Source organism: Pelosinus sp. UFO1 (assembly GCF_000725345.1).
GTDB lineage: Bacteria > Bacillota > Negativicutes > DSM-13327 > DSM-13327 > Pelosinus.
On sequence record NZ_CP008852.1, the window covers coordinates 4782672 to 5013357 of the forward strand.

A 230686-nucleotide genomic window follows, 5' to 3' on the forward strand; every position below is an offset into this window, starting at 1 on the left:
TTAAAGACAAGACCCCTCTGCATGTTCCAGGTGTCTTAGTATCGAATCACGGTCCTTTTTCCTGGGGTAAGGATGCTCATGAAGCTGTGTATCATGCTGTAGTATTAGAAGAACTTGCCAAAATGGCACTTTATACCTGCTCATTAAATCAAGGCGCTAAGCCGATTGATCAGGTACTACTAGATAAGCATTTTCTCAGAAAGCATGGAAAAAATGCTTATTACGGGCAAGGTAAGGAAGAATAGAAATATAAGCTAAAGGGGGACTGAAAATTATCATGGAAAGCAAAGTAATAGATCAACTGGCGATAAATACACTTCGGACCTTAGCAATTGATGGAATTGAGAAAGCCAATTCTGGCCACCCTGGAATGCCCATGGGGGCAGCACCTATGGCCTATCAATTATGGACAAAACATCTAACCCATAATCCGGTTAATCCTAAATGGTTTAATCGGGACCGTTTTGTTTTGTCTGCAGGACATGGTTCCATGTTGTTATATAGCTTATTACATTTATCTGGTTACGACCTTTCCATTAATGATTTAAAAGGTTTTCGCCAATGGATGAGTAAAACACCTGGTCATCCTGAGTATGGTCACACCCCAGGAGTCGATGCGACCACTGGTCCCTTAGGACAAGGAATAGGAATGGCTGTGGGGATGGCTATGGGCGAGCGCCACATGGCGGCTATCTACAATAAAGAAAATTATGAAGTTGTAAATCATTTTACATATAGTATGTGCGGTGATGGGGATTTGATGGAGGGAGTATCTGCTGAGGCGGCATCTCTTGCAGGTCATCTTAAACTTGGCAAACTTATTGTTTTATATGATTCAAATGATATTTCCCTAGATGGAAAATTGAGTCTATCCTTCTCTGAAGATGTGAAAAAACGATTTGCGGCTTATGGCTGGCAAGTTATTTTAGTAGAAGATGGTAATGATTTAGTTGCAATTGATGAGGCATTAACGAAGGCAAAAGCCGATACAAATAGACCAACGCTAATTGAAGTCAAAACAGTGATTGGCTTCGGTGCTCCAAATAAAGGCGGATCTTCTGCTTCTCATGGGTCACCTCTAGGAAAAGCAGAAGTTCAGTTGACAAAAGAGTTTTATCAATGGTCCTACAAAGATGAATTTTATGTTCCTGATTCTGTTTACAAGCATTTCGAAAAACAAGTGAAGCAAAGAGGCGAAGGGTTAGAACATGAGTGGAATGCTTCTTTAGCGAACTATGCTAAAAAATATCCAGAACTCGCCGAGCAACTTCGTGAGGCCATAGCCGGCGATCTTCCAGATAAATGGGATGAAAAGTTGCCAAGCTACGAAGACGGTACTAAGATAGCGTCACGTTCTTCCTCCGGCGAAGTGATAAATGTACTTTCAAAGAGTATTCCCGCTTTTTTTGGCGGATCGGCAGATCTGGCGAGTTCTAATAAGACGATGATAAAAAATGGAGGAAATTTTCTAGCAGAAGATTATAGTGGACGTAATATCTGGTTTGGTGTTCGGGAATTTGCCATGGGGGCAGCTCTAAATGGTATGGCTCTGCATGGTGGACTGAAGGTATACGGAGCAACATTCTTTATTTTTTCGGACTACCTGCGCCCAGCGATTCGCTTGGCGGCTTTGATGAAACTTCCTGTGACCTATGTATTTACCCATGATAGTATTGCCGTTGGTGAAGATGGTCCCACTCATGAGCCTATTGAGCAGTTAGCGTCTTTTAGGGCGTTACCCAATATTAATGTAATTCGTCCAGCAGATGGCAATGAGACAGTAGCAGCATGGAAGGTGGCTGTTACCTCAACAGCTACACCCACGGTGCTGGTACTATCTCGTCAAGATCTCCCAACCATTGATAATAACAATAAGATCGCAGGACAGGGTGTGGCACAAGGGGCGTATATCATCTCAGGAGGAGATAAGCCAGAGGCATTGCTGTTAGCATCCGGTTCAGAAGTGCAATTAGCTGTCAAAGCGCAAAAACTGCTAGCAGCAGAAAATATTTCAGTATCGGTTATTAGTTTTCCCTCATGGAACTTGTTTGAAAAACAATCTGATGAATACAAGAAAACGGTACTTTCACCACATGTAAAAGTTCGTCTAGCCATTGAGATGGGATCTTCCTTAGGATGGGAGCGCTATGTTGGCGATGATGGAAGTGTACTTGCTATTGACCGCTTTGGCGCTTCGGGGCCGGAAGAAACTTTGCTTAGGGAATACGGCTTTACAGTGGAAAACGTAGTTAATAAGGTAAAAGAATTATTGAATAAGCAAAAATAATTTGTTTTAAACATGTCAATTATCAGTATAATCTTCCATTATTTTGGTAACCCTATAGCCGGAGGTGGATGATATGCAAGGTATTATTGCAGTGGAAAAAACGTTATCCAAATTAGCGGATATACTGGAAACAAAAGGCTATGAGATAGTCGACTTAAGTGAAAGTGATCTGGTTGGTGTGGATGCAATTGTTGTAGGTGGAACGGATATTAACTTATTAAATATCCAAGATACGGCTACGGATGTACCTGTTATTAATGCGACAGGAAAAACTTTCAACGAAATTATTGAAGAATTAGGTAGGATGTAATAGAAAAGCCGAAGCTCTTTAGAGCTTCGGCTTTTCTATTACATCTTTTTATGGTTTTGTATAGGTCCGTAGCCCATAAGAAATAGCGTGGGCAATGGTATCTGCCATTTTCATAACCAAATTTAAACGAGTGCTCTGCAGCACTAGATGTTCCATAAAACCACTTACATTTACTATACCTGTAATATAGGCATCTCCCACAGACGGAAGATCTTTATGTACCGCGGCCCCTGGTTTTAATGGACCTCTGCCAAGTGAAACGCATCCAACACTTTCTGTACGGCCGAGACAAGCGTCAACAGCAATAATAAAAGGATGAGAAATATTTTTTTGTATGGACTTTACCGTATCGTTTAAATTGGTGGCATGGATTGGTTCATCAAGCGTACCATAAATATGAGGGTAAGAGTTAAACGAGCGTAGCTTTGTTCCCGTAAGGGGGCCAAGGGAGTCGCCAGTAGAGCGGTCTGTACCAATACATAACACAACTAATGAACCATTCGTTGTAGTGGCTTCTTGCATAATACTGCGTAAATGGATGGCAATATCATACATGGCAGTTGGTTGGCTGATGTTAAGTTTAAATTCAGAACTTAGTTTAGGGAATTTCAAAAGATTATTTAACATATAAAATCTCCTATTTAGCAGTGTGGGACTTAACGGAAATACTGGGGAATATAGGAATATTATATGGTGATCTATAATATTTTATGCAAAGTAAAAAGATAAACTATCCTTTGCTTGGAGTATATTTGGGAAGAAAATATTTTGTATACTGTAAAACAATGCAGTACAAGGTTTATATGATATCGATGACCATTTATAAATTTTATGCTAGATTACAGTAAGAACAAAAGGTGAGTAATACTTCACACTACTACTTACTGAAAAACATCAACTGAATTTGTGAATAAATATACATAATGTATATTGGTCAAACATTGTAATATAGGTGTAAATGCAGAAGTTTTCAGAATAATATTTTAGTTCATATGTATAACAAGTGTATAATGTATTATTTTCTATACATATTGACAGTAAAGAATTTCGTTTTTATAATGTAGTAAGTGAAACAAAAATGTTTTTGCCAATAATACAAAAGAATTTTAGGAGTGTACCTAGGGTTCCGCGCGGTAAAAGCGGCTGGTCCAAGCGGTACAGGTGCAATTTGCACAACACCGTGGGTAAAAAAGGCCCTGCGGGAAGTCCTGGATAAATGAAGCTTGGTGGTAGAGTAATCCTTGTTTTCTACTTATAGGCTGACTTTGCATCCAGTGGTTTCCAGGGTCTTTTCTGTTGCTAAGATATAGTTGATTTTTTCACGTTCTAGCATTTGGTGGCTGTGGTATATAAAAGAGAATTAGAATTTTGATATGAGGAGTGGGGGAAAGTTATGTGTAGAATTGGTGCCATTAAAAGCAAGGATTATTTCCATCCATCAGCGGCGTTGCATTTAATGCTGCCGCAGCAGGAAGGTCATGATAACTCAGGGTTTGCTATGGTTATGCAGGATCTAGCGGGGGTTTTTTCACAACAAAAAGATAAACCCTTATTATCTCTAGCCTGTACGCAAAAAGGTGCTAAGCTGGTCGAAGATTATATGGAAGCAAATGATTTTATCCAACTAGCAGAGTGGATTCCACGTGGCGTTAAAAATGTAAAGCTAGATATTAAGGCCATGCCTTATTATATTTTCCGCAATTATGAATATCCTGAATATTACCGTGATGCCACAGAAGAGGCAAAGGGAGAGTTATTACTAGATACTAGATTGGCACTTAGAGAACTACTAGAGAAACAAGAGCAAGGTTATGTATATTCCTTCTGGCCCGATGTTCTTACATTAAAAGAAATTGGTGATCCATGGGATATTGCTACCTACTTTAAGTTGTGGGATAACAATGGTGACTTAATGGCCAAAAACGTAGTTGTCCAATGTAGACAAAACACAAATTATGATATCGTACGTTATGCTGCCCATCCGTTTTTCTTACAAGGATATACCTTGTGTGCTAACGGCGAAAACACTTTTTATACTAAAAATAAAGAATATCAAAAGTCATTGCATCGCGGGTATATTGGTTTTGAATCAGATTCCCAAAACTTCCTTTATACCTTACATTATGTATTGCAAGAGTTGAAATGGCCTATTAAGTATTACAAGCATGTTATTACTCCATTGCCATTTAACGAAATTTCTGAGCGCTCAGATAGCGCTGAACTTAGAGCGATTAGGCAGTCCTTAGGTTCTTTAGAAATTAATGGACCTAATACAGTAATTGCGATGTTGCCGAGCGGAGATATTGTGACATGCTGTGATTCTAAAAAATTACGTCCAGTAGTCGTCGGTGGGGATGAAAATATGGTAGCTATTGCGTCAGAGGTATGCGGTCTGAATGCTATTTTGCCAAATCGTAACCAAGAGTTAGATGTGTATCCAAATGAACGTGAGGTAGTTATCATTAATCAGCAATTGGAGGTAGAGAGATGGAAACAGTAAGAACGCAAGATATAACCGTAAATGATTTGCCTTGGAAGATTGAAACTAAGTCTGATCGCTGTACCATGTGCGGCAGCTGCGTCGCTGCTTGCACGTTTCAAGCTATTCAGCCAGTAGTAGAGCGTCGTTCCGTTACCGTCTCTACTGGCCACCGTCCTGAGCCAACACAAAAGCATAGTGCAGTACTTACGATCAAACAAAGAAATAGCATAGAACACGCCTGTACCGGCTGTGGAATGTGTGAGAAAGTATGTCCGAATCAAGCGATTAAGCCAGTTCGGAATCCAGACTCCCGTTTTAACTTGTTAGCAAGAAAGGGCGGGTCACCAATTAAAAGAGGGGGGCGAACTAGCTTAAATAGCGGGCGGACCCTTGATAATATAATTATAGGTCGTATCTCTCAGATGACGGATCCTGCTCTAGATTCAGAGCGTCATACCTTTGATATTTTAGCTCCTTTTGGAAGGGTGCTTTTGCCTCATGAGCTTCCCTTAAGTGCATCAAATGGTACATTAAATCTGACAGCGAAACTGCCACCAGTCAATTGGATCTATCCTGTCATTTTTAGTGATATGTCTATTGGTGCTTTGTCCACAAGAGCCTGGGAAGCTGTTGCTTTAGCAACTGCATATTTAAATGAAAAACATAATATGCCTGTACGTATGTCCTCTGGTGAAGGTGGTATGCCAGTTAAACTTCTCGAATCAGAACAACTAAAATATATGATTTTACAAATTGCCTCCGGCCATTTTGGTTGGAATCGTATTGTTAAAGCAATACCTAAAATGAAGGTGGACCCAGCAGGAATTTTAATTAAAATTGGGCAAGGTGCAAAACCTGGCGATGGAGGTCTCTTACCTGCCGCCAAGGTAGCAGATCATGTGCAGGCCATTCGGGGTGTACCTAAAGCTGACCTTATGTCACCGCCGAATCATCAAGGCCTGTATTCCATCGAAGAATCCGTACAAAAAATGTTCTTATCTATGAATGCAGCCTTTAAGTTTAGAGTTCCAGTTGCTATTAAGTGTGCCGCCTCGGCAACTTCTGTTTCTGTATATAATAATCTTTTACGGGATCCTTATAGAATCTGTGGTGGATTTTTCTTAGATGGTATCCAAGGTGGTACTGGTGCAGCGAATGAAATATCGCTTGATCATACAGGGCATCCTGTAGTCTCAAAGACAAGAGAGTGTTATTTGTCTGCTGTAAAACAAGGAAGACAAGGGCAGATTCCGTTATGGGCAGGTGGCGGTATTGGTTTGACTGGCAACGCAGCAGCTGACGCCTTTAAAGTAATTTGTTTAGGTGCAAATGGTATCTTCTTAGGGAAAATACTAATTCAGTTACTTGGCTGTGTAGGAAATGAACATGGCAGATGTAATGCATGTAATACGGGAAAATGTCCCGCAGGTATCTGTACGCAAGATCCTCGCCTTGTAGAACGTCTTGATATTGATAAAGGGGCGCAGAATATTGTAGATTATATGCTAGCCCTTGATAGTGAGCTGAGAAAGTTAATGGCTCCTATTGGTAATAGTTCGCTACCTGTAGGACGTTCAGATGCCTTAGTAACTACGGATCAAGCCGTTGCTGAAAAATTAGCTATCCAGTATGTGTGTTAGGAGGGAAGCAGTATGTTTAAAATAAATGGTCTCGACAAAAACCAGCGGATGTCTACCCAGGATCTGCTGCAAGCAATTAATGAAGCAGTAGCAGCAGGGGAAACAGAATTTCATATAGAGGCTTCCGGCCAACATGATATTGGGGGACCTCTTTGGCATCCAGAAGGAAAAGATTTAAAGTTTTTTGTTAAAAATCCTGGACAGCGGGTTGGATCGATGTGTCTGGAAGGTACTGAAATCGTCGTAGAAGGATCGGCTTCTGCTGATGTGGGCTGGCTAAATGCTGGTGGTAAAATTGTAGTGCGTGGGGATGCCGGTGATACAGCAGCTCATTGTGCGGCATCCGGTAATATTTATATTGGGGGCAGGGCAGGTACTCGTTCTGGATCTCTAATGAAACATGATCCCCTTTATGCCCCGCCGGAATTTTGGGTGTTAAAAAATTGCGGTAGTTTTTCCTTTGAGTTTATGTCTGGTGGTATTGCAGTTATCTGTGGTTATGATAGTGAGAAATTTGAGTCCGTATTAGGTGATCGCTCCTGTATTGGTATGGTAGGAGGAACATTATATTTCCGGGGAAATGCTTCCGGAATTTCTAAGAAGGATGTCAAAATTACACCTCTTGGCGAAGCTGATATTGCCTATTTGGATAATAAAATGGATGATTTTCTTACGTCGATTGCTCGACCGGAAATTCGGGAAGAATTAAGTAATTGGGCAGAGTGGTATAAAGTAGTTCCATTAAAATATGATGAACGCGTGAAAGTAGCGCAGACAAATATCTTATCCTATCGTACAGAAGAATGGGTACCAAGTGGTATCTTTAGTGACGTATTGAAAGACGATTTTGCTGTAATTGGACTAGTAACTACCGATTTATATCGTCAGCGTGTTCCTGTTTGGGAAAATGCTCTTTATGCTTCACCATGTGAATTTAATTGTACTGCATCCATACCTTCCCATCGTCGATTTAATTTACTGCGTGAAGGAAAAGTAGAAGAAGCGTATAAACTAGTTTTAGAATACACCCCATTCCCGGGTTCGGTTTGTGGCGCTGTATGTCCAAATGTCTGTATGGACGATTGTACGCGTAAGAATCTAGATATTTCAGTACAAATTGGTGAACTTGGCACCTATTCTAAAGATGTTACATTGGCAAAACCAACTGTTACAACGGGGAAATCTGTAGCAGTTATTGGTGGTGGCGCAGCTGGTTTAACTGCGGCATGGCAGTTAATTCGGAAAGGGCACAAGGTGACTGTATTCGAAGCGGATGAAAAAATGGGCGGAAAACTAGAACAGGTAATCCCGCGTTCTCGCTTACCGCAATCGACGTTAGCTAAAGAATTGAAACGTATTGAAGACATGGGCGTAATATTTAAAAATAATACGGTTGTAGATGAAGTGAAATTTACTGAAATAAGAGAAACTCATGATGCGGTTGTAGTCGCTACAGGAGGACATATTGGTAAAGTGATTCCTTGGCCAGGACATGAACGAATTCTAAAGGGAATTGATTTTCTTAAGGTAATCAACAAAGGGAAAAATCCTAAGGTTGGCAAAAATGTAATTGTAATTGGCTGTGGTAATTCAGGCATGGACGCAGCAGTGGGAGCCTATCAGATGGGTGCAGAACAGGTAATTTGTATTGATGTTCAGCGACCAGCTGCTGATGCTAAAGAAATTGCTCACGTTGAAGATTTAGGCGGGAAGCTATTATGGCCTGTTTCTACCAAAGAAGTAACCGCTGAAGGCATTGTTACTCAAGATAACGAATTTATTAAAGGTGATACTGTAATTATTGCAATTGGTGAAGTGCCTGAACTTAAATTTTTACCAAAAGACATTGTAACTGAACGTGGTTATTTAATAGCTTCTGGTGATTATAAAATTGCAGAAGGAGTATACACAGCGGGTGACACTGTAAAACCTGGGCGTATGGTAGATGCCATAGGCGCCGCCCAACAGGCAGCCTCAGCAGTAGATGCCTATTTGACCGGTTCTATATATACAACACAACAAAAAACTAAAATTGATACAAATCGTTTAAGCACAGCTTATTTCAAAAAGTGCCATAGCTGTGAAGTTCCAAAAGCAGACGATGATCATTTGCGCTGCATTAGTTGCGGAACTTGTCGTGATTGTCATATGTGTGAACGATCTTGTCCGGAAAACGCCATTACCCGAACTCATAGTGCAGATGGTAATTTTGAGTATAAATCGGATTCTCATAAATGTATTGGTTGTGGTATTTGCGCTGGTATTTGCCCTTGTGGTATTTGGTCAATGCATGATAACAAACAACCTATACATGCATAGAATGAAAAAAGACTTATTTTAGAAAATCCTTCCTATTCCAAAGAAGTATTGTGAATAGGAAGGATTTTTTTATTATTAAAAAGATTTAGAAAAGCAGGAGTTTGGTAAAAAGTGGAGTAAATACCATTATATAATAAAAGCGGAAAATGTCTGAAGTTATAATAATCATAAAAGAGGGTTGGGCATGCTTGAATATGAGACTCATAAAAAAGTACAGATTGGATATATTGCAAATCTTATATCACTAGGTTGTTGTTTAGCATTACAATTAATAACGGTATCGGACCTGCTAAATAGCCAAATCTATCTATATATGATATTGGCTATAGTATATGGAGTATTACTTGTTTTTCCGTTAAAGAGATTCGCTGCCTATGATATAAGCACATTTTTTCTAACTGTTAGTTTATTAGTCTATTTTTATATAAGCACCCCTAATTTTATGGCAGTAGTATTATTTTATTTGTATGCTGTTCAGATCGGCTTAACATTTGAACGTAAATACTCCTTGGCTGGAGCAATGGTGATTGCAGTCATTTTTTTTGTTGCCAGCATAGACCAAATTGAAATTGATAAAAAAAATATGACTTGGATTATAATGCATAGTTTATTGATTATCAATGTGAATGTTTTGGCTCAACATTTATCACAGCTTGAACACCAAGCCTTATACCAAAATGAAAAAGTAAAACAACTACTCAGTCAGATGGAAAATTCCTATAAAACGGTAAGCGCATTAGCAGAAAAGGATGAGCTGACTACATTATATAACTATCGTTCCTTCCGGAATAAATTAGAGGAGTTAGTGCCCTACAATATAGCAATCCTGCTCTTAGATGTAGATTATTTTAAGATTTTTAATGATTCCTATGGACATTTATGCGGTGATGCTGTGCTTAGGGATATGGCGACAGTATTAAAAGGTAGTCTACGAGAAGGGGATATGGTATTTCGTTATGGAGGCGAAGAGTTTGCCGTAATAATTCAGTGTAGTAATGAAACGGAAGTGCAGACAACAGCTGTACGGATTTCAAATAATGTAGAGCGACATCCCTTCTATTTCGGAAAGGAATCTGCTTTACATGTTACAGTTAGTATTGGTTATGCTATCGGCAAAGAAGGGATAGAAACAACTGAAGAGCTTTTTAAGATTGCCGATGAAGCCTTATATAACGCCAAGGAGAGTGGTAGAAACTTAATTGGTTGCCCGAATGGTCAAATCTGTAATCCAACCACTTCACCTTTATATCATGTTAGTTAAAAAGTATGATTTACAGTAGTATATTTATAGTGAAGAATTTCTCAGTTATATTATAGAATGATTAGATCGCTATTAATTTGGATATATATTAATAGTATAAACCAGTAAGACATTGATCACATAGGTGGTCGTTGTCCTACTGGTTTTTTTGCGGAATCAGAAAGTATAACACTTTCTTGATTCCAAGTAAGAACGACTAAGGCTTCTGCCTGCGTGTGAGGACTTGGCACAAGCCAAGTCTTTTCTTAATGTTACATTTAAACGTTGACAAATGTATGCTTGGAGGAGAGTAAGCTACGCAAAGTACGTTTAAGTGAGACAAAAAAGTATTGACAGTAGAGAATGAAGTAAATATAATAGCCTACATAGACAGATATATTACAAATTTGATATTGCACAAACGATGAAATTATAAAACAATGTAAATGTGTAATGAATGTGCTAAGGGGGCGCAAAGGATAAATGTAATATAGCAAGTACAATTGTTCGTATTAGACTACTAGCTTTTCTCGCTGTGACAGGTGGTGCAGGGCTTTTGGTTACATTAGGTCTAGGAGGAAGAAAGATATGAAAAAATGGTTATCGGCAGTGGGCTTACTTATAGTAATTATCGCCGGAGCGATGCTAGCAGGGTGTGGATCATCACCAGCAGCGAATGATTCGAAAGAAATAAGAGTTGGTGCAAACGTTGAAATGACCGGCGGTGTTGCTAATTATGGTAAATCTGCTTTAAATGGTATTCAATTGGCCTTTAAAGAGGTAAATGCGGCAGGAGGGGTTCTTGGTAAACAAATTAAATTAATAATAGCTGATAATAAATCGGAGGCATCTGAAGCTACCAATGCAACAACAAAATTAATTACTCAGGATAAAGTTTCTCTTATCATGGGTCCTATTACTAGCTCTAATGCATTGGCAACCCTGCAAGTTGCCCAAGATAATAAAATTCCGGTTATAACCCCAACTGGAACAAATGCTAAAATTACGGTTGATAATGGTAAAGTAAGGCCTTATGTCTTCCGTAGCTGTTTTATTGACCCTTTTCAAGGAATTGTTATGGCTAATTTCGCAGCGAAGACATTACACGTAAAAACAGCTGTCATTTATATCGATAACAGCTCAGATTATTCTAAGAACCTGGCAGAATCCTTTGAAAGCCAATTTGTTAAAAACGGTGGTGTAGTTATAGGAAAGGAAGCATTCTTACAAAAAGATCAGGATTTTAAATCAACACTAACTAAAATAAAAGCATTGAATCCTGAGACAATCTTCATTCCTGGTTATTATGAAGAAGTAGGTAAAATTGCAAAACAAGCTCGTGAGATGGGACTTTCAATACCGCTGATTGGTACAGATGGCTGGGATGATCCTAAAATAGCCGAAGTCGCCGGTGCTGATGCATTAAATAATACATTCTTCAGTAATCATTACTCTGCACAAGATACAGATCCTAATATTGTAAAGTTTGTTGAAGCTTATAAGAAGGAATATGGACAAGAGCCCAATGCTTTCGCAGCTTTAGGCTATGATGCAGCGTTAATGGTAGTAGATTCCATTAAGAGAGCCAATAGTACCGAACCTGAGAAGGTAAGAGAGGCATTAGAAAAAGTAAAAAACTTACAAGTAGTGACTGGTATGATTACACTAGATGCTAATCATGATCCGATTAAGAGTGGCGTTGTTATTGAAATGAAAAATGGCAAACAAACGTTTAAAGAGAAAATAAACCCGGAATAACAAGGATAATGAAAAACTCGGCTTTACGCCGAGTTTTTTTATTTAGTGACACAGAAAATGGAAACAAATGGGTAATGATAAATAAAAAATATTATGTTTGCGTCAGATGGATATAGACATCTCGGATTAAAATGCTAGCTTTTTGAGTTTTTCACATGGAATCCTTATTAAATGCTAAATGCAAGTCGCAGTAAAAAAGTATTGACAGTAAGTAGAGTAGTAAATATAATAGCATACATAAACAAATATATTCTGGTGGTGCACTTTGCTATTAAAGACGATTTAAAATGTGTAAAGATGTAATGCGAGAAAAAGGGAGGAAGAATGATGTCAAAAAAGGGGTTATCATTTATTGGTTCATTAGTAACAGTAGCCATGTTTGGCCTGATGTTGACAGGTTGTGGCTCAACGCCATCGGCAAGTGATTCTAAGGAAATTAAAATTGGTGGCAATATGGAAATGACAGGTGGTGTTGCCAACTATGGCAAAGCTACCAAAAATGGTATTGAGCTAGCCTTTAAAGAAGCAAATGCAGCAGGAGGGGTTCTTGGCAAACAGCTTAAATTAATCGTAGCAGATAATAAATCAGAGCCCTCAGAAGCTACAAATGCGATAACAAAGCTAATCACCCAGGATAAGGTATCTGTTGTTTTAGGACCCGTAGCGAGTTCAAATGTATTAGCAACTTTACAGGTAGGTCAAGATAATAAAGTTCCCGTTGTCACTGCTACTGGTACAAATACCAAAATTACAGTAGATGATAACGGTAAAGTGAAACCATATGCTTTCCGTAGTTGCTTTATCGATCCTTTCCAAGGAACCGTAATGGCTAACTTCGCTTCCAAATCCCTAAATGCAAAAACTGCTGTCATTTATATAGACAACAGTTCTGATTATTCTAAAGGACTAGCAGAAGCTTTTGAAGCCCAGTTTGTCAAAAATGGTGGAACAATTGTTGGCAAAGAAGCATTTTTACAAAAAGATCAAGATTTTAAATCAACTTTGACAAAAATTAAAGTAATGAATGCAGATACCATTTTTATTCCTGCATATTATGAAGAAGTAGGCAAAATCGCGAAACAGGCTCGTGAATTAGGAATTTCTATACCACTAATCGGTACAGATGGCTGGGATGATCCGAAGGTAGTAGAAGTCGCTGGCGCAGCCGCATTAAATAATACATTCTTTAGCAGTCATTATTCGTCCCAAGATACAGATCCTCGAATTGTAAAATTTGTAGCTGCATATAAGAAAGAATATGGTGAAGAACCAAATGCCCTAGCTGCTCTAGGTTATGATGGCGCATTGATGGTAATTGATGCAATAAAACGAGCAAATAGTACAGAACCAAGTAAAATTAGAGATGCATTAGAACAAACAAAAGATTTACAAGTGGTAACAGGTATTATTACTCTCGATGCTAGTCATAATCCAATTAAGAGTGGCGTTGTTATCGAAATGAAAGATGGCAAGCAATTGTTTAAAGAAAAAATTAATCCTTAAATAATAAGAAAAAAGGACTCGGCACCTGCTGAGTCCTTTTTTTAAACAGAAAATTGGTTAAGCTTAGGAATAGAAGGAGAAGATAGAGTTCTGTTACATTAAAAAGCAGCCCTTGTCTCCCGCATAAGAACAAATGACTCAATGTCCTCTCCGAAAGTATTGACATGCAAGGACAATATGTCTATAATACACCTTATATTGAGTACGTATATTCGTCTGGAGAGGACTAGGCGGTGTAACGGAAAAAATAGAGCTGTATAGTTTTTAGAAAAGTAACAAGTAGGGGGAGAGTGCGTGTTTAAGATGAAAAAGGGAAAATGGATCGGTGCCCTTATAGCAACTGCAATGCTAGCGTTAGCAGTTGCAGGTTGTGGTGGTGGTAAACCAGCTGCGGATGTAATTAAACTTGGGGCCAATTTGGAAATGACGGGTGGTAATGCAACATTTGGTAAGTCGGCGAGTAACGGTGCTAATTTAGCAATCAAAGAAGTCAATGCTAAGGGCGGTGTATTAGGTAAGCAATTAAGTTTAGTCATTGCCGACAATAAGAGTGAAGCTGCAGAAGCCGCAAATTCTATGCAGAAGTTAATTACTCAAGATAAGGTAGTCGCGGTCATTGCCCCGATTGCTTCTTCTAGTGTAATTGCTGGTGCTCAAGTAAACCAAGATAATAAAGTATTGGCCATTAGTCCAACAGCGTCAAACCCTAAAGTTACTGTAGATCCTACAACGAATAAAGTTCGAGATTATTTGTTTAGGGCTGCATTTATTGATCCTTTCCAAGGTTCTGTAATGGCTAACTTTGCCACAAAAACTTTGAAAGCCAAGACCGCAGCTGTTTATATTGATAATTCTAGTGATTATGCTAAAGGTTTAGGACAATTCTTTAAAGAAACCTTTATTAAAAACGGCGGTCAAGTCATTGTGGAAGAAGCATATTTAGCGAAGGACACTGATTTTAAAGCGACCTTAACTAAGATAAAGGCAGCGAATGTAGATGTTGTTTTTGTCCCTGGTTATTATCAAGAAGTAGGAATGCTTATAAAACAAGCCCGTGAAATTGGCTTGAATATGCCATTTATGGGGGGCGATGGCTGGGATTCGGCTAAGCTTCCAGAAATTGCAGGACCGCAAGCGTTGAATAATACATTCTTTGCAAATCATTATTCACCGGATGATAATAGCCCAGAGATTAAATCATTTGTTGATGCATATAAGGCAGAATATAAGGAAACACCTGATGCTTTTGCTGCTTTAGCGTATGATGCTACCATGATGGTTATCGAGGCTATTAAACGGGCAAATAGTGTAGATACAGTGAAAATTAAAGATGAGTTGGCAAAAACAAAAGACTATAATGCTGTTTCAGGTAAGATTACTTTAAATGAAACACATGATGCAGTAAAAAGTGCTGTAATAATTGAGATGAAAGATGGTAAGCAAACCTTTAAAGAAAAAATTAATCCATAGATTACTGCCCTATGCTGCTGTAGTTCATGTCAATAAACTGACATAGGAAACCCCTTATTAGATGGCAATAAGAACCGCAAAGGCACAGTGTCACAGGTGTGGCACACAAAGTAGGTACCAGAATGTAGTATATCCCTTCTTTGTGTCTTTGTGGTTCTTTTATTTTCCCGTCTCCTTGGGGCTGCAAGGGCGATTAGATAAGATATTTGATATGCTAAACAGCACTATCTATAATTTGACGATACTGTCTAAATGCAGACGAAAAACTCTTATCTTCCTTATTTACTAAGATAAGTTGACTAGTTGCTAATTAGCTCAAATGTGTAAAAATCGCCTTTATGTACGCAAAGCAAGGGAAATGAAGTAATTAATAAGGTAATAAATCAATATTGTTTTACAATAATTGAATTTGGCATAAATATTGCATATGAATTAAGTAGGAGGTGTTTGAGGCAAAAGTGTTACAATTAAATAAAAAGTAAAAAATGATAATATAAAAGTACTTTAGTAACGGTACTTTGTTCTTTTGACAGAGATTAAATGCCGAATAAATTTATAAATGTATTGACAGTAACGGACAATGTATTTATAATTACGTATATAATTATAAAGCAGTATTCACTCAAGGAAGACAAATGTAAAACTGCTGCAAAGAACAATAGAAATATTAGTGTGGGTTAAAAAAACGCACGACTTGTGAAGAGGCTGTTTTTAGATGTCCAGATGCTAGTCCTTATGAGCATTTGAGGGAGGCGTACAATGAGGTACGTTGAGCGATAACGCCAGGGATAACGAGGTAGATGGAGATTTTTAAATAGACTCTATTAGACTTTATGAGACCTCCTTGTTTTTCTCCAGGATACTAAAAGAAGGATGTGATAAAAATAGAACGAGAAAGAGGAAGTTAAAGGATAAAGGGAAAAAGCATTTGCTTTATCTCTTCTAAATAAAAAATAAATGTAGGAGGCGGGTCATGGATTTTTCCTTTACACAGCAATTTATACAACAATTAATTAATGGTATATCCCTAGGCAGTATATATGCGCTAATTGCCTTAGGTTACACCATGGTGTATGGTATCATTAAATTAATTAATTTTGCTCATGGTGATATTTATATGGTAGGCGCATATGTAGCTTTTTTTGCAACGACAGCACTCAAGCTTTCCTTTTTCCCAGCGTTACTTGTATCCATGGTAGTGGCTGCCGTAGTTGGGATGACAATTGAAAGATTGGCTTATCGACCACTCAGAAAGGCACCTAAAATTGCTATACTGATAACAGCGATTGGTGTTTCGTTACTACTGGAGTATGGCGGTATGCTGCTTGTTACACCGCAACCCCGTACTTTTCCAGCCTTATTCGAATCTCAGGTGTTTAACTTTGGCAACATTGTAGTGAATAGCCAACAGGTGATAATATTAGCAATCTCCGTAGTCCTTATGATTATTTTGACCTATGTTGTACAGCGTACGAAAATCGGTAAAGCCATGCGAGCTGTATCTTTCGATACAGATGCGGCGAGATTGATGGGTATAGATGTTGATCGCGTTATTTCTATTACCTTTGCCATCGGTTCTGCATTGGCGGCAGCTGCTGGTATGCTAGTAGGTGTGTACTATAATTCAATTGATCCATTAATGGGTATTATGCCGGGGCTTAAAGCCTTCGTTGCTGCTGTACTTGGTGGTATTGGAGTTATTCCAGGAGCGATGCTTGGTGGTATTATAATGGGCATCATTGAAGCTATGGTAAGCGGCTTTATTTCATCTACTTTCCGTGATGCTGCAGCGTTTGCCATTTTAATTATTATTTTACTATTTAAGCCTTCTGGCTTATTAGGTAAAAATGTGCGTGAGAAAGTGTAGGTGACAATGAATAATGGGAAAAAATAAGAAAGAGTTATTAGCACTGGCAGCTTGTATCGTTTTTTATGCAGTTGTTCAAGGGTTGATTATGCTAGATATCATCGGACCCTTTTGGGAGCTAAACTTAGTTTTGATTTGTATAAATATCATACTAGCAGTAAGCTTGAATCTAATTAATGGTTTTACAGGGCAATTTTCCATTGGTCATGCTGGTTTTATGGCTGTTGGGGCCTACTTAGGTGCCGTACTAACAGTTAAATTACAACTACCTTTCATTGTTGCCATTTTAGGGGGCGCAGCTGCGGCTGGCTTTTTGGGATTCGTAATAGGGTTGCCTACCCTTAGGTTAGATGGAGACTATTTAGCGATAGCAACATTAGGTCTGGGGGAAATTATCCGTATTACCATTCTTAATATTCCTTATGTAGGCGGAGCCTCTGGTTTTATGGGTATTCCTCGCTATAGTAATTTTACTTGGGTATTTTTTGCTACAGTGATTACTGTATTTTTCATTAGAAATTTAATTAATTCTACTCACGGCCGAGCTTGCATCTCTATTCGTGAAAATCAGATTGCGGCGGAGGCTATGGGGATTGATACTACGAAATATAAGGTATTGGCTTTTACTATTGGTGCAGCCTTTGCTGGTGTCGCAGGAACCTTATTCTCTCATTACTTTTATATTGCCCACCCTGCGTCTTTCACATTCATGAAATCCTTTGATATCTTGACAATTGTTGTGTTAGGCGGATTGGGCAGTATTAGTGGATCAATAACTGCTGCTATTTTGTTGACTTTCGTTTCTGCTGCGTTAGCTGGCTATCCAGAGTGGCGTATGATTATTTACTCATTAATGCTAATTGTATTGATGTTGTATCGGCCACAAGGATTATTTGGCAATAAGGAAATCAGCCTTAAAATCTTTGGCCGTTTGATGGGAGGTACTAAGCGTGGCAATACTCAAAGCAACTAAACTTTCTAAAGTGTTTGGCGGACTGAAGGCTGTATCTGATTTTTCGATAGAGATTAACAAAGGTGAGTTAATTGGTTTGATTGGCCCGAATGGAGCTGGCAAAACAACAGCATTTAATTTGTTAACAGGTGTTTATCAGCCGACAACAGGCGAGATTGATTTTGATGACAAAAGTATTATTGGGTTTAAACCCTTTCAAATTACCCAAAAAGGGGTAGCTAGAACCTTTCAAAATATTCGTTTGTTCTCTGAGTTATCTGTACTGGATAATGTTAAGATTGCCTATCATTTTCATGTAAAGTATGGACTATTAGAGTCTGTATTGCGTATGGGTAGGTATCATAGCGAAGAAAAAGAAATTGAAGAAAGAGCCATAAGACTATTAGAAATATTTAAGTTAGGACATAAGAAGGACGAAATTGCCAAGAATTTACCTTATGGTGAGCAACGTAGATTAGAGATTGCTAGAGCCTTAGCGGCTCAGCCAAAACTTTTACTGCTTGATGAGCCAGCGGCGGGGATGAATCCTCAGGAAACGCAGCAATTAATGCAAATGATAAAGTGGATAAGACAAGAATTTGACTTAACAATTTTATTAATTGAACATGATATGCAGTTAGTTATGAATGTTTGCGAACGTATTTATGTACTAGAATATGGTAGTATTATTGCCCAAGGAACACCTGAGGAAATCAAGAATAACCCTAGGGTTATTGAGGCCTACCTCGGAGAGGAGGTTGAGTCATGTTAAAAATAGAAAATATTGATGTTTTTTATGGTGCGATTCATGCGCTTAAAGGTATTAGCGTTGAGGTGCAAGAAGGTGAAATTGTTACCTTAATAGGTGCAAATGGAGCGGGTAAGAGTACAATTTTACGTACTATTTCTGGACTATTAAAACCTAAGGCTGGCCAGATTACCTTTGAGGGAAAAAACATTGCAGGCGCAGCAGCTCAAGATATTGTAAAAATGAGTATTTCCCAGGTTCCTGAAGGACGTAGAGTGTTTGCAAATATGTCCGTTTTAGAAAACCTAGAACTAGGAGCTTATATTAGAAGTGACAGCAAGGGGATTCAAGAAGACATGGAGAAAGTCTTTGAGAGGTTTCCTCGTTTATCGGAGCGCCGTAGTCAATTAGCAGGTACCTTGTCAGGCGGTGAACAACAAATGTTGGCTATGGGACGTGCGTTAATGAGTCGTCCTCGCTTGCTGCTATTAGATGAGCCCTCCATGGGTCTTGCACCTTTGTTAGTAAAAGAAATTTTTTCGATTATCAAAGAAATTAACGCGAGTGGTACGACGGTTCTCTTAGTAGAACAAAATGCGCATATGGCCCTATCTATTGCCAACAGGGCTTATGTATTAGAAACAGGGCGCATTACACTTTCGGGTGACGCGAAAGAACTGGCTGCAAGTGAAGAAATACGCAAAGCTTACTTAGGCGGTTAATGTAATCGGAAAAAATAAGTGGAGATGATAATATGTTTGTGGAAAGTAGAATGACAGCGAATCCCATAACCATTACTTCAACTACAACAATTGCTGATGCATCAGAGATTATGCGCACTAATAAATTCCGTCGTTTACCCGTAGTAGATGGTGGAAAACTAGTAGGTATTGTTACTGACCGAGACCTTCGTGCAGTATCTGCATCTCCAGCGACGGCCTTATCCATCTTTGAACTGAATTACTTGTTAGCTAAAATGAAAGTAAAAGAAATTATGCAAAAAAAAGTTGTTACGATTAGTGCAGGTGCCACGGTGGAAGAAGCAGCTATCTTGATGTATAATCATCGCATTGGTGGCTTGGTAGTAATAAATGATCAGCAGGTAGTAGCAGGTGTAATTACGGAAACCGATATTTTCAAAAGCTTTGTTGATATTATGGGGCTAGTAGAGGGTAAGACTCGCATCACTCTTGACGTAACAGATAAGATTGGATTGCTTCATGAAATTTCCGAAGTGTTCTTAGCAATGAACATTAATATCACTAGTATGGTTAGTTATGCTCTACCTGATGGAAAAATAGAAATGATAATACGCGCCGATATTGTAGATACAGACGACTTGGCAAAGGCATTAGAAGCTAAAGGATATCCTATTAGTCATATTGTTCATATTCAATAAGAAGTTCATCCTCAATAGTAGAGTACTTTTACCTTAAATTATGTGTAAAAATATTTACACATAATTTAAGGATGTGATACTATATTATATGGTAGGAACAGGCGGCCTAGATTTTGGCGCGGCCGGGCAGTAAGCAGCAGGTAAAGATAAATCTGCGGGACCTTAGGGTACCTGCAGATTTTTTTGTTTTGCCGCTAATAATAGATACAGTGAATTGAGTTGGTACGTTTCATAAGTAGTACGAATATTGTAATCTATATTAGGTTATAACAAAGAGGATCTGCTTATCCAAATTTAGGAGGTAATACTTTGGAGTATGTAGATAGTAATTTGAAGGAACGCACGGCTAGGCTATCCGTTATTTCCAACTCTGTACTTGTAATATTAAAGTTGCTGGTAGGATTCTACACTGGGGCCGTTAGTATTATTTCGGAGGCAGCTCATTCAGGTGTAGATTTGTTAGCTTCCATTGTTGCGTTCTATGCTGTACGTAAGGCAGATAAACCGCCTGACGGGAATCATGCATATGGGCATGGAAAGTTTGAAAATCTATCGGGGGCAATTGAAGCTGTATTGATAGTGGCAGCAGCATTGTGGATCGTATATGAAGCATGGGATAAGCTTCATAATAATATGGCAACGCCAGAGTTCTTAGAATATGGTATTATCTTGATGGGGATTTCTATAGGAGTAAATTATTGGGTATCAGGTAAATTATTCAAAGTGGCGAAAGAGACTGGTTCACATGCATTAGAGGCCGATGCATTACATTTGAAGGCTGATATTTGGACATCAGTAGGTGTATTAGTCGGTTTAGTCATTATCCGAATTACAGGAATTTTTTGGTTGGATCCAATGATTGCTATTGTGGTGGCGGGTGTGGTATTTAAGGCTGGTTATGGCATGACAAAAAAGAGTTTATACGAATTAACGGATATTAGCTTACCAGCAGACGAAGAACAAACAATTATTGATGTAATTACTAGTCATAAAGAAGTTATCTCTTTTCATCAACTCAGGACGAGGCGCTCTGGCAGCTGGCGTTTGATTGATATGCATCTTATTTTATATAAGGATATGCATTTAAATAAAGCCCATGCTGTATGTGATCTAATTGAAGCGGAGATTAAGGATAAACTTGGCCCCTGTGACGTAGTCATACATATTGAACCTTGTGATTATCATGAAGAGTTAGGGGCTTGTCCTTTGGAATAATAGTAAGATAGGAAAGAATTAGATTCTTTCCTATCTTTTTCACTGTAATTATGTAGGCGTTTTATCTGAATTTATGCAAATGCTTACAACGCACACGACTGTCGGGAATCGTTGTTTTTGCAGAATCCATCTTATCCTGATCTCTAGGTTGCGATGTAGCATCGGCAAGTTCCTCAGAGGGCGAACGAATAAGTTGTGCAAGAGCAACGCCTATTACTTCTACAATATCTGAATAATCGGGCTGGGGCGTAGTTTTAGGTGGTGGCTGAGGAGGTCCCGTTGGCCCAGTTGGCTCTGTTGATGGAGGTTTTGGACAGATCACTACGTTGCATTCTGGTAGACAGGAGCTTTTGGGGTGACATCGTTCTAAAACCCTACGCAATGCCTCCATTTCAACCACTTGCTCTGCAGTATGGGCCGGAATATCTGTAGCAGTTGAGCGGTTGGCAAGAAGACGGAATAGATCTACAGGGGCACAAGAAATTTGTAGAAATTCACTACTGAAAGCTATTTTGCAGCACAATAGTTCTAGAAAAATATCAATGATGGTACCAGCATTATCGGCGCGTCTTACTGCTCGTTCAAAGATATCAGGACAGATTTCAGGTGTACGGTGGATTTCCTCTGCTGCTCCGACTAATAAGCGATAGGAGCTAACAAGGGAGGAAAAGTTAGGTATGATTGCGTTTATGTCAGCTAATATTAAATCAATAATGGGTTGAGGATTTTGATTGGTATTTGAAGTATTAGCCATAGACGTCGCCTCGCTTTAGCATTGGTGCAACATTATATGCGAATGAATAGGAAGTTGTGAATTGATGAAGGACTAGTTAACTTAAAGTTTTGCTGTATAGCAAGGAAAAAGGATTTTTCAGAAGGATGTATAATATAGTGGAATTATATAAAACCAAAGAAAGAACATCATAGAGTGTTAGACAAGGTGTCGAAAATCTCTATGGAGGAAAGGAAGTGACATATGCCCATGTTGCTTACACCGGATTTTTTATTATTAGCCGGTAATAAAATAATGCGGATTATTGGAATTTTACTCGTAGCTGCGATAATCTTAAGGCTATTCTCCCTTGCTGTTAACCGGGTATTCATTCCTAATGTAGGGATTAAAGCCTTTCACTTTGATGAAAAGCGCGCCCGAACCTTTGGAGGATTATTACAAAGCATTGTACGTTATGTGATTTATTTTATTACGATTGTAATGTTATTGCAGGAGTTTAAAATAGATACCACCTCTATTGTAGCTGGTGCTGGAATTATTGGGTTGGCAATAGGTGTAGGGGCTCAAAGCTTGATTCGAGATTTTGTAACAGGTTTTTTTATTGTCTTAGAAAATCAGTTTGCAGTCGGAGATTATATTGTCAGTGGTGATATGGCAGGTACAGTAGAGGATATTGGTTTACGGGTTACAAAATTGCGGGATGGTAATGGAGTATTGCATATTATTCCTCATGGCGTCATATCTAAGGTCAGTAATTATACTAGAGGCCATATGCAAGCGGTCGTGAATATACCGGTATCTTATGAGGCTGATATCACTAACGTCTTATCCTTATTAGATCAAGCATGCGTTGCGATTGGTAAGGATATGATAGAAGTGATAGAGGGGCCTACGGTAGTAGGAGTTGTAGACCTTCGTTCGCAGGAAGTAGTAGTTCGCGTAGTAGCTAAGACCGTACCGTTAGAACAAGGAAAAGTAGAGAATGCGCTAAGATATAAGATTAAAAGTTTATTCGATGAGGCTCATATTTTGCCTCCCGTACAGATTGTTAGAGGACTCAAGGAGGGAGAGAGTAAATGCTAGTGCGTTACGAAGTTGGCGATATCGTTAAAATGAAAAAAAGTCACCCCTGTGGGTCAGACCGCTGGGAGATTACACGGACAGGAATTGATTTCGGCTTGAAGTGTATAGGTTGTGGACGTTATGTTTTAGTACCCCGTCCTAAGTTTGAAAAGGCTGTAAAAGAAATTGTTGAGCATAAAGCTACCTAATAAAGGACTCTATAATGCGGAATATATATTGAAAATGCCCGAGGAATCATCTACAATAAGAAATACTATAAAAAAGATTGTGAATAAGGTGGAATAGATTAATGAGTACAAATTTAGAAGTAGGTATCGTTGGATTACCCAATGTAGGAAAAAGCACATTATTTAATGCAATTACGAAGGCTGGTGCGGAAGCTGCCAATTATCCTTTTTGCACAATCGAACCTAACGTAGGTGTAGTGGATGTTCCTGATGAAAGATTACCTCATTTGGTACAAATGTATAAAACGAAACGTTGTATCCCCACTGCTATGCGCTTCGTAGATATTGCAGGCTTAGTGAAAGGTGCGTCTAAAGGGGAAGGGTTAGGTAACAAATTTTTGGCCCACATTCGTCAGGTGGATGCTGTAGCTCAAGTAGTACGTTGCTTTGTCGATGAGAATATTACCCATGTGGAAGGAGAATTAGATCCTTTACGTGATATTGAAATTATCAATACTGAATTATGCTTAGCGGATTTAGATACATTAGAGAAACGAATGGAAAGAGTACAAAAGCTAATTAAAACAGGGGATAAAAAAGCACCAGGAGAGATGGCAGTACTGGTTAAGATTAAAGAACTGCTAGAACAAGCATTACCAGCCCGTCGCGTCGAAATGACTGAAGATGAGGCTATGCTTATTGGCGACCTGAATCTAATGACTTTAAAACCTGTATTATTTATTGCAAACGTTAGTGAAGACGAAGTAGCGAATGCAGATGAGAATGAATATGTAAAGATTGTTAAAAAGTATGCTCTCGAAGAGGGAGCGGAGGTAATCGCTGTCTCAGCTCGTGTAGAATCTGAAATCGCAGAACTTCCCGCGGAAGATGCAAAAGAGTTTTTAGCAGAACTTGGCTTAGCGGAATCTGGATTGGACAAGCTCATTAAGGCATCTTACAAATTATTAGGTTTGGTTACCTTCCTAACTGCAGGTGAACAAGAAGTACGTGCATGGACCATCAAAAAGGGGACAAAAGCACCTCAAGCAGGCGGAAAAATTCATTCTGATATTGAACGCGGTTTTATTCGTGCTGAAATCGTATCTTATAATGATCTGGTGCTTACAGGCAGCTCTAATGCAGCTCGTGAAAAAGGTTTAGTTCGGTTAGAAGGTAAAGAATATGTTATGCAAGATGGGGATGTTACCTATTTCCGCTTTAATGTTTAATTATTAAAGTAAAAAAAGAGTATTAAATATCGTTTTTTATTCTTGCATTGTCATAGATAGTAATGATATACTGTATCAGTCTAGGATAGCCTAGCGAGGTTTGAAAAAAGTATATTTACAAACCTTCCCTGCTCCCTTAAGGGAGCCATTAGTCCAGAGGAGGAGGTGATTTCGTGAGAAAGTACGAAGTCATGTTTATTGTTAAACCGTTGGATGAAGAAGCGACAAATGCGGTAATTACCAAGTTTGAAAATCTTATTAACAACAACGGTGGTCAAGTAGAAAAAGTTGACCGTTGGGGCAAAAAACGTTTGGCTTATGTAGTAAAAGACTTTACTGAAGGTTTTTACTGCTTAGTGAACTTTACAGCTGTACCAGCGACCATTCTTGAGCTTGATCGTATAATGAAGATTACAGAAGACATTTTGAAATTCATGATTATTAAGCAAGACGAATAGACCAGGGGGAATTACACCATGAATAAGGTTATAATAGTCGGTCGTTTGACTCGAGATCCAGAAGTTCGATACACCCAAACTGGTAAAGCGGTAGCTTCATTTAGTGTGGCAGTTGATACCGGCTATGGTGAGAATAAGCGTGCTGATTTTATTCCTGTAGTAGTATGGGATAAGCTGGCCGAAGTTTGTGGCAACAATCTTACCAAGGGTCGTCGTGTACTAGTTGAAGGACGTTTGCAAATTCGTGATTATGAAAAAGATGGACAAAAACGGCGTGCAGCGGATGTAGTAGCTCAGAACATCGAGTTTTTAGATACTAAGCAAGCTGTAGGCAGTAACAGTAGTAGTACGACTGGTCCTGCAAAATCATCCGGATATGATGTCAGTTCCTTTGGTACAGAGGTCTTCCCTGAAGAGGAAATTCCATTTTAAAGGGAGGTATTATCGGTGAAACGTGAAAGAGGAAGAAAACCTAAGAAAAAGATTTGCAGTTTCTGCGTTGATAAAGTAGAAACTATCGATTATAAAGAAGTTGGTAAGATTCGCCGTTACACTACTGAGCGCGGCAAAATATTGCCCCGCCGTATTTCTGGTAACTGCGCAAAACATCAACGTCGTGTTACTTTGGCAATTAAACGTGCACGTATTGTTGCATTACTGCCATTCACAGCAGAATAAAACAAAGGAGAGGTTATTTAACCTCTCTTTTGTTTTATTCTGAAATAAGAATGCTATTAACCTTCTTATATAGGGATATACTTTAGTAAATAGCAGGAAACAGCCTCTTGATTTGCGAATACTATTTAGATATATTAAAGGAGAGGAGTGGCTGTTTTGTTTTCGAATGAATCCGATATTTTACGCAAAATGCGTTTGATAGAATGGCTTAAGGCAGAGTTGATTACCCATATTGGACAATTATACCAAGCTATGGCGAAAAATAGTGAACAGGCTATTAGTGATGGGTTGGCAGCCGTAGTCGTGTCTTGTTATATATTGGCAAGGAGATTGGGGATTGGCTTTGATTCCTTAGATAAAGCTATATTGCAAAAAGTAGAGCAAGATATAAAAAAAGAACGAGAAGTGGAGAAATGGTTTGGGGATTCTAGTGAATACCAAAGACATCTTCGCAAAAAGGGGTGATTCAATGAGACAAACGAGACTAAGACCGATGGTAGAAGGTGGAATACTTTCGGGTATAGCCATACTCTTTGCCTTAATTAGTGCATATTTACCGTTAATTGGACCCTTTGTAAATTTGATGTGGCCAGTACCTATTATTTTATTGGGTGTTCGCCATGGTTATAAATGGAGCATTATGGCTACCGTAGTAGCTGGCATCATGATTGCTATGCTGATGCATCCTTTGCACTCTCTTAGTGTAGTCGTTGGCTTTGGTTTAATCGGTATTGTTCTTGGTTATGCATTTCGCATGAATTTTAGTGCCAGTAAAACCATGTTGTGGGGGACAATTGCTTCTCTGATTTCAAAAGCGGCTTTATTAGGCATAAGTGCCGTGGTTATCGGTACCAATCCATTTACTATGCAGACTGATGTAATGGCAAATGCGGTGGAGCAAGCTGTAGAAATCTATCGGAACTTTGGCATGGGAGAACAGGAACTGGCAAAAATAACAGAATCTATGCAAACGATGATGGATTTGATGAAGATTATTTTACCAGCAGGATTTATAATGGCATCAGTACTTGATACTTGGCTAAATTTTTTAATTGCAAAAGTGGTGTTAAAGAAACTTGGACATCATGTCCCAGGGTTTCCACCCTTTAAAGATTGGTGTTTACCATATTATATTGTATATTTTTTCGCATTGTCTTTAGTTATGATCTATTGGGGCAATAGCAGAGAAATTATTTTGCTATCTCAAGTTGGTATGAATCTGCAAGTAATGACCAGTATGCTCATTCTAGTGCAGGGACTGGCGTTATTTAACTACTTTGCCGATAAATACAATTTGTCAAGAATGGTCCGAGGGATTATACTGTTCTTGGTATTGACAAACGGTTTTATGGCGCAGATCTTGATATTTGGTGGGGCAATAGATATGGTTATGGATTATCGGCGATTGCGGGGACCTCAGTCCAAAGAATAATAAATTGATATGTTAGGTAGCCTTCAGGGAGGTTTATTTATGCCACAAGGTCCGTCTTTTTGGTTTGATACAAGAATTTATCTTGCTGTAGCGACAGCTTTGTTAGTGGTGATTATCTTTTATAACCCTTATGTGGCAGTTTTAGGGGCAATTTTACTAGGGTCTCTCTATCTATATGGGCGTGAGCGTCATATAGAGCGGCAAAAGGATTTGAATAATTACTTAGATACGATGAGCCATAGTATTGAGCAAGGAGCGTCCTATGCCTTAAAAAACTTACCGTTAGTTATGACGATTATTGATTCAGAAGGAAAGTTGTTTTGGTATAATGACGTACTTAAAGAGTGGTTTACAGAGGAATTAAAAATCGGCGAATCTATCTTGACAATATTTCCAGAATTACCTTTAGATAAGATCTGGGGAAAGTCTGGTCGCGAAGTATTTGTCGCGGAAGATAAATATTATCAAATGATCTATGAACCGGTAGATGATGGTATTGAAAATGAAGAGTTAATGATTGCCTATATTAGCGATATAACTGCTAGTGAAAAGGTAAAAGTAGAATGTATTGACTCTGTACCCGTTATGGCTTACGTTCAGATTGATAACTATGATGATGTATTGCAAGGGTTAAATGAGAATCAGCGCACTTCCGTATTAGCGGAAGTAAATAAGCTTTTGGCAGAATGGGTAACGGAAAATGAAGCGGTACTAAAAAAATATGCAGATGATATGTATATCGCCGTATTTAATCGCCAGAATTTAAACAAATGTTTACATGAAAAATTTGACATCTTAGATAAGGTTCGCGCCATTCATGTAGGTAATAAAATTCCGGTAACGTTAAGTATGGGATTTGCTGCCGATGATTATTCAGTAGCTCTATTAGGCGAAAGAGCCCAAGCTGGACTTGATTTAGCATTAGGTCGTGGTGGTGATCAGGTTGCCGTTCATGTAGGAGGTAAGCTCCAGTTTTATGGTGGTAAGGCCAAAGCGGTAGAAAAAAATACAAGAGTAAAAGCCCGAATTGTGGCTCAGGCTTTGCGGGAAATCATTGATGATGGTGACCTAGTACTAGTGATGGGACACAATAATGAGGATTTTGATAGCTTGGGGGCTGCCATTGGTGTTGCAATTATGGCACGTCATTTAGGCAAAGACCTTCGCATCGTTGTCAGTCAGCCAGGAGTATCTTTAAACAAATTGAAGGAGATACTGGCGGATTATGAACAATACCAAGATATGTTTATTAGCTATACTCAGGCTCTTGGTATGCTCACTCCACGCACTTTGTTATTTGTAGTGGATGTTCATCACCCGGAATTAACTGCCGCACCAGAACTTCTCAGTCGTGTAGATCGAATCGTAGTGATTGATCATCATCGCCGTTCTGAAAAGTTCATAGTAAACCCTTTATTGGTTTATCTAGAACCATCGGCTTCCTCAACTTGTGAGCTGGTAACGGAGCTACTAATGTATTTCGATGACTACTTAGAATTTAATAAATTCGATGCAACTGCCTTATATGCAGGTATTATTGTTGATACAAAGCAGTTCGCCGTGCAAAGTGGGGTACGCACCTTTGATGCAGCCGCCTATTTGCGCAGATCTGGCGCTGATCCAGCCTTAGTGCGTCAAATGTTTCGCTTGGATTTTGATACGGTAAAAGCTCGAGCGGAAATTTTGAACCATGCAGAAATGTTACCAGGCGGTGTTGTAGTTGCCGATTGTCCTGCCAATATGAAAAATGGGCAAATTGTGGCAGCTCAGGTTGCAGATATGTTGCTCAGCGTGGAAGGAGTACAAATTAGTTTCGTATTATTCTTCCTAGATGATGGCATTGGTGTTAGCGCTCGATCGAATGGTAATTTTAATGTACAAGTTATTATGGAGGAATTAGGCGGCGGTGGGCACCAGACAGTAGCTGGTGCGCAAGTGAAAAGAGGAAATATGAAAGACGTAAAGCGCCAGGTCATTGAACTTAGCGCAAAATATATAGAGGAGAGTGCAGAAAATGAAAGTAATTCTACAACAAGAAGTTAAAAAATTAGGTAAAAAAGGTGAAATTATAGAGGTTTCAGAAGGATATGCACGTAATTATTTATTGGCTCAAAAATTAGCAATTCCAGCAACCGCTTCCAATGTGAATAATGCCAGTCAGCAAAAAGCATCGGAAGAACGTAAATTGCAAAGAGCACTAGATGAAGCCAATCTTTTAGCAGCGCAAATGGCAAAGGTCGAAGTAACGATTGGTGTCAAGATGGGAGAAGGCGGCAAGTTATTTGGTTCTGTCGCCAGTAAGGATATTGCAGATGCATTGCTGGCCCAACATAAGATTGAAATGGATAAGCGGAAAATTGATCTGAAGGACGCGATAAAGTCTCTCGGTACATACCCTGTATCTATAAAACTACATCCTGAAGTGAGTGCCAAGATACAGGTTCATATTATTGCTAAGTAGTAAGAGCATTGGTTATGTATGTTCTTGCTTCCCTACAGAAGGGAATTAGAAAGGATTAGTATATGAAAAACTTTTTTAACAAGTTAATTCCTTATCGACGGGGGTTGAATAAAGCAACTGTCGATGAACAATTGAAGCGTCAGATATCGGCTTTATACGACATGTATTCTGGTGTAATAGGGTCAGATAAGGTGGTATTAAAGGCTGTAAAGCTAGATGCGATATCTTTAATGAACTCAGATAAAATAGGAGACCGAGTTTTGGCCTTGCAAAAATTGGTTTTCGAAGATCCAACGATTGAGAAAGTTCCTACACTACAAGAGATACCGCAAATACTTGGAGAAGTAGAAGAAGAAATAGCCGATTTAATGGCACGCCGAACTTTAGAAGACCGCTTGGATAAAAAAATTAATGAAAAAATGGAAGAACGCCATCAAGAATATGTTAGAGAAATTAAAATGCAGGTTCTTAAGGAAGAGGAAAATAATGTTGAGAATCCGCAAACGTTAAAAAAGTATGCTTCTTTAGAAGTACTAGAACAAAAGAAACTGACGAAATCGGCCATGGAAATGACTCGTCCAAGTACTTTGGGTGAGATAGTTGGACAAGAGAGGGCAATAGAAGCTTTAAGCTCAAAATTGGCATCCCCTTATCCTCAGCATCTAATTTTATATGGACCACCAGGCGTTGGTAAAACAACAGCTGCTCGTTTAGTATTAGAAGCTGCCAAGGGACTTAAATTTACCCCATTTGCCCAGGATGCTCCCTTTGTTGAGGTTGATGGCACTACTCTTAGGTGGGACTCTAGGGGTATGACAAATCCATTGTTAGGATCGGTTCATGATCCAATATACCAAGGGGCCCGGAGAGATTTAGCAGAAACTGGAGTTCCTGAACCCAAGACTGGTTTAGCGACGGATGCTCATGGTGGTATTTTATTTATTGATGAAATTGGTGAAATGGATGCAATGCTGCAAAATAAGCTGCTAAAAGTATTAGAAGATAAACGGGTTTCTTTTGATTCAGCCTATTATGATCCATCGGACCCGAATGTTCCTAAATACATTAAGAAGCTATTTGAAGATGGTGCACCTGCCGATTTTATTCTGATTGGTGCTACCACGCGAGATGCTTCTGATATTAATCCAGCGATAAGGTCTCGCTGTGCTGAAATTTACTTTGAACCGTTAACACCAAAACATATTGAAGAAATCGTCTATAACGCCGCGATCAAATTAGGTGTTACCTTAGATCCAGATGTCCCAGCTTTGATTAGTGAATACACAATAGAAGGTCGTAAGGCCATAAATATTTTATCAGATGCCTTTGGACTTGCTTTGTATCGAGAAGGAGAACGAGAAACTGTAGTTATTACCAAGGAAGATGTGTACAAAGTAGTTCAGGTTAGTCGCTTGACTCCTTTTGTCAGTATGAAGGCTGGCAAGACTGGAGAAGTGGGTAAAGTCTTTGGCTTAGGTGTTTCTGGTTATCTTGGTTCCGTTTTAGAAATTGAAGCGGTATCCTTTGCTGCAACAGAAAAAGGTAAGGGCCGTATGCGTTTTAATGATACAGCAGGCAGCATGGCGAAGGATTCGGTCTTCAATGCGGCAGCTGTAGTGCGAAAGATAACGGGAGAAGACTTAGCGAATTATGATATTCATATTAATATAATTGGTGGTGGACGTATTGATGGTCCATCAGCAGGTACAGGAATTTTGGCTGCTATTATTTCAGCAATTACTGGACGAGCTATTAGACAAGATGTGGCAGTGACAGGTGAAATATCCATCCAAGGTAAAGTGAAAGCGGTAGGCGGTGTATTTGAAAAAGCTTATGGCGCAAAACAAGCTGGTGTCACTACCATGATTATTCCCAAAGAAAACGAGAAGGATATTCCCCAAGGACATTTGGGCTTAACGATTTGTCCCGTGGATGATGTAGAAGAAGCATTAGCGATTCTACTAGTTGATACGGAACAAAAAAGCGCATAAGGGTATGGGGGGAGGTAAAATTTATTGTTAGATAGAATACCACCACAGAATGTAGAAGCAGAGCAAGCGGTTCTTGGAGCAATGTTAATTGAGCGAGAGGCGATATCAAAGGTCGCTGAACTATTGCGGTCAGAAGATTATTACAGGGAAGCCCATCGACTGATTTACAATGCTATGATAGAACTCTTTAATAAAAATGATGCAGTAGATATGGTTACCGTGATCGAGTTTTTGCGTAAAGAAGATAAGCTGGAGGCAGCTGGGGGGATCGCATACGTAACCTCACTGGCAAACAGCGTACCTACGGCAGCAAATGTACTTTATCATGCTAGGATAGTAGAAGAAAAAGCCCTATTAAGGCAATTAATTAATGCTGCTACCAATATTGCTGGTATGGGATATGAAGGCAGTGAAGAAGTTACCGGCATATTAGATAGTGCTGAAAAAATGATATTGGCTGTCTCTAGTCGTAAGATGGGTGGAGACTTTACCCCGATTAAGAGTATTATATTTGAAGCCTTCAATAAAATTGAACAGTTATATGCATCAAAAGGCAGTATCACTGGTCTTGCTACAGGATTTAAGGATTTAGATCGGTTAACATCCGGCTTACAGCCCTCTGATCTCATTCTTATTGCAGCACGTCCTAGTATGGGAAAGACCGCCTTTGTTCTGAATATTGCTCAGCATATCGGCATTGCCGAAAAAAAGGCAGTTGCATTTTTCAGCCTAGAAATGTCGAAAGAACAATTGGTACAACGTATGTTATGTGCTGAATCAGCGATTGATTCCCAGCGGCTGCGAATTGGCGAACTAGAAGCTAAGGATTGGACCAAACTGGTGAGCGGAGCCGACCGATTGTCCGCTGCGCCTATCTTTATCGATGATACTGCAGGTATTACGGTAATGGAAATGCGCTCAAAGGCGAGAAGACTTAAAATTGAATATGATTTGCAACTAATTATTATCGATTATTTACAGCTAATGCAGGGGAGCAGCAAGGGCAAGGGCGGTGAAAATCGCCAACAGGAAATTTCTGAAATATCTCGTTCCCTAAAAGCTTTGGCGAGGGAAATTAATGTCCCGGTTATTGCATTATCTCAGCTCAGTCGTAGTGTAGAATCTAGACAGGTAAAGAAACCAATGCTTAGTGATTTAAGAGAATCAGGCTCATTAGAGCAGGATGCTGATATCGTTGCCTTTTTGTATCGCGACGATTATTATAATCCAGATAGTGATAAGAAGAATATTACAGAAGTTATCATCGCGAAACATCGTAATGGTCCTGTAGATACAGTTCAATTATTCTTTCACAAACAATTTACCAAATTTAGTGATTTATCTAAATTACCAGGGTAACGGGTGTATAATGTTACCGTAAAATGGAATTATTTTATCAATAGATTGAGAAGTAATCGTAAATTTTAATTTGTAGGTATGATAAGGGAGACGAATTTTCGTCTCCCTTTTTTTCGTATATTATCCGTCCTTAGGTATTGGTGTAAGGGAGTGGTAGAGGATATGCTTATTAGCCATTGGATAAGATATAATTACATATGACAGCATTTCATTGCCTATATAGGGAGGTACCATTTGCTATGAGTCAATACATACTTTATTTTGAGCAAATAAATCGTTCCAGTTTGCCCTACGTTGGCGGCAAGGGGGCAAATCTCGGTGAAATGACCCAGGCTGGTTTACCAGTACCTGGTGGCTTTTGCATTACGACTTATGCCTATAGAGAATTTATTAAAACGAGTCCTCGAATGGAGGAATTTTTCGTAGCGCTAGACGCTAGTAATCCAGCTAACTTAGAACAACTAAGAGAATTGGGAGAAAGTATTCGTAGCCATTTAGAGAAATTAGCGATACCCATTCAAATACGAAATGCTGTAATTCAAGCAGTAAATAAAAAGGGATCGCATTACTCCTATGCAATTCGTTCCAGCGCTACTGCTGAGGACTTACCAAATGCCTCTTTTGCCGGACAGCAGGACACCTATTTGAACATCAAAGGCGAGGATGGAATTTTAGAACATGTCCGCAAATGCTGGGCATCTTTATTTACCGATCGAGCCATTGCTTATCGCGCAAAAAATGGTTTTGACCACAGGGACGTCTATCTATCGATTGTTGTTCAGCAAATGGTTACTCCCGATATTTCTGGAATTATGTTCACAGCCGATCCCGTAAATGGAAATCGTGCCGTAACTTCTATTGATGCTAGTTTTGGTTTGGGAGAAGCCCTTGTATCTGGTATGGTATCTGCTGACCTGTACAAAGTCAAAAATAATACTATTATTAGCAAAAAGATAGCACAAAAGAAACTCGCTATTTATCCGCTGCCCGAAGGTGGTACCTTTACAAAAGAGCTACCTCCAGCACAGCAAGAACAGCAAGCTCTAACGGATCAGCAGATTATTAAGCTCGCTGCATTAGGAAAAAGAATTGAGCAGCATTATGAAGTGCCTCAGGATATTGAGTTTTGTTTGGCAAACGGTGAGTTTTATATAGTGCAGAGCCGTCCTATTACAACTTTGTATCCACTGCCAGATATTCCGAAACAACCTGTGAGAGTGTTACTATCCTTTGGTCATGTACAAATGATGACTGATGCTATGAAACCTTTGGGCTTATCGGTCTTAAGGACAGCATTTCCATCTAATATATTCGTAGAAGCAGGGGGAAGAATTTTTCTTGACCTTACGAAGGTGCTCTACTATAAAATAGTACGTAATATTTTCCCCAAAATCGTAACGAATGCTGATGAAGCTATGAGCCGAGCTTTAGATGTCGTTGTCAAACGTGAGGAATTTCTTGCAGGACATCATCCAGCAGAAAAAAATGGTCTTACCTCCATTCACAAAATAGTGGGACCCCTTATCAAAAAAGCGTGGTACAATCTTCGAAAAAGCGATCCGAAAATAACTAAACTTGTAATTGAAAAAATTATGCAAAATAAAATAGCTCAGACAAGGGAAGCGCTTAACACAGTAGAGGGAGCGCAACGTATAAGAACAGCACAGCAGCAGTTAGAGACCATTTTATATCCTGACATTATGCATGGAATTCTTCCTTACATTGTTCCAGGGATTATTGCGCATGCCTTATTAGGAAAAATTCTTGTTCGGATGTTTGGTAGTAAGGCAGATCTTAGTAAGTTAAACATGTCTCTGCCAGGAAATGTTACCAGCGAAATGGGCCTAGAACTGGGCGATCTAGCAGATCTTCTTCGAGAGCTTCCTGAGGTCCAAGAATATTTAAAGACTGCTCAGGATCAAAATTTCTATTTGGGGTTTACTGATCTACCTGGAGGAGAGACTTTTAAACGTGCGTTTGAGAGTTTTATTGCTACATACGGAATGAGATGCGCTGGTGAGATTGACCTGACCAATCCCCGGTGGCATGAAGAGCCAACGCAATTAATGTCCGCATTGTTTAGTCATATACGGAGTGTGAAGCCAGGTGAACACCGACTTCGGTTTGCTGAAGGCGAAAAGGAAGCGAAAGAGGCTAGTCAGCGTATTTTAAATTCTGCGCAGGGAAACTACTTTAAAACAAAGTTATTGTCCCGCTTAATCACCGTATTTCGGTATGTCGGAGGGCTGCGGGAACACCATAAATTTTTATTAGTCACAGTAATGGGTGAGTGTAAAAAGGCAATTATGGCAGAAGCAAATGAGCTGGTTAAAAAAGGGGTTTTGGTAAAGGCAGAAGACGTCTACTTCTTAAGCTTAGAGGAATTAATTCAAATACTACAAGGTGAATGTAACGAGGATGTTTTTGAAAAGATTACTAAGCGCAAAGAAGAGTATCAATGGCACCAAAAATTAAAACCACCGAGGGTAATGACAAGTGAAGGTGAGATTGTCATTGTTCCTCCATATAGAGGCAATCTCCCAGAGGGAACACTAGTTGGCAGCCCAGTATCAGCTGGAGTCGCTGAGGGAATCGCTCGCGTCATCCTAAGGGCAGAAAATGCTGTTTTACATACAGGTGAAATTCTTGTTGCGCCCCATACCGATCCTGGTTGGACCCCTTTATTTCAGTCTGCAATTGCAATTGTCACTGAGGTGGGAGGCTTAATGACTCATGGGGCAGTCGTTGCTCGCGAATATGGCATTCCTGCAGTAGTGGGGGTGGATGATGCAACGACGTTAATTAAAGATGGAGATAAGATAAGGGTAGACGGTGATCAAGGATTCGTGGAGATTTTAGAGCGAAGCGGTAAGACCATCGTAAATCAAGAGTTGAAGAATTAAAGACTTGCCAGAAACCAAGTCTAAGATTCTTTGGCTGCAAGTGGGATTCAATCATAATCCGTAGACCGAGTATCGATTTTCCCCAAAAACCCGAACAATGAAAGGGCAAAACGAGAAAACATTCGACAAAGTCATTGACACGATACCTACCAAGTGCTATGATATGTAAGGGAAAAAATCTAGATTTCAAATTCTAAATGTCCGCTATGATTATTATGAGTGAATTTCCTGATCTAGGGTAAAATAAAAAGGCATTTAATTTATAAACAACTTATCAACAAAGTTATCCACAGTTTGTTGATAACTAATGTAGATAGATTATACATAAATAGTACCTACTATGATTTGAAGGAGAGAATGTAAGATGATTACTCGTTATACCTATCCTGAAATGGGACGTATTTGGACTGAAGAGAATGAATTTCAAACCATTTTAAAGGTTGAAATCCATGCAGCTGAGATTATGGGAGAATTGGGGCAAATTCCAGCAGAAGCCGTGCCAGTAATCCGTGAGAAAGCTAAATTTTCAATGAAGCGTTTAAGAGAAATTGAAGAAGAAACACATCATGACATATTAGCATTTTTGCAAGCTGTTGCTGAAAACGTTGGTGATGAAGCCAAATATATTCATAAAGGGTTAACCTCTACAGACGTAAAAGATACAGCACTAGGATCTATGATGAAAGAAGCATCTGACATTATACTCGCAGATTTAGAGGCTTTTCGCCAAGTCTTACGCCGCCGGGCAGCAGAACATAAAAATACGGTTATGATTGGCCGTACTCATGGTATTCATGCGGAACCCATTACATTAGGGCTTAAATTTGCATTGTGGTTAGATGAGACGGAACGCAATATTGAACGCATGAAACGCGCTAAAGAAACCGTTTCTGTAGGTAAAGTATCAGGAGCAGTAGGTACATATGCGAATATCGATCCTGCTGTAGAAGCTTACATCTGTGATAAAATGGGTATTAAACCTGCGAAATTGGCAACTCAAGTTATTCAAAGAGATCGTCATGCTGAGTTAATGACTACCTTAGCAGTAATTGCCAGCTCCTTAGATAAATTTGCGACCGAGGTTCGTAACTTACAACGGACAGATATACGAGAAGTAGAAGAGTATTTTCACCCGGGCCAAAAGGGATCCTCGGCGATGCCTCATAAACGCAATCCAATTACTTGTGAACGCGTAGCTGGCCTAGCACGGGTAGTACGAGGGAATGCAGTCGCTGCTTTAGAGAATGTATCCTTATGGCACGAAAGAGATATTACTCATTCCTCAGTAGAACGTGTGATTTTGCCTGATAGTTTTGCATTAGTAGATTATATGTTGAAAAAGTTTACAAACATTGTCGACAAATTATTAGTGTATCCAGAAACTATGCAAGCAAATATTGAAAAAACGGGCGGGCTTATTTTCAGCCAGCGTATTTTATTGGCGTTAGTAAGTAAAGGCGTAGTAAGAGAAGAGGCTTACCGTTGGGTACAACGCAATGCCATGGCCAAATGGATGGAAGGCGCCGACTTTAAAACGAATATTACCAAGGATGAAGACGTTAAGAAATATTTATCACCAGAAGAAATTGATGCTTGTTTTGAGTACTCCTATTATCTTCGCCATATTGACACCATCATGGCTAGATTTGGTTTGTAGATAATAATGTTTATAGAAAATAGGGCCAAGAATTCAGGTACATTAAACAAGAGTTGAATTCTTGACAAAATTACTTTAATAAGATGGGAAGGGTGATTTTTTATGCCAGCAGTAGTAGTTATGGGAACCCAGTGGGGCGACGAAGGCAAAGGTAAGATTGTAGATTATTTAGCTGAGAAAGCAGATGTTGTTGCTCGTTATCAAGGGGGAAATAATGCAGGTCATACTGTAGTTGTAGAGGGAAAAGAATTTAAACTGCATTTATTGCCTTCAGGTATTTTATATAAAGGGAAAACTTGTGTTGTTGGTAATGGCGTGGTTATTGATCCAGAAGTTATGCTCAGAGAAATTAAAGGCATGCAGGAGAAAGGGATCGATACTTCAGGACTTAAAGTTTCTAATCGTGCTCATGTGATTATGCCTTATCACCGCTTATTAGATGAAGCAGAAGAAACGTATCGTGGAGATCATAAAATTGGCACGACGAAACGCGGCATAGGTCCATGTTATATGGATAAAAACTCGCGCTGTGGTATTCGTGTAGTTGATTTGTTAGATGAAGAAGAATTCTCGGAAAAATTAAAACGTAATTTAGAAGCCAAAAATCATTTACTAAAAGCAGTATATGGTGTAGAAGGTTTTGATTATGAGACTGTAAGAAAAGAATATTTAGGTTATGCAGAAGAATTACGCTCTTACGTATGTGATACATCTGCAACGCTTAATAAAGCAATAAAAAATGGCGAAAAGATATTATTTGAAGGTGCGCAAGCAACTATGCTGGACCTTGACCATGGAACCTATCCGTATGTTACTTCTTCTCATCCGATTGCTGGTGGAGTATGTGTAGGGGCTGGAATTGGACCTACGAAAATCAATACAGTGGTTGGGGTAGTAAAGGCGTATACAACCCGCGTAGGAGAGGGCCCATTCCCTACAGAATTATTTGATGAAGTGGGTGACCACATTCGTGAAAAAGGCCATGAATATGGTACTACAACAGGCCGTCCTCGTCGCTGTGGTTGGTTAGATGCCTGCGTAGTAGGTTATGCGGGACGTCTAAGCGGCATTGACTATATGGCAATTACTCGTTTGGATATTTTGGATGAATTGGCAACATTAAAAATATGCGTTGGTTATAAATATAAAGGTGCGGTAATGGATGAGTTTCCTGCTAGCCTAAAGGTATTAGCTGAAGTTGAAGCAGTTTATGAAGAACTTCCCGGCTGGCAAAGTGATACAACTAATATTCGTAATTATAAAGACTTGCCATTAAACGCACGTCGTTATTTAGAACGTTTGAGCGAAGTAGCAGACATTAAGCTTGGCATTGTCTCCGTAGGACCTGGAAGAGAACAAACCATCATAATGCATGAAATTTTTGAATAGAAATCAAATATAGTATCGATAGGTAGGTGATAAAAATGCCGGATTTGTTGTTAAAAGAAATTGTTGATTATTTTTGTCTTACCGCGGTGGAGAAGGACTGCGTTCTTGATGGCCCTGTTAAAGTGCCTGATATTAATCGCCCAGGACTTGTTTTGGCTGGATATTTACAGTATTTCGATGAGCAGCGTATTCAAGTAATCGGCACAACAGAAACAGCATTTTTAGACACCTTACCTATAAATGTAGCAGATGAGCGGTGGCATGCATTTATTCAGTTACATTTTCCTTGTTTAATTATAACCCGCAATATAGAATTACCCGGAGCATGGCTGCAATCGGCGGCAAATCGTCAATTACCAGTTTTTCGGACTCACCTGCCAACAACACGTTTCATAGCGCTGTTAACGAATTACCTAGAACGCAGACTTGCGCCAAGTGCTACCATTCATGCAGTGTTGGTGGATGTGCATGGGGTAGGTACTTTGATTATTGGTGAAAGTGGCATTGGTAAAAGTGAAACAGCATTGGACCTTATCAAACGTGGTCACCGTTTAGTAGCAGATGACGCTGTAGATGTAATTCGCAGCGGTGAAGATGTACTCACTGGTAGTGCGCCCGAAATATTGCGTCATATTATGGAAGTTAGAGGACTTGGAATTTTAAATGTAAAAGCATTATTTGGTATCGGTGCAGTAAGACCAAGCCAAAAGATAAACTTAGTCATTCGTCTAGAAGAATGGCAACAAGGTAAAGCCTATGATCGGTTAGGTCTTGAAGAAGAACATTATGAGATTCTAGGCGTCGGATTACCATGTAAGACAATTCCAGTGCGCCCAGGGCGAAACTTATCCAATATTATTGAAGTAGCTGCGATGAATTATCGTCTAAATAAATTGGGATATCATGCTGCCGAAGATTTTATTGAGAAGCAGAGGAAATTTTGCCTATCTGATGATCAATAATTAAAAAACTAAACAAAGTTTCTATGCTTTTCTTATTGCAAACTAATTTATTATAAAATCCATTAAAAACCAACAATAAACTAGTTGACAATAAGAAAGGATTGCTATATAATCATATCTTGTGAGAGCGACGTGGTTCACTAGCTCAGTTGGTAGAGCACCTGACTTTTAATCAGGGTGTCCCGCGTTCGAGCCGCGGGTGAGCCACCATTTTTACGGCCCGTTGGTCAAGCGGTCAAGACACCGCCCTTTCACGGCGATAACGGGGGTTCGATTCCCCCACGGGTCACCAAATACGGGCGATTAGCTCAGCTGGGAGAGCGCCTGCCTTACAAGCAGGATGTCGGCAGTTCGATCCTGTCATCGCCCACCATTTAGTTCTTACAATTAATATGGCCCAGTAGTTTAGCGGTTAGAATGCCGCCCTGTCACGGCGGAGGTCGTCGGTTCAAATCCGATCTGGGTCGCCATTACTTGCCGCGATAGCTCAGTCGGTAGAGCAGAGGACTGAAAATCCTCGTGTCGACAGTTCGATTCTGTCTTGCGGCACCATTTTTTGGTTCACTAGCTCAGTTGGTAGAGCACCTGACTTTTAATCAGGGTGTCCCGCGTTCGAGCCGCGGGTGAGCCACCATTTTACGGCCCGTTGGTCAAGCGGTCAAGACACCGCCCTTTCACGGCGATAACGGGGGTTCGATTCCCCCACGGGTCACCAAAATATGGGCGATTAGCTCAGCTGGGAGAGCGCCTGCCTTACAAGCAGGATGTCGGCAGTTCGATCCTGTCATCGCCCACCATATTTGTAACATGAACCTCATGCGTTTAGCATGAGGTTTTTTAGTATATAAAGTGATATTTTGTCTAAAAAGGGAAATGTTTGAAGGAATATAAAGATAAGACATAGAATGTACTAATAAAATGGAAAATAATGAGTTTTCCGATTTTTTTATAAAGGTGGAGGTTGTTATGAATAGAAAACGAATGCCGATTGTAATGCAACTTACGGGTATGTTTATTTTGGTCATTATTCTATTAGTATCTATCTTAAGCTTTACTGTGTTTAAATTGAGAGATAGTGGACAAGTAACTGAAGCAATAGTAAAGCATACCGTCACAAGAGGAAATCTTGTTAAAGCCGGGCAATTAGAATTTACCGGAGCTCTTTTAGATATGCGAGGGTATTTATTTTATCCGGATGGTGCGGCCTATGAACAGGGATATCGAGATAAAATAAAAAAGAGTAGTGAACTGGCGAAAAAGTATGATAGCATGTCTACAATGGGAGATACAAAAGTCGAAGGGGAAAAACTAGCAAAATTAGTTGATGATTATGTAGTGCTTGGCGACAAAGTCATTGCGGCTAAAAAATCGAAAGATCCTAATTTAACTAACCTTACAACACAGGGACGGCAATTGGTAAAAGAGATTGAAGATCAATTTGCTAAAGTTGATCAACTGCAGCAAAAATACCTAGATGATAGGAGTTCCTCATTACTTGCTGCGACAAGTCAAGATGGAATTATTGCCTTGGTGATCAGCAGCATAGTTTCTTTATTGGTGATTGTACTAGCCGTATGGTATAGTCGAAATTTGGCAAAACGCCTCAGAAACATTAGCGCTGAATTAGCTGAGGTTGGGAACCTTAATCTAACAGGAAAAGATGTATATCCCACTCGAAACGACGAAATTGGTGATATGGGTCTCATCATTATTGAAATGAAAAAATCCCTTAAAGGTTTCGTCTCTCAGATTGTTGGCAGTAGTCAAGTTTTAACCTCGACAAGTGGACAACTTAGTGACTCTGTTAGCGAACAATTAAGGGCGGTAGAGACAGTCGCAGAAAGCGTAACAAATATTGCAGCAGGGGCATCTCAAAATGCAGATAACATTAGTAATATTTCTGCAACGATGGAGGAAATATCCGCAAGCTCTGAAGAAATCAATGCGAGTACGTCTGAAGTCAGTACCAGCGCTCAAAATGCAGTAAACGAGGCTGCCAAGGGCATGGAAATGCTGACACAGGTAGTTGCCCAGAATGAATCAATTAACCAATCTATGAGTGAAATTACAATTGTTACAACGAAATTGGATCAAGGTTCTGCAAAAATAAAAGGCATTGTTGATTTGATTAATAGTATTGCCGCGCAAACAAATCTTCTAGCACTAAATGCAGCTATAGAAGCAGCGCGTGCTGGTGAAGCAGGTCGTGGTTTTGCAGTGGTAGCTGAAGAAGTTCGTAAGTTGGCTGAACAGAGTGCTGGCGCAACTGATGAAATTGCTAAAATTATACATAACATGGGTAACGAAATAAACTTTGCTGTCACTACAGTCGAAAAAGCCAACAAAGAGGTAGAAAAAGGGCAAAACTCTACCATTACAACACAGAACGGCTTCCATGTAATTATTGAGAAAATGGAAGCAGTAAAAGAAGGGATTACTCATATTGCTGCAGCTGTAAATGAGACTTCCCAGGGAATTCAAACAGTAGTAAGCAGCGTGGAGAATATTAGTGTGGTTGCTAATGAGACCTCATCAAGCTCTGAGGCTGTAGCTGCATCAGCAGAAGAGCAAACAGCTGGCATGCATGAAATTGATACCAACGCAGCAAGGTTAGCTCAATTGGCAACTCAAATGATGGATATTGTAAAGAAATTTAGAGTGTAGAAATATATTCAAACTTGAATAGCACAAACGTAGAAACTCCGCCAATCTTTGGCGGAGTTTCTACGTTTATAGTAAAGTATACTTCAATAATGTCGAAATAAGAAGGAATTTGCAAGATAAAAGTAGAAAGTTCCTTATAATGAAAAAAGTAGAAATATTACATATTTTCTAAAAAAATAGGAGGTAATAAGATGGAAAAAAGGCGCTTTCCAATTAGGGTACAACTAGCGGGTATGTTCGCCGTTGTGGCGGCATTATTACTGCTTGTACTGGGTTATACATTATATGAATTTAGACAAGCAGGTAATGAGGCAGAAATCATTGTGACTCAGACATCAGTAAGATTAGTTACAGTAAAAAATGCGCACACTGAATTTACTCGAGCCCTTCTTGATATGCGGGGATATTTATTTTATTCCGATGGTGCTGCCTATGAACAGGGGTATCGAGATAAAATAGCTAAAAGCTTAGCGATGGTAAGGGAGGTTAAAACCCAATTAGCACTACCTGAGGCTCGAGAAAAGGCCGAAAATTTGGATAAAGCGCTAAATCAGTATATGGTATATGCAGATACGAGATTATTTCCTGCACGTAAGGCGAATGACCCACGTTGGCTTCAAGTAGCGGGTGAGGGAAGAGCCATGGTACAGGAAATTGATGAAAATTTTCTACAGTTGTCCGAGATGCAAAAGAAATATTTAGATCAAAGCGGTATGGCGGTGGTGGAATCCTCTAAAACCAGCCGTAACATAGCGACCACAAGCAGTATTGCCATAATCCTATTGGTTATTGGAGTAGTATATTGGTATAGTGGCAATATGGCAAAAAGACTGGGGACTATTAGTAGGGATTTGGCACAAGTGGGTAAGCTAGACCTGCTAGGTAAAGATTTAATTCCAGCCCATAATGACGAGATTGGTGATATGGGTCTTGTAATAAATGAAATGCGTCAGTCACTTAAATCCTTTGTTCGCCAAATCGCAGATAATAGCCAGACCTTAGCGGCGTCTAGTGAAGAGTTAAGCGCGACGGTTTCTGAACATGTAAAAGCTGTAGAGACAGTGGCACAAAGCATAAGTGGAATTGCTGCCGGCGCTATTCAAAATGCGGATAACATTAGTAATATTTCGGCTACCTTAGAGGAAATCTCAGCAGGGTCGGAAGAAATTAGTGCTGGAGCCGCCGAAGTGAATCTTAGTACACAAAATGCAGTAGCAGAAGCTGGCAAGGGGATGGAAATGCTGGCAGAAGTGGTAAATCAAAACGAATATATTAATCAATCAATGAATGAGATTACAATTGTGACAACTAACTTATCCCAAGGTTCAGAAAAGATCAAAGGCATTGTTGATGTAATTAATGGAATTGCTGCCCAAACTAATTTACTGGCCCTTAACGCAGCTATTGAAGCAGCACGAGCTGGTGAGGCTGGTCGAGGATTCGCAGTAGTAGCGGATGAGGTACGAAAATTGGCAGAGCAAAGTGCCACAGCGACTAAGGACATTGCTGAAATCATTATAAAAATGAGTGAAGAAATTAATTTTGCTGTTGCCTCCGTCGGTAAAGCGAACCAAGAAGTTCTCAAAGGTAGGGAATCTGCCGTAACAACGCAAGAAGGATTTAAAATTATTATTGAGAAACTGGAGGGAGTAAAGACGGGCGTGGAGCAAATCGCTGTAGCTGTTGATGAAACAGCAAGGGGTACGCAGACTATGGTAGTAAGTGTAGAGAATATTAGCACTGTGGCACAAAAAACATCGGAAAACTCTGGAACTGCGGCTGCATCGGCTGAGGAACAAAGTGCCGGCATGTTGGAGATTAACCAGAATGCTGACAATTTAGCCCATTTGGCGACGGATATGATGGGAATTGTTAAGAAATTTAAAGTGTAATTGCAGTATTATTAATTTAATACCTAGTAAAAACTCCTGTTTTTTTATAAAACAGGAGTTTTTTTATTGGAAATAAATGCATGGAGGAATTTCTCTTACCTAAGTGATTTAAACTTAGTAAAGCTATTGTTATGGGTAATTTTGGTAAATTGCTGAGCAAGCTAACAAGCGGGCCAGTTTCTCGTATTGTTTTTGGTATTATGTGTTGTTATAATTAACTATATTAAAAATAATAAGATTATTTATAAGGGATTAAGGAGAAAAATGATGACATCAAAGAGTGATGAGTATAAAACGGGGGTTAAGATTATTACGGGATTATATATCCTTAAAATACTGAAAAATGGGCCAGCACATGGCAACAAAATAGCAACCGAAATTAAGGAACGAACGCAAGATCTACTCACCCCTAACCCAAATGCTTTATACCCCTTACTACGTAGATTGGAGGAGGACGGTTATATTACTGGAGAGTGGGATAACCCAGGGACCCGTAGCAAACGTATCTATACAATTACTGATGCAGGCTCGTCATTGATTTTGGTTTTAGAAGATAAAGTGAAAGAAAATTTTGCACAAAGAGAAAGAAAAATAGCTATCTTGCGTGAGGATTTGCAGCTCTATTAGTTTTTTGAAAGGAAGGATTACGATGACTGAGAAACCTAAAATAAGCAAAAACAAAATAGTATTAGTTGTGGTAATCATAATAGCAATTCTAGCAGCTGGCGGTATCTGGTGGTGGATCAGGGCTAGTAAAATTGTATCTACAGATGATGCACGTGTGAAAGGAACAATCGCCAGCATTAGCACAAAAGTTCCAGGGCGTATTGAAACGATAGCAGTTAAGGAAGGGGACAATGTGCAAGCAGGTCAGATCCTTGCCAAAATGGAAAGTGCAGAAATTGAAGTACAAGTGGCCCAAGCGAAAGCCAACCTAACGGCTGCACAAGCTAAACTTGCGGGAATAAAAGCTGGTAGTAGGCCACAACAGGTTGCTCAGGCGGGTGCGGCGGCCGCACAAGCAGAAGCCAATCTCGAAAATGCCAAGAATAATTCGGAACGAAGCTTGCTACTATTTAATCAAGGAGCCTTATCAGCCCAACAAAGAGATGCAGCTCAGACAGCCTTAGCAGTTGCAAAGGCACAATATGACGGAACAATACAAGGCTATGACTTGGCGGCAGAAGGATCAAGAGCAGAAGATATTCAAGTCGCTGAGGCTCAGGTGGAGCAAGCAGCAGCAGCATTGAAGAATGCCCAATTACAATTGGATAATACTACAATTCGTGCCTCTGTATCAGGAGTTATTGCGGTAAAGTCCATCGACCCGGGAGAAATTGTTTCCGTTGGACAGCCCCTGTTTAATATTACCGATCTAAATGATGTATGGGTGGCTGCCAATATTGAGGAAACATACATTGGTAAGGTACAAGTTGGTGAAAACGTAGAAGTAGCTATTGATGCCTATCCAGGTAAAAAATTTAAAGGCGAAGTAATGGAGGTCGGCTCAGCAGCTGGCTCTCAGTTTGCCCTGCTGTCAGGGGAAAATACGTCTGGTAATTTTACTAAAGTGACTCAACGTCTACCGATCAAAATTAAAGCGCTTGATGCAGGAGAATACGTATTAAAACCAGGTATGTCTGCATCGATTGCTATTTCTGTTAATTGAGGTGAAAGTCATGGAAGCTACTTTGGATTCAATGCAGCCGAACAAATACATGGTACTGTTTACCGTATGTGTTGGTACTATTCTTAGTGGCTACGTAAGTAGTGCAATTAATATTGCACTACCAAATATTATGCAGGCTTTTGGTTTTACTATGGACTCGGTTGTCTGGGTATCTTTATCTTATATGCTGCCTTATGGATCCATGTTACCAGTTATGGGAAAGCTGGGAGACCAGTTTGGTCGTAAAAAAATGTACATTGCCGGCGTAAGTACTTTTACCATTGCCACTTTGCTAGTAGGACTGGCTTGGAGTAGTACAACAATCATTGCATTTCGAGTGATGCAAGGCATTGGTGCAGGTTTATTATTCCCTAATGCCATGGCTATTGTATCAGATGCCTTTCCAGCGAGTGAACGTGGTCAGGCTCTTGGAATGTGGGGAGCCCTGGCGGCAAGCGGCAGTGCCCTTGGACCAACCATTGGTGGTTATATTATTGAACATCTTGATTGGCGATTGCTTTTTTATTCGATTATTCCAATTGCAATCGTCGGATTAGTCCTTAGTGTGTATGTTTTGAAAGAATCCAAGGTTTCTACTGATTCACCAAAGATTGACTACCTTGGTGCTATGTTAATTATCATCAGCTTGGGTAGCCTCTTGGTGGCGTTAAACCAAGGATCTAAAGAAGGTTGGACATCATTTTATATTACAAGTATTTTAACCATTTCCATCCTAGCAATGATTTCTTTTATCTACATTGAAAATACCATAGAATTCCCATTAGTGGATTTAGGTTTATTCAAGAACGCGACCTTTACTGTTTCCAATATTGTTGGTTTCCTATCCTTTATGGCTTTGTATGGTGGAATGTTTTTACTACCTTTTTACTTGCGTAATGTCCTAGGATATACGGCGATAAAAGCTGGTGTGTCTTTACTGCCGCTGGTAGGAGCTATGGTCTTATTAGCGCCAGTAGGTGGTAAACTGGCCGATGCTGTTGGATCTAAGATTCCTGCAAGTGCTGGTATGGCAATCATTACACTGTCCCTATACTCCTTTCACTATTTGGATGAGAGAACGGCTTATACCAATATTGCCTGGCGATTAGTTCTCATGGGTGTAGGCTTAGCATTAACTATGTCCCCTCTTTCCAATGGAGTCATGAGTACCCTGCCTAAAGATAAGATTGGTGTCGGCGCAGGAGTGTTTAATCTATTTAAAAATATAGGCGGTAGCGTTGGTGTAGCTATTATAGGAACACTCTTAAATAGTCGGCAAGAATTTCATAATCAGATATATGCAAATTCCATTACTACTAGTTCTGATACTGCTATGGGTGTATTATCTACACTGAAAGCCGGATTCATACACAGTGGGATGTCTGCTAACGAAGCGTATGCAGCCGCATTAATGACGATGAAGGGGATGGTTGCAAGTCAAGCATCCGTAACCGCATTCCAAGATGTATTTTTGATTACAGCCATGTTATGCGCGGTAGGAATTATTCCAGCTTTACTCATAAAAGGCGGAGGTTCAGCAAAAGAAAAAAATAACAAAACTTTTGAAGAAAAGGAGTTGCTTGCTAGATAATAGAAGCAAGCACCCCTTCTTATCACTTTGCTTTATAGAAGAATTTTCTATTCGTTTTTTACGCCTAATCGGTAAAGGTGAAACGATTCAACATCGTGAAAAAATTGGCACTAAAAAGCCTGTAAGGGCGGGCGCTAGATTACTTGCCTTCATCACTGTTATATGTTATACTTAGTAGCGTTAGGAAGCAGATAGATTTCTTGTCTGTTTGTATATAAGAATAACTCTTATGGGTAATTCCTAGCCTTACAATAAGCGGGTGTAGCTCAGTGGTAGAGTACCGGCTTCCCAAGCCGTGGGTCGAGAGTTCGAATCTCTTCACCCGCTCCAGTAAATTCAAGCCTTCGCAGGTTATTGCGAAGGCTTTTTTAGTTATAGGTGGACAATATAGGGTAGAAAAATAAATAAATAATCAAATAAAACCGAATAAATAAAAAAATATATAATAGAGTTTTGGTTAGAAATATTCTAGTATGGTTCAAACAACAAAAAGCTCATCCCAATCGCCGCGACATAAGTCGAAGCGGAAGAGATGAGCTAGAGAATGATATAGGTATTTAATAATGCAAGCGTTAGGGGGTAGGATGCATATATTTAAGTTGTCTGAGGGAGAAGGCAGGCATTGTTTCCCTCTAAAGCATCTAAAGGACTCACGGGGACGGTTTCCGTGAGTTCATTGCGATAATATTTCTGAACCTCACCCAATTCAGACTCTACGACTCTTTTATCTGCAGTTGCTACGGCGTAATATTTTGGATGTCCTCCTAACTTAGGCCATTGAAAGTTCCTTCTTTTAAGGCGCTTGTACAGAAGAATAAAGCCGTCGCCTTCCCAAAGGAGAGCTTTGATCCTAGCGCGTCGCTGACTGCAAAAAAGAAATAGGCCGTTGGAAAAAAGATTCAGCTACATACTTGTTGTCATGGAATGCTGACTGTTATTTTGGTTACATTATTTTTAGGCATGCTGAGCCCAACAAATATTTTCTTCTCTTTGATAGGCAGTACTTCAGGCATAGATTTTTGAACCGTTGCAATTTCTCGGTATACTTTTTTCTATCAGTAGTAGTAGCTTTTAATGTTGATGACATTTTCATCACACCTTGATTTTCTTACCACTACTGCGGCAAGCTTTCACTTATATATCATGGATGTATTTTCTCACGAAGGGAATTGATTGTACATGTGACGGTTTAATTGACACTAGTAGATATGGACTAATTTACTAATGGATAAAATTTTTAAAAATATCTTTCATTAGAAGGTTAATTCATAGATTTATCGAATAACTTACCATGCATTCATTTAGCATGCATGGTAGGGCGGGGGACGTCCTATATAATTACTTGGTGAGGAAGGTATACGATTAATGCTTATTAAAAATAGTGATTCTGTTAATTTGACTCAGGCTGCCTATACAATTATTAAAGAAAAAATAGTCAATGGTGAGCTTAAGCAAGGAGAGTTTATTAGTATTTCTGCTATGGCTAAAAGTTTAAATATTAGCAGGACTCCTGTAACAAATGCTTGCCAAAAACTCGAACATGATAAATTTTTAATGATTGTACCTAAACAAGGTGTAATTATTAAAGTTATAACCATTGATGATGCGAGGGAAATATATGAATTGCGTGCTGCGATTGAAACTTATTCAGCAAAATACAGCTTTTCAAGCTTTACGCAGGAAGATATAACATATTTAAAAAATTCCTATTCTAAGCAAGTTTGTGCTGTAGAAAAAAATGATTTTCATGCATTTATGTCTGAAGATACTATTTTTCATAAATATTTAGTTTCAAAATATGAAAATGCACAGTTTTTTTCAGTGTTAAATGTACTTTTTGATAGAGGATTTTTAATTGGTCTTAAATCCTGTAAAAATCCATTACGGCTGGATGAAAGTTTAAGAGAGCACAAAGAAATAATTGATTGCTTAACTAAAGGAGATCGAAACGCTTTTATTGAAAAGTTAGAAAAAAATATTTTGAATGGGTATATTAATTTGGTTGCCAAAAATGAGATTTACATAAAAAGTGAATAGTCCGGTTTCGAATGAGCGATCGTTCCGGAAAACGGAAGCCACGCCGAAATATTCAAGAATTAAATGAATTGAGTGAAAATATAAGTAAATTCGAAAAAATGAAAAAATAGTAGTTGACAAATAAAAAATAAGAATGTAGAATCTAAAATATATTCAGTGCTTGCATGCAAGTTGAATTCATTTTTTTTACGCAACCCTTGCATGCAAGTTGAATTCAAATGGAATGAATATGTTATCACATGGAGGTGAAGAGACGGTTTCTACGCTTCTAGTACAAAACTTTCGCAAATAAAAGGGAGAGTGTTCATTGTGAATGAGAATGGTAATATCGGTGCTAGATTAGATCGGTTGCCTATTGCAAAATGGCATTATCAGCTTTTGTTATTGATTGGGCTAGGGATGTTTGTAGACGGGTTTGATAATTATATGGGCGGAGCTATTTTATCCGAGTTGATAAAAAATGGATGGTCAACTAACTATCTTAATGCCGCTTTTATTTCGTCTACAATGATAGGACTTTTTATCGGTTCGATATTAGCAGGCCTTGCTGGAGATCATTTAGGTCGAAAATTTGCCTATCAACTTAATCTCTTAATATTTGGTATAGCCTCGCTTGCTGCAGGTTTTGCGACAGACATGATTACTCTGATTATTTTACGCGGCGTGATGGGGATCGGCCTAGGGGCAGAACTTGTTGTTGGATTTGGTACATTTTCTGAATTTGTGCCAGCTAGAGTGCGGGGTAAATGGACATCTCTCTTATCTTTACTTGCGAACTGTGCTCCACCGGTAGCTCTTTTAGTATCATATTTCGTTATTCCTGCTTTTGGCTGGCGGACAATGTTTATTATTGGAGGGGTATTAGCTATTATTGTATGGTTCCTTAGACATAATTTACCAGAATCACCACGTTGGCATGAATCGCGTGGAGAATATGATAAAGCAGATAAAATTGTCTCACAGGTTGAAGCTGATATTGAGCGTGAAAAAGGAATAAAATTACCACCAGCAGTAGCAGATAGTACTGGAACACCTCCAGTTGTTAAAAAAATTGCCTTTTGGAGCTTGTTTCGTGGTGTGTTATTGCGTAGAACAATCGTTGCTTCAGCGGTATTAGTGGGCATGAATACACTCGTATATACGATTGTAAACTGGGTACCGACTATTTTTGTGCAATCGGGTATTAGTGTCACTAAGTCAATGGGGATGATGACCCTTATTATGTTAGGAGCACCGATAGGAGTATTTATTGCATCGCGGACAGTAGATAAGTTCCCGAGGAGATCCATGAGCTCCTTTTTGCTACTTTTTATAGGAGTACTTGGATACATATATTCGTTACAGAGGTCGGAAACACTTATTGTTATTTTAGGTGTTATTTTGACTGTAGTGATTTATATATACGTTTGCCTAGCTTGTTCGGTTTATGTACCTGAAATGTGGCCAACAGAAGCCAGGCTTAGAGGAATGGGAGTTGCTAATGCAGTTGGACGGATATCAGCAATTTTTTCTCCATATGGAGTTGCGTGGTTGTTATCTAATTATGGACCTACGGCGGTATTTATCGGACTTGGTGTTGTTGTAGTTATACTTGCCATCATAATTACAACTATGGGTGTAGAAACAAGGCATAAGTCCTTAGAACAGATTAGTGAAGAAGTAGGGATTTAAAAATATAAACTAGGTGGGAGAGGTGTAGAATATGGAAAAACAAGAATACAATGCTTGCGAAACTTTAATTCATGTTTGTGCAAAATGTAAAAAAGATGAAAAAATTCTTATCGTGACTGACCCGGATAGTTTACATATTGCACAAGCTTTGTGGAAGGCGGCTGCAGAATTTCCAAATCGTAGCTTGATTATGATGCCTACGCAGACCATGCATGGACAGGAGCCTACGGCTTTAGTTGTTGCGGCAATGTTAGAAGCAGATGTAATTTTCAGACCTACGAAGTTTTCTATTTCTAGTACTGAAGCAAAGCGTAATGCCTGTAAGAACGGAGCAAGAGATTTAAATTGTTCAGACTATGATGAAAGGATGCTTAAGTCTGGCGGGCTGTATGTTGATTTTGAAGCGCAAGAAGAAAATGTGACCAAAATGAGCAAGTTGATTGAGGGAGATGATGTAGTTATTACGTCTCCTGCAGGAACTTATTTTACTGCTAATATTACAGATAGAAAAAGTTTTCCGCAATATGGTCGCAGTGTAGTTGCGGGGCAAACGTCTTCACCACCTGACATTGAATGTGCGATTGGCGCGAATGTAGGAACAGCAAATGGGATAGTATTTATTGATGGCAGTATTCCACATCCGCGACTCGGACTTATAACAGAACCTATTCGATTAGAAATCAAGAATAGCCGTATTGTTAAAATTGATGGTGGTGAACAAGCTAAAATTCTTTCTGAAATTTTAGCGGAGTATGATAATCCTAGCGTATATCATATTGGTGAAATTGGCGTGGGGATGAACCCTGCTTGTGAATTAACAGGAAGAATGTTAGAAGATGAAGGTTGTGCGGGTACAATTCACTTTGGAATTGGTGATGATAGAGTTTTTGGTGGAAATAACGCATGTCCTATTCATCTAGATGCAGTATTTAAAAATCCTACAATGTCTGTAAATGGAAATATAATATTACAAGATGGTAAGTTAAATTTAAAATAAGGAGAGGTTAATTATGAGTATGAAGAATTATCCACAAGGTTTGTTGTTCTCAGATGAAATTCAGAAGCAGGTAAGAGAAAAGTTTTGTAATGTTGAGAGTGATAGTTTTGGAAAACGCATCTTTTTCGAGAATTCGGGTGGCTCGTTACGTTTGAAAGCGTGTATTCAAGCAGTAGCGGATATAGATTCACATCCAGACTGCCTAGGTCGTCATCAAGCACAAGCAGATGTCTTGGATGCGATAGTCAAAAAGGGTTATGAGGATTTGCGGATTATATTTAATACTCAAAAAGGATCGATTATAACTTATCTTTCGGCTTCACAGGTTATGTTTAATATTGTAGGAGCTATTGCTCATAATGTTAAAGGGAAAAATATGGTGGTCTCGGTACTGGAACATCCTTCAGGTTTTGACTCAGTAGAATATTATGCAAAACAAACTGGGCGAGAACTTCGTGTGTTACAAAGTAATCCAGCTACTGGGTGCATTGATGTCGATGAAGTAATACGTAATGTAGATAAAGATACCGTATTATTAAGTTGCATGTATTCTTCTAATACTACTGGTGGTATCAATGATATTGAAAAAATGGTTGAAGCAGCTCGTGCAATTAATCCTGATGTCTATATCATCGTTGATGCTGTTCAACATGCACCTCATGGATTAATTGATTTGAGTAAGTTAGATATTGATGCTATGGACATTGCACCATATAAGTTTTTTGGCTGCAGAGGATCAGGTGTAGGTTGGGTATCTGATCGTTGTGCAAAATTACCGCATAATCGAATTCTTTGTTATAGCGAAGATACATGGGAACTCGGCAGCACAGCACCGCACGTGTTTGCAGGCTATAGTGCAATCGTAGATTATGTATGTTGGCTTGGTTCACAGTACATTGATAGTGCGGATAGACGTACTTTGTTTGAAGAAGGTATCCACCGTATCGAGTTGCAAGAACGGGGGCTTTTACACCGAGCATTGGAAGGGACAGCAATGTTGCCAGGGTTGCGTAGTATTCCTAGTGTTCAAGTAATATGCGATAATCCTGATTTGACACAGAGAGATTTTATACTTCCAATTACTTTCGAAAACCTGGATGTCACTACAGCTGCAAAGGAATATATTAAGAGAGGTATTTACGTATTTGAACGTAAATCGCCTAATCATTATTCAAAGCGCATCGTCGAATCATTAGGTCTTGATGGTGTTATTCGTGTATCGCCGATACATTGCAATTCACCTGAAGAAGTTGATGCTTTTTTGCGGGCTACAATGGAAATTGCAAAACTATAATAGATGTTGCATAAATTACGTTTACTAATATTAATAAGTTAGGAGTAGCTAATGATGAAAGCAGTTGTACTTGATGGATATACTTTGAATCCAGGTGACTTGAGTTGGGCTAAATTAGAAAGCTTGTGTGATCTTACTGTTTATGATCGAACTGGGTATGACGCTAGTAGTATGACAACCATTATTGAGAGAATTCAAGATGCAGAGATTGTTTTGACAAACAAGACCCCTATAATGGCAGAGGCTATTCGTGCTGCTACCAAGCTTAAATATATTGGTGTATTAGCTACTGGCTATAATGTAGTAGATGTTGATGTAGCAAAGGAACAAGGAGTTGTTATTACTAACATTCCAACATATGGAACAGATGCTGTTGCACAGATGGCAATTGCTTTACTTTTAGAATTATGTCATCATGTTGGAGCTCACGCAGAGGCTGTAAAGCAAGGGGAATGGACTAATAATAAAGATTGGTGCTTTTGGACGCATCCACTCATTGAACTTGCAGGAAAAAATATGGGCATAGTTGGTTTAGGAAGAATCGGACAGACTACAGCGAAAATTGCACAGGCTTTTGGTATGAAAGTACTAGCGTATGATAGTATGAAGTTGCCAGAATTAGAATCACAAATTTTGCAGTATGTTGAGCTAGATGAATTGCTTTGTAAATCGGATGTAATTTGTCTCCACTGTCCGTTATTTGAAAATACCAACGGAATTATTAACAAAGATAATATTTCCAAAATGAAAACAGGAGTTATGATTATTAACAACTCCAGAGGTCCACTAATTGTAGAAAAAGATTTAGCTGAAGCCTTAAATAATGGCAAAGTTGGAGGGGCGGCGCTTGACGTCGTATCTTCTGAACCTATCAAGGCAGATAATCCATTGCTGCAAGCGAAAAATTGTCTAATTACTCCTCATATATCATGGGCGCCTAAAGAAGCGCGACAACGTTTGCTAGATTTTGCGATTGATAATATACAGATGTTTATTGAAGGTAAGCCCATTAATGTGGTGAATCGTTAATCATGAAAAATATATTCGACGAACAAAAGCGAAAGCTTTTAATGGAATGGTGCCTGCGCCATTCCATTTTTTGTGTGTAAAAAAATATTACGGATAATTCCAAGCCGTGGGTCGAGAGTTCGAATCTCTTCACCCGCTCCAGTAAATTCAAGCCTTTCAGCGTTTAGCTGAAAGGCTTTTTTAGTGCTTAGTGGCTTATTAGGGTTCTGACGCAAAAAACAAAAGCATGCTATGATCTTCCTAAAAAGTCAAAAATCGAGGTAAAGAGAATGTCATAGGATTTATTTAAATGGAAACATTTTGAGTCAGAAATTATAATGTTGCGCGTTCGCTGGTACCCTAAGTATCCGCTCAGTTACAGAATGCTTGTTGAGATAATTGAAGAGAGAGGTTTGAAGCTAACCCATACAACAATTATGAGATGGGTTCACCAATATTCAGCAATAATTGATGAAAGAATAAGAAAACACCTTAAGCCAACAAATGATTCATGGAGAATGGATGAAACCTATCTTAAAATTAAGGGCAAAAATGCATATTTATATAGAGCGTAGATTCTCAAGGAGATACCATCGACTTTTTTGTATCTGAACATCGTGATAAAGATGCCGCGAAGAAGTTCTTTAAAAAGGACTTTGTGAAAAATTTGCACCAGAATCGTAAAATGATAGTAAGTTAAAAAAGGTTAAGCCGCTCAGTGATGGACGGTTTTTGTTATGACCAAAGAAGAGGAGCGGTTTTCACTTAATTTACATACTATATATAGAATAATGTTAAAGAGAGGTGATATAATGAACAGCGTTGAAACCGATCGTAATTGTTTTGAGTTTCATCATGAATGCCCTAATTGTCATAGTAAATGTCACAAAGATTGTCATAAATGCCCATCCTGTAATCATGATCTTCATCACGACTGTGGTTGTCATGAAAAATGCGAGAACCATGAGTGTCATAACAATTGCCATCATGAATGCGAGTGCCCTAAATGTCATCATAAATGCCACAAAGATTGTCATAAGTGCCCATGTTGTGATCATGATTTTCATCACGACTGTGGTTGTCATGAAAAATGCGAGAACCATGAGTGTCATAACAATTGTCATCATGAATGTGAGTGCCCTAAATGTCATCATAAATGCCACAAGGATTGTCATAAGTAGCGAAAAAATATATATGTAATCGTTAATGACGTTAAAGCACCCTTCGGGGTGCTTTTTATTATGCCAAAAATGAGGTGATAAATTGAAATGCTACACAGTGTGCGCCTGTAATATCAGTAATGATTGTATGCGTGATACCAAGGTGCAAAGACAGGGCGGTGCAAAAGATAAAAAAAGTAAGGTTAAAAGGTAAACCACTATCGCAACTCAATACAGACATACACGAACGTGACGGTCATATCTGCATAATACGCGGGTGAAGAAATATGACATAGTTTAAAATTCATATATTTTTGAATGATAATAAAATGCCATTGCGGTGTCATGAAGTGTAATAGTGTTTTATCGGAAGTTACCAACATATAATCCACAATTCACACAGGGTAAATCCTATACTAGTAAAAGGACAACAGGTAACAGTAGAATTAATAGATCGAGTAAATGAAGAAATGTCAGAACCTTTGATTTTATTGACTTCGTAGCACTAAATAGAAACAGTAAAAATCCAGTTTTCCAATTCCCAAGCCGTGGGTCGAGAGTTCGAATCTCTTCACCCGCTCCAGTAAATTCAAGCCTTCCGACGATTTGTCGGAAGGTTTTTTTAGGTGCAGGAAGGCCATAAAATTTATTAGAAGAATTTTATTTACGTGCAGAGGGCTTTAGTATCATCAGCTACTCGGGTTGTTTCCATTTTTGAGACTAAAAAAGTAGCAGATGGTTACAATTTAAATCCTAGGATAAAAAACTATAAAAATTGACACACGTATTTATTAATACTATAATGTATACATATTTAATAAATAAAGACTGTGATAGAGAGAGTATCTGTTAATAAAACCGAGCAGAGATAGGATGTCACCGGCTGAAAGCATCCTTTCGGAGTTAATAGAGAAGACCACTCTTGAGTTGCGTGCTGAACGGATATGATTTTTCATTTTCAATTAAGCATAGCCGCGCACCTTGCGTTATCGAGGTTTTAAAGCGATGCCCAAAGGATATTATTCATTAGGCATAAGCAGGGTGGAACCGTGTGATTAAAAGCTCTCACCCCTGATTTTTCAGGGGTGAGGGCTTTTGCTATTATAAAAGAAGAAAGAGGTGTTGATGGTGATTAGTGTAAAGCTAAAGAATGGAAATCAAATAGAGGTGCCGTTCTCTACCACTTGTGCTGAAATTGCTAAACAAATTAGTTCAGGGCTTTCAAGAGATGCGCTTGCTGCTGAAATTAACGGAAAGGTGGTGGATATAACTACCACCATCAATACGGATTGTTCGCTGAATGTTATTACATTTGACGATGAAGCTGGTAAAAAAGTGCTGCGTCATACTGCTTCCCATGTTCTTGCCCAAGCTATCAAAAATCTTTATCCAAAGGTAAAGCTTGCCATCGGGCCTGCAATAGAAAATGGATTTTATTATGACTTTGACTCAGATATTCCATTTACATCTGATGACTTAGGTAAAATAGAAAGGTCGATGAAAGGGATAATCAAACAAAATCTTACCCTGGAGAGCTTTGAGCTTCCGCGTGAGGAGGCATTAAAGCTTGCAGAGCAGCTTAATGAACCGTACAAAGTAGAATTGATTAATGAACTACCTGATAACGAGCCGATCAACTTTTATCGACAGGGCGATTTTGTTGATCTTTGTGCAGGGCCCCATCTTCCCAATACTGGAATGATAAAGGCAGTGAAACTTACTTCCTGTACAGGTGCATATTGGAGAGGCGATTCCAAAAACAAAATGCTCCAACGCATATACGGGACAGCATTTACTAAGCAATCTGAGTTAAACGCCTATCTGACTGCAGTGGAAGAAGCAAAAAAGCGTGACCATCGTAAAATTGGCAAAGAGCTTGATTTGTTTTCTATAGATGAATATATCGGTCAGGGGCTTATCCTTTGGCACCCTAAGCTTTCTGTTGTCCGTGAGGAAATAGAGCTTTACTGGCGTAAGGAACATCGCAGGCGTGGATATGAGTATATTTATACTCCCCATATTGGTCAAAGCAATCTTTGGGAAACATCAGGGCATTTAGATCATTTTGCGGAAGGTATATATCCTCCAATGAAAATGGCAGCCAAGGACGAAGAGGAAAATACGACCTATTATGTAAAACCTATGAGTTGTCCTTTCCATGTGCGGATGTATAAGACAAGACCTCGCAGCTACCGAGAACTTCCCATTCGATGGTGCGAACTTGGTAGTGTATATCGTTTTGAAAAATCAGGCGCTTTGCATGGCATGTTGCGTGTACGTGGCTTTACTCAGGATGATGCACATATTGTTTGTACAGAAGATCAGTTTGTGGATGAGGTCAATAGCGTTCTTGACTTTGCCCTTGATATGAATAAAGCATTTGGTTATGACAAACTTAACGTATATCTTTCTGTCCGTGATCCTCAGGATAACGAGAAATACCTCGCCAATGAACCTGTGTGGCAACTGGCAGAAAGCACACTGGAAAAGATCCTCAGCGATCGTGAAATCGTGTTTAAAAAAGATATTGGCGGTGCTAAATTTTACGGTCCCGCAATTGACTTAAAAGCAGTGGATGCTATGGGACGGGAATGGCAGGGAACAACGATTCAACTGGATATGAATTTACCTGAGCGGTTTGGAATGACATATATCGGTTCTGATGGTAAAGAACATACACCTATCATGCTGCATAGAACTTTGCTTGGTTCAATGGAACGCTTTGTTGGAACGTTGATTGAACATTATGCTGGTGCCTTTCCTCTGTGGCTTGCACCTGTTCAAGTAAAGATCTTAGCCATATCTGAGAAAAATCATGAATATGCTAATAAAGTGCTGAAAATATTAAGAAATGAAGATATAAGGGTTGAACTTGACGACAGGAGTGAAAAAATCGGCTACAAAATTCGTGAAGCCCAACTAGGTAAAATACCATATATGCTTATACTTGGTGATAAGGAGCAAAATGAAAATGTGGTTGCTGTCAGAAACCGTAAAAATGGTGAAACTACAGTAATGAGTATTGAAGAGTTTCGTTCTTTAATTTCAGGAGAGATATTTTATAAAAGTTAATTGATGGAAGGAGGAGTATATTAGAAATGATTTGCCCTCCTTGTCCTCTTACAAGAGTTCGGTAATCATGCGGTTTCACGACTGCATGATTTTTGTTTTTAGATTCATATCCCATAAGGACCAGCGATTCTATCAGCCATCTTTTGATCGTGACCGGGTATGGCATGTGCATAAATATCTAATGTGACAGAGGGTTTGCTGTGACCAAGGCGACGTGACACTTCAATTACTGGCTCGCCATTGGCTAATAAAATGCATGGTAATACGTCTAATAACTTGGGACATAAAAAAAAGGCCCTCTCGAAGAGAGCTATAAAAAGATGGGAAAGATGTGTTTAACGCGTGAGTATGCGCCAAGATAATTATTCCCAATAAGTAGGGGTTATATACATTAGAGCGTGAGGGAGGGGTGAATGATAATTGGATGGAAAATGGATATTGAAGCTTGAAATTATGAAACAAAAAGAAAAAGCCCGAAAGCTCTTTCTTAAAAACCTTGCAACAATGGACGTTAACGGCGTGGGAAGCATTGCCTAGGGAAGCAAAACTGCCTAGGGAAACAAAACTGCCTAGGGAAGCAAAACTGCCTAGGAAAGCAAAACTGTCTAGGGAAACAAAATTGTCTAGGGAAACAGAAGCGTCTAGGAAAACAAAAGCTACGAGGAGAGCAGACAAAACCAACGCCAATAAATTGTCGATCATCTTCTTCCCTGAAATCATCTTCCCAATCTTCAATTTCAGGATCATCCCAATTATGATCCATATTGTAGGATCACCTCCTAATTTACATAGAAACTCTTTTATACATAATATGCTCTATAGTAAATTAGGGTGACTAATCAGTTTCAATTATTATTAGAGAGGGGAAGGCATGAAATTTAGTTCAACAAATACGCCGCTAATGACATCGCAAATAAGATAAGTGTAGCTGATTTAACACAGTGGCAATCGATTGAATTCCCCATCGAAATCATTCCTTTCCATTTATTTAATAAAAATATTCTATCCTGAGATAATTCCATTCATGTAAGGAAAAACAAAGATAAAAATATGCTAGAGCGTGAGGGAGGTGTGACAGTGAAAACCGTTAATAAAAGCGTTTGGAGTTGTAGCATTAATAGCAATTTAAGTGTAATATAGGCGACAGTTTTTTGACTTTAGCTGTGATAAAATGATAGTAAGTTAAAAAAGATCGAAAAGAGGCACCCTTCGGGGTGTTTTTATTTATGCCTAAAATAATTATATCTTTCCAGTTTAAATATTATTATCACAAGAATGTATATCAGTGAAAGCCGATATACAGGAAACACACAATTGATGATAAGAGTTCTTTGGCTATATTGGTTTAATATAAATCAATCATAAAATAACGGGAGGACTAATTATGAACAACGTGAAGGAAAAAGACGGAGTAATGTATGATAGTTTTAATGGAAATTCTAGTGTTACTAAGAAGTATCCAATTGAGGTAACAAGCCTTGCGATAGTCAATGACGGAGCTGCTGATATTGAGCTGGATTTAGGGTATTGCAAAGTAATTGTAAAACCCGATGAGGTATTCGATGATAACATCGTTCCTCAGCAGAGTATTACTATCATTGCAACAGATAAGTTCCGTTGTATTGTAAGGGGTGAGTGCTAATGTCTTGGTTTAAACAAAAGAGTATAGGAACGACTCCAGGGATGACTGACCATGCTAAATTAACCAATCTGGAATACGATAAGTCTGGTCATATTGGATTTCAGAGGCAGGTATCCGTTTGGACTACTGGTCTGCAGTATCATGTAAATGATTTGGTAACGAATAACGGAGTGCTATATCGTTGTATTATTGATCATACATCAACTGCCTTAGCTATAGACACGGCAAATTGGGAGTGTTTGACTTCTACAAGTGCCGGCGGACAGGGAGTGATCCAACGCATTACCAGATTAAATGTAACTGCACCAAAAACAGTAGATTTATCGGGGCAAATGGGCTTAGTGCAGGCAAGAATCTTTATGGCCGGGACTGAAAGCACGCAAATTGACTGTGATTTTAATAATATTGATGCTAGAGATTTTACCATTGATGGGCAACCTGGTGAACTATCTCCGAACTACGTTTGGGATGGGACGATGCGGCCTCAGATAGTATATCAATCATCGTTTCCGGTACATAGATTGATGGATACAGGAATGTATTCGGAAAGTGGTTGGATTGATCATAGTAAATTTAAGAATGTAGAGAAAGTCGAGGTGCTAAACGTATGAATGTAAAATATGTAAAGCTTGTTGTTTTGAGGACATATTTGGATAGAGGTTGGTATCTGCCGACCATTCAAGAGGTTGAATTTTACGATCAAAGCGACATGAAAAAAGTACCTTCTTCCACCAGTTCGTCGTTAACGTATAATGGTAATAATGCAAATTTCTCTTGCGATGGAAACACATCAAGTTCACAGTTCGGCGTAGTTCTCTATAATCACAGTGAATATGAAGAAGGCTATGTGGTTTATTCCTTTTCTGATGAATTCGATTTGAAGAAAATTAACGTATATGCGCAAGTTTATGGTGTTGGGTACACTCCCCCAAGAGATTATAAATTACTTGTTTCAACGGATGGCACCAATTTTACTGAAGTTCAGAGCTACGTGGATAGGCCAAAAACTGGCTATATCGACACAACGACAATTTTGCCAATGGAGAAATTGCTTATTTTAACAGCCGACCAGAAAGTTTATTTTTTTAGTGTAGACAAATGGCAAGAAGTATCTGCTGATTGGTCTGTTCTCAATGATGCACAGAGAAAAGCATTGTTGGTTAATGGAATGAGCACTCTACCGCCTGCGTCGGAGTTGGCTAAACTTGGAATATACAAAATACTGCGGTTTACTCTAAGTACTCCAACTTTAGCGCCACAGCTAAAACTGACTGCAGTATCCATTGATCAACTGATTTTACCAAAAGGATTGATATCTGCAACAAATCTGGTACATCTGAAAAAAGTTGAATTAACTGGTACATACAGCGGACAAGGGACTATGCATGTCGTTGTGACTACCGATGGTAAAGTGTATCTGACATGGGATGGCACTGCATTCGTTAATTGCATTAATGTAGATGGATTGACATTGCAGAAATGGGTTTCCAATGCATGGGTTGACACTAATCGAGCAGGTTTGGCGGCTCATATAAAAGCGAATGGTATTACCCCATCTGTTCTTGCTGGCATTCCGATGGCGTCATGGGATAGTCTGATTCTTGGCAAAACGGGCTATGGTTTTGGCTATTTACCAACGATTGAAGTAAGTACAGATGTTTGTGCAAATGATAAAGTTACCGTTACGCTCATTAAGAACGGTAAATATCGTAAAGCTGTGCATCCAATCGAATATGATATAGAGTATGATACTATGGATCATGTTATATTAAAGGAATCTGGTGATTGGGAAATCTTACATATCAGCTAGAATTTAATGGAGTATTATTTTAAGCCATTGGGAGTGAGGAGCAATCTTCACTCCTTTTACGTTGCGAAAGCATCCTTTGGTATCAAGGAAGTAGTTGCACAGTAAGGGCCAAGAGGCTCTATTTTTGTACCTATCTCAATCTGGCCATAATTGTACGGATAAAAGCGAGGGGTTTAATTTATTGCAAGTCTTGAATGTAAGTAGGTGGGAAGAAATTTTTATGGGGGTTGGATATTGGATTTTCAGCGTGAAGTGTTAGATCGCATGATTGTATTAGAAACTAAAATGGACGTAGTAATAAGCGGTTGCCCAACGTGCAAAGCGAAAGTGGATGCAAATGAAATAGCGCTTACAAAGACAATTGAGAGTACGAAAGCAGCTCATCATCGAATTGATGAAGTGTATAAAACAGCGGGATACATTTCGGCAGGTATTGGGCTAATCCTACAGGTTGTAGCATTTGCAGTACAAAATTTTAAGGGGGTGCATTAAATGGCAATAACAAACGAATATCAAATTGCGTTATGGGCCGTTGGGATAATCCTAGCGGCTAATATGTTAGCTATGGGGCTATTTGTGATCTATGCAAAATTGCCTGAGAGTAAAACGAAAGAGGCTATTCGGAATATCATCTTTGAGCTAGATCGGTTCGTTGACGATATGGAGAATGCCGATAAACGAAGAGTAGCAATCCAGCAGATAAATGAAGTTCTAGGATGGCGAAAGTTAATTATTCCAAGTGCCTTGATAGGCTGGATCATAGATACGGAAGTAGCCACAATACGCAAAATGCAAAAGGCTACGAACACACCGAATTTACATGGGGAGGAATAACAGCATGAGAATAACAATAAACGGTGGACATTATCCAGGAGAGGACAGCGGAGCAGTTGGTGTTACTGGGTTGCAAGAGGCTGTTGTGGCAAGGGATATTATGCAACGTGTTTTTGGTTATCTTCGTAATGTAGGTTATGACGTGCTAAAGGTGCAGGAAAACGAACTATATCAAATTACCGACGCATCCAATGCTTTTGGTGCAGATTTATTTGTATCAATTCATTGCAATGCGGCTGCTAACACGGAGGCAAAAGGGACTGAAACATGGTACTGCAATGGATCGGTAGGCGGTGAGAGACTAGCAACGTATATTCAATCTCAAATAATTAATGCGATAGGTACTGTTGATAGGGGCATTAAAAATGCTACGCCTCATGTCAACGGCCTGTATGTATTAAGTAATACGGATGCAGTGGCGGTGTTAGTTGAAACGGCTTTTATTTCTAATGCAGATGATGAAGCATTATTAGCAGATGAAAGTAAGCGTAATCAGTTTGCGGCTGCCATAGCTAGGGGAATTACTGATTATGTAGGTGGAATCTAAGGAGGGATAATATGATAAAATTGGAGGATGTTAATTTTGATAAGAAAACTATTATTATCATTGCCATTGGCTTGTTTATTGTTGGTGTTCTCGGTTGGTTTATGTTCGGCAGGGGAATACCGGATACAGGAAGCGCAATTGACCAGACTCGATCAAATCTTTCAACAGTTGGAGACAAACAACAATCAGCTATTGAAAGACTTGACGTTATCGAAAACGGACTTACAAACAGCGCAGACAAAGCTTGTGCAATATCAGCAGGAATTGGCAATACTACAAAGTCAATTAATAGCGTTGAGGGAAGAATCACAGAGAGCCAAGACAGACTTAAATCAAGCGCAGGACTCATTACAGAAGGCAAATCAATCCTTAGACAAGTACGAGAAAGAGGTCAAGTCGGAAATTAAAGGATTGAAATTACAGAGAGATATAGGATATTTAGTCGCTGCATATATGGGATTTAAAAAATAGCTATTCCCTGCAATAACCACATAGAACCCACTACGCCTAGCGAAGAAGCGGACCAGAGTGAGACATAATATCAAAGCACCGTCTTACCTTAATTGGTAGGGCGGTGCTTTTGAGTTTGTATGTAGATATAATTTACTGCAACATTAAATTATGGCTTTTATAAAATATAATTGAAAAATAATTTACATTCAGTAGTTTAATTAATAGTTGCTACGGAATGTGTATTAGTGAAAGCCGATATACAGGAAACACACATTAAAAAGAAGAGTTCCTTAGCTATATCGGATTATTTGAAAAAAATTAGGGAGGAATATTACATGTCTTATAATCCAGATTCACCGGCAAATGCGGTGGCAGAAGAGATTCGTGAAAATTTTAGAGCATTAAAAGAAGATAGGATTGTTGCTGCAGCAACTACAACAAAGTTAGAAACAGCAAGAACTATTAATGGAGTATCTTTTGACGGTACAGAGAATATTATGATTACGCAAGTAAACGGAAAGGATATCACTACAATTGATGAGATACCAACAAGTTTACCTGCAAATGGTGGAGATGCGGATACTGTCGATGGTAAACATGCTGTTGAATTCGCGCCAGCAGGGTATATCCCACCAAATGCCACTAAAACTACAGATGGTTCAATGAGTGCTGCTGATAAGGTAAAACTTGATGGTATTGAAACCGGTGCCCAAGTTAACCAAAATGCTTTTTCTAATGTAGTGGTGAATGGTACAACCATTCAAGCAGACAGTCAAACTGATATATTGGAATTAGCAGCAGGAACAAACATTGCGCTAACTGCTGATACGGTAAGCGAAAAAGTGACGATTGCTGTTATTGGACAGGTAGCAAGTGCGGCGCAGGCTGATAGTGCAACAAATGCAGATACTGCAACAAAATTAGCAACAGCTCATACGGTTAACGGTGTAGCTTTTGATGGTTCTGCAGATATAACTATCATAGCAGAAGCTAATGGTGGGAATGCTGATACAGCTACAAAACTAGTTAATGCAAGGACTATTGCGACTACAGGTGATGTTATGGGGGTGGCAACGTCGTTCGATGGTAGTGCAAATATCTCTATACCAACTACGTTGGCTGCTAGCGGTGTAACAGCAGGATCATATACTTCTGTTACCGTTGACGCGAAAGGAAGGGTTACTGCGGGAACGAACCCGACAAGTTTAGCTGTATCTGTAACCGGTAATGCTGCTACAGCAACTAAATTAGCTACAGCTAGAACCATATCTCTTGCAGGTGATGCCACAGGTAGTACAACATTCGATGGTTCAGGGAATGCAAGTATAACTGTAGATGTGACCAGTGCAGATAGTGCAGCCTACGCAACAAGTGCTGGTAATGCAGATACACTTGATGGCCATCATTGGAGTGAAGTTCAAGATGCAATTGCAACTAATAATTTTGATACTGGCCATAGTTTTAATGCTAACGGTTATCAGAAGCTTGGAAGCGGTTTAATTATCCAGTGGGGGAGCTTAACAGTTCCTATTAATCAAACAAGTACGTCATTAACATTTCCAATTCCGTTTCCAACAGCATGTTTTCAAGTGCAGGCGACTATAGATTATAAGAGTATAGTAAGTGGTACTTTAGCTATATATGCTACCAATATTACTGCGAATGGTTGTACACTTATTGGTGATTATGATGTCGATAGTGTTACAAATTCAAAAGGTAATTGGTTTGCAATCGGATACTAAAATCATACTAGTGATTATTTTCTGGTTGACAGGTAGCCTCGGCTACTGGGATTTTCTTTATTTTAGCTAAAAAAGAAAAGTTGGGATTGAAAAGTATGTTTTAATATAGTAAAGCACCGTCTAACCTAATTGGTAGGGCGGTGCTTTTGATTTTGCATATGGATATAATTTACTGCATCATTAGATGATAGTTTTGTACGGATAAGACTGTTGCCGTTGTGCCTTTCGTGGCGAGGCGATTTTTAAAATTTTTAAACATCTGCTACTTGATTTACAGGTGTTTAAACTCTATAATTATAGACGAACATATGTTCTTTATATTCCGTATGAGGTGTTGAATGTGAGTAAAGTTTTCTTGAAAATCATAGCAGAGCATTACATAGATGGTAAAGTCAGGCCAATAACTATCAAATGGGAAGACGGGTCAGTATTTGAAATTGATACAGTTTTAGAGATGTGCGACAGGCACTATCATTGAAGGGCGGTGGTCTAGGAATACGGTATACTTGCAGGATCTGCAACAAATAAGTTTATGTATTCGCTGAAGAGGGAAAGTGGTTTATTGAGAAAAAATAATATTGATTACAAGGGGTAAATATACTAATATCGAATTAATAATAATTACTATAAAATAGGAAGTGCATAAAAATGCTGAATTATGAAGAATTAAAACAATTAGCGAAAAAATACTTTACTGAGGCTAGTGAAGAGCAGATAGAGATACTACTAGGGGATCTTACTAGAGAACTAGAAATTATGACTCATGCTAAAATTAGAGAGTTAGTTGATTTTGAGAGACGTAAAAAAATAACAGGGCAATAGGGATTTGTCCCCATAGGGAGAATTAAAATGATTAATAATAAAATTAGAGTAGTAGCTTATGAGAAGTCCAAGAACAACTATTATTTTTTTGAATTACCGCCTGGTTCAAATACTGATGAAGCCCGTGATAAAGTTGTTCAATGGCAATTAAAGTATGGGTTGGCATATATTGAGATATATGAAAATGAAATGTGGGAGAAATACGAATATTGAGCGTAAGGTGAAATTTGGTAGGTGTATAATGAAGGAGAGCCCTTTGTAACGGATGGCTTTTATTTTATACCTATCTAAAATTCAGTTTATACGTACGGATAAAGAATGAGAAATAATTTGCATTCTGTAGTTGAATTTATTGTTACTACGGAATGTGTATTAGTTAAAGCCGATATACAGGAATACGTGGTTTGAACATTCGTAATGAGTAGATCGCAGGATGCAAAATAGAGCAGAATAAAAACGCATGGCGCAACAGGGTTAATTATATTGCACCGAAATGACATGAAATGTATGGCCCATTTTAAAGCAAAATGTAATAGAACATAGATAATACAGGTTAAACGTTGTGGTGCAATGACTCGAATTTTTACAAACATAATGCCAAAAGCGCCTTCCCAAGCCGTGGGTCGAGAGTTCGAATCTCTTCACCCGCTCCAAGAAATTCAAGCCTTCCGGCATTTTGCCGGAAGGCTTTTTTGTGTTTAGAAGGCAATAAATAAACATCAGCATGGTAGGTAGGAGATCTCTATTAACTCTTCTGGACCTGTATTCTTTCGAATTCATCACATAATTTTAAAAGATTTCTATCATGAAAAAATCGGTCTCGCAATTGTTACACCAACTACTTGATCTGCAAAAAGAACTAGAGAAGGCAAGCTAATTTGGCAGCCAGTAGGCTGGCAAACAACTACATCTTTCAATGGAATAATATCGCCATTAGTTAAGCTTTCTGCATATACACTTTTTCGTGTAAACTCTTCCGTAATTTTCTGACCAATATCCTCAAACGGTTTAATAAATTCGTTGTCAATTGTTCCTTGAATAAAACCAATATTTGTAAGGAATGTCACTTCGTACTTATCAGCTTCATTTGCCAATTCCATTCCTTTTGGAATTGCACAAAACATCGTTAAAAAAAAATTTTTTGCATTCATGATATCACCTCCTCCATCGTCAAACTTCGAAGAAAGGGAGCTAAGTCCTATGAAAATTTGTAAGGGGTAATTTCTTAACATTGCTATAAATGCAGTGCTGGATATAGAGCATAGGAAATTTGCAACATTAAAGTGGTAAAAGTGGCACTGAGGTCAAGTCACAGAAGCTTTTTTCAAAATAGATCTGGTACTTACTCAATACGTAGTATGTAAAAAAGATGCAAAATATGAGTGGTGATTAAGTGAACTATGAACAAGAGATAATACAAGCAATTTTTTATTTAGTTGGGAATATGTAACATTTTTGTAACGTGTTTGTCACATTATATTATTATAATTTAGCTATACAAAGGGAGGTTATTTAATAATGAAAAAATTGTTAGTTGTAATGCTTGCTATGCTTATTTTATCTCTGTCTTCAATAGTAAGTGCTCATAGTATTCAAGCAAATTGGTCAAATGCAAATCATCAGATGTATGCGGGTGATGATCAATCACCTCAACCAGACCAGCATAAACCTGAAAAACATAAACCGCAGCCACAACCACAAGACCCACCTCAACCACCTCAACCAGGTCAACCAGATCAACACGATCAGCGTTGATACGGTGTAGATGTGTGCTACATTACTTTGCACGATATTTAGAAAATGAGTATAGGATATACTCTTGTAGAGTAGATCGCAGGATACAAAATAGAGCGTAATAAAAAAACATGTCGCAGCGAGTACTAAAATCAGTTTAAAAATAAGACGGATTTCCTATTAAGGAAGTCCGTCTATTGTTATTTCGTTTCAATTACTTCCATTGGCTCTGCTGACGTTTTTCAACAGACATTGCCAATTTGTTCTGAAAATATAAAAAGAAACAGCCCAGCTCTACCTTTGTGAAAAAGTAAAGTGGACTGCTTCCGTACCAATAAACGATGGTGATGCCATTATACCACATTAAAGCAATAAGTTAAAGGAGAAAGCGGTAGTTAAAAGATTTTGCAGAGAGTTAAGTCAATCAGAGAAGGGCAGTTCTATTTATTGCAGGAATTTATTACTGTTCACCGAAGTATAGTCAAAAATAGAGGAGATGATAGTATGGCTGGGGCAGTGATTATTTGGGCAAACGACGACAAGAGTGAACAAATAGTATATTTCAATAATGAATATATCTTGATAACAATAACCGACATGAAGAGAATATCACTTGGGGAAACCTTAGAAGATGCGAAAGAAAAATTAAAAGAAATTGACAGATATGATATCTATAAAGAAATAAAATAAGGGCCGTAAGGCTCTTTTTTCATGTCTTGTATTGCTAGTGGCCAAATCTATTTTAAACAATACAGAACAAGCCCATCAGTAAAACACACAATTAATATTAAGAGAAGGTGTGAAAGTGATTTATATGATGTTACCCACAGATAATCCCCAAATTGCACAGGGTAAACCATACATTAGCCCCGAAATAATATGATTAAATTGGAGGTTATTATTAAAACACCGTTTTTCTTTCGTTTGAGACGGCTTTTAATGAATGAGAAATATAAAATTAGTTACCATATAAGAATTTTTTGAATAAGATATTATATCAACATTAGTTATTTCAAGTCAATTTGAAAGGAGAAATTGATATGTTTTTTAATTCATTTAATAGGGGAATATGGTTCATAATTTTGATCATCAGCCTATTCATTCTTTTATTTCCAGATTTCGATGACACTACTTCTTGCTGATAATTATGTACAATAATCAATAGGTCATTACAGATTTATCTACCAACTCACCACCGCTCCGTCCTCCTTAATTGGTAGGGCGGTGCTTTTTTGTCTATCGAATATTCAGCTTATATGTGCAGATAAAAAATAGGAAAGAAATTTATATTTGTAGTTAATTTATCGTCAATGCGGAATGTATGTCAATGAAAGACGATATATATATAGGAACACATATCTATTGAATCGATATACGGTTGTATGTAAAATTTACTATTCCGTCATAATTTTGTCATATTCTAATGTTATGCTTAAATAACAAATTAAGGGGAGTGATAATGCAAATAGGTTTTAGCGTATCAGTAATAGAAGCTTAGCCGCTACATAATAGATCAATCACAATGAGTGACCTTGTTGAGAATGAAATGCATGACATTGCCGTTTTTAAAATTAGAATTGCAATATGGCTAATTTGATGTAACTTGAAAAATTCTACCTATGATAAAAAAATAGAGGCAAATTAGTGGTTCTCAATCTGAGGATTTACTTGAATGCAATCGTATTCGTAAACTACGCTGAAAGGAAGTTCGATAATGAAGAAGAATTTTATTTTTATTCTGGTGGGTATGTTTTTATTATTGCCAGGCTTAAATGTTTACGCCTCACATCGTCCGAATATAGAGCCTTTACACCGATACTTCAATAGTTCAACAGGTGATCACTTCTATACCACTGATTTCGATGAGCTTGGAGAAGGGAACAACGGCTATGTACATGAAGGTGTCGAGGGCTATGTATACAAATCTCATATTTCGGGGACAGTCCCTTTGCATAGATACTGGAGCAGCTCAAATGGAGATCACTTCTACACTACCAACTTTGATGAGCTTGGTAGAGGGAATGATTCTTATGTATACGAAGGTATCGAAGGTTATGTCTATAGTTCACGCCATCCGCGGACGATAGCTTTACACCGGTACTACAATAGCTCAACGGGAGATCACTTCTATACCACTAATTTTAGAGAGCTTGGAACAGGGAGAAATGGTTATGTACATGAAGGTGTTCAATGTTATGTAATTAGAGCTAATTAAGCATGAATAGAGGTATCAGCAACCTTTTTTATGATACCGACGAACTGCAAAAGATATAGTATTAAATTGATCTTGGCAGCTGGTGCTTATCCCGTTTCTTTATGCGGAACCAAACAAGAACTTAAGGAAAGCAAAAGTTACAACTATGCTGGAAGAACTGAACGCTGCTATTAAAGTTGGTTTAGAGCAAAACAGGCATAATACAGGGCCACGTATTTTACTTACTGGTGTACCTGTTGGGCTAGGCTCAGAAAAAGTAATTAGGCTGGTTGAAGAACTGGGAGGAACAGTAGTTTGTCAATGAAGCCTTTCTTGAAATGATCCAGGCGTGATTGACGCTTTTAGTTGTCACATTACTCTCTATAAGATAAGCAATAACATATATAAATTCATGCCTTCGCAGGTTATTGCGACGGCTTTTTTTATTTTCAGGAAGGCAATTGAAGTGTTGACAAAATTAAACAGTATGGAATATAATGATTGATATTGATAATCGTTATCAATATCAATCATTATATTCCATACTAGAGGTAATTACACGCCATATTTTTAGTAATATTAACCAAACGTTAATATTATAATAATTTATTAGTCTTATAATTATGATATTGTAAATGTAGAAAATTACATATTTGGCAAACTTACTGAAAGGTAGGGACGCAAAGCTATGGGTCTAAGGACATTTGGTCTATGATTGCCAGGTTTCCCTTGAAAAAGGTATTGAAACCCAGGCATTCGTCTGGGAATTTTTGATTTCTTAATGAAATTATGCATGTAGATTACGGTTGAAGTATTCCATAACTAGCAACTTCGCAGGAATTATAAATGCATGAGATCATTTACAAATAAATTAGTATTTAGTTTTTAATAAAGGAGAATAAGATATGTCTATTAAAGCAAAAACCGTTACGTTGTTAGTGATTGCCCTTCTTATGACAGGGCTTATCGTCGGAGGGTCAGGTATGTATGTTCTCTATGGAAGAACATTGAATAACAATCAAGTGGCAATGAATGGCCAGGCTTCTCAGCTGGCGGGTGAGACAAGTGAATTATTTGCTTCATTTTCAAGAAGCGGTAAATATTATAGTGAAGATCTTGACCTTAAATCTGGAGATGCTTCCCGTGTACAAGATAAGATCAATGCATATTTCGCAGCCACATGGGGAGTTGATCGTCTGGTATTTATCAATTCTGCGGGCGCACGATTTGCCATAGCTCCCTACGATGCAAAAACAATAGGGGGAAGTGTGGCTGACCGGGATTTTTTTAAAGACACGATGAAGGATCAAAAGTCACACATTAGCGATGTAATAGTGAACAGGGCATCAGGAATACCCTCAGTCATAGTTACACAACCTGTCAAAACACAGGACGGTAAAATGGCGGGATTTGTTGCTCAGTCAATCTCCTTAGAAACCCTACAAAATTTTCTCGAGCAAGTCAAAGTGGGTGAAACTGGAGTGGCAGGTATTGTTGCTCAAGATGGATCAATACTAGCTCACACGAATAAAGATTTAATAAAAGAACAAATAAAAGTTCCTGAAAATATGTTACATTCTTTACTCGAGAATTCGGGGAAATTAATCCCTTACCCCGATTCTATCGGTCGAGACTCTTTGGCCTTAGCTGTACCAATTAAGAATACCCCCTGGGTGGTAATTGTTAGTATGCCTAAGAGTGAAATTATCAGTGACTTTTATGCTAGCCTTACTACTATGGTGATTTCTCTTTTAGTGGCTCTTCTTGTTGTCGGGTTAGTTGCATGGATATTCCTTATTAGACTATTACGTCCAATTGAAGAGATTTCTAGGCAAGTTGCGAAGATTGGTGACGGGGATCTCTCTGTAGCTATTACTTCTTCATCTAATGACGAGATTGGTATTTTGGCGAAGGCCCTATCAACGTCTATTGGGAATTTTAGACAAATGATTGTGAAAGTTCAGGAGGCAAGTGAAATAGTATCGGCTTCCTCTGAAGAGCTTACAGCAAGCACAGAACAATTATCTCAGGCGGCAAATCAAGTATCAACTGCAATAACAGGTGTGACTGACGGGACAACACATCAAATGCAGGCTGTAGATAACACAATGCATATCGTTGAACAAATGTCTGCGGGTCTTCAACAAATCGCTGCTAATACTGGCAGCGCTTCTGCTACAGCCGAGAAAACATCAAATACTGCTCAAGAAGGTGGTAAGGCTGTCCAGAAAGTTACGAGTCAGATGACGAATATTGAAACTTCAGTGAATAATTCAGCACAAGTAGTAGCTAAACTTGGTGAACGTTCTAAGGAAATCGGGCAAATCGTTGATACTATTGCGGGAATAGCCGGTCAAACGAATCTATTAGCCTTAAACGCTGCTATTGAAGCTGCTCGTGCTGGTGAACAAGGCCGTGGTTTTGCTGTGGTAGCTGAGGAGGTTAGAAAACTCGCGGAACAGTCTCAAGGAGCTGCGAAAGAGATTGCTGCTTTGATTGGAGAAATTCAGGCAGATACGACTAAGGCTGTACTAGCAATGAATGATGGAACTGATGAGGTAAGAAAAGGTACAGAAGTTGCCATAGCCGCGGGACAATCTTTTAACGAGATTGCTTTACTTATTGAAGAAGAGTCGGATCAAATCCGTGAAATTTCTGCAGCCATTGAGCAGATGGCTAACGGTAGCCAACAAATCGTATCTTCAGTAAAGGAAATTACGAAGATTAGTAAGGATGCGACAGGTCAAGCACAAACTGTATTAGCAGCTACAGAAGAACAAACTGCATCTATTCAGGAGATTGCTTCTTCCAGCACGGATCTGTCTCAAATGGCAGGAAATTTGCAGGACATTGTATCCAAGTTTAAGATTTAGGTATAACAGGTATACGGCATATATTCACTTTTTAAACGGAGGATAGAAAATGACTATAACTGTAATTTATTTTGAAAAAGTATCACCTGAAATACATAAGATGATTGAAACCTATAAGGAACCTACTACAGAAATAGTCTATTGGCATGATCTAAATGATAGTCAAAAAGAACATTTTTTATCGAGGGCACATTATTTTATTACTGCCGCTTTTCCGATTACACGAAGTATTATAGGGAAGGCCCCTAACTTAAAATTGATTCAAAAAACAGGCAGTGGCGTTGATAATATTGATCTAGAAGCTGCAGAAGAAAGGGGTATTTTAGTCGCCAGCACCCCAGGGGCAAATTCATCTAGTGTTGCCGAAATGACAATCGGTATGATTTTATGTCTCTATCGCAAGCTTCATTTTTTAGATCAAGAAACGAAGCAAGGGAAATGGCTCATGTGGGAACATCGTCCATTTATGTTCGAAATGAAGGGGAAAACCCATGGGATTATCGGTATGGGCAATATCGGAAAAAAAGTGGCTCTGTTGTCAAAAGGGTTTGGAACCAATGTAATTTATTTTAATAGAAACCGACTTTCAATTGAAGACGAAAACAAGTTGGGAATCTCCTATACTTCCTTTAGAGAACTCTTAACAATTTCTGATATTGTGAGTCTACACATTCCGCTACTCGCAGAAACCCGAAATTTGATTGGTGAAACAGAGCTAAACCTCATGAAGCCCAATGCGATTCTAATTAATGTAGCTCGTGGCAATATCATTGATGAAAAGGCTCTGGTACAAGCGTTGAAAACAGGTAACCTTCTTGGCGTAGGCATGGATACATGGTCTTCAGAGCCAATGCAGGCAGATAATCCATTATTACAATTTACAAATGTGTTAGCTACCCCCCATGTAGGTGGTGGAACCCGCGATGTTTTAGAAAATGTTCTTCGTCTATCCTTTGAAAACATTGAAAAAGTCGAAAAAGCGAAAATGCCTAATAATCTAGTATGAGAAAATCGGTCATAGAATCTAAAATTACCTGCTAAATAACCGATAAAAAAGAATGGAGAGATGAATTATGTCGAATGTTGGATTACGCATTTTTACACATAGTAATCGACCGCCCAAGGCTTTAATTGAAGGATTTGCAGGAATACCAGTAGCTAATATCGCAGATAATATGAACCGAATGTCTTGTATGGATGCTAAAATTCGTCCAATCAATGACATGCCATTACTTGGACCGGCTTTTACTGTTAAGGCACGTCCTGGCGATAATCTTATGCTGCATAGAGCACTTGATCTTGCAAAACCCGGCGATATTGTGGTAGTAGATGCGCAAGGCGATTTGACAAACGCTATTATGGGAGAATTGATGGCTTTGTGGGCAATGCAAAGAGGTATTGGTGGTTTTATAATTGATGGGGCGATTCGTGATATAGGGGCGTTAAAAAAAATGGGCTTACCTATCTATGCTGCAGGAGTAACTCCCGCAGGTCCCTATAAAGACGGACCTGGTGAAATTAATGTCCCTGTCGCTTGTGGCGGCGTAGTTGTAAACCCTGGTGATATCTTGGTCGGCGACGAAGATGGTATTGTTGTTATTAACCCGCGTGATGCCGCAGAGTTATTAGAAAAATCCAGGGCTAAATCCCGAGCTGAAATGCAAACATTGGAAGAGATAGCAACTATGTCATGGGATCGCACTTGGGTCGAAAAGGCTCTTGCGGAGCGGGGAGCAGTAGTCGAGAATGATAATCGAAGTTTTCCTCGTGCCGATGTCAATGAGCCTGTGAAAATTTTGCTCGACGATTCTGACCATCCTATGGATGCTATTGCGACTAATATCAGTATAGAAGGGATATTGTTGCAATCAGAATCTCATTTGGAGCTTAATTCCTTACTTCGGCTGAATTTATCAAATGGGCTGGGGAACATGAATGTCGTAGCAAAAGTTATTTGGCAACAGAACAATAACTTTGGTTGTAATTTTGTGGATCTGTCTGAAGAGTTACAAGCGGTATTGGATCATGTGGTATATTTTCATTTGCGGCAAAACTTAGATCAACTGAATTTACTAAGAATCAGTTAACCCGAAGAAGCTGTTATCCAGTCGCACCCAACTCATAAGTTTAGATAAAATGTACCCTGTGGTAGATAAGTAAAAATCTATCATGAGGTACATTTTTTTATACAGAAAATCAACAAGGTCTGAAGTAAAGCAGACAAAGCTTTTTTACTACAACTTAATGAATACCAAGGGTTACCACGTAATACATTTATTTACATAATTAATAGGATTTTTTGAGTTTTTGTAGAAGTGTACTTGCTAGGGGTGATGTTGGTGGATTTTATACTTTCCTTTCTAGAGAACATAATCATAGTAATTGGAATTGCTTCAAGTGGGTCTTATATTGGCTCAAAGTATCCTAAACATCGGAATTTTGTATGGGGCATCTTGCTTGGGATTGGAACAATATATACCATGCAAAATAGCATTTTGATAGAGCCTGGCAGATTCATAGATTTTCGGTATTTAACTATGACCTTAGCAGGTTTTTTTGGTGGATTCGTTCCCGCAATGGTAGCGGCATGTATAAGTGGATTCTATCGGTGGTCACAGGGAGGAGCTGGTTCCTGGACCGGAGTAATTACAATTTTTATTTTTGCTATGATTGGTTTTTATTTAAGAAAGTTTAAAATTGAAAATTGGGCATTTAAACAGCACGTGCTTTTAGGGGGAAGTCTTACAACTGTCGTTATAATTATACTGTTGATAGTTCCTCCATGGAGCCCGTCAGCGTTGCAGGTTACCACCAAAGTAGCAGTGCCTTTATTCCTATTAGTTCCTATCGGTTCTTATATTTGTTTTAAAATATTTTTTATTTTACAGGATGCAATAGAAAACCAGATGCTACTCCGCGAAGAGATCCGATTATTAGACCTAGACCCCGAAACAACAATCATTAGAAATATGGAAGGCGTTATTACCTTCTGGAATAGAAAAGCCGAGGAATTATATGGATGGACTAAGGATGAGGCTATAGGGAAATATATACAGGAAATACTCAGCCCCCAGTTTCCTGAGCCATTTGAAGAAATCAATCAGATTTTAGTAAATAAAGGTCGATGGGAAGGCGAATTAATACATACCCGTAAAGACGGGGGTAAGATTATTTGTAGGAGCTGCTGGCTCTTAAAAAATACTCCCGGGTCATATTCAGTCATGGAATTAAACTTAGATATTACAGAAACGAAAAGGATGGAAGAGGAATTAACCCGCCTTGAAACGCTAAATACGGTGGGAGAAATGGCTGCAGGCATAAGCCATGAGGTACGCAATCCTATGACAACCGTACGAGGTTATTTACAACTGTTTCTTAGGAAAGAGGATTTTGGCAATTATTATAGGCAAATTCAAACCATGATAGATGAATTAGATAGAGCCAATTCAATTATTACGGAATTCTTGTCATTAGCAAAAGATAAGGTTTCAGAGATTAAATCAGATAGCTTAAACGAAATTATTCATGTACTATCTCCTTTACTGCAAGCGGATGCCTTTCGTATGGGCCATGAAATTCAATTTAAAACCAGTAATATACCGGATATACCAATGGACAAGAATGAAATAAGACAACTTATCTTAAATTTAACGCGGAATGGTTTTGAAGCAATGACTTCCTGCGGAAAAATAATGATACAGACATATCTTGAAGGGGAGAATGTTGTGCTTACAATTCAAGATACAGGAACAGGAATACCCGAGGAAGTACTTAGGAAACTTGGCACTCCTTTTGTTACTACAAAGGAAAATGGGACAGGGATAGGATTGTCCGTATGCTACCGTATTGCTCAAAGACATAATGCAAAAATAACTGCAAATTCATCCCCAGAAGGAACTACTTTCTTTATTAAATTTAGTACATTATAAACTCTCACGATCCGCGTTTGCTACTACGTTAGGATCTATAAAAAAGTTTGGATAAAATAGTGAAAAGGATACCTTCTCATGCAATAAACTAAGTAATGTCACGTCATTATTAGTAGTGAAGTTTGATAAAAAAAGTAGGGGGATAAAAAATGGAAGCAAAAGTAATAGAAGCCTTTCATATGATGTGGGATAATTTCCCTGAGGCGGTCATGCTAATACATAAAAGCAGAGAGATTTTAGCTGTAAATAATGCTTGTCGTAATGCTGGAGGGGTCGTAGGGGGAAAGTGCTCAGAGTTAGGTGGGTCTGAACGGCATAAAGGGTGCTTAGCTAACCAGGCTATAGCAACGAATAAAGCAACCTACTCGAAAAGTGAAGTGGGAGGAAAGGAGATCATTGGTTATTGGATACCTCTCACAGATTATCCAGATATTTATGTTCACTTTGGCGTAGGAATTATGGTCGATTATAATAAATCCTGTTGAGGTAATACTTAAGAATCATGTATATGATGTTTTTCATTGAATATCGTATAGTGAAATGCCTTTCGATTATACTATAATCGAATAAAGTATAGGAAAAGGAGTGGGCAGTTATGGGGATTTATGATTTCAAAATGAAGTCCATTGATGGTAAAGAAGTATCCTTGGCAGATTATAAGGGTAAGGTCTTACTGATCGCCAACACGGCTAGTAAGTGTGGATTTACTCCCCAGTATGAGGAGTTGCAAGAACTTTATAAAACATATCAGGAACAGGGTTTGGTCGTTTTGGGTTTTCCGAGCAACCAGTTTGCCGAGCAAGAGCCAGGAAGTAATACCGAAGTTCATAATTTTTGCCAAATTAATTATGGGGTTACATTTCCCCTCTTTGAAAAGATGGATGTTCGTGGAAAAGGCGCTCATCCGTTATTTACCTATTTGACGGAAAAAGCACCATTCGTAGGTTTTGATTTGAATCATCCCATTGGTGGAAAGTTGCAAGGCGTTTTGCAAGAGAAGTTTCCAGAATTTCTTGAAGGAAATGACATTAAGTGGAACTTTACTAAGTTCCTTATTGATCGGGAAGGGAACGTTGTAGGACGTTACGAACCAACAACTGCACCTTTAAGTATGAAAAAAGATATTGAGAAGCTGCTCAAATAGACTTTCTCTAACTTACCCTTACTATGTATATAATAGGAGTTATATACATAGTAAGGGTTTTATTTTGCTGCGAAACTAACCAAAGGAACTTGGATTGACTAAGGAGTCAATCCAAGTTAAAAAAAATTCTCATCTTTGGTTTTAGTTGATTGTTGTAGGGTAGTTTTTATGCGATATTCCGTGAGGAGAATCGAAAGATAAGCTACGCATTCCACGATTTCTTCCATGATTTCGAAGTGCATCAACTTTTCGGCGATATTGGCGACGACAAAGGCGAGAATGACTAGCAGGAATTCACCAATAGGGAAGTGGCCTTGCTGAAATAGTTGATATGGGATTGCAAGTAATTTATACTTCGTAACCGCAAACAGCCATAACAGGATAACCACTCCAATTATAGGATATACGATTGGCGCATAAGGCAGCTGAGAGACAGGTATAAAGAAGGGGCCAGTAGTTGCATTGATACCTAGAGGATAGAAGACCCTGCCCCAGCTCATTTCCCGGCCGGCCATTAATAGCCATAGGGGGATTGCCCAAGTCAAGAAACGGGCATGATGATATCGTGCAGTAGATTTAGCCTCCTGGCGCCATTTGACAGTCAGTAATGCTCCCATGAGAAGAATTACGACTTGTGACCACTCTAATGGACTATTTTCCCAACCAAAAGATGGCGGCAATTGTTTGCCGATAAAATAGGAAAAGAAAATAATCGTAATAAGAAAATATTTACATAGATACATCTAAGGACTCCCTTTCCGTGGAATAATTTTACATTTGAATTCTACCACAAAAAAAAGCCTTCAGCAAGTAAGGATAGACGTAGTAATGGCTCTGTGCCTTCTTTGTTATTACTGATAGCTATATTAATGCTATAATTAATTAGGTGATGAAAATGAAGAAAAAACAAAATTACCAGGTTAAGAGCCCATTGACTGGTGATAAATCGCCACAAGGAGGAAATAGATTATGGCAGAACCTTTGAAGGCCATGTACAATGAGGATTTTTTGCGTCAATTTTGCAAAAAGATATATGTCGTATATAGTGATTTTGATATAGAGGGTTTTATAGGAAGTTTACTAGACAATACATGGGACGGACTTGCCTTGAAGGCAAGAATGAGGAAGATTACTGAGAGTCTTGGGCGGTTTTTGCCAGCAAAATATGAAGAGGTTCTGGGCATACTATACGCGATTGACGAGGAGTGTATTGGGTTTCCTTATTTGTTCTTTCCTGATTTTGTAGCGGTGTATGGTCAGGCGGAGGAACATTGGGAGCTTTCTATGGAAGCACTAGAACGGTTTACGATAAAGTCGTCCTCGGAATTTGCTGTAAGGCCATTTATAATGCGCAATCCCGAGAAGATGATGCGCCAGATGGTAAAATGGGCGCAACATCCAAACGAGCATGTTCGGCGGCTTGCCAGCGAGGGGTGCCGGCCCCGTTTGCCCTGGGGAGAAGCACTTTCCGTGTTCAAGCGGGATCCTTCTCCAGTTCTTCAGATATTGGAGCTATTGAAGACCGATCCTTCCCTTTATGTGCGCAAAAGCGTTGCTAATAATTTAAACGACATAGCAAAGGATCATCCTTCGGTTGTGCTTGAAATAGCGTGCCTTTGGAAAGGTGTGCATTCCTATACGGACTGGATCCTCCGGCAAGGCTGCCGAACCTTGATTCGTAAAGCTGATCCTGAAGCCCTGGCTCTATTTGGTTATGCGCAAATGGAAAGTGGGGCTTCACTCACAACCAGCGCTTCCTTGTTGGTGGAACCGCAAGCTTTAATGATCGGCGAGAGCTCTGAATTGCGATACCAGCTTTGTATTCGGGAAGGTGAGGCAATACACGTCCGTATTGAATACGGGATCGATTTTGTGAAGGCAGGGGGACGTTTATCACGTAAACTCTTTCTGTTATCTGATAAGACGGTACCCGGCGGTGCAGAGCTGAGTGCCACGCGGAGGCATCACTGGGCAGATCTGACAACCCGGCGTCATTATCCCGGTGAGCATAAAATTGTGCTATTGATTAATGGGCAGGAAATCGCTGATGCAATGCTAAAACTCTCGGCGAATAGCAAGGGAAATAACATATAGGACGTATTAATAGAGGCCAACTATCCAAACACATTGGGGGTGTTTTAGATAGTTGGCCTCTATTGCTATAAATCTCCAACGTTGATCAGACTATTTTGCATAGGCGTCTACTTCGGTGATTGTAGCGGTAACTGTTCCAGCAGGAGCAGGTGGATAAAACTTAAATTTAGCCAGTTCATTTTTTGCAACGTCGCGGACAATTACAAGGCCATGATCAAGTTCCACGCCCTTTCCATCAATAAAAGCACACCTAAGACCAATAAATTCGACATCTCTACCAGCAGTATTCTGAAGAGTTCCAATAAAAATATTTACCCCTTTGGTATCGGTTTCCCAGCCCGTCCCTTGGAACTTTATCAAATCGGGACTGATTTTTTCAGAAGCCCCACAAACTGCTATTGTTAGATTCAGCATAAGTACTACAACTAAGAATCGATAAAACGATTTTTTAAATTTCATGATTGTAACCTCTCTTTTTACTGTTTTTAGTTAAATAAAAAATTATCCTTTATAATGTATTTCCCATTAAAATACAAATTCCTGCAAGATCTCTTAGGAGTTCTTGCAGGAATTTTAGTTTCTGTTGCAGGTTTATTTTATAAGCCCTATATTACTTTGTCTTTGGATAAAGAAGACTTGATTCAGATGGAGTTTTAACTCCATCTGAATCTTAGTCGCACTTATCCAGGGACTTAGCCGCTCTTAACTCCCACTTATAGAAGATGGGAGTCTTAGAGCGGTTTAGTCATCGGATAAACGGGTGTGCAGAAATCCGCATATTTTTCTATCTTAGCAATGGTAGTTTTAAAGAATAATTCTTTCAGTTTTTCGCAGATAGGTCCTTTATGACCATTACCAATTTTCCGATCATCCAATTCAACAACAGAGACAACCTCCATCGCAGTGCCACTAAAGAAGACTTCATCTGCCCCATATAACTCTGTTCTGGTAATGCTGCGCTCGACAACTTCTATTCCTAACTCCTGGCGGGCTAATAGCATAACCGTGTCTCTAGTAATGCCTTCAAGAATGTTGTCAGCAGGTGGTGGCGTAATTATCTTTCCATTACGTACCATGAATACATTTTCTCCTGGGCCTTCGCAAACATGCCCATTTCGTGTTAGAAATAAGGCCTCATCATACCCTTTGCTTACAACTTCTATAGAGGCTAATGCAGAATTGAGATAAGCAGCTGTTGGTTTGGAACGGGGTGGTATCATATTGTCTCCTAAACGTTCCCACGTAGTAAAGGCAGCGCGAAGTTCATCTTTGCCAGCAAAATTCCCCATAGGCTGACAGTAGATGATAAGCCGATTGTCATCATCTAATAGAGTAGGTGCAATATGGTTTGAGCCCTTAAAGGCAAGAGGCCGAATATAAGTGGTGGTCTGAAAGTTATTTTTCTTAAGTAATTCAAGAGTAGCCTGACATAATTCATCGACAGTATAAGGAATATTGATAAATAAGGTTTTACAAGACTGCAAAAGGCGTTCATAATGTTCCCGCAAGCGAAATACATGCAATTGTTTTTCCGTCTCATCCCAGTAAGCTCTTATTCCTTCAAAGCAGCCAAGACCGTAATTAAACCCTTTACATCGCACACTGATATTTACCTCATTCTCCGGAATAATCTTTCCTTCATAAAAAACATACATAGTATCCATTTCTATAACTCCTCCAATCCTATTAAATTAGCTTTGCGAATCGTTAGCCTGTTTTCTTTCCACCTAGATAGGCTTCCATTACCCGAGGGTTATTCGCTATATCCTTTGCTGGCCCATGAAGAATCATTTTCCCTGTTTCTAGCACATAGGCGTATTGGGCGATCTTTAAAGCCTGCCTTACATTTTGCTCAACAAGTAAGATGGTCGTTCCTTCTTGGTTAATTTCCTGGATTACCTTAAAGATATCGGCTACCACTAATGGTGCCAGCCCCATAGAAGGTTCATCAAGCAGGAGTAGCTCAGGCCTTGCCATTAAGGCTCTGCCGATAGCAAGCATCTGCTGCTGCCCGCCAGAAAGGGTTCCTCCCAGTTGTTCTTTGCGTTCTTCCAAGATAGGAAATCGACGAAAAATGCGCTTCATATCATCCGTGACTTCATTATCTCTACGTTGACATGCTCCCATCTCTAAGTTTTCCAGTACTGTCATCCGCGTTAATATATTGCGTCCCTCAGGCACAAGAGAAAGTCCTGTACTAACAATCTTATGAGTTGCCATACCACTAATATGTTGCCCTTTAAACAAGATGCGGCCGGAATCTGGTTTAATAAGTCCCATAATAACCTTCATCGCGGTGGTTTTCCCAGCGCCATTGGCACCGATCAAGGAGACGATAGAGCCTGCTGGAACAGTTAGGTCAATGTTTTTAAGCGCCTTAATATTTCCATAGCCAGCGGCAAGCTGTACAATTTTCAGCATGTTACTCTTCCTCCTTGCCTAAATAGGCTTCTATTACTGCCGGATTATCCTGCACAAATTGGGGAATTCCTTCCGCAATTTTTTTGCCAAAGTTAAGTACCACCAATTTATCACAAATGTTCATTACTAAGCCCATATCGTGTTCGATCAGGATAATGGCTGTGCCCAGACTCTGGATTTTCTTTATTAGCACTTGTAGATCATCCGTCTCACTCTCATTCATGCCAGCGGCTGGTTCATCAAGGAGGAGTAAGTGGGGCTGAGATGCTAAGGCTCTGGCAATTTCCAAGCGGCGTTGCTTGCCATAGGGTAAGGCTGCTGCGAGGGAAGTTTCATCTTTACCGATCCCTACCAAATGTAGCAATTCTCTTGCTTTCTCGCGAGTGTTTTTTTCTTCTTGCTGCTGGGCCTTAGTATGCCACAAGCCTTGCCATAGACCGGCTCTAGTACGGCAATGTGCACCTACAAGTACATTATCTAAAGCCGTGAGATGACCGAACAACCGGATGTTTTGAAAGGTTCTAGCAATGCCGAGCTCCGTAATTTTATGAGGCTTTAAACCGACCAAGGGACGATTTTGATAAAGTATCTTACCGGAACTGGGTGGCAATACACCGGTAATCAAATTGAATAAAGTAGTCTTGCCAGCACCGTTCGGCCCAATGACTCCGACAATTTCTCCTGGGTTGACGGTGAAATTTACATCTGCTAAGGCCATCAGACCTCCGAATTGTTTTGTTACTTGCTCAACTGCTAAGGTCATTTTGTCGCCCTCCTCGGAAGTTCCTCTTGCTTAGAAGCTAGTGGTTTTGCGGTAAGTTTTTTTTGCCAAAAGCGCAAAGTATCTTCGCTAATAAGCCCTTGAGGGCGAAAAGCCATCATAATCACCAAAATACCGCCATAAATCATTTCCCGATACTCCGTAGCAAAGCGCAGTACTTCAGGCAATAATGTGAGGATTACTGAACCTAAGAGGGGGCCCCAGACCACATCGCTACCACCAAGAACAGCAAATAGCAAGATTTCTACGGCTCGATGGTAAGCAAAATCCTTTGGACCAATATAAAAGGTGATATGAGCGGCCAAACCACCAGCAATACCAGCCACAAAAGCACCCATAAAAAATGCTAATAGTTTATAGTAGCGAGTATCAATACCTGAAACTTCCGCAGCGTGCTCATCTGCTTTAATCGCAGCAAAGGCTCTGCCGAGGCGAGAAGTACTTAAGCGTAATGCAAAAAAGACCAAGAACCCTAAAATCAATGCAAGAATAAGAATGACGGAAATGCTGCCTAACTGCCGTACGCTGATTCCACCAATCCCTGCTGCTAATCCCATAGAAGCGAGTCCTTTACTGAGCATGACACTCATCGAAGGAATACCTGAAAGACCTAACGCACCATTCGTGATACCAAGGTTTAGAATGATTACCCGCACAACTTCACCAAAACCAAGGGTAGCAATTGCTAAATAGATGCCCCGTAATCTGGTGGTAGGAATACCAATCACCGCTGCCATCAGGCACGCAGCAGCACCACCGATTGGAACAGCTACATAAAGGGGTACGCCAGCCTTCAAGGTCAGAAGTGCCGAAACATAGGCTCCAATACTCATAAATCCAGCATTCCCTAAGGATAATTGCCCTGTTGATAGGGTCAGATAGATGCTAATGCCCAGAATCGCATTGATGATAATAAACATTATGATTTGCAAATAATAGGGATTCAATAAAAAATCCATGTCTATCGTCCTCCTTGCTGCTCTTGACTGCCAAAAAGCCCTTGGGGACGTATAAATAGCAATACAATAATTAATCCAAAGGCTACTGCATCTCGATAAGAAGAGACGCCATAAGCCACGCTGAATACTTCTGCCACACCGAGTAGTAATCCGCCAACCATGGCTCCAGTAATGTTACCTAAGCCTCCTAGAATCAATACTGCCAGCCCCTTGAATCCCATTGTGATTCCCATGGTTGGTTCGATCGCATTAAATGCCAAACCGACAAGAACTCCTGCACCGCCCCCCAAGGCGGATGCCAACATCACCGTTAATACAATGATTTTTTGTGTATCAACACCTAACAGATTCGCCGTTTCAATATTTTCCGCTGTAGCGCGAATTGACTTGCCTAGTTGCGTCTTTGACAACCAGAAACGTAGTACTAACATCAAACCAAAGGAAATGGCTAAAATTAGTATTTGCACTGCGGAGATTTTAAGTCCGCCTATCTCAAAAATTTGGGTGGAATAGACTGGGGGAAAAGATTGGGCCTCAGGGCCAAACAGGCGAAGTGCCAAGCTCTCTAAGAAAATAGATACCCCAATTGTGCTAATTAGTGGAGCCAGTTCTGACACTTTGCGGCGCCGGAGTGGCCTAAGTGCCAGCCGCTCCATTAAGTATCCCAGCCCAGCTCCAGCCACCATGGCTCCTAATAAGGCACCAAAAATACCAATATTGAATTTTGTAGCTAGAATCAAGCCAATAAAGGCCCCAAACATAAAGATTTCACCATGAGCCATATTAACGATATTCAGTACACCGAAGATCAAAGTATATCCTAAAGCAATCAAAGCATAGGTACTGCCTAGCGTGACGCCGTTAACCATTTGCTGCCAAAACAAGGTAAATCCCCCCAGTCAAACTTGCCTACTGATTATTTTAATTCCGTGAACTGACCATCTTTTACGACGAGTACAGTAACATCCATGGCTGGATTACGTTTTTCATCAAATGAAAATTTACCCGTCACACCAGAATAATCTTTTATCGTAGCTAATGTATCTCGTAATTTTTTGGAGTCAGTTACAGATCCTGATTTTTCAATTGCGATTGCCATGATTTGCAATGCATCATATGCCTGTGCGGCAAATTGGTCAGGCTCTTTATTATATTTCGCTTTATAAGCCGCAATGAAATTCTTAACCTTTGCATCATCTTTTCCTGGGAACCAAGGGCTAGCTACAACAGCACCATTTGCTGCACTGCCAGCGGATTTGATAAGCTGAGGTGAATTAAACCCATTGTTGCCGATAATGGGAACTGTGATCCCAATTTCCCGTGCTTTTTTTAGAATCAGTGCTCCTTCTTGATACAGTCCAGCGACTACCACGGCATCAGGATTAAGGGTAGCTATTTTGGTCAACTGAGCAGAGAAGTCCGTATTTTTATCTTGAAAAGTCTCTACGGCAATCATTTCAATTCCATTTTCCTTCAATGCTTTTTCAAAAATCTTAAAACCTGCAACCCCTAAATCGTTATTATCGGAATACATCACAGCTACTTTTTTCAAATTATATTTTTCTTTGGCCTTTTTTACCGATTGAGGTATAGCCGCGAACTCCGGCAAAGAATTACGGAAAACATAATCACCAATTTCAGTAATTCCTTCTACCGTCAAAGAGGTTCCCATGATAGGTATGCCTTCTTGATTGACAATGGGGCCAACGGCAAACATTTCACCGCTAAGTGTTGGGCCAATAATTCCTAATACATTGTCTTTATGAATCAGCTTATTTACTGCATTAATTGCTTCATTTTTCTCGCCCTTAGAATCTTCAAAAATAAGTTCTAGTTTCACTTTTCCATTGGCGTTGATCTCATCTCTCGATAACTCTAAACCTTGACGAATGGATTCACCATATGCCGCGCCAGCTCCTGTAAGGTAAGAAACAACTCCTAACTTCGCGGTCCCTTTAGCAGAGGTCTGATCTTGGGTAGCTGGCTTTTCACTGCTACTACAGCCTCCAATTAGAATCATCAATGAAAGTACTAGAAAGCTCACGATCCAATTCTTTTTCAACATTTGTTTTTTCCCTATCATTTTTCTTCTCCACCTTTCCTTATACCTAATTTACACTTTGCCAAATCACCGCTACGTTCTATCATTACAAAACAAAAAGCCCCTATCGATGCTTTTGAAAGCATCGATAGGGGCGACGATACGCGGTACCACCCTACATTAGACTCATAACGCCTGTTAATCAACAGACTTCCGAATAACGCTCGGCAGCGCTTTTGCTTACCAATACCTGCAGGTATTATTTCACCAAAAGAGTTCCTAGGTGAGAAGACTGCAACAATGTTACTCTGGCTCACACCACCCGCCAGCTCTCTGAAGTACTTATTGATTGCATCGCTCCTAGTCATTACTTTTTAGTATTAAGTTTGTCGAAATTACAAGATTGATTAAACCTTGTAATATTATATACATTATCACAGGACATTGATCTTTTGTCAATAGCGTTAAACTTATTGTAAGTTTTAAAACTATGTAATTTTGTAAATGTACTATTCGAGACGAAGGGACGGAGAATCTTATGTATTAGTAAAATAATACTTATAATGTAAAAGTTAGCAGGGATTAGCATTTATCCAAGAGAAGCTATAACGTGAAATTTGCAAATAATTCTTGGAGGTAAAAGAATGACTGACCCAAGGATATATTGGAATAAACAGTACATAGCCAGCGACAATAAAAGAGTTACATACGACCTATGGTTGGATAAATATAAACATATCTTAAATGCTTCAAAAGATACTCCAATAATTGATCTAGGCTGTGGGCTTGGAAATGATACAATGTACTTGTATGAACGCCATTACGAGATTATTTCCTGTGACTATTCGGAGGAAGCGTTAAAGAAGCTAGAACTTTTTATAGATGATCCGGTTACAAAACTTTTTGATATGAAGGATGGATTACCTTTTGAAAGTGAGAGTGTAAAAGTAATTATTGCAGATCTGTCATTGCATTATTTCTCCTGGGCTGAAACTAGAGAGATAGTGAATGAAATAAAAAGAGTTTTAAAAGAAGACGGCTTTTTATTATTAAGAGTTAACTCAGTTAAAGATACTAACTATGGAGCGGGTAAAGGCATTACAATAGAGAAGAATTACTATAATATAGACGGAAATCTAAAACGTTTTTTTGATAAGGAGCAATTAGAAAAACTTTTTGTAGAGTGGGATGTTGAATATATAAAAGAATATGAAATGAATCGATATACAAATAGTAAAATGCTTTGGGAGATGGCTGTGAAAAAGGTGAACGATTAAGACGTATAACTGTAATTCGAATCATCCTTCAAAATAAATACTCCTGCAAAGAGCTTAGCTTTGCAGGAGTATTATGCCTTATAAGTATATGGCAGACATGGGCAAGATGAATTTTCTATAGGTTTTGGTTGTTCATTAGGATTGAGGAGCTTTGACTGTTAACCACTGTTGTGTTTTTTGACCTTTTGGCAGCATATGGGCGTCAAACCACATGTAGTAGAATTTTTCTACTGGATTAACAACGTAGCCGTCCTGGAAGTGATCTGCAGTATCATAAGAGTCTGCTAAGATAAGGACATCATCTGCTACTGTCTCTGTTCCCATAGTATCATAGCCGATAATAACTCTCCAATGTCCACCCCAATCAATATTTTCCACCATTATAGGAGTATTATTTTTTAAGTTCGAGGTTACAAATTCTTTAAAATCGGTAACGCTTGAAAAAGTCGTGCCATCTTTCTTAGCTGTAGTTAGACTGGATTTAACATCCCAACCAATAGACTTGAAGAATGTAACCATCCCACTCGTATCCGTACCGATTGCCTTTTTTGTGCCCATTATTTTGGCGATCTTAAGTTCATCCCATTTTGTGTCCCCTGAATAATACAGCACAGTTAAAGCAGCTGCGGGACCGCAAGTGATTTCTGTTGTTTGCTGATAGGTTTTATAATTTGGTAGGATTGTTAACGTATCCGTTGATTTCATATTGTAAAAATCGACAACTTTGTAATAGGGAGAGTCTTTAACATTACCCACACCGCTATAGGAAGATGCACCTTCACTAGTAAGATCATAGCCGGAAGGATAAGGAATAACACTATTTTCTGCAAAAACCATATTCGCCGCACCAAAACTAATTCCTAAAAAAATGTAAGTAAGTAGTAAATACAATCGTATCTTCACGTTATCACTCCATTCTTAAGTTTAGTCGTTGTTAGTCTTTCATACATTGTAATGCTGATTCCTCTCGTTTATGCTACCGTTTCCTGCGTTATTACAAAAAATCGAATTTATATCGGAAATGTACTTTCTAACATTCTCTTGTTTTCGGCTAAAACTCAAACTTAATCGGCCTCAAAAACAAATCCAGTAATTTTTCTTTTGGATCTGCATTCTCAAAAATAATTTCGTAGAGAGCATCACAAATCGGAAGTTCTACTTCATATTTCTGTGCTAAATGCCTTACTGCTTCTAGTGTAGAAACACCTTCCGCTAATTTATCAAATTTTTCACCACTTACAAAGGCTTGCCCAAATCTTCGATTGTTGCTATGCGGAGAAAAGAGTGTTGCCTCATAATCTCCCAAATGACTTAATCCGTAGATCGTTGTATCATTACCGCCCATGGCTCTCACAAGACGTGATATTTCTCTTGTGCCTCGTGACATGAGTGCACCTTTCAAACTGCTATAGCATAACCCATCTAACATTCCTGCCGCTAGTCCTATCACATTTTTCGCAGCAGCCCCAATCTCATTTCCAATTAGATCTTGACCATAATAGAACCGTATTAAGGAACTGTTGAATTCTTCCACTATTTTTTTTGTTACCTCAATGTCATCAGAACCGATTACCATACAATTAGGTATTTCCTTAACAAAATCCTGTACATGGCCTGGACCTACCCAAATTGCTATGTTTTGGCTCCTTCCCATTTCCTCACTAAATACTTGCGATAATCTTTTGCCACTGTTGGCTTCGATGCCTTTCATACATAAGATAAATATTTTATTACCTAACTCTTGCAGTAAGCTTATCTCATGTGCAAATGAGCGTAACTCCTGAGCGCTAATTGAAATAATAATGATCTCACCAAAAGATACTGCTGCTTCTAATGAATTACTTAATAGAATATCTTGTGGTAATGTTAGATAATCGTTCGCTCTAGATTCTTTTAGTTTTAAATAATTCTTGGAATTTTCTCTGCCCCATAACATTACCTGATGCCCAACTCGATTCGCATACCAAGCTAAAAAGGTCCCCCAACGGCCGCATCCTAATACAGTAACCTTCACTACGTCACCATCCTATCATCATCACTCAAATATTATCAAAATCCATTGATTATCGTACTATTTAAGTTCTCTAAGTTTCCAGTAATTATTCCATAAGCTCATCAGCGTTTCCTGCTGAAGCAATCACAATAGATACCAAAGTAATTCTTGTGTCCTTCTTATAATTTAATTTTACTGGTGCAATGGTTGGCAGGAAAGAGGATACAATAGGAAGAAACAGAGTTGCATAGTACTTTTGAGTCAGTTCAATAGGGATTCTGCAATAACGATGAGGAGGGGCTACAATGAATCGTATATCTTTCTGCAGGAAATGGATGATGTCCACTGTTTTGATGTTCACTATGCTGCTCATTTCAGGGCAGGCGATGGCCGAGGGTAGGGGCGAGAATCAGGATGTCGTTCAATTACAAATTCTAAGTATCAATGACTTTCATGGTGCATTAACGGAAAGTGGTAAGAATCCGGGAGCGGCTAAAATGGCAGCTTATATTGAGAAAGCCAGGGATCAGAACCCGAAAGGAAGTATAGTCGTCAGTGCCGGAGACATGTTTCAAGGCAGCCCCGATTCCAACCTTCTGTATGGGAAAACAGTGGTTGATGTAATGAACTATACACACTTCGATGCTATGACCCTTGGGAATCATGAATTTGACTGGGGCATTGATGTGTTAAAACAGCGTATTCAGCAATCGGCTTTTCCGTATATTTGCGCCAATGTAATTGATAAGCGGACAGGGAAACCAGCTGATTTTGTAAAACCCTACATTGTGTTAGAACGTAAAGGAGTAAAAATCGGTATAATCGGTATCGCTACACCGGAAACGGCTTATAAAACCAATCCGAAAATGATAGAAAATTACACTTTTGCAGATCCTATCGCAACAGTCAACAAGTTAGTTCCCGTATTAAAAAAACAAGGTGTACAAATCATCATAGCGTTGACTCATCTTGGCAGCGAAATGGATAGTCAGGGAAATCTTCATGGAGACGCCGTTCAGCTGGCCCAGGAGGTAGATGGATTGGATGCCGTTATCTCAGGACATTCCCATCAGGAGGTATTTGGTCAGGTACATAGTGTGCCAGTGGTGCAAGCCTATTATAATGGTCGGGCAGTAGGAAAGATTGATATTACCTATAATAAGAGAAACAGAAAGGTTGAAACTGCGGTTGCCAGTGTTACAACCCTTTCTTCTATGGATCAGCTAACCGATCAACAAGTCAAAGCAATGATTGAGGATTCACAAAAGGAAATAGCACCCGTTAAAAATATTGTGGTAGGTCATACTCTCAATGCCTTGCCCCATGACCGCAATGAAATGGCCCAAACGACTTTAGGCCAGTGGGTAACGGATACGTTAAGACAGACGGCAGGCGCGGATATTGCTTTTCAAAATACGGGAGGACTGCGTACCGGGATTATGTCCGGAGACATTACCATGGGCAATCTTTATGAGGTTATGCCCTTTGACAATACTTTGTTCACGGTAGAGATGACCGGTGCACAGGTTATGCAAGTCCTTGAATATGGCATCGGCAATAAAAAAATAGGCATGCTACAGTATTCGGGTTTAAAAATAGCCTATGAAACGCTTTCTCCGGCAGGGGTACGTATTGCCGCTGTGATGGCAACAGACGGTACTTTGCTGCAATCAGAGAAAAAATACAAAGTTGTCATCAATGATTTCATGGCCGTTGGCGGTGATGGATTTACCATGTTCCGGGAAGGGACGAATCTGCATGATACGGGTATTCCTGTTAGGGATATTATCGCTGAAGCTTTACGCAAGCAGCAAGTCATTGACTTTTTGCCAGATGACCGGTGGCAGGCGGCACCTTCCAGTGAGCTTCAGGATGCAGCCTGATCCCATATACCTGAAATAGAAACCTTGCCTTGGTAAAATAATGTATATAAATCAGTAAAGGGAAGCTACCCATAATCTGTCTTAGTATTAGATTAAGGGTAGCTTCCCTTTAGATTTGACATGGCGATCAAATAAGAACAATTTAGAGTTAACATCTCTAATAAAACTAAACTGTTCTGTGTCCCAATCGTGAACAAACAAATGATATAATACTCGTATAAATTGTTAGGCTGTGGTCATTGTGGTTTGATTCAGGTTCTAGCGCAGTATGGCAGTCTAATAGAATTAGGTAGGTAAAGTATATGAAGTATAAATGGACGATTGGTGAAATGGCAAAACTGTTCGATGTGTCAACCGATACGTTGCGCTATTATGAGAAGGCCGGATTACTTTCGTCGGGCAGACACCGCGATAATGGGTACCGGTATTATTCCTATGATGACCTTGTAGTTCTTTTGGATATTTTACTTTTCCGTAATCTAGAGGTAGCCGTTAAAGATATTCGATCGATGGTAACAACGATGGATCTTGGAGATATTAAACAGATACTGATACAAAATGAGAGACTTGTTGAGGAGAAAATTGAAGCTTTAATTAGGCAAAGGACACTGCTCGCGCAAATGACTGCCCAATATGAACTATGTGAACAGCATCTCGGCAAGTTTTCGATTGTTCCGGCGCCCACATTTAAATGCAAATTTTGGAGCGCACAGGAGGAGGATCTGCTTACGATTATTCGTCAATATAAGAAGCCGGATCGGACTTGGCTGAATACGATTCGCTATACTTTGCTGCTGCCGCTGGACGAACTGCTCAATAATCGGAGTTTTGATTTGGCGCAAATTGGCATCAGCTTTGATGAAGATACGCTGAGCAGACTTGATGTTTCTGAGCAACAAGAGTTCTCTGCTTTGCCGGCAAAGGATTGCCTGTATACGGTATTGGGTACAGATTATTCCAGTCAAGAAAATGCGGTGCTGGTTGAAGCACTGGCTTGGCTGAAAGAGCAGGGCAGGCAAGTTGAGGGGCCTTTGCTTGGACGATACCTGGCAAGTGTTCATAAAGACGGTCTTGATTACTACGAAATTTGGATTGTATTACATTCTACTTGACCTTGGAGTTGCTCCAAGGTTTATTCTTTTGTATAGGGGTGAGCTATATGAAAGAAAATATTTTGGGTACAGAAAGTATTAACAAGTTATTTTTACACTACAGTATTCCGACCATTGCAGCCATGTTGTTTTTAGGCTTGAATACAATTGTGGACGGATTATTTGTAGGCCACTATATAGGGGCCGATGCTTTGGCTTCTGTTAATATTGCGATGCCTTTCAGCAGTTTCTTGTTTGCACTTAGTGTGGTTATTGGCATTGGGACACAAAGTTTGATTGGCAGAAAACTGGGGGCGGGCAGTGTCGTGGAAGCTAATAACGCCTTTACAACAGCGGTGGTGCTCGCAGTTGGAGCTTCGCTGCTGTTTACGGCAGCCGCTGTGGTCTTTCCTGTACAGATTGCGTATTTTCTGGGGGCCAATGAACATTTAATGCCGCAGGTAGCGGCATATATTCGTTATTTAGGGATGTTTCTGCCCTTTCTGGCGCTCATGATGGTGTTGGATTATGTGCTCAAGACGACGGCTATGCCTGTTTATGCCATGCTGGCTCTGGTGGTTGCCGTCAGCAGTCATATATTACTGAATTGGCTTCTTCTTGCCAAGCTGGCATTGGGTATTAAAGGGGCGGCGATTGCTACTGGGATTGCCTATAGTATTGCATTTGGTATGGCAATCTTGCCGTTTTTTCGCAAAAAGGCAGTGCTAAAACCGTTTGCCGGCAGTTTTGATAAACATACAGCCCGCCATATTCTCTACAGCGGTTCATCAGAAGGGTTAAGTGAGATGGGAACAGGGATTACCACTTTTTTATTTAATATTACGCTGATGCGTTATGTGGGAGAAATGGGGGTGGCTGCCTTTACGGTCATTAGTTACTTGTCGTTTATTGGCAACAATGTACTCCTCGGGTTATCCGACGGCGTAGGAGCGATCATCAGCTACAATTACGGCAGCCGTCAGATGGCACGGGTAAAAAAAGCCTTAAAGCTGGTTTCTGCTACTGCTTTTGTAATTGGCTTGGTAATTTTTATTGCGATTTTTGTTTTTAGCAAAGAAGTCATTGCGCTATTTTTAAATGACGGACATGAAGAGGTGCTTGCGTTTGCTGTGTATGGTGCCAAAATGTATGCATTTGCCTTTCTGGTAAATGGCTTAAATATTGTTGCAGCCGGTTATTTTACTGCCATTGGCACTCCGAAGCAGGCGGTATTCATCGCTTTGAGCAAAGGGATCATATGGATAGCGGTCGGCATTACTGTGTTGCCGCTTTTGCTTGGTATTCATGGCATCTGGCTGACGGTACCCATAGCAGAGATTGTTACCGCTGTGTTGTCTGGATTCTTACTGTATCGACATTTTAAACATCAAACTCCCAATAAATAAAGAATACTACTCACAATCTACCTGATTAGTAGATTATGGGTAGTTTCTCATTTACACTTAAATAATAAAATGATTCTGCCTCCTTTTTATGGGAATAGCGATCTGAATCTTGGGGCAATTTATAATTATTATCACTCTTTAGTAGGGGGAACTTATGGATAGTTTTACATTGATTCGGCAGCTTCGACTTCAAGCTTCGGATATTAAAGACCAACTATGGATGCAGAATTTTCTAACCGCTCACTGGTGGCTCATAGCAATCACGATTGCTGCTTCCTATATTATTTGGTGGAAGTTTGTGGACAAACGCCGTGTAATCGAGATACTTCTCTTTGGCTCGTATATTGCCGTTTGCCGACTTATCTTTGATAATTGGGGCATTTCTTCAGGACGCTGGACTTATACCTTCGACCTACTTCCAATTGGATATAGTCTATTTTTAAATGACCTAACTGTGGTGCCTCTTTTTCTTATGTTAGTCTATCAGTATTCTCTTGACTGGAAAACCTTCTTAGTTTGGCTTTTAATAGTCCAAGGCATTTTCTCATTTGCGCTTTTGCCGCTTCTTACTTATTTGGGCATCCTTAAAATATATAACTGGACCTACTATGGTTCATTTATTTTTATGCTGGTAACAGCAATCGTGATGAGAGCTATCATGATTTTCGGACTGAGTCTCCAAAAGGAAAGTAGAGTGAATCATCCAGTACCAAGCCCTTCTACACTCGTATCACAACCTGCGATGAAACCAATGGAAACCAATGATGATGGAAAAGAAGGACACTAAAATGGTCTTTTTTTTTGCCCCAAAGCATAGAAGAGAGTTATCGACTTCTTTGCATGTCATATGACTGTCATATCCTTCCTGTAAAATAAACAATGCTTTAAGTATATTCGGTTAGGTACAATTGCTTGATTGGCAGTCTCCAAAGTGATCGATAGTTTGCTGATAATCTCTATATCTTTCTGCAGATGTTATAGTAATCTATAAATGATATAGTTAAATTTAAAAAAACAATAGGATAAGTAGAAAAGAATGTTCTATTATAAGGAGTAGTAAAACTTGAAAAAAAGATTGATAATAATTGTTGTTTATCTAATTAGTTTAAGTAGTTTACCCTTTTTCCATTCAACAGGATATGCACAGGAGGCGGAGCAAGTTGAGGCGATAACTAAGCAAATAGAGGCAAGACCCAACTCTGCCATTCTATATTTTTTACGTGGATTTCAGTATGCAGAGGCAAAGCAATACCATCTTGCAGTCAATGACTATAGTAAGGCAATCGAATTGCAGCCTCAAGGATCGCTGTTTTACATTTGTCGTGCCTATTCCTATTCCGAGCTGAAAAAGTATGATATGGCGATGACTGATTGTAATAGGGCGATTGATTTAGACCCGAAGAATGCTGAATATTATTCGGAGCGTGGCTATACAGAATGGAAAATCGGTAATTTCTCTCGATCGATTGATGATTTTACAAAAGCCATTGAATTAAACCCTGCTGCTCATTTTTATGATGGTCGTGGAAATGCATACGGATGTATGGGGAAATATAATGAGGCCATTCGTGATTTTGAAAAAGCCGTACAATTAAATCCCAAAGAAGGCATGGCATATTTTAATCTAGCGCAAGCTTATGATCAATTAGGGGATAAGGAACGCGCTCTCTCAAATTATCAGCAGGCATCTGAAATCGGAGTTCCAAATCTATCCGAGGCAGGCCAAGTAAAACTTGAGGCACGTTTAAATGGAGATTGGAGTAATTTTAAGGAATGGATATAGAATAAAGAGGTGAAACATTGAAGATGACTTGGTAAAATAAGTTTACAGTGTAAAAATTTAAAAGGATTTAGCATTTATGAAAGAGAAGATATCCATAATCTACCTTGTTAGTAGATTTATGGGTATCTTCTCTTTAGATTTGCATAACGATGAAATAAAGGAATTTAAAGTTAGCCCTCTAAGAGAGGCCAATATATTATTGAAGGAGGAATAAAAAATGCCATTTGTTAATTTAAAACTGGTTAAAGGACAAACAACTTCAGAACAAAAAAAGCTAATAATAGAAGGTATAACTGATTTAATTGTAAATATCATGGGTCGAGACAGGAATTTTACTGTAATCACAATTGATGAACTAGAGAAGGATCAATGGGCTATCGGAGGGGAAACCTTTGATCATTTATCTTTTGAAAAAAGGATAGTGTCCTTTGTAAATATTAAGGTTTCGAAAGGAACAACTAATCCTAATGAAATGGAGCGAATGATGAAAGCTACCAAAGAATTAATGATAAGTATTTTAGGAACATGCGATGAAACTAGTTACTTTATAATTGATGAGCTTAATCCAGATGGCTGGGGATTTGATGGAATGTCAATGTCTGAGCGCAATAAAGGGTAATATAACAGGAGGAATAATGATGGACATTAAAGAAATGAAAGAGTATCGAAAAAAGTATAATTTGAAACTTGTTGAAGCTGATGACTTCTTTAAGGAATTTGGAGCATTGGATGATAATACATATTCTGCTGGTGCGATTGATAAAAAGCACAAAGAACTTATGGGATTAGCCATTTCAGTAGTTAGCCGTTGCAACGAGTGTATTTGTTATCATATAGAAGGTTGTATAAATGCTAAAGCAAATGTAGACGAGATTATGGAAGCAATAAAGATTGGCGTTATTGGTGGCGGTTCTATAACTTATCCTAATGCGAGATTCGCTATGAAAGTATTAGAAGAATTTACATCGTTGGAAATATAGAAAACTCATACGGGGAGTGTCGGAGTGTGCGTAGGTTAATTTGTTTCGTAATGGTTATTAATATTTTGCTGATTTTCATGCCGGGAAAATCATATTGTGCCGAATCCAAGGTTGAACTAGATTGGGACTACTTGACTCATGCGAGCTTCAAAGATCGTTATATTGATACGGTATCGCTACATATACTTGAAAATATTTCGAAAAAAGAGAATAGGTCTATCTATAGAGGCATTACAATTACTCGGCCGTATGGGTACATAAATAATGATAATCATCAGAGGAAAGACAGTTCCGCAGTCGGTGTCGGGCCTGTTTACATGATTCGCAATGAAAAAAAGCTTTCTGGAAAACTATCTGAAGCATTAGATATGAGCGGCGGATTTATTGTATATGACAAAACATTTCCGGCTGAAGGAAGACCTTATAATTTTATGTGGCGGATCGGGCCTCGATTCATTTATAAAATCAGCGAGAACTCTTCCGTAAGTATCGGGTATATGCTAATGCATGTTTCCAATGGTTTTAGAGCTCATAATCCTGGATATAACGGCCAAGGATTTTCAGTGGGCTTTGTGGAAAAATTTTAAGTGGAATACATAAAAAAAACTGCTCCGGCGAAGTGAACTGAACCTCTAAAAAAGAAGTATGATTATAATATAAAGAATTAGCACGAGTTAGCAATTTCTAAAGAGAAGCTAGCCAGAATCTACTTACTTGTAGATTCTGGCTAGCTTCTCTTTTAGATATTGAAATAGTAGTCAAATATAGAAAATTTCAAGTTATCATTTAATAGGAACAACTAACCTGCCCCCGTGTCTCATGTAGGGTTACTCCAAATTTAAGGTAGCTTTTCGATATTCGAGATCAAATACTCAATAAAATATTTGCTCGCAATTGGCAAACTAGTTTTATCTTTGAAGCCGATAGCAATTGTTCTGAGAATAGGGGGATCAACCGGCAGCATGACAATATCATAATTCGTGCGACGTAGCACAAGCTCTGCCAAAATGCTGATACCCAATCCTGCTTCTACCATTGTCATGATAGCATAATCGTCATGGATACAAAATTTTATGTTTGGTTCTAAATTGCAAGCATGAAACGCTTCCATAGGTTCACTAAAATGACCTTCCTCTAACAAAATAAATGGCTCGTTCACTATCTCATGCAAAGTAACAGTACTATGGGAAGCCAATCTATGATTTGCTGGCAAAATCGCTAACATGCTTCCTTCTTTTATAGTAATTGTATGGAAATCAGTTACGGCAGGAGGAGTGATAAAGCCGAAATCTACAGCCCCAACTTTTATCCACTCCTGTATAGAACTATAATCTCCTTGATGAAGAATAAATTGCACATTAGGATAAAGTACTTGAAACTCTTTTATTAGCTGTGGCATCCAGTGGCAGGAAATACTTGAAATCGTACCTATGCGGATGACTCCTGTTTCTAAGCCTTTTATCTCGTTTGCTTTTTCCTGCATGGCTTGATATTGAAGAATGGTTCTCTGAATAAATGGATATAAATCTGCGCCCTCTAATGTCAGCTTTACCCCCACACGGGAACGATATAGCAATGTAATAGACAATTCATCTTCTAACGATGAGATCATCTGGCTCATAGCAGATTGCGTGTATCCAAGGGCTTCCGCTGCCTTGGTAAAGCTCCCAAGCTCCACAATTTTTTGCAGTGCAAAATATCGGTTCATAGTTTTACGAATCACCTTTTCTAATGTTTATATAAGATATATTTGTTTTACTTATATTAAAGAGCAGTATATACTACATAATAAAAAAACACAAGAAAAGGTGATGAAATATGTCTTTTGAAAAAGTTAAAAAATATTTTGACGGAGTTGGTTTAGGTCAGCGTGTCGTGGAACGGGAACAGATCGGCGCCACAGTGGAACAGGCGGCGGTGTCGATTGGTTGTGAGCCGGCACGGATTGCAAAAACAATGTCGGTTTTTCTCGATGAGAAAGCTGCTCTGATTGTAATGGCAGGTGACGCCAAAATAGATAACGCAAAATATAAAGCCTGCCTTCAGCAAAAAGCAAAAATGATACCTGGCGAACTGGTAGAAACCTATATAGGCCATTTTCCGGGCGCGGTTTGCCCTTTTGCTGTCAAGGTCGGTGTACGTGTATTTCTGGATGTATCCCTCAAACGCTTCGACATTATATATACGGCTGGAGGCAGCTTAAACAGCACAGTAAAATTATCGTTAGAAGAGCTTGAAACCCATTCCGCATCTGCAGGCTGGATCGATGTGTGCAAGGGATGGTTTGTAAATTAAAATGAATAGTAAACGTGCGCTTACTGTATCCATCTTGGCAAGAGGAGTCTTTGTGAAAAGAGGCTATTGCTTAATTCAATAATAAGAAAGGTGGTAAATGAACGAATGAAATACTATGTTGTAGATGCATTTGCAGAAGAAATTTTTGAGGGAAACCCTGCCGGTATCTGTGTTTTAGAGAACTGGCTATCAGGCGAGCTTATGCAGAAAATCGCAATGGAAAACAATCTTTCTGAAACAGCGTTTGCGGTCAAGGAAAATAACAGTTACCGTCTGCGTTGGTTTACTCCCGGTGGAGAGATTGACCTTTGCGGCCATGCAACATTGGCAACCGCATTTGTACTGGCAAATTTTGTAGAAACGGCTTCAACTGAATTTGTTTTTGAAACGCTTAGCGGGAAAATAACTGTAGTACGCAAAGGTGATTTATACGAGATGGATTTTCCCGCTTATCATTTGTCACCTGTGCCTGTTACTGATAAAATGACAGAAGCGATAGGTGTACGTCCGGTGGAAGCATGGATGGGCCGGGACTTGGTTTGCGTATTAGAAGAAGAAAATCAAGTCTTTGATGCACAGCCTGATCAGGCAAAACTAAAGACGCTCGATGGTCTGCTGCTGCAATTGACGGCAAAAGGGACAGAATATGACTGTGTTACCCGCAGTTTTGCCCCCAAATTAGGTGTGGAAGAAGATCCAGTTTGTGGTTCTGGCCATTGCCATGTGATACCTTTGTGGGCTAAGAAATTAGGAAAAAATACGCTGGTAGCCCGTCAAGCCTCCCGACGTGGTGGCACTTTGTATTGTCAGGATTGCGGCGAGCGGATAAAAATTTCAGGTAAAGCCGTCCTATATGCTACGGCGGAGCTCCATATTAAATGAGGTAAACAAAATGTCAGTAGAAAGAGTAAAGTCTTCTCTGCGATTTTATCCTACATTTTCTTGCATGAAGTGTTGAATGTAAAAGGCTATATAGGCGCAGCACTTATTTTGGGCAAACAACCTGTCCCCATGTCCCATTCTTCATGCTATGTCTGCATAATAGGAAGGGTATCAAAAAAACAGGCTATTTTTAGCCTGTTTATTTTTGTGTAGTTTTTCCTTTTACTTTTTCTAAGAATGTATTCATGAGTGCTGTTTTATTAGGATGATTAGTAGGTTTATTGCTAAAACTGGTATCATTCTTTTGATTGTTTTGTTCTCTAGACTTCTTTAGTCCAAAAGCATCATTAGCCTTATTTACTTTTTTTTGACCCATAAGTATCGCCTCCCTAATTATTATCTGCATTACAATAAATTAAATTCAAAAAGGAAGGCTACTAGTTTAATAACGAAGCAATCCCTCAGATTTCGAGTCATATACGGAGTCATAACCATAACAGAAAAACACGATAAATTCAAGCAGAATCCATCCAATTGTCCAGCTGAACATATGTGAGTAGAAAAGTAAATGGGACACAGGGACAGGTTGTTTGTCCCGAGAGATGGAAGAGGCAATATGATAATTAAGATAATCCTAAGCTATGATTCTTATTGGGATTAAAGAAACTGTCAATGATAAGAAACCTGAAACAGAGCCTTGCTTTGGTGAAATAACGCTTATAAAAAATATAGCAGGATTTAGCATTATGAAAGAGAAGCTACCCCTAATCTACAGTTAGTAGATTTATGGGTAGCTTCTCTTTTATTTAACATATCAATAAGATAAAGACAATTTAGACGTATTGTTTTTTAATTGGGACAATGAAACTGTCCCCGTATCCCTTTGTTTGGAACATAGGTATTGGAAATATCTTTTTTGGCAAAATATCGTCGCTATGTGAAGAAAGCTTACTCGCCTTTAAAATTTGCTGGGCGTTTTTCTAAAAATGCAGTAATCGCTTCTTCATAATCATGGCTGTCATAAACCTTCCGCCGCATCCCCTGTACTCGTTCAAAAGCGGATGGAGTGATAGAATATGCTTTTGATAAAACACGGAACTGTTCTTTAATTACCTCAATAGATAAAATCGACCGTGTGCTAATTGTCGCAGCTAAATTTAATGTAAAAGGGAGAAGTTCTTCTTCTGCAACTAAATGATTGATAATGCCTACATTTAAAGCCCGTTCCGCAGGTACTAATTCAGCAGTAAAAAACATCTCTTTAGCAATATTAATCGGTAAACGATTCATAAAATGTAAAATACCTGTAGAATTATATGGAACCCCAAGCTTAGCAGGAGTCATGGCAAACTTAGCCGTCTTATCGGCGATCACCATATCACAAGTCATTATTAAGTCGCAAGCACCACCATAGACACTGCCGTGTACCATTGCAATAACCGGACCAGGGTATTCTTCCACAGCCCGTAAAAGTACCTCAAGTGAATCGTAATAACTTAACGGATCTCTCATTTTTAGCGGTAATTCTTTAACATCATGACCTGCCGACCATATCTTAGATCCATCCAGAGCACGCAAAATAATGATATGTATCTTCTGCTTTTGAAAATTATCAAGTGCTTCAATAATATCATCGACGAGTTCAGCACTTAATGCGTTTAGTTTTTTGGGATTATTTAGCGTAATAATCCCCACTTTTTCTGAGAATTCTACTTTGACTAATGACATAATTAATCCTCCTAAATTAGCATAACTTATAAAACTATTATATGACTCAGTTGCTATAGGGCTTTAGAGACTCTCTGCTTCTTAACCTGCCAATAAGGCACCAAAGTGGAGTATATCTTCTCCGTTGAATGTACTTAAAATACAGTATACTGAATACCTATACCTTATCTTTATTATATTCCTACTATGAAAATAACTGAAATATTGAATAATCATGGTATGATAACTATTGGTTATAATGATATTTATAGCCTGTCCCAATGTCCTATTTTTTAAAAAAAGGATTTTGCTAGCCAAACGCCTACACTAACGTTTTGTTGGGAGTAAGAAAACTACAATAGGACATTATTTTAGCAAATATGTAAAAATATAGAAGGAATTAATATTTATAAAGAGAAGCTACCATAATAAATTAGTTAGTAAATTTATGGGCAGCTTCTCTTTTAATTGATATGAGAATTTCGCGGGTTTTTTGTTGTGTTTTTTTTAAAGGTTTCGGATAGCTTCACCAAGTAATAATTTTACTTAAATAGAAAACATGGTGCCTATTAATACGGAATTTTGAATTTAGCTAGAATAGTTATAGTCAAAGAATCTGCCATATTACGAAGTGAGAATGCTTAATATTGTTTGGATGTTTTTGTTGAGGGCGTCAATTGCCGCAATATTTAAGGGATTATTCGCAATTTCTAAAAAAAGAAGTTCACTAGTTCGAACTAATAAATCCAATTGCTTATCGATTAGACTCCTGTGGTCTTTACAATCCCATGGTTTTCCTTTAAGTTGCTCACATTGATCGACTACTTTAATAGTTGCGTAAATTTCTCTGTAAGCTGAAGTTATTCTGCAGATATTAGGAGGGTCGTTTCCGCCAGTTCCAGCGAGTATCACAACAATATTAGTTGTTAAGGTAGCAATTTCCTTATTAGTCATACCACATCACCCCTGAAGTGATTTTACTTACCCTTACCTGATGTATCTATCTTTATGGGGGGGTTAATAGAGGTAAAATACCATCACAAGGATGGCATTCAAGATGCCAAAATTATAGGGGATTTTGTATCCTCCATGCGTATATCCATACTTACTTTACTTAAATAGAAAACATGGTGCCTATTAATACGGAATTTATTGAATTTAGCTAGAATAGTTATAGTCAAAGAATCTGCCATATTATGAGCTGAGAATGCTTAATATTGTTTGGATATTTTTGTTGAGGGCGTCAATTGCCGCAATATTTAAGGGATTATTCGTAATTTCTAAAAAAAGAAGTTCACTAGTTCGAACTAATAAATCCAATTGCTTATCGATTAGATTCCTGTGGTCTTTACAATCCCATGGTTTTCCTTTAAGTTGCTCACATTGATCGACTACTTTAATAGTTGCGTAAATTTCTCTGTAAGCTGAAGTTATTCTGCAGATATTAGGAGGGTCGTTTCCGCCAGTAGCGAGTATCACAACAATATTAGTTGTTAAGGTAGCAATTTCCTGATTAGTCATACCACATCACCTCTGAAGTGATTTTACTTACCCTTACCTGATGTATCTATCTTTATGGGGGGGTTAATAGAGGTAAAATACCATCACAAGGATGGCATTCAAGATGCCAATGGTTCAATCTCCTTTTTTCCTCTAGTAAAAAGACAATACAAGGTTCTGTGAGCCTTGTATTGTCTTTTTTTGCTAAAGTAGCTTCTTTGGGCTCAAGTATACTAATTTATGCTATTCAAATGATTTCGCATCTGAACTGTACCTGATTATAAATATAATACGATCTATTTAATTACATTTTTATAGAGAAAATCATGTGATATCCTCTATGGAAATGATATCTCTAAATTCATAGTTTTAGCATGCAGATAAATGTTGTAATTCCAGAGTAGTGGCAAGTAGCACTACCGGGGCCACTATAGTAATTACAATAACCACCATAATTATAGGGGATTTTGTATCCTCCATGCGTATATCCATAGTTACGATACCCATTATAGTAATTATGCTATATACCTAGCTCCTCCTTATGTCCTTTATTACATTTTATGTAATAAAGGACATAAGTGTACTCATTAGCTATGATTCGCTCTGACATTGTATACATATTTTCTCATAATAGTACTAAAGGAACGTCCCTTCTGTCTCATTTCATAAGGTAAAGTAAAAAAGTTGACAAAAAGGAACGTCCCCACTGCCACTCCATTAAAAAACAAACTCTATTTTTTAACACAAAAACCGCCCTTACTCTCAACATTCTGAGGATAGGGGCGGTTCATCATTATCTAACTGCTGCTAATAACTATTTAATCTTCAATGGCTTCACTTTAATATGGATTTTTACAATAATACCTTAGCGATATCTCAGGCAAGGAAATTCCTATTATTTTCGAGGGACCATCTTATATGTATAGACTTCAGAGATTTCCTTAGTATATCCAGGATAGAGCCCCTTACCCATACCAAGAACAATGCGAGCGCCTCTGTTGAAATGAACTAATAGCTCACCTGTCTTAGGATCAACAGTAAGTCCTTCGATTTCTCCCTGTTTCTTTACCTCAGTAAATGTTTTTTCTAGAACAACAGTAGCAAAGGAGTTATCAGATACATCTACACGATAGAGATGATCAGGCTCATCAAGATCGGCAGTACCGTCATCGGCAGTTAAATATATAGAACCTTTGTAGTAAAATATCCCCTGAACCCACTGCGGAACTGGCTGTAAGTGTATTTTACGCAGATATTCTCCCGTATCTAAGCTATACTCATACAGATATCGGCCACTCTCTTCTCCAACCCACGAACACATCCACACCGTTCTTTTATCTCTATCTACAGTGATACCAGATACTTCTTCTTGTCCACTAGAAGGTTCAAATTTAAAAGTTCGCTTTAATTTTAAAGTTTCAGCATCATGAATAGCAATCTGAATATCTTTACCTACACCATCCATGAAATTTTCAGCACTAACAAAAACTTCGCCATTAAAAACATCAATATCCCCAATATGGTTGGAAGCAATGGCATATCCTTCAAAAGGATTTTCATTTGCAAGAAGGAGTTTTCCAGTCTTGTCATACTTATACAAAGCTTTACTGCCACTTACATAATAAAACTCTCCATCAGTAGCGATACCCTGACGGCCCTTAACTTCAAAAGACCCTACCAAGTTATAATCATAAGTCGGAAGTTCACTCATTTTCTTAGGAGCTTCTTTTGCAAAAGCACCAGTTGCAAAAAGGCTCAAGCTCAGGACAACTAACAGTACAGCATATCGTTTTAACATAATTTACCTCCTGTTTTTAATTCATATTAAAGGTATTACTTACTATCTCAGTATTTCACAAATCAAATACTATGTGAATGAGGGAATTTTCTGATTTTAACGTAAGGGTTCTTCTTACAATAAATTTTATCGTTTTGCAATGGATCTATAAGAGTTCTCTTATCTGATTTAGAGATGTCACAGGGACGGAGATGTCAGAGGGACGGGGGTTGTCGACAATGCAATCGTTGAAGGTTAGTGTCAATAACCCCGTCCCCTTGGCAATCTAAGGTGGTTACTGGTGCTTTTCTTATGGTCAATTTTAGGACATGTCAAGGAATAGATTGGGGTAACATATAAATATTTTGTTTCTGAAGGCTTCTATACCTTTCTACAGATGCCATATTAATCCATGACTGATATAGTTGAGAGTAGAGTTAAGATATGGGAGTAAAAGCGTAAGATGAATTTGATAAAATATATATTATATAATCAAGTAAAAATAATTACTAATAGGAATCCGGATGAAGCAATAAAATTATTAAAAAGTCATATTGATGGTAATTCTTCACTTTTTGAGGGATATATCAATGGTTATAAATTTGATATGTATAAAAGACTTGAAAAATTTAATCGAAATTCATTTGTGCCTGTAATTAAAGGAGCTATTAGAGAACATTGGCAGGGTTCAGAAATCAATGTAGTAATACGTCTTAATTTACTGGTTATTATTTTTATGGTTCTTTGGACGTCTGTTATATTAATAAGTGTTTTAAAAAGTATTATTCTTTATCATAACTTTCTCCCAATATTCTTCTTGGGCATTCTTTGTATTGTTTGGCTGATTTGCTGGCAGATATATGACGGTGAAGTTACTCAAGCAACAAATTTTTTAAAACGGTTATTTTGTGAATAAATCTAAATGATACATAAAAAAGATATCCCTATAGTAAGGAGTGTTAACTTGAAAAAGATATTGATGCCTTTTAGTCTTTTAAATGTAACTTTAATTGTTGTTTTTCTAATTAGTTTAAGTAACTTTGTATTTGCTGCCCAAACTGGATACGTGGAAGAAGAGGAAAATAATAAGAGTGATGCATTTTCTAAACAAGCAGAATTGCCCGATTCTACTGCTATGAAATATTTTCTTCGAGGGCTAGATTATTTTGAAAAAAAACAATATGACATTGCAATCGCTGATTATACCAAGGCAATAGAATTGCAACCAGGAAGGGCTATTATTTATTATTGTCGTGCATATTCATATTCTGAGTTGAAAAAGTACGACTTGGCTATAAGTGATTGCAATAAGGCTATTGATTTAGAACCTAATAATGCTGACTATTATTCAGAACGTGGTTATGCAGAATCGAAAAAAGAACTATTTTCTTACTCAATTAATGATTTTACAAAAGCTATTGAATTACAACCTAATACTTCTCGTTTTTATGTTGGACGTGGTAATGCATATGGAGGCATGGGAAAATATAACGAGGCTATTAAGGATTTTGAAAAAGCATTACAATTAAATTCGAAAGACGGAATGGCATACTTTAATCTTGCTCAGGTATATGAATTGTTAGGAGATAGGGAAATCTCTCTCTCAATGTATCAGGAAGCATCAAAATATGATCTACTTGAAATAGATCAATCTAAAATTAAGGCTCGTCTAAGTGGGGACTGGAGCAAATATAAAGAATGGATATAAAAGATAGAGATAAAACATTGAAGAAATTAACCAGATGTTTATTAGTTTTATTTTTGTTAATTAGCTTTCAAGCAACGGTATCTGCGGAGCAAATGGACTTAGGTGAGCTAAAAGATTCAAGATATCGGAATAATTATTTTGGATTTACCATACAAATTCCTACTAAATGGAATGTAATAAGTAAAAATAGAATTGAACAAGTATATGAGAAGGCAAAAGACATTGTTTCAAAAAATGACGATAACATTAAAACCGTAATGGAAGGAAATAACAAGCCAATCTATTTATTATGGCTGTCAAAGTATCCTATCGGAACCACAGATCTTAATCCTAATCTTAGTATTGTTGAGTTAGATTTAAGTGGCACAGTAGGGATAACCAGAGGAAAACAGTTATTTGGAAGTATTACAAACTTATTTGCAAATACTGGACTAACTTATGAGATGACAAAAGAGAGTGAAGAAACTATTGATGGGATTAATTTTGACACAATCGAATTACAGGCTAATATTGGAGAAAAAATTACAAAAACTAAATGTTCTATAGCAATATTAAGAGGACATGCACTAATCCTCAATTATGCTTACTCTTCAGAAAATGAATCCCAGGAATTAAATTCAATAATTCAATCACTTAATTTCGATAGGTGGTTCTTAATTGATAAAGATCAATATATGCGAGTTTATCTCGATACCTCATCAGTTGTTGTATCAGGAGAATACATTTCTTGCTGGATAATGATAGATGCTTGGAATTTTATCATATCTCATCATATGCTTATTAAAAATACAGGTGCTTTCAGAACAATGGAAAGCACTTGGCCTAACCAGAGTGGACAAGAGCATACTACTGTTTGGGATGAACATTGGGAAAGTGAAGATTCAAACCTTATAATGGGACGAAGGATAAAGAAATGTGTTCAATGGATTGAAGATCACAATCTTTCTCAAAATTAATTGTAATCTACCTTGTTAGTCTGACGTCCCCACTGTCTTATATGCAATTCCTAATCGGAATTTTAATGATAGTATGCAATCCGTTATTGGACGGCTTTTATTTGGTAGATCTATACCTTTTGCTAGAGGTAATGATTTCAAAAAACATCTATTCTATAAAAAGAACAGTGTTTATTCGTTAATAATATCCAGCGCGACTGGATTCAAATGGTTGCTCTGCAGTGTATCTAGGATGGGAGTGATAGGGTGTTCATTTTATATATCGTGTTACTGGTGGTATATTTGGGATTTGGATTTCTAACTGCGCCTGACTTGCCACGTTTATGGAGTTGGGGATGGGGGCCTAGTAGCCTAGAGTTTCAGATGAACGTTATTATAGTGCTAGTAGTTGTTTTATACTCTTGGGGCGCGATTAAAATCTTGTCTAAAATACTGCGACTGCGAGGAGTAGAGGAAAATCCAATGATACAAAGCAACTACAAAACAGCAGGAATACTAGCTTTGTTATTAGTTTTTAGTTCGTTTTTGTGGGAGCGTAATAGTTTAGGTGGTATTCTTACAGCTATGGTAGTGGTGCCGTATCTTTTAATAATGTTACGGAATTTGATGCTCGAAAAGGCACAATACAAGCAGTCTATTACAGTGGCAATCTATTTACTTGTGTTGCTAACTGTCTTAGGACCGATTCTTATATTTAGTGGATACTATAAAGGTGTATTTCTAGTGCTTACTGCTAAGGGACTAGGGTATGTTACGTTGGGTTCCTTAATACTAATTGAGTGGCGTGTATATAACATCTTAATGCGAAGTATCGCCTTGTTAAAAATATTTTTAGGACTAGCATATGTCCATACCTCCCTTTTCTCCGTTTACCCACAAACAGTGATGTTTATGACAAAAAGTAATTTAGAATTTTATGGTGAGTTTAAGTTGCTGGTGTTATTAATAATTTATATGCTCTTAGGGATTACTTTTTTACTTGCTCACAGAAAACACGAAAGTGAGACTTCTAGCGATGCAATTTCATGATATTATTCACTTTTTATATTTTACACCATGTTTCTTAAAAGGTTTACGAGCTTCTTCAGGAGATCCCGAATTGGATCATCAATCAAGTTCAGTGGCTGTTTCAATATTTCTTTTGCTTATAATGCAAAAATATAGCAAAATTTAGTGTTTATCGAAAGAGAAGCTACCCATGATCTACCTTGTTAGTAGATTTATGGGTAGCTTTTCTTTGACGTAGCGGTGAAATGTAGACAATTTAAATTTAGCATCTAAGATATTGGCGAGTCAAAGAACCGCCACCTGACTCTTGCGTGCCTATCTAAGATTCAACTTATATGTATGGATAAAGAATGAGAAACAAATTTGCATCTGGTAGTTTAAATTAGATTTACTACGGAATGTACATTAGTGAAAGTCGATATACAGGATACACACAATTAAAATAAGAGGTCCTTAGCTATGTTGGTTTTACAATAATAAAAAATAAAAGGAGATGTTTCATTATGACAAAATTTGAAACAAATTTAACCGAAGTAATTGAGGAATTACAAGTAAAGGATGTAGAGCTAGAAGCAAAAGATGTTGATTTGCAGAATCAAATTGACAGTGAAGTCGTCGCACGTACTGATGCTGATACCAAGTTGCAGGCTAACATTGATGCTGAAGCTAACGCAAGAAATGTTACAGACAAAGATTTACAAGATCAGATTACTAAAGAAGTCATTGCCAGAACTGATAGTGAGAAGGCACTTCAAACTAACATTGATGCTGAAGCTAACGCAAGAAATGTTGCAGACAAAGATTTACAAGGTCAGATTACTAAAGAGATAGCGGCACGAACCGAAGGAGATAAGGCACTACAGTCCAGTATTGATGCAGAAATAGTAGCACGGGCTGACGCAGATAGTAAATTGCAAATCGCTATCAATACTGAGGTCGATGCTAGAACTAAGGCGGATCAAGGTTTGCAAGTACAGATTGATGCATTAAATATTGCTGGGACTGTTCAGTATTTTGCACGACAAACGGCACCAGATGGATGGTTAAAAGCTAACGGTTCAGCGGTTTCAAGAGCACAATATGCTAAGTTATTTGCCGCAATAGGCACTTTGTTTGGCGCAGGTGATGGTAGCACAACATTTAATTTACCAGATCTTCGAGGTGAGTTTGTGCGTGGATTTGATGATGGGCGCGGAGTGGATGCAGGGAGGACACTAGGGGGCATGCAGAACAGCCTTTTGGGAACTCACTATCATGCATTATTAAATGCCAATTTAAATGCTGGTGGTATGATAGGGGCGGCTCCAGGGGATGGAAATGTATATAATGATTCTATTAGTCAAGTGGTTACTAAAACTTCAGGCGATCCTGTGATAATTTGGGCAAATACCAGCCCAACTGGTGGCGCTGAAACCCGTCCCCGCAACATAGCTTTACTAGCTTGTATTAAATATTAATAGTAAGAATGTGACTGGTCGCCTTACCTTTCGGGGTGAGGCGGCTTTTTATTTTTATTTAATTAGGAATTGTGTATCATAGTTGTAATATTTTACCGTTATGAGTGGGACACGGGGACAGGTTGTTTGTCCCGAGAGATGGAAGAGGCAATATAATAATGAAGATAATCTTAAACTACGATTCTTATTGGGGTTAAGAAACTGCTAATTGATAAGAAACCTGAAACAGAATATTGCTTTGGTAAAATAATGCATATAATGTAAAAGTATGAGTATGTCACAGGGACGGGGTTGTCGACAATGCAATCGGTTGAAGGTTAGTGTCAATAACTCCGTCCCCTTGGCATCTTCTATAAAAATATATATGCAATTCCTAATTGGAATTTTAATGATAGCATGCCTTCCGTTACTGGCGGCTCTTTTATTTGGTAACTATTAAATTTTGTCTTACATGAACGGATACTTATTGGTGGAAGAGAACCATATGAAGTAGCATCGTGGCCAAGGTTAAAACGCAATGATGTAAATAGGCGACTAAAAGAAGACTGGACTATCGATACGTCAAATTGAGCGAGCAACAGGAATATCGCGAGGTATAATAGCAAAAGGGTGACAAAAAGGAACGTCCCTTCTGTCACTTCTTGCCATATTACCCTTGGCATCTTATAGCTTTAAAGGATATTGGAAGAGTAATCAGAAATAATAGTAGAGAAGTTTTACATATCATATCGGAGGGTAAAATGTCCCGTGTCCCTTACAATCTCGGAGCGAAAACAGATGATGCTGGAGCGTAAAAAGAAAGAGGGGGGTCAAATGAATAACGTAAGTAACGGAGTACTATTTTCAGATGGACTATCACAAGAAATAAAAGAGTGTTTTTATTATGTAGATAATGATCCAATTTTGGGTGAACGGCTTTTCTTTGCGAATGCTGGAGGATCATTTAGACTCAAAAAAGCAGTAGATACATTTGCACGAATAGATTCTATTCCAGATTATCCAGGGCTCATTCATGAGAGGGCACGTTATTTAGAAAAAGTACAAGAAGATGGACTTAACGATATCAGAATTATATTAAATGCAAAAGCTGGCAGTATCTTAACAACACTTACAGCTTCACAGGCTATGTTCGATATGGTGAGGGCAATTGCTGAAAATGTCAGTGGGACAAATATGGTAACATCAATACTCGAACATCCTTCGGCATATGATTCCATGGAGTATTATGCTGAAAAATTGAAAAAGGAATTTAGAGTAGCAAAAAGCAATCCTGTTACGGGCGGCGTGGATGTTGATGAACTTATTAAACTGGTAGATAAAGATACATGCCTCTTAAGTGTAATGTATGCATCTAACATTTCAGGTGCAATTTTCGACATTGAAACTATCGTAAAAAAAGCTCGCGCTATCAAACCCGATTTATATATTATTGTAGATGCAGTACAACATACTCCTCATAGTGTAATCGACCTTCAAAAGATTCCTGTGGATGGTATTAATTTTGCTCCCTATAAATTTTTCGGGTGTAGGGGTTTGGGGATTGCTTGGTTATCTGAACGTGCCGCCGTGCTTCCACATCATAAGATGACTGCTAAAGGAGCAAATGTATGGGATCTTGGAAGTCCTGCAATATCACAATTTGCTGTAGTTACTGAAATTGTCAATTATGTGTGCTGGATCGGCGGGAAATTTATTAATAGTAATGACAGACGTGAACTATTTGCATATGGCATGGAAAGGATTGCATTACACGAAAGAGCTTTAATGGCTAGAATGCTTAATGGTACCGATGAAATCCCTGGACTTCGTAATATTAAAGGAGTTAAAGTATTCTTAGACTATGAAGACCTTACCAAAAGAGATTTCATAATTGCAATGGGATTTGATCATCTGGGATATGAGCAAGCAGTTCAAGAGTACGATAAAAAAGGAGTCATTGTATATGAAAGATTGACTTCTAGCCCCTATTCAAAGAGGATGCTTGATTCATTCAAATTAGATGGTGCCCTTAGAATTGCACCGCTGCATTGTCATTCAGTTGCAGATATTGATAAATTCTTAATAGCAACAATGGAATTGTCTCGATTATAATATAAAAAAGAAGCTGCTCATAATCTTATGGGCAGCTTCTCTTTACAGTTGACACAGTTAAGCTCCCTTTTACTGATTCACAACTTTTTTAGTGTTAAAATAATTTGTGCCAATAACACCGATAAGGATAAGCGAGCCGCCAATGAGGTGAAAGTATTGTAATTTTTCATGCAAAACAAGGACGCCGGCAATAATGGTAATCAGCGTAGCTAAATTACTAAATACGCTCATTTTTGAAGCTTCTAGTTTGGACAAGGCATAATTGGATAAAAAAGAAGTACCAAGCGAGGAGAGTATGCCTAAATAGAAAATGGAGAGTAAGAATTCTTGGTTACCAAAAGGGGCAAAAAAGTAACTAAGAGTATGGTCTATGTTATGCTGGATGATCGCGATAATATTAAAAGTAATAAAACCGATCATTGTCATGATATAGGTTAACTTATAGAGTGCATATCGTTTAGTCAAATTCCTAGCCAAAACATTATAACAAGCTGCAGACAAGGCGGATAAGAGAATAAGAAGGGCTCCTTGTAGATTCGCTACTTCCAGACCAGAGCTTTTCATAAAAAAAATATAAATGACTCCCATGACGGATAATAAAATGGATATTTTTTGCTGGGTGGTTGGATATTCATTTAAAAAGTGTCCTGCGAGAAATACTGTGAATAACGGAATTACAGCTTGTATAATCCCGGCTTCGGATGAAGAGATGTATACCAAACCAAAGGCTTGAAAAGTAAAAAACAATGTTGGATACAGTATCGCCAACGGGAGTATAGCTATTAAATCCTTGTAGTTCATATTTAATTGAGCTTTTTTAGCGAGAAAAGGAATAGAGGCAATCAAAAAAGAAATGGTAAAGCGGTGGGCCAAGGTATCCATGGGACTGGCTATGGCTAATGCTAATTTTGTGAACATAAAAGAAAAACCAATAATTAAGCTATAGACAAAAGCCGCTAGATAGGCTTTTTCACTTTGCAACATGATAAATATCCTCCGATTTTCATAATTCTTATTTGAGTTTATGGTAATCGAATTAGAGCGAATGTACAATAGTAATAAAAGCAGATTGTATGATTCAAACCACTCAATACGAAGCGGGAGCAAAACTACCTTCTATTCGTGGCTGTCCGAACAATATCAATGCAGTATAAATACAGTGATTAAAGAATTTCTACTAACGTCATTTGTATTTGAAATGACAGATACTTATAATAGCCTACGATTATCTAAATTCGTTGTGTAATCCTTACTCAACGGGGCAGAAGAAACAATATCTGAATGATAAAAGGAGGAAGAGTTATGTCAAATAACGTAAAACAGAGAAGAATAATTTTAGATTTAGCAGTTACTTTAGATGGTTTTATTGAAGGGAAAAATGGAGAAGTTGATTGGTGCATTATGGACCCTGATATGGGGTTCACTAATTTCTTGAATCAAATTGATGCTATTTTATATGGTAGAAAAAGCTACGATCTATGGGGACAATATATTCCAAAAACTAAAGACTCTGATACCGAAAAAGAAATTTGGAAATTGGTTCATAGTAAAGAGAAATATGTATTTTCCAGAACACAAATAGAGACTGATAATCAAGCAATATTTATAAATGAAAATATTCTTGAAGAAGTAAATAAATTGAAGAATAAGCCTGGTAAAGACATCTGGCTATATGGCGGAGCAAGTCTCATTACAACTTTTATAAATTTAGGGCTTGTTGATGAATTTAGATTATCGATTCACCCTGTTATTTTGGGAGAAGGAAAACCGATGTTTATTGATATAAAACAGAGGTTGAATTTAAAAATGGTTAATACAAGAACGTTCTCTTCTGGCGTTGTGCAACTAATCTATCATTGGAATGGTAATTAATAATATCGTTCATTACAATGATAAATTGTAATGAATATCATAAGGTAATACTCGATAGTAGCTGTCACTTATTCTACTAATGGATAGAGTTATTGCAATAAGAATGGGAAACCCTTATATAATGGGTTTCCCTTAATATTATAAAATTATCAACATTAAATTTTAACAGAGCCTATATTTTAAGGCGTAAATTAATTTCGGGAAGCAAGAGAACCGTCCCCTTGCTTCTGATTGATACGTCAAATTGAGCGAGCAACAGGAATATTGCGAGGTGTAATAGCAAAAGTGTGACAAAAAGGAACGTCCCTACTGTCATCCCACTCCCGACTCACTCGACTCCTTATAATAGCTTCAATAACTTTTTTCGTTGTTTTCTCCATTCAGGGGCAATTTCTCTTTGTGCCATATTAAAACCTCCAAGTTGATGTCTCTATTTACACCATCTTGGAGGTTTACAGAGTTTTTGGGATAGTCTCAGCGTATTTCTAATTTAGTATGTAATTGGCAAAAGTTTTCTTTTTTTATAAGCTTCCATGGTTGTGAACGCAATTTGTGTTGACTTAGTTCCATCGTAAACGGTAATTTCTGGCTTGTCTTTTTGCTGTATACAATGGATAAAGTTTTCCATTTCAATACGATAGGCATCGGCAAATCGTTCAGGAAAACCACTAACACATTCTTTTACGGCTCCATGTTGATCATAAATCATGCAAAGGTTTTTTTCTGGAACAGGACTAATACGTATAGTTCCTTCTGTCCCAATGATTTCTGTTTCTACATGATATCCATGAGGCGCCGTTCTCCCCACATGTACAAACGCAATAGCACCATTAGCGCATTTATACATAGCAGCTCCGGTTTCGTCATCACCAACAGCCTTGAATTCTGGATGTTTAAATGTAGCACCCGCAGCATATACCTCTACTGGATCGGATTCTAAAAACCAGCGGATAAAATCAATATCATGTATAGCCATATCAATAAAAATCCCACCAGATTTTGACGCAAACTTAATAGCTCCTTCAACTAAAGCCTCTGGATCAATACCGGTTGCTTTCAACATGTAAGGCTTACCAATAGCTCCTTGTTTAATTTTTTCTTTTGCATGAGAATAAGATGGATCAAATCTTCTCATGAATCCTAAAAAGAAAGTAAGTTCTGGATGGCGTTCAACTGCCTTTTCTGCTATTTTACATTCTTCTATCGTTACGCCTAGCGGTTTATCAGTAAAGACATGCTTTCCCGCATCAAGAGCAGCAGCAATCTGCCAACAATGTTGATCGCTCGTCGTCACAATAACTACCGCTTCAATATCAGCATCTTTTAGCATCTCGTGAAAATCCAGATAGACTTTCTCTAGACCAAGCTCTTTTTTCGCATATTCCAATTCGCTAGGAACAATAGAACAAGCGGCTGTAAGTTCAGCATTAGCAATTTTAAAGGAAAGATTTTTCGCATGCTCTTTTCCTAATCTGCCCAACCCCGCTATGCCAACTTTAATTTTTTCCATTATAAAGTATCCTCCGTTTTATGCTCTATTTTAAATGTTTTTTTACCATAGTGATGCATGAAAAATTCCTCCAACTGTTCCAAAGACTGTCCTTTGGTTTCCGGTAGACATTTGACGACAAACCATATAGACAGTACACTCATTAAAGAAAACGTAAAAAATGTATTAGCTAGACCTACATGCTCAAGCAATATAGGGAATGTTAAGCCTACACAAAAATTGGCAATCCATAATACACAAACGGCAATCCCCATTCCCAGTCCCCGAAGTCTTAAAGGAAATATTTCAGAAATAATTAACCAATTTACCGGTCCAATTAAACCTTGGAAAAAAGCAAGATAAACAATAATCAGTGACAAAATTATAAAGGGGAAATAACTAGCATTATGTAAAACATTTGAAGCCACTCCGATGAGAAAAAGCGTCACTGTAACTCCTATTAACCCGGTAATAATCATTGGACGCCGTCCAATTCGATCCATCATACAGATTCCGCAGTACATAGCAATTAATGAAATAAGCCCATTGGCTATATTGCCAATTAGTGCCGCTTCTGTACTAAGTCCACAATTTTTAAGAATTTCTGTTCCATAATACATAATAGAATTTATTCCCGTAAACTGATTGATCAATGCCATACCAACACCCAACAATATCAAATATCTAACCCAGGGTATGCCTAAATCTCTAACTGTCATTTGTTGAACAGCGGCTCCTCTTTCTATACTCTTTTTTATTTCATTGACTTCATCTTCGGCTTCCTTTGGTAACCGAATTTTTTCTAAAATTTCAGTCCCTTCCTGTACTCGATTTTTACTAATAAGCCATCTTGGACTTTCCGGCATCTTAAGCATTCCTATTCCCAGAATAACCGCTGGAACAGCAGCTAGAGAAAGCATATAGCGCCAAACCCCGTCATTCTCACCCCAAGTAATGCCAATAATGGCATTACAAGTAAAAGCAAGAAGCTGTCCAAATACAATCATTAACTCATTTTTTGTCACAATTTTGCCTCGCCGATTGAAAGGAGATATTTCGGCTAAATAGGTTGGAACATTTACCGAAGCACCACCTACCGCCAAGCCAAGCACAAATCTGGAAATAACCATAGCTGGTACATTCGGAGATAGTGCGCAAGAAATAGTTGTAACAAAAAACAGTAAGGAAAGCATAATTAATGTTTTTTGTCTACCATATATGTCCGTAATTCTTCCAATAGCTATTGCTCCCACTGCAGCGCCTAATTGCAAAATAGCCACAACCAATCCCTGCGTAAATGAATTTAAATTCAACTGATTCGGCATTGACATATAAGGCAATGCTCCATTGACTACACCTGTATCATAACCAAATAGTAAGCCACCAAATGTAGAAATAAAAATGATTATCGATAAATTTTTACTTGGATTTTTATTTTGCATCATTTTCCTCCGTTTAAGTTATTCACCATTTAAATTAACAGAACGTTCTATAAATTAATAATAATCAAAATACACTCAATTGTCATTGCGTTAACTTGCTCAAAAGTTTACACGATTTGCTCAAATAAGAACCGAAAATACCCAAAAAATAACAGGAATGTTTCTATAGATGATAAGTTTATCTATAAAAACATTCCTGCTATTTACAAATTTATGAATTGAGAAAAATGCTGCGAAATTTACTAGGCGTCAGATTTGTCGCTTTCTTAAATGCACGAATAAAGTAGGATGAACTTTGAAAGCCGCTTTTTTTTGCTATATCCTCAATGCTATCGGAAGTTTCGCATAAAAGTTTTTTGGCATAAATTAACCGCATATTTAACAAATACAAATGCGGTGATGTAAGCATTACTTTTTTGAATAGCCTTGTAAAATAAAACAGACTAAAATTAACATGCTCTGCAATGTCAGTAATCATGATCTGTTGATGAAAATTTTCTTGCATAAAATGGATTGCCTCGTTTATCACCATTATATTTTCACGCGAAGAGATAGTTGAGACTAGCGGAGGAGTTGCTGCCTCACATAAAATATTATAAATATTTTGCGAAAAAAAGATTTCATTTTCATCTTCAATTTTTATTGCCATTATGATCTTGTCTACATATCGATCTATTTTGAACGCTTTTCGACTTAAAAAATGTCCATTACCATTTAGTTTATAAATATATTCTAAGATTGGTTTTATAGCATTGCCATTAAAATGAAACCATTTTACCTGTGATGGGATTTCTGCCCAATAATGATTGGGTTCATGACAATCTAAAAGAACAAACTCATTTTCTGTAGCAATAAAATGCTGCCCGCGCAATTCAAAATGAACTTCTCCTTTTGTGATATACTGCAACATATAGGCATCCATATAGCTTCTTTTCACACGATAAGGAGTATCAAGATTATAGGTTGCTCCCCATAAAATATAAAAAAGATTATTTTTTGCAAATAAACTAGTAGAGCGAAAATATATCCCGTCTTTCCAAATTACACCTTTTTCCTCTTTTTGCATAGGCTACTCCTCGTCTTTACAATATTTTCCTTAAATATAATTATTATAGGCTTTTTTCATTATTATTTTTTATAGCAAAGACAAAGTTGATCAAAACTTACATGACAAATGATGACGAAATAGTCAAAAAAAGTAATTTTGTTAACATGTTACCAAAGAGTGAAGGTAAAATCTAGTTTTATTTAGATTTAAATTTCAACTTATAGAATTGCCCGGGAGAAATTAATCGGTTAACAGAGGTTTATAATGCTAGTATCCGCCAAGATTCTGTTATTCAGATATTCTTTATAACTACTATATTTATAATCTTCCATTTTTTCTACCATACCTGCTTTAACAGGGTTTTGATGGTCATAGGGACGGGGTTATCGACAATGCAATCGGTTGAAGGTTAGTGTCAACAACCCCATCCCCGTGACACTTCTAAGGGGCTGACTTTAGGAGGCTTGAAAAAGAAACAGGAGGCAATCGATAACTATAATAAATTCCTTCAATATGCCGACCCAAATGATTTGAGGATTGATATGGTTAAAAAAAGTATTACAGATCTTGAGCAAAGGTAGAGCAAAATTTAGTGTTTATGAAAGAGAAGCTACCCATAATCTACCTTATTAATAGATTATGGGTAGCTTCTCTTATATTTGATATAGAAATATAGTCTGTCTCCGTGTTCCTTTCGACAAAAAGGAACGTCCCCATTGTCACTTACTTTAACTGTATTATTGGCTTGCTGCAAATATATCCGTCATCTGTGCCTGCCTGACTCTAAGCTTGATTTCTTCAATATCAGTAGTGTAAAGATGTCTATTTTTCATTCTTTCGAAATAAACAGACCCTGAAAAAGTATATTTATTAGCTAAGCCTTCTGGCGTCTCCATCTCCGCTCTCACATGGGCTATCGCATCACCACAGGCCAAACTTGTTGGGATTGCAAGCAAATCAGTCGCGCGAGTATATCGTGCGGCATTATATCCGGCAAGAGTGCCTGTTACAATGGCTTCGGTATGGCCTACAAGCAAGCCGGCTTTTTCGCCGCAGCAGAACACATTCTGCAAACCATTCACTTGTAAGTAATTATCCCGGGGCAGCATGCCGAAATATCGCATAGAATTGCCAATTCCCCCCGCGTAGGGATCTTCAAAGCGGGCGTTTTCAAGTCCTGTGATTTGGCGAAGAATTTCTAGAGGATAATAAGCTGTCATTAATTTGGCATGTCCAGTATCAAGTAAAACGATATTTTCAACAAATTCTTGTGATGCATATTGTTGGCAGGCTTTTTGTCCAAGGGATGCTAGACTCTTTTGCAAATGAGCAGGTATAGGAATAACGCATACCCCTTTACTGTCTAATTCTTTCTTGAGATGAAGTCCCAAAGAGTCTTTATGAAGTTTGCAGGAACCGCTCATAGCTCCCAATGTCCCGTCTGGTTTTATAGAGATAATCTCCTTGATCCCGGCTTTTGCTGCAATACTGAAACGAGGACCAAAAGTTGGACAGCGATAGATGCACATTGCACATCCATTGCCATATTTAATACAATTCTTGATTGGACCAGCAGTACCAGACCCATCGACAAATGCCGCTCCTTCGACAGTCACTGTGTCACCATGTAATTGGTCAGCAACTATTTTGGTAATAACTCCATGATTAGTTTCAATGTCTGTAACACGAGTTTTAAAATGAATTTTTACACCAACGTTTGCCAGTTCTGTACGCACCGCTGGTTCAATAGTTGCTACATCGTACAAATTAGCATGATAATGTCCCGGGAATTCAATGTTTTTGTGCCGCGCATGTTCATCAGCAATGATAAACAGATCACCACCGCCCATGGCAATCATTTCCTCAGTAGCAGTAAAGCGGCCGTTGTTACGCATTATTCCACCGACCAATCCGGTACCAAGCAGCATGTCGGTTCGTTCAAATAATTCTACATCACACCCCATTTTACGGGCTGCTAATGCCGCGGCACAACCAGCCCATCCGGCACCAACAATTACTACTTTTTTAGCCATATTCGTCCCCTTAATTCTTTCTAATAATGGTAGTTTATGTTCTTATTAGTGTAAACAAAATAGGAGGAATAATATACATACATAATCCAACTTATCAATGCTTTATATAGTTCTTTCAGGATAACTAATTACGCTAGGGTATCAGAAATCTGTGTAACTTACCATGAAGATCTAAGAGGAGCTTCTGCTGCGTATGCTAGTGAGTTTGCAGTTTTAACACCTGCAAAGACAGCATCTACGCCGACTGTGAATTTTTCTGGAAACAAAAGGGGAATAATGATAACATCATAGTGGGCTTCAAGCATCAAAAATGAAATCATATTGGTTTGACAAATTGATTTTTGCATAGAGTCCTCGGGCATTAAATTTTATGGTTTTGATGAAAAAGAAATGTATGTATTAGAATAAAGGATGTACACTACATGAAGATACCATTTTGGCTATTTAAAAGATTCTTACATAACTATCCAAATCGAAGACCGCATCAGCCAATTCCTGTGGAAACCATAAATCTGGATGACATGTTACATGCGAAGCAGTCTAAAGCCGTATGGTTTGGTCATTCCACGGTTTTTATGCAGCTCGGAGGGAAGACGATCCTGTGTGATCCGATCTTTTCGAACCTTTTCTGGTTTTTTTCTCTATTTACGGGAAAACGGTTTACAGAACAATTGCCGATTGTACCGCAGGAACTCCCAGAAATAGATGTTGTTCTGTTGTCGCATGATCATTACGATCATATGGATTATCGTTCTATTATGGAAATCAAAGATAAAGTACATAGGTTTTGTGTGCCGCGCGGCGTTGGCGCCCGGCTGCGGCAGTGGGGGATTGCAAAGGAAAAGATTGCAGAATTGTCATATGGAGAAACCTCGTGCTTTGACGAGCTGATATTTACCTGTACGCCAAATCAGCATTTTTCAGGAAGAGGCTTGTTTGACCGCAATAAGACCTTATGGTGTTCCTGGGTGATTACCAGTAAGAAGGAAAAGATTTTTTTTAGTGGTGATGGTGCCTATGGTCCGCATTTTAAGGAAATTGGTGACAAATATGGTTCATTTGACTTGACTCTTATGGAATGTGGCCAAGCTATTGAAAGCTTCGGGGCGATTCATATGACTCCTGAAAAAGCAGTGCAGGCACAACTTGATTTACAGGGTCAGCTCATGCTGCCGATTCATTGGGGAATGTTCAGCCAATCGAATATTGAATGGACACGTCAGATAGAGCGACTGCTAATAGAGGCCGAAAGGCGAGCGGTAAAAGTAGCTACACCGAGAATCGGTGAAATTGTCACCGTTGGTGCTGAGCGATATCCTTGTACATCCTGGTGGGAATAAATTAGATTCAAAAGACAATTAGACAAAAGGGACGTCAGGCTGTGCGAAAACGATAGTCACTCTATCGTTTTCGCACAGCCTGACGTCCCCGTTGTCTCCCGAAAAATTGAAGAAGGGGTAAAGCGAATAGTAAAAGAAATTATAAGAAGTAAAAGGATGTCATTGGGACGGAGTTGTCGACAATGCAATCGTTGAAGGTTAGTGTCAACAACCCCGTCCCCGTGACACTTACAAAATATGTACTAAACATATTGGCTATAATAAAGTTTTCTAGATCGTTGGATGACGTCCCTGAATGTGTACAATTTAACTGAAGGAGGATCATTATGGCTGTTGAACGTTTTCGTATCCAAATTGCGAAGGAAGTACTTGACGATCTCACATATAGACTCGATCATGTCCGCTGGCCAGATCAATTAAAAGACTCAGGTTGGGAACGAGGTACTGAAATAGGTTATTTGCAATCCCTCGTGTCGTATTGGCGGGATCATTTCGATTGGCGCGCACAAGAGCAGGAATTGAACCGCTATTCTCAGTTTCACTGTAATGTCGATGGGATCGATGTGCACTTCGTGCACGAACGTGGTAAAGGTTCAAATCCTTTGCCCATTATACTTACCCACGGATGGCCGGACAGTTTTATACGATACAAGAAAATCATCTCTCTTCTGACGGATCCAGCACGTTATGGCGGTGACCCAGAGGACTCTTTCGATGTGATTGTTCCTTCGATCCCTGGATTTGGTTTCTCGAGTCGCCCTGACCATAGCGGCATCAACAATTCTCGTGTTTCCGAGCTCTGGGCAAAACTAATGACAGAAGAACTCGGCTATGGAAGATTTGCTGCTGCAGGTGGAGATATGGGCTCTGGTGTCACTAGATATCTGGCATTAAACCATCCAGAACTTCTAGTGGGAATCCACCTCACTGACATCGGTATCATTAGAGATCTCATGACTTCTAACGATCAGGCAGGTCTATCAAAAGAAGAATTAAATTACAAGATAAGTGCTCAGAAATGGGTTTCTCAAGAGGGAGCCTATATGTCAATCCAATCGACGAAACCCCAGACTCTTGCGTACGGACTTTCCGATTCACCAGTGGGTTTGGCTGGTTGGATTGTTGAAAAATTCCGTGCATGGAGTGATTGTAATGGTGATCTTCGGCAGATATTTAGCGAGGATGAACTGCTTACTAATATAATGATTTATTGGGTAACAAATACTATAGGGTCGTCAGCACATATGTATTATGAAAACATGCATTCTTTGCCATCTATGGGGCCTATAGAAGTCCCGACAGGCATTGCACTCTTTCCGGCTGATATACTGTTACCACCTAAAGAATGGGCTGAGCGAAATCTAAATATAACTCGCTGGACGTTAATGCCTCGCGGTGGACATTTTACGGCTATGGAGGAACCGGAACCTCTCGCTGATGACATTCGTGCATTCTACAGGCCCTTTAGAACCAAAAAGTAACGTCTGCCTTGTCTGGAAGAAACCTGCCCTTGCGGCGGGTTTTCCTGTTCTTATGAGAGAAGTATCGAGGAACGCTTACTCGCCTTTAAAATGTGCCGGACGTTTTTCTAAAAATGCAGTAATCGCTTCTTCATAATCATGGCTGTCATAAACCTTCTGTCGCATCCCCTGTACTCGTTCAAAAGCGGATGGAGTAATAGAATATGCTTTTGATAAAACACGGAACTGTTCTTTAATTATCTCAATCGATAACATCGACCGGAGATGTCACAGGGACGGGGTTGTTGACAATGGAATCGGTTGAAGGTAGTGTCAATAACCCCGTCCTCTATCCCATACTGTCATTTAGAAAAGGGGGATAAATTTGGAAGTAGTAAATGTAACTCATGAAAGTATAGATATTTTTTCAAAGGTTTTAAATGACTCTTCCGTATGGCTTAATTCTATAAATCAACCAATGTGGAAGTATGAAGATATAACAAGTGAAGAATTACTAAAGAAATATCGTGTCGAGGATATGAAATTATGCTATGAGAAAGGCAATTTAATTGGAGTATATATTTTGCAATGGTATGACCCTCTATTTTGGGCGAGCTTACAGGAGAATGAATCTGGTATACTACACAAGTTAGCTGTTTGTAGAGAAAGTGCAAAGAAGGGTTATGGAAGCAAACTAATAGAATCTGCTGAATTAATATGCAAAGAGCGTAACATAAAATGGTTGAGGTTAAATTGCGGTACATTTAGAAACAGACTGCGAAACTTTTACGAAAGCAATGGTTTTAAAATGGTAGACAGGGTCTTTATTGATAATAGAGACCAAATTAGATATGAAAAATTTCTAAATCTATAGGAAATAGAAATAAATTTGCTTTTAATAGTAGTTGGGTAGCTTTCTAATATTAACATTACAGATGGAAAATCCTACCTGTAATTCTTAAGGTTATATTTCAACATTATATTAAAACATATTACTAATGATATTATAGGCAAGACAGAACCACCGTCCCCATGTCTCATGCCAGATTTGAAGAAATTAAGATCAGATTCATGATTACATAGTCGTCAAAATGGAACGTAGTAGATGACAATTTGGCGACAGTTTTTTGACTTTAGTTGTGGTAAAATGATAATAAGTTAAAAAAGATTGAAAAGAGGCATCCTTCGGGGTGCTTTTTCTTATTCCTAAAATAATTATATCTTCCCAGTTTAAATATCATTATCACAAGAATGTATATCAGTGAAATCCGATATACAGGAAACACACAATTAATAATAAGAGTTCTTTAGTTATATTGGATTTACAATAATTAGAGGAGATGTTTAAATGTCTAGAACAGTAAATATCACAGAAGAAATCATTGTAGTATCAGAAGGTAAAAAGGATATTGGTAAGCTTGCATTTTTAGGCAATGACGGTAAGTTTGATCCGAGTGTTATTCCAATGCAAAGTGTAAGCATATCTCAATGTGGAGTGAATATGTCTGCTGATTTATCGATACCTAATGATGCTTGGACAAATGTTACATGGGGGAAAAAGGAATATGATTCAGCGCAAATTTGTAATAGTGATCAAAAAGGCTTTACAGTAGACGCAGATGGACTGTATTTAATCGAGGCATCTGTTTGTTTTGAAATAAATGCAACAGGTGTAAGATATATTGGAATTACTAAAAATGGTTCTTTTATAGCAAACCAAGATCTACTAGCGGCACCTCAGCTATATTATAGTTACCTTCCCGTACAATATGTAGGTAGACTAAAAAAAGGTGATGTACTGCAAATTTACGTGTATCAATCATCAGGTGGGGCGCTTGCTGTTTTATCAGCTCCTCATGGTGGTATAGATCAAGCACACGCCGATGGTGGTGGTCAACCTCGATTTACTTTAACTCAATTAAGTAATTAAGAGGAAATGGGAGTGAAGAGAAATCTTCACTCCTTTTGCTTTGGGTAAGCTCCCTAAAGTGCTTTTACTTGCATAAAACACGGTTGACTAAACACGTCGAGAGGAGTATTTTTTTATGTCCCCCAATAAGATCGAGCAGTCATTTAGAGTTGCAACTAAAGGTAACAGGGAGTATGTCACAGGGACGGGGTTGTCGACAATGCAATCGGTTGAAGGTTAGTGTCAACAACCCCGTCCCCGTGGCATTGGGTATATAATCATAAAGATAAAGTAACTGTAAAAAGAATCCTTGGCGTAAAAGCTGAGGTTTTTTGAATTTTATGCCTAAAAAATTGAGATATTGGGAAGATGTTTTCATAAAACAATTGCAATATTTATATAAAAAATAATATTTTTTATATAAATATTATTGCTTTTTTATATTATTCTGTTATACTCAAAATATAAGAAATGTTTTCCAGGAGGTAGGCATGAAACAGGATACTAAAAAAACAATTAGTGCAAGGGTAAATGAATCGATAACAGATATATTAAGTGAGCAGGATCTCCCAACATCACAAATTGTTGAAGCTGGCATAATACATTTTTTAAAGCTTAAGGAAGAAGAAAAGATAGCATTTATAGCTGAAAATAGTGCGGAAGTTACAAATGAAAAAGATTTAGTAGTTATGCAAAAAGTGTGGCCAGATATTCTTAGAGATTATACAGGAACAACTAGGTTTAAAGATTTGATTGAAATTGCAAAACTAGCAAAGTCTGCTGGAGTAGGATTTCATGTAGTAAGAGAAAGTCTGAAATCAACAGGTATGTTAAGCATTGGTGCTGGTATTGTTGCGGGTTCAATGATGTCTCTAGCTAAAGTTTTAATGCAAAATAAAAAGAAATAATAAGGGGGATTCTTAAATGTACGAAAAAATTATTGAAAAAGGCCTTGAAACTGTAACTTCTGAAAACATTGTAAAACTATGTGCTGTCGTTGGTGTCGTTGCTTGTGTTGATCTTACTCTAAAGGCATCAGCTCCAATAATTAATGCTATCGCTAATAAAATTGATAATCTTAAAGATATAAAACAGAACGCAGATGGGTCAACTATTTTAAACTTTTAATAAAAAAACGACTAGAAATTAAATTTTAGTCGTTTTTTATTATCTTACCTCAAACTCTAATATTGTTATTAAGTTAAATTGTTTATAAAAGTACACAAAGCTGTGCAGTTTTACTTTGCATGAGCTGAAAGATGAAAGAAGTTGCAAGACGGAACCACCGTCCCCATGTCTTCGGCTATAATGGGTTCCCCTTAATATTATAAAATTATCAACATTAAATTTTAACAGAGCCTATATTTTAAGGCGTAAACTAATTTCGGGAAGTAAGAGAACCGCCCCCTTGCTTCTGATCGATACGTGAAATTGAGCGAGCAACAGGAATATTGCGAGGTGTAATAGCAAAAGTGTGACAAATAGGAACGTCCCTGTTGTCACCCATTGATAAGAAACCTGAAACAGAACATTGCTCTGGTAAAATAATGCATATAATGTAAAAATATAGCAGGATTTAGTATTTGTGAAAGAGAAGCTACCATGAATCTACCTTGTTAGTAGATTCATGGTAGCTTCTCTTAGATTTGCAATAGTGGTGAAATATAACCTGTCTCTTTTAAAGGCACAAGTCACAAGGGGAAATGGAGGTATAAGCATGAAAAATATTGATATGGTCGTTGAGGGAGATATTTTAACAATAAAGGTAGATTTATCACAGCGTTTTGGCAAGTCAAGTAGTGGCAAATCAATTATTATTGCCAGCACAGAGGGGAATCAATCTATACCTAGTAATGATGATATAAAGATTGGATTAAATATCTATACGAAATAATAATGGGGATGGAGGTGGTGTCAGGCAATAAGGGAGTTGTTGAAAGAAGTTGCAAGACAAAACCTCCGTCCCCGCGTCTTGTGACGAAAGAAGACTGGCTATCGATACATCAAATTGAGCGAGCAACAGGAATATCGCGATGTTTAATAGCAAAAGGGTTACGAAAAAGAACGACCCTTTTGTCCTCCGAAAGTTATTTCTTGACAGGGGGCGTTTTTATGGGGAATCAGGAAATTATTGAACGAATTAAAAATGAATTTGCAAATTTTAAAGCAAGCGGAAATATGAGTGTTTCAGTGGATTCGGTTCTTACCTATCTTGACGTACTTGAAAAAGATATATCACATAATGTTCAAGATAAAGAAACACAACGTTTTTTAACACAACTAGCACACGAAAGAAAAATAGAACTTTGCAAAGTAGATAATCAAGTCAGGATCGCTAATGTGGATCGCTTGGAAGAATGCCAAAGGCTTATGCTTAAATCGGCAATTGAGATAGGTCAGAACGCATTAAAGTATGTAATGCTCATTAATGGTGGCGCAGGTGTTGCGATGCTTGCTTTTGCAGGAAATATTTTATCAAAAGGCTCTGCAATTAATTGCTTTTTAATCTGGAGCCTTACATCCTTTGCGGTAGGCGTATTGGCTGCTGCCGTTTCTAGTGGTGCAGGATATTTTAGTCAATGCTACTATTCTTGTTCGTATGAAAAGCAAAAAAATAAGTTGGTTGACATTATAAATACAGGAAAGAATGATGGTAAAGCTACATCAGATTTTGATAGTGGTTCCGATGAAAAGAACGGAAATTGGTGGCGTAATGCGGCTATAGGCGCGGCAGTTTTAGGATATGTACTTTTCTTGTTTGGTGTTATTACTGCATATAACGGCTTAAAAATCTGATAAATCCTACAATAAGATGCGAGTTAATAAAGGATGGTGTGTTTATGGGAGATAATAAATTCAGCGTTCTTTATTTGTGCGTTCAAGAGCCAAATATAATTACTTTTTAAAAAGCATTGCTTTTATATGACGAAATAAATTTTATTGACAGACCGTCGATACAAATTAAGGTGTCAATCACCCCGTGCCCTTGACACCAATAAGACGCATCTAACGTCCCCGCGTCTTATAGTCAGGGTGGAATAAGTTTTAGGAGGACAAAATATGCCGGATAAAAAAACAAAATCTCCCTACGAGTTATTAAGAAGTAAAGCAATTCTTTCAATTCTTGATGGAGACACACAATTCGGCGAGATCGACGATGTAAAAATATCAATGCCATATTTGAGTGGGCCTATAATTGTAGATATTTCACAACAGTTTGGGTTATCAGCTACATATGGATGGAGTGGTGGAGCACAAAGCAGATGGGCTTACTTGGATGACCTTATTGTTCATTGTATTGCTAACAATAGGGGTGGTGACCTATTGTCATATCTGTTTTTCAAACAACAATTTGAAGAAAAGCTAAGAGGGAAATCCCCTGAGCAGATAGATGATATTTACAACCATATTACTAACACTATAATAGAGCAGATTAATGGTGCCCTTTATTTTGGTGGTAATAAGCTTGTCATCAGCAATAAAAAGTTTTTCATTGTACCTATAAATGGTACCGTAGAGATTACAGCGCCTGCAGTAAAAAACATCGACCGAGATTATATAAAAGACATATCTGATAGAGCCATGCAAGATGTCGTAAGTAAAAATTATGATAGTGCAATTACAAAATCCAGAACATTGTTGGAAGAAGTATTTTGCTATGTCATTGAAAAGAAAAATGAAACACCATCAGGCTCTGGAGATATTGGAAAATTGTATAAACAAGTTAAGGATTTATACAATATGCATACAGATAAAGATATTGATAGAAGAATTAATTCCCTGCTCTCTGGTTTGGAAAAAATTGTTTTATCTATTGCGGAAATGCGTAATTCAAACAGTGATGCCCATGGTGTAGGAAATCGAAGAATAAACATTGCCGAGCATCATGCAAGACTTCTTGTAAACTCGGCAATGACAATGGCTGAATTTGTTCTATCCATTGGAAGCAAAACCCAACAAAATGATGCATTAAGCTAGTCTTTTAATGTACATAATCTTTACCTAACCATTGATACCCTCTTTCCTATTTACAGAAAAATTTTCGAATTATAAAAGAAGCAGGAAAATCGATTCACGATTCTTCCTGCTTCTTTTTTTGTTTTATATCCCAAAAGATAATGTCAAGCGATGCTTTAATTTTGGCTTTATCTTCTTTGGTCAGCAACATACCGTCTAGTGAGACTTCTGGCTGGTCAAGAAATTTAATTAAGTCCTTATGTGTCGTCGTTTCGTTAGTTGAAGAAAGAAGCGTAATGTTATCACGGCCTATTAAATAATCAGTAGTTGTATTATAAAAATCTGCAAGACGCCGAAGTGTATCAGTATCTATATCACGTCTGTTTGTTTCATATAGAGCAATTCGTGAACGAGAAATATTTAGTAATTTTGCCGCTTCTTCTTGTGTTAAATCTTTTGCATTTCTCAGTTGTGATAAGCGCTCTCCTAGTGACAAATAAATCACCTCTCTAAGAAATATTATATGTTACAAGAAGAAACAATTGTATATTTGTTTCAGAAAGTAATAATTATTATTGACAGTTTCAAAATGAAACTTTATAATGGAGTTGCAAATGTTTCAAAGTGAAATAATTGGGGGGCGTGCATATGCGCAAATCATTAGTTATGCTAAGAAAAAGTAAAGGCATTACTCAAGCGGAAGTTGCTGAATCTATTGGTATTTCTCGGAGTTTTTATGCATTAATAGAATCAGGTTTCCGGTGTCCTACTTATCGAATAGCAAAGCAATTAGCAATAATATTTGATCATGAAGTAGAAGAACTTTTTTTTGACATTGATGATTTCAAAATGAAACAAATTGATTATGAATTATTAAAATCAAAGTCAATTAGGGAGGTGAAGAATTGTTCTCTAACGCTCAATCATGCCAAGAAAGAAAAGCAACAATTAGAAGTCCTTCCAGTTGAAATCGAAAAGAGATAACTTCATCAAATCTCGTTACCTAGATTATACCAGTAATATTTGTAAAATTCTGCATTTAATTCTCGGAAAGGAGGCTCGCATTTTAGCCACGGTACATATCATCTAGATCTTACATCAAAAAGGAGACGACAAACCATGAAAGTCATAACCCTGGAATCACCGCTAAAAATTGGTATCAAAAAAAACATCCCTATGCCAGAACGCAAGAATGACAATGAAGTTCTCATCAAAGTCCGTGCCTTAGGAATTTGCGGATCAGACATTGGTGCCTATCGGGGTGTTAATCCCACAGTGAGCTATCCCCGGATTATCGGTCATGAGATCGGCGGGGAAGTCGTGGAGATTGGGGAGAACAGTAAGGGGATTGTAGTAGGGGACAGAGTGGTATTAGAACCCTATTTGCCTTGCTATCAGTGCTATCCTTGCAGTATTGGCAGAACCAATTGCTGCGAACAGTTAAAAGTATTAGGAGTGCAGACGGATGGAGGTATGGCGGAGTATGTGTCCCACCCCTTAAATCTGGTGCATGTAGTACCTGCCGAAATGGAATGGCAAGAGGTTGCCATGATTGAGCCCTTGACCATCGCTCTCCATGCCAATCATCGGGCGAGAGTGAAGGAAGGGGAACATGTTCTCATCATCGGGGCGGGAGCCATTGGTTTGTTAGCGGCCCAGGTAGCCATGGTCTATGGAGCGGTTCCCATAGTGTTGGATGTGGAAGAAAAACGTTTAACACTGGCTAAAGAGATTGGCATACCCCATACCCTGCATCCAGCCCAGGGGAATGTGATCCAGCAACTCAGCATCATTACGAAGGGGCGTATGGCAGAAGTTGTGATTGAAGTTTCAGGAGCCAAAGGGGCTATCTTTGGCATGTTTGACTATGTATCTGCCGCAGGAAGAATTGCCTTGGTGGGCTGGCCCAATGGGGAAACTCCCTTGCCTACGGCTGTGATTACCAAGAAGGAACTGGATATCGTAGGCTCCCTCACCAGTGTCAATGAATTCCCCGAGGCCATTGCCTTACTGCAAAAAAAGCGGGTCAAGGTGCATGAGATCATCAGCCGCGTAGTGACCTTCGACGAAATTCCCGATGCCGTCATGAATATGGCTGGCTTTCCCGACAAGTTTGTGAAAGTGGTAGCGGTGCTATAAAGGAAACGGTGAAAGTAGCGAATTGAAAATCAAAGAATCATAGGAGGTTATTAGTATGAAAAAGTTTAACTTTTCAGCCACGAAAGATATCGATGCCGCTGTTCTTCGCCTTGCAGTAGGTTCCGCAACGGTGGCTGCCTTGACCACAGGGGGAATGGTACTGCCTCTCATCGCGGCAACGGGAGTCAGTCCAGAACTCATGGTTCTGGCTACTGGGGCGGGCAGTGTCATGGCGGGGCCACCAAATGACCCAGGATTTTGGATGTTCAAAGAATTCTTCAATCTTTCCGTGCGGGAGACGGTACGATCCTGGTGCGTAATGGAAACCGCCATTTCCTTCATGGGCTTGGCTGGCGTACTCTTGATTAATGCCTTTATCTCGTAATGAATGGATCACAGTAAATTAAATGTACCCTATAGAGTAGACTCTTAAAAAAGTCTACTCTATAGGGTATTTTTATGCATAGTTAGGTTTTGCCCCTTTTGTTTCTTTTCAATTTAAAATGCTGTATTATTATTGTAATGACAATTTTTAGGAGGAGCATATGAAATTTACAATGACGGATAACCCAAAGGAACAGGATATTCAAGAAATATTGAATCATCTTCGTGAATACAATCTCAGTCGCCTTGAATGCAAATTCGTCAAGCCCATCGCAATCTTTGTTACTGATGAAAATGGTAGTAAAATCGGGGGAATTACCGGCGAAACACATGGTAATTGGCTGGAAATCGATTATTTATGGGTGGATGAGAAAGCAAGAGGAGCAAGGGTGGGCTCAAAATTGGTCCGGGATGTTGAAACCGAAGCCCAAAAAAGAGGCTGTACCTATGTATTTCTAAATACATTTAGTTTTCAAGCTAAAGATTTTTATATAAAACTAGGTTACGACGAAGTATTTACCTTGGAGAAATATCCGATCACAGGAAAACGTCATTACTTTGTAAAGCAATTAGCATAATGATACAATTGGATTATACAAAATCTAGAGTACGTTTATATTTGCTATAATGAATATAAACGTTTGATAAGAAGAGGCCGTAACTCTTGTTATAACGTATTTTTTAGTAACGAGATCTAAAGAAAAACTGCCTATATTCAGAACAATATAGGATAATGAGTTGAGTGATAGTACTCTGACTCATTAAAAGGTGAAGGCAAGAGGTGGAAATATGAGCCGTACTAAAATAATTGGTGGAAAAGAGTCTGATATAGAGCAGCTTGCACTCATTTCACTACCCTTGGACCGCGAGTCGAAACCTCGAAAGACTCGAATGAAACCAATCAAAGAAACGAAAAAAGAAGCAGAAGAAGAGTTTGCTCCCGATATCGTATCGAATGAAGACATTCTCACCCTTCGTAGCAATCCCATAACCTATACCGCACAGCAAGAAATCGCTCTAAAGGAAATCGACGCCTTCTTATGCAGTCAAAAAGAATCCAGCTATATTCTTTCTGGTTATGCTGGCACAGGCAAAACAACGATAGCTGAGAACATCGTCAAATATGGGCTATCCCTTAAATACGAATGTATCATCACAGCTCCTACGAACCAAGCGGTTAAGGTCTTGAAGGAAAAATTCGGTGATATCAAAGTCGTTTTTAAGACTCTTCACTCCATCCTCTATGGTTCTCCGGATCCTGATACTGGCGATTGGGTGCCGAGTGTTACCTTTAAGTCTTATCATCTCATTCTCGTAGACGAGGCCTCCATGATTAGCAGAAGTGTTTATAGTGATCTTATCAACGAAATTCGATCCGCGAAGGCAAAAGTCATTTTCTTTGGCGACAGTTTTCAATTAGAACCCGTTGGTGATGATCCAGAAATCCTCCATAACAAAAATTTTGAACTCACCGAGGTAAAACGTCAAGGTGCCAGCAGTGAGATTCTTCTGTATGCAACCTGCCTTAGAAATCTTAAACAGATCATTGTTCCGAACGAGTCCCGGGGAGCAGTGCGAATACTGGGTAAGCAAGCCACGGCCAGAGCCTTTCTCCAGTCAGTCGTTCAAAACGAAGATAGTATCTTCATCATTGGCACGAACAAAGCAAGACTTATCCTCAATCAAAAAGCTCGTCAAGTCAAATTTGGCGAAAATAGCACGGATGAACCCCAAAATGGTGATCGAATCCTCTTTATTGGCAATGGTACACGTTTTATCAATGGCGATCGATTGATACTGGATGAAGTCACCATCATCACCGCCAAGATTTTGCCGATTCGAGGAAACGCTGAGGAGTCTCCTAGCACAGTTCGGGCGTATCTGATTACAAACAATAATCACAAAATCCTTCTCCTCCCCGCCATCGAGAAGTCTTCCGTCTATCATGCCCAGTTCATCGATGTGAAGGAACACTTTCCTGTTGGCTGGTATGATAAAAACGCCATTAGCCGAAAAAATGAACTTTCAAAAGAAGTATCTATCGCCACCTATGGCTATGTGATTACCGCTCATAAAAGCCAAGGCAGTCAATGGGAAAAAGTCTTCGTCCATCAAGACGCTTTTCGCAGTAATCCTAGATGGCTTTACACCGCAGTCACTCGTGCCGAAAAAGAGCTCACACTTACGAGTGAGTCCAGCTCTTATAGAAGAACATGGGATCAGATCACGCAAATAGCCAATCATGTGTACCGGGAGTAGCATGAGTGTGAAAATTGCTATTAACAATGCTGCTGCATTAAGGGAGGAAGAAATGATTGAGATCATCGCAACCACTGTAGAAGATGCAAAAAGAATAGAAGCTTCTGGTGCAGACCGAATCGAGTTGGTCAGTGCGCTAACGGAAGGTGGTCTTACACCGAGTTATGGGCTGATAAAAAAAGTGATAGAAAGTGTAAGGATACCCGTTAATGTAATGATTCGACCCCACGCGAAATCATTCGTATATACAAATGATGAATTGAATGTAATGAAAGAAGATATCTTGATCGCCAAGGACTTAAAGGCAAATGGAGTAGTTCTAGGTACATTGGATAAAAATAATAGAATCTGTGAGAGCTCTCTAGCTAAACTGCTAGAAGTAAGCGGGGATATGGAAGTTACTTTTCATAGAGCCATTGATGAACTGGCTGACCCTGAAAAGGGTGTTATCGTGTTGGCTAAGTATTCACAGATAAAAAGGGTTCTTACTTCAGGCGGTAAAGGAGATATCTTGGATAATCTGCCCAGAATCAAACAAATGATTGCCAATGGGGGATCGCTCCGAGTTTTGGTAGGCGGCGGGTTGAATTTAAGAAATATTGAACAAATTATTACCGAAACTAGGGCTCCAGAGTATCATTTTGGCACAGCCATCCGTGAGAATACTTCTTCTTTTGGGGAAATCAACGCAGAAAAACTGGCATCATTAGTTACGATCGTCAATCAGTTTGGTTGTCATTAGAAAAGGCTTCGCAGGTATACTGCGAAGCCTTTCATTTCTTATGGTGGAGACGGTGGGATTCGAACCCATGACCTCTTGAATGCGAACCAAGCGCTCTCCCAACTGAGCTACGCCCCCAATGATAGTACTATTATACCATATAATTGGAAATATTTGATCAAATAAAATCAATAATTTTCCAATTTATATAATAATGCATTTCAGTCCCAGGTCAAATGATAACGGTTGTTCCGTCAAACTTGGTAATGGCAAAGCCACTAAAATCTTCATTGTAGGTGTTCCTGTAATCCTGCAGGATCCTGATAGCCACCGTCTCACCAAGCTTCATGCCCGCACTGTTGTCAGTACGCCAGTGGATACCGGCAAAATTCCGCCCCATGGCAATATTGACGGCCAGCTTGTTCAATTCCTCACCTACCGTTAAAGGCGACCCTGAATAAGGAAGTAATGTGACTCCGTCAGAACTGGCAACAACTGGAGCGGGGAGCACAAAGCATTCTTTGAAGAACGCCTTCAGTATCGTCACACCTGCCCCGGCAATGGTCGCGTGGCCTGATGGATAGGCAGGATGGGTAGGGCATCCTTCCGGGTAAGCCTGGGGTAACAGGTAGGTGCCGTATTTGTTGAAGACATCGATAACCACCGGGGAATTAAGCAACTCAGGGTTGATCGGATAGTCGGCGGCGCCTGTCTGGCGATTTTGCACACAACCGCCAAACTCCTCAGGGCGGAGCCGACGATGAACCAAGAATTTTTGGAACCAGGCTGCCTCCAGTGCAACCCGCGCTGACCGGACAACAAAATCCAAAATGTGCGGTGAGCCGAAGGTCGCAAAACCAATCTGTGTGGCTGAGTGCAAGTAAGGGTTGCTTAGGGCCAGAGCTTCCGTTCCAAAACTTAGTAGAATCAAACAGGCATTAAGAACAGCCTGGAAGGAAAAGTCCCTATGAACATATTCGCCCAAAGCGCGTCCGTTGTAAATATAGTGTGGCTCAGCACTATATTGAAGTGCATTTGTGGGAACGAATCCGTTTTGGATGTTCAACCATTCTGCATATTCGGTCATGAAGTCGATGCCCGCCACCGGTGTACGGTAACGTTGGGTAATGGTGGTTGCCCCAAAGGGAATATCTTTCCACAGAAACTGGGACATATAGGGTCCCCTCAGGTCTCCTGGGACGTCCAGGCGGAACAAGGTCTTCGGGGTGACCTTTTTGTCTATTTTTGGCCCTCGAAAGCAAGAAAAAGACGTGAGATCAGTAGCAGCAGCCTGGATTAGCGCATTGGTGTCATATTCGCTGAAGGGAACATCCCGGCATAGGGACTGCCAGTATAACTCCGCCATTTCACTGGCAAGGCAAGCGCTGCTGAAGTCAGGCGGCGCGATCATGCCCAAATGATGGCTATCAGGACCCGCCATCTCAAAAGCATAAGCGGCCTGGGGATCAGAGAGCTTGACAATGCCACCCAAAGGTATGACTTCAAATTTTTCTGGGTCACCAGTGGTTAATGCATCAGTCATAGCTTGGTAAGCGCAGAGATCAACCTGGGCGAGTTGATCGTGGGGCAAAGCCTTGGAATAGTTAGCAATCTTAGCAGGAAATAAGCATTCATCGTAGTTACAATGCTGCTCTGGAAGCGGAATGTTTTTTTCGAAACATGCTGCTTCCTGCCGCTTTTGAAATGCTTCTTGACAGCGCTTTTGTGGACTTACAGATTCGATATCACAGGATGCCTCTGAATTTAAGTCTAAACTTGTAGGCATACTACTATTACCATCCATTTTGTACACTCCTCAATCTATAATTTATTTAGTTGGCTATTTTATATTATGAAAAGTAAAGTAACCTGTTCTCACACTGTGGCATATTTTCTTTGCAACATCATTTTTAAAAAACACTTTTTCAGTGGGTTCCTATTGTCTCCTTGTCCTCTTAAAAACGGAATCAACGAAGAATTTGAGGAACGACTCCTGAAAGAAAAAAGGAGGCATTTATAACCTATTCAATAATCTCTTTTTAGTTCTAGGGAAAAAATGGTACAATCTACTTGAAGTTAAGATCACAAACAGGAGGTATAGTATGCAAATCAAAGAAAAAGTTTATAAGGTTCTTACGAGTCACAATTTAATGTACCTTAGCACAGTCGATGAAAAGGGATTCCCCAAGTGTCGCTCCGTTGATTTTGCAATTGGCGAAGATGAGTCAGCTCTTTACTTCGTAACTCATAAAATGTCCAGCAAAGTACAGCAAATTCGGCATAATAGCAATGTGTTTGTAGTTGTTGACCATGATTGTCACTCGATGGGAGAAATGCAAGAACTCGTTTATATACGATCCACTGGCAAAGCATACATTGTGGATACCCCGGAAGAAGCGCAAACAGCTTTTGGCCTTATCATGCAAAAATTTCCGTATCTAAAAGATTTACCTAGTGATCCAAGTGACTTTCTTGTCATTAGGGTTGAGCTAAGTCAGGTCACTGTGTCTGACAATACTGTTCACTTTGGATATACCGAGGAAGTATCGTATAGATAACGCAAATATTAATTCCATCTACTAGGGCTGAATAGTAATACTTTATTTTTGGACTGTCGGATAAGCGAAAATAGTAGACATAACCCTAGCAGTTCTATATGCTGGAGGTGCTTATAATGAGAAAAGTCCGACTGGTAGGTGGGATTGGTTGAGCATCCACGCTGGATTACTACAAAGATCATCGAAAACTTAAATCTCGCCGAAATGTATTTCTATGCCACAATAATTTGGATGATAAGACACAACCAACGTCCCTTGTAAGATGTATGCAACAGCCATATAAGAATAAAATCCGTCTATAGCCTAGCAAAAGTAAAAGGCTGTAGACGGATTTATTTATTTCCTATAAAAAATTAATCCTATATTAATGTTTTTCTGCGATGATTAATAAAGAAATGTTAAATAAATAGGGCAACAAAACAATGACCAGTACTATTAGATGAGGTGCACCGTATGAAAGTAATAGCTGTTGATATTGACAATGTATTGAATAATTTTTCAGATACCTTAGGGCGTGCTACGTTTGTATATAATGATTCCTATGGCTTATCTCGTGAGGAATTTGATACATATCTTGATCTGGTAAAACGTGATGTTTTCCCTGAAAGCAAATTTTTGACGAGTAAGTTTTCCGATTTTCGTTATCGTATACATGAGCAGTGTTATGGCTTGGCACAGGCTAACCCGGACGGAGTAGAGTTTATGCATTGGCTAAAAGAGAATGGTTGGAAAGTCGTTATTTGTACAAAGCGAAATTTGCGTTTGACAGGGGAATGTACGAAAAAGTGGCTGCAAGACAATCACATTCCCTATGATTATTTTTTTATGGCCCTAAATAAAATTGTATTTTGTAAACTATGGGATATACCCCATTTAATTGATGATGATATTTTAAATATTATTCATGGTGAGCAATATGGTATTAAGGTGTATTATCCTATTATGGACAAGCATAGTTCAGTTTTTTCCCATGCAGCAAAAGGATTTACCATATTTGAGGAGATTAAACAATGGATACAAGAGTAGAGCTGCTAGACGTATTTTATCAAACCATGCGTAAGGATAAAGTGAAAATAGAAAATAAGAAGTACGGCTTTGATTTTATCGATGAACTCATTGCCGATGATGTAACGCTGGATTATGGACAGATGGAAAGCAATTTTATCCACAAATACAGGTTGCTCAATGTCTCAGAGTCCCGCAGAAAGAAATTACTGCAAGGACATGTAAATCAAGATTATAATGTTTGCCTATATTTTGATGATACGGCAAATAACACGTTGTGTTTTAATTTGGACAATAACTTTAAAGCCAATAATAATGCGATCATACCGGAGATAGAGCTTGCCGTAGACTACTTACAGCAGCATCTTGGAAAATACGGCATGGAGACGGTTAGTATTAAAAGTGGCCGGGGCTATCACCTGTGGTGTCGTTTTGAAACGCCGATTGCCAATCAGCTGTTATTGGACTTTATGATTCGAATCGCCTCCAAGACATTGGCTTCATTACAGTATAGTAATCATGATTACCGTACCATTAAAATTAATATGAGTCCCAACCCAAAGTTTGTAAAGGTTTTATCACTACGTGCCTTCGGATCAAGGCATATCAGAACCGGTAGTTTTTCGCAGATTCGGACCAAAGACGGTGTCTTACATGAAGAGGATTCCTGGAAGCACTTTAGCGACTATATTAAGAATAAAACCATTTCAGAACAACAATTTATGCGGGCATATAATGAACTGGCAAAAGAAATCCCTTGGTGATTTATAGTATTGCATAGCACTAAGGATGCAAAGACACTTAGTATTCAGAGAGCTGTTTATAAGTTTTGACTCTAGTCTATTTACGTCAGAAAGCAAATTATTACAGTACTAATTGTTTGCAAGACATCAGTCGCCAATTGATGTAGCAATTCATTAATACCCAGTTGCCAACACGAAATCTTCATCGTTTATAAGATAATGGTGCATTGATCCTAAAATGTTTGCCAACGTCGGTAAATAGTCTCTTTAATTATAACGTTTAAGATTAATCGGGGGGAAGGTCATCACCGTATCACGTCTATCTGCGAAAAGTGCTCGAAATAGTTAAAGAATCAACAACCCAAGGAAGGTTGTTGATTCTTTTTATTTAGTTATTACGGATGAAGAAAAAAAGAACAACTGCAAAACGCGGCCTTTAAGCAGTACAAGGTGCATAGTGCTTCTGCTGCTATATTAGTCTTAGGCGATAAATTAGCATACAAAAATGCAGAGAATATTTATTCAGGAATGCTCAGTTTAGGTATTATGGATAAATTAGAGTATGATAGCACAATTCAAGGCATAAACAATCTTTACGAAAGCGGGGGTGAAGAGTTTCAACGTACTGAGGCTATAAGAAATGCTTCTCTTTCGGCTATGATGTTTATGCTAATCGCAAAAGATGAGGGATGGGACACTTGTCCCATGATTGGGTTTGATCCAGAGGAGGTTCGGCGGATTTTTAATATCCCTGAAAAGTAGGAAATGGCTCTCCTTATAACAATGGGGAAAGAGAACACATCAAAACGAAGAATGCGGGGATATAGAAAGCCTATTGGGGAGTTTGTACCTACGATAGCTTTTAACGCCGTTCTAGAAATAACTAACTTTACAGCCTTCGCATAATGGTAGAACATGCGAGGAAATCTAACTGTTAGGTAGATATAAGGGAGGGAAATATATGTTAAACAAATATCCATCGGGGAATCATGGTAAAGCTAACCATGGTTGGTTGAAAAGTCTGTTTCATTTTTCGTTTGCTGAATACTATAACCCAGAGCGCATGAACTTTGGCGTTTTACGGGTGGTTAATGATGATTTAGTCGCGACAAATACGGGATTTGCTATGCATCCCCATCGCGATATGGAAATCGTTTCTTACGTAATCGATGGTGAACTAACCCATGAAGATAGTATGGGTAATAAAAATAACATTTCGCGCGGACATATCCAGTATATGAGTGCGGGAACAGGCGTTGTGCATAGCGAACATAATTTTGGAATCGATCCACTTCGTTTCTTACAGATTTGGATAAATCCTAATCAAACAGGTCTCGAACCATATTATGGCGACTACAAGTTCGACTGGAACTTAAGGAAGAACCGTCTATTGCACATGGTGTCGCCAAAAGCAGGAGGAGCTTCAGTTAAGATTCACTCCGATGCGAGCCTCTATGCTCTCGAATTGGATAAGGGATTGTATATGGACTTCAATGTAGGGGTAGATCGTCAGGTCTATCTGATTCAGATTGAAGGAGCGTCTGACGTAAATGGATTGGTATTAAACGCAAAAGATGCTGCAGAGAGCGTGGAGGAGTCCCTCGTTATCAAGGCGTTAGAAACATCCCATTTGCTAATTGTCGAAATGAAAAAAGCCTAGCGAAATTGTCTCGCTGACATGTACGCATTCGGAAGTAATTTAATTTGCATAGAAAACTTTTATAATTTACATACTAACCTAGAAAGGAGTAGTGATTGTATATGGGAATGTATGATAGGAAGAGTCCGTATATGTTGCCAGAAGAACCTAAGACACAAGCTGTTTGCACCTGCGGTAAGACAGGAAATCCGCCATACTGCGACGGCTCCCACCAAGGAACTGGTAAGGAACCAGCAATTATTCAAATGGAGAAGGGCAAAACTGTTGCTATTTGTGGGTGTGGTAAGTCTGCGAATATTCCTTATTGCGATGGCAGTTGTAGCCGATAGGACTATCTCTTTGGTTTGTGGATTTCAGGTAAGAGTGTACCCGATGGCTTAAGTAATATGACCTCAACCTTTGCGTAATGCGGGGTTGAGGCTTTGTTTTTTTATGTGTCCCTAGGGCAGTGCTTGTTGACTGTCCTGCCCTTATAGCCCTGCAAGTTCGTACATGCAGGTAATAGTGATAGCTTTGGGGGTATTGTCCTATGGCGCTATGGGACAGGTAGGTTCCTTTATTTTTGAATAAATGCAATAAAAAGAGCCATCTCACCCTTGAAAGGTGAGATGGCATAGGCGGCTGCTTTAGACAGATAAGACAGAAACAACGTCCCCTTGTAAGATGCAACAGCCATATAACGGCGCAAAAGAGCCTCAACCTTTGCAAAATGCGAGGGCTGAGACTCTTTTTCTTTTATCCTTTGCACTATGAATTTAGCTATGTCAATATGGCTCAAGAATAATAGAGGATAGTTTGAAACTTCACGATTTTATCGGAAGGGTTTCTATACGTATGTGTTTGGTCAGATTTGAAACGAATTGCGTCACCTGCAGCCAGCGTATAGGTCTCCGATTCCAAGGTTATCTCGAGATCTCCTTCGAAGGACAATACGTATTCTTCAGATCCCCCCACATGACCGGCGGCTTCATGTACGGAATGTGGTGCCATGGTAATCGAAAATATTTCAAAGCCCTTATCGTTATCAAAAGAGAACAACGGAACTAAGGTCATTCCGTCAGTATCTGTTATTGGAGTAATATCGTTTAGCCGTACTAACTCAGTTGCAGGTTGATTTGTATCAATCAGTTTACCAAAGGATACGCGAAGCCCGGAAGCAATCTTCCATAGGGTATTAACAGTCGGATTTGATTCTCCTCGCTCTATCTGTCCAATCATTGCCTTGCTGATTCCCGAAAGTTCGGATAGTTTATCAAGACTAAGTCTCTTTTTACGGCGAAGCTTGGCAAGATTTTCTCCGATTATCGGCGTCAAATCATACATAATAGATCCCTCTCTCTTGTGCGTTATTGTATACAAAAATATGCTATTGCATATTTTTGTATGTTATAATATACTTTTTGTATATTATAACATACTTAATTAAAAGTGAAAATAGGGAGGCGATGTCGGGTTTTAATAAGCTAGATTCAAATTAATTGAATTTTCGTTAAACAGCTAGAATTAAGAAGAAAAGGAGAAAAAGAATATGATTGATAACAAAATTAGTATCAAAGGTGACCCAATAGTAGACATTCAGAGAGGTGCAATGGGACATCGTGCAACCTGGACCGGTTTAACATACACAAAGGCCAGAGAAGCAGGGAAGGCAGAAGAAGCAGAAAAATTCATTCGTGAAGCAATTTCTGAAACTGGTAAGGTCCAAGGCGCCGAAATCAAAGCCAAATGCCAGGAACCGGAAAACGTTTCCTGCTTTGCAGAAACTTTCCTAACTCCGAATGTCGTCAAGACTTTTGAACTTGAATTCAAGACAAAAACTGAGGAAAGAGTGGATGTGGAATTCCATCACTGCCCACTGGTGAAAGCATGGCAGGATTTAGGCTTTGATGATGCAACCTGCGAGAAATTATGCGACATGGCTATGGATGGTGACAGGCGTATTGCTAAGGCCATGGGATTTGGATTCCACTTGGGAGATACCATTGCTAAAGGATGCAAGACTTGTCAGGTATCTTTTTTTAAAAAGGGTAATAAGTAAGCAATGGCTATAGGAGAAAGCTCATGGATAAGATTCAATATGATAATTTTGTTAGGATATTAAAAGAAGAGTTGATTCCAGCTATGGGCTGTACGGAACCGATTGCCATTGCGTTTACAGCCGCGAAGGCAAGAGAGGTCCTTGGACAGATGCCGGAACGGATGGTTATCCGCTGCAGCGGCAATATAATTAAAAATGTTAAGGGCGTTGTCGTACCTAATTCCGGCGGTCAGAAAGGCGTCGAAGTGGCAGGCATTTTAGGCGTTGTCGCAGGAAAGACAGAACTGGAGCTTCAGGTCATCAGCCAGGTAAAACAGGAAGACATCGATAAGGCCAAAATGTTATACAGCCAGGGAATCTGCAGCTGTGAGCTGGAAGAAGGAGAAGAAAATCTTTACATCCGCGCAGAATTGACAGCCGGACAGGAAATGGCAGCTGTGGAAGTCAGAAGCAAGCACAATCACATTGCCAGAATTGAAAAAAATGGTCAGTTGGTATTTGAACAGAATGATATTGCAACTCAAAAGTCTGGGGATAGGTCAAAGCTCAATATTAGGGACATACTCCAGTTTGCCAATGAAGTAAAATTGGATGATGTAAGAGAGATCATCGGTAGACAGATTAGGTACAATTCCGCCATATCAGAAGAAGGCTTAACCAATAAATGGGGGGCCCAGGTGGGACAGACTTTCCTGAAACTTGGCGGTAATGATGTGCGGATCAGGGCAAGAGCGGCAGCGGCGGCAGGCTCTGATGCGAGAATGAATGGTTGTGCCCTCCCGGTAGTCATCAACTCAGGAAGCGGAAACCAGGGGATCACCTGTACGATGCCGGTTGTCGTTTATGCTGAAGATATGGGAGCAGATGTGGATACCCTTTATAGGGCTCTTGTTCTGACAAACCTTTTATCCCTTCATCAGAAACGTTATATTGGAAACCTGTCTGCTTACTGTGGAGCCGTATCAGCCGGAGCATCTGCAGCTTGCGGCATTGCTTATCTGAATGGTGCGGATTATGATGTCATCGGAAAGACCATCATCAATGCTCTGGGGAATGTGGGCGGCATTGTGTGCGATGGGGCCAAGGCTTCGTGCGCAGCAAAAATTTCCAGCGCAGTAGATGCGGGTATCATGGGCTATGAAATGGCAAAAAGCAATCTGGTCTTTCCATTCGGAGAAGGACTTGTGGAAAAAGATTATGAACATACAATCCAGAATATCGGCCGTATGGGCCGCTATGGCATGAAATCCACTGATGTAGAAATCCTTAATATTATGATTGGAAGGTAATTTTCAGATCATAAAACGAGGGTGTTCCAAAAGCATATAAATATAACATATGTTATTGAAAATGCAAGTAGATGGGAGTTCAATGTCAGACGTAGTTGCTTTGGATTTGAACAGTGATGGATTTGAGTAATAGTCAACCTTGTCTAGGGATACGTGCTTAATGTAAGGGGATTTTGGTATTGGAATTTTAACGTAACTAAACCAATGCAATTAATAGGAGGAAGGATCATATGAAAAAACGTTGGGTAGTTTTAGCGGTATCATGGATCGTATTTTTCGTGGCATTTCTCGATCGGGTAAATTTGTCGGTAGCTATGCCCCTCATCTCCAAGGAATTTTCACTATCCCCAGAACAAGTCGGATATCTTTTTAGTGCATTTTTTATTACATACACCATCTTTCAGATACCAGGTGGCTATCTGAGCGACAAAGTCGGGCCAAAAAAAGTGTTGCTTGTCGCCTTAGTATGGTGGTCGATTATGACAATGGCTACAGGGGTAGCTCGTTCATTTTCCCAATTTTTTATCGTACGTGTTCTCTTTGGTATTGGCGAAGGTCTTCAGCCTCCTTGCGCCTTCAAGCTAAATAGTAATTGGTTTCCCAATCAGGAACGGGCAACTGCGAATGCAATATTTACCTCAGCATGTTCCTTCGGTCCTGCTATTGCACCGTCAATCGCTGTGGCTATTATTGGTCTCTGGGGCTGGCATGCGCTCTTTTATATTTTTGGTGGATTAGGCTTTGTAATTCTTCCCTTGTTACATTTTCTGGTGAAAAATTCTCCGGAAGAGGATCCTACTATCTCGAAAGAGGAATTTGAGTATATAAAAAATGGACAAGTAGAAATAGCCCAGTCAACGTCAGATGAAACGAGTGTAGGACTCATGAGCGTACTGAAAAATCGGAATATCTGTTTATTAGCCCTTACTTATTTCGGATTTATGTGTGCATTCTTTGGTTTATTATCCTGGCTCCCCAGTTATTTAGTGAAAGCACGTGGTTTTGAATTGGTGAAAATGGGTATCTTCTCGGGATTGCCATTTTTAGCACTGGGAATTGCCCAACCATTTGGTGGATGGCTTTCCGATAAGGTGTTTAGCGGCCACCGCAAAACCCAGGCAATTCTTGTGAATTTAGCAGCTGGGCCAGTGCTTTATGGTGTGGTTGCAGCCCCAACAGAAAATATTGCTATGGGACTTCTGGTTTGCACAGGTTTTCTTGTAGGTATGGCGTTTGGTCCCTTATGGGCTATGCCGATGGAATCGGTTAAACGCAGTTATGTAGGTATGGCGACCGGCGTTATGAATGCAGGTGGTAGTATAGGTGGTATTTTATCTCCGATTATCATTGGATATTTGGTTGGCATGTCAGGTTATAATGCTGCATTCGTCTTTATGGGTGGTGCATTAGTCTTCACCGCTTTAGTTGTATCTTTAGTAAAATTACCTCAGAAAGTTGATGTGCATCTTACACCAACGACTGAAATTTAATTAAAACTACCAAAGATTTAAGTGATATTCAATAGGAGGGTCTGGGCTACGTAATTTGTAAACCAGACCCTCCTAGAATATCAGCGTTTTGTCATTTTTGTGCACTACAACGAAAGGAATGGTTACTATTATGGAAAAACAGGAAAATGAAAAAATCCCCATATTAGAGGCATTTAAATTAGTATTGCCATATTTGAATCAAATCGCACGGGAAGACATGGCAGTCGGATTAACTGATTTAAATGAGTATTTAGGATCTCACCAAGCGAAAGGTTTTGAAATTAATTTGCCAGTAGGCAAGCCGATTAAGGGCATAGGGCGAATTGAAGAATGTATAAAAACAGGCAAAGCCAATTATGCAGATATACCGAAAGAGATTTATGGCCGTCAACTTAAAACAATCTTCGTCCCTATCTATCAAAATAGTAAGGTTGTGGGTACGCTAAGTTCTGGTATAGATGCTCAGAACACCATGGATATGATTGATATCGTTGAGAAATTGACAGAGGCCACTGGTTATGCTACCAACAATGTTGAACAAGTGGCGCAGGGGGCATCTGATCTAGCGGAATCTGGACAAAATAGTATTAAGTTGGCTCAGGAAATGAGCGATAAAACCCGTCAGACTACCGAACTATTGGAATTTATAAAAGCCATTGCTGCTCAAACGAATCTCCTAGGTTTAAATGCTGCCATTGAGGCAGCTAGGGCGGGAGAACATGGTCGTGGCTTTGCTGTAGTGGCAGAAGAGGTTCGCAAACTGTCTGATCAGTCACAAGAGGCAATGAAAAAAATTCAAAAAACATTACAAGAAATGAATACGGCTGTGATGCAAATGGGTAAAGCAACGGAGATAACTGGGACAGTAAGTCAACAGCAGGCGGCATCTACCCAGGAAATAATGTCTACTCTTGAGGAGATTAATAGTACAGCAAAGCGATTAGAGTTAGTTATCAATCGGTATCGATGAACTAAAGCGTGTAGATATAAAGATAGAATGGGTGGATTTGGACTGGTTCGGATTGCCTCTACCAGGAATGTCCCGATTACTTATGAAGCCATGAATTTCGTGGCTTTTTTTGTTTTATATGGGTTTAAATAAAGAGTTAGTTACCTCCACAAAATAAGAGGGTGGTATATATTTCTCAAAAAGGTAAATTACTACAAGGGATTCATTCATATGATGAAGAAATCCCTTAACCTAATAGATGAAGAGTAGATCAATCCGCCATAAATTGAAATAGATTCATTGGGAGAGGATTGTAATGTGTGGGATTAAACCACAAGAGGAAGTGAAATTTTGGGTACTGCCACATTTGAATAACATTGAATTACTTCGTGCCACATATATTACCCACTCTTTTACAAGACACACCCATGAAGGATTTGGGATTGGCGTTATTGAAGGTGGTGCCCTTGAGTTCTTTTATCGAGGTGAAAAGCTGATTGCTCCTTCCGGGCACATCAATTTAGTGATTCCTGGAGAAGCTCATGACGGGCACGCTGCATCAGAGATAGGTTGGTCCTACCGGATGTTTTATCTTAAACCAGAACTGCTGCAACAAGCCGCTTTTGAGATCGCTGGTAAAGCAACTGGCATCCCCTTCTTTCGTGATGGCATTATAAAAGATGCTTATCTGGCTGCCCTTATAAGAAATTTCCATCTGATGCTGGAAGGGTCTGATATGCCCGTGATTGAACAAGAATCATATCTTTTAACAATGCTTACTCTGTGTATTTTACGTCATGCGAACGAACCTTTACTATTGCGAAGTGTAGGTAAACAGAAAAAAGAAGTGAATCGGGCAAGAGAATATATTGAGGATAATTATAAAGAGAATATTTCCATTCAACAGCTATCTACTATTTCTGGTCTCAGCCCGTTTCATTTAATACGTGTTTTTGGAGATAGCATTGGAGTTCCCCCACATCTATATCTGAAACAGGTGAAAATTAAGCGAGCCAAGGAGCTTCTAGCTAAGGGCGTTTCTCCGCTTTTTGTTGCCCACGAATTAGGATTTGTAGATCAAAGTCACTTTTCTAAACAATTCAAGCAAATTACCGGGATTACGCCTAGTAAATATAGCAATTTTATACAAGGATTCTCTCCGAAAAAAGTCTAAAATGGAGAAAAGCAATGGATTAAAAGTTAGGATTCCTATTGTTTTTTAAAAAACTTTAAAAAAGGGAGATGTCTATAAGTTGTATGTAACGGAATTATGGAGAAAAACATATCCCGGAGCTTGTGTGGGATTTATGGTTCTCAGCAATGTATTTACTGCCGGGCAGTGTATAGAGCTTAAGAAGTGCAAACGTAATTTAGAAATCAATCTTCGAGAAAAATTTGTAAATGAGGAAGAGTTATCTGGTCATGAGGCAATCAAGGCCTATAACGCATATTATAAGAGATACTCTAAGACGTACCACGTATTGCAGCAGCTGAAATCAATTGTCTTTAAAGGCAAGTCCATTCCTGATGTTACGGGACTCGTTGAGGCCATGTTTATGGCAGAACTTAAAAATTGCCTTTTAACTGCGGGGCATGATTATGAGATACTTAAGTTCCCTTTAAAGCTTGATGTAGGTATGGGGGATGAAAAATATATACTGATGAATGGTAAAGAACAAATTGTGAAACGTGATGATATGATGATTGCAGATACGGAAGGGATTATCTCAAGTGTTATACATGGTCCTGACTCACGTTCGCGAATTACAACTGAAACTCGAAAAGTTGTTTTTATAGTTTATGCCCCTTCAGGTATCTCGCAAGACGTAGTATTAGGTCATTTGTCCGACATCTACGCTTATGCAAAATTAGCAGCCCCTGATGCCAAAATAGAGCAACAAGAAGTATATAGTTAAAGCGTTTTGAGCTGTAAAATAAGGAATTTCAAATTGCAACCTATTATGAAACATAATGTAATTCTAAACGTTCATACGTAGTAGATGTTGCGGATTTGGGGTTAATAAGTAACTAATAAAGAGACTGTTTGCCAATATCAGCAAACAGTCTCTTTGTTTATAACATTAAAGATTAATCGGGGGGAACTGTACACTATAACCGCGAAAAAAGCCTTTAAATTATTGTATAAATTTGGAAGGCTTTTTGTTTAATGCGTCAAAGATAGATGTTATAGAATGTGATCTAAAAACTATTAAAAAATCAAAATTAGAAAGATGCGATTCAGAAGATCCATCCCTTTAATTATAACGAAATCCACGTTCCATATGAATAAATTACTCAGGGGTAAGCAATGGTGAAATTATATATGGGGGAGGAGTAAGGCAAGACGATTGGTATCCGTCCGGAATACAAAGGTATTAGGTGATATGAAAAGGGAGGCTAAAAAATTGCGTAAATTACTTTTCATGATTTTTTTCCTTGGATGCCTAGCTTTTACGAATTCCTCTTTCGCTGAAGAGAAAAAGGATGAATGGGTTGATCATTCTTACAATTTTAAGCAGTTAAAGACTATTTTGGTTCAATATTCTTTCAGTGATAGCGTAAAGCTTGATGAATCAGAAAAACAGAAACTAATTAATAAAATAAGTGAGATATTCTTTAATGGCAATCAAAAATCGAAGTTGCGATTCATACCATTATTGCAAGCGGAGGATACAATCGGGAAAATGGCTCAAACAAACATAACCGAACTCAAAGCCAGTGACTACGGGCAATATAATGACGTTATGGACAAAAACTTACCTAATATCGTTGATGCCATAGTTAAATTAAAAATCAATTCACAAGGATATACTACTTGGCATATCCCAGAAAGTACGGAACAAAAAATTGAGCATCATTACAGTTACGTAACTCGCTGGAATCAACAGCCACATGGTTTACCTTATGCGACTACGGAAACAATTGATAATCCGACTACTATCATAAAAATAATACCAGCCCACGATGTTCAAGTTGGTCATGCGGGTGTAGAAGTTGAGCTGTTATCAAATAATAATCCCCAAGTGGTATGGCATTTGACAGACATACGTGAAGCGGAAAGCAAGCAGCCTATCGATATGACGGGACGGATTTGCAAGCGAGCGATTGATAGACTAACAACATTAGCAAAAGGCAAAAGGTAACGCTCCTTATTACGGAGGGATGGCATATGAAAAAGCTAGTTCTCATAGTGACAATTCTATGGTTGACTTTTATCGGTATAAATCAAGGCAGTGCTGCTTGGGCTGCTGAAAGTTATCAAGTGACAAAGAACAACGAAAAGTTCGAAGTCGACTCTGTGACCCCTAAACTTGTAATGGAAGAAGTCAAACAGGGAGAAACGCTTCAGTCTATGGGGATATTTACAAGCGTGGCGGAAGAAAACGAGTTTATTTCTTTAGTAGGAAGGGACTACGATAAATTTCTAACGTCTTTTGCACTGATTACCTCGAAGCAAGACCTTGATGGATTTAATGCCAAAGTTTTTGCAGGTAATGTAAGGGGACTATTTACTATAAAAGAAGCAATTATAATGATTAATGGTAACGGTACAATATGGGCAGCAGTCATTGATGGAAACCAGGTCAAATTTTTTACGAACAGTAAAGGTGAGCAAGTCATTCCCAAGACTGTCGAAAAGTGGCGGGAGCGCTTTAAGGAAAAAGAAATCATTCTCATTCGATAAAATTGAAAAAGGAGTTAATCTAATATGAGTAAAATAAAGTGCTTGGCTATTATGCTAGCAGTTTGCATATTGACTTTATTTGTTTTTATTGGCAGTTCCAGCGCTGCCACGTCATTAGCGACAACAGAACAAATGCCAACGAAATCATCAAATAGCCTTTCTCAAAGTAAATCTATTGGGTTTGTGGACGTAAGCAGGATAATGTCAGAAAGTCCTATAGTGAAGTCCTTTCAGAATGAGCTTAATCAGAAAGGGAAAGAGTTATCTGATCAATTGGTAATAGAGGAGTCTAATCTACTGCTGAGCAATTCAAACAAAGGCAGAATGCACTTTACCAGGAGTTTCTTGAACTTAAAGATAATTTAGAAAAGCAGATAGATGAAAGTGTAAAACAAGCGGCGATTGTAGTTGTAAAAGAAAAAAAGCTGGATTTTGTTATTTATAAAAATAGTGATAATGAAAATCTACCTCCCGATAGTATAGATATTACTTCAGATGTTATAGATAAGATGCAAGTGATTAACCGGTAAAGAAGATTCGCCGTTTATTGATAACAATTGTAGGCAGATAATAAAAAAACAGGATGGTATCTCGATATTTGAATCGTTAGGAGAGGGAAAATGAATATTTTTATAAGAATAACCTGTTACTGCTGCACGATGTTGTTTATGCTACTTGTTTTTACAGGAGCAACATATGCCGAAGGCAAACCGTTATTTTCAGACTTTACTCCCAGCACAACCTGGGTTATGGATTCAAATTCAGGTGTAAAACTACTGGTTTTAACTTCTAAACCAGAGGGAGATGAGGGAATTGTTTACGATTGGGTGGGAGGAAGTCTTAATGGTTATGCTCAGGGTGAGGGGATTGTTAAAGAGTACAAAAAAGGTATTGTTACTTGCTTCTATAAGGGAAGCTTTGTCCGAGGTAAAATGCAAGGGCATTTTATTGGTAAAGTATTCGGGGCAAATGAGGGTAGTATTGAGTGGAACTGTATTGATGGAAATCTCACTGGAAAGCTTGCTCTGGTATCGGCAAAGATCAAAATGGAATTCAATATGGAGAATAACAAAATAAGTTCTGGTCTAATATCAATGCCAGATGAAAATAGTACGATAGAAATTAAATGTGCTAACGGGCAAGTCATTTCAGCCAAAATGAATTTTGCCAATGGTTCTTATGAAGGTGGCTTCAATCGAAATGGTATGAATGGAAGGGGTATTTTAAAAACAACTGACGGAACTATTTACGAAGGGGAGTTTTTGAACAATAATAAGCACGGAAAAGGAAAACTTATCTTTCCTAATGGTAAGGTCTACATCGGTGATTTTGTAGAAGGGGAGATTACAGGTGATGGGACCTTATATGATAGTGCTGGTAAAATTATTGGGCAAGGAAGATGGGAAAAAAGTAAGCTCGTCGAGTCAACACCCGCAGCAAACGATCCGGTGGCATACTATACCAGAGGGCTTACGTACGAACAAAATAGTAAAAATGATTTAGCACTGGCTGATTATAATCATGCAATTGAAATGGATCCTAAATGTATAGAAGCCTATAAATATCGGGGGCGGCTTTATGAAAAAATAAAAAAATATGATTTAGCGATTGCCGATTACAGCAGTATTCTCAAGAATGATCCCAATCATGGGAGTGCTTATGTTAGCCGTGGAGAGTGCTATAGAGTAACAGGACGAATTGATTTGGCAATTGCTGATTTTAATCAGGCGTTAGCAATTAACCCTAATGATGTAAATGCATATATTAAGCGGGGAGAATTATTTGCAGCACATAAACAGAATGACGTAGCACTTGCTGATTTAAATCGTGCGGTGGAACTTGAAAAATCAAATATACCTTTTGCTTTATATTCCCGAGCTAAGTTGTTAAAGAATATGGGGAGATATGAGGACGCATTTGAAGATTACAAACATGCATTGAGGAATGCCCCTCATGATATAGTTGTTTATTTTGAGCGTGGAAACCTCTATGAAGAGATGAGGCAATATGACTTAGCAATTGCTGATTATAGTAAGGGGATAGAGATATATCCGATTGTTGCCAATGGCTATCAAAAACGGGGAGCAGCCTATGGGAAAAGCGGGCAATATGATCTTGCTGCAGGCGATTATCGCAAAGCTTTACAATTGAAAATTGCCAGTTCTACACTTAATATGACATTTTTTAATTTGGCACAAGCTCTTGAATTAACTGAACAGCAAGAGGAAGCTGCTACATATTATCAAGAAGCACTAAAATACGGCTTACTAGATAAGTGGAAAGCAAAAGCTGAATCTAGGTTGAGCGGAGAATGGAATAGCTATAAAGAGTGGATGTAGTATTCAATTGATTACTAATAAATTGAATGAATCAACTCCATAAAAAAATCCTCGGCAATACGAATGTAGTATTGCCGAGGATCTTTTTAATTTTATAAGGAATTTGAGGCATATAGTGCCTGTAGCCTGTCGTTAACTTGCACTATATTGACCATATTTTTTCGGCAATATGCCAACTGCTTTTATACGGGACAAGGGACAGGAAGCTTGTCCCTCATCTTGACCGTCCAGTTTTTAATGGAGGCAAAATTAAAATGGGTGGATTTGCAAGGTCACAGCTCGTTTTTAAGACGCCTGTCATTTTTGATACTAAAAAGATTGCGAGTTTTTGATTAATAGATTACAATTTGTAAATAAGAACATTCTTATTCATGAATGAATATTTTTTTAAAAAACTATGTAAGAGATTCTATAGTTATACAGTGACTATTTAATAGCAATAAGATCCCACTCTTATGAATGAGTGGGATTTTAAACATAAAGGCTAGGAGGATTAGTTTGGATATTTCCAGTTTAGTTTTAGAGTATATACAAAACGATGTAGACTTAATCACGTGGAAAATTATTCTTAACTTTAAAACAATATTCTTAGGAATCATTATTGAAGCATTGCCTTTTATTTTAATCAGTGTAATCGTTTCGTCATTATTACATAATTTCGTTTCCGAGGAATTGATTCGTAGAGTGTTGCCTAAAAATAAAACATATAGCATTATGCTAGCGTGTTTTTTGGGAATGATTTTTCCAGCATGTGATTGTGGAATGGTACCAATTGTTAGACGGTTAGTAATGAAGGGTGTACCGTTATATTCTGCAGTGGCATTTATGCTTTCTGCCCCTATTATTAATCCAGTAGTAGCTACTGCTACGACATATGCTTTTAATAGCAGTGAAATGGCCTTAACTAGGATAAGTGTTGCTTTTTTAATAGCCTTTACCACAGGATGGTTAATCAGTAAGTTGTTTAAAGGTACGGAGTTAAAAGATATGGAACATAGCCATAATCATAGTTGCGGTTGTACATGTCATTCGCATAGTGAACATAAAGTGCTGTTGCGCGAAAAATTCTTGAATGTTCTAGATGATGCGTGTAATGAGTTTTTTGAAATGGGAAAGTATTTAATACTTGGATCATTTATAGGTGCGGCTGTACAGACCTTTATACCTCGAGGACTTCTTCTGAATATTGGTCATGAACCACTACTATCAATCATCGTAATGATGTTATTTGCATTTGCAATTTCGGTCTGTTCCTCTGCCGATGCATTTATTGCTTCATCATTTAGCACTAGTTTTACGACTGGATCACTTGTTGCTTTTATGGTTTTCGGTCCAATGATAGATATAAAGAATACGTTAATGCTTTTACATACTTTTCGTTTACGGTTCGTGATTTTCTTGGTGGCGATAGTTTCGTTATTATGCGTATTAGAAACATATCTATTGATTAATATATTATAGAAGTGAGGTCACGTTAGAAATGCCACAATTAAACAGGGATATTTTCGTAAGAGTTGTACTATTATTGGGATTTATTATACTGTTATTTTCAATAATCACTACTAGCCAGTTAACTTTATATGTTCATCCCAGAGTTACGAGTTTAATCAAAATATCCGGATATATACTCTTTATGATGTTTCTAAGACAGTGTTGGAATTTAAAGAAGGCATGGAATCAGTCTGTATGCGGATCTCATAGTCATAGAACATATTGGAAATATTCCCCGTTCGTTCTGACCTTGTTAATCGCTTTTATATTACCGAATTCATCTCTTAACGCAAGCTTAGTTAATAATAAAGGCTTGAATAGTCAGATTTCCAATGAAGTTTCTAACAGAGAATACCGGCCATTGGCAGATGAACTTCGACAAACAAACTTTATTAAAGTTTCGGATCAAAACTTTCTTGGAGTTATGTCTGAAATTAATCGTTATCCTAAAGAGTATGCAGGGAAAGAGATTGAGATGAAGGGATTTATTTTTAAAGGTTCAGCAACATCTCCCAATCGGTTCTCTTTAGTTAGATATGTTATTGGATGTTGTGTGGCAGATGCTTCTCCTTATGGTCTCTTGTGCGAAATTAAAGATGCAGCGAATTACACTGATGGAAATTGGTATCAAATTCAAGGAATTATAGAAACCAATGAGTATCAAGGAAAAGAATTTCCTATTATTAAAATTACATGGGTCAAGCAAATCGATGCGTTGTTTTCTCCTTATGTTTTCCCTTAAGGTTAACACTAACTGAGTTTGCTTAGCTAGCATTTAGGAAGTATATGTTATAGTTTACTATTTTACATTAATGGGGGGAATCTGTTGAAACAGAGATGGTATACGATTTGTTATTCTTTAATATTCTTAGGTTTGATGGCTTTTCTATTTACTTATTTTGAGTTAGATACACAAACAAAAAACATTGTTGACTCTAGTTCTTCTCATTATGAAAATGCAATCGTATTATCAAAGAGTATGCTTATAGATGAACACCCAGATTATTATCAAGAGGAATTGGTTAAAGTACGGTTAGAGACTGGGGCAAATAAAGGTCAAATCGTAGAAATTAGACATTCTATTGCTGCGAAGCAACAGATTTTTGATTTAGTTGTAAACCCCGGAGATCGTTTGGTTATCGAAATTCTCAATGAAAATGGAATAGAAGGCTATTATATAGGTGATTTTTATCGAATTCCATATTTCATATTATTATTAGGTATATTATTATTAGGATTATTTATTTTTGGACGAATTACAGGTGTTAAGTCATTAATAGGCATTGGACTTGTTTTGTTTTTGCTTTGGCATGGTTTTTTAGCGCATACCATGCACTCACAGTTAAATATCTATTTGCTGACTCTATTGTATTGTGGATTTATAAGCCTACTTGTACTTATGTTAGTTGGTGGTTTTAGAAAAAAAACATGGGCAGCTTTGCTTGGTACTTGGGGCGGTGTTTTTATTGCAGGCTTATTATCCTATATGACAATACAACTCATGCATTTGACGGGTATTGATACAGAAGAGGCTGTTACTCTAAAAGCGGGTATACCTTCAATCGATTTTCAAGGCATATTGTTCGCGAGTATAATCATTGGTGCGTTAGGGGCTATTATAGATGTAACAATTTCTATAGCTTCAGCTCAATATGAAATATGGGCTGCAAATCCGAAAATTGACTGGAGAGATCTGTATAAACGCGGTATGAATGTTGGCAGAGACATGATGGGTGCTATGGTTAATACTCTAATTTTGGCATATGTTGGTGGTTTTATGCCATCATTACTATTGCTAGCTAGCTATAATGGTGTGTCTTTTACCCATATAATCAATACACAAAGTATTATGACCGAATTAATTAGGGCGATAATAGGAAGTATTGGTTTGATTTATGCAATACCTCTCACGGCCATCATTTCGTCTATGCTTTTGTGTTGCAAGAAACCACAGTAAATCACTGGTTCAGCTCGTCTCCACAACAAAAAAGCCTCGGCAATACTACTAATGTAGTGTTGTCGAGGATTTTTTGTTTTATAAGGTTTTATAATGATCTTTTTGGGGCATATAGTGCCTGTATCCAGTCGTTAGCTTGCACTATATTGACCATATTTTTTCGGCGATATGCCAACTGCTTTTGTAAACGCTTTTAAGAAGTTGCTGTAATCATTAAAGCCACACTTCTCACAGACTTCACCGACTCCGTGCCCCATAGTTAATAAAGATTTTGCGATGGTAATACGCCGGGCATTAATGTACTTGTTAATCGTGGTGCCTGTAGTTGCCTTGAAAATCCTGCAGATATAAGAGGTACTGATGTAGAACTGTTCTGCCAGCTGTTCTACAGTAATCACCTCGGTAATATGTTGATTGATGTAGGTCAGGATTTCTTGCACCTGTTGATTGTACTGAAAGTTGGAATCCGCTATTTCTGAGCTATGGTTGTTGATAAATAAACTATTGATCATAACCATCATTTCCATAAAAGCTACCCGTTCAAGAATATCACTGCCAAATTCATTTAATGTAGTTATTTTGCCAATATAATAAAGAAAGCGATGCTGCTGCTCTTTGTTTAATGAAATACGATGGTTAAATAGCTGATTACGCTCGGTAAAACAATAGTTCAGGTCTGTTTTTGTCGTCGAAATTTCCTTTAAAAAATCAGGGTGGATCGAGATAATAATACGTTCATGAACCATGTTATTGATTTGGGTTAGATAATGGCTCTCAAATTGATTGATAATAAATAAATCTCCTGGATTAATATCATAAAAACGGTTATCGATAAGAAACTGTCTCCCGCCTGAAATGGAATAATAGATTTCATAACAATCATGGATATGCATATCCATGATTTTCTCTTCTTTGTGCAAATGTGCGATTGCATAATATTTGTTTTTCAGGCATTCCAAGATTGCTAACTTGCAAGATGTGAATTTCTCCATAGTACACATCCTTTCTATGCTAATTATAATGGGCTTGTTCAAGATATGCAATATTTATAAGAAAGAATGACAAGATTATGAAATATTAGTATGATATACTGCTTTCATAGGTAAGATAAGCAAGAATCTAGCAACAGGGGTTTTAAATAAAAAGGAGGTAAAATAGAATGGATATTTTGAAAAAGTTTTCCCTGGAGGGAAAAGTTGCATTAGTAACTGGCGGATCGTATGGAATAGGTTTTGCAATTGGGAGTGCTTATGCCCAAGCAGGTGCAAAGATTGTTTTTAATGATATAAATCAAGATTTGGTGGATAAAGGAATCAAAGCTTATAAAGAAGCTGGAATCAATGCTTTTGGCTATGTATCTGACGTAACTAAGGAAGAGGAAGTACAAGCCATGGTAGCAAAAGTGGAACAAGAGGTTGGTATCATTGATATTCTTGTAAACAACGCTGGTATTATTAAACGTATTCCGATGCATGAAATGTCAGCAGCAGAATTTCGTCAGGTAATCGATATCGATTTAAATGGACCATTTATCGTGGCAAAAGCAGTAATACCTTCAATGATTAAAAAAGGTCATGGGAAAATTATCAACATCTGTTCGATGATGAGTGAACTTGGACGTGAAACAGTATCTGCGTATGCAGCCGCTAAAGGCGGATTGAAGATGTTAACAAGAAATATTGCATCAGAATATGGACAGTATAATATCCAATGTAATGGCCTTGGACCTGGTTATATTGCAACCCCACAAACAGCACCTCTAAGAGAAGAAGGACATCCATTCAATAGCTTTATTATTGCAAAAACACCGGCTGCTCGCTGGGGAACACCTGAAGATTTACAGAGCCCTGCAGTATTTTTAGCATCCGATGCTTCTGATTTTGTTAACGGACATATCCTTTATGTAGATGGCGGTATCTTAGCTTATATTGGAAAACAACCGTAACTTTAGAATTGGATTATAGGAGGCGTAAAAATATGAAAATTGCATTAATCAATGAAAATAGCCAAGCGGCTAAAAATGAAATGATTTGTTCCGCTTTGAAAAAAGTGGTAGAACCTATGGGCCATGAAGTATTTAACTACGGAATGTATGGTGCTGAGGATAAAGAGCAATTGACTTATGTACAGAATGGAATTCTGGCAGCGATCTTGTTAAACTCAAAAGCAGTAGATTATGTTATAACAGGATGTGGCACAGGAGAAGGTGCTATGTTATCGTGCAATTCCTTTCCAGGAGTGTTATGCGGACATGTGGTGGATCCATCCGATGCCTATATGTTTGCTCAAATCAATGACGGAAATGCAATTGCGTTACCCTTTGCCAAAGGATTTGGCTGGGGTGCTGAATTAAACCTTGAATACATTTTTGAAAAATTATTTCTAGGCGAAAGCGGGCAAGGTTATCCAAAAGATAGAGTAATCCCAGAACAACGCAACAAGAAAATCTTAGATGAAGTTAAAAAAGTAACTCATCAAGATATGCTGACGATATTAAAAAATATTGATCAAGAGTTATTAAAAGGTGCAGTAAGTGGAGAGAAATTCCAAGAGTATTTCTTCGCAAATTGCAAAAATGACGAAATTGCCGCTTATATCAAACGTGTATTAGCTTAACTGCACAAAAAAATGCCCTAAAGTTCAGAGCGAATGAACTTTAGGGCATTTGTCGTTTGGAAGCACTCGAAGTGTAATTTGAACTAGGGGTTGTATGTAAGATTTGAACATCCTTTTAATTAGATGAATAAGGGGGGATGCAGAGTCTTGGAGTCCCTATTCGCTTGTAGTGTTGGAATCGGTTGAATGATTCAATTTGTATGAAAAAAATAAATTAACTAGGGGTACAAGGAAAAGATAAAAGGCATAAGGGATAAAGGCTGAATCTGTTGCGAGTGCAGCGGCAGGAACAGCTCCTGCAATATTCCAGGGGATGATAGCGGAGAGTACGATGACCGTATTTTCCATGTCGAGGGCCAATTGGTACTTGGTACGTTGTTTTTTCTCATAGATTTTATAGGCAAATTGATGGGTGAGCATGACTGCCAATGTTTGGTTGCAGCTAAAAGCAGCGGTAGCGATGCTGGATAGTATTGTAGTAGGATAGACACTGATTTTTTCGCTAAGTCGCTCGAAGAAAAGTTCAATTGGCTGTAATAAACCAGTTCCCTCAAAAATGCCGGAGTAGGAAGAGGAAATTAAAACAATTAGAGCAACTTTCAGCATAGAATATAGGCCGCCACCCTGAATGATATTGGCAAAGAAGCCGCCCTGTTCCATGGTGTAGCCTGTCATAATGTATGTTGCCATTTGTGAAATGGATATGTGTTGAACATAAACGCCAATCAGGATACCAGAAAGTATGCTGATACCCATTGATAATTTTACATCAATCCGAAAGGCTGCTAACAGGAGTATAATGGCAGCGGGAAATAAGGTAATTATGCCTATATCAAAAGATTTCAATATCTCGTCTGTCATTTGCGTGTTATAAAAGGACAGAGGATTCGCATTTGATAAGTAGGTATATCCTATAATTGAAAAGATAAATGGCAGGATCGAAGTTTTCATCATATTATTTATATTTATATACAGCTTGGTATCTGTCAAAGACGCTATAAGATTAGCACTCGAAGACATAGGGGAGCAGCGATCACCAAAATAGGCTCCTGCGATGATGGCACCTGCCGTCATATTGATATCAACATTACCCCCTTTGGCTAGTACCATAAGTACTACACCAATGGTTCCCACGGTGCCAAAAGAGGTTCCGAGTAAAAAGGATACTAGGCAGCAGAGTAAAAAGGCGGATAGTATGAAGTACTTTGCACTGACAAAGGCAATTGCATAATACACTATAAAGGAGATCGTTCCACTGGCTCGCCAAACAGCTGTTATTGCGCCGATCAGGACAAAAATCTTGATGACAATAAGGGACTTTTTTGAGCCGATCATCATCATGTGAAGTAAATTTGTTACAGTATAACCTCGACGTAACGAGAGTAAAGAGAAGCAGATAAGCCCTAAAAGCAGAGAGTAAATAATGGAAATATCATGATAAATGCTAAAAAGCAGAGAAATAAAAAAAAGAATAAAGACGATTATAGTGTCCAAAGTCATCACTTCTTCCATAATTATTTAATAAGATTGATTAGATACTAAGACACTTCAAATCTTATAGTGTATGTGCACTCCAAGTCAAGGCTGAAAAATGACTCTTAACGTTGCATTTTGGCACTATTTGACGAATTTGGCTATTGGGTGTACAATGAACAATATTAAAAAGAAAATTTTGGCAAACCAATTGAAAAATTGGGACGCAAAGCTATGGGTCTAAAGACAAGTTGTCTATGATTGCCAGGTTGCTAGTGAATCATAAATATTAATTATGATAAGTTAATTAGCACTTGCCTTGGGCAGGTGCTATTTTTGTTGGGAGATAGGTAGGCCTTCAGGGTGGCTAGCTGGCAATTTGGGCAAGTAGTGAAAAATGAAGTTGGAGGAGAATTTTTTATGAATTTGCTTAAATGGATGGGAAAAAGTATTCAGGTAAAGGTTACAGCTGTTTTAGTGATTGGGTTATTACTTACATTAAGTATTCTAGGAGTATGTAATTTCTATAATGCAAAAAGCATATTAGTTTCAGATGTTGAGGAGGATCTTGTCCACCGAGCAAATGCCTATGCTGAAGACATTGGAACGTGGAAAGGCACTCGAGAAATCGAAGTTTCAATATTGGCAACGAACCAAAGTGTTGTTAATGGAGATACGGCGGGCGCACTTGCTTACTTAAAAGAAGAGATCAAGCGCAATCCGATTTATTCACGGTTTTGGCTTGTAGATGCTAAGGGGCAATCCATTCATACATCGGGTGATAGAACGAATATCGCTGATCGTGACTATTTTAAACAGGTCATGTCAACTGGCAAAGTGGTAACTACCGATCCTATTATTTCTAAGGCGGATGGCAAAATGGTAGTATCTGTTGTTGCTCCGATCAAAAAGAACAACCAGATTATAGGTGCTCTCGGCGGTACAGTCCCTATTGATGCTCTCATTTCACGTGTTAATGAAATTAAGGTTGCACAAAGTGGTTATGCCTATGTCATTCAAGGTGATGGATTAATCATTATACATCCTGATAAAGAACAAGTCATGAAGACCAATATACTAAAGGATCCTGATGGAAATAATCAGCTTAAAACGGTAATGAATAAAATGGTAAATGGGGAAACTGGAACTGGTAATTACGTAGATGGGGGCATTACAAAGTATGTAGCTTACGCTCCTATTCCCGGAACTCACTGGAGTTTAGGGATTAATGCCCCAGAAAAAGAGATTTTTGTAAAATTAACACCGTTTCTAAGGTCCTCCCTTATTACAATTGGCTTGATTCTTATTGCTGCTTGTGGTTTTGGTATTCTAATTTCAAGGCGTTTAACGAAACCGATTATACGATTGAATCAAGCGATTGAAAAAATGGCAGAAGGTGACTTAACTTCTCAAGTGGCTGTTATTGGTGGGGCGACAACGCAGAGTGTCGCGGGCAAGGACGAGTTAGAAGCAATGGGGATTTATTTTGATAGTATGGTGAAAAAAATACGCAGTTTGGTTCAACAAATTGCTACCTCAGCAGAGCAGGTAGCAGCATCTTCCGAGGAACTTACGGCAAGTGCAGAACAATCTTCTATAGCTGCCAATCAAGTAGCTGAAACGATAACGGAAGTAGCTTCAGGCAGTGCTTCCCAAATGCAAGCAGTCGATGCTGCAACGGATGTTGTTGAGAAAATGTCTGCTAGTATACAGCAGGTAGCTGCTCATTCTGAAAATGTAGCAGCAACTGCCGAAAAGACCGCGCTTGCTGCCCGAAGTGGTGGTAAGGCAATCGAAGATACTACCAAACAGATGGAAAATATCGAAAAAACAGTAACAAATTCAGCCCAGGTTGTTGAAAAACTTGGCGACCGTTCCAAAGAAATCGGCCAAATTGTTGATACGATTGCTGGAATTGCCGGTCAAACAAATCTCCTTGCATTAAATGCCGCTATCGAAGCAGCACGTGCTGGCGAGCAGGGCAGAGGGTTTGCTGTGGTAGCGGAAGAAGTTCGTAAACTAGCTGAACAATCCGAGGACGCAGCAAAGCATATTGCAGTACTCATTGGTGAAATTCAAGGGGATACAGAAATAGCGGTTAATGTGATGTCTGAAGGAACAAAAGAAGTCAAGCGAGGTTCAGAAGTAGTTCATACAGCAGGCAAGGCCTTCGGCGAAATCTTGAATTTAATAGAGCAAGTTTCTGATCAAATTCGGGATATCTCTGCTGCCATTCAACAGGTAGCAGGTGGTAGTGAGCAAATTGTTTCCTCAATTAAGGAAATCGACAGAATAAGCGGCGCGACAGCAGGATATACGCAAACTGTTTCGGCATCAACTGAGGAACAGTCTGCTTCGATGGAAGAGATCGCCGCTTCCAGTGAAGCCTTAGCCAAAATGTCTGAAGAACTTCGATCGATTATAGCCCAATTTAAAGTATAAATATCTCTCGTTAAAAAGCCGCTTAAAACGATACGTTTTAAGCGGCTTTTGACTATCTAAAAGAAAATGCTATTTTCCCTAGTAGGTTTTCTTGACTTCGATTCTATAGTTTTTTAGTTTGCGATAAAGTGTACTTCGATCCATACCTAAGGATCTAGCTGTTTGGGTTATATTCGAATTATATTGTGTTAATGCACAAATAATCCTATCTTCTTCTGATAGTAAAGGCACCTCGACTGTATCATTAGCAAGCTCTGGAGCGGATTCTCTGTCGTCCCAATACTTTTGTAAAACAATCTCAGTAATCGTTTTTTCATTTGCTATTACGACGAGCCTTTCAATAAAAAACTTTAGTTCTCTAACATTTCCTGGCCAAAAGTAATTCGCTAGATAGTCGTATCCTGAAGGCGTAATTTCCAGATGTTTAAGGTACTTTCTTTGATAGTGGTGCAAAAAATGTTGTGCGAGATATTTTACATCGGTGCGGCGATTACGCAATGACGGTAACGTTATTGTTAACACTTTAAGTCTGTAAAAAAGATCTTGCCGGAAATGGCCTTCTTTAATAAGTTCCAGCAAGTTTTTATTGGTAGCGGCAATGATCCTTATGTCTACAGGAATATATTTGTCATCTCCTAGACGCATGACTTGCTTTTCTTGCAATACCCGCAGTAATCGGCTTTGCCCGTATTTGTCCATCTCAGAAATTTCATCAAGAAATATGGTGCCCCTATGAGCCATTTCAAATAAACCTGGTTTTCCCTTTTTGGTTGCACCCGTAAATGCTCCTTCGACATAACCGAAGAGTTCACTTTCAAGCAAATTTTGTGGTAAAGCGGCACAGTTGATGGCAACAAAAGGTCCATTCTTCCTAGGGCTTGCGTTGTGAATACTTTGGGCAAATAATTCCTTGCCCGTGCCTGATTCGCCAGAGATTAATACAGTGGCATTAATAGAAGACATTTCTTGGGCAATTCGCTTGCTTTCTATAATCTGAGGGGAGACTCCTAAGATATCACTAAAGTTATATTTTGCAACAAATTTCCTAGCGATCACTTCATTGCGGATTCTAAGTTCCATTTCTTGAATACGTGTGACATCCTGGAAAGTAATGATTGCTCCAATGATAGATTGGTCAACAATGATAGGTGCAATGTTAAAGGTAATCCAAATAGCACCAAGTTGTATAACTTGGCCTATGGATTGCTGTCCTTCTATTAAACATGTTTCAACGTTTATAAAATTAAGCAGGGAGTCTATTCTTTTGCCGAGCATTTCTTTGGCAGAACGATTTAATAACCGCTCTGCTGCCCTATTAAAAACTTTAATAACCCGCTCTTGATTGATGCTAATAATACCTTCTAAGGAATAGTCCACTAATGCTTTGAATTCTTGGGATCGTTCTTTTTCAAATTTTCGGCCTAAGGCTATTTTTTGCGCTTCTAGAAAAGCGGACCGAATGGAGAAATCTCCAGATCGGATAAGGTGAGTTTGTAGGCCTTTTTCTGCAGCTAACAGTACTGTTTTGATTCCACCCACTACAATATTGGCATTTGTTGCTACTACTTCCGCTATTTTTGCAGGAATATCCTCGACGGTTTTCAGAGGATAAATGACTAACTCAATAGCAAGAATTTTTGAAAGTACTTCAATGTCGTTTACCATATTGCGGTAGGCTAGTATGGCAACTTTCGGATGAGGTAACCCTGTTAGCCTCTTTGATTCATGAAAAACTTGGGCCAAGTCTTGGCCAGTGATGGGGATTTCAACCACAGGGATTTTAACTTTTGATTCAATAATTAATTGAGCGGTTCCTCCTCTGGAAACAATCACATCAACATCTTCGTTTTGTAGTTTCTTAGCAAGGCGAATTCCGCGATTCAGCCTTGCTAAATAAAGGTCAAATTTATGCTCTAAGCCAAGTTGCTGGATAATTTCTTTGCCTTGCAAAAACAATTGTTTGTCCGGAGCAATAAAGGCTATTTTAGACAAATCGGATCACTCCCCTTAACTAAGTCTTTAGATTATATATTGTTAAAAAAGTGTAACTATAGTTTTTATGTAAGAACAGGAAAGAATTACTTGTTCTTCTTTTTTATTATACACGCTTAGAGGTAGGCATGAAACAACATATGTAGGAAAATCTGCAACAATTGTTGCAGATTTTCCTACAGCTATGGTGATAAATGAGGTATGAAGATAAGATTTACAACATTCTGACAATTGGCATGGTATTTGCAATAGTTGAAGTATGTGCGAGTCTAAAAAGCTTTATTAATATAAGAAAGGTGTAAAAGTGAGGAGTAAACCGTGAAAATTAAAAAAGGTGGGGTTGTATCAGATTTATTAAAGGATGTACCTATCCCTAAAATGTTTTATGCAAAGCAAATATTCCCAAGACCAATTATTACGCCAAAAGAAATACCAGGAGTTGTTTTTGCCGAATTATCCAAAGAAAAATGTGCCGATCAAATTAAGCCGGGGATGAATATAGCCATTACTGCAGGAAGCAGGGGGATTGCAAACGTAGATGTTATTACGAAAGCAATCGTAGATTTTGTGAAAGCTCAAAATGCCAAGCCGTTCATTGTTCCAGCAATGGGAAGTCATGGCGGAGCAACAGCACAAGGACAGATAGAAATATTAGCAGGCTATAACATTACAGAAGAAAAAATGGGATGTCCGATAAAATCCTGCATGGACACCGTAATGTTAGGTTATTCAGAATTAGGAAAGCCAGTTTATTTAGATAAAATAGCTTATGAATCAGATGGTATTATTGTATCTTGTCGTCTAAAGCTTCATAACGCATTCCGCGGTGAATATGAGAGTGGGCCTTGTAAGATGATGGTAGTTGGTCTAGGGAAACAGCATGGTGCAGAGAGTGTCCATAGCGATGGTATGGGGAAGATTGCTGAGAATCTACCGGCCAATGCAAAAATAATCCTGGAAAAAGCGCCCATTTTACTAGCGATTCCCTGTATGGAAAATGCATATGATGAAACTTGTAAAATAGAAGCCATTCATAAAGATGATATTATGGCTAGAGAACCGGAATTATTAAAATGGGCGGCTGCTAATATGCCTCAGTTAATTGTAGGCGAGGGAGACGTTCTCATTGTTGACGAAATTGGCAAAAACTATAGCGGTACTGGGGTAGACCCTAATATTACAGGCACATTTTCTACCGATTATGCAACCGGTGGTTTGCAGGTTCAAAGAACGTGTATGTTGGATATTACAGATTGTTCTCATGGAAATGGATTAGGTACTGGCTTAGCTAGTGCAATTACAAAACGGTTATTTGATAAGTTGGATCCTGAAAAGATGTATCCTAATTGTTTGACAAGTACCGTACTAAAGTCAGCGGGAATTCCGATTGTTGTAGCAACCGATAAAGAAGCCATTCAATTATGTATACGAACTTTAAATAATGTAAACAAAGGAAAGGCAAGAATCATTCGTATTCCGAATAGTCTTCATATTGGACAGATTATGTTATCAGAAGCATATTATGAGGATGTTAATCATGGAAAATATGAAGGGTTAGAAGCAGAAAGTGAGCCGCAATACATGGAATTTGATGTGGAAGGAAATCTAATTACGTCTATTATCAGAGAGTAAGATGAAATAAAGGAGAGAATGACTTTGACTGACATTAAAAAAGAAGTGCCTCTTTACATTAAGATTAACCCAATAGATAATGTTGCGATTGTTGTCAATGCTGGAGGATTGCCAGAAGGTACAGTGTTTCCTTGCGGTCTTGAGCTCAAAGAGCATGTTCCACAAGGGCATAAAGTTGCCTTAATGGATTTAAAACAAGAAGAGGAGATTGTTCGCTATGGTGAAGTGATTGGATATGCAATTCGTCCCATTGCTAAAGGCAGTTGGATTGATGAATCATTAATGCGTATGCCGACTTCACCAAACTTAGACGATTTATCCATTGCGAGCAAGGTTCCCCCAAAACTTCCGCCTCTTGAAGGGTACACCTTTGAAGGATTTCGCAACGCAGATGGCAGTGCGGCAACAAAAAATATTCTTGGCATTAGTACCAGTGTTCAATGTGTTGCCGGTGTTCTTGATTATGCGGTAAAAAGAATCAAAGAAGAAATACTTCCGGAGTACCCTAATGTGGAAGATGTAGTGGCATTAAATCATAATTACGGCTGTGGTGTAGCGATCAATGCTCCTGAAGCGATTATTCCCATTCGTACTCTACAAAATATTGCCACTCATCCTAACTTTGGTGGAGAAATAATGATTGTTGGCTTGGGGTGTGAAAAGCTGATGCCAGAAAAAATGAGCCAAAACAGTGATGCTGCAGCAATCGTTGTATTACAAGAGCAACGTGGGTTTAGTAAAATGGTCGAGAAAATTATGGAAGAGGCTACAGAACAGTTAAAAAGATTGAATGCTCGAAAACGGGTTACCTGTCCTATTTCGGATTTAGTGATTGGCATGCAGTGTGGCGGGAGTGATGCTTTTTCAGGTGTTACCGCTAATCCAGCAGTGGGATATGCAGCTGATTTGTTAGTGCGCGCTGGAGCGACTGTATTATTTTCAGAAGTCACAGAGGTGAGAGATGGAATTCATTTATTAACGCCTCGTGCCGCGAATGAAGAAGTCGGTCGTAAACTCATTCAAGAAATGAAATGGTATGATCATTACTTAGATCTTGGCGAAGTGGATCGCAGTGCGAACACAACGCCGGGCAATAAAAGAGGCGGTCTGGCAAACATTGTGGAAAAGGCCCTTGGTTCGATTGTCAAATCCGGTAGCAGTGCTATTGTAGGAGTGTTATCTCCTGGTGAAAAGGCTAAGGAAAAAGGACTGATTTATGCAGCAACGCCAGCAAGTGATTTTGTCTGTGGTACCCTGCAATTGGCTTCTGGGATCCATGTGCAAGTGTTCACCACTGGGCGAGGAACGCCTTATGGATTGGCCATGGTGCCAGTTATCAAAGTCGGGACCCGGAACGCGTTGGCAGAAGAGTGGCATGATCTCATTGATGTGAATGCAGGACAAATTGCAACTGGCGATGCAACGATTGAAGAAATTGGCTGGGAAATCTTTCGGCTCATTATCGAAGTTGCCAGCGGTCGTAAACAAACTTGGGCTCAGCACTGGGGGCTGCAGAATGCGTTATGCTTATTTAACCCTGCGCCAGTAACCTGATAGTTCGTATTGAGTTAAACGAAATAAAAACAGTATATATTTTATTTATTAACGATCTAGAGGACGGATTCTGTTTTTGAAGATTGGTACAATATTTGCAAAATAGTAGGTATAGCATAGTAACCTATCTATGAGCATAGGTACTAATTAAAAATGAAGGAGAGGAAATTTACATGAATACTCAATTGCCTTTCCCTGGGAAAATGTTTCGTGGTGCAGATGCCTTGCTGTGTATAGGAGAGTATTGTAACACATTGGGAAAAAGAGTTTATATTTTAGGTGGGAAGACAGCACTGGACAAAACGCAGGAAATCATCCAAAAACAAATGGCGGACTTCAACATTGATGTAATTGCTACTGATTGGTATGGCGGTGAATGTTCACGAGCTAATATTGAGAATTTAGCTGATAGGGCTATGGCAGGTAAGGCGGATTTCATTTTAGCTGCTGGTGGTGGAAAGGCGCTTGATACAGGAAAGGCTGTAGCAGCTAAATGCCTTTTGCCTATAGTTACCGTTCCCACCATTGCTGCCACTTGTGCGGCGATAACACCCTTAACAGTACTGTACGATGAAAAGGGTCAATTTGCCGACAATCTTTTTCTAACAGAGTGTCCAGTGGCAACCATTATTGATACTACAGTCATTCTTGGTGCCCCATCTTCTTGGTTAGCTGCCGGTATCGGCGATACACTAGCAAAAATGTATGAATTGCGTGCTGCAGCATCGCGCATGAAACCAACAAGTTTAACAATGGCAGCTGTTTCAAATGGTCAGATTTGTTACGATATAATAAAACATTTTGGTAAGGATGCACTGGAATCGGCAGAAAATAAGAGACATAGTACGGCGTTGGATGCAACAGTAGACGCTATTGTTTTATTTGCGGGCATGTCATCTATTTATGGCGGAGAAAAACTGCGTAATGCTGCGGCACATGCGATTTATAACGGATTCACTAAAGTGCCTAAATCCCATAGTGTTGCTCACGGACTCATTGTAGGATATGGGAACTTATGCCTCTTAGCACTAGAGGAGAAGTCGGATCAAGAAATACTGGAAGAAATAAAGCTGGCGAATCGCTGCAAAATCCCGACCACTTTAAGACAAATTGCTAGTTTATCAAAAGAGGAATTAGAAATTATAGCTGAAGCTTCCTCTAAAGCAACAGCTATGGCTTGTATGCCATTTGAAGTATCCAAAGAGATGGTAATTAATGCAATAAAGCGAGTTGATAGTTTGGCGGCTCAAGTTTGAAGTGTCATTAACTAAATATGATGTAAATATAGTATTATCACTCAGTAAAAAATGAAATGAAAACATATTATTTTTAGTTAACTACTTTTAGAATGCAGGATTATTTCATATAATAATGAATTATATCGAAATAATGAATTACGTAGCTAACATGTGAAATTTGGAGTGATAATAATGGCTGTTAATAAAGAATTGCTAAATAATAGCATTACAAAGGCAATTACAATACTGAATTGCTTTTCTTATGAGAATCCGAGACTGCGCTTAAAAGATATTAGTGCAATCACGGGAATTAACCAACCAACTGCTTATCGTTTATTAAATACATTAAAAGAGTTTAATTTAATTGAACAACACGAAGTAAGCTATTCTTTGGGGCGTGGTTTTCTAAAATATGAGGGTATTGTTCTCAACTCGATGGAAATTAGGCGAATTTGTCTCCCTTATCTTGAAGAATTATCAAATAACCTAAAGTTGAATGTGAATTTAGCAGTGCTTGATGATAATGAGGTCATCTATGTTGCGAGAGCCGAGACGCCCTATTGCACATATGGCTATTTTCATATTGGAATGCGTCGCCCTATTTACTGTACTGCCTTAGGAAAAGTCTTAGTTTGTAAGACCCCAGAAGTGGTAAGTGAAGTTTTTAAGCGCGATGTCAATCGCTATACGCTAAATACAATCACTGATGCTGATACTTTCTTAAAAGAAATTGAAAAAGTAAGCTTACAAGGGTATGCAGTGGATCTAGAGGAGTGGAATAATGGGATTAACTGCATCGCTGCTCCCCTTTATGATGCAACAGGAAAAATCATTGCAGGTATCAGTATCTCGGGGCCTACCAGCATGTATTCGGTAGAAAAACTAATGGAATACGTACCTATATTGATTGATTATGCCAACCGATTGTCAGCTAGAATGGGTTCAAGAGGCGGTTGGTGACAGTAGGGGAAGCGAATGTTTCCGTTGTAATTTAAAAGTATGATTAAGAACAAAGCACTCTTTGAAGATCTCAAAGAGTGCTTTATTTTCTTTTACGGAATCAGAAAGTATAACACTTCCTTGATTCCAAGTAAGAACGACTAAGGCTTCTGCCTGCGTCTGAGGACTTGGCCTAAGCCAAGTCTTTTCTTATATATATCATTGTGTCGAGATAAGAGTCAGATTTGTCGATATTATTATTTATATTTAGAAAAATAAATTTATTTGCGAAAAATAGAAGGAATATTAATATAATGAATAGAATACTATTAAAAAAGAAATACAATTTCAATATATGAAATAAAAATATCAAAAATGGAATGAAATGTGGTTGAGAAAATTTTATTGATGGTTATCTCCAATTGGGAAATATATGAAGAAACGTAAGAGAATGGGGGGGCAGACAGTTACCTTATTACTATTTTATCCGTTAGCGGAAGTTGTCTCTTAGATATCAAAATAAGCTTAATGGAAGCGCTACTAAGAAGTTAAATTATAAGGAGGATATATTATGAAAGATTCTATAAAAAAAAGTAATGTCCGTTGGATCGTCGTAGCCGTTTTATTCTTTATTACCATAATCAATTATGCCGATCGTGCCACTATTTCACTTGCTGGTCCAGCGATAGCAAAAGAATTAAACATGGATTCGATATCAATGGGTTATATCTTTTCAGCTTTCGGTTGGTCCTATGTTGTTTTTCAGTTGCCTGGAGGATATTTCTTAGATCGCTTTGGCTCAAAAAAGGTATATGCATATAGCATTTTTTTCTGGTCTTTATTTACCCTATTTCAAGGCTTCGTTGGTTTTCTTACTGGAGCCACAGCAATTATAACGTTGTTTGCGTTGCGGTTTATGGTTGGAGCTGCTGAGGCACCTTCTTTCCCGGCAAATAGCCGGATTGTTGCAGCTTGGTTTCCTGCATCAGAGCGTGGTACTGCTTCCGCTATTTTTAATTCGGCCCAATATGCGGCCACTGTATTTTTTGCACCGCTGATGGGATGGCTTATTCACAATTTTGGTTGGCATTATGTATTTGTAGTCATGGGCGGATTGGGAATCGCTTTTACGTTAGTATGGAATAAGTTGATTCATAACCCTAAGGATCATCCAATGATTAATAAGGCTGAGATTGAGTATATTGAACAAGGTGGCGGCTTGGTTGATATGGATCAATCCCAAAAAGATGTTTGTAAGCAAGAAGGGTCTAATATGCAGTGCGATGTAGATCAAGAGAAAAAGGATGTCGCTAAGCAAGAAGGACCTAATATGCACTATATAAAAGAATTGCTGAGAAATCGTATGATGGTAGGCATCTATGTTGCTCAATATTGCATCAATGCCATTACCTATTTCTTCATTACTTGGTTTCCAGTCTATCTAGTACAGGCTCGCGGAATGACAATCTTGAAAGCCGGTTTTGCTGCATCCGTACCAGCTATATTCGGTTTTTTAGGCGGTATTCTGGGTGGTGTTATATCTGATTTCTTGCTTAAAAAGGGTTATTCCCTTACGGTTGCAAGGAAGGTGCCCATCGTACTTGGTATGTTATTGTCCATGAGTATGCTTGCTTGTAACTATGTAGATATTCATTGGATGATTATTGCTATCATGGCTTTAGCTTTCTTCGGAAAAGGTCTTGGTGCACTTGGCTGGGCGGTTAACTCGGATACGGCGCCAAAACAAATTGCTGGCTTGAGTGGAGGACTCTTAAACACTTGCGGTAATCTCTCAAGTATCACGACGCCAATTGCTATTGGCTATATTATTCAATCAACAGGATCGTTTAATGGTGCGCTAATCTATGTTGTTGTACATGCTTTTATTGCCATAGTCAGCTACCTGTTTGTTGTTGGAGAAATAAAACGTGTTGAACTTAAATAAAAGGAGGCTCTTTTAAAATATGACTACTCAGGTAAACAACGGTGCTTATACAGGTACTCCGATTATTACAGAAATGAAAGTAATTCCTGTTGCAGGACATGATAGCATGCTACTAAATCTGTGCGGTGCACATGGCCCCTTTTTCACCAGAACAATAGTCATACTTAAAGATAGCCTAGGACATACGGGCGTAGGTGAGGTTCCAGGAGGGGAAAGCATCCTTCGGACACTAGAAAAAGCCGAATCACTTGTAGTGGGGCAATCCATAGGTCTCTATAACAATATTCTCAATAATATAAGGCAAAATTTATTAGGAAAAAGTACAGCCGGCCCCCAATCAACGGTGCATAAAGTAACCTCTGCAGCGGAAGAAGCGGTGTTAAAACAGCCACACGAAATCAATTTGCGTGCTGACAATGTGCTTACAGGAATAGAAGCTCCATTGCTGGATTTATTAGGACAGTTCCTAAATGTGCCAGTAGCAGCATTACTAGGTAGTGGACAGCAACGTGATGCTGTAAGAACTCTAGCTTATTTATTTTACGTCGGTGACCTTAAAAAAACAGATCTGCCTTACCTTAGTAATTCGAATGAAAAAGATGATTGGCTGCGTTTGCGTCATGAAGCAGCGCTAACGCCCGAAGCAGTTGTACGCCTTGCCGAAGCAACAACTGCACGCTACGGTGTTAAAGATTTTAAATTAAAAGGCGGCGTAATGAGCGGTGCTGAGGAAATGGAAGCAGTGGCTGCACTTGCGAAACGTTTCCCTGAGGCACGGATCACTCTTGATCCTAATGGTGCTTGGTCTTTAGAAGAATCGATCAACTTGTGCCGTAACAAGCACAATGTAATGGCATATGCGGAGGATCCTTGTGGTCCTGAAAATGGTTATTCCGGTCGGGAGATTATGGCAGAGTTTAGACGTGCGACTGGTATGCCTACTGCGACAAATATGATTGCTACTGATTGGCGGCAATTGGGACACTCAGCGAATCTGCATGCTGTCGATATTATCTTGGCTGATCCTCATTTTTGGACGATGCAGGGTTCAGTACGAGTTGCACAGCTATGTAATGAATGGGGCTTGACGTGGGGTTCCCACTCCAATAATCATTTTGATATTTCTCTAGCCATGTTTACCCATGTAGCAGCTGCTGCTCCAGGTAATATTACGGCGATTGATACCCACTGGATTTGGCAGGAAGGTCAGGAAAATTTGACGAAAGAACCTTTCCAAATTGTAGATGGATTGATAGAAGTACCGAAAAAACCAGGTCTTGGCGTAGAAATTGATATGGAGCAAATCGAGAAAGCAAATCAACTATATAACAAAATTGGTCAGGGCGCTCGGGATGATGCCATGGCTATGCAATATTTAATACCTGGTTGGAAGTATGATCCCAAACGTCCTAGTATGGTACGTTAAATAGAACTAAGGAGAGGAAAAATAAATGAAGATAACAGAAAATAAAGCAGGTTTTACACCAAAAGGAATTATACCAGCGGTGATAACTCCTCTTACGGCTGAAGAAAAATTTAACGAAAAAGCCATGCGTAAGTTGATTAATTATCTGATTGACGGTGGTGTACACGGATTATTTGTCACAGGAACTACGGGAGAATTTTATGGGTTGACTCCTGAAGAAAAACGGGAAATTTTGCTGGTTACCATGGACGAGACAAAAGGTAGGGTGCCAGTTTATGCAGGTACAAATGGGATCACTACCCGGGAGAGCATCATGCTTACTCAAATGGCAGAGGAATGCAAAGTAGATGCCGTGTCTGTTTTAACGCCCATGTTTGTCACTCCGAATCAAGATCAGTTATATAAACATTTTAAGGATATTGCGGCAAGTACGTCTCTTCCCGTAATTCTCTATAACAATCCTCCTAAGACTGCAGTTAACCTTGCGCCTGCAACTGTAGCTAAGTTAGCTGAGATACCCAATATTGTGAGTATTAAGGATTCCAGTGGTGACTTGACCTTAACCGCTGAATATATACGTTTGACCCAAGGCAGGAAGGATTTCTCCGTGCTTATGGGGAGAGATACTCTTATCTATGGAGCCCTTTTATATGGTGCTACTGGTTCCATTGCATCTTGTGCAAACGTAGCGCCAAGGCTGTGTGCTGACATCTATGAAAAATATATGGCTGGCGATTTAGAAGGAGCTCTCAAAGCCCAGTTTGCTCTAGCGCCTCTCAGGATTGCCTTTACCATTGGGACCTTCCCGGCAGTGATTAAGGAGTCATTAACCTTACTGGGGATTGAAGCGGGACCTTGTATGGACCCAGCAGGTCCCATGACCCATAGTGAAAGAGAGCAACTTTCTAAGGTGCTGATAGAAATGGGCTTGTTGAAATAATGCATAATTGTTAGGACAGAATAGTCCAAAGACAAGATTATGATAACTAGGAGTGAGTAATATGGAACTGAACAAAAAACAAGGTAGTTCGTCTACACCGATTATTACTGAAATGCAGGTCATTCCTGTTGCAGGTCAAGATAGTATGCTCTTAAATCTCAGTGGTGCACATAGTCCCTTTTTTACCCGTAACATTGTAATTCTCAAAGACAATGTAGGCAACACCGGCGTTGGTGAGATTCCTGGAGGAGAACGCATTCGTCAAACGCTGGAGGATGCAAGAGAATTGGTTCTTGGTAAATCCATTGGGAATTACAACAACATCCTTAATGCGGTGCGGCAGAGTTTCGCAGAGAGAGATTCCGCTGGGCGGGGGCTGCAAACTTTCGATTTACGGATCACAATTCATGTTGTCACAGCACTAGAAGCTGCTTTACTCGATCTGCTTGGTAAGTTCCTTGAAGTTCCAGTAGCGGCATTGCTTGGTCAGGGCCAGCAACGTAAGGCTGTAGAAATGCTGGGATACCTATTCTATGTTGGTGATCGTACCAAAACAGATTTACCATATTTAAGTAATCCAAATGCTGCAAATGACTGGTATCGTTTACGCCACGAAGAGGCGCTGGCTCCAGAAACTGTCGTGCGGTTGGCGGAAGCGGCTCACGAGCTCTACGGCTTTAACGACTTTAAACTAAAAGGTGGCGCGCTGCCAGGAGAAGAAGAAATAGCCGCGGTTACCGCTTTGGCCCAGCGTTTCCCTAATGCACGAATTACCATTGATCCGAATGGTGCATGGTCATTAGACGAAGCAATCAGATTGTGCAGTAACAAACAGCATGTATTAGCCTACGCTGAAGATCCATGTGGAGCCGAAAATGGTTATTCTGGGCGGGAAATCATGGCTGAATTCCGTCGGGCAACAGGATTGCCAACGGCCACGAATATGATCGCCACGGATTGGCGTCAGATGGGGCATACAATCCAGTTGCATTCAGTAGACATTCCTTTAGCCGATCCTCACTTTTGGACCATGCAGGGTTCCGTACGTGTTGCCCAAATGTGTCATGAATGGGGATTGACCTGGGGATCCCACTCTAACAATCATTTTGACATTTCCTTAGCCATGTTTACTCATGTAGGAGCTGCCGCTCCAGGAAAAATTGCAGCGTTAGATACTCACTGGATCTGGCAAGAAGGTCAAGAACGTTTGACCAAAGAGCCGTTTAAAATAGTTGGTGGAATGGTAGCTGTTCCTGACAAGCCGGGCCTTGGGGTCGAAATAGATATGGTGCAGGTTGAGAAAGCGCACAAACTGTACGTAGAGAATTGCCTAGGTGCACGGGATGATGCAATGGCAATGCAGTACTTGATTCCAAACTGGAAGTTTGATAATAAACGCCCTTGTCTAGTTCGCTAGGTATATGTAAAAGCATTTACAATTAAATTGAAATCAAAGGAGTAGATCAAGATGAAAATTGGATTTATTGGACTTGGAATTATGGGAAAACCTATGAGCAAAAATTTATTGAAGGCTGGTTATGATCTCATTGTTGTAGATAGAAACCAAAGTGCAGTTGACGAAGTGGTAGCTGCAGGAGCTAAGAGTGCACCAACAGCAAAAACTGTGGCAGAGCAAGCTGATATTATTATTACCATGTTACCCAACTCACCTCATGTAAAAGAAGTAGTATTAGGCGAAAATGGATTACTTGAGGGAGCAAAAGAAGGTACTGTTTTCATTGATATGAGTTCTATCGCTCCGTTGGTAAGTCGCGAACTCTCTGCAAAGCTTGCTGAAAAGGGTGTAGAAATGTTAGATGCTCCTGTAAGTGGTGGCGAACCTAAAGCCATTGATGGTACCATGTCTGTTATGGTTGGTGGCAAGCAAGAAGTGTTTGATAAATGCTATCCTGTTATGAAAGCCATGGCTGGTTCTGTTGTGCGCACCGGAGAAATAGGGGCAGGAAATGTCACTAAGCTTGCAAATCAAGTGATTGTTGCTCTGAATATTGCTGCTATGTCGGAAGCTTTGGTCCTAGCCAGCAAGGCTGGGGTAGAGCCAGAGTTAGTATACCAAGCAATCCGTGGTGGTTTGGCAGGAAGCACAGTGCTTGATGCAAAAGCGCCACTGGTGATGGATCGTAAATTTGATCCTGGGTTCCGTGTTAACCTTCACATTAAAGATTTGAATAATGCCTTGGAAACTTCTCACGATATGGGGGTTCCATTGCCTCTGACAGCAGCTGTCATGGAAATGATGCAAGCTCTCAAGGTGGACGATATGGGAGATGCAGATCATTGCAGTTTGGTTCGATATTATGAAAAAATGGCTAAAGTGGAAGTTAAACGCTAATTTAGCAGTAGAACCTCTTATCGTAAGATAAGAGGTTCTAAAAAATTTATAGAGATTGAAATGATGCTAGAGAGTTTGTTGTAATATGTATAAGAATGCGAATACTCATGTAAAGTTTAACTTTCCTGGGGATTCGTTATTTTATCGTTAGGACCTTCGATCTAAGGTTCCACATCTAGAATATGGATTTTTATTGGTTAAGGCAACGTCAGAATTGATAAGTCTATGATTAAGAAACTGAAGCATTATCGTTTCTAGTTCTTTAACTAAATCGGAAGTATCCAAATGGTTTAAATCAGCCTGTTTGAGCTGCTCTAAAATCCGATCAATGTTATCAGCCATAAGGGATGATTTTGTGGGCTCTTTCATGGTACGGTCCTCCTTGAAGCAGCTATACTAGCTCGCAGCCGCATCTTTTAGAAAAAATTCAACAACTAATTGTAGAATAACATGTTCCAGGACTTTGTACCTCCATCTAAAGATATAGAAAACCCAAAAAAGTAAAAAAATAGTAAAGTTTGATTCTATCTTAAAAAAAACGGAGTTATGGGTAAACAACATGACATTCTTTGATGCAAGAAAACCAGGGCAAGCAGTTGCTAATTCTGTTACTTTCGTCTAATATAAAAGAAATAATTGTAGCTGAATTTGGAGGAACATTATGCCGTCTGCTTTCCCCATGTATCACTCTATAGCCCTTGATATAGCGCAAAGAATTGTAAATAACGAGTTTCCCGTAGGGTCAAGAATTTCTGGTCGGACCTTACTGGCTAGTCACTATAATGTGTCATCTGAGACAATACGAAAGGCCATTGCTTTACTAAAGGATGCAAATATTGTTTCCGTTTCACAAGGGAAAGAAGTTGTCGTACTATCCATTGAGGAAGCCTATCCTTTCATTACACATCACAAAAGTATGCAATCTGTTTACTCTCTAAAACAAGAATTAGAAGCATTACTAACGCAGAAGTTGGTAATTGATAAAAGGTTGCAAGAAATCTTTAGTGAAATTGTTGGCTATTCTGACCGATTGAAGAATCTAAATCCTTATAATCCAATCGAAATAAAAGTTCCCTTTGATTCTCATTTAGTGGGAAGATCCGTTGCGGATATAAAATTTTGGCAAAGTACTGGCGCGACCATTGTAGCGATTCGGCGTGACCGAAAAATTGACATATCCCCTGGCCCAGCTGCCATTATTGAACCGGATGATCGCCTGATTATTGTAGGAAAAAGTAATATACTGCAGAAGGCGACGCAGTTCGTCGAGAGAAATAAAAAAATCACATGATCAATTCATGTGATTTTCTATTTTACGGAATCAGAAAGTATAACACTCTCTTGATTCCAAGTAAGAACGACTAAGGCTTCTGCCTGCGTCTGAGGACTTGGCACAAGCCCAGTCTTTTCTTATATAGTTACGCTAAGTTTAACCTAATATCTTCCTTGATTTTATGAGCAGCCAAGATGTGCCTTCTTTTCTCTTTTTCCTGCTCAAAAACATCGCTCATCTCATAAAAACCTGTTTTACCGAAAAGGAACAAAGCTACCTTATAAGCACCTTGGGCAAATGCTTTTCTAGAGTAAGATTGGTGAGATACTTCGATTTGGTCAAACTCTCCAGAAACAATCACCTTATGCTTGCCGACAATGCCACCTGCTCGAATAGCGTGTATTGGAATTTTTTCATTAAGAACTAAGGTTTCTTGGATTTTATCTGCGATTTTTTTAGCAGTCCCTGACGGACTATCTTTTTTGTATTTATGGTGTTCTTCATAAATATCGAAATCATAATCACTCATTAATTCCGCCATAATTTCTGTCATTGCAAGTAGTACATTTACTCCATAGGTAATGTTGGGGGCTACAACAATGCCGATATTACCTCTTTGGGCTACATTTTTGAGTTTCTCAAGCTCGATTGCTTCATAACCTGTTACCGCTGTAATTACACTTACGCCGCACTTTTCTATGATATGAATATTATCTGCCAAAAAACTAGTACAGGAAAAATCAATTAAGATATCTGGCTGGCACTGAAATAATTTACTTTCCAAATGGTCGCTTGTTTCTACGATAATTCCTGTATCTTTTAAATCTAGCAGTTCACCAATGTCTTTATGCGCATTAATACTATTTGGCCTACATAGTACCATGCTGAGCACGCCTTGCTGAAGTAGATATTCGGCCACTATTTTTCCCGTTCTACCCAATCCTACTAATGCAATCTTCACTTTGCCGCCTCCATTCCTCTACTAACAATCTTATCTTAACATTGGGTTGTTAGATAGTCAATGAATATCCTTATAATTACCAAAAAATATAATTATTTCTAGTTTATGGTGGAAATAATAAAAATATGCTACGTTTTTAAAAACGTACAATCATTGCTTTGTAGCGGTTTCAATAAAGTCAGTTACGGTTTGCTGGTATTCTGTGCGGCGCTCAAAAATAGCCATAGCGTGTCCTACATTGGGAAAGGTATGAATTTCACGATAACCTTTTGTGGTAGCATAGAGTTGACGTGTCATGTTAACAGGTACGAGGGCATCTGCTTCCCCGTGCAAGTATAAGATGGGTGTAGTTACTGTTTGTATAGAGCGAATTGGCGATACTTGGCCATAACGAAAATGAGATTGCATGTACGCGACTACACTAGAGTACTTTAATAGGATTTTAACCCAAACAAAGTTGTTAGAATCTACGATGGAGCTGATTTGCTTTGTCAATAAATTTTCTAAGTCACTATAGGCACTATCAACAACATAGAAGGCTACTTGCTTTGAAAATTCATTGAGTTCAGCATGCATGAGAGCAGTTGCCCCCCCCATGGATATTCCATGTACACCAATAATGCCATTCGGGTGCATGTGGGCTACAAAACGTACCCATTCATCAAGATCAAATTTTTCATAAAACCCCCAGGTTACAGAGTTACCGCCACTCTCTCCATGAGCCCGTGAATCATAAATGAGGATGTTATAACCCGCATCTAAATAAATATTGCTATACCATAAGCCCATTAAACGATTGGCAGCAATGCCATGTACAAGTATTATCGTTTTATCGGAGGGAACGGCATTAGGAATATACGTTCCTTTTAAATCATAACCGAAAGAGGAGGGAATGGTAACTTGTTGCCACTTTTTTGTTTTGAGTCCATTCTCAAGTTTTGTTTTTAATGGATTAAAACGCTCTAAGCTAGTACGGGTATTTAACACGCAAAATTCATTGTAAAAGACAGCACCGGCAAATAAACCGGCAACGTTGATGACAAAAACCAGTATAATGCTAAGGATCAAGACCATTTGGCGATGAATTTTACGCTTATATATTTTTAATGTGATATCTTCATACATGGAACGAGCCTCCGATAGTTGTTACATTTATTATATTGTAGAAAAAGGGAAAGGGCTATACTTCTGTCCTTTGAAAAAAATTGTAAGGAAGAAAACATCTCAATGTATGGAGGTTTTTTTGTGTTATAAACAGAATAAAGTATATTTGGAAGAAAAAATTTGTAAAATTTAGATTTTATAAATAACCGATGCACAAAATGAGATGTATAGAATAGGGGAGAAAAAGGAATGGCTCAATTTTATAAAGGAAGAAATAATATAAGTAGTAAGGCCAACCGGAGTCTAATGGCTGGTGTTTTGATGCTAGTGCTAGTATTTGTATCTCTATATTTGGTATTTGTGCATAAGGTACAAGTGATTAGTTGGTTTTACTTTGTACCCGTCACTATATTTATGATTCTATCTAGTTATTATATAAGGCGAGGAGTTATTTTTCGTTTTGGTGCGCGGGGAGAACGTCTAGGGTTAGTAGAAGCATTACATCTGCCAGATGATTATCATGTATTTACGAATGTGAGTATTTCTTATCAGAATTACAGCCAAGAAACCGATCTCATTATCGTAGGAATGAAAGGAATCTATGTTGTAGAGGTTAAAAATCATAATGGTAGTATCGTAGGGGATGCAGTAGATTCTGAATGGACACAGTATAAAGTAGGCCGAGGTGGCGGAAAGTATTCTAAAAAAATGGCGAATCCGGTAAAACAGGTAAAGGGTCAGGTCTATAAGCTTTCCAAATTTCTAAAAGAACAAGGCATTAACGTTTGGGTGGAAGGCATTGTTTTGTTTACTAACGATGCGGTACATGTGAAGGTGCATAACAGCAGTGTTCCCATATTACTTCCTGATAAACGGTTGACTCATCATATTTTGACCTATAAAAATCGTCAATATTTGAATAAAACCCTAATTAACAAAGTAGTAGAGATTATAACTACCTTACAGAATAAGTAGTTGGCTAAATGGAGTGTTATAAATGACAAAGCAAGAGGTTACATTAGAAGATGTTCTAGCAGCAAAAGAAGCTCGCTATAGTAGGCAAAAAGCATTTACAGAAAAGCACGGTGGAATACTCGTTAGTATTACAATTAATATGCCCGGGGCAGTAAAGGACACGCCATTGCTCAGACGCCTTCGGGATTATGGACTGGAAGAAATAAAAAAAATGTTTACTATTGCGGCAGAGGAACGGGTGAATTTGATTACCGGTCCCGAGGCTTTAATGGCAATTGATAAAGAAGGGCGGCTAGTTAAAAAGGCTGCCGTGAAGATAGAAGAGAGTCAACCATTTGCTAGATTGCTGGATATTGATGTGTTTGACGAAAAGGGTTCTTTATTATCACGTCGCGAAGCAGGGCAAAGTCGAGGTTGTTTCGTTTGCGGTGGAGAGTTTGTGGTATGTAGGCGGGAAGGAAGACATAGGCAGGAGGATTTACAGCAGGCGGTCACTAAAATGGAGAATCAATTCAAGGCTTATGAAAGCAGATTGATTAGTCCGATCGCCCAAAGTATAGGGGCCAAAGCTGTAGAGGCCATGCTATATGAGGTAACCTGTACACCATCTCCAGGTTTAGTGGATCGAGTGAATAGTGGTGCTCATCAGGATATGGATTTCTATAGCTTTATGGCAAGTTCGGCTGCTCTTGGTTTGCCTATGGCAAGATGTGCCCAGGCGGGTTTACTCCATGAAGGTCCAATCGAAGAATTATTGCCTGTACTAAGGATAATTGGCTTAGAAGGTGAGGAGGCCATGCTCTATGCCACGCAGGGGGTGAATACCCAAAAAGGGTTAATGTTCTTGCTTGGTATTATGACAGGGACAGTTGGCTGGATAATGGGGCGGGCTCGCTCAGTAACGACTGAGACGGTTTTATCAAGTGCAGCTATCATGGTAGCTGGGATTGTAGAAAAAGAGCTAGAGAGTGCAGCGAATAAGAATCCTAATGAATTAACGGCAGGGGAACGGTTATATATTCACCATGGTATTACGGGAATTCGTGGAGAATTAGCAGAGGGGCTGCCATCTGTCAAAGAGAGAGGTTTACCTGCGCTAAGAGAAGCTTTGCAAAAAGGGTTATCGGTAAATGATGCCTTATTACACACCTTGCTGGTACTTATGACTTGTGTAGAGGATACTACCGTTATGCATCGCCATCATCCCGATAAAATGAGAGTATGGGTACCTGAGCAGGCTCAAAGGGTCCTAGAGGCAGGAAGCCTAGCAACGATGGAAGGGAAGGCCATGTGTGCGGCTTTGGATAAAGAATTTATCTTACAAAATGTTAGTCCAGGTGGTGTAGCTGATTTACTGGCTGTGACCTGGTTCTTGCATTGTTTATCATGAGCGGGCTCAAAAGGGGGGAGAAGGATGTTATATAATATCCACCCAATTAATTTATTCAGAGCCTTATCATTGGCGTTAGAACTGTCAAATGGAGGCTTGTCTCGTCACCACTGGCGGACAGCTATGATTAGTAATCGAATAGGGGAAGCCATAGGGATGGATGAGTGGCAACGACAAATCTTGGTATATGCCGCTTTACTTCATGATCTAGGGGCTGCAGCTCGTTGGGAAGAAAAAGCAAAATTGCATCGGTTTGAAGTTGGTAAAGACATTTATGAGCATGCAGAGGTTGGCTATAACCTACTTAAAAATTCAAGCAAACTTGGTATGCTTGCCGAGCCAATTCGTCATCATCATGATTTTTGGGATGGTTCTAGTCCATCAGGACTAGAGGGTGAGCAAATTCCTCTTATCAGTCGCATTATAAATTTAGCCGATCGAATTGAAATATTAATTCGTGATAAAGAATACATTCTTGGGCAACGAGCTGGCATCTTGAATGCAATACGAAACCTAAGTGGAATTTATTTTGATCCTGACTTAGTAAAGGCACTCAATGATTTTTCAAAAAAAGAGAGCTTTTGGTTAGAACTGGCAGATCCTAATTACGCCCAGCATTTCTTTAATGATATAAATAGGTATGGGCATATGCGTTTTAATATCGATGATATTTTGGAGATCGCTGAGATATTTGCCAATATCATCGATCATACTAGTTCTTTTACGGGTACCCATTCTCGTAATGTAGCTATGGTATCCTCATTTTTGTCCAAGGTTCGAGGTTATAGTGAAGAGGAAAGCAAAGCCATGCGTATTGCAGGCTTGCTTCATGACTTAGGTAAGTTGGCTGTGCCTAATGAAATATTAGAAAAGCCTGGGCAGTTGACAAGTCAGGAGTTTTCTTTGATTAAGCAGCACACCTACTATACCTATCGTATCTTAGAACAGATTGATGGATTTGAGACGATTGCTGAGTGGGCTGCCTATCACCATGAAACGCTAGATGGCTCAGGGTATCCCTTTCGGATTAAAGAGTCCCAGCTTAAAAATGGCTCACGTATCGTAGCAGTTGCAGATGTATTTGCAGCCCTTACCGAGAATCGTCCTTATCGTAAAATACTGCCTCCAAGTCAAGTAAAGAGCATTATGTATAGTATGGTAGATAATAAAAAAATAGATGGTAATCTTGTTCAAGACTTATTTACACATTTTGATTGTGTTTATGATATGGTGCAGATAAAGATTTAGTAAAGAAAAAGTAAGATTTTTAAAGTTTTTACAAAAGGTTGGCAGTTTGGACTTTTATAGTGTTATGTTTTGTGATAGAATAGATAATGAAGCAGCGGAGTTAATGATTAGTAAGTGTTGGGGTGGATGCTTGCTAGTCTTGGGGGAACTCCGTTGCCCCGAATAATCTAGGAAAAGTATTCTCGCGTAGGCGAGTTTTTTTTATATATTTTGTTGAGGGGGTTTTTGTACTGATTGAGCTGATTGGAATGTTAGCAGCAGTTTTAACGACTTTTGCATTTTTTCCTCAAGTAGTGAAAACGGTGAAAACAAAATCAACAGATGACTTATCTTGGACTTGGCTGATCATGATGATTGCTGGAGTGTTTTTTTGGCTGGTTTACGGAGTCTTTATTGGAAGCCTTTCTTTAGTTTCTGCGAATGCAGTGACTTTTTGTTCTGTGGTAATACTCTTTTGGGTAAAGTATAGCAATCACCGCAATACGGAATTTAGTAGAGAAGAATAAGTCAAGAGAATAGATAAAAGCACTTGCAGAAAATTGCAAGTGCTTTTATCTATTTCTCTATCTTTTTACGGAATCAGAAAGTATAACACTTTCTTGATTCCAAGTAAGAACGACTAAGGCTTCTGCCTGCGTCCGTGGACTTGTCACAAGTCAAGTCTTTTCTTATATTGACTGGGTATTGTTTCATTGATGAATTGCTCCCAGCCAATACGTGTAATGAGTTGTCCTAGGCGTTCTTTGGTTTTGCCGTGTTGTCGGTAGAACGTTAGTATGGATTGTATGATACTAGAGATTTCTTCAGCAGGAACTTTCTCTGCGACGACTGTGGCAATTTGAGCTGAAAATCCTGAGTTGCCGCCTACGGCTAAAGTGTAACCTTTGGCCGTTCCATACATGCCGATATCTTTGACTAAGGGTTCAATACAGCAATTAGGGCAACCACTCACACCAATTCGAAGTTTACCTGGCAGCTCTTGCCCAAAGAATTCTTTATCAAGGGCCAGTCCTAAGCTAGAGCTATCTTGCAGTGCTCTAGGGCAGTCGGGTTTACCAGGACAAAATGCAACGGACCGCACTGCTTTCGCAATAAAGGATTCCCCCTGACAATTCAGTTCGGCGAGGGCTTTTTCTCCGTCACTCAAGTTAAGTCCGATAATGGTAATCGTATTTCCTACTATCTTTAAAGAGCCCTCATACTTATCAGCAATCTCTGCAATTTGTCTAAGTTGCGCAGAGGTGGTTAACCCGCCAGGAATATGAGGTGTAACAGGAAACTTGATTTTCTTATTCAAAAAAGGAATGTTAGCAAATGGAATTGTCATAATAAATCCTCCTTTAGAGACATGGTATGCTCCACTTTATTATAGATCGTTTAGAATTCTCGTCTGTGATCAATATCACATGGGTAGAATAGGCAGGGGCTTCCTATGTTGTCGTCGAATAATCAGATTGGAAAGTTTTTAAATAATAAGAAAGCTACTGTTTGTAGGATTCTACTTTACGATAAGTTAGATTCATTATTTTATAAGATAACGGATAGATAGGTCTTATCCATATAGGAGGATAAAAATTGTGTCATTAGCAAGGAAGATAAGTACCATGACGCTAGGATTATTAATTTTGCTCCAACCTACCTGGGGATTTGCGAATCGAAATGATACATACAGAGCCTTCGGCGATAATGCACATCCTCCTTTGGTATTTGTTAATGAGATGGGACAGCAAGATGGTTATGATGTTGATTTTATCCATCTATTAGAAAATGAGGGCGCAGGCACCTTTGATATTATGTTACTAGATTGGGACAATGCCAAAGCGAATGTGGCGCAAGGCAAGGGTGACATATTAATTGGTGTTGTGAATACGCCAGAACGAGAAAAACTATTTGATTTCACCGAGCCATACTTGGAAACTCGACTCGTTATTTTTACAATGCGAAGTAATTTCCTGATCCGATCTGCAAATGATTTAGTGAATAACCGGGTTGGAGTACAGCGTGGAGATTTAGGCGAGGATTTCTTGAAAGGCCATCTTCCTAATCTGCACTTGCATCGGTATACAAACCAAAAAGATGCATTGAAGGCACTAGCAGAGGGTGAGTTAGATGCTGTTGTAGGTAGTTACTTTATAGGTATGTACTGGATTAATCAACAAAATTTATATAGTAATATTAAGGTTGTTGGAACCCCGCTAGCTGTCAATGCTTATTCATTAGGCGTTCCAAAAGGAAATACTGCCCTACTATCAAGCTTAAATACTGGAATTGATCATTTAAAAAAAACAGGTAAACTCAAGCAATTGCAGGATAAATGGTTTGGTGAAAATTATTTTCAACGAGAAATTCTTGGTAATCCTCGTCTTATGAAATTTATTACGTGGGGTGTTTTCGGAGCAATTGTTTTGATTGGTATAGGTCTACTTTTTGTTTATTCTTTACGCCGAAAAGTAGAAGTTGCCACGAGTCGTTTAAGGGAGGCGAATCAGGAGCTAGTTCATGCTTATGATGTTACTATTCGCGCCTTTTTTAGTGCACTAGAAAAAAGGGAAAGCGGTACTGCGAATCATTCTCTAGCTGTCAATAATATTGCCTTAGAGATTGGGCGAGAGATGAAGCTTTCTGAAAACGAACTTTTATATCTTCATTGGGGAACATTGCTTCACGACATTGGTAAGTTAGCGATTAGTGATGATATTTTACTTAAGGAAGGAAATTTAACAGCAGAAGAATATGAAAAGATAAAGCAGCATCCGATCATTGGATATGAAATTTTGCAAGGCGCCGAATATTTGCGAGAAGCAGCTCGGATTGCCTTATATCATCAAGAACGGTTTGATGGTAAAGGGTATCCTAATGGCTTGAAGGGTGATGCGATTCCCTTATTGGCAAGGATATGCTCTGTTGCCGATGCATTCGAAGCTATGATTAGTGATAGACCCTATCGTAAGGGCCGGCCGTACGAAGAGGCTATGGCTGAATTAGTAAGAAATAGTGGATCTCAATTTGATCCTCAGGTAGTTCATGCCTTTTTACAAATAAACCACAGTGTACAAGAGAGCGTAATGTTGTATGAAAAGTTTGATAGCGAGATCGAGGGGGTTTAGGTTGGCGTATGCTGACCTTTTTTAACAATTCTTTTTAAAGGATAATTAATATAATCTGGGCAGGAAAATGGAAATAAATAGCGAAATAAATAGTAAATGATAAAATAGAAGATTATTACAATCTTGATGGGGTGATGGTTATTAAAGGGACAGTTGTTGCTACATGGGTTGGCACTGCAAGAAATATGTGGGGTACGGAATTAGTTGGTAAGGCCATGCAAAGTGCAGGATGGGCAAAGGACCGGATTGTAGGGCCTACTGAAGATATTGAAGATAGTGAGGTTCGAAAGTTCATTGGGACTTTAGCCACATCTTCAGGAAAATCAGAGGATGAAATATGGTTAACAATTGGTAAGGACAATGTGAGAGCGTTCTTAGATGCCTATCCGGCATTTTTTCAGCAAGAAAACTTATATTCTTTTCTACGATCTATGTATGATGTACATGTTGTAGTGGTAAAGCGAATACCTGGTGCTAACCCACCAGAAATCTTAATTGAGCCGATTTCTGAATATGAGGCCATTTTTAGTTATCGCTCCAAGAGGGGAATGTTTGGGTATCTTAATGGTCTTCTTGTCGGAGCTGCAGAGCATTTCAAAGAAGAGATCAAAACAGAAGTGCTTGAAAAGTCTACCGGTCATGTCAAAATAAAAATTTGCTTTGAAAGTCCGATTACTCAACATGAAACATACCGTTTTAACAACCTATTATCCTTTGGATTTATCAAAAGCTTACCAGTTAAAATCGGTGTGGCCGCGACCTTGTTAACGGTTGTGGTCGATGCCATAATAGCTATGATGGGGGCATCGATTCCTCTGTGGTCGGCAATTATTAGCGGTGGGCTCGCAGCTTTTGCATCTGCTCTGCTTTTAAAACCGTTTACTTCGATTCAAAAAGAGATTGGGAACATACAAGAACGAAAGTACTTCATTGAAACAAAACTACATACAAATGATCAATTCGAAGATCTGATGCAAGGGCTTTCCTTGTATAAGAAACGTTTGAAACGGGAATTTGTAGGATTTAAAGGCACTGGAGATGAAATGAACCGCTTTGCGGATCTTTTCAACACCTTAGCTGATAAAATGTCAGAGACGTCTCATAGTATTTCCGGTGTTGTCTATGATGTGGCAACAGCGGCTAGCAATCAGGCCGTGGAAACAACAGAGGCAGTTGGCATTTTAAGTGGCAATTTAGATACATTGAAGAAGTTTGTTGTGGAGCAAAATCGTAATAAAGTACAACTCGAGGCAGCAGTATCGGAAATCAATCATGGTTTCGGGGAAGTACAGGCATCTGGTGCTAAATTAGAACATAGTTTAGAAAAATTTGCCGAGGTAAAGAAGTCGGCGGGAAATCTTCAATTACAAGCTACGAAGATTACGGAAATTACGGGCATGGTAGCTGCGATTGCTGGTCAGACCAATTTATTGGCACTAAATGCAGCCATTGAGGCAGCAAGGGCAGGAGAGCAGGGAAGAGGCTTTGCTGTTGTAGCAGAAGAAGTACGCAAATTAGCGGAACAGTCTCATCAACATTCCGATAGTATTACTAGTGATTTAAAGGTACTAATGGATATTATTAGCGGTGTTGTAGCTATGATTGAAGAAGAATATGATGTATTGGCAGTAGAAAGTCATCAACTGAATGAAGTCGTGGCAAGCAATAGTCGTCACGTAGGTAATGTCCAGAATGTAGCTACGAATATTGTAGATATGATTGGAAAGTTAGAACATGAGATGACAGGGCTTGGACAGGTATATGGAAAGATTGAATCCTTAGCAGCTATTTCAGAAGAAAATTCTGCTGCGAGTGAGGAAGTCAGTGCATCGGTTCAGGTATACAATGATAAATTGCAAGATATGATGAGTAAAATTGGTGAATTTAAAGTGGTTATTCAGCATTTTAGCGAAGACGTAAATCAATATCGTACTTGATCAATAGATAGTGATTTTGATTTGATTGAGTAGGTTCGACAAATTGTCAACCTACTCAATTTTTTTGCGGAATCAGAAAGTATAACACTTCCTTGATTCCAAGTAAGAGCGACAAAGGCTTCTGCCTGCGTCTGAGGACTTGGCACAAGCCAAGTCTTTTCTTATGAAATAGGATAATGATCCTAAAAAACTAGGAAATGGAGACAATAATAGTAAGAATACTATGGTTTTTCTTAAATGTGTGATATTATTTTTCTATTATGTACTATAAAAAAACACTCATCTACATTGTTGTTCCTGCGTGTTTTGAGTAAACACGTTCTAACGTTGATGATTTAAGATGCTAAATATGATAAGACACATGGAGGATTTATATGATAAGAGAGCGGCGCAGTAAAGAAAAGCTTGAAACCTATTACGAAAAGTTTACTAGTACGGGTGTAATGGACCCCAATGTACACCCCTGGGTAGCCGATTCCTGGGAAAAAAGCCGGAAACAAGGTATTCCTTCAAAGGACTTACCTAAATTGATTAAGCTTAACAAGGAAGAATTAGCTAGAAGACAACATTTACATCATGCAGCGATGGAATATCTAAATGGTTTGTACAATCAAACTAGGGAGCATTTCAATGTATATAACTTAAGTCTTTTGTTGTTAGACCAAGAGTGTTATGTAATGAAAAATTATGCGTTGCCATTTTTTCAAAAGAGTCCTGGAGAATTAGAAGGATCAAGATTGGCAGAAGAAGATATAGGAACATCAAGTATTAGTATTGTTCATGAACATAAGGTACCCTTCTTACTATTTGGTCCAGAAATGTGGATTAAGGAATGTCAGGATGGTGACGCCTGCTCTGTGCCAATTATGGTAGATGGTCAGTTAGTATATATTGTAACAATCGTGTCAGTAGAGCAAGAATCATTACCCTACAGTGCAGTGGTATCTTTGCTACTCAGTATTAAATATTCTATGGAACAGCATTTAACTATCTTAGACCAGTTAGAGGCACGTCATGCGATTTTAGATTCCGTACCCTTTGCGGTGTATCACATTGTACCAGGCGGCGATGTTGTCTATAGTAATAAGTTAGGGAAAAGCCGTTTGGCGGGGATTGATGCTGTTAATAATGATATTGTAGCGAACCTAAATGATGTGGTCTTGAATTATCGTCATACACCCTTGTATAAAGGTTTCAAAGGAATACCATCCTATAATAAAGAAGTGACATGGATTACCCAGCGAAAAACATACGAAGATATTACTACGGTAATACCTCTAGAGCAGGAGAAGGCAGTAACCAGTGTTGTTGCCGTGTCTTTGCCAATTGAGGATTTGAGAACCCTAGTTGCTCATGCTGTTGGCTACAAAGCCAGATATAGCCTTGCTAGTATGGTAGGAGAAACTCCTGTATTCATTACAATGCAAGAAAAGGCAGGAAGAGTAGCCCGTAATAACAATCACCTATTATTGCAAGGGGAATCTGGTACTGGTAAGCAACGGATGGCCCATGCAATACATCAAGCAAGTGTCAGAGCTGCTGGTCCGCTCATTTCATTAAAGTGCGGTGATATACTGCCAGAAGTATTAGAGGAAGAATTGTTTGGTAGTGGTGAATATAAAGATGAAAGCCGCCCAGGGAAACTAGAGCTGGCTAATGGCGGTACCTTATTCTTAGATGAAATTGAAAAGATGCCCCTGCATGTAGCTTCCCAATTAGCTGAATGTTTGAAAGAACGCCAGTTACGCCGTGTAGGTGAAGATGTGCAGCGTAGTTTTGATATTCGTATCATTGCAGCCTGCGATAGTGATTTGAAACGCTTAACAGAAAAGGGAGTTTTCTTTGCACCTCTATATGAGATCATCTCAAAAAGTATGATTCGCATTCCACCCCTGCGGGCGCGACGTGAAGACATCCCTTTGCTGGCAGAACATATTATTGAAGAATTGGCGGAGCAGCATAATATGCCAGTAAAGGAACTACTGAGCGAGGCAAAAGAGCTTTTGATGTCATATGAATGGCCTGGTAACATTAAACAGTTACAAGGAGTGGTAGAGCAGGCCTTCTTTAATACAGAAGGAAGTAAAATTGCTTTGAAGGATATTAGCCTGCTTGGTGAGACGGGCATTAGTTCTGCTTGGAAAGAAGATAAAGAGATCTTTGTAGAGGCATGGAAGGTTGCCGGTGGTAACATTAGCCGTTTAGCGAATATGTTAGATGTTAGTCGTGTTACGTTGTACAGATATTTGAAAAAATTTGGTTTAGATAAAGAATAGAGGATATAGGTGGTATAGGAATGCGACTAAGAAGAAAGCCGTGGGTAGACGCGGCCTTAGAAGAATATAAAGATATCGTAGTAATAAAAGAAATTCCCTATGGTACTTATGGAAAGCCAGATCAGGAGAGAACGAATGTTCATGAGCATAGAAAAGGGCATTGGCATGAAGTTTTTGGTCGAAATGCGCCTTTGCACGTTGAACTTGGAACAGGTAAGGGGAAGTTCATCACCCAGTTGGCAGAAGAAAATCCAGAAATTAATTTTATTGGAATTGAGGCCCAACAAGATGTTTTATACTATGCGGCCCTAAAGGCAAGGGAAAAGAACCTTACTAATGTTCGGTTGCTTGTTTTTGATATTAACCAAGTATTAGATATTTTCGCTCCAGGTGAGGTAGATCGATTCTATATTAACTTTTGTGATCCATGGCCTAAGGCGCGGCATGCTAGACGACGTTTAACCCATGCCAACTTCCTGGACAAGTATCGCCTACTACTAGCAAAGGGCGGAGAAATATTCTTTAAGACCGATAATAGGCCTCTATTTGATTTTTCATTAGAGCAGTTTGCAGCTTGTAATTTAGAAGTAAACCAAGTAACTTTTGATTTGCATAAGAGTGATTATCAAGGAAATGTAATGACAGAATATGAGACGAAATTTAGTGGCATGGGTACAAGTATTAATCGGTGTGAGATAAAATTTCCATAGAAAATATTGTTTTTAAAAAATTTTTATAACAGAAATCAAAGTTGCGGCATAGAATGTAACAAATGTAGTGGGAGCAAAAAGGGAGTGTTGCTATGCCGCGTCAAAACATGTCTTATATGGTTCCTGAGCCCTTGGAACCACTCAACGTAGAAGAAATGAAATTTTGGTTGCGAATCATGGAAGAGCATGCCATATTTATTAAGTCCGGTTTACCTAAAGATAATTCTGACTTAATCGATGAGGCCGAATCTTTTCAACGTGAATTCGAATCCTTGCGCGTACGCGCGGAAAGAGTACAAAATGACAAGAAATTCATGGAGATCGTTACTGACGCTCAGGTTTTAGTAAAGGACTTTTATACTTATAAACGTGGTTTATTACATCAGATGCTCGAGTGCAAATTAGCGGGTTGTAATTTTCCCCTGTTCTTAGATCATATGGCTCGTGAAGCAGAATATTTCCTGCGTCTATTAGAAAAAATGAAAAATTGCAGAGTGGCTTTAAGCGGGGGAACAAAGGCACAAGAAAATGTATTTTGGCTTCGTATTATGGCGGATCATACTTATTTTATTAGTCATTTATTAGATCCTTCTGAACGTAAATTAATTCAGACTGCAAATGAGTTTTCCCAAGAATTTGATGAATTATTTTTGCAAGGAAGAGATTTCTCTAGTATGTTGCAGGGGTATCCTGAGGTTCCTTCTTTCAAACGGTTTATTCAAGATGTTCGTGTTTCCGTTTTGCGTCTGAGAGATTTTAAACGTGCCGCACAAGATATGATCGAAGAGTGCCGTTTAGTAGGATTAATTCCTGCCTTGCTGGCAGATCATTTTAGACGAGAAGCCGAGCATTTTCTATTAATCTTGACGATGATGGAAAAAGGCGTCGTGAAAAACATGGCGGTTGCATCCTTGGAGGATATTGGAGAGACCCCTTTAATGGAAACAATAATAGACACGAATGATAAGTGTAAGATACCGACTTTAATGAAACCAGGACGTGATGAGGATTTTCCAGAAGAAGTAAGAGAACCAGAAATAGAGCCAGTGCTTGAACCAAAAGTAGAAGTAGAAATGGTTACGAATGAAAAGATGAACAGTAAAATTAAAATGAGTAAAGAGCCTAAGTACAGCAAACTGGAAAGCAAGGGGAAAGCATTCCAGGAAAAAGAAGTAGTAAAAGCGGAAGCCATTTTGCAAGAAGAAAATGTGAATCCTGTGATGGAAAAAGTAGAGAGCAAAACCAGTGATGTTAAATATAAATGGACCGGGAAATGGCCTCGTCAATTAGGGAAAAAACCTGAGTAAGTAGTTTGCCAGGTAATAAAAAAGGACTTGGCATTTAAGCCAAGTCTTTTTTATTCTGAAATTGGTAAGGGTATTACTGCTATATATCCTAATAGTTGTCGCTCGGTATTTGTAGTTGATAATAAACGCCCATTTGCTAAATCAATCATACTAAGATCGGCGAAGATATGGCTAGTTGCGATCGCCAAGTTACTGCTTGGCAATAGATGTAGGCACGAGATAGAACGACCAAGCTTAATATGACGGGTGATCGTGGCACTCGGGAGATCAATTACCGTAATTGAACCGCTTTCTTCATTCACAATATAGGCAACTTGTTCGGTAGAGGAGATTGCGACGTGGCAAGGGTAGGCAGGAGAGCTGCTTTTATCCTGAGGATAAAGACAAGTATCACTAATCATAGTACTAGGATTAGATTCATTTGCCTCTGTTGGTTTAAAGACTATAATTCCTTCTAATGTAAAAGCAGTACTAGTAAAGGGTATTAAAATGGTATATCCTGCATCATCTAAGATAATATTGGTTGGAATTCCTGGAATAGGAAACTCTTGTACTAATTCCCCCTTGGGAGTGAAAACTGCAAGGAAGCCTTGATTATCTTGTTCCCATACGCTGTAGACAGCCGTAGAACTGGCAGCTAGACCAACACAAGAAGCTTCTTCCGGGTTCCCCCAAGAAACTAGGGACATAGAAGGTATCGTAAGAGAGTATAGCCTGCCATTGGGATCGGCTATGTAGGCACAAGTATCATCCGGAGCTAAGGTGAATTGTGCGGGCGGAGGTAGTTGTACTGGCAAACGGTAAACTGATTTTTGTTCTAAATTGGCGACGAAAATTGCGCCAGTGCCGTTGGTACCGATCACTGGCATATAAGCTTTACTGTAATCAGAGGACAATCGTAGTTCGGTAGGGGTATATTCTAGGGGGTACGGCATTTCAGCTATGATTTCTCCTTGTTCGCCATCGACAAGGAGCAAGGCATGGGTAGTATCGTCAATTACTAATAGTTGATATGACAGACTTTCCATGTGCTCACCTCGATTATCCCAGTTTAAGAGTGTTATTTCCTTATATATTATTCATGTAATGGCAAATTGGTTATTGGGTATGAAGAATTAATTTTGTATAATAGGGGTAGAGAGTCGTGAAGGAGAAATAAAATGAGTAGGTTATCAAGATTGTGGAGAAGTAGCACAGAAGCTGTTATTTGCATTACCCTATTATTATTCCTTATTGGCACAGTTAATATTTTTAGTGCAAGCTTCGTAGAAGCAGGTCAAACAATAGGAGATGGCTATTATTATCTAAAACGGCATATTATGACCTTTGGTATTGGTATGATTGCTATGATGATGATGAGTCGGATTGACTACCACCGTTTGAATCGGTTGTTAGGACCATTAATGTTGGTGACAGTATGTTTATTAATTGCGGTACATTTTGTTGGCGTGCAAGTAAATGGTGCTCGGCGTTGGTTAAACCTTGGTTTTCAGTTTCAACCCTCAGAACTTGCCAAATTGACAGGGCTGATGATAACAGCGGTTCATTTGGGGCCTTTAATTGATCGTAAACGTAGAATCACCTTGTTATCTGTACCTTTCTACATTGCAATCATATTGGGAGTTATGGTATTAAAACAACCAGATATGGGGACGGCAGTCATTATCGTAGGTGTGTGCCTTATTCTATATATTCTCGCAGGGCTACCTAAACAACAAGTATTTATTTTACTAGGACTCGGTGCTGCCCTATTTGTATATGCCACTTTTGCAGCTGCTTATCGTGCAGAACGGATTGCTGCATGGATTAATCCTTGGGCCTATCAACAGGGGATTGGTTATCAGACGGTACAAGGCTTACTGGCTATCGGTTCAGGTGGATTCTGGGGGACAGGATTTGGTATGGGATCGAGTAAGTTTCATTATTTGCCTGAGGCGCATACGGATTTTGCCTTTGCCGTATTGTGTCAGGAAATGGGGTTTGTTGGTGCAATTGTAGTGTTGTCACTGATTGCATTATTAGCTTTTTATGGCGGCAAAATTGCATTAAAAGCTCCAGATGGATTGGGTAAAATGCTAGCGATGGGCAGCATAGTTTTAGTCGGGGGACAGGCTGTCATTAACATTGCAATGGTTTCAGGTTTGTTACCCGTTGTTGGTGTACCTTTGCCCTTTATTAGTTTTGGCGGAACATCCTTAATTGTGAATCTAACGGCAATTGGCATTTTGCTTAATGTAGGGCGGCAAGCTGATCGGGCATTGCCACAAGGTCCTGTAATAGAATCCGATCCGAGTCGAGATATCCGGTTAAAAAAGGCTAGACAAGCGAGAAATCTAAATAGAATTAAGTAAGTGATAAGAGGTAGTTACCAAACTATCTCTTTTTGATTAGAAAAATGTAAACCTGGTAATAATAAAGAAGACTTGATTCAGATGGAGTTTTAACTCCAGCTGAATCTTAGCCCTTCTTATCCAGGGACTTAGCCGCTCTTAACTCCCACTTATCGAAGATGGGAGTCTTAGAGCGGGTTAGTCATCGGATAAAAAGTAATAGGAGGTGGTAAGGTTGTGTTTGGAATATTACGTATAGGAGCTTATTTAGTGAGTGGACTGACTGTTTGGCAGTTCTTTCAAGGGGATATAGGAGGCATGAATGGTGCATTACATAAAGCCTTAACCCTTGATCCGAGCCATGGTATGCTTTTAGGTGTATGCGCAGGAGTTAGCAATTTTACAGGTATTGATGTAAGTTTGATTCGTTTCATTTGGGCTTTACTGGCTTTCTATCGCGGGGCCGGCATAGCATTATATATACTCGCCTTTCTGATTATGCCAACATATGGGCAATAATCAGATTTTTTTTGTAAAGTCACATAAATATGACCAATTACATAAGATACAGTAAGTTAGTGACGAGGAGGGTGGATCAGTGAAACGGGATGAAGATATAAATTTAGCTGAAGAGATAGAGGACCAAGAAGAACCGGAGAGAGTAAAGAAAGAAATGTGGAATTCTCACGGTCACAATGGACATAGTGGAATGCTATTAGCCCATGCTTATGTTTTATGGCAATGTTATGATGACGCCTTTTGTCCTCAAGAGGCTTTGATGAAAGGAACATTATTCCCTGAATTGTATGGTGTGTATCCTATACCCAATTGAAACGTTGGAGGTGAAAATAGTGAGTTGTGAACAGCAAATTAGTATGCTGAAAAAGATTCAGGAGATACAGTTTGTTGCGTTAGAGCTTAATTTATATTTAGATACCCATCCTATGGATAGGGATGCAATTAATGATTTTAATTGTGCTGCTGAGAGGTTAAGAAAACATGTAAAAGCGTATGAAGATGAATATGGGCCGCTTTTAAATTTTGGTTTTGGCGGATATTCCAATGAACCATGGCAATGGTCACAAGGTCCATGGCCATGGGAACTATAGATGGGGGAATCGCATAATGTGGATATATGAGAAAAAATTACAGCACCCCGTAAAAGTTACTTGCCCTGACGTAGCTTTTGCCAAGCTAGTAGTTACTCAATATGGTGGACCAGATGGTGAGTTAGGTGCATCTTTGCGATATTTGAATCAACGATATTCTATGCCCACGGATAAATCGATAGCGTTACTTACTGATATCGGTACAGAAGAAATGGCCCATATGGAAATGATAGCAGCTTTGGTATATAAATTAACGGATGGGGCTAGTCCGAAGGATTATGAAGCGGCTGGTTGGGGTGGTCAGTATGTCCAGCATAATCACGGACTGTTTTGGACAGATGCTAATGGAGTACCTTGGTCAGCAAAATATATTGCCTGCCTTGGTGACCCTATTGCAGATTTAACAGAGGATATGGCAGCAGAGCAAAAGGCTCGAGTTACCTACGAACATCTTATTGAGATGACGAATGACCCTTGTGTAAAAGATATGCTGCGTTTTTTATGGCAAAGAGAAGTAGTTCATTTCCAACGATTTGGTGAATGCTTGAATGATGTGCAAGAACACATGAGCAAAAAGAACATGTGGTGTGGCTGTGATAGAGAAAAATAAAAGATCATAGGATCGCCCTATCAAGGAGATTTTCTTCTTAATAGGGCGGTTTTTTTTATGGTAATAGAGGTCTATCAAATAGCAGCTATGGCAGTGAGTTGTATATTTTTGTGAAGAAGTAGATTAATGTCGAAAAAACAGTGTATAGTGTTTTTGGTGAGATTTGTTGATCTCTTTAAATATATCTGGGAATCTATACCTTTTTCTAGAGGTAATGATTTGAAAAACCAGTTACTCTATAAAGAGTATTGAAGTAGGGTAAGATAAGTCTAAAGATCTGGATTTATCTATTAGGACAATCTCTAGGATGATTGTAGATAAGGATTGTTGAAAAAAAACTAAGACACAACCACCGTCCCCGTTTCTTAGAAAAATCAAAGGACAAGTTGGTGAATAGGATGCTTAAATTTATTGGTATTGGTAGTGCGTTCAATACTAAATGGGGTAATACAAGTGCTTTTATAAAAAAGAATAATGGCCTATTTCTGTTTGACTGTGGCGGAACCGTTTTTCACAGGCTGCAAGAATTAAGCATATTTGACGGGGTGAAGAATTTATATATTGTCATAACTCATACGCACCCTGACCATGTAGGAAGCCTTGGAGAAGTGATTTTTTATTGTTACTATATCTTGGGATGTAAGCCGACTGTTTTTTTCCCTAATCGGGAATTAATAGAGAATTTCTTTGCATGCATCGGAGTTAGCAAGGATATGTACGTGCTTGATAGTCGTGAAAAGTCAGGTGTGATCGATAAAGACTTTGGAGATGTTAGCATTGAATTTTTGTCGGTTACACATGTAGAAACGATTCCTGCCTACGGTTTCATTATGAAGCAGAAAACAGGAGCATTCTATTATAGCGGAGATGCTAATAATATAAGCCAAGAAGTTCTAACTCGATTTCGAAATGGAGAGTTTGACCAAGTGTATCAAGATACTTGTGGACTAGATTATGAAGGAAATAGCCATATGTCGCTAAGGAAGTTGGAAGAAATTATTAGCATTGAGTTTCGGGATAAGGTGAACTGTATGCATCTAGATAACCATATTCATCCTAAAGAGGTCATAGACAAAGGTTTTAATGTGGTAGAAATATTTAGGGGATAACAGTGAGTCGGGAAGAAGAAAGAGTCAGTCCTACATTATTGAGTAATGCAGGACTGACTTTCGTTATATTACGATGGTAATTAAAGCAGTAACTCAGAGCTGGTATTGCCAGCCCTGAGTTACTGCTTTATATGTGGGGCTGCAATAACCTTCCGTCTATAGTGTAGTAACCTGGATGATACGTTGCTCTGCCGTTTTTTATTCGATGTATATATCTGCCATCAGGAGTTAAGCCCTTTAATGTACTGCTAAGATAAATACAACTCTTAGGGATGTGGCCTATGCAAACATTCGTATCATTTGGTGAATTTGTCAAATGGCCACAGACAGCACTTAGCATTTTAGAATCCTCCTTTTCAATATCGGGTTTTAATCATAAGAATATTTCAAGTTATTCATTAGTTTCTTTTAAGATGGGTCTATTATTATAATGTATTGTACGATAGTAGCATCAAGAATATAACTCTTTTCATATAAGCAAAAGACTACGATTTTTGCCTGACTCAATAAGCAAGGGGACGGCAAAACATGTGGAAAGTAAGTTCATTTCCCCACGCTCTGACATCCCCTTGTTTAATTTAAAAATATTTAACTGCCAATTCTTGCAATAAGAACTGATTTTTAAGTCTAATTCGGAATAGTAAAATTGTAGGTCTTAGCGGAGGCTTAGCGTCTGCATGCAGTCAAGACGAAGCAAAGCGCATGTGTAGGTTAAAAAACCTCGCATGCGCTTTTAAAATTTCCCCTGAAACAAACTGTATGATGGTTTCTTCTAGCCAGTGTTTCGGATAGAAGAAACCTCCTACAGGATGAAGACGGGGGGATATAAATTGGTACTTGTCCAAGGGGGTATTTACGATCGTTTAAAAAATAATTAACGTCACCTAAAATGTCTCGCCAAACTTCAAAACCGTTTGCATCGGCTTAGCTGTCGCCGACAGGGATATCGGGAACTACCTTAGGGATGAAGCAGTGGGACTGCTCTTTTGTTTTGTTGGGTTAAAATATATTTGTCAATCTATACCTTTTGCTAGAGGCAATGATTTCAAAAACCACGTATTCTATAGAAAGATAGAATACGTGGTAGGGGGAATGTACTGTGGCAGTGACTAACGAAAAACATGGGGTAGTTTCTAATGCCTTATACCGTGAAGAGAACGATATTGATCTTACAAGTAACGGCTTTACCGAAATCGATTCGATGGGAAATGACAAGATCGGTTTCTATGCAGCAGCCTATAAACGAGGCGAAGATATTATCATTTCCTACCATGGTTCGGAGGATAATAAACCCCAGGAATGTGAGGACGCATTGGCATATTATAGTTATATTCGAAAAAGATATCCTGGGGCGAATATTATGACAGGTCATTCCCTAGGTGTAACGATGGTACAATACGTCGATAATACAATGGCTATTAGAGATGAAAATCAGGTATATGGGCCTGCTCAGTGGGTGTAAGCAGGCTTTTTTACCCCGGAATGAAAACTGACACTATTGCTGTAAGACAACGATCCAGGGTTACTGGAATAAGTAAATAAAAAACAAACACTTACTCCGCATCTATTGTTGGAGAAGGTTTGTTCTATACGAATCTCTCTGCCGTCTTTACCTTCAAGGTGAGACGACTCTTTTTTTTGAAGCAGGGTAAAGCTAAACGACTGGTTTCCCAACCAGATAAAATCAAGTAAGTAAAGGCTTGTAGATTATAGTTGACTGTGTAAATAGCAGAGGAAAATTGAATAATTTGTCGAAATAAAGAAGAATAATGCAAATGTGCTACGATGAAGTCGTCGAGTTTAAATTTTAGTTTACGTAAGTGAGGGGGTGGCTTTTGAGTGCTTTTTGCCAAAATAGTACATAATGTTACTAAGCTGTGGAACAGACAAACTTTGAGGAAAACACTGAGTGTTTGTCTTGTTTGTATGACGATTTTTCCCTTGTTGCTATCTATGTTAATAACTGAAAATAAAAGTGAGAAAATTCTGACTAAATTAGCGTTTAATCAGAATCGCGATATTGCAGAGCAGACTGCTGAAGATATTGATCAGATGTTTAGTGAAAAAATTAAGGTGCTACGGATTGCCGTAAATACAGCTGAGATAAAGTCGATGCTGCCTGATAAGCAAAATGCCTTACTTAAGGCCATTACTAAGGCGGATGCTGATATTCAAATTGCGATTATAGCTGATAGTGCAGGCAATCAGATTGCTCGATCGGATGGGCGTGTAGTTGATGATGCGATTACGTATCGCGATCGGGAATATTTTCAAAGAATAAAACGAATCGGCGAGACAGTGGTTTCCGATGTTATTATTGCGAAGAGCACTGGTTATCCGGGTGTTGTTATTGCTGAGCCAATCAAGGACGAAAATCAGCAACTGGTAGGCGTGCTGATTGTAAACGTGGAATTGAGATCCATTGTTGACCGGATTGACCAGATTAAGATTGGCCAAGCTGGTTATGCCTATCTGGTTAATGGAGATGGACGTATTTTGCTGCACCCAGATCGGGGAATGGTCGAGCAGGATGTCTCCTGGGTTGCACCAGTTAAGGCTGTGATGGATAAACAAACCGGTTTGGTAGAGTATGAATACAAGAAACAAAAGAAATGGGCTGCTTTCAGTTATATACCGCAAACGGGATGGGGCTTAATTGTTCAGCAGCCAGTAGAAGAAGCTTTAGCAGATGTAAGCGATGTTAAACGGACAACATGTATGATTACGGTATTCTCCGCTGTTCTTGCAAGTTTAATTGGTATTGCCGTTGCCAATATGATGACAAGGCCAATCACTGATATATCAGAGGCCGCTGCCCGTTTAGCCAAAGGGGATTTGGATGCCAGAAGCTCGGTTACAACACGAGACGAAATAGGACAGCTAGCAGCTACGTTTAACTCTATGGCTGATAAGTTAGGTACAAGAACCAGTGCCTTGCTAGAAAGTGAAGAGAAATATCGCTCTTTGGTGGAGAATATCAGCATTGGTATCTACCGGGAAACAGGAGATGCCAAGTCCTTTATTAAATATGCAAATCCTGCACTTCTAAAGATGCTGGGATATGAGTCTATGGATGAACTATTAACGATTCCAGTATCAACGACATTTTGGAGTCAGGAAGAGTTCACTGCAGTTAGTGAATTGGTAGAGCAGGAAGGCACTGTGAAAAATAAAGAAATTCGACTGCGAAGAAAGGATGGAACAGCCCTCTGGTGTTCTATGACGGCGCTGAAGCATTATAATCATCAAACGGACACGTTTTGTATTGACAGTATGATTGAGGATATTACTGAACGCAAAATGGCAAACGAAAAATTGTGTCAAGCTCACGCTGAGTTAGAACGGAAAGTAGCAGAGCGAACTAGAGAGCTGACGGTATTAAATAGAGAACTATGCCGGATCTCATTGCAAGATGGTCTTACTTGCGTCGCCAATCGGCGCTATTTTGACGAATTTCTAGAACGGGAATGCCAAGGAGCTAAACGAGAGCAAACGTCAATTGCTTTGATTTTGTTAGATGTCGATTTTTTTAAGTTGTATAATGATACTTATGGACATGTCGCAGGAGATGATTGTCTTAGACAAGTTGCCACTGCGCTAGGTGAGGGCGCGAAACGTGGGACTGATCTAGTCGCGCGTTATGGTGGAGAAGAATTCGCTGTAATTTTGCCTGACACCGATCAAGCTGGAGCTGTTAAGGTAGGAGAACGTATTCTAACTCAGGTTAGAGAGTTGGCTATTCGACATAGGATGTCGCCAGTGGCTGAATTCGTTACAGTAAGTCTTGGTATTGCTGTCGCTATCCCTAGGGCAGACTTGACACCAGAAAAGATGATTCTCGCCGCCGATCAAGCTCTTTACCAGGCGAAGCATTTAGGGCGAAACCAATTGCAGTTAGCGGGTGAACTAGATAGTACCGAGTTTTAGGCGAATAGCTTATCAAGTAAATATCCAACCCTTTGCCGTCTTTACCTTTCAAGGTAGACGGCTCTTTTTTTTGAATAAATTAAAATGTATTTGGGAGTCTATACCTTTTGCGTTAATATGGGGCGGATCTAAGTGTAATACTGTGTATGGACGTTGTATTTGTAAACGCTGAAAGAGTGGTAAGCGTTATCCTAATATGTACATAATTGTAATAAAACTGAGTAAAAGCTGTCACCTTATATTGGTATAATTTAACGAAATCAATTTATTGGAGGTTGCTTTATGAACGTATATCAGCGATGTGTTGTAATGTTAATTCCTGTAATAGTATTCATGTCCTTTAGTCAATCCGTATTCGCGGCTCCTGTAGAACTATCCTTGGAAGATAGTATCACTTTAGCCTTAAAAAATAACTATGATATAAAATATGCGAAATCGGCTAGAGAGAAGTCTTATTGGGCTGTCAAAGAAGCAGCAAAGGCTAAAGGGGTTTCTATCAAATATGCTCATACAGACAGTCGTTACAATACTCCCCCTTCCTCTACATCATCGGTATACTCATATACCAGTAATTTTGACAACCAGATATCCCTCAGCCTCCCCATTTATTCCGGTGGTAATTTAGAGAGCGTGATTGATCAGGCTAAACTTGATCTCAAAGTAGCCGATCTTGATGTCGACGCAGCGAAACAACAGCTTAAACTAACTGTCGTTACGGACTATTTCACCGTAATGGATTACCGTAATGCATTGCAAGTTGATCAAGAGACAGTAAATAACTATGTAAATCACCTCAACCTGGTTAAGGCTAAGTTTGATTTAGGTTTGGTAGCTAAGACAGATATTTTATCAAGTCAGGTTAATCTGGCACAGGCTCAGGATAGCTTAATTAAAGCAGAGAATAATTACAATAATGCGGTAGCGGCGCTTAATAATGCAATTGGATTATCTCATGGTACCGAGCTAAAGCTGAAGGACGAATTCAAATATGAAAAATATCCCTTAACGCTGGAAGAATGTATTCAATATGCCCAAATTCATCGACCGGAAATAGTCCAGTATGAAGCGAAAGTCGCTAGCGCGCAATACGGTGTGAAAAGTGCCAAGAGTGGCTATCTGCCAACCGTCGATTTGACTGCTGAGCAAGATTGGTATGATAGTCATTTACCCGGTTCTAAGAACAGCAATTGGCTGTTGAAACTTACTACTTCAATAAACGTTTTTGATTCCGGTGTAACCAACGCCAAAGTGAAACAAGCACAGCATAACGTGGACATGGTATTGGATCAGGCTGGGAAGGAACATGACTCCATCTTGTTGGATGTGCGTAAATACTATCTAAGTATGTACGAGGCAGAAAAACGAATTGAGACAAATAAAGTATCAGTGAATCAAGCGGAAGAAAATCTAATGATTCAGAAGACTCGATATGATGTGGGAGTAGGTACAAATCTTGACCTGCTTGATGCTGTATTATCCCTTGATTCAGCCAAGAAAGATCATATTCAAGCTTTATACGACTACAATACCAACAAAGCGGGGTTGGAACAAGCCATGGGTTTATTAGTGAAATAATTGTAAAAGATGCGTAGTAAGGTTGTAATCAGGAGGAATAGCAAGTGAATAGTAAACATTCAAATAAATTGTATTTTGGACTAATAATTTTGGTTGTTTTGATAGTTACTGCTGTTGTACGCAGCGGTTTGCTATCAAAAACTGAAGCGACTCAAATACCGAAGGCAGTAGAAGTAAAAGCTATGCAGGTAATACAGCAGGATGCTCGGACTAACTACGAATTTGTAGGGCAAGTAAAATCGAAAAATGAAGTAAAAATAATGTCTAAAGTGTCTGGCAATATAGTGGAGAAGATGGTGAATGGCGGAGATAGCGTCTATAAAGGACAGCCATTGTTTCGAATTGATAATAAGCAATACAGGTCAGCCATAAATTCCGCTAGGGCGACCCTCAATAAGTCAAAGGCGACACTTAACAATGACCAAAAAGATGTGGAAAGATACAAGCAATTAACAGCTATCAATGGCATTGCTCAGCAAACGTTAGATACGCAGGTAGCCCAAGCAGAAGAAGACGCTGCTACGGTCGCAGTTAACCAAGCTAGCTTGCAACAGGCAATCGAGGATGAACAAGATACTCTGATACTCTCACCTGTTGATGGCCGTATTGATGTGAATGATGTCAGCATGGGTTCTTATGTAGTAGCGGGGTCTACGACAATGGCTACAGTATCATCCGTAGATCCAGTGTGGGTGCAATTTAGTATGAGTGAAAATGAATATTTAGATCTTGTCCAGTTAGGAAACGGTACTTTACCAAGTACTTTTAAGGATAATCTTAAACTTACTCTTAGTAATGGAACCCAATATCCGTTGTTAGGGCGCATCGAACAAGTCGATAAAGGCGTTACTGATACAACAGGTACAATTACGCTAAAAGCCTCTTTTAGTAATCCGCAAAACATTCTCATGCCTGGTATGTTTGCTAGGGTAGTAACTCAGGGAGCATTACATCAGGGGGCTTTACTAATCCCGCAACGGGCAGTAACAGAATTGTTAAATAAGACGTTTGTTACCGTAGTAACAGACGAGAATAAGGCAGAGAGCAGAGAAGTGACGATGGGAGAACGGATTGGCAATCTATGGTTAGTACAAAATGGACTAACTGTTAATGATCGCGTTATTGTGGAAGGTACTAACAAAGTTAAAGCGGGAACCGCATTACAAGTAACGATGATACAAGCGGATGAATTGCAAATTCCGGCTAAGCGATAGGGGGGATTTTGAATGGCACAATTCTTTATAAAACGACCTGTTTTTGCGATCGTTTTATCGATTATCATAACAATAATAGGCGTGACCGCTGCAGTAAATTTACCTATAGCTCAGTATCCTCAGATCTCTCCGCCAACAGTTTCGATTAGTACAACGTACCAAGGAGCAAACGCTGAGGTCATAGATCAAACTGTAGCTCAGATCATTGAACAACAAGTCAATGGAGTGGAAGGAATGTCTTATATGTCTTCCACTAGTACAGATTCAGGTTCCTATTCGTTAAATGTTCAATTTGAGTCTGGGATCAATGCTGATACTGCAGCTGTACAGACTCAAAATCGGGTATCAGAGGCGACGTCAGCACTGCCAAGTGATGTTCAGACCGCCGGCATTACGACCAGGAAATCATCTCAAGATATGTCCCTGATTTTTAATCTCTATTCGGACGATGATACTTATGACGTAAATTTCTTGAAAAATTATGGCAGTATTTATCTTCTCGATCAGATAAAACGTGTCAGTGGTGTGGGAGAAGTATCGGAATTTGGTTCTGATTATGGTATGAGAATATGGTTGCAACCTGAGAAGATGGCAAATCTTGGAGTTTCTATAACGCAAGTGACTAATGCCATTACAAATCAGAATATCCAAGCACCTGCTGGCGCTATTGGACAAATGCCCGAAGATTCTCAGCAGGAATTTCAATATAGTACCAGAATAAAAGGACGTTTATCTACTCCCAAAGAATTTGGGAATATCATTGTCACCGCCAAAGGAGACGGTTCGTTTATTCGTATAAAAGATATAGCGCGGGTGGAATTAGGAAGTAAATCCTACACGAATGCAAGCATGGTAAATGGTCATACTAGTGCAGGGTTTGCTGTTAAGCTAACAAGTGATGCCAATGCTTTGCAGACAATTGGTAATGTAAAGACAGTTATTGCAAAGGCGTCAGAAAAATTCCCTGTTGGTATGCAATATAAAATTGTCGTAGATAATACTGAATTTATTAGGCAATCAATGATTGAAGTTATTAAAAGCTTTGCCGAAGCAATGCTGCTAGTTTTAGTTGTTGTATTTCTTTTCTTGCAGAGCTGGCGTGCTACATTGATTCCCATGCTAGCCATTCCAGTATCCTTGCTAGGAACATTTGCTGCTTTTACTGCATTAGGATTTACCATCAATACATTAACCTTATTTGCCATGGTACTTGCCATAGGGCTGGTAGTTGATGATGCGATTGTTGTTATTGAGGCTGTCGAGCATCATATGCGATACTCAGGACTTTCGCCGCTAGACGCTACTAAGCGGGCGATGAGTGAAGTATCTGGACCAGTCGTTGCCATTGCCTTTGTATTAGCTTCCGTATTCATCCCCGTAGCTTTTTTTGGCGGGATGATGGGGATTTTATACAAGCAATTTGCCTTAACCATTGCTGTAGCAATGGCTTTATCAGCTCTTATCGCTTTGTCTCTTACACCGGCTCTTTGCATATTATTACTGAAGCCCTATGATTCAAATGCGCATAGTGGAATGGTCGGTAAATTTTTTGAACAGTTCAATCACTGGTTTGAAGGAAGAACTGAGAAATATGGAAATGGTTTAATAAAGGTCATTTCCAAAGCGCGTTTATGCATGGTCCTATTAGTCGTTTTAAGTCTCTCGATTGGAGGATTGTATAAATTAGTGCCTACTTCTTTTGTGCCTGATGAAGATCAGGGATTCTACATAACATCAATTTCTTTGCCTGAGGCAGCGAGTCTAAATCGTACAACGGCAGCCATGAAAGAGTTTTTAAGCAAGGTAAGCTCTCAACCAGGAGTTGCGAATGTTATGTCCATAACGGGGTTAGATTTATTAGGGGGAGGATCTAAATCCAGTGCAGGGGCAATGTTTGTTTCATTGGATTCGTGGGAGCAGAGAAAAAGTCCCCAATTATTAGTAGGAGCCCAAATTGGGCAAACCTTTATGAGCGGCTCACATTTGCCTGAAGGATCTGTGATTGCTTTTGCTCCTCCTGCCCTACCAGGACTTGGTATGGTGGGTGGATTAACGTTAATGTTGGAAGATCAAAATGGGGGTTCATTGGATGATCTGGATGATGTGTCCCAAGCTTTTGTCACTGCAGCGAAAGAAAGGCCTGAAATTGGATCGATTTCTTCAAATTTTAAATCCGATACACCAGGCTATCAATTTGAGGTCGACCGGGAAAAGGCTGAGAACATGGGCGTGGCCGTTGGAGATGTATTTACTGCCTTACAGGTGTTTCTCGGGGGATCGCAGGTTAATGATTTTAATGAATTTGGTCGTACGTACAAGGTTATTGTACAGGCAGAAACGGCTTTCCGTAGTGATATTAATGCGACACGGTACTTGTTTGTAAAAAGTTCTTCTGGGGCAATGGTGCCATTAAATACTCTGATAAAACCTACGAGTATCAATGCACCCGCGACCATCGTAAGATATAATGGTCTCAAAGCGGTTAAAATCAGTGCAACGCAGGCGTCGGGGTATAGTTCAGGTCAGGCAATGACTGCCTTGGAAGAAGTTGCAAAAACATTACCTAGTGGCTATTCTTATGAATGGTCAGGTCAAAGTCGTGAAGAAAGATTGTCAGGTAGTCGCACCCCCATCGTGTTTGGTATGGCGATTACATTTGCATTTTTATGTTTAGCTGCTCTGTATGAAAGTTGGAGTGTTCCCTTTGCAGTGTTGCTTACCGTTCCGGTAGGAATATTTGGTGCGTTCTTATCTCAGTATGCACGCAACTTAGAAAATAGCGTATATATGCAAATCGCTTTAGTTATGCTAATTGGCTTGGCAGCGAAGAACGCTATATTAATTGTAGAGTTTGCTAAAGTAAGAGTCGATAATGGTATGGATATCGTTCAGGCCGCCATTGAAGCAGCCAAGATCCGTCTACGTCCTATTATTATGACCTCATTAGCGTTTATTATTGGTTGTGTTCCTTTGGCGGTTGCTACCGGTGCTGGCGCTGGTGCCAGAAATTCTATGGGAACGGCAGTGGTAGGGGGTATGTTTACAGCTACAGCACTAGGAATATTCTTAATACCCGTTCTCTTTGTAGTGGTAGAAAAGATAACCGAAAAAGTTAATCGATTACGTAAAGGGAGAACTATAGACGTATAAACCCCAATTTATTATTAGAGTAAGGCAATAAGAAAGGCTTGGGCGATGTAAAATCCAAGCCTTTCTTAAATCGCCTCTATAACACATAGTTTAATGGTTGTGAAATTTATTTAGCAGTGCCTTATTGCCATCTTTACCTTTTGGGGGTAGATGGCTTTTTTAATAACCAAAAAATATGTATTTTGGGAATCTATACCTTTCGTTAGAGGTAATAATATTGAAAATCATCTATAATTGGAAAGCAAATGGAAATCCAAAGGATGGTGTTTTTTAATTAATACCACCGAGATGTATATTTCTTTTTTTATTTTCCCTGAGACTGCTTTCCTAGTTTAGTAGAGATAGTCATCTTTAGGAAAATAGTAAAGTAATATAAAAAGTTATAAATTAAGGAGTTGTAATTGTATTTATGTTTAAAAAATCAAAAAAAGTATCTTTTCTAGTAGTGGTTGCTCTTTTATGTTTTATGTTTTCTTCAGTAATGGTAGCTGGTGCCTCACCAAAACGTATTGGTATTACCAAATTTGAAACAAACAACTTTACAGTAAGGGTTCCTGGCGGCGGTCATTATGATATTGGGTTAGGGGCTACGGATATGTTAACGAACGAGTTAGCAAAAAACAAGAGCTTTGAAGTAATCGAGAGGGATCAAATTAGGTCGGTACTCGATGAACAAGCTTTTGGTGCATCAGGTGCTCTTGATGATAGTACAGCTGCTCAAATAGGCAAGTTAGTGGGTTTGAAATATATTGTATACGGAAAAATTCTTTCGGCAGGGGCTGAAGAAAACCGGACTTCTGTCATGGGTGTAGCTGTGAATCAATTAAATATAAAGGTACAAATTAGTGTTCGCATGATTGACTCTACTACAGGTTCTATCGTTTGGGCAGACCAAGTGGATGGGAATGTGAAAAAAAGTGGTGGAGCAATACAAGGGATTGGCTCGGTACAGACCGGTGTATCCGCTAGTGTTTATGACGAAGCATTGGGAATTGCAATTAAAAAAATTGCCACTAATATTAGCAAGCAATCCCCTCTTGAAGGTTGTGTAGCAAAAGTAAGCGGTCGTAAATTGTATCTGGACATTGGTAGAGAGCAAGGTGTTCAACCTGGTCAGTCCTTCATGGTATACAAAGAAGGCGAAACAATTACTAATGCCGCTGGCGAAGTAATTGGCGTAGAAAAAGGCGATATTTGTAAAGTTAAAATTTCGAGTGTAGAAGGACAAATGTCAGTGGCTACTATTGAAGGCAATGGTGCTGCTCTAGTTGAGCAAGGCAATAAGGTTCGCTCACTCTAATTCTTGTAGATAGGAGGTGGCGGTCATTAAAAAGAAATTTTGTTGCTGTTTGGTAATCGTATTTACATTATTGTTGTGTAATATAGCCTGGGCCAACAGCGTAACTGTTGAGGGAAATGGTCCAACACGGGACGATGCCATTCGTGATGCTCTTCGTATAGCAGTAGAACAAGCTGTGGGGGCATTAGTTGATTCGAATACAATATCGAACAATAATCAGATTATCTCAGATGAGATCTACGTCCATTCCCAGGGATTTGTGCAAGATTATCACATCATTAGTGAACAAAGTAATCGAGGATCTTATACCGTTTCAGTTAACGTTACTGTAGATACAGAACCCCAATCTGCTCTTTATAACAAATTGCAAAAGTTAAAGCTTATTGAGGTAATGCTAAGAGATCCACGAATTGCTGTTATTATTCCTGAATTTCACCAGGCATCGTCAATTGCCAATTCTGCAAGTGAGACGGTAGTTATACAAAAACTTCGAGATGCAGGCTTTAAACATGTCATTGATGCTCGTCAATTACAGCATGTTCAGGAAAATCAATTGGTTCGTGCTATTTTGGATGATGATTTTGAATCAGCCAAAGTATTAGCTACTACAGAACAGCTTGATTACGTAATTGTTGGTGAGGCGACGAGTCAGTATGTTGGTGCTGTATATAGCAGTAGTATAAAGTCCAGTCGTGCCCATATTTCGGCAAAGCTGTTAAAAGTAGATACTGGTGAAATAATTGCTGCCCAGGGTGCTGACGCAAGTGGTGCTGATATTACACCGCTACTATCATCTAAAAAAGCACTAGCTGCATCAGGTGAAAAAATAGGCAGTTTTATGGTTCGTAAGCTTATGGAGTATGCTGGTGATTCGAATAAAACAGTAACGATTTTAATTAAACGGGCTAGTTTTGACAAAATTAGTTCGATTCAAAATTCTTTAAAACGAATTTCCGGTGTTCAATCCGTTACCTTACATTCTTATAATAGTGGAATTGCCCAAATTGATGTTAATTATACTGGAGCACCGAAGCTATTAGCAGATGGGCTGCAGCAGACAGAAGGCATTTCCTTAGATATTCTCGGTATTACGAATAGCTCAATTGAGGTAATACTTAGGTAAGTAAGTTTTTTGTAAAATCTGTTAAAAAATAGTAAGGGGTGTATTGTATGGAAAAAAGGATTAAACTTTTATGTACAGCTTTTTTATTGATGCTGGTGAGTTGTGTTCTAGTTCCATCAGTGACTATCGCTCAAGGGGGGAGAAGCATTGGATGGGATCAAGGAGCACAAGGTACTATTCAAGCAGTAGGTTTTGGTGTGCCTCCGAACAATGTTACTTCTTCCTCGCAAGGTCGCCTGTTGGCGAGAAGAGCTGCCATTGTCGACGCATATAGAAATTTGCAGGAAATGATTCAAGATGTTCAGATTAATTCTGAGACAACCATGCAAAATTTGGTGGCTACCAATGATGTCGTTAGCACAAAGGTATCAGGAATTATTAGGGGAGCGCGGATTGTTGAAGAAGTTGAAAAGGCTGATGGAACGTATCAAGTTGTTGTAAGTATTAATATGTACGGACCTAATAGTTTGGGTGAAATTGCGTATAATGCTACCAAACCTAGCGAAATTCAACAATTCCCTGTACCCTCTACTGATTATAAGGGCGACCAATTAGCTGGAAATATAACAATCAACGGTACTGGCTATACTGGTGTTATTGTTGATGCCCGAGGTCTTGGACTAGAGCCTACTTTTTCTCCTGTGATTCTTGATGAAAATGGACGTAGCATATACGGTAGTATGTATATTAATGCTGATTATGCTATTTCCCAAGGCATGGTGGATTACACGTCAACCTCTGATGCCCGAGAAGGTCAATCCCGGGCAGGGGTTAAGGCAATCGTAGTAAAAGCTATTCGGGTTACAGGGAACAACTGTAATGTAGTGATTAGTAAATCGGATGCAGATAGAATTCTAGCTGCAAATGAATCTACGGATTTCTTAAGAAAGTGCGCCGTAGTATTTGAAAGATAATATGCCGAAAAGTTAAGTTTTGTTATAGGTATATGATATTGAAAATTTGAGCCGTCTTATCTTTAGAGTAAGACGGCTCAACTTTTTAATGTAGAAAGATTTGATTTATAGTATAATAAATAACAATAATATACTTTACTGATTAACATGATTTAGGGGGCGGAGTTATTGGTTAATATTTTGTTGGTAGGCGGCGGTAGAAGCGGCGTTGCAATATTAGAAATGGCGAATCAAGTGCCACAAATGGAGATTGTAGGTGTGGTAGATGTAAAGACGGACGCTGTAGCAATTAAGATGGCACAAAACATGGGAATCCGTACATTTACTGATGTTCGAGATGGGCTAAAAATGCCAAATGTGAATGTAGTATTAAATATCACCGGAAACCAACAGGTCAATCGTTTGATTGAAGAAAACAAGACTTCAAATGTTAAAGTTGTGGACGACTTTATTACGGGTATGTTATACCACCTTATTAAATCTCAAGTCTTAATGAGTGAAGAGTTGAATGAGAAGGTTGTTGTTCTTTCTGAATCTGTCAATGAAGCTAAAAACCATATTAATAATACTCATGAAGTAATTGGTTTTATTAATAAAGTATCACAACAAACAAATCTTTTAGGTTTAAATGCTGCGATTGAAGCAGCGCGAGCTGGTGAACATGGAAGAGGATTTGCGGTAGTAGCTACAGAAGTTCGTAAGTTGTCAGAGGATAGTGTAGAGGCGACAAAAAAGATAAATGACATCTTAGGAAATATTGAAGCTTCTATGCAGCATATTATTGTTGGGATTGAAGAAACTGCCGCGGTGGCGGAAAAGCATACGAAACGAGAATTGATTACGGGTGAAAAAATATAAATGAATAGATGGAGCCTCCGAGTTTTCTCGCAGGCTCCTTTTTAATGGAGGTTCTATGAAGAGTGTTAAGGATCATCCGATCAAGCTATTACTACTGATAATGGTGTTAGTCGTAAGTCTCAGCAATGCAGTGAACATTGCTGAAGCGAAAGAAAAAGGAAAAGCCAAAAAAGAATTGGAAGTTGCTCAGCCGGTACCTGTAAGATTAGGAATTGATAGAATTAATGACTATATGCAGGTATTTGCAGGCAAACGTGTTGGATTAATTACAAATTCTACAGGTATGAATAGCAATTTTCAAAGTACAGTAGATATATTATATGAAAAAACCAATTTGGTGGCCTTATATTCTCCGGAACATGGTATTCGGGGGGCGGTTAAGGCTGGTGATGCAGTCAGTGGTACGATTGATGAAAAGACGAAACTCCCTATTTATAGTTTATACGGTGCAACGAAGAAACCGACCCAGGAAATGCTGGCTGATGTTGATGTACTTGCCTTTGATATACAAGATGTAGGTGCCCGTTCCTATACCTATATCTACACAATGGCCTATGCTATGCAAGCTTGCAAAGAATTGGGGAAAACCATGGTGGTTTTTGATAGACCCAATCCAATTGGTGGAATACAGGTGGAGGGCAATCTTATAAAACCTGGTTTTGAGTCTTTTATCGGCATGTATCCCATCCCGATTCGGCATGGGATGACGGTAGGAGAGTTGGCGAGATTATTTAATACGGAGTTTGGTATTGGTTGTGATCTAGTTGTGGTTGAAATGTCGGGCTGGAAGCGGGAGATGTATTTTAATGAAACCCACCTTCCCTGGGTTATGACATCACCTAATATTCCGACCCCTGATACAGCGCTATTATATCCAGGAACGGGCCTATTTGGTGGTGCTAATATTTCAGAAGGTGTGGGAACGACAAGGCCCTTTGAGCTCGTCGGTGCCCCTTGGCTTGATGCGCAAGAACTAGCAGATAAAATGACAGCAATGAAGCTACCTGGTGTTATTTTTCGCCCCGCTTACTTTGTGCCGCGTTTTGGCTTGTATCAGGATACGGCTTGTGCAGGAGTGCAGCTGCATATCGTTGACCGAAAAGCATTTTTACCAGTCAAGACAGGCATAAGCCTGCTCTACACGATAAAAGAGATGAGCGGTGATAAGTTCTCATTCCAGCGTGGCGCGAAGACGGAGGGGACCATGGATTTATCTACTGGTGATGATACTGTGAGGAAGGGGGTCTATTCTCTTTCTGAGTTGCAGGTTCTATGGGAAAAAGATGCTAGAGAATTTCAGGAAAGGTCTAAAAAATATTACTTATACAAATAAGTAGGCAGATGTTTCCAATTGAAGCATTCTACTTATTGTTTCAAAAATGAAGTAGATTCAACTTTTTGTAACTGTTAGGGGGTGACTAAGGCTTGGCATTTGCCAAGCCTTAGTTCTTGTATTAAAGGGGGAAAGTCATTCGAAAAAAAATATGGGAAAATATTACATAAAGCTATTAAGAAAATATAGGAAACCTCCGATATATTTAATATATAGCACACCAAAGGAGGGCGATTATGATGATTACGAAGGTATCGTTTGTTTACCAAGTTGATACTCGAAGACATGAAAATCGGCAGCCCAAGGATGGAATGAAGAAGAAACAGCATAGTCTGTTTAAGGATATTTTAGAGAAAGCACTGGTTTGCCAAAAAAGCAAGATGTAAGGGTATCGGGGATAGAGCCTTTTGGGGCTCTATTTTTTCGTATAAGTATAGTTAGGTTATAGCAGGAATAATGATTGGCTTGATGAATAATAACAAGAATTAAACCCTATAGGATAACTTGTAGAACTGGATGGGAAAGAGGGGTGTGCAGGGTGTATTTGCGTATACTATATATAGACCGTATTGGAATTGTTCATGATGTTACAGGAATTCTAGCCAAGCGGAGAATTAATATTATATCAATGGAATTAGAGGAAAATAAAGTATTCCTAGAATGCCAAAGCGTATGTGGGGATGAACGTAAAGAGTGCATTGAGGAATTAACGCGTATTGTTGGCGTGCAAAAAATAGAGGAAATCTCCTTTATGCCTTCTAAGGAAAAAACGGAGCAGCTCGATGCTATATTAACCTCAGTACATGATGGTATTCTGGCTGTTAATCAAGAGGGGATAATCACGCAATACAACCCGGCTGCGGCTCGTATTCTGAATTTGCCAATAAAGAAAGCATTAGGGCAGCCCTTAGGGGACGTCTTATTTAAAAAACTACTCATACAGGAAACCTTACTAACTGGTAGTCACTATCATAATCGAGAAGTATATATTGAAAGCGGGGCTAGCTATTGTGTAGTTAGTACCATACCCCTCAGGAATAATGGAAATGAGGTGGTAGGTGTTGTTGCCTTGATTCGTGATACCCAAGAGGTAAGGAGTCTGATGAATAATATGACGGCATCCTTGCCAATGACGTTTGCTGATATTCCCTTTGCGAGTTCCATAATGGGACAGGTGGTTAATCAGGCAAAACGGTATGCTGCTAGTGATTCTACCATATTAATTCGCGGAGAAACAGGCACAGGCAAGGAGCTATTTGCTAGAGCATTACATAGTTCTTCTGCAAGGGCCAGTGCTGCCTTCGTGCCAATTAATTGCGCTGCGATTCCTGAAACTTTACTGGAAAGTGAGCTTTTTGGTTATGCCGAGGGTGCATTTACTGGTGCAGTTAAAGGTGGTAAGCCAGGTATGTTTGAATTAGCAAATGGAGGAACCTTATTCCTTGATGAGGTGGGGGAGATTTCGGCCCATTTACAAGTTAAATTATTAAGGGTGCTTCAAGAACACCGAGTAAGGCGGGTAGGTAGTACTAAGGAAGTAGAAATTGATGTACGGATTATTGCTGCTACCAATCGCAATTTGGAAGATATGGTAGCGGATAAAATTTTTCGTGAGGATCTATATTATCGACTAAATGTAATACCGATATTAGTACCGCCTCTTAGAAAACGATTCGAGGACATTCAGCTCTTAGGGGAACTTTTTTTAAAACATTTTGCAGGAAAACTGCAACGTCCAGTCAAAGGGTTTTCGGCTGCGGCACTGGAACGTTTACAAGATTATAATTGGCCGGGAAATGTGCGAGAATTAAAAAACTGTATTGAAAGAGCAGTTAATTTAGTTGATGGATCAGAAGTGCAGCCAGAGCATATATTTTTAGGAAGACCATCGGGCTCTCAGGCAGCACCACCTGCGGTACAGTTTGAAACCTATCAAACATTAGAAGAACGGTTAGCGGAGGTAGAAGTTGTTATTCTACAGGAAACCATGCGCCGTTTTCGTTCCTCTAGGCGCATGGGGGCCGTGCTAGGATTGTCCCATACTGCCGTATTAAAAAAAATGCGAAAGTATAATTTCCCTGTCAATTAGATAACAAGGTACATGACATAAATTTGCTTGTCTGTGGAAACTTTTCGTAACAGTGGAATGCATTGTGGAAACTAAAGTTTACAAAATAGCCATCTGAAAGATAAAAAAGCAGGCTTGTTACTTTTTGAAGCATAGTAGGCTGTCGTTGTAGGTAAGCAATCATTGGACCATACCAAAAGAAAATTGTAAATTCCTATTTTTTTATTAATTGGCATGTTTTTTGCAATATGGTATAAGATAACAATGCTAATTGCATCGTTATATATATTACTGTAATTATGAAAACGAAAAAATAGGGGGACTTACAATGATTATTGGCGTAGTTAAAGAAATTAAAAACAATGAAAACCGTGTTGGATTGACTCCAGCAGGAGCAGAAGATCTTTGTAGAGCTGGGCATACTGTGCTTGTTGAGAAAAGTGCAGGTGTAGGCAGTGGCTTTTCCGATGAAAGTTATACCCAAGTAGGGGCTAAAGTGATTGCTGACAAGAAAGAATTGTTTGATTCCTCCGAAATGATTATTAAAGTAAAAGAGCCTTTGGCTCCTGAATATGATTTATTCCATGAAGGACAAATTTTATTTACCTATTTGCATCTAGCTCCTGAACCTGAATTGACGAAAGCGATGTTAGAGAAAAAAGTAATTGGTATTGCTTACGAAACCATCGTAGGCCGTAATAACACCTTGCCTTTATTATCACCGATGAGTGAAGTGGCTGGTCGTATGGCTGTACAAATTGGTGCACAATTCTTAGAAAAACCTTGGGGTGGCAAAGGCATACTCTTAGGCGGTGTACCTGGAGTTGAGTCTGGTCAAGTCGTTATTGTTGGCGGCGGTATTGTAGGTACCAATGCAGCTAAGATGGCAGTTGGCATGGGAGCTCGTGTTACTGTTCTTGATAAATCTACTGATCGTCTTGCATACCTTGATGATATTTTTGGAGGTAGAGTTACAACTGTAATGTCTAACAGCTATAATATTGCTAAATGGGTAAAACAAGCGGATCTTTTGGTAGGTGCTGTTCTGATTCCTGGTGCTAAGGCTCCTAAATTGGTAAGTGAGGAAATGGTTAAAACTATGGAAGCTGGTTCCGTGATTGTCGATGTAGCTATCGATCAAGGTGGCTCTGTAGAAACCATTGACCGTATTACAACCCATAGTGAACCTACTTATACGAAACATGGTGTAGTACACTATTCTGTAGCCAATATGCCTGGTGCAGTGGCTCGTACTTCTACCTTGGCTTTGACGAATTCTACTTTGCCATATGCTTTACAGATTGCCAATAAAGGCTGGAAGCAGGCTCTTATTGATGATGCTGGATTAGCAAGAGGTCTTAATGTTTATCTCGGGAAAGTGACATTCAAGGCTGTAGCCGATGATCAAAACTTGCCTTATACTCCAGTAGCAGAAATACTGGCATAAAAATAAATAACTATAAAAAAAACACCCTTACAGGGTGTTTTTTCTTTTAAAAATGTGGACTGCTTTTTGGCAGGGAAATTCGCCAGTTGGGACGAATAGTTAGTCGTTGCAGTATTGTGTTTTTGGAAGGGTTGGTTTGTATGGTAGAAAAAAACGTTGTGATCTTACAGCGGCGTATGGTTATATTTTTAAGTGTATTACTAGGAATGGTCCTTATTTTGCTTGGACGCATTGGGTGGCTGCAATTCGTTAATGGTGAGCGTATGACAGCAAAGATGGCGATACAAGTAAAGGATAGTAAAGTGCTGCAGTCGCCGAGAGGGACTATTTACGATAGAAATGGACGAGAATTAGCTGTCAGCAGTCTAACAAAATCCTTGTATGCCAATCCATCAGAGATCAAAGATCCAGATGCGATCGTTCCCCTATTGGCAACCTTATTAGAGATGAAGCCTGAAGATGTTCGAGAAAAGCTAACGGCAGGCGGGCAGTTTATTTGGCTTAAACGTATGATTGAGCCAGCTATGGCGCAGAAGATACAAACAGCAATTAAAGAAGCAGATATTAAAGGATTAGGTTTTTTAGAAGAAAGCAAGCGTTACTACCCCAATGACAATTTAGCTGCCCAAGTTTTGGGTTTTGTTGGTACAGATGATATTGGTCTAGATGGAATGGAAATGGCTTTAGACAAGGTCATTAAGGGGAAATCAGTGGAGCATTCCGTAGATACTGATAGCCGAGGTACTCCTATTTTTAAGTCAATTTTCACCTTTGCCCCTCCGAAGCAAGGGAAAAATGTATATCTTACCTTAGATAGTGCGATCCAGTTTATTGTTGAGCAAAGTTTGGATAAAGCAATGATCACGAATAAACCGCGTGGGGCCACTGTAATTGTTATGAACCCTCATACTGGAGAAATATTGGCGATGGCTAATCGTCCAACTTATAATCCTAACCAGTTTTACAAGTACAGTGATCAAGAGTGGAAAAATAGAGCGGTAGCATATAATTACGAGCCAGGCTCCACATTTAAAAGTATTGTTTCAGCGGCCGCTTTGCAGGAAGGTAAATTAACCCCAGAAGAGCGATTTACGGATGCTGGTTTTGTGGAAGTATCTGGGCGTCGTATTCAGAATTGGAGCGGCGAAAGCTACGGCAATATTTCCTTTGTAGAGGTTATAAAACAATCCATTAATACTTGTTTTGTACAAATTGGTATGAGATTAGGAGCTTATAAGCTGACAGAATATGCAAAGTCCTTTGGCTTTGGCAAAGCAACAGGTATTGAATTACCTGGAGAAGAGGAAGGCTTGCTATTTGATCCAAAGGATATGCGGGATTCTGATGTGGCAACTATGTCTATTGGACAAAGTATTGCAGTAACACCATTACAGCTTATTACCGCTGTATCGGCTATTGCGAATGAGGGCGTTCTATTAAAACCTCATATTATAAAAGAAATTCGCAATGCGGATGGTTCTATTGATCAGGAGGTAACAACTCAAACCGTCCGCCAAGCAATTACTCCTGAAACAGCAAGGATACTTACCGGATTAATGGAGAAAGTAGTATCAGAAGGTGGCGGTAAGAAAGCTTTCGTAAAAGGCTATCGTTTTGCTGGAAAAACAGGGACTGCAGAAAAACTGCAAGATAATGGCAGTGGTTATTCCGCGGGACGTTATGTGGCTTCCTTTGTTGGCTTTGGACCGGTCGAGGATCCTCAGGTTGCTGTTTTAGTTGTGCTTGATGATCCGCAAGGTGTTTATTATGGCGGTGAAATTGCAGCACCAATAGCAGGTGAAATCTTAGGGCAGATTATGCGGCATCTTGCCATCTATCCTCAAATTACATATCAAGTACCTAGCCCCAAGGAAACCCCACAGGCTGAAAGAGATGTGTCAAAAGAGATTAAAGCACCTCCAGGAAAAGTAGTGGTGCCGAATGTCACTGGTAAAAGCATACGAGAAGCCGGTGATAAAATAACACAAGTCGGCCTATCAATAGTGCCTATAGGGACAGGAGTTGCCGTAAGACAAAGTATAGCCGAGAATACCATAGTTGATGCTGGAACAGAGATTACGATATATTTTGAACCACGGTAGGATAAAATAAATAAAGGACGGCTTGCGCCGCCCTAGGATACAAGATTAAGATTGTTTGTTAGCGTCAAATTGAGCAGTAAGTGTGCTGTTAGTTGCTTGAGTAGTAGTGCCACTCATGCCAGATTCGTATTGCTCAATCATTCTGCGAACCATATGACCGCCGACGCGTCCGCAATCAGCAGAAGTCATAGTATTCCAGCCTTGAGAACGTACTCGATCAGCAATACCTAGTTCGCTAGCAACTTCTAGTTTCATGCGATCAAGAGCGTTTTCAGCACCTGGGTTTACAGGTCTGTTACTTCTAGACAATATAATCACCTCCTTATGTTGGTGTAATTCTAGTATCAACAAATTAGAAAATGATTATTCTAGTTTATCTTATGTAAATAGTTCCAAAAATTTGTTGAGGAAATGTGAAGGACGAAACTTGTTGTTGTAGCAGGAATTTATCTTTTAGCGACGAAATTATTGTATGAAAATGGTAATATGGAGTGAGGCCTATGCATGAAATGTCCATTGCGCAAGGAATACTGGACATCGTACTAAAAACGGCCACAGAACATAGTGCGGTGAAGGTAACTTACATTAAGCTACTCATTGGACAGATGACGCAAGTTGAGCCTGAATCTCTCACGTTTGGATTTGCTGTTTTGTCTGCTGGTACAATAGCTGACGGTGCAAAAATAGATATTACAATTGTACCTCTTGTTGGAAAATGTAGTAGTTGTGAAGAACAGTTTACAGTGGAGCGCTATTCATTTTTGTGTCCCCATTGTCACTCTGCTAATGTGACAGTGGTATCTGGACGTGAATTAGCAGTTGATTACCTGGAGGTAGAATAAAATGCAAATAAAGGTTATGGAAAGCATTCTAGATAAAAATGATCAAATTTCTGCTGAGTTGCAGGAACGATTTCGAGAATCTGGTATTCTAGTATTAAATTTACTTGGGTCACCTGGTTGCGGTAAAACGTCTTTGCTAGAAAATACCATTGGAGCATTGAAGAACAAACTTTCTATGGCTGTAATTGAAGGAGATCTGTTTACAGCAAAGGATGCAGAGCGTATAGAACAACATGGTGTTCCTGTAGTACAGATTAATACAGGTGGTGGCTGCCATCTAGATGCCAATATGGTTCGTAGTGCACTAGATTGTCTTGATCTTACAGCTTTAGATGTAATTGTTATTGAAAACGTAGGAAACTTGGTTTGTCCAGCCGAATTTAATATTGGAGAGGATGTTAAGGTAACTGTACTTAGTATTACTGAAGGTGATGATAAACCTTTAAAATATCCTTTGATATTTAAGCAGGCCAGTGCAGTCCTTTTAAATAAGGTGGATTTACTTCCCTATACTAATTTTGATATCCAAAGTGCAGTAGGGGATATTACTAGTATTCATCCGGGGGTTACCTTATTACAGGTTTCCTGCCAAAGCGGTACCGGGTTAGAGGATTGGTATAATTGGCTTATTGAACAGGCAAGAATGAAGCGGGCAAGGAGAGCTAGTAATGTCTAATTTGCAAAAATTGGCGCAGGAGATTGAGAGGGTGCGTGTGCATCTTCATGAACTAGTAGACAAAAAATCAGGTAACTTAATTGACAAGGAAGTCGCAGCTGTAAGCATAGCGTTAGATCAGTTAATAGTACAATTTGAGAAAGCGAAAAATCAACAATAAGAATACTAAGTGATTGAGGACTTGGCGAATATGCCAAGTCCTTTTCTTTAAAATAATGTTGCCAATTCTGCTTCTTGGGAGTAGTATAGTTTTTATTAGCAATGTAAAAGATAAAGTCGGCAAGAGGCGAGTAGAGTGAAGGTTCCTTTGTCGTCTGTTTTTTCTTAGGTGAACAGGAGGGGCTATACATGAGTGAAAGGGCAGTTTGGGCAGAAATTGATTTATCAGCAATTGCGCATAACATGAAACAAATCAGAGCAGTCACAAGAAGAAGTGCAAAGGTTTGTGCAGTTGTTAAAGCTGATGCGTATGGACATGGGGCAATAGCAGTGGCAAAAACAGCATTACAGGCAGGTGCTGATCGGCTGGCGGTAGCCATTGTGGCGGAAGCGATAGAATTAAGACGGGCCGGAATTGAGGTCCCAATTTTAGTGTTAGGATATACACCTACTTGTCAATCTAGGTTAGTGGCAGAGTATGATATTACCCAAACTATATTTTCTTTAGATACTGCTCAGGCATTATCTGGAGCTGCCGTGGCTCTAGGTAAAATAATAAAGGTACATATCAAAATTGATACAGGAATGGCGAGAATTGGCATTCCACCTCAAGAAGCAGGAGCATTTGCTGCGACGGTAGCTGCTTTGCCCGGCATTGAAATTGAAGGTGTATATTCACATTTTGCGGATTCAGATAGTCTAGATAAGACATTTACCTTTAAACAGTATGATAGATTTATGGAAGGTATTGAATATGTTAAAGGGCACAACATTAATATACCAATCCGACATATTGCAAATAGCGCAGCCTTATTAGAATTGCCTGAGATGCATCTCGATATGGTAAGGCCCGGTATCATTCTATATGGGTTATGGCCTTCTGATGAGGTGAAAAAAACCGTTGAACTTAGACCCGCCATGAAATTCAAGACCCAAATAGGATTTATAAAGGATGTACTACCGCAAACTTCGATAAGTTATGGAAGAACTTACTTTACGCCAAAGGCAAGTCGTATAGCAACGTTACCTTTGGGTTATGCGGATGGTTGGTCGCGTTTATTAGCCAATAAGGCAGAGGTCTTGGTACATGGCTATAGGGCGCCAGTAGTGGGGCGGGTATGTATGGACCAGTGTATGATAGATGTGAGTCACATTCCTGGAGCCAAGATTGGTGATGAAGTACTTTTGTTTGGTGGGGCTTCGTTGCCGGTGGAAGAAGTAGCAGAAAAGATTGGGACCATTAACTATGAAGTTGTATGTATGTTAGGAAATAGGGTGCCTAGGATCTATGGAACGGAATGAGGTTCTATTGGTTAACAAAAGAGATACCCTCCCGATAATTGGGAGGGTATCTCTTTCTATTATTTTTATCGGTTATTACGTGATAAAACTTTCTATTAACGGGCATCTAAGTTCAAAGCAAAAGTCTTTTCGTTTTATATAGTAGGAAATTAATAGAATATGTCGAATATACTTAAAAACTAGTGGAGGTGTTGTCGTGGTAGATGAAAAGGATTGGGAATTGTTTAAACAAAAATTTAATGCTAAATCTAGCATTAATTTAAATGATTATAAACCAGCTCAAATGCAGCGTCGAATTAACAATTTAATGACTCGCTACGGGGCTAATACTTATGTAGATTTTTTTAATTTATTGGATAAAGATACAAAGATGTACAAAGAGTTCGTTGACTATATGACAATTAATGTTACAGAATTTTTTCGTACACCAGAGAAGTTTTCCGAACTAGAGACCAAGGTGCTTCCAGATTTGTTAGCTCAAAGCCCGAAGCTTAATATTTGGAGCGCAGGTTGTTCTGTTGGTGCGGAACCTTATTCCTTAGCAATGATATTAAAGGATGCAACGCCGAATACAAAACATCGTATTCTAGGGACGGATCTCGATATTGAAATGTTGGCAAAAGCGAAAAGTGGTGTTTATACGAATACCGAATTTAAGAATATCTCAACTGGCCGAGCTACCAAATATTTTAAACAATCTGGTAGTACTTATACGATTGATGAAGATATTCGCTCTCGTGTAGAATTTAAGAAACATAATTTATTATTAGATAAATTTGAAACAGGCTTTGATCTGATTTTATGCCGTAATGTAGTGATTTACTTTACTGAGGAAGCAAAAGATGGCTTATATCGAAGATTCTTGGCGGCCCTCAAACCTGGTGGGGTTTTATTTGTTGGTGGTACGGAGGCAATATTGAATTTCCGTGATATTGGCTTTGCTCACTATTTGCCATTTTTCTATCGTAAACCCTTATAAGCTTTAGAGTACTCCCCAGCTAGAAAGAAAGCGGAAGGAACGAAGTAAATAGTCAAGAAATATCTTGCTATTTGTACGCTCGTCAACGGTCTGGGCAGAGACAATATCGACAGTCTTCACTGCTTGCTGGCGGACAAAAAAAACAATTTCACCGATTTTTTGCCCCTGATACACAGGGGCATTTATTTTTTCAGGGACATCAACAGAGACTGTAATATGTTCATAATCAGCAGAGGGTACCACAAGGCTAGCTATGTTGCTAACCACTGCATCAATTGTTGGACTAAGACCACCTTCGACTGGAATTGAGCCTAAAATATCATTTTTATTGGCAAATTCATATAAGTCAAAGGATTCGAAGCCATATTTTAATAATTTCATGGAGTCAACCCACCGGGAATGATCATGAAGTACTACAGCAATTAATTTTTGATTACCACGGGTGGCACTGGCAATGAGGCAGGGCCCAGCTTGATTCGTCGTTCCCGTTTTTACGCCATCTGCTTCTTCTAGTAGCCAAAGTAATTTGTTGGTGTTTCTCAGACTTTGATCATGCTCTTTACCCCGGCGATCTAGCCATTCAATATTGGTTTCCTTTGTGTTGACAATGGTAGCAAAGATAGGATTTGTTAGTGCATATCTAGATATCCAGGCGAGATCAAAGGCAGTAGAATAATGTCCTGGCGCAGTAAGTCCATGAGGATTGGCAAAATGGCTTGCTGTTGCATCTAAGAGTTGAGCCTTTTGATTCATTAAAGTAACGAAATCTTCAACAGTGCCAGCTAGATGTTCCGCAATGGCTACAGCGGCATCATTTCCTGAACGTAATAAAAGTCCAGTAACTAACTCCCGCATCGAGATAATCTGACCAGAGCTTAGATGCATAGAAGAACCTGCTGTATTAGCAGCCCGAGAGCTGACTTTTACCTCGTCGTCAAGATGACCACTTTCAATTGCTATGATAGCTGTCAATACTTTGGTGGTACTGGCTGGTGCATTTCGGGCATGACTGTTTTTCTCATAGAGTATTTGGCCCGTTTTGGCATCCATCAATATGGCAGCCTGGGCTTCAATCTTCGGTGGAGCACTATAAACTATTGAAATCGGTAGGTAAAATAAAAGGCAAAATAGGAGTATGACGTTATAAATAAACCGCATCCACATTTCATCCTCCTTGTAAAAGCTCTTATAGTATATTGCTGTAAGTATAGAATCATGCGAGTTGCCAGGCATATCTTTCTATTCTTTTGCGTAAGATCCAATGAATAAGAGTGAATTGGGAGGCTTTTTATATGGGAAGGAGAAGGTTAGGTTTTTTTGCCGGCATCTTTGGTGTAATGCTATCTGCTACGGTAATCATTCAGGGGATGGTAGCGCAGCAAAACGAAGTAATAAAAAAAGTGCCGACAACTCATAAAGTAGTGGCACTGACAATTGATGACGGCCCGCATTATAAAACTACGCCCCTCATGTTAGCCATTCTTAGAGAAAAAAAGGTGAAGCTCACCCTATTTATTCTCGGAGAAAATGCTGCTGCCCACCCTGAACTTTTAGCGCAGGCAGTAGCGGATGGACATGAAATTGCTAACCATGCCTATAGTCATAAATCCTTAGCTAAGATGAGTAAGAGAGAGACCGAGGAAGAGCTGGATAAGGCAGAAAAAGCGATTACATTAGTGGCACCGAAGCCAACATTGTTTCGTCCTCCAGGGGGGGCTTATAATGACAATGTCCTAGCAGAAGCTAAGGAACGTGGTTATACTACCATCTTATGGTCTATTGATCCTGGTGATTGGCGCAGACCAAGTGTTTCGCAGGTCGTTGATAATGTCATGCAGCATGTGGAACCTGGGAGTATAGTATTATTGCATGAGGGACAATATCCATTGCCTACACCAGAGGCGATCGGAATCATAATTGATAAGCTTCGTGAACAGGGTTATAGCATTGTAACAGTGAGTGAGCTGCTGCAGTATTATGAAGTACGTAATTAGGAGGTAGTTTGGAAAAAGTATTCTGCTACTCCGTCTTGTATGGCTTTAACTGTTGCCAATGAGATTGAATCAGTTGGTCATAGCGCATAATAGTAGCAGTACGCTCATTGCGTAAGCCTTGAATTGAGCTTAACACGTTAGGGTTAAAGGCATATACTTTATGTTTAGGTACAGTAATCGGGTTAGAATATTCTTGGAGTTTCGTTGCTACTTTCATATTTACTTTTAATTGTTTGATGACAACCGCAGGTTCTAATAGATCTGAACCGTCATAACGATAAATGAGGCAGTTCGGATCTATGCGGTCAATCACATTTTTGTTTTCTCCTTCGAGATAAATGCTGGAATTGCAATTGGGGCAATTTTTGACCTGTAAGGTCATCCAAGTATTACAGTTAGTACAAATCATTCCATCCATGTAGTACACCTCCGATATTATATAAAACACACTAAAAATTTTCCATCAATGCACATATCATTTATGGTATTAAAAGCAGTACTTAGTGCGTTTTATATAGGTTACCCAATGAGTCAGTAAATATGAAGCATTAGTGTTAATTTTCTAGGTAAAAGGTTATCTTGTATTGACAGAGAAATAGGGACAAGTAGGGTTTGGTGTAGCGCTAAAAATAGTATTGATACAGAGGAGGTATTGTAATGTTTTGGAATCAACAAGTGGAAACGTTAGCTAAAAGTGATATGAAGGCTTGGCAACATTACAAAATAGCAAAGGTCATAGAGCGTGTTTATGAGAAAAGTATTTTATATAAAGAACGTTTTGACGAGTGTGGCGTGAAGCCAGAGGACGTTACAAAAGTAGATGAACTAGCTAGGATTCCTGTAACGACTTTTCAGGATATTGCTAATAACTATCCTTATGGATTATTAACTATGCCTGTCAGCGGGGTTTCCTATATTCATAAAAACCAAGAGGGGCCCCTTGCAAATAAGGCAATAAGCTATACAAAAAACGATATGAATATGTGGGCGGAGCTTATATCACGTTTGCTGGTTGCTGGGGGAGTAAATATGACCTCTATTTTTCAGATTCTTAGTAAAACAGGTGAATGCAATAATCATTATAGTATGCAGTATGGAGTACAGCAAACTGGTGCAACTTGGGTAACGGATGCTAGTAATATAGGACAGCAGATTCAAGAAATGCAAGACTTCGGTGTTACTGCTGTATACTCGAAAGCTTCTCATTTAATGGACGTAGCACATGAGGCAAAAAAGGCCCAGGTCAACTTAGCAGAATTGCCATTGCAAGTTATTTTTTGCGATAGCCAGTCGATAACTCCACTCCAAGGACAGGAAATACAGGAAAATTATGGAATGAAACCGGTAGAGATTTATGGATTGCAGGATCTTTGGGGGATGGCTATTGCAGGAGAATGTCATTGCCAAGAGGGGTTACATATTCAGGAAGATTGCTTTTATGCAGAAGTTGTACATCCAATAAGTGGACAATCCTTATATATGGGAGAAGTTGGGGAGTTAGTTTTAACGAGTCTTACCTTAGAGGCGATGCCGTTAATTCGTTACTCCACCGGCATTCTTTGTTCTCTGGATGATAATCCATGTGCTTGTGGTCGGACGCTAGTACGTATGAAGAAAAAATAAATTTGGTGGCAGGAAAAATAAAAATGTATGCAGAATACAGTATATAATCTGAACGAATTTGAAAATTGCGACAATTTGCAAGGGGAAATCTTCAGGATTAGGAGCAACTATTATGGAATTGAAAAAGTTTATTACGCATCACTTAGTAAAAGGGAAAGATCTAAATCACCACGGTACCCTATTTGCAGGACGAGGGGCAGAGTGGTTTGTAGAAGCTGGTTTTGTCGCTGCGTCAGCAATGACTGCTCCTGAGAACACTGTCTGTTTAAATATTCATGGTTTAGTTTTTACTCGCCCGGTGCCAAAGGGCAGTATCGTTCGTTATGAGAGTAAAGTAGCTTATGCCGGAAGGTCTAGTATGGTGGTGTATGTAAAAGTGCTAATGGCAAAAGATGATGATTTTGTCTTAGATGGTTTTATGACATTTATTCATGTAGATGAAAATGGAAAATCTACTCCTCATAATCTGGTTGTTAATCCTACAGAAATAGAAGACATTGCTTTACACCAAAGAGCCAAGGATCTGCTAAAAAAATAATCTATGGAAGAGAAGAAAAGGGTTCTGAGATACTTATCTCAGAACCCTTTTTTATTATTAAAATCTTTTTAATAATAGTCGCCACTATCGCGATAGCTTTTTACGATATCGATCAGGTGGTTGCTGTCTGTATTTTTGCCTAAGAGTTCAAAGAAGTGATGAGAATCTTCGAAACTCACACTCCAGGAGAAGGCCCCGTCAGCAGAATAATAGGCGAAGATGATTTCTTGCTCTAAGTCTTCTGGCATTGTTCCATCGCCATCGGTAACTAAGGCGTAATCACCATTATTTAATGTTTCATAAAGAAGAGCAGTGCAGCCATCTTCAATCTCTGTTTCATAAAAGCCAAAGGGTTCATAAAAATCTACTATTGTCTTGTCGTCCATTTTGTTATCATCCTTTATTGTTAGTTGTAATAGTATAACCAACTGCTCTGGTTGGTATCTATTTTTTATCTTAATTTAGTACTGGTAATTTGACAAGAAAAATTTTGGAGATAATAGGAGGGAAATATGGTAAAATTCTGTAAGGAATTATAAATGACAAAGGATGATGGGATGAAAATTTTAGTAGATGCCGATGCTTGTCCCAAGAATGCTCTACAGATATGTATGGAACTGGGACGTAGGTATTCTGTACCTGTGTGGACAGTAGCCAGCTTTAATCATAATATTGTGTCAGACCATCATGTGGTGGTAGGAGATGCTTCTCAAGAAGCGGATATTAAAGTACTTAATTTGACGGAGGCGAAAGATATCATCGTCACCCAGGATTGGGGATTAGCGGCAATGGTATTAGGGAAAAAGGCTAGTTGTCTTAGTCCTGTTGGGCGGGTGTTTACTAATGAAAATATTGAATTTTTGTTAGAGGAACGTGAGGTAAAAGCCAAGTTACGGCGTAGCGGTGGCCGCACCAAAGGACCGAATAAGAGAACAACGCAAGAGGATAGTCGATTTTATAGTTGTTTGGAAGAAATGTTGGCAGCCGCAATCGTCTAGATAAGGGTAATATAAGGATTAGTATTCAGTTCGTTTAATAAAAATTGGACGATGTTGTGATATGCTAAGATCGAGGTGTAAAGAATGTTGGACTTTTATGTAACCGTTAACGGCTATGGTGATGCAGAAATTGAGATTCAAAAATCTCGATTTATATCCTATGTAAAACGGGTAGAGACAGAAGCGGCTGCCACCGCTTTTATTGAAGAAATAAAGAAGAAGCATTGGAACGCGACTCATAATTGTTCTGCTTACGTGGTAGGAGAGAATGATCAATACCAAAAAGCGGATGACGATGGTGAGCCATCAGGTACAGCAGGTAAGCCTATTTTGGAGATTATCAAAAAAAACCAGCTTAAGGATACGGTGATCGTAGTAACCCGTTATTTTGGTGGTATTAAACTTGGGGCTGGAGGTTTAATTCGTGCTTATGGCAAAAGTGCTAGTGCTGGTCTTAAGGCGGTTGGTACCACAGAACGGCAGAATCACACTTGTATAGAGGTAACCATTGATTATACCTTTATAGGGATGTTAGAAAACCAGCTTAGAATGCAAGGATATCGAATTGAAGACAAACAGTTTACCGATAAAATAACCTTGATCGTGTTAGAGAAGGTAGGGCAAGAGGAAATATTGGAGAAAAAGATTATGGATTGGACAGCTGGACAAGCAATCTTGAATCGCGGGGGGCAAATGTATGTAGATACTCCTATTTCTTTTCAGGAATAATTCGGTTTATCCGATGACTAAACCGCTCTAAGACTCCCATCTTCATCTCGTTAACAGCCTGTAATATCCTGCCCTCTGGTCCGGATAACAGTCTGTAAACTCGAAGTAAGTTCGCTCTAAGGATTTTCGAATCCAAGGCTCACTTATCTCGTTAACAGCCTGTAATATCCTGCCCTCTGGTCCGGATAACAGTCTGTAAACTCGAAGTAAGTTCGCTCTAAGGATTTTCGAATCCAAGGCTCACTTATCTCGTTAACAGCCTGTAATATTCTGCCCTCTGGTTAGGATAACAGTCTGTAAACTCGAAGTAAGTTCGCTCTAAGGATTTTCGAATCCAAGGCTCACTTATCTCGTTAACAGCCTGTAATATCCTGCCCTCTGGTTAGGATAACAGTCTGTAAAACTCGAAGTAAGTTCGTTCTAAGGATTTTCGAATCCAAGGCTCACTTATATAAGTGGGAGTTAAGAGCGGCTAAGTCCCTGGATAAGAAGGGCTAAGATTCAGATGGAGTTAAAACTCCATCTGAATCAAGTCTTCTTTATCTTTGCAATGACAAGATAAAAAATAGCTGAAGGAGGATTGGGGTTGTGCGCTTTTTACATACTTCGGATTGGCACTTAGGCCGGCTGTTTCATGGGATTCATCTAACGGAAGATCAAGCTTATATTTTGGAGCAGTTTAAGGACTTGGTGCGAGAAACAAAACCCGATGCTATTTTAATAGCTGGCGATATTTACGATCGGGCAGTTCCGCCAATTGAAGCGGTGGAGTTATTAAATGAGGTTCTAACCCAAGTTTTATTAGATTATAAGGTCCCGATTATTATGATAGCTGGAAACCACGACAGTGCAGAACGTTTAGGCTTTGGCAGCCGTTTATTGGCAGGTCAAGGTTTATATGTGGTAGGGTCTTTAGCAAAGGAAATTAAACCAATTACTTTGTATGACAAGTTTGGTCCTGTTTGTTTTGCGCCACTTACTTATGGAGAACCGGCATTAGTTAGGGAACGTCTTGCTTGCCCAGACATTAGCACCCATGAACAAGGGATGGAAGCTATGGTACAGCAAGTGAGAATGAAAATTCCTCAAGGCTGCCGTTCGGTGGCAGTAGCTCATGCTTTTATTGCAGGTAGTTTGGAGAGTGAATCAGAGCGTCCTTTATCTGTAGGTGGCAGCAGTATGGTCAGTCCGAGAGTATTTGAATCCTTTTCCTATACCGCTTTAGGACATTTGCATAACTCTCAACAGGCAGGAAGTCCTAGCATTCGCTATAGTGGTTCGCTTTTAAAATATTCTTTTGCCGAAGCTTCTCAGCAGAAGGGTATTCAGATCGTAGAGATAAACCAAGAGGGTGAAGTTAAAATAGAACAAATACCTTTATCCCCTCGCCATGATGTACGCCTGATAAAAGGATACTTTAAAGAAATAGTAGAGGGGCTACAAGATTCAGCTGATAGAGAGGATTATATCTCAGTTACCTTGCTAGATACAGAACCAATTCTAGATGCAATGGGAAGGCTGCGTCAGGTTTATCCAAACGTACTGCAGATTGAATACCCTCGATTTTCTAAAAGTGGTGTGCTGGCTGGACTAGGGGCAGACCATCGAAAACTTAGTGAAAAGGAATTATTCGCCTCTTTCTTCTCCCAAATGACTGGAGAGTCGATGACAGTGGAGCAGGAGGCCCAATTAGTAACGGTACTTGAGGAGTTATATCGGCAGGAAAGAGAGGCCGGTTTATGAAACCGCTATGTTTAACGATGACAGCCTTTGGTCCCTATGCAGGGCTGCAAAAACTTGACTTTAGGGAATTGCAAGACCGAAATTTTTTCCTGATTCATGGTCCAACCGGATCGGGGAAAACTACAATTTTAGATGGCATGTGTTTTGCTCTCTATGGTGATGCCAGTGGTGTAGAGCGAGATGGGAAATCCATGCGCAGTGATCATGCAGAAGAGCTTGTTATTACAGAGGTAGTCTTTGAGTTTGCGATTGGAGAGGCACGCTACCAAGTAAAACGT

Annotated in this window: 213 protein-coding genes, 10 tRNA genes, 2 pseudogenes, 3 riboswitches and 1 other annotated feature (2 of these 229 only partly in view); of the genes and pseudogenes, 181 read left to right on the top strand and 44 right to left on the bottom strand. The window is 39.1% G+C overall.

The window, feature by feature from the left end:
- The 3 genes from UFO1_RS22410 to UFO1_RS22420 all read left to right on the top strand — a co-directional run.
- Window positions 1–245, top strand: the 3' portion of a protein-coding gene (locus UFO1_RS22410) for an L-ribulose-5-phosphate 4-epimerase (RefSeq protein WP_038674360.1). It extends 454 nt beyond the left edge of the window; only the last 245 of its 699 coding nucleotides appear in the window; the start codon falls outside the window, past its left edge; its stop codon occupies window positions 243–245.
- A 32-nt stretch (window positions 246–277) separates the two neighbouring features.
- Window positions 278–2287 (top strand): transketolase, encoded by a 2010-nt coding sequence (tkt, locus tag UFO1_RS22415; RefSeq protein ID WP_038674362.1) that lies wholly within the window; start codon window positions 278–280, stop codon window positions 2285–2287.
- Between the two features lie 73 nt (window positions 2288–2360).
- Window positions 2361–2597 carry a YkuS family protein gene (locus UFO1_RS22420; protein ID WP_038674363.1) on the top strand — a complete coding sequence of 79 codons (237 nt, stop codon included), beginning with the start codon at window positions 2361–2363 and terminating at the stop codon, window positions 2595–2597.
- Between the two features lie 48 nt (window positions 2598–2645).
- Here the strand turns inward: UFO1_RS22420 and yyaC are convergent, their stop codons facing one another.
- Window positions 2646–3224 carry a spore protease YyaC gene (gene yyaC, locus UFO1_RS22425; RefSeq protein ID WP_038674364.1) on the bottom strand — a complete coding sequence of 193 codons (579 nt, stop codon included), beginning with the start codon at window positions 3222–3224 and terminating at the stop codon, window positions 2646–2648.
- Between the two features lie 766 nt (window positions 3225–3990).
- Here yyaC and UFO1_RS22430 point away from each other — a divergent pair.
- The 13 genes from UFO1_RS22430 to UFO1_RS22490 all read left to right on the top strand — a co-directional run bounded on the left by UFO1_RS22430 (window position 3991) and on the right by UFO1_RS22490 (window position 21190).
- A complete protein-coding gene (locus tag UFO1_RS22430) occupies window positions 3991–5097 on the top strand; it encodes a glutamate synthase (RefSeq protein ID WP_038674365.1) in 1107 nt (368 codons plus the stop codon).
- Window positions 5085–6719 (top strand): glutamate synthase-related protein, encoded by a 1635-nt coding sequence (locus UFO1_RS22435; RefSeq protein WP_038674366.1) that lies wholly within the window; start codon window positions 5085–5087, stop codon window positions 6717–6719. Before UFO1_RS22430 ends, UFO1_RS22435 begins: the two co-directional genes overlap by 13 nt.
- Window positions 6720–6731: 12 nt before the next feature.
- The gene (locus tag UFO1_RS22440) at window positions 6732–9038 is read left to right on the top strand and encodes an FAD-dependent oxidoreductase (protein WP_038674368.1); all 2307 of its coding nucleotides are present in this window, start codon (window positions 6732–6734) and stop codon (window positions 9036–9038) included.
- A gap of 184 nt (window positions 9039–9222) precedes the next feature.
- Window positions 9223–10299: a GGDEF domain-containing protein gene (locus tag UFO1_RS22445; RefSeq protein ID WP_051789052.1), complete on the top strand. Its 1077-nt coding sequence runs from the start codon at window positions 9223–9225 to the stop codon at window positions 10297–10299.
- 567 nt (window positions 10300–10866) lie between these two features.
- Window positions 10867–12036 (top strand): ABC transporter substrate-binding protein, encoded by a 1170-nt coding sequence (locus UFO1_RS22450; RefSeq protein ID WP_038674370.1) that lies wholly within the window; start codon window positions 10867–10869, stop codon window positions 12034–12036.
- A 327-nt stretch (window positions 12037–12363) separates the two neighbouring features.
- Window positions 12364–13539, top strand: coding sequence for an ABC transporter substrate-binding protein (locus tag UFO1_RS22455; protein WP_038674372.1), 1176 nt, complete (start codon window positions 12364–12366; stop codon window positions 13537–13539).
- A gap of 303 nt (window positions 13540–13842) precedes the next feature.
- Entirely contained in the window at window positions 13843–15009 is a 1167-nt protein-coding gene (locus tag UFO1_RS22460) for an ABC transporter substrate-binding protein (RefSeq protein ID WP_038675569.1), read from the top strand.
- A gap of 973 nt (window positions 15010–15982) precedes the next feature.
- On the top strand, window positions 15983–16876 hold the full coding sequence (locus UFO1_RS22465) for a branched-chain amino acid ABC transporter permease (protein WP_038674373.1): 894 nt from the start codon (window positions 15983–15985) through the stop codon (window positions 16874–16876).
- A gap of 13 nt (window positions 16877–16889) precedes the next feature.
- Window positions 16890–17849, top strand: a complete 960-nt coding sequence (locus UFO1_RS22470; protein ID WP_038674376.1) for a branched-chain amino acid ABC transporter permease — start codon at window positions 16890–16892, stop codon at window positions 17847–17849.
- A complete protein-coding gene (locus UFO1_RS22475; RefSeq protein ID WP_038674377.1) occupies window positions 17827–18600 on the top strand; it encodes an ABC transporter ATP-binding protein in 774 nt (257 codons plus the stop codon). Before UFO1_RS22470 ends, UFO1_RS22475 begins: the two co-directional genes overlap by 23 nt.
- Window positions 18594–19298: an ABC transporter ATP-binding protein gene (locus UFO1_RS22480; RefSeq protein ID WP_038674379.1), complete on the top strand. Its 705-nt coding sequence runs from the start codon at window positions 18594–18596 to the stop codon at window positions 19296–19298. The genes UFO1_RS22475 and UFO1_RS22480 overlap by 7 nt, the downstream gene beginning before the upstream one ends.
- A 32-nt stretch (window positions 19299–19330) precedes the next feature.
- Window positions 19331–19975, top strand: a complete 645-nt coding sequence (locus UFO1_RS22485; protein ID WP_038674380.1) for a CBS domain-containing protein — start codon at window positions 19331–19333, stop codon at window positions 19973–19975.
- An 83-nt stretch (window positions 19976–20058) separates the two neighbouring features.
- Window positions 20059–20140, top strand: a riboswitch (NiCo riboswitch).
- A gap of 144 nt (window positions 20141–20284) precedes the next feature.
- Window positions 20285–21190: a cation diffusion facilitator family transporter gene (locus UFO1_RS22490; protein WP_038674381.1), complete on the top strand. Its 906-nt coding sequence runs from the start codon at window positions 20285–20287 to the stop codon at window positions 21188–21190.
- A gap of 61 nt (window positions 21191–21251) precedes the next feature.
- Here the strand turns inward: UFO1_RS22490 and UFO1_RS22495 are convergent, their stop codons facing one another.
- The gene (locus tag UFO1_RS22495) at window positions 21252–21944 is read right to left on the bottom strand and encodes a hypothetical protein (RefSeq protein WP_038674383.1); all 693 of its coding nucleotides are present in this window, start codon (window positions 21942–21944) and stop codon (window positions 21252–21254) included.
- Between the two features lie 222 nt (window positions 21945–22166).
- On the opposite strand from UFO1_RS22495, the gene UFO1_RS22500 reads away from it, so the two are divergent.
- The 30 genes from UFO1_RS22500 to UFO1_RS22650 all read left to right on the top strand — a co-directional run bounded on the left by UFO1_RS22500 (window position 22167) and on the right by UFO1_RS22650 (window position 47838).
- Entirely contained in the window at window positions 22167–23006 is an 840-nt protein-coding gene (locus UFO1_RS22500) for a mechanosensitive ion channel family protein (protein WP_038674384.1), read from the top strand.
- Window positions 23000–23194, top strand: a complete 195-nt coding sequence (locus tag UFO1_RS22505) for a DUF951 domain-containing protein (protein ID WP_038674385.1) — start codon at window positions 23000–23002, stop codon at window positions 23192–23194. The genes UFO1_RS22500 and UFO1_RS22505 overlap by 7 nt, the downstream gene beginning before the upstream one ends.
- Window positions 23195–23295: 101 nt before the next feature.
- A complete protein-coding gene (gene ychF / locus UFO1_RS22510) occupies window positions 23296–24402 on the top strand; it encodes a redox-regulated ATPase YchF (RefSeq protein ID WP_038674387.1) in 1107 nt (368 codons plus the stop codon).
- 173 nt (window positions 24403–24575) lie between these two features.
- Entirely contained in the window at window positions 24576–24860 is a 285-nt protein-coding gene (rpsF, locus tag UFO1_RS22515; protein ID WP_038674388.1) for a 30S ribosomal protein S6, read from the top strand.
- Between the two features lie 18 nt (window positions 24861–24878).
- A complete protein-coding gene (locus tag UFO1_RS22520; RefSeq protein ID WP_038674390.1) occupies window positions 24879–25292 on the top strand; it encodes a single-stranded DNA-binding protein in 414 nt (137 codons plus the stop codon).
- Window positions 25293–25307: 15 nt separating this feature from the next.
- A complete protein-coding gene (gene rpsR, locus UFO1_RS22525) occupies window positions 25308–25538 on the top strand; it encodes a 30S ribosomal protein S18 (protein ID WP_038674393.1) in 231 nt (76 codons plus the stop codon).
- Window positions 25539–25685: 147 nt separating this feature from the next.
- Window positions 25686–26003, top strand: a complete 318-nt coding sequence (locus UFO1_RS22530) for a MazG-like family protein (RefSeq protein ID WP_236639281.1) — start codon at window positions 25686–25688, stop codon at window positions 26001–26003.
- Between the two features lie 4 nt (window positions 26004–26007).
- Window positions 26008–26970 (top strand): YybS family protein, encoded by a 963-nt coding sequence (locus UFO1_RS22535; protein WP_038674396.1) that lies wholly within the window; start codon window positions 26008–26010, stop codon window positions 26968–26970.
- A gap of 39 nt (window positions 26971–27009) precedes the next feature.
- The gene (locus UFO1_RS22540) at window positions 27010–29013 is read left to right on the top strand and encodes a DHH family phosphoesterase (RefSeq protein WP_038674397.1); all 2004 of its coding nucleotides are present in this window, start codon (window positions 27010–27012) and stop codon (window positions 29011–29013) included.
- Window positions 28985–29431 (top strand): 50S ribosomal protein L9, encoded by a 447-nt coding sequence (gene rplI / locus UFO1_RS22545; protein WP_038674399.1) that lies wholly within the window; start codon window positions 28985–28987, stop codon window positions 29429–29431. Before UFO1_RS22540 ends, rplI begins: the two co-directional genes overlap by 29 nt.
- A 62-nt stretch (window positions 29432–29493) precedes the next feature.
- The gene (gene lonC / locus UFO1_RS22550; RefSeq protein WP_038674401.1) at window positions 29494–31422 is read left to right on the top strand and encodes a Lon family ATP-dependent protease; all 1929 of its coding nucleotides are present in this window, start codon (window positions 29494–29496) and stop codon (window positions 31420–31422) included.
- 24 nt (window positions 31423–31446) lie between these two features.
- Window positions 31447–32781 carry a replicative DNA helicase gene (gene dnaB, locus UFO1_RS22555; RefSeq protein WP_038674403.1) on the top strand — a complete coding sequence of 445 codons (1335 nt, stop codon included), beginning with the start codon at window positions 31447–31449 and terminating at the stop codon, window positions 32779–32781.
- A gap of 239 nt (window positions 32782–33020) precedes the next feature.
- On the top strand, window positions 33021–35684 hold the full coding sequence (locus UFO1_RS22560; protein ID WP_038674405.1) for a phosphoenolpyruvate synthase: 2664 nt from the start codon (window positions 33021–33023) through the stop codon (window positions 35682–35684).
- 364 nt (window positions 35685–36048) lie between these two features.
- Window positions 36049–37341: an adenylosuccinate lyase gene (purB, locus tag UFO1_RS22565; RefSeq protein ID WP_038674406.1), complete on the top strand. Its 1293-nt coding sequence runs from the start codon at window positions 36049–36051 to the stop codon at window positions 37339–37341.
- Between the two features lie 102 nt (window positions 37342–37443).
- The gene (locus UFO1_RS22570; protein WP_038674408.1) at window positions 37444–38730 is read left to right on the top strand and encodes an adenylosuccinate synthase; all 1287 of its coding nucleotides are present in this window, start codon (window positions 37444–37446) and stop codon (window positions 38728–38730) included.
- A 35-nt stretch (window positions 38731–38765) separates the two neighbouring features.
- The gene (gene hprK / locus UFO1_RS22575; RefSeq protein ID WP_038674410.1) at window positions 38766–39692 is read left to right on the top strand and encodes an HPr(Ser) kinase/phosphatase; all 927 of its coding nucleotides are present in this window, start codon (window positions 38766–38768) and stop codon (window positions 39690–39692) included.
- Between the two features lie 134 nt (window positions 39693–39826).
- Window positions 39827–39902, top strand: a tRNA-Lys gene (locus UFO1_RS22580).
- A 7-nt stretch (window positions 39903–39909) separates the two neighbouring features.
- Window positions 39910–39984: transfer RNA gene (locus tag UFO1_RS22585), tRNA-Glu, on the top strand.
- A 5-nt stretch (window positions 39985–39989) separates the two neighbouring features.
- Window positions 39990–40065 (top strand) — tRNA-Val (locus UFO1_RS22590).
- Window positions 40066–40086: 21 nt separating this feature from the next.
- A tRNA-Asp gene (locus UFO1_RS22595) sits at window positions 40087–40162 on the top strand.
- Window positions 40163–40168: 6 nt separating this feature from the next.
- A tRNA-Phe gene (locus UFO1_RS22600) sits at window positions 40169–40244 on the top strand.
- Window positions 40245–40250: 6 nt separating this feature from the next.
- Window positions 40251–40326: transfer RNA gene (locus UFO1_RS22605), tRNA-Lys, on the top strand.
- A 6-nt stretch (window positions 40327–40332) separates the two neighbouring features.
- Window positions 40333–40407, top strand: a tRNA-Glu gene (locus UFO1_RS22610).
- A gap of 6 nt (window positions 40408–40413) precedes the next feature.
- Window positions 40414–40489 (top strand) — tRNA-Val (locus UFO1_RS22615).
- 169 nt (window positions 40490–40658) lie between these two features.
- Window positions 40659–42356, top strand: a complete 1698-nt coding sequence (locus tag UFO1_RS22620) for a methyl-accepting chemotaxis protein (protein WP_038674413.1) — start codon at window positions 40659–40661, stop codon at window positions 42354–42356.
- Window positions 42357–42547: 191 nt separating this feature from the next.
- Window positions 42548–44248, top strand: a complete 1701-nt coding sequence (locus UFO1_RS22625) for a methyl-accepting chemotaxis protein (protein WP_038674414.1) — start codon at window positions 42548–42550, stop codon at window positions 44246–44248.
- Between the two features lie 264 nt (window positions 44249–44512).
- On the top strand, window positions 44513–44875 hold the full coding sequence (locus tag UFO1_RS22630) for a PadR family transcriptional regulator (protein ID WP_236639282.1): 363 nt from the start codon (window positions 44513–44515) through the stop codon (window positions 44873–44875).
- 22 nt (window positions 44876–44897) lie between these two features.
- The gene (locus UFO1_RS22635; RefSeq protein WP_038674417.1) at window positions 44898–45917 is read left to right on the top strand and encodes an HlyD family secretion protein; all 1020 of its coding nucleotides are present in this window, start codon (window positions 44898–44900) and stop codon (window positions 45915–45917) included.
- Between the two features lie 10 nt (window positions 45918–45927).
- A complete protein-coding gene (locus tag UFO1_RS22640; protein WP_084159945.1) occupies window positions 45928–47508 on the top strand; it encodes a DHA2 family efflux MFS transporter permease subunit in 1581 nt (526 codons plus the stop codon).
- Between the two features lie 255 nt (window positions 47509–47763).
- Window positions 47764–47838, top strand: a tRNA-Gly gene (locus tag UFO1_RS22650).
- Between the two features lie 264 nt (window positions 47839–48102).
- On the opposite strand, the gene tnpB is transcribed toward UFO1_RS22650, so the two are convergent.
- On the bottom strand, window positions 48103–48411 hold the full coding sequence (gene tnpB / locus UFO1_RS26270) for an IS66 family insertion sequence element accessory protein TnpB (protein WP_084159946.1): 309 nt from the start codon (window positions 48409–48411) through the stop codon (window positions 48103–48105).
- A gap of 462 nt (window positions 48412–48873) precedes the next feature.
- Between tnpB and UFO1_RS22655 the strand changes: the two genes are divergently transcribed.
- The 18 genes and pseudogenes from UFO1_RS22655 to UFO1_RS22740 all read left to right on the top strand — a co-directional run bounded on the left by UFO1_RS22655 (window position 48874) and on the right by UFO1_RS22740 (window position 66810).
- On the top strand, window positions 48874–49545 hold the full coding sequence (locus UFO1_RS22655) for a GntR family transcriptional regulator (RefSeq protein ID WP_038674421.1): 672 nt from the start codon (window positions 48874–48876) through the stop codon (window positions 49543–49545).
- A 309-nt stretch (window positions 49546–49854) separates the two neighbouring features.
- Window positions 49855–51216: an MFS transporter gene (locus UFO1_RS22660; protein WP_038674422.1), complete on the top strand. Its 1362-nt coding sequence runs from the start codon at window positions 49855–49857 to the stop codon at window positions 51214–51216.
- Window positions 51217–51247: 31 nt separating this feature from the next.
- Window positions 51248–52213 carry an aminopeptidase gene (locus UFO1_RS22665; RefSeq protein ID WP_038674424.1) on the top strand — a complete coding sequence of 322 codons (966 nt, stop codon included), beginning with the start codon at window positions 51248–51250 and terminating at the stop codon, window positions 52211–52213.
- A 13-nt stretch (window positions 52214–52226) separates the two neighbouring features.
- On the top strand, window positions 52227–53507 hold the full coding sequence (locus UFO1_RS22670) for an aminotransferase class V-fold PLP-dependent enzyme (protein ID WP_038674425.1): 1281 nt from the start codon (window positions 52227–52229) through the stop codon (window positions 53505–53507).
- Window positions 53508–53561: 54 nt separating this feature from the next.
- Window positions 53562–54536: a D-2-hydroxyacid dehydrogenase gene (locus UFO1_RS22675; protein WP_038674427.1), complete on the top strand. Its 975-nt coding sequence runs from the start codon at window positions 53562–53564 to the stop codon at window positions 54534–54536.
- Between the two features lie 317 nt (window positions 54537–54853).
- Window positions 54854–55215, top strand: a pseudogene (locus tag UFO1_RS25900) (IS6 family transposase).
- 122 nt (window positions 55216–55337) lie between these two features.
- The gene (locus UFO1_RS25020) at window positions 55338–55715 is read left to right on the top strand and encodes a hypothetical protein (RefSeq protein ID WP_144390913.1); all 378 of its coding nucleotides are present in this window, start codon (window positions 55338–55340) and stop codon (window positions 55713–55715) included.
- Window positions 55716–56496: 781 nt separating this feature from the next.
- Window positions 56497–56751: a binding site (T-box leader), on the top strand.
- Between the two features lie 49 nt (window positions 56752–56800).
- On the top strand, window positions 56801–58747 hold the full coding sequence (gene thrS / locus UFO1_RS22685; protein WP_201771042.1) for a threonine--tRNA ligase: 1947 nt from the start codon (window positions 56801–56803) through the stop codon (window positions 58745–58747).
- A gap of 1384 nt (window positions 58748–60131) precedes the next feature.
- Window positions 60132–60389: a hypothetical protein gene (locus tag UFO1_RS22695; protein ID WP_038674431.1), complete on the top strand. Its 258-nt coding sequence runs from the start codon at window positions 60132–60134 to the stop codon at window positions 60387–60389.
- Window positions 60389–61000, top strand: a complete 612-nt coding sequence (locus UFO1_RS22700) for a carbohydrate-binding protein (RefSeq protein ID WP_038674432.1) — start codon at window positions 60389–60391, stop codon at window positions 60998–61000. Before UFO1_RS22695 ends, UFO1_RS22700 begins: the two co-directional genes overlap by 1 nt.
- Before the next feature lie 98 nt (window positions 61001–61098).
- Window positions 61099–62199, top strand: a complete 1101-nt coding sequence (locus UFO1_RS22705) for a hypothetical protein (protein ID WP_144390914.1) — start codon at window positions 61099–61101, stop codon at window positions 62197–62199.
- A gap of 234 nt (window positions 62200–62433) precedes the next feature.
- Complete coding sequence (locus UFO1_RS22710) at window positions 62434–62691, top strand: hypothetical protein (RefSeq protein WP_236639283.1); 258 nt, start codon at window positions 62434–62436, stop codon at window positions 62689–62691.
- Window positions 62692–63033, top strand: coding sequence for a hypothetical protein (locus UFO1_RS22715; RefSeq protein WP_038674435.1), 342 nt, complete (start codon window positions 62692–62694; stop codon window positions 63031–63033).
- A 4-nt stretch (window positions 63034–63037) separates the two neighbouring features.
- A complete protein-coding gene (locus UFO1_RS22720) occupies window positions 63038–63580 on the top strand; it encodes an N-acetylmuramoyl-L-alanine amidase (protein ID WP_038674436.1) in 543 nt (180 codons plus the stop codon).
- Between the two features lie 11 nt (window positions 63581–63591).
- Window positions 63592–63987 (top strand): hypothetical protein, encoded by a 396-nt coding sequence (locus UFO1_RS22725; RefSeq protein ID WP_038674438.1) that lies wholly within the window; start codon window positions 63592–63594, stop codon window positions 63985–63987.
- Window positions 63988–64368: 381 nt separating this feature from the next.
- Window positions 64369–65775, top strand: a complete 1407-nt coding sequence (locus UFO1_RS25595) for a hypothetical protein (RefSeq protein WP_051789054.1) — start codon at window positions 64369–64371, stop codon at window positions 65773–65775.
- A 648-nt stretch (window positions 65776–66423) separates the two neighbouring features.
- Window positions 66424–66597: a hypothetical protein gene (locus UFO1_RS25340; RefSeq protein WP_158442855.1), complete on the top strand. Its 174-nt coding sequence runs from the start codon at window positions 66424–66426 to the stop codon at window positions 66595–66597.
- Between the two features lie 27 nt (window positions 66598–66624).
- A complete protein-coding gene (locus UFO1_RS22740) occupies window positions 66625–66810 on the top strand; it encodes a hypothetical protein (RefSeq protein ID WP_038674440.1) in 186 nt (61 codons plus the stop codon).
- Window positions 66811–67400: 590 nt separating this feature from the next.
- On the opposite strand, the gene UFO1_RS22745 is transcribed toward UFO1_RS22740, so the two are convergent.
- Window positions 67401–67748: a hypothetical protein gene (locus tag UFO1_RS22745; protein WP_038674441.1), complete on the bottom strand. Its 348-nt coding sequence runs from the start codon at window positions 67746–67748 to the stop codon at window positions 67401–67403.
- Between the two features lie 367 nt (window positions 67749–68115).
- On the opposite strand from UFO1_RS22745, the gene UFO1_RS22750 reads away from it, so the two are divergent.
- From UFO1_RS22750 to UFO1_RS22790, 10 genes are all read left to right on the top strand, one after another.
- Window positions 68116–68352, top strand: a complete 237-nt coding sequence (locus UFO1_RS22750; protein ID WP_038674442.1) for a hypothetical protein — start codon at window positions 68116–68118, stop codon at window positions 68350–68352.
- 483 nt (window positions 68353–68835) lie between these two features.
- On the top strand, window positions 68836–69021 hold the full coding sequence (locus UFO1_RS22755) for a hypothetical protein (RefSeq protein WP_038674445.1): 186 nt from the start codon (window positions 68836–68838) through the stop codon (window positions 69019–69021).
- Window positions 69022–70045: 1024 nt separating this feature from the next.
- A complete protein-coding gene (locus UFO1_RS22760; protein ID WP_038674446.1) occupies window positions 70046–70546 on the top strand; it encodes a hypothetical protein in 501 nt (166 codons plus the stop codon).
- 82 nt (window positions 70547–70628) lie between these two features.
- Window positions 70629–70850 (top strand): 2-hydroxyacyl-CoA dehydratase, encoded by a 222-nt coding sequence (locus UFO1_RS25600; protein ID WP_371256623.1) that lies wholly within the window; start codon window positions 70629–70631, stop codon window positions 70848–70850.
- A gap of 320 nt (window positions 70851–71170) precedes the next feature.
- Window positions 71171–71256: riboswitch (cyclic di-GMP riboswitch) on the top strand.
- 174 nt (window positions 71257–71430) lie between these two features.
- Window positions 71431–73398 (top strand): methyl-accepting chemotaxis protein, encoded by a 1968-nt coding sequence (locus UFO1_RS22765; protein WP_038674448.1) that lies wholly within the window; start codon window positions 71431–71433, stop codon window positions 73396–73398.
- 49 nt (window positions 73399–73447) lie between these two features.
- Window positions 73448–74404: a 2-hydroxyacid dehydrogenase gene (locus UFO1_RS22770; protein ID WP_051789055.1), complete on the top strand. Its 957-nt coding sequence runs from the start codon at window positions 73448–73450 to the stop codon at window positions 74402–74404.
- Between the two features lie 67 nt (window positions 74405–74471).
- A complete protein-coding gene (locus UFO1_RS22775) occupies window positions 74472–75485 on the top strand; it encodes a PilZ domain-containing protein (RefSeq protein WP_071842049.1) in 1014 nt (337 codons plus the stop codon).
- Between the two features lie 252 nt (window positions 75486–75737).
- Window positions 75738–77327, top strand: coding sequence for an ATP-binding protein (locus UFO1_RS24835; RefSeq protein WP_158442857.1), 1590 nt, complete (start codon window positions 75738–75740; stop codon window positions 77325–77327).
- A gap of 149 nt (window positions 77328–77476) precedes the next feature.
- Window positions 77477–77812 (top strand): hypothetical protein, encoded by a 336-nt coding sequence (locus UFO1_RS22785; protein WP_038674450.1) that lies wholly within the window; start codon window positions 77477–77479, stop codon window positions 77810–77812.
- A 110-nt stretch (window positions 77813–77922) separates the two neighbouring features.
- Window positions 77923–78471, top strand: a complete 549-nt coding sequence (locus tag UFO1_RS22790; protein ID WP_038674451.1) for a glutathione peroxidase — start codon at window positions 77923–77925, stop codon at window positions 78469–78471.
- A 116-nt stretch (window positions 78472–78587) separates the two neighbouring features.
- Here the strand turns inward: UFO1_RS22790 and UFO1_RS22795 are convergent, their stop codons facing one another.
- A complete protein-coding gene (locus UFO1_RS22795; RefSeq protein ID WP_038674453.1) occupies window positions 78588–79214 on the bottom strand; it encodes a hypothetical protein in 627 nt (208 codons plus the stop codon).
- A 226-nt stretch (window positions 79215–79440) separates the two neighbouring features.
- Between UFO1_RS22795 and UFO1_RS22800 the strand changes: the two genes are divergently transcribed.
- Window positions 79441–80565: a DNA alkylation repair protein gene (locus UFO1_RS22800; RefSeq protein ID WP_038674454.1), complete on the top strand. Its 1125-nt coding sequence runs from the start codon at window positions 79441–79443 to the stop codon at window positions 80563–80565.
- A 90-nt stretch (window positions 80566–80655) separates the two neighbouring features.
- On the opposite strand, the gene UFO1_RS22805 is transcribed toward UFO1_RS22800, so the two are convergent.
- The 8 genes from UFO1_RS22805 to UFO1_RS22840 all read right to left on the bottom strand — a co-directional run bounded on the left by UFO1_RS22805 (window position 80656) and on the right by UFO1_RS22840 (window position 87084).
- Window positions 80656–81024 (bottom strand): FxLYD domain-containing protein, encoded by a 369-nt coding sequence (locus UFO1_RS22805; protein WP_236639284.1) that lies wholly within the window; start codon window positions 81022–81024, stop codon window positions 80656–80658.
- A gap of 272 nt (window positions 81025–81296) precedes the next feature.
- Window positions 81297–82229: a branched-chain amino acid transaminase gene (locus UFO1_RS22810; protein ID WP_038674457.1), complete on the bottom strand. Its 933-nt coding sequence runs from the start codon at window positions 82227–82229 to the stop codon at window positions 81297–81299.
- 43 nt (window positions 82230–82272) lie between these two features.
- Entirely contained in the window at window positions 82273–82986 is a 714-nt protein-coding gene (locus UFO1_RS22815; protein WP_038674460.1) for an ABC transporter ATP-binding protein, read from the bottom strand.
- 1 nt (window position 82987) lies between these two features.
- Complete coding sequence (locus UFO1_RS22820) at window positions 82988–83749, bottom strand: ABC transporter ATP-binding protein (protein WP_038674461.1); 762 nt, start codon at window positions 83747–83749, stop codon at window positions 82988–82990.
- The gene (locus tag UFO1_RS22825; protein ID WP_038674463.1) at window positions 83746–84726 is read right to left on the bottom strand and encodes a branched-chain amino acid ABC transporter permease; all 981 of its coding nucleotides are present in this window, start codon (window positions 84724–84726) and stop codon (window positions 83746–83748) included. Before UFO1_RS22825 ends, UFO1_RS22820 begins: the two co-directional genes overlap by 4 nt.
- 2 nt (window positions 84727–84728) lie before the next feature.
- Entirely contained in the window at window positions 84729–85610 is an 882-nt protein-coding gene (locus UFO1_RS22830) for a branched-chain amino acid ABC transporter permease (RefSeq protein ID WP_038674464.1), read from the bottom strand.
- Window positions 85611–85642: 32 nt separating this feature from the next.
- The gene (locus UFO1_RS22835) at window positions 85643–86809 is read right to left on the bottom strand and encodes an ABC transporter substrate-binding protein (RefSeq protein WP_038674465.1); all 1167 of its coding nucleotides are present in this window, start codon (window positions 86807–86809) and stop codon (window positions 85643–85645) included.
- Window positions 86806–87084, bottom strand: a complete 279-nt coding sequence (locus tag UFO1_RS22840) for a hypothetical protein (protein WP_038674467.1) — start codon at window positions 87082–87084, stop codon at window positions 86806–86808. The genes UFO1_RS22835 and UFO1_RS22840 overlap by 4 nt, the downstream gene beginning before the upstream one ends.
- Window positions 87085–87411: 327 nt before the next feature.
- Here UFO1_RS22840 and UFO1_RS22845 point away from each other — a divergent pair, with 327 nt between their 5' ends.
- Complete coding sequence (locus UFO1_RS22845; RefSeq protein ID WP_038674469.1) at window positions 87412–88044, top strand: class I SAM-dependent methyltransferase; 633 nt, start codon at window positions 87412–87414, stop codon at window positions 88042–88044.
- 135 nt (window positions 88045–88179) lie between these two features.
- On the opposite strand, the gene UFO1_RS22850 is transcribed toward UFO1_RS22845, so the two are convergent.
- The gene (locus UFO1_RS22850) at window positions 88180–88947 is read right to left on the bottom strand and encodes a C39 family peptidase (protein ID WP_038674471.1); all 768 of its coding nucleotides are present in this window, start codon (window positions 88945–88947) and stop codon (window positions 88180–88182) included.
- 148 nt (window positions 88948–89095) lie between these two features.
- Window positions 89096–90058 (bottom strand): NAD(P)H-dependent glycerol-3-phosphate dehydrogenase, encoded by a 963-nt coding sequence (locus UFO1_RS22855; RefSeq protein ID WP_038674472.1) that lies wholly within the window; start codon window positions 90056–90058, stop codon window positions 89096–89098.
- Between the two features lie 284 nt (window positions 90059–90342).
- Here UFO1_RS22855 and UFO1_RS22860 point away from each other — a divergent pair, with 284 nt between their 5' ends.
- From UFO1_RS22860 to UFO1_RS22895, 8 genes are all read left to right on the top strand, one after another.
- A complete protein-coding gene (locus UFO1_RS22860; protein WP_051789056.1) occupies window positions 90343–91920 on the top strand; it encodes a bifunctional UDP-sugar hydrolase/5'-nucleotidase in 1578 nt (525 codons plus the stop codon).
- 302 nt (window positions 91921–92222) lie between these two features.
- Window positions 92223–93032: a MerR family transcriptional regulator gene (locus UFO1_RS22865; protein WP_038674474.1), complete on the top strand. Its 810-nt coding sequence runs from the start codon at window positions 92223–92225 to the stop codon at window positions 93030–93032.
- A 47-nt stretch (window positions 93033–93079) separates the two neighbouring features.
- Window positions 93080–94417, top strand: coding sequence for an MATE family efflux transporter (locus UFO1_RS22870; RefSeq protein WP_038674476.1), 1338 nt, complete (start codon window positions 93080–93082; stop codon window positions 94415–94417).
- Between the two features lie 154 nt (window positions 94418–94571).
- A complete protein-coding gene (locus UFO1_RS22875; protein WP_051789057.1) occupies window positions 94572–95204 on the top strand; it encodes a CBO0543 family protein in 633 nt (210 codons plus the stop codon).
- 276 nt (window positions 95205–95480) lie between these two features.
- Window positions 95481–96200, top strand: coding sequence for a tetratricopeptide repeat protein (locus UFO1_RS22880; RefSeq protein WP_038674477.1), 720 nt, complete (start codon window positions 95481–95483; stop codon window positions 96198–96200).
- A gap of 217 nt (window positions 96201–96417) precedes the next feature.
- Window positions 96418–96819 (top strand): 2-hydroxymuconate tautomerase family protein, encoded by a 402-nt coding sequence (locus UFO1_RS22885; protein WP_038674479.1) that lies wholly within the window; start codon window positions 96418–96420, stop codon window positions 96817–96819.
- 16 nt (window positions 96820–96835) lie between these two features.
- Window positions 96836–97180 (top strand): carboxymuconolactone decarboxylase family protein, encoded by a 345-nt coding sequence (locus UFO1_RS22890; RefSeq protein ID WP_236639285.1) that lies wholly within the window; start codon window positions 96836–96838, stop codon window positions 97178–97180.
- 26 nt (window positions 97181–97206) lie between these two features.
- Window positions 97207–97767, top strand: coding sequence for an acyloxyacyl hydrolase (locus UFO1_RS22895; RefSeq protein WP_038674483.1), 561 nt, complete (start codon window positions 97207–97209; stop codon window positions 97765–97767).
- A gap of 251 nt (window positions 97768–98018) precedes the next feature.
- Here the strand turns inward: UFO1_RS22895 and UFO1_RS22900 are convergent, their stop codons facing one another.
- Complete coding sequence (locus tag UFO1_RS22900) at window positions 98019–98888, bottom strand: LysR family transcriptional regulator (RefSeq protein WP_038674485.1); 870 nt, start codon at window positions 98886–98888, stop codon at window positions 98019–98021.
- A gap of 110 nt (window positions 98889–98998) precedes the next feature.
- Between UFO1_RS22900 and UFO1_RS22905 the strand changes: the two genes are divergently transcribed.
- Both UFO1_RS22905 and UFO1_RS22910 read left to right on the top strand, forming a co-directional pair.
- The gene (locus UFO1_RS22905; protein ID WP_038674486.1) at window positions 98999–99475 is read left to right on the top strand and encodes a YbaK/EbsC family protein; all 477 of its coding nucleotides are present in this window, start codon (window positions 98999–99001) and stop codon (window positions 99473–99475) included.
- Window positions 99476–99580: 105 nt separating this feature from the next.
- Window positions 99581–100357 carry a PhzF family phenazine biosynthesis protein gene (locus tag UFO1_RS22910; protein ID WP_038674488.1) on the top strand — a complete coding sequence of 259 codons (777 nt, stop codon included), beginning with the start codon at window positions 99581–99583 and terminating at the stop codon, window positions 100355–100357.
- Window positions 100358–100556: 199 nt separating this feature from the next.
- On the opposite strand, the gene UFO1_RS25520 is transcribed toward UFO1_RS22910, so the two are convergent.
- The 5 genes from UFO1_RS25520 to UFO1_RS22930 form a co-directional block, all read right to left on the bottom strand.
- Window positions 100557–100733, bottom strand: a complete 177-nt coding sequence (locus UFO1_RS25520) for a hypothetical protein (protein WP_173406236.1) — start codon at window positions 100731–100733, stop codon at window positions 100557–100559.
- A 572-nt stretch (window positions 100734–101305) separates the two neighbouring features.
- Window positions 101306–102085 carry a methylmalonyl-CoA decarboxylase gene (scpB, locus tag UFO1_RS22915; protein ID WP_038674489.1) on the bottom strand — a complete coding sequence of 260 codons (780 nt, stop codon included), beginning with the start codon at window positions 102083–102085 and terminating at the stop codon, window positions 101306–101308.
- 603 nt (window positions 102086–102688) lie between these two features.
- Window positions 102689–103018, bottom strand: coding sequence for a hypothetical protein (locus UFO1_RS22920; protein ID WP_038674491.1), 330 nt, complete (start codon window positions 103016–103018; stop codon window positions 102689–102691).
- A gap of 240 nt (window positions 103019–103258) precedes the next feature.
- Complete coding sequence (locus UFO1_RS22925) at window positions 103259–103585, bottom strand: hypothetical protein (RefSeq protein WP_038674493.1); 327 nt, start codon at window positions 103583–103585, stop codon at window positions 103259–103261.
- A gap of 874 nt (window positions 103586–104459) precedes the next feature.
- Window positions 104460–105362, bottom strand: a complete 903-nt coding sequence (locus tag UFO1_RS22930; RefSeq protein ID WP_038674495.1) for a hypothetical protein — start codon at window positions 105360–105362, stop codon at window positions 104460–104462.
- 442 nt (window positions 105363–105804) lie between these two features.
- Here UFO1_RS22930 and UFO1_RS22935 point away from each other — a divergent pair, with 442 nt between their 5' ends.
- From UFO1_RS22935 to UFO1_RS22960, 6 genes are all read left to right on the top strand, one after another.
- The gene (locus UFO1_RS22935; RefSeq protein ID WP_038674496.1) at window positions 105805–106257 is read left to right on the top strand and encodes a hypothetical protein; all 453 of its coding nucleotides are present in this window, start codon (window positions 105805–105807) and stop codon (window positions 106255–106257) included.
- Window positions 106258–106305: 48 nt separating this feature from the next.
- Entirely contained in the window at window positions 106306–107049 is a 744-nt protein-coding gene (locus UFO1_RS22940) for a tetratricopeptide repeat protein (protein ID WP_051789058.1), read from the top strand.
- Window positions 107040–108005, top strand: a complete 966-nt coding sequence (locus UFO1_RS22945) for a hypothetical protein (RefSeq protein ID WP_038674498.1) — start codon at window positions 107040–107042, stop codon at window positions 108003–108005. Before UFO1_RS22940 ends, UFO1_RS22945 begins: the two co-directional genes overlap by 10 nt.
- A gap of 246 nt (window positions 108006–108251) precedes the next feature.
- The gene (locus UFO1_RS22950; protein WP_038674500.1) at window positions 108252–109034 is read left to right on the top strand and encodes a hypothetical protein; all 783 of its coding nucleotides are present in this window, start codon (window positions 108252–108254) and stop codon (window positions 109032–109034) included.
- Between the two features lie 482 nt (window positions 109035–109516).
- Entirely contained in the window at window positions 109517–110470 is a 954-nt protein-coding gene (locus UFO1_RS25525; protein WP_051789059.1) for a tail fiber protein, read from the top strand.
- Between the two features lie 813 nt (window positions 110471–111283).
- Window positions 111284–112561, top strand: coding sequence for an aminotransferase class V-fold PLP-dependent enzyme (locus tag UFO1_RS22960; RefSeq protein WP_038674502.1), 1278 nt, complete (start codon window positions 111284–111286; stop codon window positions 112559–112561).
- A gap of 69 nt (window positions 112562–112630) precedes the next feature.
- On the opposite strand, the gene UFO1_RS22965 is transcribed toward UFO1_RS22960, so the two are convergent.
- Complete coding sequence (locus UFO1_RS22965; RefSeq protein WP_038674504.1) at window positions 112631–113545, bottom strand: DMT family transporter; 915 nt, start codon at window positions 113543–113545, stop codon at window positions 112631–112633.
- 318 nt (window positions 113546–113863) lie between these two features.
- On the opposite strand from UFO1_RS22965, the gene UFO1_RS22970 reads away from it, so the two are divergent.
- On the top strand, window positions 113864–114433 hold the full coding sequence (locus UFO1_RS22970) for a dihydrofolate reductase family protein (protein WP_038674506.1): 570 nt from the start codon (window positions 113864–113866) through the stop codon (window positions 114431–114433).
- A gap of 490 nt (window positions 114434–114923) precedes the next feature.
- Here the strand turns inward: UFO1_RS22970 and UFO1_RS22975 are convergent, their stop codons facing one another.
- The 5 genes from UFO1_RS22975 to UFO1_RS22995 form a co-directional block, all read right to left on the bottom strand.
- Entirely contained in the window at window positions 114924–115943 is a 1020-nt protein-coding gene (locus UFO1_RS22975; RefSeq protein WP_038674508.1) for a Gfo/Idh/MocA family oxidoreductase, read from the bottom strand.
- On the bottom strand, window positions 115943–117367 hold the full coding sequence (locus UFO1_RS22980) for a sugar porter family MFS transporter (protein ID WP_038674510.1): 1425 nt from the start codon (window positions 117365–117367) through the stop codon (window positions 115943–115945). The genes UFO1_RS22975 and UFO1_RS22980 overlap by 1 nt, the downstream gene beginning before the upstream one ends.
- A 208-nt stretch (window positions 117368–117575) precedes the next feature.
- Window positions 117576–118430 (bottom strand): AraC family transcriptional regulator, encoded by an 855-nt coding sequence (locus tag UFO1_RS24190; protein WP_051789060.1) that lies wholly within the window; start codon window positions 118428–118430, stop codon window positions 117576–117578.
- 719 nt (window positions 118431–119149) lie between these two features.
- The gene (locus UFO1_RS22990) at window positions 119150–120460 is read right to left on the bottom strand and encodes an FAD-dependent oxidoreductase (RefSeq protein WP_371256738.1); all 1311 of its coding nucleotides are present in this window, start codon (window positions 120458–120460) and stop codon (window positions 119150–119152) included.
- Window positions 120461–120603: 143 nt separating this feature from the next.
- Window positions 120604–120792 (bottom strand): hypothetical protein, encoded by a 189-nt coding sequence (locus tag UFO1_RS22995; protein ID WP_038674513.1) that lies wholly within the window; start codon window positions 120790–120792, stop codon window positions 120604–120606.
- Window positions 120793–120867: 75 nt separating this feature from the next.
- Here UFO1_RS22995 and UFO1_RS23000 point away from each other — a divergent pair, with 75 nt between their 5' ends.
- The 9 genes from UFO1_RS23000 (at window position 120868) to UFO1_RS23035 (ending at window position 129132) form a co-directional block, all read left to right on the top strand.
- Window positions 120868–121785 (top strand): MBL fold metallo-hydrolase, encoded by a 918-nt coding sequence (locus UFO1_RS23000; RefSeq protein WP_038674515.1) that lies wholly within the window; start codon window positions 120868–120870, stop codon window positions 121783–121785.
- A 326-nt stretch (window positions 121786–122111) separates the two neighbouring features.
- On the top strand, window positions 122112–123266 hold the full coding sequence (locus tag UFO1_RS23005; RefSeq protein ID WP_038674517.1) for an epoxide hydrolase family protein: 1155 nt from the start codon (window positions 122112–122114) through the stop codon (window positions 123264–123266).
- A gap of 364 nt (window positions 123267–123630) precedes the next feature.
- Window positions 123631–124119, top strand: a complete 489-nt coding sequence (locus UFO1_RS23010; RefSeq protein ID WP_038674518.1) for a GNAT family N-acetyltransferase — start codon at window positions 123631–123633, stop codon at window positions 124117–124119.
- Window positions 124120–124593: 474 nt separating this feature from the next.
- Window positions 124594–125175, top strand: a complete 582-nt coding sequence (locus UFO1_RS23015) for a hypothetical protein (protein ID WP_038674520.1) — start codon at window positions 124594–124596, stop codon at window positions 125173–125175.
- A 470-nt stretch (window positions 125176–125645) separates the two neighbouring features.
- Window positions 125646–126062: a hypothetical protein gene (locus tag UFO1_RS23020; RefSeq protein WP_038674521.1), complete on the top strand. Its 417-nt coding sequence runs from the start codon at window positions 125646–125648 to the stop codon at window positions 126060–126062.
- A 16-nt stretch (window positions 126063–126078) separates the two neighbouring features.
- Window positions 126079–126282, top strand: coding sequence for a hypothetical protein (locus UFO1_RS23025; RefSeq protein WP_038674523.1), 204 nt, complete (start codon window positions 126079–126081; stop codon window positions 126280–126282).
- A gap of 589 nt (window positions 126283–126871) precedes the next feature.
- A complete protein-coding gene (locus UFO1_RS25530) occupies window positions 126872–127048 on the top strand; it encodes a hypothetical protein (protein ID WP_173406237.1) in 177 nt (58 codons plus the stop codon).
- Between the two features lie 218 nt (window positions 127049–127266).
- Window positions 127267–127950, top strand: coding sequence for a hypothetical protein (locus UFO1_RS24195; protein WP_051789061.1), 684 nt, complete (start codon window positions 127267–127269; stop codon window positions 127948–127950).
- A gap of 264 nt (window positions 127951–128214) precedes the next feature.
- Entirely contained in the window at window positions 128215–129132 is a 918-nt protein-coding gene (locus tag UFO1_RS23035) for an abortive infection family protein (protein ID WP_038674525.1), read from the top strand.
- Between the two features lie 94 nt (window positions 129133–129226).
- Here UFO1_RS23035 and UFO1_RS23040 read toward each other — a convergent pair whose 3' ends face one another.
- Window positions 129227–129607, bottom strand: a complete 381-nt coding sequence (locus UFO1_RS23040; RefSeq protein ID WP_038674527.1) for a helix-turn-helix domain-containing protein — start codon at window positions 129605–129607, stop codon at window positions 129227–129229.
- 152 nt (window positions 129608–129759) lie between these two features.
- On the opposite strand from UFO1_RS23040, the gene UFO1_RS24660 reads away from it, so the two are divergent.
- The 6 genes and pseudogenes from UFO1_RS24660 (at window position 129760) to UFO1_RS23070 (ending at window position 134635) form a co-directional block, all read left to right on the top strand.
- The gene (locus UFO1_RS24660; RefSeq protein ID WP_071842050.1) at window positions 129760–130095 is read left to right on the top strand and encodes a helix-turn-helix transcriptional regulator; all 336 of its coding nucleotides are present in this window, start codon (window positions 129760–129762) and stop codon (window positions 130093–130095) included.
- A gap of 135 nt (window positions 130096–130230) precedes the next feature.
- Window positions 130231–131250 carry an alcohol dehydrogenase catalytic domain-containing protein gene (locus UFO1_RS23050; RefSeq protein ID WP_038674529.1) on the top strand — a complete coding sequence of 340 codons (1020 nt, stop codon included), beginning with the start codon at window positions 130231–130233 and terminating at the stop codon, window positions 131248–131250.
- Window positions 131251–131344: 94 nt separating this feature from the next.
- A pseudogene (locus UFO1_RS23055) lies at window positions 131345–131635 on the top strand (gluconate permease); the annotation flags it as partial.
- 160 nt (window positions 131636–131795) lie between these two features.
- Complete coding sequence (locus UFO1_RS23060) at window positions 131796–132212, top strand: GNAT family N-acetyltransferase (protein WP_038674533.1); 417 nt, start codon at window positions 131796–131798, stop codon at window positions 132210–132212.
- Between the two features lie 211 nt (window positions 132213–132423).
- Complete coding sequence (locus tag UFO1_RS23065) at window positions 132424–133893, top strand: ATP-dependent RecD-like DNA helicase (RefSeq protein WP_236639286.1); 1470 nt, start codon at window positions 132424–132426, stop codon at window positions 133891–133893.
- Between the two features lie 7 nt (window positions 133894–133900).
- Window positions 133901–134635, top strand: coding sequence for a copper homeostasis protein CutC (locus UFO1_RS23070; protein WP_236639287.1), 735 nt, complete (start codon window positions 133901–133903; stop codon window positions 134633–134635).
- Window positions 134636–134676: 41 nt separating this feature from the next.
- Here the strand turns inward: UFO1_RS23070 and UFO1_RS23075 are convergent.
- Together UFO1_RS23075 and UFO1_RS23080 are read right to left on the bottom strand one after the other, a co-directional pair.
- Window positions 134677–134752, bottom strand: a tRNA-Ala gene (locus UFO1_RS23075).
- Between the two features lie 94 nt (window positions 134753–134846).
- Entirely contained in the window at window positions 134847–136418 is a 1572-nt protein-coding gene (locus UFO1_RS23080; protein ID WP_051789062.1) for a vanadium-dependent haloperoxidase, read from the bottom strand.
- Window positions 136419–136716: 298 nt separating this feature from the next.
- On the opposite strand from UFO1_RS23080, the gene UFO1_RS23085 reads away from it, so the two are divergent.
- The 6 genes from UFO1_RS23085 to UFO1_RS23110 all read left to right on the top strand — a co-directional run bounded on the left by UFO1_RS23085 (window position 136717) and on the right by UFO1_RS23110 (window position 140909).
- A complete protein-coding gene (locus tag UFO1_RS23085) occupies window positions 136717–137172 on the top strand; it encodes a pyridoxamine 5'-phosphate oxidase family protein (RefSeq protein WP_038674535.1) in 456 nt (151 codons plus the stop codon).
- Window positions 137173–137625: 453 nt separating this feature from the next.
- The gene (locus tag UFO1_RS23090) at window positions 137626–138198 is read left to right on the top strand and encodes a hypothetical protein (RefSeq protein ID WP_038674537.1); all 573 of its coding nucleotides are present in this window, start codon (window positions 137626–137628) and stop codon (window positions 138196–138198) included.
- The gene (locus UFO1_RS23095) at window positions 138183–138941 is read left to right on the top strand and encodes a hypothetical protein (protein ID WP_038674539.1); all 759 of its coding nucleotides are present in this window, start codon (window positions 138183–138185) and stop codon (window positions 138939–138941) included. The genes UFO1_RS23090 and UFO1_RS23095 overlap by 16 nt, the downstream gene beginning before the upstream one ends.
- A 399-nt stretch (window positions 138942–139340) precedes the next feature.
- Window positions 139341–139682: a nitroreductase family protein gene (locus UFO1_RS25605; protein WP_256380556.1), complete on the top strand. Its 342-nt coding sequence runs from the start codon at window positions 139341–139343 to the stop codon at window positions 139680–139682.
- A 199-nt stretch (window positions 139683–139881) separates the two neighbouring features.
- On the top strand, window positions 139882–140580 hold the full coding sequence (locus UFO1_RS23105; RefSeq protein WP_038674541.1) for a pirin family protein: 699 nt from the start codon (window positions 139882–139884) through the stop codon (window positions 140578–140580).
- Between the two features lie 101 nt (window positions 140581–140681).
- Entirely contained in the window at window positions 140682–140909 is a 228-nt protein-coding gene (locus UFO1_RS23110) for a CDGSH iron-sulfur domain-containing protein (RefSeq protein ID WP_038674543.1), read from the top strand.
- 445 nt (window positions 140910–141354) lie between these two features.
- Here the strand turns inward: UFO1_RS23110 and UFO1_RS23115 are convergent, their stop codons facing one another.
- The gene (locus UFO1_RS23115; RefSeq protein WP_038674545.1) at window positions 141355–141903 is read right to left on the bottom strand and encodes a helix-turn-helix domain-containing protein; all 549 of its coding nucleotides are present in this window, start codon (window positions 141901–141903) and stop codon (window positions 141355–141357) included.
- A 205-nt stretch (window positions 141904–142108) separates the two neighbouring features.
- On the opposite strand from UFO1_RS23115, the gene UFO1_RS23120 reads away from it, so the two are divergent.
- The 13 genes from UFO1_RS23120 (at window position 142109) to UFO1_RS23180 (ending at window position 155818) form a co-directional block, all read left to right on the top strand.
- Window positions 142109–142618 carry an L-2-amino-thiazoline-4-carboxylic acid hydrolase gene (locus tag UFO1_RS23120; RefSeq protein ID WP_051789063.1) on the top strand — a complete coding sequence of 170 codons (510 nt, stop codon included), beginning with the start codon at window positions 142109–142111 and terminating at the stop codon, window positions 142616–142618.
- 23 nt (window positions 142619–142641) lie between these two features.
- Window positions 142642–143907 (top strand): serine dehydratase subunit alpha family protein, encoded by a 1266-nt coding sequence (locus UFO1_RS23125; protein ID WP_038674546.1) that lies wholly within the window; start codon window positions 142642–142644, stop codon window positions 143905–143907.
- Window positions 143908–144137: 230 nt separating this feature from the next.
- A complete protein-coding gene (locus UFO1_RS23130; RefSeq protein WP_038674548.1) occupies window positions 144138–145397 on the top strand; it encodes an MFS transporter in 1260 nt (419 codons plus the stop codon).
- Between the two features lie 478 nt (window positions 145398–145875).
- A complete protein-coding gene (locus UFO1_RS26275) occupies window positions 145876–146367 on the top strand; it encodes a methyl-accepting chemotaxis protein (protein ID WP_236639453.1) in 492 nt (163 codons plus the stop codon).
- Between the two features lie 295 nt (window positions 146368–146662).
- Window positions 146663–147520, top strand: coding sequence for an AraC family transcriptional regulator (locus tag UFO1_RS23140; protein ID WP_038674552.1), 858 nt, complete (start codon window positions 146663–146665; stop codon window positions 147518–147520).
- Window positions 147521–147599: 79 nt separating this feature from the next.
- Complete coding sequence (locus tag UFO1_RS23145) at window positions 147600–148262, top strand: tRNA synthetase subunit beta (protein ID WP_038674554.1); 663 nt, start codon at window positions 147600–147602, stop codon at window positions 148260–148262.
- Between the two features lie 489 nt (window positions 148263–148751).
- Complete coding sequence (locus UFO1_RS23150; protein ID WP_144390917.1) at window positions 148752–149489, top strand: hypothetical protein; 738 nt, start codon at window positions 148752–148754, stop codon at window positions 149487–149489.
- 26 nt (window positions 149490–149515) lie between these two features.
- Entirely contained in the window at window positions 149516–150031 is a 516-nt protein-coding gene (locus UFO1_RS23155; RefSeq protein WP_038674557.1) for a hypothetical protein, read from the top strand.
- A gap of 24 nt (window positions 150032–150055) precedes the next feature.
- A complete protein-coding gene (locus UFO1_RS23160) occupies window positions 150056–150397 on the top strand; it encodes an OmpH family outer membrane protein (protein WP_051789064.1) in 342 nt (113 codons plus the stop codon).
- A gap of 254 nt (window positions 150398–150651) precedes the next feature.
- Window positions 150652–152370 carry a tetratricopeptide repeat protein gene (locus UFO1_RS23165; RefSeq protein WP_038674559.1) on the top strand — a complete coding sequence of 573 codons (1719 nt, stop codon included), beginning with the start codon at window positions 150652–150654 and terminating at the stop codon, window positions 152368–152370.
- Between the two features lie 498 nt (window positions 152371–152868).
- Entirely contained in the window at window positions 152869–153831 is a 963-nt protein-coding gene (locus UFO1_RS23170) for a permease (protein WP_236639288.1), read from the top strand.
- 19 nt (window positions 153832–153850) lie between these two features.
- The gene (locus tag UFO1_RS24670; protein ID WP_038674561.1) at window positions 153851–154603 is read left to right on the top strand and encodes a TIGR03943 family protein; all 753 of its coding nucleotides are present in this window, start codon (window positions 153851–153853) and stop codon (window positions 154601–154603) included.
- A gap of 84 nt (window positions 154604–154687) precedes the next feature.
- Entirely contained in the window at window positions 154688–155818 is a 1131-nt protein-coding gene (locus UFO1_RS23180; protein ID WP_051789066.1) for a YibE/F family protein, read from the top strand.
- Between the two features lie 131 nt (window positions 155819–155949).
- Here UFO1_RS23180 and UFO1_RS23185 read toward each other — a convergent pair whose 3' ends face one another.
- Window positions 155950–156810 carry an AraC family transcriptional regulator gene (locus tag UFO1_RS23185; RefSeq protein ID WP_038674563.1) on the bottom strand — a complete coding sequence of 287 codons (861 nt, stop codon included), beginning with the start codon at window positions 156808–156810 and terminating at the stop codon, window positions 155950–155952.
- 167 nt (window positions 156811–156977) lie between these two features.
- On the opposite strand from UFO1_RS23185, the gene UFO1_RS23190 reads away from it, so the two are divergent.
- Both UFO1_RS23190 and UFO1_RS23195 read left to right on the top strand, forming a co-directional pair.
- Window positions 156978–157763, top strand: coding sequence for a gluconate 5-dehydrogenase (locus UFO1_RS23190; protein ID WP_038674565.1), 786 nt, complete (start codon window positions 156978–156980; stop codon window positions 157761–157763).
- A gap of 32 nt (window positions 157764–157795) precedes the next feature.
- Entirely contained in the window at window positions 157796–158434 is a 639-nt protein-coding gene (locus UFO1_RS23195; RefSeq protein ID WP_038674567.1) for an RpiB/LacA/LacB family sugar-phosphate isomerase, read from the top strand.
- 156 nt (window positions 158435–158590) lie between these two features.
- On the opposite strand, the gene UFO1_RS23200 is transcribed toward UFO1_RS23195, so the two are convergent.
- Window positions 158591–159928, bottom strand: a complete 1338-nt coding sequence (locus UFO1_RS23200) for a Na+/H+ antiporter NhaC family protein (RefSeq protein WP_038675606.1) — start codon at window positions 159926–159928, stop codon at window positions 158591–158593.
- Window positions 159929–160098: 170 nt separating this feature from the next.
- Window positions 160099–160184: riboswitch (cyclic di-GMP riboswitch) on the top strand.
- A gap of 143 nt (window positions 160185–160327) precedes the next feature.
- On the opposite strand from UFO1_RS23200, the gene UFO1_RS23205 reads away from it, so the two are divergent.
- Window positions 160328–162349 (top strand): methyl-accepting chemotaxis protein, encoded by a 2022-nt coding sequence (locus UFO1_RS23205; protein WP_038675608.1) that lies wholly within the window; start codon window positions 160328–160330, stop codon window positions 162347–162349.
- Between the two features lie 78 nt (window positions 162350–162427).
- Here UFO1_RS23205 and UFO1_RS23210 read toward each other — a convergent pair whose 3' ends face one another.
- Complete coding sequence (locus tag UFO1_RS23210) at window positions 162428–164341, bottom strand: sigma-54-dependent Fis family transcriptional regulator (protein ID WP_038674569.1); 1914 nt, start codon at window positions 164339–164341, stop codon at window positions 162428–162430.
- A 318-nt stretch (window positions 164342–164659) separates the two neighbouring features.
- Between UFO1_RS23210 and UFO1_RS23215 the strand changes: the two genes are divergently transcribed.
- The 9 genes from UFO1_RS23215 (at window position 164660) to garR (ending at window position 176368) form a co-directional block, all read left to right on the top strand.
- Window positions 164660–165973: a lactate racemase domain-containing protein gene (locus UFO1_RS23215; RefSeq protein WP_038674570.1), complete on the top strand. Its 1314-nt coding sequence runs from the start codon at window positions 164660–164662 to the stop codon at window positions 165971–165973.
- 18 nt (window positions 165974–165991) lie between these two features.
- Window positions 165992–167527, top strand: coding sequence for a galactarate dehydratase (gene garD / locus UFO1_RS23220; RefSeq protein ID WP_038674572.1), 1536 nt, complete (start codon window positions 165992–165994; stop codon window positions 167525–167527).
- Window positions 167528–167700: 173 nt separating this feature from the next.
- A complete protein-coding gene (locus tag UFO1_RS23225) occupies window positions 167701–168783 on the top strand; it encodes an iron-containing alcohol dehydrogenase family protein (RefSeq protein WP_038674574.1) in 1083 nt (360 codons plus the stop codon).
- A gap of 174 nt (window positions 168784–168957) precedes the next feature.
- Window positions 168958–169725 (top strand): IclR family transcriptional regulator, encoded by a 768-nt coding sequence (locus UFO1_RS23230; protein ID WP_038674575.1) that lies wholly within the window; start codon window positions 168958–168960, stop codon window positions 169723–169725.
- A gap of 550 nt (window positions 169726–170275) precedes the next feature.
- Window positions 170276–171649 (top strand): MFS transporter, encoded by a 1374-nt coding sequence (locus UFO1_RS23235; protein WP_038674576.1) that lies wholly within the window; start codon window positions 170276–170278, stop codon window positions 171647–171649.
- 19 nt (window positions 171650–171668) lie between these two features.
- Window positions 171669–173075 (top strand): enolase C-terminal domain-like protein, encoded by a 1407-nt coding sequence (locus UFO1_RS23240; RefSeq protein WP_038674577.1) that lies wholly within the window; start codon window positions 171669–171671, stop codon window positions 173073–173075.
- 25 nt (window positions 173076–173100) lie between these two features.
- Window positions 173101–174015: a 4-hydroxy-tetrahydrodipicolinate synthase gene (gene dapA / locus UFO1_RS23245; protein WP_038674579.1), complete on the top strand. Its 915-nt coding sequence runs from the start codon at window positions 173101–173103 to the stop codon at window positions 174013–174015.
- A gap of 61 nt (window positions 174016–174076) precedes the next feature.
- On the top strand, window positions 174077–175432 hold the full coding sequence (gene gudD / locus UFO1_RS23250; protein WP_038674581.1) for a glucarate dehydratase: 1356 nt from the start codon (window positions 174077–174079) through the stop codon (window positions 175430–175432).
- A gap of 51 nt (window positions 175433–175483) precedes the next feature.
- Window positions 175484–176368, top strand: a complete 885-nt coding sequence (gene garR, locus UFO1_RS23255; protein WP_038674583.1) for a 2-hydroxy-3-oxopropionate reductase — start codon at window positions 175484–175486, stop codon at window positions 176366–176368.
- Window positions 176369–176515: 147 nt separating this feature from the next.
- Here garR and UFO1_RS23260 read toward each other — a convergent pair whose 3' ends face one another.
- Window positions 176516–176737, bottom strand: a complete 222-nt coding sequence (locus tag UFO1_RS23260; RefSeq protein ID WP_038674585.1) for a hypothetical protein — start codon at window positions 176735–176737, stop codon at window positions 176516–176518.
- 292 nt (window positions 176738–177029) lie between these two features.
- On the opposite strand from UFO1_RS23260, the gene UFO1_RS23265 reads away from it, so the two are divergent.
- Window positions 177030–177659 (top strand): TrkA C-terminal domain-containing protein, encoded by a 630-nt coding sequence (locus UFO1_RS23265; protein ID WP_038674586.1) that lies wholly within the window; start codon window positions 177030–177032, stop codon window positions 177657–177659.
- A gap of 127 nt (window positions 177660–177786) precedes the next feature.
- Here the strand turns inward: UFO1_RS23265 and dapB are convergent, their stop codons facing one another.
- Together dapB and UFO1_RS23275 are read right to left on the bottom strand one after the other, a co-directional pair.
- Window positions 177787–178602, bottom strand: a complete 816-nt coding sequence (dapB, locus tag UFO1_RS23270) for a 4-hydroxy-tetrahydrodipicolinate reductase (RefSeq protein ID WP_038674587.1) — start codon at window positions 178600–178602, stop codon at window positions 177787–177789.
- Between the two features lie 150 nt (window positions 178603–178752).
- Entirely contained in the window at window positions 178753–179727 is a 975-nt protein-coding gene (locus tag UFO1_RS23275) for an alpha/beta hydrolase (protein WP_038674589.1), read from the bottom strand.
- A 228-nt stretch (window positions 179728–179955) separates the two neighbouring features.
- Here UFO1_RS23275 and UFO1_RS23280 point away from each other — a divergent pair, with 228 nt between their 5' ends.
- From UFO1_RS23280 to UFO1_RS23295, 4 genes are all read left to right on the top strand, one after another.
- Window positions 179956–180681: a nuclease-related domain-containing protein gene (locus UFO1_RS23280; RefSeq protein WP_038674591.1), complete on the top strand. Its 726-nt coding sequence runs from the start codon at window positions 179956–179958 to the stop codon at window positions 180679–180681.
- A gap of 22 nt (window positions 180682–180703) precedes the next feature.
- Complete coding sequence (citG, locus tag UFO1_RS23285; RefSeq protein WP_038674593.1) at window positions 180704–182071, top strand: triphosphoribosyl-dephospho-CoA synthase CitG; 1368 nt, start codon at window positions 180704–180706, stop codon at window positions 182069–182071.
- A 24-nt stretch (window positions 182072–182095) separates the two neighbouring features.
- The gene (locus UFO1_RS23290; RefSeq protein ID WP_038674596.1) at window positions 182096–183319 is read left to right on the top strand and encodes an HD-GYP domain-containing protein; all 1224 of its coding nucleotides are present in this window, start codon (window positions 182096–182098) and stop codon (window positions 183317–183319) included.
- 242 nt (window positions 183320–183561) lie between these two features.
- Window positions 183562–183825: a SemiSWEET family sugar transporter gene (locus UFO1_RS23295; RefSeq protein ID WP_256380557.1), complete on the top strand. Its 264-nt coding sequence runs from the start codon at window positions 183562–183564 to the stop codon at window positions 183823–183825.
- Between the two features lie 143 nt (window positions 183826–183968).
- On the opposite strand, the gene UFO1_RS23300 is transcribed toward UFO1_RS23295, so the two are convergent.
- On the bottom strand, window positions 183969–184646 hold the full coding sequence (locus tag UFO1_RS23300) for a nitrite reductase (protein ID WP_038674599.1): 678 nt from the start codon (window positions 184644–184646) through the stop codon (window positions 183969–183971).
- Between the two features lie 250 nt (window positions 184647–184896).
- Between UFO1_RS23300 and UFO1_RS24205 the strand changes: the two genes are divergently transcribed.
- The 5 genes from UFO1_RS24205 to UFO1_RS23325 all read left to right on the top strand — a co-directional run bounded on the left by UFO1_RS24205 (window position 184897) and on the right by UFO1_RS23325 (window position 192656).
- Window positions 184897–186426: an HD domain-containing phosphohydrolase gene (locus UFO1_RS24205; protein ID WP_051789068.1), complete on the top strand. Its 1530-nt coding sequence runs from the start codon at window positions 184897–184899 to the stop codon at window positions 186424–186426.
- 134 nt (window positions 186427–186560) lie between these two features.
- Window positions 186561–188363, top strand: a complete 1803-nt coding sequence (locus tag UFO1_RS23310) for a heme NO-binding domain-containing protein (RefSeq protein ID WP_236639289.1) — start codon at window positions 186561–186563, stop codon at window positions 188361–188363.
- 374 nt (window positions 188364–188737) lie between these two features.
- A complete protein-coding gene (locus tag UFO1_RS23315) occupies window positions 188738–190639 on the top strand; it encodes a sigma 54-interacting transcriptional regulator (protein WP_038674600.1) in 1902 nt (633 codons plus the stop codon).
- A 20-nt stretch (window positions 190640–190659) separates the two neighbouring features.
- Complete coding sequence (gene trmB, locus UFO1_RS23320; protein ID WP_038674602.1) at window positions 190660–191349, top strand: tRNA (guanosine(46)-N7)-methyltransferase TrmB; 690 nt, start codon at window positions 190660–190662, stop codon at window positions 191347–191349.
- Window positions 191350–191441: 92 nt separating this feature from the next.
- Window positions 191442–192656, top strand: coding sequence for a DUF2935 domain-containing protein (locus tag UFO1_RS23325; protein ID WP_038674603.1), 1215 nt, complete (start codon window positions 191442–191444; stop codon window positions 192654–192656).
- A 50-nt stretch (window positions 192657–192706) separates the two neighbouring features.
- Here UFO1_RS23325 and UFO1_RS23330 read toward each other — a convergent pair whose 3' ends face one another.
- Window positions 192707–193684 (bottom strand): hypothetical protein, encoded by a 978-nt coding sequence (locus UFO1_RS23330; protein ID WP_038674605.1) that lies wholly within the window; start codon window positions 193682–193684, stop codon window positions 192707–192709.
- A gap of 132 nt (window positions 193685–193816) precedes the next feature.
- On the opposite strand from UFO1_RS23330, the gene UFO1_RS23335 reads away from it, so the two are divergent.
- The 6 genes from UFO1_RS23335 to UFO1_RS23360 all read left to right on the top strand — a co-directional run bounded on the left by UFO1_RS23335 (window position 193817) and on the right by UFO1_RS23360 (window position 197814).
- Window positions 193817–195007: an FtsW/RodA/SpoVE family cell cycle protein gene (locus UFO1_RS23335; RefSeq protein ID WP_038674607.1), complete on the top strand. Its 1191-nt coding sequence runs from the start codon at window positions 193817–193819 to the stop codon at window positions 195005–195007.
- Between the two features lie 216 nt (window positions 195008–195223).
- Window positions 195224–195505: a PspC domain-containing protein gene (locus UFO1_RS23340; RefSeq protein WP_038674609.1), complete on the top strand. Its 282-nt coding sequence runs from the start codon at window positions 195224–195226 to the stop codon at window positions 195503–195505.
- A 79-nt stretch (window positions 195506–195584) separates the two neighbouring features.
- A complete protein-coding gene (locus tag UFO1_RS23345; RefSeq protein ID WP_051789069.1) occupies window positions 195585–195818 on the top strand; it encodes a spore coat associated protein CotJA in 234 nt (77 codons plus the stop codon).
- Between the two features lie 19 nt (window positions 195819–195837).
- Complete coding sequence (locus UFO1_RS23350) at window positions 195838–196095, top strand: spore coat protein CotJB (RefSeq protein WP_038674611.1); 258 nt, start codon at window positions 195838–195840, stop codon at window positions 196093–196095.
- Window positions 196096–196111: 16 nt separating this feature from the next.
- Window positions 196112–196705, top strand: a complete 594-nt coding sequence (locus tag UFO1_RS23355) for a manganese catalase family protein (RefSeq protein WP_038674612.1) — start codon at window positions 196112–196114, stop codon at window positions 196703–196705.
- A gap of 398 nt (window positions 196706–197103) precedes the next feature.
- Complete coding sequence (locus tag UFO1_RS23360) at window positions 197104–197814, top strand: MBL fold metallo-hydrolase (RefSeq protein ID WP_038674614.1); 711 nt, start codon at window positions 197104–197106, stop codon at window positions 197812–197814.
- A 127-nt stretch (window positions 197815–197941) separates the two neighbouring features.
- On the opposite strand, the gene UFO1_RS24675 is transcribed toward UFO1_RS23360, so the two are convergent.
- Window positions 197942–198154: a hypothetical protein gene (locus tag UFO1_RS24675; RefSeq protein ID WP_071842051.1), complete on the bottom strand. Its 213-nt coding sequence runs from the start codon at window positions 198152–198154 to the stop codon at window positions 197942–197944.
- A gap of 759 nt (window positions 198155–198913) precedes the next feature.
- On the opposite strand from UFO1_RS24675, the gene UFO1_RS23365 reads away from it, so the two are divergent.
- The 14 genes from UFO1_RS23365 to UFO1_RS23425 all read left to right on the top strand — a co-directional run bounded on the left by UFO1_RS23365 (window position 198914) and on the right by UFO1_RS23425 (window position 218825).
- Window positions 198914–199276, top strand: a complete 363-nt coding sequence (locus UFO1_RS23365; protein ID WP_038674615.1) for a hypothetical protein — start codon at window positions 198914–198916, stop codon at window positions 199274–199276.
- Window positions 199277–199653: 377 nt separating this feature from the next.
- Window positions 199654–201741, top strand: coding sequence for a diguanylate cyclase domain-containing protein (locus UFO1_RS24210; RefSeq protein WP_051789070.1), 2088 nt, complete (start codon window positions 199654–199656; stop codon window positions 201739–201741).
- Between the two features lie 282 nt (window positions 201742–202023).
- The gene (locus UFO1_RS23375; protein ID WP_038674617.1) at window positions 202024–203316 is read left to right on the top strand and encodes a TolC family protein; all 1293 of its coding nucleotides are present in this window, start codon (window positions 202024–202026) and stop codon (window positions 203314–203316) included.
- Between the two features lie 44 nt (window positions 203317–203360).
- Window positions 203361–204530 carry an efflux RND transporter periplasmic adaptor subunit gene (locus UFO1_RS23380; protein WP_038674619.1) on the top strand — a complete coding sequence of 390 codons (1170 nt, stop codon included), beginning with the start codon at window positions 203361–203363 and terminating at the stop codon, window positions 204528–204530.
- A gap of 12 nt (window positions 204531–204542) precedes the next feature.
- Window positions 204543–207680, top strand: a complete 3138-nt coding sequence (locus UFO1_RS23385) for an efflux RND transporter permease subunit (protein WP_038674621.1) — start codon at window positions 204543–204545, stop codon at window positions 207678–207680.
- Between the two features lie 409 nt (window positions 207681–208089).
- Entirely contained in the window at window positions 208090–208980 is an 891-nt protein-coding gene (locus tag UFO1_RS23390; RefSeq protein ID WP_038674623.1) for a CsgG/HfaB family protein, read from the top strand.
- A gap of 16 nt (window positions 208981–208996) precedes the next feature.
- Window positions 208997–210103, top strand: coding sequence for a hypothetical protein (locus UFO1_RS23395; protein WP_144390918.1), 1107 nt, complete (start codon window positions 208997–208999; stop codon window positions 210101–210103).
- Between the two features lie 47 nt (window positions 210104–210150).
- Window positions 210151–211017, top strand: a complete 867-nt coding sequence (locus tag UFO1_RS23400) for an LPP20 family lipoprotein (RefSeq protein ID WP_051789071.1) — start codon at window positions 210151–210153, stop codon at window positions 211015–211017.
- A gap of 168 nt (window positions 211018–211185) precedes the next feature.
- Window positions 211186–211875, top strand: a complete 690-nt coding sequence (locus tag UFO1_RS26150; protein ID WP_038674625.1) for a methyl-accepting chemotaxis protein — start codon at window positions 211186–211188, stop codon at window positions 211873–211875.
- 55 nt (window positions 211876–211930) lie between these two features.
- Entirely contained in the window at window positions 211931–213208 is a 1278-nt protein-coding gene (locus UFO1_RS23410; protein ID WP_084159901.1) for an exo-beta-N-acetylmuramidase NamZ domain-containing protein, read from the top strand.
- Between the two features lie 236 nt (window positions 213209–213444).
- Window positions 213445–213594 (top strand): hypothetical protein, encoded by a 150-nt coding sequence (locus tag UFO1_RS25350; RefSeq protein WP_158442858.1) that lies wholly within the window; start codon window positions 213445–213447, stop codon window positions 213592–213594.
- Between the two features lie 152 nt (window positions 213595–213746).
- Entirely contained in the window at window positions 213747–215297 is a 1551-nt protein-coding gene (locus UFO1_RS23415) for a sigma 54-interacting transcriptional regulator (protein ID WP_038674627.1), read from the top strand.
- A gap of 307 nt (window positions 215298–215604) precedes the next feature.
- Window positions 215605–216723 (top strand): alanine dehydrogenase, encoded by a 1119-nt coding sequence (gene ald / locus UFO1_RS23420; RefSeq protein WP_038674629.1) that lies wholly within the window; start codon window positions 215605–215607, stop codon window positions 216721–216723.
- Window positions 216724–216863: 140 nt separating this feature from the next.
- Window positions 216864–218825: a penicillin-binding protein gene (locus tag UFO1_RS23425; protein WP_038674631.1), complete on the top strand. Its 1962-nt coding sequence runs from the start codon at window positions 216864–216866 to the stop codon at window positions 218823–218825.
- Between the two features lie 45 nt (window positions 218826–218870).
- Here the strand turns inward: UFO1_RS23425 and UFO1_RS23430 are convergent, their stop codons facing one another.
- A complete protein-coding gene (locus UFO1_RS23430) occupies window positions 218871–219134 on the bottom strand; it encodes an alpha/beta-type small acid-soluble spore protein (protein WP_038674632.1) in 264 nt (87 codons plus the stop codon).
- A 191-nt stretch (window positions 219135–219325) separates the two neighbouring features.
- Here UFO1_RS23430 and hypA point away from each other — a divergent pair, with 191 nt between their 5' ends.
- The 5 genes from hypA (at window position 219326) to UFO1_RS23455 (ending at window position 222783) form a co-directional block, all read left to right on the top strand.
- Window positions 219326–219667 (top strand): hydrogenase maturation nickel metallochaperone HypA, encoded by a 342-nt coding sequence (gene hypA / locus UFO1_RS23435; RefSeq protein WP_038674634.1) that lies wholly within the window; start codon window positions 219326–219328, stop codon window positions 219665–219667.
- A gap of 1 nt (window position 219668) precedes the next feature.
- Complete coding sequence (gene hypB, locus UFO1_RS23440) at window positions 219669–220343, top strand: hydrogenase nickel incorporation protein HypB (RefSeq protein ID WP_038674635.1); 675 nt, start codon at window positions 219669–219671, stop codon at window positions 220341–220343.
- Window positions 220336–220503 carry an aspartyl-phosphate phosphatase Spo0E family protein gene (locus UFO1_RS23445; RefSeq protein ID WP_038674638.1) on the top strand — a complete coding sequence of 56 codons (168 nt, stop codon included), beginning with the start codon at window positions 220336–220338 and terminating at the stop codon, window positions 220501–220503. Before hypB ends, UFO1_RS23445 begins: the two co-directional genes overlap by 8 nt.
- A 188-nt stretch (window positions 220504–220691) precedes the next feature.
- A complete protein-coding gene (gene alr / locus UFO1_RS23450) occupies window positions 220692–221804 on the top strand; it encodes an alanine racemase (RefSeq protein ID WP_038674639.1) in 1113 nt (370 codons plus the stop codon).
- Between the two features lie 196 nt (window positions 221805–222000).
- A complete protein-coding gene (locus UFO1_RS23455; RefSeq protein ID WP_038674641.1) occupies window positions 222001–222783 on the top strand; it encodes a protein-glutamate O-methyltransferase CheR in 783 nt (260 codons plus the stop codon).
- Between the two features lie 3 nt (window positions 222784–222786).
- Here the strand turns inward: UFO1_RS23455 and UFO1_RS23460 are convergent, their stop codons facing one another.
- The gene (locus tag UFO1_RS23460) at window positions 222787–223947 is read right to left on the bottom strand and encodes a D-alanyl-D-alanine carboxypeptidase family protein (protein WP_038674643.1); all 1161 of its coding nucleotides are present in this window, start codon (window positions 223945–223947) and stop codon (window positions 222787–222789) included.
- 128 nt (window positions 223948–224075) lie between these two features.
- Here UFO1_RS23460 and UFO1_RS23465 point away from each other — a divergent pair, with 128 nt between their 5' ends.
- Entirely contained in the window at window positions 224076–224777 is a 702-nt protein-coding gene (locus UFO1_RS23465) for a polysaccharide deacetylase family protein (protein ID WP_038674644.1), read from the top strand.
- Between the two features lie 25 nt (window positions 224778–224802).
- Here UFO1_RS23465 and UFO1_RS23470 read toward each other — a convergent pair whose 3' ends face one another.
- Window positions 224803–225090, bottom strand: coding sequence for a hypothetical protein (locus UFO1_RS23470; RefSeq protein WP_236639290.1), 288 nt, complete (start codon window positions 225088–225090; stop codon window positions 224803–224805).
- Window positions 225091–225434: 344 nt separating this feature from the next.
- On the opposite strand from UFO1_RS23470, the gene UFO1_RS23475 reads away from it, so the two are divergent.
- Complete coding sequence (locus tag UFO1_RS23475; protein ID WP_038674646.1) at window positions 225435–226400, top strand: phenylacetate--CoA ligase family protein; 966 nt, start codon at window positions 225435–225437, stop codon at window positions 226398–226400.
- A gap of 112 nt (window positions 226401–226512) precedes the next feature.
- Complete coding sequence (locus tag UFO1_RS23480; RefSeq protein ID WP_038674648.1) at window positions 226513–226938, top strand: acyl-CoA thioesterase; 426 nt, start codon at window positions 226513–226515, stop codon at window positions 226936–226938.
- Between the two features lie 68 nt (window positions 226939–227006).
- Here the strand turns inward: UFO1_RS23480 and UFO1_RS23485 are convergent, their stop codons facing one another.
- The gene (locus tag UFO1_RS23485; protein ID WP_038674649.1) at window positions 227007–227324 is read right to left on the bottom strand and encodes a hypothetical protein; all 318 of its coding nucleotides are present in this window, start codon (window positions 227322–227324) and stop codon (window positions 227007–227009) included.
- Window positions 227325–227495: 171 nt separating this feature from the next.
- Here UFO1_RS23485 and UFO1_RS23490 point away from each other — a divergent pair, with 171 nt between their 5' ends.
- The 4 genes from UFO1_RS23490 to UFO1_RS23505 all read left to right on the top strand — a co-directional run.
- Window positions 227496–227936 (top strand): DUF188 domain-containing protein, encoded by a 441-nt coding sequence (locus tag UFO1_RS23490; protein WP_038675622.1) that lies wholly within the window; start codon window positions 227496–227498, stop codon window positions 227934–227936.
- 84 nt (window positions 227937–228020) lie between these two features.
- Window positions 228021–228665: a YigZ family protein gene (locus tag UFO1_RS23495; protein WP_038674650.1), complete on the top strand. Its 645-nt coding sequence runs from the start codon at window positions 228021–228023 to the stop codon at window positions 228663–228665.
- A gap of 588 nt (window positions 228666–229253) precedes the next feature.
- Window positions 229254–230408, top strand: a complete 1155-nt coding sequence (locus UFO1_RS23500; RefSeq protein WP_038674651.1) for an exonuclease SbcCD subunit D — start codon at window positions 229254–229256, stop codon at window positions 230406–230408.
- On the top strand, window positions 230405–230686 hold the beginning of the coding sequence (locus UFO1_RS23505) for an AAA family ATPase (RefSeq protein WP_038674652.1). The gene runs 2772 nt beyond the window's last position; the window shows 282 of its 3054 coding nt (coding positions 1–282); the start codon lies at window positions 230405–230407; its stop codon lies beyond the right edge, outside the window. Before UFO1_RS23500 ends, UFO1_RS23505 begins: the two co-directional genes overlap by 4 nt.

Coding starts and splice junctions, on each gene's coding strand:
- tkt (WP_038674362.1), top strand. CDS start 278: ATGGAAAGCAAAGTAATAGATCAACTGGCGATAAATACACTTCGGACC.
- UFO1_RS22420 (WP_038674363.1), top strand. CDS start 2,361: ATGCAAGGTATTATTGCAGTGGAAAAAACGTTATCCAAATTAGCGGAT.
- yyaC (WP_038674364.1), bottom strand. CDS start 3,224: ATGTTAAATAATCTTTTGAAATTCCCTAAACTAAGTTCTGAATTTAAA.
- UFO1_RS22430 (WP_038674365.1), top strand. CDS start 3,991: ATGTGTAGAATTGGTGCCATTAAAAGCAAGGATTATTTCCATCCATCA.
- UFO1_RS22435 (WP_038674366.1), top strand. CDS start 5,085: ATGGAAACAGTAAGAACGCAAGATATAACCGTAAATGATTTGCCTTGG.
- UFO1_RS22440 (WP_038674368.1), top strand. CDS start 6,732: ATGTTTAAAATAAATGGTCTCGACAAAAACCAGCGGATGTCTACCCAG.
- UFO1_RS22445 (WP_051789052.1), top strand. CDS start 9,223: ATGCTTGAATATGAGACTCATAAAAAAGTACAGATTGGATATATTGCA.
- UFO1_RS22450 (WP_038674370.1), top strand. CDS start 10,867: ATGAAAAAATGGTTATCGGCAGTGGGCTTACTTATAGTAATTATCGCC.
- UFO1_RS22455 (WP_038674372.1), top strand. CDS start 12,364: ATGTCAAAAAAGGGGTTATCATTTATTGGTTCATTAGTAACAGTAGCC.
- UFO1_RS22460 (WP_038675569.1), top strand. CDS start 13,843: ATGAAAAAGGGAAAATGGATCGGTGCCCTTATAGCAACTGCAATGCTA.
- UFO1_RS22465 (WP_038674373.1), top strand. CDS start 15,983: ATGGATTTTTCCTTTACACAGCAATTTATACAACAATTAATTAATGGT.
- UFO1_RS22470 (WP_038674376.1), top strand. CDS start 16,890: ATGGGAAAAAATAAGAAAGAGTTATTAGCACTGGCAGCTTGTATCGTT.
- UFO1_RS22480 (WP_038674379.1), top strand. CDS start 18,594: ATGTTAAAAATAGAAAATATTGATGTTTTTTATGGTGCGATTCATGCG.
- UFO1_RS22485 (WP_038674380.1), top strand. CDS start 19,331: ATGTTTGTGGAAAGTAGAATGACAGCGAATCCCATAACCATTACTTCA.
- UFO1_RS22495 (WP_038674383.1), bottom strand. CDS start 21,944: ATGGCTAATACTTCAAATACCAATCAAAATCCTCAACCCATTATTGAT.
- UFO1_RS22500 (WP_038674384.1), top strand. CDS start 22,167: ATGCCCATGTTGCTTACACCGGATTTTTTATTATTAGCCGGTAATAAA.
- UFO1_RS22505 (WP_038674385.1), top strand. CDS start 23,000: ATGCTAGTGCGTTACGAAGTTGGCGATATCGTTAAAATGAAAAAAAGT.
- ychF (WP_038674387.1), top strand. CDS start 23,296: ATGAGTACAAATTTAGAAGTAGGTATCGTTGGATTACCCAATGTAGGA.
- UFO1_RS22520 (WP_038674390.1), top strand. CDS start 24,879: ATGAATAAGGTTATAATAGTCGGTCGTTTGACTCGAGATCCAGAAGTT.
- UFO1_RS22535 (WP_038674396.1), top strand. CDS start 26,008: ATGAGACAAACGAGACTAAGACCGATGGTAGAAGGTGGAATACTTTCG.
- UFO1_RS22540 (WP_038674397.1), top strand. CDS start 27,010: ATGCCACAAGGTCCGTCTTTTTGGTTTGATACAAGAATTTATCTTGCT.
- rplI (WP_038674399.1), top strand. CDS start 28,985: ATGAAAGTAATTCTACAACAAGAAGTTAAAAAATTAGGTAAAAAAGGT.
- lonC (WP_038674401.1), top strand. CDS start 29,494: ATGAAAAACTTTTTTAACAAGTTAATTCCTTATCGACGGGGGTTGAAT.
- UFO1_RS22560 (WP_038674405.1), top strand. CDS start 33,021: ATGAGTCAATACATACTTTATTTTGAGCAAATAAATCGTTCCAGTTTG.
- purB (WP_038674406.1), top strand. CDS start 36,049: ATGATTACTCGTTATACCTATCCTGAAATGGGACGTATTTGGACTGAA.
- UFO1_RS22570 (WP_038674408.1), top strand. CDS start 37,444: ATGCCAGCAGTAGTAGTTATGGGAACCCAGTGGGGCGACGAAGGCAAA.
- hprK (WP_038674410.1), top strand. CDS start 38,766: ATGCCGGATTTGTTGTTAAAAGAAATTGTTGATTATTTTTGTCTTACC.
- UFO1_RS22620 (WP_038674413.1), top strand. CDS start 40,659: ATGAATAGAAAACGAATGCCGATTGTAATGCAACTTACGGGTATGTTT.
- UFO1_RS22625 (WP_038674414.1), top strand. CDS start 42,548: ATGGAAAAAAGGCGCTTTCCAATTAGGGTACAACTAGCGGGTATGTTC.
- UFO1_RS22630 (WP_236639282.1), top strand. CDS start 44,513: ATGATGACATCAAAGAGTGATGAGTATAAAACGGGGGTTAAGATTATT.
- UFO1_RS22635 (WP_038674417.1), top strand. CDS start 44,898: ATGACTGAGAAACCTAAAATAAGCAAAAACAAAATAGTATTAGTTGTG.
- UFO1_RS22640 (WP_084159945.1), top strand. CDS start 45,928: ATGGAAGCTACTTTGGATTCAATGCAGCCGAACAAATACATGGTACTG.
- UFO1_RS22655 (WP_038674421.1), top strand. CDS start 48,874: ATGCTTATTAAAAATAGTGATTCTGTTAATTTGACTCAGGCTGCCTAT.
- UFO1_RS22665 (WP_038674424.1), top strand. CDS start 51,248: ATGGAAAAACAAGAATACAATGCTTGCGAAACTTTAATTCATGTTTGT.
- UFO1_RS22670 (WP_038674425.1), top strand. CDS start 52,227: ATGAGTATGAAGAATTATCCACAAGGTTTGTTGTTCTCAGATGAAATT.
- UFO1_RS22675 (WP_038674427.1), top strand. CDS start 53,562: ATGAAAGCAGTTGTACTTGATGGATATACTTTGAATCCAGGTGACTTG.
- thrS (WP_201771042.1), top strand. CDS start 56,801: ATGGTGATTAGTGTAAAGCTAAAGAATGGAAATCAAATAGAGGTGCCG.
- UFO1_RS22695 (WP_038674431.1), top strand. CDS start 60,132: ATGAACAACGTGAAGGAAAAAGACGGAGTAATGTATGATAGTTTTAAT.
- UFO1_RS22700 (WP_038674432.1), top strand. CDS start 60,389: ATGTCTTGGTTTAAACAAAAGAGTATAGGAACGACTCCAGGGATGACT.
- UFO1_RS22705 (WP_144390914.1), top strand. CDS start 61,099: ATGAAAAAAGTACCTTCTTCCACCAGTTCGTCGTTAACGTATAATGGT.
- UFO1_RS22715 (WP_038674435.1), top strand. CDS start 62,692: ATGGCAATAACAAACGAATATCAAATTGCGTTATGGGCCGTTGGGATA.
- UFO1_RS22720 (WP_038674436.1), top strand. CDS start 63,038: ATGAGAATAACAATAAACGGTGGACATTATCCAGGAGAGGACAGCGGA.
- UFO1_RS22725 (WP_038674438.1), top strand. CDS start 63,592: ATGATAAAATTGGAGGATGTTAATTTTGATAAGAAAACTATTATTATC.
- UFO1_RS25595 (WP_051789054.1), top strand. CDS start 64,369: ATGTCTTATAATCCAGATTCACCGGCAAATGCGGTGGCAGAAGAGATT.
- UFO1_RS25340 (WP_158442855.1), top strand. CDS start 66,424: ATGCTGAATTATGAAGAATTAAAACAATTAGCGAAAAAATACTTTACT.
- UFO1_RS22740 (WP_038674440.1), top strand. CDS start 66,625: ATGATTAATAATAAAATTAGAGTAGTAGCTTATGAGAAGTCCAAGAAC.
- UFO1_RS22745 (WP_038674441.1), bottom strand. CDS start 67,748: ATGAATGCAAAAAATTTTTTTTTAACGATGTTTTGTGCAATTCCAAAA.
- UFO1_RS22750 (WP_038674442.1), top strand. CDS start 68,116: ATGAAAAAATTGTTAGTTGTAATGCTTGCTATGCTTATTTTATCTCTG.
- UFO1_RS22755 (WP_038674445.1), top strand. CDS start 68,836: ATGGCTGGGGCAGTGATTATTTGGGCAAACGACGACAAGAGTGAACAA.
- UFO1_RS22760 (WP_038674446.1), top strand. CDS start 70,046: ATGAAGAAGAATTTTATTTTTATTCTGGTGGGTATGTTTTTATTATTG.
- UFO1_RS22765 (WP_038674448.1), top strand. CDS start 71,431: ATGTCTATTAAAGCAAAAACCGTTACGTTGTTAGTGATTGCCCTTCTT.
- UFO1_RS22770 (WP_051789055.1), top strand. CDS start 73,448: ATGACTATAACTGTAATTTATTTTGAAAAAGTATCACCTGAAATACAT.
- UFO1_RS22775 (WP_071842049.1), top strand. CDS start 74,472: ATGTCGAATGTTGGATTACGCATTTTTACACATAGTAATCGACCGCCC.
- UFO1_RS22785 (WP_038674450.1), top strand. CDS start 77,477: ATGGAAGCAAAAGTAATAGAAGCCTTTCATATGATGTGGGATAATTTC.
- UFO1_RS22790 (WP_038674451.1), top strand. CDS start 77,923: ATGGGGATTTATGATTTCAAAATGAAGTCCATTGATGGTAAAGAAGTA.
- UFO1_RS22795 (WP_038674453.1), bottom strand. CDS start 79,214: ATGTATCTATGTAAATATTTTCTTATTACGATTATTTTCTTTTCCTAT.
- UFO1_RS22800 (WP_038674454.1), top strand. CDS start 79,441: ATGGCAGAACCTTTGAAGGCCATGTACAATGAGGATTTTTTGCGTCAA.
- UFO1_RS22805 (WP_236639284.1), bottom strand. CDS start 81,024: ATGAAATTTAAAAAATCGTTTTATCGATTCTTAGTTGTAGTACTTATG.
- UFO1_RS22810 (WP_038674457.1), bottom strand. CDS start 82,229: ATGGATACTATGTATGTTTTTTATGAAGGAAAGATTATTCCGGAGAAT.
- UFO1_RS22815 (WP_038674460.1), bottom strand. CDS start 82,986: ATGCTGAAAATTGTACAGCTTGCCGCTGGCTATGGAAATATTAAGGCG.
- UFO1_RS22820 (WP_038674461.1), bottom strand. CDS start 83,749: ATGACCTTAGCAGTTGAGCAAGTAACAAAACAATTCGGAGGTCTGATG.
- UFO1_RS22825 (WP_038674463.1), bottom strand. CDS start 84,726: ATGGATTTTTTATTGAATCCCTATTATTTGCAAATCATAATGTTTATT.
- UFO1_RS22835 (WP_038674465.1), bottom strand. CDS start 86,809: ATGATAGGGAAAAAACAAATGTTGAAAAAGAATTGGATCGTGAGCTTT.
- UFO1_RS22845 (WP_038674469.1), top strand. CDS start 87,412: ATGACTGACCCAAGGATATATTGGAATAAACAGTACATAGCCAGCGAC.
- UFO1_RS22860 (WP_051789056.1), top strand. CDS start 90,343: ATGAATCGTATATCTTTCTGCAGGAAATGGATGATGTCCACTGTTTTG.
- UFO1_RS22865 (WP_038674474.1), top strand. CDS start 92,223: ATGAAGTATAAATGGACGATTGGTGAAATGGCAAAACTGTTCGATGTG.
- UFO1_RS22870 (WP_038674476.1), top strand. CDS start 93,080: ATGAAAGAAAATATTTTGGGTACAGAAAGTATTAACAAGTTATTTTTA.
- UFO1_RS22875 (WP_051789057.1), top strand. CDS start 94,572: ATGGATAGTTTTACATTGATTCGGCAGCTTCGACTTCAAGCTTCGGAT.
- UFO1_RS22885 (WP_038674479.1), top strand. CDS start 96,418: ATGCCATTTGTTAATTTAAAACTGGTTAAAGGACAAACAACTTCAGAA.
- UFO1_RS22890 (WP_236639285.1), top strand. CDS start 96,836: ATGATGGACATTAAAGAAATGAAAGAGTATCGAAAAAAGTATAATTTG.
- UFO1_RS22900 (WP_038674485.1), bottom strand. CDS start 98,888: ATGAACCGATATTTTGCACTGCAAAAAATTGTGGAGCTTGGGAGCTTT.
- UFO1_RS22905 (WP_038674486.1), top strand. CDS start 98,999: ATGTCTTTTGAAAAAGTTAAAAAATATTTTGACGGAGTTGGTTTAGGT.
- UFO1_RS22910 (WP_038674488.1), top strand. CDS start 99,581: ATGAAATACTATGTTGTAGATGCATTTGCAGAAGAAATTTTTGAGGGA.
- UFO1_RS25520 (WP_173406236.1), bottom strand. CDS start 100,733: ATGGGTCAAAAAAAAGTAAATAAGGCTAATGATGCTTTTGGACTAAAG.
- scpB (WP_038674489.1), bottom strand. CDS start 102,085: ATGTCATTAGTCAAAGTAGAATTCTCAGAAAAAGTGGGGATTATTACG.
- UFO1_RS22920 (WP_038674491.1), bottom strand. CDS start 103,018: ATGACTAATAAGGAAATTGCTACCTTAACAACTAATATTGTTGTGATA.
- UFO1_RS22925 (WP_038674493.1), bottom strand. CDS start 103,585: ATGACTAATCAGGAAATTGCTACCTTAACAACTAATATTGTTGTGATA.
- UFO1_RS22930 (WP_038674495.1), bottom strand. CDS start 105,362: ATGTTAAAACGATATGCTGTACTGTTAGTTGTCCTGAGCTTGAGCCTT.
- UFO1_RS22935 (WP_038674496.1), top strand. CDS start 105,805: ATGAATTTGATAAAATATATATTATATAATCAAGTAAAAATAATTACT.
- UFO1_RS22945 (WP_038674498.1), top strand. CDS start 107,040: ATGGATATAAAAGATAGAGATAAAACATTGAAGAAATTAACCAGATGT.
- UFO1_RS25525 (WP_051789059.1), top strand. CDS start 109,517: ATGACAAAATTTGAAACAAATTTAACCGAAGTAATTGAGGAATTACAA.
- UFO1_RS22960 (WP_038674502.1), top strand. CDS start 111,284: ATGAATAACGTAAGTAACGGAGTACTATTTTCAGATGGACTATCACAA.
- UFO1_RS22965 (WP_038674504.1), bottom strand. CDS start 113,545: ATGTTGCAAAGTGAAAAAGCCTATCTAGCGGCTTTTGTCTATAGCTTA.
- UFO1_RS22970 (WP_038674506.1), top strand. CDS start 113,864: ATGTCAAATAACGTAAAACAGAGAAGAATAATTTTAGATTTAGCAGTT.
- UFO1_RS22975 (WP_038674508.1), bottom strand. CDS start 115,943: ATGGAAAAAATTAAAGTTGGCATAGCGGGGTTGGGCAGATTAGGAAAA.
- UFO1_RS22980 (WP_038674510.1), bottom strand. CDS start 117,367: ATGATGCAAAATAAAAATCCAAGTAAAAATTTATCGATAATCATTTTT.
- UFO1_RS24190 (WP_051789060.1), bottom strand. CDS start 118,430: ATGCAAAAAGAGGAAAAAGGTGTAATTTGGAAAGACGGGATATATTTT.
- UFO1_RS22995 (WP_038674513.1), bottom strand. CDS start 120,792: ATGCAAAAATCAATTTGTCAAACCAATATGATTTCATTTTTGATGCTT.
- UFO1_RS23000 (WP_038674515.1), top strand. CDS start 120,868: ATGAAGATACCATTTTGGCTATTTAAAAGATTCTTACATAACTATCCA.
- UFO1_RS23005 (WP_038674517.1), top strand. CDS start 122,112: ATGGCTGTTGAACGTTTTCGTATCCAAATTGCGAAGGAAGTACTTGAC.
- UFO1_RS23015 (WP_038674520.1), top strand. CDS start 124,594: ATGTCTAGAACAGTAAATATCACAGAAGAAATCATTGTAGTATCAGAA.
- UFO1_RS23020 (WP_038674521.1), top strand. CDS start 125,646: ATGAAACAGGATACTAAAAAAACAATTAGTGCAAGGGTAAATGAATCG.
- UFO1_RS23025 (WP_038674523.1), top strand. CDS start 126,079: ATGTACGAAAAAATTATTGAAAAAGGCCTTGAAACTGTAACTTCTGAA.
- UFO1_RS25530 (WP_173406237.1), top strand. CDS start 126,872: ATGAAAAATATTGATATGGTCGTTGAGGGAGATATTTTAACAATAAAG.
- UFO1_RS24195 (WP_051789061.1), top strand. CDS start 127,267: ATGGGGAATCAGGAAATTATTGAACGAATTAAAAATGAATTTGCAAAT.
- UFO1_RS23035 (WP_038674525.1), top strand. CDS start 128,215: ATGCCGGATAAAAAAACAAAATCTCCCTACGAGTTATTAAGAAGTAAA.
- UFO1_RS24660 (WP_071842050.1), top strand. CDS start 129,760: ATGCGCAAATCATTAGTTATGCTAAGAAAAAGTAAAGGCATTACTCAA.
- UFO1_RS23050 (WP_038674529.1), top strand. CDS start 130,231: ATGAAAGTCATAACCCTGGAATCACCGCTAAAAATTGGTATCAAAAAA.
- UFO1_RS23060 (WP_038674533.1), top strand. CDS start 131,796: ATGAAATTTACAATGACGGATAACCCAAAGGAACAGGATATTCAAGAA.
- UFO1_RS23065 (WP_236639286.1), top strand. CDS start 132,424: ATGAGCCGTACTAAAATAATTGGTGGAAAAGAGTCTGATATAGAGCAG.
- UFO1_RS23080 (WP_051789062.1), bottom strand. CDS start 136,418: ATGGATGGTAATAGTAGTATGCCTACAAGTTTAGACTTAAATTCAGAG.
- UFO1_RS23085 (WP_038674535.1), top strand. CDS start 136,717: ATGCAAATCAAAGAAAAAGTTTATAAGGTTCTTACGAGTCACAATTTA.
- UFO1_RS23090 (WP_038674537.1), top strand. CDS start 137,626: ATGAAAGTAATAGCTGTTGATATTGACAATGTATTGAATAATTTTTCA.
- UFO1_RS23095 (WP_038674539.1), top strand. CDS start 138,183: ATGGATACAAGAGTAGAGCTGCTAGACGTATTTTATCAAACCATGCGT.
- UFO1_RS23105 (WP_038674541.1), top strand. CDS start 139,882: ATGTTAAACAAATATCCATCGGGGAATCATGGTAAAGCTAACCATGGT.
- UFO1_RS23110 (WP_038674543.1), top strand. CDS start 140,682: ATGGGAATGTATGATAGGAAGAGTCCGTATATGTTGCCAGAAGAACCT.
- UFO1_RS23115 (WP_038674545.1), bottom strand. CDS start 141,903: ATGTATGATTTGACGCCGATAATCGGAGAAAATCTTGCCAAGCTTCGC.
- UFO1_RS23120 (WP_051789063.1), top strand. CDS start 142,109: ATGATTGATAACAAAATTAGTATCAAAGGTGACCCAATAGTAGACATT.
- UFO1_RS23125 (WP_038674546.1), top strand. CDS start 142,642: ATGGATAAGATTCAATATGATAATTTTGTTAGGATATTAAAAGAAGAG.
- UFO1_RS23130 (WP_038674548.1), top strand. CDS start 144,138: ATGAAAAAACGTTGGGTAGTTTTAGCGGTATCATGGATCGTATTTTTC.
- UFO1_RS26275 (WP_236639453.1), top strand. CDS start 145,876: ATGATTGATATCGTTGAGAAATTGACAGAGGCCACTGGTTATGCTACC.
- UFO1_RS23140 (WP_038674552.1), top strand. CDS start 146,663: ATGTGTGGGATTAAACCACAAGAGGAAGTGAAATTTTGGGTACTGCCA.
- UFO1_RS23155 (WP_038674557.1), top strand. CDS start 149,516: ATGAAAAAGCTAGTTCTCATAGTGACAATTCTATGGTTGACTTTTATC.
- UFO1_RS23160 (WP_051789064.1), top strand. CDS start 150,056: ATGAGTAAAATAAAGTGCTTGGCTATTATGCTAGCAGTTTGCATATTG.
- UFO1_RS23165 (WP_038674559.1), top strand. CDS start 150,652: ATGAATATTTTTATAAGAATAACCTGTTACTGCTGCACGATGTTGTTT.
- UFO1_RS24670 (WP_038674561.1), top strand. CDS start 153,851: ATGCCACAATTAAACAGGGATATTTTCGTAAGAGTTGTACTATTATTG.
- UFO1_RS23185 (WP_038674563.1), bottom strand. CDS start 156,810: ATGGAGAAATTCACATCTTGCAAGTTAGCAATCTTGGAATGCCTGAAA.
- UFO1_RS23190 (WP_038674565.1), top strand. CDS start 156,978: ATGGATATTTTGAAAAAGTTTTCCCTGGAGGGAAAAGTTGCATTAGTA.
- UFO1_RS23195 (WP_038674567.1), top strand. CDS start 157,796: ATGAAAATTGCATTAATCAATGAAAATAGCCAAGCGGCTAAAAATGAA.
- UFO1_RS23205 (WP_038675608.1), top strand. CDS start 160,328: ATGAATTTGCTTAAATGGATGGGAAAAAGTATTCAGGTAAAGGTTACA.
- garD (WP_038674572.1), top strand. CDS start 165,992: ATGACTTTGACTGACATTAAAAAAGAAGTGCCTCTTTACATTAAGATT.
- UFO1_RS23225 (WP_038674574.1), top strand. CDS start 167,701: ATGAATACTCAATTGCCTTTCCCTGGGAAAATGTTTCGTGGTGCAGAT.
- UFO1_RS23230 (WP_038674575.1), top strand. CDS start 168,958: ATGGCTGTTAATAAAGAATTGCTAAATAATAGCATTACAAAGGCAATT.
- UFO1_RS23235 (WP_038674576.1), top strand. CDS start 170,276: ATGAAAGATTCTATAAAAAAAAGTAATGTCCGTTGGATCGTCGTAGCC.
- UFO1_RS23240 (WP_038674577.1), top strand. CDS start 171,669: ATGACTACTCAGGTAAACAACGGTGCTTATACAGGTACTCCGATTATT.
- dapA (WP_038674579.1), top strand. CDS start 173,101: ATGAAGATAACAGAAAATAAAGCAGGTTTTACACCAAAAGGAATTATA.
- gudD (WP_038674581.1), top strand. CDS start 174,077: ATGGAACTGAACAAAAAACAAGGTAGTTCGTCTACACCGATTATTACT.
- garR (WP_038674583.1), top strand. CDS start 175,484: ATGAAAATTGGATTTATTGGACTTGGAATTATGGGAAAACCTATGAGC.
- UFO1_RS23260 (WP_038674585.1), bottom strand. CDS start 176,737: ATGAAAGAGCCCACAAAATCATCCCTTATGGCTGATAACATTGATCGG.
- UFO1_RS23265 (WP_038674586.1), top strand. CDS start 177,030: ATGCCGTCTGCTTTCCCCATGTATCACTCTATAGCCCTTGATATAGCG.
- UFO1_RS23275 (WP_038674589.1), bottom strand. CDS start 179,727: ATGTATGAAGATATCACATTAAAAATATATAAGCGTAAAATTCATCGC.
- UFO1_RS23280 (WP_038674591.1), top strand. CDS start 179,956: ATGGCTCAATTTTATAAAGGAAGAAATAATATAAGTAGTAAGGCCAAC.
- citG (WP_038674593.1), top strand. CDS start 180,704: ATGACAAAGCAAGAGGTTACATTAGAAGATGTTCTAGCAGCAAAAGAA.
- UFO1_RS23290 (WP_038674596.1), top strand. CDS start 182,096: ATGTTATATAATATCCACCCAATTAATTTATTCAGAGCCTTATCATTG.
- UFO1_RS23300 (WP_038674599.1), bottom strand. CDS start 184,646: ATGACAATTCCATTTGCTAACATTCCTTTTTTGAATAAGAAAATCAAG.
- UFO1_RS23310 (WP_236639289.1), top strand. CDS start 186,561: ATGGTTATTAAAGGGACAGTTGTTGCTACATGGGTTGGCACTGCAAGA.
- UFO1_RS23315 (WP_038674600.1), top strand. CDS start 188,738: ATGATAAGAGAGCGGCGCAGTAAAGAAAAGCTTGAAACCTATTACGAA.
- trmB (WP_038674602.1), top strand. CDS start 190,660: ATGCGACTAAGAAGAAAGCCGTGGGTAGACGCGGCCTTAGAAGAATAT.
- UFO1_RS23325 (WP_038674603.1), top strand. CDS start 191,442: ATGCCGCGTCAAAACATGTCTTATATGGTTCCTGAGCCCTTGGAACCA.
- UFO1_RS23330 (WP_038674605.1), bottom strand. CDS start 193,684: ATGGAAAGTCTGTCATATCAACTATTAGTAATTGACGATACTACCCAT.
- UFO1_RS23335 (WP_038674607.1), top strand. CDS start 193,817: ATGAGTAGGTTATCAAGATTGTGGAGAAGTAGCACAGAAGCTGTTATT.
- UFO1_RS23355 (WP_038674612.1), top strand. CDS start 196,112: ATGTGGATATATGAGAAAAAATTACAGCACCCCGTAAAAGTTACTTGC.
- UFO1_RS23360 (WP_038674614.1), top strand. CDS start 197,104: ATGCTTAAATTTATTGGTATTGGTAGTGCGTTCAATACTAAATGGGGT.
- UFO1_RS24675 (WP_071842051.1), bottom strand. CDS start 198,154: ATGCTAAGTGCTGTCTGTGGCCATTTGACAAATTCACCAAATGATACG.
- UFO1_RS23375 (WP_038674617.1), top strand. CDS start 202,024: ATGAACGTATATCAGCGATGTGTTGTAATGTTAATTCCTGTAATAGTA.
- UFO1_RS23385 (WP_038674621.1), top strand. CDS start 204,543: ATGGCACAATTCTTTATAAAACGACCTGTTTTTGCGATCGTTTTATCG.
- UFO1_RS23390 (WP_038674623.1), top strand. CDS start 208,090: ATGTTTAAAAAATCAAAAAAAGTATCTTTTCTAGTAGTGGTTGCTCTT.
- UFO1_RS23400 (WP_051789071.1), top strand. CDS start 210,151: ATGGAAAAAAGGATTAAACTTTTATGTACAGCTTTTTTATTGATGCTG.
- UFO1_RS23410 (WP_084159901.1), top strand. CDS start 211,931: ATGAAGAGTGTTAAGGATCATCCGATCAAGCTATTACTACTGATAATG.
- UFO1_RS25350 (WP_158442858.1), top strand. CDS start 213,445: ATGATGATTACGAAGGTATCGTTTGTTTACCAAGTTGATACTCGAAGA.
- ald (WP_038674629.1), top strand. CDS start 215,605: ATGATTATTGGCGTAGTTAAAGAAATTAAAAACAATGAAAACCGTGTT.
- UFO1_RS23425 (WP_038674631.1), top strand. CDS start 216,864: ATGGTAGAAAAAAACGTTGTGATCTTACAGCGGCGTATGGTTATATTT.
- hypA (WP_038674634.1), top strand. CDS start 219,326: ATGCATGAAATGTCCATTGCGCAAGGAATACTGGACATCGTACTAAAA.
- hypB (WP_038674635.1), top strand. CDS start 219,669: ATGCAAATAAAGGTTATGGAAAGCATTCTAGATAAAAATGATCAAATT.
- UFO1_RS23445 (WP_038674638.1), top strand. CDS start 220,336: ATGTCTAATTTGCAAAAATTGGCGCAGGAGATTGAGAGGGTGCGTGTG.
- alr (WP_038674639.1), top strand. CDS start 220,692: ATGAGTGAAAGGGCAGTTTGGGCAGAAATTGATTTATCAGCAATTGCG.
- UFO1_RS23460 (WP_038674643.1), bottom strand. CDS start 223,947: ATGTGGATGCGGTTTATTTATAACGTCATACTCCTATTTTGCCTTTTA.
- UFO1_RS23465 (WP_038674644.1), top strand. CDS start 224,076: ATGGGAAGGAGAAGGTTAGGTTTTTTTGCCGGCATCTTTGGTGTAATG.
- UFO1_RS23475 (WP_038674646.1), top strand. CDS start 225,435: ATGTTTTGGAATCAACAAGTGGAAACGTTAGCTAAAAGTGATATGAAG.
- UFO1_RS23480 (WP_038674648.1), top strand. CDS start 226,513: ATGGAATTGAAAAAGTTTATTACGCATCACTTAGTAAAAGGGAAAGAT.
- UFO1_RS23485 (WP_038674649.1), bottom strand. CDS start 227,324: ATGGACGACAAGACAATAGTAGATTTTTATGAACCCTTTGGCTTTTAT.
- UFO1_RS23490 (WP_038675622.1), top strand. CDS start 227,496: ATGAAAATTTTAGTAGATGCCGATGCTTGTCCCAAGAATGCTCTACAG.
- UFO1_RS23495 (WP_038674650.1), top strand. CDS start 228,021: ATGTTGGACTTTTATGTAACCGTTAACGGCTATGGTGATGCAGAAATT.